248 protein-coding genes and 6 tRNA genes (2 of these 254 cut by a window edge) are annotated in these 218,777 nt (G+C 66.6%); 59 read left to right on the top strand and 195 right to left on the bottom strand.

The genetic code is table 11. From position 1 onward, the window contains the following. Window positions 1–379: the end of a glycerophosphodiester phosphodiesterase family protein gene (locus SL003B_RS09290; RefSeq protein ID WP_013652579.1), read on the top strand. Its footprint begins 383 nt before the window's first position; only the last 379 of its 762 coding nucleotides appear in the window; the start codon falls outside the window, past its left edge; its stop codon occupies window positions 377–379. Between the two features lie 100 nt (window positions 380–479). Continuing rightward, the gene (locus tag SL003B_RS09285) at window positions 480–1,745 is read left to right on the top strand and encodes a GNAT family N-acetyltransferase (RefSeq protein WP_013652578.1); all 1,266 of its coding nucleotides are present in this window, start codon (window positions 480–482) and stop codon (window positions 1,743–1,745) included. Window positions 1,746–1,826: 81 nt separating this feature from the next. On the opposite strand, the gene SL003B_RS09280 is transcribed toward SL003B_RS09285, so the two are convergent. After that, complete coding sequence (locus tag SL003B_RS09280; RefSeq protein ID WP_148259281.1) at window positions 1,827–2,846, bottom strand: hypothetical protein; 1,020 nt, start codon at window positions 2,844–2,846, stop codon at window positions 1,827–1,829. 156 nt (window positions 2,847–3,002) lie between these two features. Next, the gene (locus SL003B_RS09275; RefSeq protein ID WP_013652576.1) at window positions 3,003–4,211 is read right to left on the bottom strand and encodes a hypothetical protein; all 1,209 of its coding nucleotides are present in this window, start codon (window positions 4,209–4,211) and stop codon (window positions 3,003–3,005) included. A gap of 309 nt (window positions 4,212–4,520) precedes the next feature. On the opposite strand from SL003B_RS09275, the gene SL003B_RS09270 reads away from it, so the two are divergent. Then, a complete protein-coding gene (locus tag SL003B_RS09270) occupies window positions 4,521–4,964 on the top strand; it encodes an HIT family protein (RefSeq protein WP_013652575.1) in 444 nt (147 codons plus the stop codon). Between the two features lie 105 nt (window positions 4,965–5,069). Here the strand turns inward: SL003B_RS09270 and SL003B_RS09265 are convergent, their stop codons facing one another. The 6 genes from SL003B_RS09265 to SL003B_RS09240 all read right to left on the bottom strand — a co-directional run bounded on the left by SL003B_RS09265 (window position 5,070) and on the right by SL003B_RS09240 (window position 10,823). After that, a complete protein-coding gene (locus SL003B_RS09265; RefSeq protein WP_013652574.1) occupies window positions 5,070–5,726 on the bottom strand; it encodes a glutathione S-transferase family protein in 657 nt (218 codons plus the stop codon). 70 nt (window positions 5,727–5,796) lie between these two features. Further along, the gene (locus SL003B_RS09260) at window positions 5,797–6,144 is read right to left on the bottom strand and encodes an AzlD domain-containing protein (protein WP_013652573.1); all 348 of its coding nucleotides are present in this window, start codon (window positions 6,142–6,144) and stop codon (window positions 5,797–5,799) included. Next, window positions 6,141–6,890 carry an AzlC family ABC transporter permease gene (locus tag SL003B_RS09255; RefSeq protein WP_013652572.1) on the bottom strand — a complete coding sequence of 250 codons (750 nt, stop codon included), beginning with the start codon at window positions 6,888–6,890 and terminating at the stop codon, window positions 6,141–6,143. The genes SL003B_RS09260 and SL003B_RS09255 overlap by 4 nt, the downstream gene beginning before the upstream one ends. Window positions 6,891–7,050: 160 nt before the next feature. Continuing rightward, window positions 7,051–9,492, bottom strand: coding sequence for an ATP-dependent Clp protease ATP-binding subunit ClpA (gene clpA / locus SL003B_RS09250; protein WP_013652571.1), 2,442 nt, complete (start codon window positions 9,490–9,492; stop codon window positions 7,051–7,053). Between the two features lie 12 nt (window positions 9,493–9,504). Continuing rightward, complete coding sequence (gene clpS / locus SL003B_RS09245) at window positions 9,505–9,834, bottom strand: ATP-dependent Clp protease adapter ClpS (protein ID WP_013652570.1); 330 nt, start codon at window positions 9,832–9,834, stop codon at window positions 9,505–9,507. A 656-nt stretch (window positions 9,835–10,490) separates the two neighbouring features. Next, complete coding sequence (locus SL003B_RS09240; RefSeq protein WP_041375991.1) at window positions 10,491–10,823, bottom strand: phasin family protein; 333 nt, start codon at window positions 10,821–10,823, stop codon at window positions 10,491–10,493. A 337-nt stretch (window positions 10,824–11,160) separates the two neighbouring features. Between SL003B_RS09240 and SL003B_RS09235 the strand changes: the two genes are divergently transcribed. Continuing rightward, window positions 11,161–12,621 carry a D-alanyl-D-alanine carboxypeptidase gene (locus SL003B_RS09235; RefSeq protein ID WP_013652568.1) on the top strand — a complete coding sequence of 487 codons (1,461 nt, stop codon included), beginning with the start codon at window positions 11,161–11,163 and terminating at the stop codon, window positions 12,619–12,621. Window positions 12,622–12,637: 16 nt separating this feature from the next. On the opposite strand, the gene SL003B_RS23975 is transcribed toward SL003B_RS09235, so the two are convergent. Both SL003B_RS23975 and SL003B_RS09225 read right to left on the bottom strand, forming a co-directional pair. Then, a complete protein-coding gene (locus tag SL003B_RS23975) occupies window positions 12,638–13,336 on the bottom strand; it encodes a DnaJ domain-containing protein (protein ID WP_013652567.1) in 699 nt (232 codons plus the stop codon). Between the two features lie 3 nt (window positions 13,337–13,339). Next, on the bottom strand, window positions 13,340–14,086 hold the full coding sequence (locus SL003B_RS09225; protein WP_242390359.1) for a vWA domain-containing protein: 747 nt from the start codon (window positions 14,084–14,086) through the stop codon (window positions 13,340–13,342). 153 nt (window positions 14,087–14,239) lie between these two features. On the opposite strand from SL003B_RS09225, the gene panC reads away from it, so the two are divergent. Continuing rightward, window positions 14,240–15,100, top strand: coding sequence for a pantoate--beta-alanine ligase (gene panC / locus SL003B_RS09220; RefSeq protein ID WP_013652565.1), 861 nt, complete (start codon window positions 14,240–14,242; stop codon window positions 15,098–15,100). 82 nt (window positions 15,101–15,182) lie between these two features. Here panC and SL003B_RS09215 read toward each other — a convergent pair whose 3' ends face one another. Beyond that, window positions 15,183–15,617, bottom strand: a complete 435-nt coding sequence (locus tag SL003B_RS09215; RefSeq protein ID WP_041375464.1) for a DUF1489 family protein — start codon at window positions 15,615–15,617, stop codon at window positions 15,183–15,185. A gap of 145 nt (window positions 15,618–15,762) precedes the next feature. On the opposite strand from SL003B_RS09215, the gene SL003B_RS23535 reads away from it, so the two are divergent. Then, window positions 15,763–16,323, top strand: a complete 561-nt coding sequence (locus tag SL003B_RS23535) for a hypothetical protein (RefSeq protein ID WP_013652563.1) — start codon at window positions 15,763–15,765, stop codon at window positions 16,321–16,323. A gap of 70 nt (window positions 16,324–16,393) precedes the next feature. Here SL003B_RS23535 and SL003B_RS23970 read toward each other — a convergent pair whose 3' ends face one another. Further along, the gene (locus SL003B_RS23970; RefSeq protein ID WP_277914620.1) at window positions 16,394–16,528 is read right to left on the bottom strand and encodes a hypothetical protein; all 135 of its coding nucleotides are present in this window, start codon (window positions 16,526–16,528) and stop codon (window positions 16,394–16,396) included. A gap of 256 nt (window positions 16,529–16,784) precedes the next feature. Here SL003B_RS23970 and SL003B_RS22755 point away from each other — a divergent pair, with 256 nt between their 5' ends. Then, window positions 16,785–17,540, top strand: coding sequence for a DUF599 domain-containing protein (locus tag SL003B_RS22755; RefSeq protein ID WP_013652561.1), 756 nt, complete (start codon window positions 16,785–16,787; stop codon window positions 17,538–17,540). On the opposite strand, the gene SL003B_RS09190 is transcribed toward SL003B_RS22755, so the two are convergent. Both SL003B_RS09190 and SL003B_RS09185 read right to left on the bottom strand, forming a co-directional pair. Then, on the bottom strand, window positions 17,426–18,667 hold the full coding sequence (locus SL003B_RS09190; RefSeq protein ID WP_013652560.1) for an adenylate/guanylate cyclase domain-containing protein: 1,242 nt from the start codon (window positions 18,665–18,667) through the stop codon (window positions 17,426–17,428). The genes SL003B_RS22755 and SL003B_RS09190 overlap by 115 nt on opposite strands. Window positions 18,668–18,781: 114 nt before the next feature. Then, window positions 18,782–19,579: a YdcF family protein gene (locus tag SL003B_RS09185; RefSeq protein ID WP_013652559.1), complete on the bottom strand. Its 798-nt coding sequence runs from the start codon at window positions 19,577–19,579 to the stop codon at window positions 18,782–18,784. Between the two features lie 50 nt (window positions 19,580–19,629). Between SL003B_RS09185 and SL003B_RS09180 the strand changes: the two genes are divergently transcribed. Then, the gene (locus SL003B_RS09180; protein ID WP_013652558.1) at window positions 19,630–20,235 is read left to right on the top strand and encodes a thiamine phosphate synthase; all 606 of its coding nucleotides are present in this window, start codon (window positions 19,630–19,632) and stop codon (window positions 20,233–20,235) included. Between the two features lie 10 nt (window positions 20,236–20,245). Here the strand turns inward: SL003B_RS09180 and SL003B_RS09175 are convergent, their stop codons facing one another. Further along, on the bottom strand, window positions 20,246–21,073 hold the full coding sequence (locus tag SL003B_RS09175; protein ID WP_013652557.1) for an aldo/keto reductase: 828 nt from the start codon (window positions 21,071–21,073) through the stop codon (window positions 20,246–20,248). A gap of 116 nt (window positions 21,074–21,189) precedes the next feature. Between SL003B_RS09175 and SL003B_RS09170 the strand changes: the two genes are divergently transcribed. Beyond that, entirely contained in the window at window positions 21,190–21,585 is a 396-nt protein-coding gene (locus tag SL003B_RS09170; protein ID WP_013652556.1) for a globin family protein, read from the top strand. A gap of 71 nt (window positions 21,586–21,656) precedes the next feature. On the opposite strand, the gene SL003B_RS09165 is transcribed toward SL003B_RS09170, so the two are convergent. The 5 genes from SL003B_RS09165 to SL003B_RS09145 form a co-directional block, all read right to left on the bottom strand. Next, window positions 21,657–22,274 carry an ATP-dependent Clp protease proteolytic subunit gene (locus SL003B_RS09165; RefSeq protein ID WP_013652555.1) on the bottom strand — a complete coding sequence of 206 codons (618 nt, stop codon included), beginning with the start codon at window positions 22,272–22,274 and terminating at the stop codon, window positions 21,657–21,659. 354 nt (window positions 22,275–22,628) lie between these two features. Then, complete coding sequence (locus SL003B_RS22285; RefSeq protein WP_148259279.1) at window positions 22,629–23,750, bottom strand: GGDEF domain-containing protein; 1,122 nt, start codon at window positions 23,748–23,750, stop codon at window positions 22,629–22,631. Window positions 23,751–23,909: 159 nt separating this feature from the next. Then, on the bottom strand, window positions 23,910–24,311 hold the full coding sequence (locus tag SL003B_RS09155) for an ACT domain-containing protein (RefSeq protein WP_013652553.1): 402 nt from the start codon (window positions 24,309–24,311) through the stop codon (window positions 23,910–23,912). Further along, on the bottom strand, window positions 24,308–24,934 hold the full coding sequence (locus tag SL003B_RS09150) for a hypothetical protein (protein ID WP_013652552.1): 627 nt from the start codon (window positions 24,932–24,934) through the stop codon (window positions 24,308–24,310). Before SL003B_RS09150 ends, SL003B_RS09155 begins: the two co-directional genes overlap by 4 nt. A 131-nt stretch (window positions 24,935–25,065) precedes the next feature. Then, the gene (locus SL003B_RS09145; RefSeq protein ID WP_013652551.1) at window positions 25,066–25,548 is read right to left on the bottom strand and encodes a MarR family winged helix-turn-helix transcriptional regulator; all 483 of its coding nucleotides are present in this window, start codon (window positions 25,546–25,548) and stop codon (window positions 25,066–25,068) included. Window positions 25,549–25,759: 211 nt separating this feature from the next. Between SL003B_RS09145 and SL003B_RS09140 the strand changes: the two genes are divergently transcribed. Beyond that, a complete protein-coding gene (locus tag SL003B_RS09140; protein ID WP_013652550.1) occupies window positions 25,760–27,694 on the top strand; it encodes an FAD-binding monooxygenase in 1,935 nt (644 codons plus the stop codon). Between the two features lie 51 nt (window positions 27,695–27,745). Here the strand turns inward: SL003B_RS09140 and SL003B_RS09135 are convergent, their stop codons facing one another. The 9 genes from SL003B_RS09135 to SL003B_RS09095 all read right to left on the bottom strand — a co-directional run bounded on the left by SL003B_RS09135 (window position 27,746) and on the right by SL003B_RS09095 (window position 34,044). Then, window positions 27,746–28,918 (bottom strand): isovaleryl-CoA dehydrogenase, encoded by a 1,173-nt coding sequence (locus SL003B_RS09135; RefSeq protein ID WP_013652549.1) that lies wholly within the window; start codon window positions 28,916–28,918, stop codon window positions 27,746–27,748. Between the two features lie 52 nt (window positions 28,919–28,970). After that, window positions 28,971–29,420 (bottom strand): GNAT family N-acetyltransferase, encoded by a 450-nt coding sequence (locus SL003B_RS09130; RefSeq protein WP_013652548.1) that lies wholly within the window; start codon window positions 29,418–29,420, stop codon window positions 28,971–28,973. Between the two features lie 203 nt (window positions 29,421–29,623). Continuing rightward, entirely contained in the window at window positions 29,624–30,070 is a 447-nt protein-coding gene (locus tag SL003B_RS09125) for a PaaI family thioesterase (protein WP_013652547.1), read from the bottom strand. Further along, window positions 30,067–30,480 (bottom strand): MerR family transcriptional regulator, encoded by a 414-nt coding sequence (locus SL003B_RS09120; RefSeq protein ID WP_013652546.1) that lies wholly within the window; start codon window positions 30,478–30,480, stop codon window positions 30,067–30,069. Before SL003B_RS09120 ends, SL003B_RS09125 begins: the two co-directional genes overlap by 4 nt. Window positions 30,481–30,609: 129 nt before the next feature. Then, entirely contained in the window at window positions 30,610–31,512 is a 903-nt protein-coding gene (locus SL003B_RS09115; protein WP_013652545.1) for a GGDEF domain-containing response regulator, read from the bottom strand. Between the two features lie 103 nt (window positions 31,513–31,615). After that, complete coding sequence (gene mgtE, locus SL003B_RS09110; RefSeq protein WP_013652544.1) at window positions 31,616–33,028, bottom strand: magnesium transporter; 1,413 nt, start codon at window positions 33,026–33,028, stop codon at window positions 31,616–31,618. Between the two features lie 153 nt (window positions 33,029–33,181). Next, complete coding sequence (locus SL003B_RS09105) at window positions 33,182–33,529, bottom strand: YARHG domain-containing protein (protein WP_013652543.1); 348 nt, start codon at window positions 33,527–33,529, stop codon at window positions 33,182–33,184. A gap of 48 nt (window positions 33,530–33,577) precedes the next feature. Next, window positions 33,578–33,664: transfer RNA gene (locus tag SL003B_RS09100), tRNA-Leu, on the bottom strand. 113 nt (window positions 33,665–33,777) lie between these two features. Further along, window positions 33,778–34,044 carry a FliM/FliN family flagellar motor switch protein gene (locus SL003B_RS09095; protein WP_013652542.1) on the bottom strand — a complete coding sequence of 89 codons (267 nt, stop codon included), beginning with the start codon at window positions 34,042–34,044 and terminating at the stop codon, window positions 33,778–33,780. Window positions 34,045–34,154: 110 nt separating this feature from the next. Between SL003B_RS09095 and lipB the strand changes: the two genes are divergently transcribed. The 4 genes from lipB (at window position 34,155) to SL003B_RS09075 (ending at window position 38,391) form a co-directional block, all read left to right on the top strand. Continuing rightward, a complete protein-coding gene (lipB, locus tag SL003B_RS09090) occupies window positions 34,155–34,868 on the top strand; it encodes a lipoyl(octanoyl) transferase LipB (RefSeq protein WP_013652541.1) in 714 nt (237 codons plus the stop codon). Between the two features lie 115 nt (window positions 34,869–34,983). Continuing rightward, window positions 34,984–36,996 carry a bifunctional metallophosphatase/5'-nucleotidase gene (locus SL003B_RS09085; protein ID WP_013652540.1) on the top strand — a complete coding sequence of 671 codons (2,013 nt, stop codon included), beginning with the start codon at window positions 34,984–34,986 and terminating at the stop codon, window positions 36,994–36,996. A 152-nt stretch (window positions 36,997–37,148) separates the two neighbouring features. Further along, window positions 37,149–37,781 carry a hypothetical protein gene (locus SL003B_RS09080; RefSeq protein WP_013652539.1) on the top strand — a complete coding sequence of 211 codons (633 nt, stop codon included), beginning with the start codon at window positions 37,149–37,151 and terminating at the stop codon, window positions 37,779–37,781. Window positions 37,782–37,971: 190 nt separating this feature from the next. Next, the gene (locus SL003B_RS09075) at window positions 37,972–38,391 is read left to right on the top strand and encodes a rhodanese-like domain-containing protein (RefSeq protein WP_013652538.1); all 420 of its coding nucleotides are present in this window, start codon (window positions 37,972–37,974) and stop codon (window positions 38,389–38,391) included. On the opposite strand, the gene SL003B_RS09070 is transcribed toward SL003B_RS09075, so the two are convergent. From SL003B_RS09070 to SL003B_RS09040, 7 genes are all read right to left on the bottom strand, one after another. Beyond that, window positions 38,388–39,257 carry an NAD-dependent epimerase/dehydratase family protein gene (locus SL003B_RS09070; protein ID WP_013652537.1) on the bottom strand — a complete coding sequence of 290 codons (870 nt, stop codon included), beginning with the start codon at window positions 39,255–39,257 and terminating at the stop codon, window positions 38,388–38,390. The two genes, SL003B_RS09075 and SL003B_RS09070, sit on opposite strands and share 4 nt — an antisense overlap. After that, on the bottom strand, window positions 39,254–40,102 hold the full coding sequence (locus SL003B_RS09065) for a glycosyltransferase (RefSeq protein WP_013652536.1): 849 nt from the start codon (window positions 40,100–40,102) through the stop codon (window positions 39,254–39,256). The genes SL003B_RS09070 and SL003B_RS09065 overlap by 4 nt, the downstream gene beginning before the upstream one ends. A 10-nt stretch (window positions 40,103–40,112) precedes the next feature. Beyond that, window positions 40,113–41,333 carry an NAD-dependent epimerase/dehydratase family protein gene (locus SL003B_RS09060; protein ID WP_013652535.1) on the bottom strand — a complete coding sequence of 407 codons (1,221 nt, stop codon included), beginning with the start codon at window positions 41,331–41,333 and terminating at the stop codon, window positions 40,113–40,115. 152 nt (window positions 41,334–41,485) lie between these two features. After that, window positions 41,486–41,779 carry an acylphosphatase gene (locus tag SL003B_RS09055; RefSeq protein WP_013652534.1) on the bottom strand — a complete coding sequence of 98 codons (294 nt, stop codon included), beginning with the start codon at window positions 41,777–41,779 and terminating at the stop codon, window positions 41,486–41,488. A 60-nt stretch (window positions 41,780–41,839) separates the two neighbouring features. Further along, complete coding sequence (locus tag SL003B_RS23805) at window positions 41,840–43,171, bottom strand: GGDEF domain-containing protein (RefSeq protein WP_013652533.1); 1,332 nt, start codon at window positions 43,169–43,171, stop codon at window positions 41,840–41,842. Window positions 43,172–43,222: 51 nt separating this feature from the next. After that, window positions 43,223–43,930: an HAD family hydrolase gene (locus SL003B_RS09045; RefSeq protein ID WP_013652532.1), complete on the bottom strand. Its 708-nt coding sequence runs from the start codon at window positions 43,928–43,930 to the stop codon at window positions 43,223–43,225. After that, window positions 43,927–45,939: an acetyl-CoA carboxylase biotin carboxylase subunit gene (locus SL003B_RS09040; RefSeq protein ID WP_013652531.1), complete on the bottom strand. Its 2,013-nt coding sequence runs from the start codon at window positions 45,937–45,939 to the stop codon at window positions 43,927–43,929. The genes SL003B_RS09045 and SL003B_RS09040 overlap by 4 nt, the downstream gene beginning before the upstream one ends. A gap of 220 nt (window positions 45,940–46,159) precedes the next feature. Between SL003B_RS09040 and SL003B_RS09035 the strand changes: the two genes are divergently transcribed. The 4 genes from SL003B_RS09035 (at window position 46,160) to SL003B_RS09020 (ending at window position 48,147) form a co-directional block, all read left to right on the top strand. Then, window positions 46,160–46,642 carry a hypothetical protein gene (locus SL003B_RS09035; RefSeq protein WP_049792569.1) on the top strand — a complete coding sequence of 161 codons (483 nt, stop codon included), beginning with the start codon at window positions 46,160–46,162 and terminating at the stop codon, window positions 46,640–46,642. A gap of 139 nt (window positions 46,643–46,781) precedes the next feature. Further along, window positions 46,782–47,153 (top strand): dihydroneopterin aldolase, encoded by a 372-nt coding sequence (gene folB / locus SL003B_RS09030; protein ID WP_013652529.1) that lies wholly within the window; start codon window positions 46,782–46,784, stop codon window positions 47,151–47,153. Window positions 47,154–47,244: 91 nt separating this feature from the next. Continuing rightward, a complete protein-coding gene (locus SL003B_RS09025) occupies window positions 47,245–47,565 on the top strand; it encodes a hypothetical protein (RefSeq protein WP_013652528.1) in 321 nt (106 codons plus the stop codon). 51 nt (window positions 47,566–47,616) lie between these two features. Beyond that, the gene (locus tag SL003B_RS09020) at window positions 47,617–48,147 is read left to right on the top strand and encodes a hypothetical protein (RefSeq protein WP_013652527.1); all 531 of its coding nucleotides are present in this window, start codon (window positions 47,617–47,619) and stop codon (window positions 48,145–48,147) included. 60 nt (window positions 48,148–48,207) lie between these two features. Here SL003B_RS09020 and SL003B_RS09015 read toward each other — a convergent pair whose 3' ends face one another. Further along, entirely contained in the window at window positions 48,208–49,740 is a 1,533-nt protein-coding gene (locus tag SL003B_RS09015; RefSeq protein WP_013652526.1) for an acyl-CoA carboxylase subunit beta, read from the bottom strand. Between the two features lie 203 nt (window positions 49,741–49,943). On the opposite strand from SL003B_RS09015, the gene SL003B_RS09010 reads away from it, so the two are divergent. From SL003B_RS09010 to SL003B_RS08995, 4 genes are all read left to right on the top strand, one after another. After that, window positions 49,944–51,368 carry a circularly permuted type 2 ATP-grasp protein gene (locus SL003B_RS09010; protein ID WP_013652525.1) on the top strand — a complete coding sequence of 475 codons (1,425 nt, stop codon included), beginning with the start codon at window positions 49,944–49,946 and terminating at the stop codon, window positions 51,366–51,368. Between the two features lie 4 nt (window positions 51,369–51,372). Then, window positions 51,373–52,317: an alpha-E domain-containing protein gene (locus SL003B_RS09005; RefSeq protein WP_013652524.1), complete on the top strand. Its 945-nt coding sequence runs from the start codon at window positions 51,373–51,375 to the stop codon at window positions 52,315–52,317. A 49-nt stretch (window positions 52,318–52,366) separates the two neighbouring features. Next, entirely contained in the window at window positions 52,367–53,188 is an 822-nt protein-coding gene (locus tag SL003B_RS09000) for a transglutaminase family protein (protein ID WP_013652523.1), read from the top strand. 82 nt (window positions 53,189–53,270) lie between these two features. Further along, window positions 53,271–54,002, top strand: coding sequence for a proteasome-type protease (locus SL003B_RS08995; protein WP_013652522.1), 732 nt, complete (start codon window positions 53,271–53,273; stop codon window positions 54,000–54,002). 40 nt (window positions 54,003–54,042) lie between these two features. Here the strand turns inward: SL003B_RS08995 and SL003B_RS08990 are convergent, their stop codons facing one another. Beyond that, window positions 54,043–54,846 carry an ATP12 family chaperone protein gene (locus SL003B_RS08990; RefSeq protein ID WP_013652521.1) on the bottom strand — a complete coding sequence of 268 codons (804 nt, stop codon included), beginning with the start codon at window positions 54,844–54,846 and terminating at the stop codon, window positions 54,043–54,045. Next, window positions 54,846–55,526 carry an HAD-IA family hydrolase gene (locus SL003B_RS08985; RefSeq protein ID WP_013652520.1) on the bottom strand — a complete coding sequence of 227 codons (681 nt, stop codon included), beginning with the start codon at window positions 55,524–55,526 and terminating at the stop codon, window positions 54,846–54,848. Before SL003B_RS08985 ends, SL003B_RS08990 begins: the two co-directional genes overlap by 1 nt. A 268-nt stretch (window positions 55,527–55,794) precedes the next feature. Here SL003B_RS08985 and SL003B_RS23625 point away from each other — a divergent pair, with 268 nt between their 5' ends. Further along, the gene (locus SL003B_RS23625; protein ID WP_169313679.1) at window positions 55,795–55,959 is read left to right on the top strand and encodes a hypothetical protein; all 165 of its coding nucleotides are present in this window, start codon (window positions 55,795–55,797) and stop codon (window positions 55,957–55,959) included. Window positions 55,960–56,019: 60 nt separating this feature from the next. Here SL003B_RS23625 and SL003B_RS08980 read toward each other — a convergent pair whose 3' ends face one another. The 7 genes from SL003B_RS08980 to SL003B_RS08950 all read right to left on the bottom strand — a co-directional run bounded on the left by SL003B_RS08980 (window position 56,020) and on the right by SL003B_RS08950 (window position 63,234). Further along, a complete protein-coding gene (locus SL003B_RS08980) occupies window positions 56,020–56,856 on the bottom strand; it encodes a sulfotransferase family 2 domain-containing protein (RefSeq protein ID WP_013652519.1) in 837 nt (278 codons plus the stop codon). Between the two features lie 272 nt (window positions 56,857–57,128). Then, complete coding sequence (locus SL003B_RS08975; RefSeq protein ID WP_013652518.1) at window positions 57,129–58,133, bottom strand: RluA family pseudouridine synthase; 1,005 nt, start codon at window positions 58,131–58,133, stop codon at window positions 57,129–57,131. Between the two features lie 168 nt (window positions 58,134–58,301). Continuing rightward, window positions 58,302–58,682 carry a fluoride efflux transporter CrcB gene (crcB, locus tag SL003B_RS08970; protein WP_013652517.1) on the bottom strand — a complete coding sequence of 127 codons (381 nt, stop codon included), beginning with the start codon at window positions 58,680–58,682 and terminating at the stop codon, window positions 58,302–58,304. A gap of 21 nt (window positions 58,683–58,703) precedes the next feature. After that, window positions 58,704–58,931, bottom strand: coding sequence for a hypothetical protein (locus SL003B_RS08965; protein ID WP_013652516.1), 228 nt, complete (start codon window positions 58,929–58,931; stop codon window positions 58,704–58,706). Between the two features lie 38 nt (window positions 58,932–58,969). After that, window positions 58,970–59,761, bottom strand: coding sequence for a sterol desaturase family protein (locus SL003B_RS08960; RefSeq protein WP_013652515.1), 792 nt, complete (start codon window positions 59,759–59,761; stop codon window positions 58,970–58,972). A gap of 148 nt (window positions 59,762–59,909) precedes the next feature. Further along, on the bottom strand, window positions 59,910–60,701 hold the full coding sequence (locus tag SL003B_RS08955; RefSeq protein ID WP_013652514.1) for a sterol desaturase family protein: 792 nt from the start codon (window positions 60,699–60,701) through the stop codon (window positions 59,910–59,912). Between the two features lie 184 nt (window positions 60,702–60,885). Continuing rightward, window positions 60,886–63,234 carry a patatin-like protein gene (locus SL003B_RS08950; protein WP_041375981.1) on the bottom strand — a complete coding sequence of 783 codons (2,349 nt, stop codon included), beginning with the start codon at window positions 63,232–63,234 and terminating at the stop codon, window positions 60,886–60,888. Between the two features lie 290 nt (window positions 63,235–63,524). Here SL003B_RS08950 and SL003B_RS08945 point away from each other — a divergent pair, with 290 nt between their 5' ends. Beyond that, window positions 63,525–64,280 carry an SDR family NAD(P)-dependent oxidoreductase gene (locus tag SL003B_RS08945; protein WP_041375460.1) on the top strand — a complete coding sequence of 252 codons (756 nt, stop codon included), beginning with the start codon at window positions 63,525–63,527 and terminating at the stop codon, window positions 64,278–64,280. 18 nt (window positions 64,281–64,298) lie between these two features. On the opposite strand, the gene SL003B_RS08940 is transcribed toward SL003B_RS08945, so the two are convergent. The 47 genes from SL003B_RS08940 to SL003B_RS08710 form a co-directional block, all read right to left on the bottom strand. Then, window positions 64,299–65,609: a replication-associated recombination protein A gene (locus SL003B_RS08940; protein WP_013652511.1), complete on the bottom strand. Its 1,311-nt coding sequence runs from the start codon at window positions 65,607–65,609 to the stop codon at window positions 64,299–64,301. A 9-nt stretch (window positions 65,610–65,618) separates the two neighbouring features. Beyond that, window positions 65,619–67,058, bottom strand: a complete 1,440-nt coding sequence (locus SL003B_RS08935; RefSeq protein ID WP_013652510.1) for a DegQ family serine endoprotease — start codon at window positions 67,056–67,058, stop codon at window positions 65,619–65,621. Between the two features lie 119 nt (window positions 67,059–67,177). Then, window positions 67,178–69,361, bottom strand: coding sequence for a methyl-accepting chemotaxis protein (locus SL003B_RS08930; protein WP_013652509.1), 2,184 nt, complete (start codon window positions 69,359–69,361; stop codon window positions 67,178–67,180). Window positions 69,362–69,544: 183 nt separating this feature from the next. Continuing rightward, window positions 69,545–69,970, bottom strand: a complete 426-nt coding sequence (rplQ, locus tag SL003B_RS08925; protein WP_013652508.1) for a 50S ribosomal protein L17 — start codon at window positions 69,968–69,970, stop codon at window positions 69,545–69,547. 77 nt (window positions 69,971–70,047) lie between these two features. Next, a complete protein-coding gene (locus tag SL003B_RS08920) occupies window positions 70,048–71,064 on the bottom strand; it encodes a DNA-directed RNA polymerase subunit alpha (protein WP_206771982.1) in 1,017 nt (338 codons plus the stop codon). Between the two features lie 94 nt (window positions 71,065–71,158). Then, window positions 71,159–71,548 carry a 30S ribosomal protein S11 gene (rpsK, locus tag SL003B_RS08915; RefSeq protein ID WP_013652506.1) on the bottom strand — a complete coding sequence of 130 codons (390 nt, stop codon included), beginning with the start codon at window positions 71,546–71,548 and terminating at the stop codon, window positions 71,159–71,161. Window positions 71,549–71,614: 66 nt separating this feature from the next. Then, window positions 71,615–71,983 carry a 30S ribosomal protein S13 gene (rpsM, locus tag SL003B_RS08910; RefSeq protein ID WP_013652505.1) on the bottom strand — a complete coding sequence of 123 codons (369 nt, stop codon included), beginning with the start codon at window positions 71,981–71,983 and terminating at the stop codon, window positions 71,615–71,617. A 182-nt stretch (window positions 71,984–72,165) separates the two neighbouring features. Further along, window positions 72,166–72,756, bottom strand: a complete 591-nt coding sequence (locus SL003B_RS08905) for an adenylate kinase (RefSeq protein ID WP_041375459.1) — start codon at window positions 72,754–72,756, stop codon at window positions 72,166–72,168. After that, a complete protein-coding gene (secY, locus tag SL003B_RS08900; protein WP_013652503.1) occupies window positions 72,753–74,084 on the bottom strand; it encodes a preprotein translocase subunit SecY in 1,332 nt (443 codons plus the stop codon). The genes SL003B_RS08905 and secY overlap by 4 nt, the downstream gene beginning before the upstream one ends. Before the next feature lie 47 nt (window positions 74,085–74,131). Beyond that, the gene (gene rplO, locus SL003B_RS08895; protein WP_013652502.1) at window positions 74,132–74,602 is read right to left on the bottom strand and encodes a 50S ribosomal protein L15; all 471 of its coding nucleotides are present in this window, start codon (window positions 74,600–74,602) and stop codon (window positions 74,132–74,134) included. Window positions 74,603–74,622: 20 nt separating this feature from the next. Then, window positions 74,623–74,817 carry a 50S ribosomal protein L30 gene (gene rpmD, locus SL003B_RS08890; protein ID WP_013652501.1) on the bottom strand — a complete coding sequence of 65 codons (195 nt, stop codon included), beginning with the start codon at window positions 74,815–74,817 and terminating at the stop codon, window positions 74,623–74,625. 41 nt (window positions 74,818–74,858) lie between these two features. Beyond that, the gene (gene rpsE / locus SL003B_RS08885; protein ID WP_013652500.1) at window positions 74,859–75,428 is read right to left on the bottom strand and encodes a 30S ribosomal protein S5; all 570 of its coding nucleotides are present in this window, start codon (window positions 75,426–75,428) and stop codon (window positions 74,859–74,861) included. A gap of 41 nt (window positions 75,429–75,469) precedes the next feature. Then, window positions 75,470–75,832 (bottom strand): 50S ribosomal protein L18, encoded by a 363-nt coding sequence (gene rplR / locus SL003B_RS08880; RefSeq protein ID WP_013652499.1) that lies wholly within the window; start codon window positions 75,830–75,832, stop codon window positions 75,470–75,472. Between the two features lie 12 nt (window positions 75,833–75,844). After that, on the bottom strand, window positions 75,845–76,378 hold the full coding sequence (gene rplF, locus SL003B_RS08875) for a 50S ribosomal protein L6 (RefSeq protein WP_041375458.1): 534 nt from the start codon (window positions 76,376–76,378) through the stop codon (window positions 75,845–75,847). Window positions 76,379–76,419: 41 nt separating this feature from the next. Continuing rightward, entirely contained in the window at window positions 76,420–76,818 is a 399-nt protein-coding gene (gene rpsH, locus SL003B_RS08870) for a 30S ribosomal protein S8 (protein ID WP_013652497.1), read from the bottom strand. 12 nt (window positions 76,819–76,830) lie between these two features. Continuing rightward, window positions 76,831–77,136: a 30S ribosomal protein S14 gene (rpsN, locus tag SL003B_RS08865; protein WP_013652496.1), complete on the bottom strand. Its 306-nt coding sequence runs from the start codon at window positions 77,134–77,136 to the stop codon at window positions 76,831–76,833. A gap of 33 nt (window positions 77,137–77,169) precedes the next feature. Next, window positions 77,170–77,727, bottom strand: a complete 558-nt coding sequence (rplE, locus tag SL003B_RS08860) for a 50S ribosomal protein L5 (protein WP_013652495.1) — start codon at window positions 77,725–77,727, stop codon at window positions 77,170–77,172. Next, a complete protein-coding gene (gene rplX / locus SL003B_RS08855; RefSeq protein ID WP_013652494.1) occupies window positions 77,720–78,037 on the bottom strand; it encodes a 50S ribosomal protein L24 in 318 nt (105 codons plus the stop codon). The genes rplE and rplX overlap by 8 nt, the downstream gene beginning before the upstream one ends. Continuing rightward, the gene (gene rplN / locus SL003B_RS08850) at window positions 78,037–78,405 is read right to left on the bottom strand and encodes a 50S ribosomal protein L14 (protein WP_013652493.1); all 369 of its coding nucleotides are present in this window, start codon (window positions 78,403–78,405) and stop codon (window positions 78,037–78,039) included. The genes rplX and rplN overlap by 1 nt, the downstream gene beginning before the upstream one ends. Window positions 78,406–78,475: 70 nt before the next feature. Next, window positions 78,476–78,706: a 30S ribosomal protein S17 gene (gene rpsQ / locus SL003B_RS08845; protein ID WP_013652492.1), complete on the bottom strand. Its 231-nt coding sequence runs from the start codon at window positions 78,704–78,706 to the stop codon at window positions 78,476–78,478. Between the two features lie 10 nt (window positions 78,707–78,716). After that, complete coding sequence (gene rpmC, locus SL003B_RS08840) at window positions 78,717–78,917, bottom strand: 50S ribosomal protein L29 (protein WP_013652491.1); 201 nt, start codon at window positions 78,915–78,917, stop codon at window positions 78,717–78,719. Between the two features lie 22 nt (window positions 78,918–78,939). Further along, entirely contained in the window at window positions 78,940–79,353 is a 414-nt protein-coding gene (gene rplP / locus SL003B_RS08835) for a 50S ribosomal protein L16 (RefSeq protein ID WP_013652490.1), read from the bottom strand. A gap of 42 nt (window positions 79,354–79,395) precedes the next feature. Further along, window positions 79,396–80,124, bottom strand: coding sequence for a 30S ribosomal protein S3 (gene rpsC, locus SL003B_RS08830; RefSeq protein ID WP_013652489.1), 729 nt, complete (start codon window positions 80,122–80,124; stop codon window positions 79,396–79,398). Further along, window positions 80,124–80,504, bottom strand: coding sequence for a 50S ribosomal protein L22 (rplV, locus tag SL003B_RS08825; RefSeq protein WP_013652488.1), 381 nt, complete (start codon window positions 80,502–80,504; stop codon window positions 80,124–80,126). The genes rpsC and rplV overlap by 1 nt, the downstream gene beginning before the upstream one ends. Before the next feature lie 2 nt (window positions 80,505–80,506). Further along, on the bottom strand, window positions 80,507–80,785 hold the full coding sequence (rpsS, locus tag SL003B_RS08820) for a 30S ribosomal protein S19 (RefSeq protein ID WP_013652487.1): 279 nt from the start codon (window positions 80,783–80,785) through the stop codon (window positions 80,507–80,509). A gap of 12 nt (window positions 80,786–80,797) precedes the next feature. After that, window positions 80,798–81,631, bottom strand: coding sequence for a 50S ribosomal protein L2 (rplB, locus tag SL003B_RS08815; protein WP_013652486.1), 834 nt, complete (start codon window positions 81,629–81,631; stop codon window positions 80,798–80,800). 15 nt (window positions 81,632–81,646) lie between these two features. Next, on the bottom strand, window positions 81,647–81,940 hold the full coding sequence (locus tag SL003B_RS08810) for a 50S ribosomal protein L23 (RefSeq protein ID WP_013652485.1): 294 nt from the start codon (window positions 81,938–81,940) through the stop codon (window positions 81,647–81,649). Beyond that, the gene (gene rplD, locus SL003B_RS08805) at window positions 81,937–82,557 is read right to left on the bottom strand and encodes a 50S ribosomal protein L4 (RefSeq protein WP_013652484.1); all 621 of its coding nucleotides are present in this window, start codon (window positions 82,555–82,557) and stop codon (window positions 81,937–81,939) included. Before rplD ends, SL003B_RS08810 begins: the two co-directional genes overlap by 4 nt. Then, window positions 82,557–83,267, bottom strand: coding sequence for a 50S ribosomal protein L3 (rplC, locus tag SL003B_RS08800; protein ID WP_041375457.1), 711 nt, complete (start codon window positions 83,265–83,267; stop codon window positions 82,557–82,559). The genes rplD and rplC overlap by 1 nt, the downstream gene beginning before the upstream one ends. Before the next feature lie 23 nt (window positions 83,268–83,290). Further along, a complete protein-coding gene (gene rpsJ / locus SL003B_RS08795) occupies window positions 83,291–83,599 on the bottom strand; it encodes a 30S ribosomal protein S10 (RefSeq protein ID WP_013652482.1) in 309 nt (102 codons plus the stop codon). A 65-nt stretch (window positions 83,600–83,664) separates the two neighbouring features. After that, window positions 83,665–84,855, bottom strand: coding sequence for an elongation factor Tu (tuf, locus tag SL003B_RS08790; RefSeq protein ID WP_013652468.1), 1,191 nt, complete (start codon window positions 84,853–84,855; stop codon window positions 83,665–83,667). Between the two features lie 45 nt (window positions 84,856–84,900). Next, complete coding sequence (fusA, locus tag SL003B_RS08785; RefSeq protein WP_013652481.1) at window positions 84,901–86,976, bottom strand: elongation factor G; 2,076 nt, start codon at window positions 86,974–86,976, stop codon at window positions 84,901–84,903. Between the two features lie 24 nt (window positions 86,977–87,000). Next, window positions 87,001–87,471: a 30S ribosomal protein S7 gene (gene rpsG, locus SL003B_RS08780; RefSeq protein ID WP_013652480.1), complete on the bottom strand. Its 471-nt coding sequence runs from the start codon at window positions 87,469–87,471 to the stop codon at window positions 87,001–87,003. 12 nt (window positions 87,472–87,483) lie between these two features. Further along, a complete protein-coding gene (rpsL, locus tag SL003B_RS08775; RefSeq protein WP_013652479.1) occupies window positions 87,484–87,855 on the bottom strand; it encodes a 30S ribosomal protein S12 in 372 nt (123 codons plus the stop codon). Window positions 87,856–88,362: 507 nt separating this feature from the next. Continuing rightward, on the bottom strand, window positions 88,363–88,662 hold the full coding sequence (locus tag SL003B_RS08770) for a regulator (RefSeq protein ID WP_148259278.1): 300 nt from the start codon (window positions 88,660–88,662) through the stop codon (window positions 88,363–88,365). Between the two features lie 74 nt (window positions 88,663–88,736). Next, entirely contained in the window at window positions 88,737–92,936 is a 4,200-nt protein-coding gene (gene rpoC / locus SL003B_RS08765) for a DNA-directed RNA polymerase subunit beta' (RefSeq protein WP_013652476.1), read from the bottom strand. 100 nt (window positions 92,937–93,036) lie between these two features. After that, window positions 93,037–97,173: a DNA-directed RNA polymerase subunit beta gene (gene rpoB, locus SL003B_RS08760; protein ID WP_013652475.1), complete on the bottom strand. Its 4,137-nt coding sequence runs from the start codon at window positions 97,171–97,173 to the stop codon at window positions 93,037–93,039. A 185-nt stretch (window positions 97,174–97,358) separates the two neighbouring features. Continuing rightward, entirely contained in the window at window positions 97,359–97,739 is a 381-nt protein-coding gene (gene rplL, locus SL003B_RS08755; protein ID WP_013652474.1) for a 50S ribosomal protein L7/L12, read from the bottom strand. A gap of 62 nt (window positions 97,740–97,801) precedes the next feature. Further along, the gene (gene rplJ, locus SL003B_RS08750) at window positions 97,802–98,320 is read right to left on the bottom strand and encodes a 50S ribosomal protein L10 (protein ID WP_013652473.1); all 519 of its coding nucleotides are present in this window, start codon (window positions 98,318–98,320) and stop codon (window positions 97,802–97,804) included. A gap of 318 nt (window positions 98,321–98,638) precedes the next feature. After that, a complete protein-coding gene (rplA, locus tag SL003B_RS08745; protein WP_013652472.1) occupies window positions 98,639–99,337 on the bottom strand; it encodes a 50S ribosomal protein L1 in 699 nt (232 codons plus the stop codon). 4 nt (window positions 99,338–99,341) lie between these two features. After that, window positions 99,342–99,770 carry a 50S ribosomal protein L11 gene (rplK, locus tag SL003B_RS08740; protein WP_013652471.1) on the bottom strand — a complete coding sequence of 143 codons (429 nt, stop codon included), beginning with the start codon at window positions 99,768–99,770 and terminating at the stop codon, window positions 99,342–99,344. Window positions 99,771–99,934: 164 nt separating this feature from the next. Continuing rightward, on the bottom strand, window positions 99,935–100,465 hold the full coding sequence (nusG, locus tag SL003B_RS08735; RefSeq protein WP_013652470.1) for a transcription termination/antitermination protein NusG: 531 nt from the start codon (window positions 100,463–100,465) through the stop codon (window positions 99,935–99,937). Window positions 100,466–100,504: 39 nt separating this feature from the next. Then, entirely contained in the window at window positions 100,505–100,702 is a 198-nt protein-coding gene (secE, locus tag SL003B_RS08730) for a preprotein translocase subunit SecE (protein WP_013652469.1), read from the bottom strand. A 104-nt stretch (window positions 100,703–100,806) separates the two neighbouring features. Further along, window positions 100,807–100,882: transfer RNA gene (locus SL003B_RS08725), tRNA-Trp, on the bottom strand. Between the two features lie 126 nt (window positions 100,883–101,008). Further along, window positions 101,009–102,199 carry an elongation factor Tu gene (tuf, locus tag SL003B_RS08720; RefSeq protein WP_013652468.1) on the bottom strand — a complete coding sequence of 397 codons (1,191 nt, stop codon included), beginning with the start codon at window positions 102,197–102,199 and terminating at the stop codon, window positions 101,009–101,011. 182 nt (window positions 102,200–102,381) lie between these two features. Further along, a tRNA-Gly gene (locus SL003B_RS08715) sits at window positions 102,382–102,455 on the bottom strand. 21 nt (window positions 102,456–102,476) lie between these two features. Beyond that, a tRNA-Tyr gene (locus SL003B_RS08710) sits at window positions 102,477–102,561 on the bottom strand. 399 nt (window positions 102,562–102,960) lie between these two features. Here SL003B_RS08710 and SL003B_RS08705 point away from each other — a divergent pair. Continuing rightward, window positions 102,961–103,758, top strand: a complete 798-nt coding sequence (locus SL003B_RS08705; protein ID WP_013652466.1) for a TrmH family RNA methyltransferase — start codon at window positions 102,961–102,963, stop codon at window positions 103,756–103,758. On the opposite strand, the gene SL003B_RS08700 is transcribed toward SL003B_RS08705, so the two are convergent. Both SL003B_RS08700 and hmuQ read right to left on the bottom strand, forming a co-directional pair. After that, entirely contained in the window at window positions 103,755–104,138 is a 384-nt protein-coding gene (locus SL003B_RS08700; protein WP_013652465.1) for a bleomycin resistance protein, read from the bottom strand. The two genes, SL003B_RS08705 and SL003B_RS08700, sit on opposite strands and share 4 nt — an antisense overlap. Further along, on the bottom strand, window positions 104,138–104,440 hold the full coding sequence (gene hmuQ / locus SL003B_RS08695) for a heme-degrading protein HmuQ (protein ID WP_041375456.1): 303 nt from the start codon (window positions 104,438–104,440) through the stop codon (window positions 104,138–104,140). The genes SL003B_RS08700 and hmuQ overlap by 1 nt, the downstream gene beginning before the upstream one ends. 303 nt (window positions 104,441–104,743) lie before the next feature. Here hmuQ and zigA point away from each other — a divergent pair, with 303 nt between their 5' ends. After that, window positions 104,744–105,946, top strand: a complete 1,203-nt coding sequence (zigA, locus tag SL003B_RS08690) for a zinc metallochaperone GTPase ZigA (RefSeq protein ID WP_013652463.1) — start codon at window positions 104,744–104,746, stop codon at window positions 105,944–105,946. Window positions 105,947–106,169: 223 nt separating this feature from the next. Continuing rightward, window positions 106,170–106,244: transfer RNA gene (locus SL003B_RS08685), tRNA-Thr, on the top strand. Window positions 106,245–106,271: 27 nt separating this feature from the next. On the opposite strand, the gene SL003B_RS08680 is transcribed toward SL003B_RS08685, so the two are convergent. From SL003B_RS08680 to SL003B_RS08665, 5 genes are read right to left on the bottom strand one after another with little or no spacing between them, the layout of a single operon-like run. After that, a complete protein-coding gene (locus tag SL003B_RS08680) occupies window positions 106,272–107,123 on the bottom strand; it encodes a GIY-YIG nuclease family protein (RefSeq protein WP_041375455.1) in 852 nt (283 codons plus the stop codon). A gap of 1 nt (window position 107,124) precedes the next feature. Then, window positions 107,125–107,751 (bottom strand): hypothetical protein, encoded by a 627-nt coding sequence (locus SL003B_RS08675; RefSeq protein ID WP_148259277.1) that lies wholly within the window; start codon window positions 107,749–107,751, stop codon window positions 107,125–107,127. Next, complete coding sequence (locus SL003B_RS22750; protein ID WP_083812071.1) at window positions 107,748–108,182, bottom strand: very short patch repair endonuclease; 435 nt, start codon at window positions 108,180–108,182, stop codon at window positions 107,748–107,750. Before SL003B_RS22750 ends, SL003B_RS08675 begins: the two co-directional genes overlap by 4 nt. Window positions 108,183–108,184: 2 nt before the next feature. Beyond that, on the bottom strand, window positions 108,185–109,585 hold the full coding sequence (locus SL003B_RS08670; RefSeq protein ID WP_148259276.1) for a DEAD/DEAH box helicase: 1,401 nt from the start codon (window positions 109,583–109,585) through the stop codon (window positions 108,185–108,187). Window position 109,586: 1 nt separating this feature from the next. After that, window positions 109,587–110,834: a hypothetical protein gene (locus SL003B_RS08665; RefSeq protein ID WP_041375453.1), complete on the bottom strand. Its 1,248-nt coding sequence runs from the start codon at window positions 110,832–110,834 to the stop codon at window positions 109,587–109,589. A 187-nt stretch (window positions 110,835–111,021) separates the two neighbouring features. Here SL003B_RS08665 and SL003B_RS08660 point away from each other — a divergent pair, with 187 nt between their 5' ends. Beyond that, on the top strand, window positions 111,022–112,263 hold the full coding sequence (locus SL003B_RS08660) for a DNA cytosine methyltransferase (protein ID WP_242390357.1): 1,242 nt from the start codon (window positions 111,022–111,024) through the stop codon (window positions 112,261–112,263). Window positions 112,264–112,272: 9 nt separating this feature from the next. Here the strand turns inward: SL003B_RS08660 and SL003B_RS22280 are convergent, their stop codons facing one another. Together SL003B_RS22280 and SL003B_RS08650 are read right to left on the bottom strand one after the other, a co-directional pair. Further along, window positions 112,273–112,719, bottom strand: a complete 447-nt coding sequence (locus SL003B_RS22280) for a DUF2786 domain-containing protein (RefSeq protein WP_013652459.1) — start codon at window positions 112,717–112,719, stop codon at window positions 112,273–112,275. Between the two features lie 86 nt (window positions 112,720–112,805). After that, the gene (locus SL003B_RS08650) at window positions 112,806–113,138 is read right to left on the bottom strand and encodes a hypothetical protein (RefSeq protein WP_013652458.1); all 333 of its coding nucleotides are present in this window, start codon (window positions 113,136–113,138) and stop codon (window positions 112,806–112,808) included. Window positions 113,139–113,264: 126 nt separating this feature from the next. Here SL003B_RS08650 and SL003B_RS08645 point away from each other — a divergent pair, with 126 nt between their 5' ends. Then, window positions 113,265–113,462 (top strand): helix-turn-helix domain-containing protein, encoded by a 198-nt coding sequence (locus tag SL003B_RS08645; protein ID WP_206771966.1) that lies wholly within the window; start codon window positions 113,265–113,267, stop codon window positions 113,460–113,462. Window positions 113,463–113,484: 22 nt separating this feature from the next. Here SL003B_RS08645 and SL003B_RS08640 read toward each other — a convergent pair whose 3' ends face one another. The 57 genes from SL003B_RS08640 to SL003B_RS08355 all read right to left on the bottom strand — a co-directional run bounded on the left by SL003B_RS08640 (window position 113,485) and on the right by SL003B_RS08355 (window position 156,335). After that, complete coding sequence (locus tag SL003B_RS08640) at window positions 113,485–113,751, bottom strand: hypothetical protein (protein ID WP_013652456.1); 267 nt, start codon at window positions 113,749–113,751, stop codon at window positions 113,485–113,487. Between the two features lie 3 nt (window positions 113,752–113,754). Further along, the gene (locus SL003B_RS08635) at window positions 113,755–114,498 is read right to left on the bottom strand and encodes a hypothetical protein (protein ID WP_013652455.1); all 744 of its coding nucleotides are present in this window, start codon (window positions 114,496–114,498) and stop codon (window positions 113,755–113,757) included. A 154-nt stretch (window positions 114,499–114,652) separates the two neighbouring features. Continuing rightward, window positions 114,653–114,997, bottom strand: coding sequence for a hypothetical protein (locus SL003B_RS23340; protein ID WP_148259275.1), 345 nt, complete (start codon window positions 114,995–114,997; stop codon window positions 114,653–114,655). 192 nt (window positions 114,998–115,189) lie between these two features. Then, window positions 115,190–115,399: a hypothetical protein gene (locus tag SL003B_RS08625; RefSeq protein ID WP_148259274.1), complete on the bottom strand. Its 210-nt coding sequence runs from the start codon at window positions 115,397–115,399 to the stop codon at window positions 115,190–115,192. 28 nt (window positions 115,400–115,427) lie between these two features. Further along, entirely contained in the window at window positions 115,428–115,934 is a 507-nt protein-coding gene (locus SL003B_RS08620) for a hypothetical protein (RefSeq protein ID WP_013652453.1), read from the bottom strand. 729 nt (window positions 115,935–116,663) lie between these two features. Then, the gene (locus tag SL003B_RS08615) at window positions 116,664–119,003 is read right to left on the bottom strand and encodes a DUF5906 domain-containing protein (RefSeq protein WP_013652452.1); all 2,340 of its coding nucleotides are present in this window, start codon (window positions 119,001–119,003) and stop codon (window positions 116,664–116,666) included. Further along, window positions 119,000–119,242, bottom strand: a complete 243-nt coding sequence (locus SL003B_RS08610; protein ID WP_013652451.1) for a helix-turn-helix domain-containing protein — start codon at window positions 119,240–119,242, stop codon at window positions 119,000–119,002. The genes SL003B_RS08615 and SL003B_RS08610 overlap by 4 nt, the downstream gene beginning before the upstream one ends. 160 nt (window positions 119,243–119,402) lie before the next feature. Continuing rightward, window positions 119,403–119,711 (bottom strand): helix-turn-helix domain-containing protein, encoded by a 309-nt coding sequence (locus SL003B_RS23675; protein WP_013652450.1) that lies wholly within the window; start codon window positions 119,709–119,711, stop codon window positions 119,403–119,405. 97 nt (window positions 119,712–119,808) lie between these two features. Then, a complete protein-coding gene (locus tag SL003B_RS08600; RefSeq protein ID WP_013652449.1) occupies window positions 119,809–120,978 on the bottom strand; it encodes a tyrosine-type recombinase/integrase in 1,170 nt (389 codons plus the stop codon). Between the two features lie 459 nt (window positions 120,979–121,437). Then, window positions 121,438–123,237 (bottom strand): hypothetical protein, encoded by a 1,800-nt coding sequence (locus SL003B_RS08595; RefSeq protein ID WP_013652448.1) that lies wholly within the window; start codon window positions 123,235–123,237, stop codon window positions 121,438–121,440. Between the two features lie 10 nt (window positions 123,238–123,247). After that, window positions 123,248–126,226, bottom strand: a complete 2,979-nt coding sequence (locus SL003B_RS08590) for a TipJ family phage tail tip protein (RefSeq protein WP_013652447.1) — start codon at window positions 126,224–126,226, stop codon at window positions 123,248–123,250. Then, window positions 126,223–126,657 (bottom strand): C40 family peptidase, encoded by a 435-nt coding sequence (locus SL003B_RS08585; protein WP_013652446.1) that lies wholly within the window; start codon window positions 126,655–126,657, stop codon window positions 126,223–126,225. Before SL003B_RS08585 ends, SL003B_RS08590 begins: the two co-directional genes overlap by 4 nt. Then, window positions 126,654–127,187: a hypothetical protein gene (locus SL003B_RS08580; protein WP_013652445.1), complete on the bottom strand. Its 534-nt coding sequence runs from the start codon at window positions 127,185–127,187 to the stop codon at window positions 126,654–126,656. Before SL003B_RS08580 ends, SL003B_RS08585 begins: the two co-directional genes overlap by 4 nt. A 27-nt stretch (window positions 127,188–127,214) precedes the next feature. After that, window positions 127,215–127,637 (bottom strand): hypothetical protein, encoded by a 423-nt coding sequence (locus tag SL003B_RS08575; RefSeq protein ID WP_013652444.1) that lies wholly within the window; start codon window positions 127,635–127,637, stop codon window positions 127,215–127,217. Then, complete coding sequence (locus tag SL003B_RS08570) at window positions 127,634–129,556, bottom strand: phage tail tape measure protein (RefSeq protein ID WP_013652443.1); 1,923 nt, start codon at window positions 129,554–129,556, stop codon at window positions 127,634–127,636. The genes SL003B_RS08575 and SL003B_RS08570 overlap by 4 nt, the downstream gene beginning before the upstream one ends. Next, entirely contained in the window at window positions 129,549–129,851 is a 303-nt protein-coding gene (locus SL003B_RS08565; protein WP_013652442.1) for a hypothetical protein, read from the bottom strand. Before SL003B_RS08565 ends, SL003B_RS08570 begins: the two co-directional genes overlap by 8 nt. Continuing rightward, window positions 129,848–130,324, bottom strand: a complete 477-nt coding sequence (locus tag SL003B_RS08560) for a hypothetical protein (RefSeq protein ID WP_013652441.1) — start codon at window positions 130,322–130,324, stop codon at window positions 129,848–129,850. The genes SL003B_RS08565 and SL003B_RS08560 overlap by 4 nt, the downstream gene beginning before the upstream one ends. Next, window positions 130,291–130,521 (bottom strand): hypothetical protein, encoded by a 231-nt coding sequence (locus SL003B_RS08555; protein WP_013652440.1) that lies wholly within the window; start codon window positions 130,519–130,521, stop codon window positions 130,291–130,293. The genes SL003B_RS08560 and SL003B_RS08555 overlap by 34 nt, the downstream gene beginning before the upstream one ends. Before the next feature lie 9 nt (window positions 130,522–130,530). Then, the gene (locus SL003B_RS08550; protein WP_013652439.1) at window positions 130,531–131,136 is read right to left on the bottom strand and encodes a hypothetical protein; all 606 of its coding nucleotides are present in this window, start codon (window positions 131,134–131,136) and stop codon (window positions 130,531–130,533) included. 46 nt (window positions 131,137–131,182) lie between these two features. Then, a complete protein-coding gene (gene gp17, locus SL003B_RS08545) occupies window positions 131,183–131,608 on the bottom strand; it encodes a tail completion protein gp17 (RefSeq protein ID WP_013652438.1) in 426 nt (141 codons plus the stop codon). A gap of 161 nt (window positions 131,609–131,769) precedes the next feature. Next, window positions 131,770–132,177, bottom strand: a complete 408-nt coding sequence (locus SL003B_RS08540; RefSeq protein WP_013652437.1) for a hypothetical protein — start codon at window positions 132,175–132,177, stop codon at window positions 131,770–131,772. A 366-nt stretch (window positions 132,178–132,543) separates the two neighbouring features. After that, window positions 132,544–132,852 (bottom strand): hypothetical protein, encoded by a 309-nt coding sequence (locus SL003B_RS08535; RefSeq protein ID WP_013652436.1) that lies wholly within the window; start codon window positions 132,850–132,852, stop codon window positions 132,544–132,546. A 90-nt stretch (window positions 132,853–132,942) separates the two neighbouring features. Beyond that, window positions 132,943–133,329: a phage virion morphogenesis protein gene (locus tag SL003B_RS08530; RefSeq protein WP_206771965.1), complete on the bottom strand. Its 387-nt coding sequence runs from the start codon at window positions 133,327–133,329 to the stop codon at window positions 132,943–132,945. 50 nt (window positions 133,330–133,379) lie between these two features. Continuing rightward, window positions 133,380–134,513: a phage head spike fiber domain-containing protein gene (locus SL003B_RS08525; RefSeq protein ID WP_013652434.1), complete on the bottom strand. Its 1,134-nt coding sequence runs from the start codon at window positions 134,511–134,513 to the stop codon at window positions 133,380–133,382. Window positions 134,514–134,517: 4 nt separating this feature from the next. Further along, window positions 134,518–134,784: a spike base protein, RCAP_Rcc01079 family gene (locus SL003B_RS08520; protein ID WP_013652433.1), complete on the bottom strand. Its 267-nt coding sequence runs from the start codon at window positions 134,782–134,784 to the stop codon at window positions 134,518–134,520. Between the two features lie 30 nt (window positions 134,785–134,814). Next, a complete protein-coding gene (locus tag SL003B_RS08515; RefSeq protein WP_013652432.1) occupies window positions 134,815–135,159 on the bottom strand; it encodes a hypothetical protein in 345 nt (114 codons plus the stop codon). A gap of 126 nt (window positions 135,160–135,285) precedes the next feature. Then, window positions 135,286–135,852 carry a hypothetical protein gene (locus SL003B_RS08510; RefSeq protein ID WP_013652431.1) on the bottom strand — a complete coding sequence of 189 codons (567 nt, stop codon included), beginning with the start codon at window positions 135,850–135,852 and terminating at the stop codon, window positions 135,286–135,288. Between the two features lie 9 nt (window positions 135,853–135,861). Further along, window positions 135,862–136,119, bottom strand: a complete 258-nt coding sequence (locus tag SL003B_RS08505; RefSeq protein ID WP_041375448.1) for a hypothetical protein — start codon at window positions 136,117–136,119, stop codon at window positions 135,862–135,864. Between the two features lie 116 nt (window positions 136,120–136,235). Next, a complete protein-coding gene (locus tag SL003B_RS23335) occupies window positions 136,236–136,739 on the bottom strand; it encodes a helix-hairpin-helix domain-containing protein (protein ID WP_013652429.1) in 504 nt (167 codons plus the stop codon). A gap of 11 nt (window positions 136,740–136,750) precedes the next feature. Then, window positions 136,751–137,299 carry a hypothetical protein gene (locus SL003B_RS23330; RefSeq protein WP_013652428.1) on the bottom strand — a complete coding sequence of 183 codons (549 nt, stop codon included), beginning with the start codon at window positions 137,297–137,299 and terminating at the stop codon, window positions 136,751–136,753. Between the two features lie 223 nt (window positions 137,300–137,522). After that, on the bottom strand, window positions 137,523–138,818 hold the full coding sequence (locus SL003B_RS08490) for a phage major capsid protein (protein ID WP_013652427.1): 1,296 nt from the start codon (window positions 138,816–138,818) through the stop codon (window positions 137,523–137,525). Window positions 138,819–139,181: 363 nt separating this feature from the next. Beyond that, a complete protein-coding gene (locus SL003B_RS08485; protein WP_013652426.1) occupies window positions 139,182–140,063 on the bottom strand; it encodes an HK97 family phage prohead protease in 882 nt (293 codons plus the stop codon). A 1-nt stretch (window position 140,064) separates the two neighbouring features. Further along, window positions 140,065–142,149 (bottom strand): phage portal protein, encoded by a 2,085-nt coding sequence (locus tag SL003B_RS08480; protein WP_148259273.1) that lies wholly within the window; start codon window positions 142,147–142,149, stop codon window positions 140,065–140,067. Continuing rightward, window positions 142,142–143,554, bottom strand: a complete 1,413-nt coding sequence (locus SL003B_RS08475) for a phage terminase large subunit family protein (protein ID WP_013652424.1) — start codon at window positions 143,552–143,554, stop codon at window positions 142,142–142,144. Before SL003B_RS08475 ends, SL003B_RS08480 begins: the two co-directional genes overlap by 8 nt. After that, window positions 143,555–144,118: a DUF3486 family protein gene (locus tag SL003B_RS08470; RefSeq protein WP_013652423.1), complete on the bottom strand. Its 564-nt coding sequence runs from the start codon at window positions 144,116–144,118 to the stop codon at window positions 143,555–143,557. A 10-nt stretch (window positions 144,119–144,128) separates the two neighbouring features. Further along, window positions 144,129–144,434: a VpaChn25_0724 family phage protein gene (locus SL003B_RS08465; RefSeq protein WP_013652422.1), complete on the bottom strand. Its 306-nt coding sequence runs from the start codon at window positions 144,432–144,434 to the stop codon at window positions 144,129–144,131. Continuing rightward, on the bottom strand, window positions 144,431–144,757 hold the full coding sequence (locus tag SL003B_RS08460; RefSeq protein ID WP_013652421.1) for a DUF2730 family protein: 327 nt from the start codon (window positions 144,755–144,757) through the stop codon (window positions 144,431–144,433). The genes SL003B_RS08465 and SL003B_RS08460 overlap by 4 nt, the downstream gene beginning before the upstream one ends. Beyond that, entirely contained in the window at window positions 144,757–144,975 is a 219-nt protein-coding gene (locus SL003B_RS23705) for a TraR/DksA C4-type zinc finger protein (RefSeq protein WP_013652420.1), read from the bottom strand. The genes SL003B_RS08460 and SL003B_RS23705 overlap by 1 nt, the downstream gene beginning before the upstream one ends. Beyond that, entirely contained in the window at window positions 144,972–145,505 is a 534-nt protein-coding gene (locus SL003B_RS23700) for a hypothetical protein (RefSeq protein WP_013652419.1), read from the bottom strand. The genes SL003B_RS23705 and SL003B_RS23700 overlap by 4 nt, the downstream gene beginning before the upstream one ends. Continuing rightward, entirely contained in the window at window positions 145,502–146,257 is a 756-nt protein-coding gene (locus tag SL003B_RS23695) for a lysozyme family protein (RefSeq protein ID WP_013652418.1), read from the bottom strand. Before SL003B_RS23695 ends, SL003B_RS23700 begins: the two co-directional genes overlap by 4 nt. Before the next feature lie 164 nt (window positions 146,258–146,421). Beyond that, window positions 146,422–146,796, bottom strand: coding sequence for a helix-turn-helix domain-containing protein (locus SL003B_RS08440; protein WP_013652417.1), 375 nt, complete (start codon window positions 146,794–146,796; stop codon window positions 146,422–146,424). Further along, window positions 146,793–147,425, bottom strand: a complete 633-nt coding sequence (locus tag SL003B_RS08435) for a regulatory protein GemA (RefSeq protein ID WP_013652416.1) — start codon at window positions 147,423–147,425, stop codon at window positions 146,793–146,795. The genes SL003B_RS08440 and SL003B_RS08435 overlap by 4 nt, the downstream gene beginning before the upstream one ends. A 556-nt stretch (window positions 147,426–147,981) precedes the next feature. Continuing rightward, window positions 147,982–148,272: a hypothetical protein gene (locus SL003B_RS08425; protein WP_013652414.1), complete on the bottom strand. Its 291-nt coding sequence runs from the start codon at window positions 148,270–148,272 to the stop codon at window positions 147,982–147,984. Further along, window positions 148,269–148,571 carry a hypothetical protein gene (locus tag SL003B_RS08420; RefSeq protein ID WP_013652413.1) on the bottom strand — a complete coding sequence of 101 codons (303 nt, stop codon included), beginning with the start codon at window positions 148,569–148,571 and terminating at the stop codon, window positions 148,269–148,271. The genes SL003B_RS08425 and SL003B_RS08420 overlap by 4 nt, the downstream gene beginning before the upstream one ends. Then, window positions 148,571–149,230, bottom strand: a complete 660-nt coding sequence (locus SL003B_RS08415) for a DUF3164 family protein (RefSeq protein WP_013652412.1) — start codon at window positions 149,228–149,230, stop codon at window positions 148,571–148,573. Before SL003B_RS08415 ends, SL003B_RS08420 begins: the two co-directional genes overlap by 1 nt. Then, window positions 149,227–149,619 (bottom strand): hypothetical protein, encoded by a 393-nt coding sequence (locus SL003B_RS08410; protein WP_013652411.1) that lies wholly within the window; start codon window positions 149,617–149,619, stop codon window positions 149,227–149,229. The genes SL003B_RS08415 and SL003B_RS08410 overlap by 4 nt, the downstream gene beginning before the upstream one ends. Further along, window positions 149,616–149,888 (bottom strand): hypothetical protein, encoded by a 273-nt coding sequence (locus tag SL003B_RS08405; protein WP_013652410.1) that lies wholly within the window; start codon window positions 149,886–149,888, stop codon window positions 149,616–149,618. The genes SL003B_RS08410 and SL003B_RS08405 overlap by 4 nt, the downstream gene beginning before the upstream one ends. Next, the gene (locus tag SL003B_RS08400; protein ID WP_013652409.1) at window positions 149,875–150,255 is read right to left on the bottom strand and encodes a hypothetical protein; all 381 of its coding nucleotides are present in this window, start codon (window positions 150,253–150,255) and stop codon (window positions 149,875–149,877) included. Before SL003B_RS08400 ends, SL003B_RS08405 begins: the two co-directional genes overlap by 14 nt. After that, window positions 150,252–150,893 (bottom strand): hypothetical protein, encoded by a 642-nt coding sequence (locus SL003B_RS08395; protein WP_013652408.1) that lies wholly within the window; start codon window positions 150,891–150,893, stop codon window positions 150,252–150,254. Before SL003B_RS08395 ends, SL003B_RS08400 begins: the two co-directional genes overlap by 4 nt. Next, window positions 150,893–151,657: an AAA family ATPase gene (locus SL003B_RS08390; RefSeq protein WP_013652407.1), complete on the bottom strand. Its 765-nt coding sequence runs from the start codon at window positions 151,655–151,657 to the stop codon at window positions 150,893–150,895. Before SL003B_RS08390 ends, SL003B_RS08395 begins: the two co-directional genes overlap by 1 nt. A 71-nt stretch (window positions 151,658–151,728) precedes the next feature. Beyond that, a complete protein-coding gene (locus SL003B_RS08385) occupies window positions 151,729–153,894 on the bottom strand; it encodes a DDE-type integrase/transposase/recombinase (protein ID WP_041375445.1) in 2,166 nt (721 codons plus the stop codon). Continuing rightward, window positions 153,891–154,109, bottom strand: coding sequence for a hypothetical protein (locus tag SL003B_RS08380; RefSeq protein WP_013652405.1), 219 nt, complete (start codon window positions 154,107–154,109; stop codon window positions 153,891–153,893). Before SL003B_RS08380 ends, SL003B_RS08385 begins: the two co-directional genes overlap by 4 nt. Next, the gene (locus SL003B_RS08375; RefSeq protein WP_013652404.1) at window positions 154,106–154,564 is read right to left on the bottom strand and encodes a hypothetical protein; all 459 of its coding nucleotides are present in this window, start codon (window positions 154,562–154,564) and stop codon (window positions 154,106–154,108) included. The genes SL003B_RS08380 and SL003B_RS08375 overlap by 4 nt, the downstream gene beginning before the upstream one ends. After that, a complete protein-coding gene (locus tag SL003B_RS08370; protein WP_013652403.1) occupies window positions 154,557–155,396 on the bottom strand; it encodes a ParB/RepB/Spo0J family partition protein in 840 nt (279 codons plus the stop codon). The genes SL003B_RS08375 and SL003B_RS08370 overlap by 8 nt, the downstream gene beginning before the upstream one ends. A 125-nt stretch (window positions 155,397–155,521) precedes the next feature. After that, the gene (locus SL003B_RS08365) at window positions 155,522–155,731 is read right to left on the bottom strand and encodes a hypothetical protein (RefSeq protein WP_041375444.1); all 210 of its coding nucleotides are present in this window, start codon (window positions 155,729–155,731) and stop codon (window positions 155,522–155,524) included. Then, a complete protein-coding gene (locus tag SL003B_RS08360; protein WP_013652402.1) occupies window positions 155,731–156,042 on the bottom strand; it encodes a hypothetical protein in 312 nt (103 codons plus the stop codon). The genes SL003B_RS08365 and SL003B_RS08360 overlap by 1 nt, the downstream gene beginning before the upstream one ends. After that, the gene (locus tag SL003B_RS08355; protein ID WP_013652401.1) at window positions 156,042–156,335 is read right to left on the bottom strand and encodes a helix-turn-helix domain-containing protein; all 294 of its coding nucleotides are present in this window, start codon (window positions 156,333–156,335) and stop codon (window positions 156,042–156,044) included. Before SL003B_RS08355 ends, SL003B_RS08360 begins: the two co-directional genes overlap by 1 nt. 202 nt (window positions 156,336–156,537) lie before the next feature. On the opposite strand from SL003B_RS08355, the gene SL003B_RS23670 reads away from it, so the two are divergent. The 4 genes from SL003B_RS23670 to SL003B_RS08335 all read left to right on the top strand — a co-directional run bounded on the left by SL003B_RS23670 (window position 156,538) and on the right by SL003B_RS08335 (window position 159,822). Continuing rightward, window positions 156,538–157,152 (top strand): helix-turn-helix domain-containing protein, encoded by a 615-nt coding sequence (locus SL003B_RS23670; RefSeq protein ID WP_193371725.1) that lies wholly within the window; start codon window positions 156,538–156,540, stop codon window positions 157,150–157,152. 114 nt (window positions 157,153–157,266) lie between these two features. Then, entirely contained in the window at window positions 157,267–157,890 is a 624-nt protein-coding gene (locus SL003B_RS08345) for a hypothetical protein (protein WP_013652399.1), read from the top strand. A gap of 434 nt (window positions 157,891–158,324) precedes the next feature. Continuing rightward, on the top strand, window positions 158,325–159,107 hold the full coding sequence (locus SL003B_RS08340; protein ID WP_013652398.1) for an NAD kinase: 783 nt from the start codon (window positions 158,325–158,327) through the stop codon (window positions 159,105–159,107). Between the two features lie 178 nt (window positions 159,108–159,285). Then, window positions 159,286–159,822, top strand: a complete 537-nt coding sequence (locus tag SL003B_RS08335) for an Hpt domain-containing protein (protein WP_013652397.1) — start codon at window positions 159,286–159,288, stop codon at window positions 159,820–159,822. 32 nt (window positions 159,823–159,854) lie between these two features. Here SL003B_RS08335 and SL003B_RS08330 read toward each other — a convergent pair whose 3' ends face one another. From SL003B_RS08330 to SL003B_RS08315, 4 genes are all read right to left on the bottom strand, one after another. Then, window positions 159,855–160,997 (bottom strand): DUF2336 domain-containing protein, encoded by a 1,143-nt coding sequence (locus SL003B_RS08330; protein ID WP_013652396.1) that lies wholly within the window; start codon window positions 160,995–160,997, stop codon window positions 159,855–159,857. Between the two features lie 113 nt (window positions 160,998–161,110). After that, complete coding sequence (locus SL003B_RS08325) at window positions 161,111–162,100, bottom strand: lytic transglycosylase (protein WP_013652395.1); 990 nt, start codon at window positions 162,098–162,100, stop codon at window positions 161,111–161,113. Window positions 162,101–162,251: 151 nt separating this feature from the next. Further along, entirely contained in the window at window positions 162,252–162,854 is a 603-nt protein-coding gene (locus SL003B_RS08320; protein ID WP_013652394.1) for a flavin reductase family protein, read from the bottom strand. A 4-nt stretch (window positions 162,855–162,858) separates the two neighbouring features. Then, window positions 162,859–163,452 (bottom strand): nitroreductase family protein, encoded by a 594-nt coding sequence (locus tag SL003B_RS08315; protein ID WP_013652393.1) that lies wholly within the window; start codon window positions 163,450–163,452, stop codon window positions 162,859–162,861. 221 nt (window positions 163,453–163,673) lie between these two features. On the opposite strand from SL003B_RS08315, the gene SL003B_RS08310 reads away from it, so the two are divergent. Continuing rightward, on the top strand, window positions 163,674–164,714 hold the full coding sequence (locus SL003B_RS08310; RefSeq protein WP_049792567.1) for a hypothetical protein: 1,041 nt from the start codon (window positions 163,674–163,676) through the stop codon (window positions 164,712–164,714). Window positions 164,715–165,029: 315 nt separating this feature from the next. Here SL003B_RS08310 and thrS read toward each other — a convergent pair whose 3' ends face one another. The 6 genes from thrS to SL003B_RS08280 form a co-directional block, all read right to left on the bottom strand. Beyond that, a complete protein-coding gene (thrS, locus tag SL003B_RS08305; protein WP_013652391.1) occupies window positions 165,030–166,994 on the bottom strand; it encodes a threonine--tRNA ligase in 1,965 nt (654 codons plus the stop codon). Window positions 166,995–167,271: 277 nt separating this feature from the next. Beyond that, entirely contained in the window at window positions 167,272–168,735 is a 1,464-nt protein-coding gene (locus SL003B_RS08300; protein WP_013652390.1) for a RimK family protein, read from the bottom strand. Then, window positions 168,735–169,862, bottom strand: coding sequence for a GNAT family N-acetyltransferase/peptidase C39 family protein (locus SL003B_RS08295; RefSeq protein WP_242390356.1), 1,128 nt, complete (start codon window positions 169,860–169,862; stop codon window positions 168,735–168,737). Before SL003B_RS08295 ends, SL003B_RS08300 begins: the two co-directional genes overlap by 1 nt. A 200-nt stretch (window positions 169,863–170,062) precedes the next feature. Then, entirely contained in the window at window positions 170,063–171,847 is a 1,785-nt protein-coding gene (locus SL003B_RS08290; protein WP_013652388.1) for a B12-binding domain-containing radical SAM protein, read from the bottom strand. A 123-nt stretch (window positions 171,848–171,970) separates the two neighbouring features. Next, window positions 171,971–172,321, bottom strand: coding sequence for a membrane protein insertion efficiency factor YidD (yidD, locus tag SL003B_RS08285; protein WP_013652387.1), 351 nt, complete (start codon window positions 172,319–172,321; stop codon window positions 171,971–171,973). Window positions 172,322–172,353: 32 nt separating this feature from the next. Further along, the gene (locus SL003B_RS08280) at window positions 172,354–172,818 is read right to left on the bottom strand and encodes an iron-sulfur cluster assembly scaffold protein (RefSeq protein ID WP_013652386.1); all 465 of its coding nucleotides are present in this window, start codon (window positions 172,816–172,818) and stop codon (window positions 172,354–172,356) included. Between the two features lie 267 nt (window positions 172,819–173,085). Here SL003B_RS08280 and folE point away from each other — a divergent pair, with 267 nt between their 5' ends. After that, a complete protein-coding gene (gene folE / locus SL003B_RS08275) occupies window positions 173,086–173,721 on the top strand; it encodes a GTP cyclohydrolase I FolE (protein WP_013652385.1) in 636 nt (211 codons plus the stop codon). A gap of 26 nt (window positions 173,722–173,747) precedes the next feature. Then, window positions 173,748–174,209: a phosphoribosyl-AMP cyclohydrolase gene (hisI, locus tag SL003B_RS08270; RefSeq protein WP_013652384.1), complete on the top strand. Its 462-nt coding sequence runs from the start codon at window positions 173,748–173,750 to the stop codon at window positions 174,207–174,209. 36 nt (window positions 174,210–174,245) lie between these two features. Here hisI and SL003B_RS08265 read toward each other — a convergent pair whose 3' ends face one another. Beyond that, window positions 174,246–174,677 carry a CBS domain-containing protein gene (locus tag SL003B_RS08265; protein WP_013652383.1) on the bottom strand — a complete coding sequence of 144 codons (432 nt, stop codon included), beginning with the start codon at window positions 174,675–174,677 and terminating at the stop codon, window positions 174,246–174,248. Between the two features lie 246 nt (window positions 174,678–174,923). Then, the gene (locus tag SL003B_RS08260) at window positions 174,924–175,670 is read right to left on the bottom strand and encodes a rhomboid family intramembrane serine protease (RefSeq protein WP_041375963.1); all 747 of its coding nucleotides are present in this window, start codon (window positions 175,668–175,670) and stop codon (window positions 174,924–174,926) included. Window positions 175,671–176,323: 653 nt separating this feature from the next. On the opposite strand from SL003B_RS08260, the gene SL003B_RS08255 reads away from it, so the two are divergent. The 3 genes from SL003B_RS08255 to SL003B_RS08245 all read left to right on the top strand — a co-directional run bounded on the left by SL003B_RS08255 (window position 176,324) and on the right by SL003B_RS08245 (window position 178,730). Then, complete coding sequence (locus tag SL003B_RS08255) at window positions 176,324–176,962, top strand: PAS domain-containing protein (protein ID WP_013652381.1); 639 nt, start codon at window positions 176,324–176,326, stop codon at window positions 176,960–176,962. Between the two features lie 102 nt (window positions 176,963–177,064). Next, complete coding sequence (locus SL003B_RS08250) at window positions 177,065–177,703, top strand: PilZ domain-containing protein (RefSeq protein ID WP_013652380.1); 639 nt, start codon at window positions 177,065–177,067, stop codon at window positions 177,701–177,703. 505 nt (window positions 177,704–178,208) lie between these two features. Beyond that, window positions 178,209–178,730, top strand: coding sequence for a transglutaminase-like cysteine peptidase (locus SL003B_RS08245; protein ID WP_242390355.1), 522 nt, complete (start codon window positions 178,209–178,211; stop codon window positions 178,728–178,730). A gap of 139 nt (window positions 178,731–178,869) precedes the next feature. On the opposite strand, the gene SL003B_RS08240 is transcribed toward SL003B_RS08245, so the two are convergent. Next, entirely contained in the window at window positions 178,870–179,397 is a 528-nt protein-coding gene (locus tag SL003B_RS08240; protein WP_013652378.1) for a gamma carbonic anhydrase family protein, read from the bottom strand. Window positions 179,398–179,423: 26 nt separating this feature from the next. Next, complete coding sequence (locus SL003B_RS08235) at window positions 179,424–179,750, bottom strand: DUF6949 family protein (RefSeq protein ID WP_148259272.1); 327 nt, start codon at window positions 179,748–179,750, stop codon at window positions 179,424–179,426. A 227-nt stretch (window positions 179,751–179,977) separates the two neighbouring features. Between SL003B_RS08235 and SL003B_RS08230 the strand changes: the two genes are divergently transcribed. Then, a complete protein-coding gene (locus SL003B_RS08230; RefSeq protein WP_013652376.1) occupies window positions 179,978–180,688 on the top strand; it encodes a hypothetical protein in 711 nt (236 codons plus the stop codon). A gap of 31 nt (window positions 180,689–180,719) precedes the next feature. Here SL003B_RS08230 and SL003B_RS08225 read toward each other — a convergent pair whose 3' ends face one another. Continuing rightward, window positions 180,720–180,938 (bottom strand): DUF3126 family protein, encoded by a 219-nt coding sequence (locus SL003B_RS08225; protein ID WP_013652375.1) that lies wholly within the window; start codon window positions 180,936–180,938, stop codon window positions 180,720–180,722. Window positions 180,939–181,048: 110 nt separating this feature from the next. Next, window positions 181,049–181,867 carry a serine O-acetyltransferase gene (cysE, locus tag SL003B_RS08220; protein WP_013652374.1) on the bottom strand — a complete coding sequence of 273 codons (819 nt, stop codon included), beginning with the start codon at window positions 181,865–181,867 and terminating at the stop codon, window positions 181,049–181,051. Window positions 181,868–182,034: 167 nt separating this feature from the next. Between cysE and SL003B_RS08215 the strand changes: the two genes are divergently transcribed. Next, window positions 182,035–182,841 (top strand): enoyl-CoA hydratase, encoded by an 807-nt coding sequence (locus SL003B_RS08215; RefSeq protein WP_013652373.1) that lies wholly within the window; start codon window positions 182,035–182,037, stop codon window positions 182,839–182,841. Window positions 182,842–183,218: 377 nt separating this feature from the next. Here SL003B_RS08215 and SL003B_RS08210 read toward each other — a convergent pair whose 3' ends face one another. Then, window positions 183,219–184,091: an alpha/beta fold hydrolase gene (locus SL003B_RS08210; RefSeq protein ID WP_013652372.1), complete on the bottom strand. Its 873-nt coding sequence runs from the start codon at window positions 184,089–184,091 to the stop codon at window positions 183,219–183,221. Further along, window positions 184,088–184,840, bottom strand: coding sequence for an alpha/beta fold hydrolase (locus tag SL003B_RS08205; RefSeq protein ID WP_013652371.1), 753 nt, complete (start codon window positions 184,838–184,840; stop codon window positions 184,088–184,090). Before SL003B_RS08205 ends, SL003B_RS08210 begins: the two co-directional genes overlap by 4 nt. A gap of 194 nt (window positions 184,841–185,034) precedes the next feature. Between SL003B_RS08205 and SL003B_RS08200 the strand changes: the two genes are divergently transcribed. From SL003B_RS08200 to SL003B_RS08175, 6 genes are all read left to right on the top strand, one after another. After that, window positions 185,035–185,280 (top strand): zinc-finger domain-containing protein, encoded by a 246-nt coding sequence (locus SL003B_RS08200; RefSeq protein WP_013652370.1) that lies wholly within the window; start codon window positions 185,035–185,037, stop codon window positions 185,278–185,280. Between the two features lie 16 nt (window positions 185,281–185,296). Continuing rightward, window positions 185,297–186,490 (top strand): FAD-dependent monooxygenase, encoded by a 1,194-nt coding sequence (locus SL003B_RS08195; protein ID WP_013652369.1) that lies wholly within the window; start codon window positions 185,297–185,299, stop codon window positions 186,488–186,490. Window positions 186,491–186,546: 56 nt separating this feature from the next. Beyond that, window positions 186,547–187,290, top strand: a complete 744-nt coding sequence (locus SL003B_RS08190) for a competence/damage-inducible protein A (protein ID WP_013652368.1) — start codon at window positions 186,547–186,549, stop codon at window positions 187,288–187,290. A 22-nt stretch (window positions 187,291–187,312) separates the two neighbouring features. Continuing rightward, on the top strand, window positions 187,313–187,822 hold the full coding sequence (gene gpt, locus SL003B_RS08185) for a xanthine phosphoribosyltransferase (RefSeq protein WP_013652367.1): 510 nt from the start codon (window positions 187,313–187,315) through the stop codon (window positions 187,820–187,822). A gap of 76 nt (window positions 187,823–187,898) precedes the next feature. Then, window positions 187,899–188,288, top strand: coding sequence for a hypothetical protein (locus SL003B_RS08180; RefSeq protein WP_013652366.1), 390 nt, complete (start codon window positions 187,899–187,901; stop codon window positions 188,286–188,288). Between the two features lie 90 nt (window positions 188,289–188,378). Next, on the top strand, window positions 188,379–189,074 hold the full coding sequence (locus SL003B_RS08175; protein WP_041375443.1) for a L,D-transpeptidase: 696 nt from the start codon (window positions 188,379–188,381) through the stop codon (window positions 189,072–189,074). 46 nt (window positions 189,075–189,120) lie between these two features. On the opposite strand, the gene sfsA is transcribed toward SL003B_RS08175, so the two are convergent. The 4 genes from sfsA to SL003B_RS23530 all read right to left on the bottom strand — a co-directional run bounded on the left by sfsA (window position 189,121) and on the right by SL003B_RS23530 (window position 191,890). Further along, a complete protein-coding gene (sfsA, locus tag SL003B_RS08170; protein WP_013652364.1) occupies window positions 189,121–189,825 on the bottom strand; it encodes a DNA/RNA nuclease SfsA in 705 nt (234 codons plus the stop codon). 47 nt (window positions 189,826–189,872) lie between these two features. Then, entirely contained in the window at window positions 189,873–191,339 is a 1,467-nt protein-coding gene (locus SL003B_RS08165) for a TrkH family potassium uptake protein (protein ID WP_242390354.1), read from the bottom strand. A 159-nt stretch (window positions 191,340–191,498) separates the two neighbouring features. Next, a tRNA-Leu gene (locus SL003B_RS08160) sits at window positions 191,499–191,583 on the bottom strand. A 157-nt stretch (window positions 191,584–191,740) separates the two neighbouring features. After that, on the bottom strand, window positions 191,741–191,890 hold the full coding sequence (locus SL003B_RS23530; RefSeq protein ID WP_158306630.1) for a hypothetical protein: 150 nt from the start codon (window positions 191,888–191,890) through the stop codon (window positions 191,741–191,743). On the opposite strand from SL003B_RS23530, the gene map reads away from it, so the two are divergent. The 3 genes from map to SL003B_RS08145 all read left to right on the top strand — a co-directional run bounded on the left by map (window position 191,883) and on the right by SL003B_RS08145 (window position 195,932). Further along, window positions 191,883–192,713 carry a type I methionyl aminopeptidase gene (map, locus tag SL003B_RS08155; protein WP_013652362.1) on the top strand — a complete coding sequence of 277 codons (831 nt, stop codon included), beginning with the start codon at window positions 191,883–191,885 and terminating at the stop codon, window positions 192,711–192,713. The genes SL003B_RS23530 and map overlap by 8 nt on opposite strands. Before the next feature lie 20 nt (window positions 192,714–192,733). Next, entirely contained in the window at window positions 192,734–193,444 is a 711-nt protein-coding gene (gene radC, locus SL003B_RS08150) for a RadC family protein (protein WP_013652361.1), read from the top strand. 229 nt (window positions 193,445–193,673) lie between these two features. Next, window positions 193,674–195,932: a putative bifunctional diguanylate cyclase/phosphodiesterase gene (locus SL003B_RS08145; RefSeq protein ID WP_041375441.1), complete on the top strand. Its 2,259-nt coding sequence runs from the start codon at window positions 193,674–193,676 to the stop codon at window positions 195,930–195,932. A 15-nt stretch (window positions 195,933–195,947) separates the two neighbouring features. Here SL003B_RS08145 and cueR read toward each other — a convergent pair whose 3' ends face one another. From cueR to ppdK, 3 genes are read right to left on the bottom strand one after another with little or no spacing between them, the layout of a single operon-like run. After that, the gene (cueR, locus tag SL003B_RS08140; RefSeq protein WP_013652359.1) at window positions 195,948–196,337 is read right to left on the bottom strand and encodes a Cu(I)-responsive transcriptional regulator; all 390 of its coding nucleotides are present in this window, start codon (window positions 196,335–196,337) and stop codon (window positions 195,948–195,950) included. A gap of 51 nt (window positions 196,338–196,388) precedes the next feature. Continuing rightward, complete coding sequence (gene meaB, locus SL003B_RS08135; RefSeq protein WP_013652358.1) at window positions 196,389–197,339, bottom strand: methylmalonyl Co-A mutase-associated GTPase MeaB; 951 nt, start codon at window positions 197,337–197,339, stop codon at window positions 196,389–196,391. A 24-nt stretch (window positions 197,340–197,363) separates the two neighbouring features. After that, window positions 197,364–200,027: a pyruvate, phosphate dikinase gene (gene ppdK, locus SL003B_RS08130; protein WP_013652357.1), complete on the bottom strand. Its 2,664-nt coding sequence runs from the start codon at window positions 200,025–200,027 to the stop codon at window positions 197,364–197,366. A gap of 308 nt (window positions 200,028–200,335) precedes the next feature. On the opposite strand from ppdK, the gene SL003B_RS08125 reads away from it, so the two are divergent. Continuing rightward, on the top strand, window positions 200,336–202,123 hold the full coding sequence (locus SL003B_RS08125) for a tetratricopeptide repeat protein (protein ID WP_083812070.1): 1,788 nt from the start codon (window positions 200,336–200,338) through the stop codon (window positions 202,121–202,123). Window positions 202,124–202,133: 10 nt separating this feature from the next. Then, window positions 202,134–203,036 carry a 4-(cytidine 5'-diphospho)-2-C-methyl-D-erythritol kinase gene (locus SL003B_RS08120; RefSeq protein ID WP_049792657.1) on the top strand — a complete coding sequence of 301 codons (903 nt, stop codon included), beginning with the start codon at window positions 202,134–202,136 and terminating at the stop codon, window positions 203,034–203,036. A 28-nt stretch (window positions 203,037–203,064) separates the two neighbouring features. Here the strand turns inward: SL003B_RS08120 and SL003B_RS08115 are convergent, their stop codons facing one another. Continuing rightward, window positions 203,065–204,075 carry a polyprenyl synthetase family protein gene (locus tag SL003B_RS08115; RefSeq protein WP_013652354.1) on the bottom strand — a complete coding sequence of 337 codons (1,011 nt, stop codon included), beginning with the start codon at window positions 204,073–204,075 and terminating at the stop codon, window positions 203,065–203,067. 105 nt (window positions 204,076–204,180) lie between these two features. On the opposite strand from SL003B_RS08115, the gene SL003B_RS08110 reads away from it, so the two are divergent. After that, window positions 204,181–204,492, top strand: a complete 312-nt coding sequence (locus tag SL003B_RS08110; protein ID WP_242390353.1) for a putative signal transducing protein — start codon at window positions 204,181–204,183, stop codon at window positions 204,490–204,492. Then, the gene (locus tag SL003B_RS08105) at window positions 204,489–205,286 is read left to right on the top strand and encodes a tRNA1(Val) (adenine(37)-N6)-methyltransferase (protein WP_013652352.1); all 798 of its coding nucleotides are present in this window, start codon (window positions 204,489–204,491) and stop codon (window positions 205,284–205,286) included. Before SL003B_RS08110 ends, SL003B_RS08105 begins: the two co-directional genes overlap by 4 nt. A 30-nt stretch (window positions 205,287–205,316) precedes the next feature. On the opposite strand, the gene SL003B_RS08100 is transcribed toward SL003B_RS08105, so the two are convergent. Next, window positions 205,317–205,589, bottom strand: a complete 273-nt coding sequence (locus tag SL003B_RS08100) for an usg protein (RefSeq protein ID WP_013652351.1) — start codon at window positions 205,587–205,589, stop codon at window positions 205,317–205,319. A gap of 144 nt (window positions 205,590–205,733) precedes the next feature. Then, window positions 205,734–206,087: a c-type cytochrome gene (locus SL003B_RS08095; RefSeq protein WP_013652350.1), complete on the bottom strand. Its 354-nt coding sequence runs from the start codon at window positions 206,085–206,087 to the stop codon at window positions 205,734–205,736. Window positions 206,088–206,296: 209 nt separating this feature from the next. Between SL003B_RS08095 and SL003B_RS08090 the strand changes: the two genes are divergently transcribed. Then, a complete protein-coding gene (locus SL003B_RS08090) occupies window positions 206,297–207,244 on the top strand; it encodes an AAA family ATPase (RefSeq protein WP_013652349.1) in 948 nt (315 codons plus the stop codon). Window positions 207,245–207,247: 3 nt separating this feature from the next. After that, window positions 207,248–208,474: a vWA domain-containing protein gene (locus tag SL003B_RS08085; RefSeq protein ID WP_013652348.1), complete on the top strand. Its 1,227-nt coding sequence runs from the start codon at window positions 207,248–207,250 to the stop codon at window positions 208,472–208,474. A 7-nt stretch (window positions 208,475–208,481) separates the two neighbouring features. On the opposite strand, the gene SL003B_RS08080 is transcribed toward SL003B_RS08085, so the two are convergent. From SL003B_RS08080 to SL003B_RS08055, 6 genes are all read right to left on the bottom strand, one after another. Then, window positions 208,482–209,201: an LrgB family protein gene (locus SL003B_RS08080; RefSeq protein ID WP_013652347.1), complete on the bottom strand. Its 720-nt coding sequence runs from the start codon at window positions 209,199–209,201 to the stop codon at window positions 208,482–208,484. After that, the gene (locus tag SL003B_RS08075) at window positions 209,198–209,551 is read right to left on the bottom strand and encodes a CidA/LrgA family protein (RefSeq protein ID WP_013652346.1); all 354 of its coding nucleotides are present in this window, start codon (window positions 209,549–209,551) and stop codon (window positions 209,198–209,200) included. Before SL003B_RS08075 ends, SL003B_RS08080 begins: the two co-directional genes overlap by 4 nt. Window positions 209,552–209,711: 160 nt before the next feature. Beyond that, window positions 209,712–210,332: a YeeE/YedE thiosulfate transporter family protein gene (locus tag SL003B_RS08070; RefSeq protein WP_013652345.1), complete on the bottom strand. Its 621-nt coding sequence runs from the start codon at window positions 210,330–210,332 to the stop codon at window positions 209,712–209,714. 12 nt (window positions 210,333–210,344) lie between these two features. Continuing rightward, entirely contained in the window at window positions 210,345–210,860 is a 516-nt protein-coding gene (locus tag SL003B_RS08065) for a YeeE/YedE thiosulfate transporter family protein (protein WP_013652344.1), read from the bottom strand. A 91-nt stretch (window positions 210,861–210,951) separates the two neighbouring features. Then, window positions 210,952–211,473, bottom strand: coding sequence for a L,D-transpeptidase (locus SL003B_RS08060; protein ID WP_013652343.1), 522 nt, complete (start codon window positions 211,471–211,473; stop codon window positions 210,952–210,954). A 119-nt stretch (window positions 211,474–211,592) separates the two neighbouring features. Further along, complete coding sequence (locus SL003B_RS08055; protein ID WP_049792566.1) at window positions 211,593–212,687, bottom strand: branched-chain amino acid ABC transporter substrate-binding protein; 1,095 nt, start codon at window positions 212,685–212,687, stop codon at window positions 211,593–211,595. Window positions 212,688–213,021: 334 nt separating this feature from the next. On the opposite strand from SL003B_RS08055, the gene SL003B_RS08050 reads away from it, so the two are divergent. Both SL003B_RS08050 and SL003B_RS08045 read left to right on the top strand, forming a co-directional pair. Then, window positions 213,022–213,462, top strand: coding sequence for a flavin reductase (locus tag SL003B_RS08050; RefSeq protein ID WP_242390352.1), 441 nt, complete (start codon window positions 213,022–213,024; stop codon window positions 213,460–213,462). Between the two features lie 161 nt (window positions 213,463–213,623). Continuing rightward, complete coding sequence (locus tag SL003B_RS08045) at window positions 213,624–214,625, top strand: P1 family peptidase (RefSeq protein ID WP_013652340.1); 1,002 nt, start codon at window positions 213,624–213,626, stop codon at window positions 214,623–214,625. A gap of 12 nt (window positions 214,626–214,637) precedes the next feature. Here the strand turns inward: SL003B_RS08045 and SL003B_RS08040 are convergent, their stop codons facing one another. After that, on the bottom strand, window positions 214,638–218,120 hold the full coding sequence (locus SL003B_RS08040) for an indolepyruvate ferredoxin oxidoreductase family protein (protein WP_013652339.1): 3,483 nt from the start codon (window positions 218,118–218,120) through the stop codon (window positions 214,638–214,640). Between the two features lie 156 nt (window positions 218,121–218,276). Here SL003B_RS08040 and SL003B_RS08035 point away from each other — a divergent pair, with 156 nt between their 5' ends. Next, the gene (locus SL003B_RS08035; RefSeq protein WP_013652338.1) at window positions 218,277–218,756 is read left to right on the top strand and encodes an Lrp/AsnC family transcriptional regulator; all 480 of its coding nucleotides are present in this window, start codon (window positions 218,277–218,279) and stop codon (window positions 218,754–218,756) included. 10 nt (window positions 218,757–218,766) lie between these two features. Here SL003B_RS08035 and SL003B_RS08030 read toward each other — a convergent pair whose 3' ends face one another. Next, window positions 218,767–218,777, bottom strand: the end of a protein-coding gene (locus SL003B_RS08030; RefSeq protein WP_148259424.1) for an NAD(P)/FAD-dependent oxidoreductase. It continues 1,243 nt past the right edge of the window; only the last 11 of its 1,254 coding nucleotides appear in the window; its start codon lies beyond the right edge, outside the window — the gene reads right to left on this strand; the stop codon is at window positions 218,767–218,769.

Here is a 218,777-nt window from a genome sequence, read left to right as displayed (position 1 = left end):
CGCCGACCTCGGCCGCGCCTACAAGGGCCCGGTCGCCTTCAAGTCCTTCGATCCGGACATGGTCGGCCAGTTGCGCGCCCATGCGCCGGATCTTGTGCGCGGCCAGGTCGCCGACGCCACCCCCAACGAGCACGAGTACCGCCGGATGACGCGCATGGACCGCTTCATCCAGCGCCATCTCCTGCACGCGGTCCGCACCCGACCGCATTTCGTCTCCTACTGCTTCCGCGACCTGCCCGCCCCCGGCCCCGCCGTGCTGCGCGCGCTGTTCGGCCGGCCGGTCATGGCCTGGACCGTGCGCAGCCCCGCCGACCGCGCGCAAGCCCTGCGCCACGCCGACCAGATCGTCTTCGAGGGCTTCGACCCGGACGCGTCGTGATCGCGTCCGCCGGCGCGCCGGCACGGCCCCTTGCGCGTCCCCGAAGGTGCCCTAAACTCTCGTGCATGCTCTCCTCCGACAGCAGCCCGTCCCGCGCCCCATGACCGCCGATCACCCGCCCGGGGAAACCACCGCCCGCCTGCGCATCCTGTCCTCGCTGGCGGAGATCGAGCCCGCCGTCTGGGACGGCCTTGCCAATCCCGGCTGGACGCTTGACGCCGGCGGCCGGCTGCAGCGCCAGGAGACGCTTGAATCGGCTTTTCAAGACGATGAATCACTTTCTCCGCAAATGCCGTTCAACCCCTTCATCACGCACGCTTTTCTGAGCGCCTTGGAGGAATCCGGCTGCGCTGTGGCACGCACCGGCTGGCTTGCCCGCCATCTCGTCCTTGAAGACGCCGCCGGCCGCGCGCTTGGCGCCGTGCCGGCCTATCTGAAGAGCCATTCGCAGGGCGAATACGTGTTCGACCACGGCTGGGCCGACGCCTTTCACCGCGCCGGCGGCGAGTATTACCCCAAGCTCCAGGTGTCGGTGCCCTTCACCCCGGCCACCGGCCGCCGCTTCCTCGTCGCCCCGCACATCGACCGCCAGAGCGGCATGGCCGCCCTCGCTTCGGGCCTGGTCGAACTGTGCCGCCAGACCCGCGCCTCCTCGGTCCATGCCACCTTCCTGACCGAGCCGGAATGGACCGCGCTCGGCGACCTCGGCTACCTGCTGCGCACCGACCAGCAGTTCCACTGGGAGAACCGCGGCTATGCCGATTTCGACGCCTTCCTCGCCGACCTCGCCTCGCGCAAGCGCAAGGCCATCCGCAAGGAGCGCAAGGAGGCCCTCGCCGCCGACATCGCCATCGATTGGGTGACCGGCAGCGACCTCACCGAGGCGCATTGGGACGCCTTCCACGCCTTCTACATGGACACGGGGTCGCGCAAGTGGGGCCGGCCCTATCTCAACCGTACCTTCTTCTCGCTGCTCGGCGAGCGGCTGGCCGACCGGGTGCTGCTGGTGATGGCCAGGCGCAACGGGCGCTACATCGCCGGGGCACTCAACCTGATCGGCTCCGACACGCTGTTCGGGCGCAACTGGGGCTGCCTGGAGCAGCATCCCTTCCTGCATTTCGAAGTCTGCTACTACCAGGCCATCGACTTCGCCATCGACCGCGGCCTTGCCCGCGTCGAGGCCGGCGCCCAGGGCGCCCACAAGCTCGCCCGCGGCTATCTGCCAACGCTCACCCGCTCGGCGCACTGGATCGCCCATCCGGGTCTGCGCACCGCCGTCGCCGACTACCTGGCGGACGAACGCGCGGCTATCGACCGCGAGCAGGCGACTATCGTCGAGGAGCTCTCGCCCTTCCGCCGCACCTGAAGGTTCGCGGCCAAGCGCCTGGCGCGACTCGTCTTTCGCAGTCCGCCGCGCCCCATCCACCTGACCTATCACCCTGGCCCGTCACCGGACCTCGTTTGCCGCTGCCTGGTGGATCGCGGCGAATGGCAGGTATTCGAGCTGCCTCAAGGCGTAGCCGGAAGCGGTCTGCGCATAGCGCACCGAGATCGCGAAATCGGCCGTCGCCGCCGATGTCAGGAAAACTGTCGCATGGCCCTCCCCCGCGACGAAGGCGACCGGCGCCAGCGCGTCCATCAGGCGCGGATTGATCCGTGACAGCGCATCGCGCATCGGCCCGCTCGTGTCCCCGGCCTCGGCGAGTGGTCCGGCAAAGCCCTGCGTCCGCACGCTGCGCAACAGCCCCGCGACGGCCGCCCGCAGCTGCGCCAGACGCGGATCCTCTCCCGTCGTCGGCACGGCGAGCGCTTTCAGCCGCATCTGCGCCTCGTAGAGCCTGACGGCAACGATCGGCGCGACGTAGCGGCGATACGCCCTGCCGTCCTCGATGCCGAGCCCGCGGCGCCAGCCGGCGATCGCGTCCCCGGCAAAGCGGCGTTCGAGGGCGGACACGGTGGCGACGACGGCTTGCGCCAATGCCTCCGGCCGGTACTGTGCCCCGCGCAGCCACAGCGGCTGCGGATCGATCTCGGCGTCGGCCGCGCGCACCAGGTCGCCGGGCACCCATTCGGCCTCGGCGATCCGCTTCCCGTCCCAGACGGTGAACAGCGCCGTGTCGACGAAAGGATTGTAGAAGACCACGAGCCTGCGCTCGGAAGCGAGCCCCTCGACGGTGAACACCGAGGTCCCGAGCAGGGTGCGCCAGCCGGCGCTGCCGCTGCCGGCCTCGTCCATCTCCTCGGCGATGGCGTCGAGTTGCCTGCGTCCGCTGCGCGTGGTCAGGCTCCGGATCGCCGCCTTGGGATCGGAGATCATGGCGTCGCGAAACCTCAGCACGTGCTGAAATGCCGTGACCTCGGCGAGCGTCGGTCGGTCTGCGTCGGCCATCGCCGGCGAGGAACCAGGAGCGATTGCGCCGGCCAGCCAGAAGAGTGCAGCCATCGCGAACGATGTGACGATCTTCAAGGCTCGCATCCTTCTTTCTCCACCGCTTCACCGGTCGCCGCCAGATGCCGGCTCAGGCCGTCCAGGTCCTCCTGCTCGCGCGCATGGGCGCCATGCGCCCAACACAACAACACGACGAAAAGGCCGGACCGGATCGTTGAGGACCGGGGCATGGGCCTACTCCACCTTGCCCCAGGGCGCTGTGAACGTGGTCTGCTGCATTCGATTCTCCCAAGACTGCTCGCATGATCCGCGGGTCTCCAGGATCTCGAGCGAGCCCGGCGAAATCGTGCCGGATACCGTGTCTGCAGTGAAGAGAAAGAGGAAAGGATGGGTTTCGCGGACGACATAGCCGCATCGCCTGTCATTGTCGCGATGGACCCAGATCATCGTGCCCTCGATCCGGTTGACCCCGACCGTACCGCGCGCGGTATGGGTCGTGTGAACGACACCTGGATAGACCGTCTCGAAGGTCGCGGCGCCATCCGTGATCTCCCAGACCTGCGGACCTAGACTGAACTTGCGCACGCCGGCCAGGACGTTGCCGGTCGTCTGCGCGACATTCGGCTCCACGTCCGGCGGCAGGACACGCGGCAACCCGCCCGGTCCGACAAGCTCGGTCTCGCCGCCGCCGAAGTCGCGGCCGACCGCATGCAGCGCCTCCCAGCGCGGCAGCAGGTCGGCAGCCGCCTTGGCGCGCAGGAACTCCTGCCGCGCCTGCCGGGCCTGACTCAGCGGGTCGGTGTCGAACAGGCACGACAGGCCGGCGTCGACGCCCTGCCCGACCGCCTCCTTGACGTAGAGGTCGTAGCCCGTGGCGGCGATGTAGCCGCCAGCCACCTTGCCGATGGCGCCGCCGACCATGCCGCCGAAGGCCGTGCCGACCACCGGGATGAACGACCCCAGCGTCGCCCCCACCCCGCTGCCGATCGCTCCGAACAGCGCCACCCCTCCGCCGACCGCCTGGACCGACACGGCGATGTTCACCGCGTTGCTGGTCGCCCCCCGATAGTCGCCCTCGATCCCCGGCGCCATCACCGAGGTGATCACGTCCGAGACCATGAAGGCATGCGGCGCCACCTTGTAGGGCAGGCTCGCCTTCGTCGCCGCCGAGGCCCTGCGCCAGGGATCGAGCGCAGCATTGGCCCGCCGCGCCAGGTCCCGCTTCTGGCTGCCCGTGCCCGCGCCCGCGAAGGAATTCTTGCCGAGATTGGTCAGCGTCTCGCCGACCTCGCCGAACCGCGCAGCCGCCTCGCCGCTCGCCGCCAGATGCCGGCTCAGGCTGTCCAGGTCGTCCTGCTCGAGCGCATAGGCGCGCGCCCCGAAGGCTGCGGTGGAGAGAACGAGAACCACCGAAGCGACGGCGGAAAGCGGAAGGCGAGACATGAGCGGGCCTGCAGCCGAGCGTGGACACCAGCCAAGCGAAGACCTGTTTCGACGCGGCGGCAATGCGCTGGATCAATCCGCCACCCGCTTGCCACCTGCTTGAACATCCCGGGCCAAGCGATTCGTTCGACTCGCCTTTTGCCGACAGCTGACTCACCACATGAACTGCGGCGAGCGCATGCGCCATGCCACGGGCGGTCGCTTTGTCGACGCGAACCGCAATGGGATCTTGAATGCGAACGCCGATTGTGGTGCCAAGAGACGGATGACGCCCGCACCCGTCGCGGGACTGCCGAACCGGAGACACCCATGCCGATTGCCGCCCCTGCCCCTTACGACGACCAGAACGTGTTCGCCAGGATCCTGCGGGGCGAACTGCCCAGCCACAAGGTCTACGAAGACGATGCCACCATCGTGATCATGGACATCATGCCGCGCGGCGACGGCCACGTGCTGGTCATCCCGAAGGCGCCGTCGCGCAACATCCTCGACATCGCGCCGGCCGACCTGTCCGCCGTCATGGCCACCGTGCAGAAAACCGCCCGCGCGGTCGTGAAGGCCTTCGATGCCGACGGCACGACCATCCAGCAGTTTTCCGAAACCGCCGGCGGTCAGGTCGTGTTCCACACCCACGTCCACGTCATCCCGCGCTTCGAGGGCGTCAAGCTGAAGCCCCACACCGGCGAGATGGCCGACCAGGCCGTCCTCGCCGACCAGGCCGACAGGATCCGCGCCGCCTTCGCCGCGCTTTGAACCTGTGCCGGGTTGCGGTGAACGCGACTCGTCGCACCCCGGTCAGGCCCATGCGGCGCCGGAGCGGAGAGAACCCGGATCGGCCGCGATTTTCGACGTCCGACCTTAAGAAGCCGGTCGGACCGCTGCGGCGGCCTCGTGTTCGGCGGCGAGCGCCGCGTCTTCCTCCCCCACCTTGGCGAAGCTCGGCCGGGCCGCGACGCGCTTGACGTAGTCGGCAAAGGCGGACCCGTTGGGCACGAGACCGAACATCATCGTCCAATGCAGCGCGACGGCCCACAGGACATCTGCGGCCGTGTAGCGCGCGCCGAGGAGATAAGGGCCGCGCTTGAGCTGTGCTTCCAGCAGCCCGATCACGTCCTCATAGGTGCCGTAGGCCGACCGGCTGGCCGGCGCCGGCTCGCGCTGCATCGACCGGTCGGTCACCGCCGGCTCGAAGCAGGAGCCGTAGAAGGCGATCCAGCGCAGGTAGGGCCCGCGCAGCGGATCGCCGATCGCCGGAGCGAGCCCCGCCTGCGGGAACAGGTCCGCCAGGTAGATGGTGATCGCCACCTGTTCGGTGACGAGCGCGTCGCCGTGACGGATCGCCGGCACCTTGCCGAGCGGATTGACCTGAAGATAGGCAGGGGCGCGGTTCTCGCCCGCCTTCATGTTGAGCACGTGCAGCCGGTAGGGCGCGCCCAGTTCCTCCAGCAGGATGCGCGTGCCGGTCGCCCGCGTCTGCGGCGAATAGTAGAGAACGATCTCGTCCTGGATTGCCATGCCTCGTCTTCTCCCGCTCACTCGGTCCGCAGCCCGGATCATACGCCATGCTGGCGCTCGCCGCAGTCGTCTAAAGTCCGAGCAGCAGCCAGCCGCCGATCAGCACGGCTTCGGCGGCGAGCACGCCGGCGACCACCTGCTGGCGCAGGGCGAAGAAGGCGGCCATGCCTGCCGCCGCCGCCCCCAGGCGCAGTGCGAGCGGCGTGCTGTCCAGCGCGCCGGCGGGAAACAGGATCAGCTTGGAGATCACCCCGGCGACCAGCGCCGTGGCGACCGAGCGTACCCAGACCAGCATCTCGCTGTCCTCGCGCAACCTCCCGCTGGCCAGCACGCCGAGCCAGCGCCAGACGTCGGTGGCGAGCCAGCCGGCGACCACGATCATGACATAGGGCCACCACCAGACGTCGGCGCCGCTCATCGCCAGCCTCTGCGCGCCACGCGCGTCGCGCCATAGGCGAGCGTGCCGGCCGCCAGGCCGGTCCACAGCAGGTCGAGGCCGGGCAGCAGGGCGTAGAATACCGGTCCGAGCAGCACCCCGGCGACCATCGCCGCCTTGTCCGCCGACACCCGTGCCGCCCCCCACAGCGAACACAGGAAATAGACCGGCGTGAGCAGGAACAGCGCGGCGGCCACCAGCGCCGGCATGCGCTCGATCAGCAGGTAGGCGACGCCGGTGACGCAGAACACGAATCCGGTCAGGCTCGACGCGAAACCGAGGAAGAACGGCAGCCGCCCGGCCCGCGGCAGCTCCGGCAGGGTGCGCATGGCATGGACCCAGGCGGTCACGGCGACGAAATGCGAGGCGACGAGCAGCTGCCAGCGCCGCGTGCGCCCCTCGTCGCGCAGCAGCGGCAGCAGCGCCATGGTCATCGGCATCAGCCGCACGGAGGCGAGCGCCACGGCGATCGCCGCCGGCACAAGGCCCATGCCGGCCGACAGCGCGCCGGTCAGCACGACGATCGACGGTAACGCCCAGATCAGCCCGGTCATCGCCAGCGTCTCACCGAGGCTGAGCCCGCTCTCGCGCGCCAGCCCCGCGTAGCCGATGAAGGCGGCGGTCAGGATCAGCGCCGGGATCGACACCGCCGCGCGCATGCCGCGCAGCGCCCACAGGCGCGCGCTGTCCCGCTCCGGCGCGGGCAAGGCGGGATCGTCGCGAAGCATGGCACCTCCTGCAGGGAGCGGAGCCGGATCGGGCAGCCTGAAAGACGTGCCGGCGAAGGGGAGCGAGATACGCCGGCCGGTCCCCTTTCCTAACAGGCGCCCGGCGAAATGCAAAACGGCATCCCGCGGGATGCCGTTCGCGCGTGCGGTCGACGCGGCCTCAGTCGGCCAGCGGCACCTTCGGCACCAGGCTCTTCTTGCTGCCCGGCTTGCCGCTTGCCGCCTTGGGGACCGGCGCGGCCTCGGCCTCGGCCCTGGCCGCCAGCTTGCGCCGGCGCTTGGGCTTTGCCGCCTTCGCCTTCGGCTTGACCGGCACCATCGGCTTGTCCTCGACGCTCTCCAGCAGCAGGCCGGCCTTGTCCTCGCTGACCGACACCTTGACCGTGCCGCCCTTCTTCAGCTTGCCGAACAGCACCTCGTCGGCGAGCGGCCGCTTGATGTGCTCCTGGATCACGCGGCCGAGCGGGCGGGCGCCCATCTGGGCGTCGTAGCCCTTGTCGGCGAGCCACTTGACCGCGTCCTCGGTCAGCTCGAAGGTCACGCCGCGGTCGGCCAGCTGCGCCTCCAGCTGCATAACGAACTTCTCGACCACCTGGTAGACCACCTCCATCGGCAGGTTGCCGAACGGGATGATCGCGTCGAGGCGGTTACGGAACTCGGGCGTGAACAGCTTGTTGATCGCCTCCGCGTCGTCGCCCTCGCGCCGGACCTGGCTGAAGCCGATCGGCGCCCTGGCCATGTCGGCCGCGCCCGCATTGGTGGTCATGATCAGGATCACGTTGCGGAAGTCGACCTGCTTGCCGTTGTGGTCGGTCAGTTTGCCGTGGTCCATCACCTGCAGCAGGATATTGAAGAGGTCGGGATGCGCCTTCTCGATCTCGTCGAGCAGCAGCACGCAATGCGGATGCTGGTCGACGCCGTCGGTCAGGAGCCCGCCCTGGTCGAAGCCGACATAGCCCGGCGGCGCGCCGATCAGCCGCGACACCGTGTGGCGTTCCATGTATTCCGACATGTCGAAGCGGATCAGCTCCACGCCGAGCGAGGAGGCCAGCTGGCGCGCCACCTCGGTCTTGCCGACGCCGGTCGGGCCGGAGAACAGGTAGCTGCCGATCGGCTTGTCCGGCTCGCGCAGGCCGGCCCGTGCCAGCTTGATCGCCGAGGCCAGCGTGTCGATCGCCTTGTCCTGGCCGTAGACCACCCGCTTCAGTTCGTCGCCGAGATGCGACAGAACCTGCGCGTCGTCCTTGGACACCGTCTTGGGCGGGATGCGCGCCATGGTCGCGATCGTCGTCTCGATCTCCTTGACGCCGATGGTCTTGCGCCGCCGGCCTTCCGGCAGCAGCATCTGGGAGGCCCCGGTCTCGTCGAGCACGTCGATCGCCTTGTCCGGCAGCTTGCGGTCGTTGATGTATTTCGCCGACAGCTCGACCGCCGTCTTGATCGCGTCGTTGGTGTAGCGGACCTTGTGGAAGTCCTCGAAATAGGGCTTCAGGCCCTTGAGGATCTCGATCGCGTCGGGCACCGACGGCTCGTTGACGTCGATCTTCTGGAACCGGCGCACCAGCGCCCGGTCCTTCTCGAAGAACTGCCGGTATTCCTTGTAGGTGGTCGAGCCGATGCAGCGGATCGCGCCGGAGGCGAGCGCCGGCTTCAAGAGGTTGGAGGCGTCCATCGCCCCGCCCGAGGTCGCGCCGGCGCCGATCACCGTGTGGATCTCGTCGATGAACATCACCGCGCCGGGATACTCCTCGATCTCCTTGACGACCTGCTTCAGCCGCTCCTCGAAGTCGCCGCGATAGCGCGTGCCGGCCAGCAGCGCACCCATGTCGAGCGCGAAGATGGTGGCGTCCTTGAGCACCTCCGGCACGTCGCCCTTGACGATCCGCCGCGCCAGGCCTTCCGCGATCGCGGTCTTGCCGACACCCGGATCGCCGACGAACAGAGGATTGTTCTTGGAGCGCCGGCACAGGATCTGGATCGTGCGCGCGATCTCGCTGTCGCGCCCGATCAGCGGGTCGATCTTGCCCTTGGTGGCCTTCTCGTTGAGGTTGACGCAGTAGGCTTCCAGCGCATCGGTCTTCTTCTTCGGCTTGGCTTCCACGTCCTCGGGCATGGCCGTATCGTCCTCGACCCCCTGCACCGGCCGCGCCTCCGACAGACCCGGACGCTTCGCGATCCCGTGCGAGATGTAGTTCACAGCGTCGTAGCGGGTCATGTCCTGCTCTTGCAGGAAATAGGCCGCGTGGCTCTCGCGCTCGGCGAAGATCGCCACGAGCACGTTCGCCCCGGTCACTTCCTCGCGCCCCGACGACTGGACATGGATCACCGCGCGCTGGATCACCCGCTGGAACCCGGCCGTCGGCTTGGAGTCCTCCTCGCCGTTGGTCACCAGGTTCTCCAGTTCGGTATCGATGTAATCGACGAGGTTCCGCTTCAGCACGTCGAGGTCGACGTTGCAGGCGCGCATCACCGCAGCCGCGTCCTGGTCGTCGATCAGGGCGAGCAGGAGATGCTCCAGGGTGGCGTATTCCTGCTGGCGCTCGTTGGCGAAGGCCAGCGCCTGGTGCAGGGCCTTCTCAAGGCTTCGGGAGAATGACGGCACGTGTGCGATCCCTCACTTTTTCTCCATCACGCATTGCAGCGGATGCTGATGCTTGCGGGCAAAATCCATCACCTGGGTCACCTTGGTCTCGGCCACCTCGTAGGTGTAGACGCCACATTCGCCGACGCCGTGGTGGTGGACGTGCAGCATGATCCGCGTCGCCTCCTCCCGGTTCTTCTGGAAGAAGCGCTCGACCACATGGATGACGAACTCCATCGGGGTGTAATCGTCGTTCAGCAACAGCACCCGATAGAGGTTCGGACGTTTGGTGACCGTCCTGGTCTTCGGGACGACGACTGTTCCTGCGTCTGCATCTTCGTCCCGGCGCGACCCGTTTGCCATGCCTGTGCTCATTTGCCTCGAATTCAGATTCCGCCCCGACTCTAACAACGGCCTTTCGCCAACGGAAGCCTCGTCCCCGTCCCCGTACAGGGTTTCCTGTCCGCGGACGCCCGGTCGGCGGATGGCCTCCCGAACACCCGCCCGACCGTGAAACAATCCTGACGCGGCCCGGCCTCGGGCGCAATGGCCTGTTTTGGTGATCGACTTCAAATCGACGGACGGCGTGCGACGGCTTCCGTTTCATGTAGGTCGCGATCCGGATTTTGAAAGGTCAACCGTGAGCGAGGCTGGACCGGGGCGCGGCGGTTGGCCGCACGCGCTGCCAGCCGGCGCGCGCGCCCGAGCTCAGCGTGCCGACACGCCCGCAGCCTCTCTGGCGTCATTCCGGCCAAGCGGAGCGCGAGCCGGAACCGGAGAGCCACCGTGTCGATGATGTCGATGAAGGAGACCGGGAGCCCCCGGCTCGCCGATCCCGCATCTGCGCTTCGCTGCCTGCGGGATGACCGGACCACGGGCTTGGTCGGCAGCCTCGACGTGGCTTGGTCGGGCCGGGCATGAGGCAGGCGTCGCCGCCGCCCGAAAAGCAAAAAGCCCGGCTCGCGTGAGCCGGGCATCGGTGCTGACCTTTCGACGCCGCGCGAACCGCGCAGGCGGTCTTACTTGGCCATCTTGCCGAGCATGCCTTCGTAGGGCTTGTAGACGTCCTTGGCGAGGTCCGTGTACATTTCGCCGATCTTGGTCATTTCGCCGACCATGCCTTCGTAGAAGGTCTTGAAGTACTCGGTCTGCGCTTCGAACGCCTTGTCGAGGGACTTCGCTGCGACGATCTTCTCGATCGCTGCGGTGCCTTCCTCGAAGGACTTCTTCTGGTAGTCGGCGACTTCGGCGGCGATCGCCTGGAAGCCCTTGCTCATGTTGCCGGCCGTCTGCATGGCAAGGTCCATGTTGTCCTTGCCCAGCTTCTGGAATTCGTCGAGATTGTTCATCATGTCCATCCCTCGCTGTTATGGTGCCTCCACAGGAGGACCGCGCTCAATCCACCGATTGGCGAGTGACCGCATCATCACGCACCGCACAAAAAATGTCAATAACTTTTTTGCACTGCAATATAAACCGGACGCAATAATTGCACCGTCTTAAGGTTCATGACCCCTTAAAACGCGAACGGCTTTACTCATTCGTAACCGCGTTTCTAGCACAGTGTCTGTGACGGGATGAATGGGACGGGTAGCCGCACGGCCAGGACGAACCGTGCCCATCCCCGCGAGAAAAGGTTGTAAGCCCCCCCCCAGGATGGGAACGATGGGAACAGTGAGTGTGTCTGGTATGCGTAGCCTCGTTTCGGTGTGGACCCTTCCCAGGATTGCGAAAGCGCTTCTGCTGATAGGCTTGTTCGCCTCGCTGCCCTCGATCGCGCAGGCCAACGCTAAATATGCCGGCATCGTCGTCGATGCCAAGACCGGCAAGACCCTCTATGCCGCCTCAGCCGACGAGCCGCGCTACCCGGCCTCGCTGACCAAGATCATGACGCTCTACGTCGTGTTCGAGGAACTGGAAGCCCGGCGGCTGTCGCTCGACACGCCGCTCAAGGTGTCCGCCTACGCCGCCGGCCAGCCGCCGTCCAAGATCGGCCTCAAGCCGGGCTCGACGATCTCGGTCAAGGATGCCATCCTCGCCTTGATCACCAAGTCGGCCAACGACGTCGCGGTGGTGGTCGCCGAGAACATCGGCGGCTCCGAGGCCCGCTTCGCCGAGCGCATGACCCGCACCGCCCGCCAGATCGGCATGACCCGCACTACCTTCCGCAACCCGCACGGACTGCCCAACTCCGGCCAGCGCACCACCGCCCGCGACATGGCCCAGCTCGGCCGCGCGATCCAGGAGCGGTTTCCGAGCTACTACGGCTATTTCAAGACACGCTCCTTCGCCTATCGCGGTCGCACCTACGGCAACCACAACAAGCTGCTCGGCCATGTCGCCGGCGTCGATGGCATCAAGACCGGCTTCATCCGCGCGTCCGGCTTCAACCTGGTCACCTCGGTCAATCGCGACGGCCGTCACGTCGTCGCCGTCGTCATGGGCGGCCAGACCGGCCGTTCGCGCGATGCCCAGATGGTCAAGCTGATCAACGAGCATCTGCCCAAGGCGAGCCGCGGTCCGCGCACCGCGCCCGCGCTGGTCGCCCGCCCGGCAGCGCCCGGCTCGGGCCAGGCATCGCGCCCGACGGGGGGCGGCTTCGTCGCCGCCAGCCTCGGCAAGGCGCCGCTGCCGCCGGTCAAGCCGCAACTCGTTGCCGGCACGCCGGAACCGGCGACCGGCGACCCCGTCGTCCTGACCACCGGCTCTATTTCCATGCCGCGCGTCGCCGCCGCCTTCGAAGTCTTCGAGGTACCTGTTCCGGTCGCCGCACCGCAGCCGGCGGTCGCAGCTCCGGTCCCGACCTCCTCGCCGCTGGCCCCGTCTGCCGTCGCCGATGCCGATGCGGCGGCCGACGAGCCGACTACGGTCACCGTCGCCACCAACAACACCGCCGATCGCGCCTCCGGCTGGCAGGTGCAGATCGCGGCCGCCGAGAGCGAACTCGAGGCGATCCGCCTGCTCAAGAAGGCCCGTGCGGCGACCGGATCGGCGCTGCGCAGCCGCGAGCCCTATACCGAACCGGTCCAGACCAACGGTCAGACCCTGTACCGCGCGCGCTTCGTCGGCTTCGGCGACAAGACCGCCGCCATGAATGCCTGCAAGTCCCTCAAGCGGGCGAAGTTCGCCTGCTATGCCGTCTATCAGTAACGCGTAACGGATGGTTTCAATGTCTTCCGAGAAGCCTCTCTTTAGCCTCGTTGAGTTTCGCCGCCAGGAAGGCGGTCCCGCCATGGTCGGGATGGAGCCGCTTCATAAGCCGGCGGTGCGCCGCTCGGATTTCCGCTTCGCCGGCGCCGGGCGCAAGCCCCAGGACCTGGTAGGCCTCCTCATCTGTCATGGCGCCCGTGCCCGCCGGGCCGCCCTGCCCGTCTGCGCCATCCGCCTGGAAGTCTTCACGCCATCCGGGCAGCCGGCGGTCGAGATAAGCTTCGAGTAGCGCCCGGCTCTCCGCGTCCCGGACCGCTTCCCCCCACAAGGCCTTCAGGTCCTCGACCTGGAGGCCTTCCAGCATCTGCCCCTCGAACCGGCCCGCCAGCACGCGCCCGCTCATCTCGCCGCTGTCGTGATCGAGCTCCATCTCCAGCAGCGCGGAGCGGACCCGTGATCGCTGCCCGGCGCTCGGCTGGCCGCCCCGGCGCGATCCGGACCCGCCCAGGCCAAACAGCGACAGGGCGAAGATCGCCACCGGCATCGCCAGAGCCCAGCGCCCCGTCAGGACGAGCACCAGCGCCCCGCCCAGCAGCGCGACGCCGCTTGCGGTGCGCAGCCGGCGGACCAGATCGGCGGGATTGGCCTTGACGAAGCTTTGCGCCGCCCAAATCGCCAGCGCCACCACCGCAATGCCGAGGACAAGATAGATCATCGGTTACTTCATCTGCTCGATCAGCGGCCGCGCGCCGGCGCCACCCCGTTTCTCAAGCGCCGCCAGCGCCGCCCGCCCGCCGGCCGCATAGGCGGCCACCGCCTTGAGCAGGTCGCCGAGTTCCTTCGCCGATGCCGAATTGAACGGACAATAGGCGCCCTTGGTCAGCCGGGCGATCTCCCGGAAGGCCGCTTCCGCGTCCCGGTCCCCGCCCTCCTGGAACAGGAACGCCGGCACGCCGAGCAGCCCTAGTTCGCCTGCCCGCGCACACAGCTCGTCGACGTTCTCCTCCATGCAGTCGCCGACATAGACGAGCGCCTGGACCTTCTGCTTGCGGGTCTCCTCGATGGCGCAGGACAGCACCTTGCGAATCTGCGTATGGCCGCCCCGGCAGTCGATGCGGGTCATCAACTCGGCCAGACGGCGCGCGTCGCCGACCCATTTCGACGCCCGGCACTCGCCGAAGCCCCGGAAATACACCAGCTTGACGTCGAGCCCGCCGATCCGGCCGGCCTCCTCGAACATGTCCGCCTGCAGGGCACAGGCGCGGTCCCAGGTCGGCTGCCGGCTCATGGTTGCGTCGAGCGCAAAGATCAGACGTCCGCGCCCGCCCGCCGGCTGCACGGCCCTGGCCGTGGACAGGAAGGCATCGATCTCCGTCCGGCTGGACGGCACGTCCGCGACCGCGCGGGGATCGGTCTTGTCAGGCGTTCGGCTGGCGTTCGACATCGCTCCTCTGGGTCTCGCCATTCTGGAATCGTTGCCCATAGTGTGGGGTGCGCAGCCGACGAAACAAGGCGAAATGCCATTTGGCCGCCCCGGCTGTCAAAGCGGCGGAGATCTGCTAGACATCGCACCGCACAACGACGCGGCCGCCGCAGCCGCGTCCGGGGGAGGACCGCAATGACCGAGAGAGGCACGACAGGGCCCCAGATCCACCGCACCGTCGCCGACCTGCGCCGCGCCCTTGCCGCCGAGCGTACCGGCGGCCGGCGCATCGCCCTGGTGCCGACCATGGGTGCCCTGCACGAGGGGCATCTGTCGCTGGTGCGCAAGGGCTTCGCGCTCGCCGACGCCGTCGTCGTGTCGATCTTCGTCAACCCGACCCAGTTCGCACCGCACGAGGATTTCGACGCCTATCCGCGCACCGAGGCGAGCGACGTGGACAAGCTCGCCGCCTTCGGCGTCGGTCACGTCTTCGCTCCCAGCGCCCGCGAGATGTATCCGGACGGCTTCTGCACCGCCGTCAGTCTCGGCGGCCCCGCCCTCGGCCTGGAGACCGACTTCCGGCCGCACTTCTTCTCCGGGGTCGCCGTCGTCGTCGCCAAGCTTCTGCTCGCCGTCCTGCCCGACGTCGCCGTCTTCGGCGAGAAGGATTATCAGCAACTCCTGGTGATCCGGCAGCTCGTGCGCGACCTCAACATGCCCGTCGAGATCGTCGGCGCGCCGACCCTGCGCGAGACCGACGGCCTCGCCATGTCGTCCCGCAACGCCTATCTCGATCCCCAGGCCCGCCGAACCGCGGCGACCCTCTACGCCACCCTCGCCGACACCGCCGCCCGCCTGGCCGCCGATCCGGGCGATCTGGCCGCGCTGGACGACGGCTGCCGCCGTCTGGAGCAGGCCGGCTTCCGGGTCGACTACCTCGCCTTGCGCGATGCGGCCACGCTCGCCCCGCTCGAGGCGGCCTCCGACCGCCCCCGCCGCCTGCTGGTCGCCGCCTGGCTCGGCCAGACGCGGCTGATCGACAACATTCCGGCCTAGGGTCACCAGTCTCCGCCAATCTTCGCCAGCCTTCGGCTGGTCTCAGGCCGGTTTCCGGCGCCTCTCCGGCCGGTTTCCGGCGTCAGATGAGACAGAGTTCGGACAGCTCCCGGCGCATGCCTTCGGGCATGTCGGCGTGGCCGCGTCCGGTCGCGATATCCGCGGGCGCCTCGGTCGGCTTGAGGTAGCGCCAGCCCTGGAACGCCCGCCGCGGCTGCATCTGGGTCAGGATCAGGCGCGGTTCCAGCACCAGGTCGCAGCGCTTGATGCCGGCCTTGTCGGTGAACGGACGGATGTCGACAAGGTGTTGACGAACCTGGATGAATCCCTTGATCACCCAGTACAGAGAACCGCCGTCGAGCAACTCCTCGCGCCGCGTCGGGTTCATCCGCGTGGTGTGCACCTGTTCCGCCGGCTCGCCCGCCGCACGCCTTTCCCCCATCCGGAAGTCGATCCAGGCCTGGAGGCTTTCGACGCTATCCGCGCCCACGCAGAGTTTGACCAGATGGAGAGCCATGCCCTTCCCCTAGCAAGGATCGGCGCGCCGTCAAAGCGCGCCCGCGGCTTTTTTCACAGGCCTTGGTCGGGGATAGGCACAAGGAATCCGAAACGAGTTTCCGTCAGGATAGAGGGATATCTTGCCGCAACGCCGGACACGACCCATGCGTCCCTGGACGATCCGAGCCCTCCGAGCAGGCCTTGTCGCCGCCGTCCTTCTGGCGGCGGGTCCCGGCCTGTGCCTCGACCTCGGCCCGCACCGGATCGTCAACACCGGCGGCTTCGTCGCCGGCGCCGACGGTACGGTTGTCCCCCTGCCGCAGGATCTCGGCACGGCCGACCTCACTCTGCACCTGTCCGACGACGCGACCGTGCTGACGCTCGACATTGCCGGCACCCGCCTCGCGCTTTTCCGCCGCCCCGACGGCCTCGCCTCGATCGACTGGACCCCGCGTGCCGGCGTGGTTATCCACCGCGACGACCTGCTCGCCCTGGCCGGCAAGACCCGCCTGGAGGAAGTCGACACCTGGGGCGCTGAGATCGACTGGCCGGCTTCGGGCCCGGCGACGCTGGTGCTGTTCGACGTCGCCAACGCCGCCTATGCCGGCTTCCTGGTCAGCCGGCCGGGCGGAAAGACGGTCGTGCGCCAGATGGAACTGCACCGCCACATCGGCCCCCGCCGTCGGATTTCCGCAGACCCGCCGTCGCGGCCAAGCGGGGATTAGTCCGGTCCGGCCACGAAAAAGGGCGCGGACCTGGTCCGCGCCCTGAATTCCGGCCCGATTCCGCCGCCGCTCAGTGAGCGACCGCCACGGCCTGCCTGGCGCCTTCGGCGTCGCCAAACAGCATGATCAGAGCGAACATGCCCCCGAGCACGATCACCGTCCACACGGTGACGCCCCAGCAGGACTTCTGCACGTTTTCGTCCATGAAAACCCTTGTGACTGGCAGGCGCCGCACGACCGCGAGCGGTCGAATGTGGCGCCTTTGCGGCATATGAATTAACGTCTCCCTAATTTCTTCGCAAGTGCAAAAAAAGCGCATCAGCTACGCTGGCTATGCAATTCTGGAAATGACAGTATGGTATCATGGGCTTAGGCTTTCTTGTGCAAGCCCTTGAAATCGTGAGCAGCTCGGATGCGCCCTCCGATCGGGGTAACACATTGGCAACGGTTGAGTTCCTTTCATGACCGCCCTCTCCGCCCATGACCTGATCGCTGTCGGCTGGTTTCTCCTCGCCTGGTTCGGCTTCAACGTCCTGGTTGAGCTGAGCCCCTTGCGCGACAGGACCCTGTCCCATGCCATGGAGGCCTACCGGCGCGCCTGGATGATCACCATGGCGGGACGCTCGGTGCGGATCATGGACACCGCGATCCTGTCCGGCCTCCAGCAGGGCACCGGCTTCTTCGCCTCGACCGCGTTGCTGGCGATCGGCGGTTCCTTCGCCCTGCTCGACGCCGCAGACCGCATCGTCGAGATCGCGGGCGACCTGTCGGTGCCGGTCGAGTCGAGCCGCGCACTGTGGGAAATCAAGGTGCTCGGCCTGATGCTGATCTTCGCCTATGCCTTCTTCAAGTTCGGCTGGGCCTACCGGCTGTTCAACTACGCCAGCATCGTCATGGGCGCCGTGCCCGAAGCGAGCGGCGGCCGGCATGCCGACATGCGCCGCATCGCCGAACAGGCGGCCGAACTCAACACCCTGGCCGGCCGCCATTTCAACCGCGGCCAGCGGGCGTTCTTCTTCTCGATCGGCTTCCTCGGCTGGTTCGCCGGCCCGGCGGTCTTCGCCGTCACGACGCTCGCGGTCCTGGTCGTGCTCTTGCGTCGTCAGTTCTTTTCGAGGGCCAGACGCGCCGTGCTCTCGGGACACCAGGTCGCGTTGTCGATGGCCGCGGCGGAGGGCGAGAACACCGACACCGGCTCGTCGAATCCCTTCACCTGATAGCTGCCGTAGAGCCCGGAGCGGCAGCCCATGATGTCGGCGATCGTATCGGAGACCAGGATCTCCGTGTCCAGGTCCTTGGCCAGGCCGGCTATCCGGGCGGCAAGGTTCACCACCGGGCCGACGACCGTGAAGTCGAGCCGCGTCTCGCTGCCGACGTTGCCGAAGAACACGTCGCCCGCGTGCAGGGCAATGCCGACGCGGATCTGCGGCGTCTCCTCGCAGCAACTGGCGTTGACGCCGGCGATGCGCTTCACCGCCTCGCGCGCGGCCAGCAGCGCGCGCTTGGCCGCATCGACGGCCTCGGCATCGTTCTCGTAGGGAAAGATCGACATCACCTCGTCGCCGATGAACTTCAGGATCTCGCCGCCGTGGCTTTCCACCGCCTCGGCCATGACGCCGAAATAGGTGTTCAGCAGCCGGATCAGCGTATCGGCCGGCAGCCGGTTGGAAAGCCGCGTGAAGCCGCGCAGGTCCGCGAAGCCGACCACCGCCGAGATCCACTCGCCCTCGCCGCGCTTGATCGTGCCGTTGAGCACCCGCGAGCCCGCGCGTGGACCGACATAGGTGTTGAGCAGCGTCTCCGCCGTCCGGCGCAGGGTGTTCAGCTCGCAGACGATGCCGAGCGGATGGGCGATCGATTCGAACACGCCGACATGCGCGGCGGTAAAGCCTGTGGGCGCGCGGGTCGCCAGCGTCAGGGCCTTCTTGGTGTCGCCGGCGAAGGGCATCGGCAGCGCGATGTAGTCGGTGTAGCCGTCCGCCCGGAGGTCCGGGATGATGCCGTATTCCCAACCATTCGCCACCGGCGGGATGGCACAGCGTACGGCCCGCCCTTCCATGTAGACCACCTTCAGCGGGCTGTTGTCGTAGGACGCCTCCAGATCCTGCGATTCCAGGTAGCGCCGCAGTTCCCGCGTTCCGTCGCTGGTCCAGATCGCGTTTTCTGCACGCACGTTGGGATGCAGCAGCACGATCCCGATCGTGATCCGGTCGACCGGAACCTTGGCCCGGCGCAGCCGTTCGCCGAGTTCCTCGACGATGACGAGCGTGTCGCTGATGCCGACCGCCTCGCCATGCAGCCATTGCATCACGTCCGCCGCGATCAGGGGAGCTTCGAGGGACATGGGTTCGCTTCCTTCGCCGACCGTGTGTCTCGTCGACAAGATAGGGCCCCGGAGGCCCGGAAAAAAGGCGGAGCCGTTCAATTGCTCCGCCCCCGCAGTAGGCGTGCGGCCGGATCAGGGCGCCGGCAACAGCGCGTCGGTGCGCCCACTCGCCCGGTAGGCGACGAGCCCGACCCATTCCCGGAACGCGATGTCGAGCCGCGTCAGCCCGTCGGAGACGGCGCCGAACACCCGAAGGCGGTCTTCGGGCCCGCGCGTGCGCCAGTCGACCGGATAGGGCACGACGCCGGTCCAGCCTGCCTTGCGGAAGACACCGACCGCGCGCGGCATGTGCATCGCCGAGGTCACCAGCAGCCAGGTCTGGCCTGCGCGCGGCTCGACCAGCGCCTTGGTGTAGACCGCGTTCTGCCAGGTGTTCAGCGACCGATCCTCCAGAACGAGCCGGTCCGGGGCAAGGCCGAAGCTCTCGAACAGCTGCGCCGCCCCCTCGGCCTCGGTGCTCGAATTGCCGAACAGCAGCCCGCTGCCGCCCGAATGCACGATCAGCGCCTGCGGATAGCGGCGGGCGAGTCCGGGGATCACCGCCACCCGCTCGCCGGCCGTGGTCAGCCCGGGAAAGGGGCGCTTGCCGGTCACCACGGTGTCGATCGCTCCGCCGAGCACGAGGATGCCGTCGACCGTTTCGGGCAGCGTCGAGGGCGCCGGAAACCGGTCTTCCAGCGGCACCATCAAGAGGTTGGCCAGCGGCGACAGCCCGGCGACGCCGAGCAGCAGCCCGCCGGCGGACGCCAGCACCAGACCGATGCGCCGGAATCGGCCGAACGCCAGAACGAGGCCTGCCGCGATCAACAGGAAGACGAAGTTCGACGGCCGAATGACGAAAAAGACGATCTTGGACAGATAAAAGAACATGGACCCGTGCCGATCTGCTATCCCCGCCCCGTAACGATGAGGACGTCGTCATGCTCGACCGATTCTATCTTATCGTCGACAGCGCCGAATGGCTCGTGCGCCTGCTGCCGGCCGGTCTGAAGCTGGCGCAGCTGCGCCTGAAGGACAAGACCCCGGCCGAGATCGAGGCCGAGGTGCGGGCCTCGCTCACGCTCGCCAGCACCTTCGGCTGCCAGTTGGTGATCAACGACCACTGGCGCACCGCCATCGACGCGGGCGCGGCCTGGATCCATCTCGGCCAGGAGGATCTCGACGGCGCCGACCTCGCCGCGATCCGCCGGGCCGGCCTGCGCCTCGGCATCTCGACCCATACCGAGGCAGAACTCGACCGCGCCCTCGGCTTCGATCCCGACTATGTCGCCCTCGGCCCGATCTACGAGCCGGGCGGCAAGAAGGTCGACTTCGCGCCGCAGGGACTCGCCCGCATCGGCGCCTGGAAGGCGCGCATCGCCTGCCCGCTGGTCGCCATCGGCGGCCTGACGCTGGAGCGGGCGCCTGCGGTTTATGCCGCCGGCGCCGACAGCCTGTGCGTGATTACCGACGTGCTGGCCGCCGCCGATCCCGAAGGCCGCTGCCGCGCCTGGCTCGAGGCGCGGCAGACCTGGACCCGGGGCTGAGCCCCCCTCCCTACTCCGTGTCCCAGTCCGGCGCCCAGTCCAGGTTGATCGTCCGCCCCCGGGGCGAGCCGAGCGCGGAAATCTCCGCCATTTCCTCGGCGCCCAGTTCGAAGTCGAAGATCGCCGCGTTGGCCGCCAGCCGGTCGGGATTGGCGGTCTTCGGAATGGCGATGACCCGCTCCTGCTGCACCAGCCAGCGCAGCGTCACCTGCACCGGCGTCTTGCCATGGCGGTCGGCGATCCGCCGGATCACCGCGCTGTCGTTGACCTGTCCGCGCGCGATCGGCGCATAGGCCGTCAGGGTCATATCGAGCCGTTCGCAGGCCGCAAGCACCGCCTTCTGGCTGAGGAATGGATGGTACTCGACCTGGTTGGTCACCAGTTGGCCGCCGGCCAGTGCCTGCGCCTCGGCCATCAGCGCCGACGGGAAGTTCGAGACGCCGACGGCGCGGGTCCAGCCGCGCGCCTTCGTCTCCAGCAGCGCCGCGATCGAGTCGGCAAGCGGGATTTCCGGGTTGGGCCAGTGGATCAGCAGCAGGTCGACCTGCTCGACCCCAAGGTCCTCTAGGCTGGCCGCCGCCGAACGGATCAGGTCGTCGTGGCGCAGGCTGTCCCACCACACCTTGGTGGTGAGGTGAAACGCATCGCGCGCCACCCCGGCCGCCCGGATGCCGGCACCGACGTCCTTCTCGTTCTCGTAGCGTCGGGCCGTGTCGATGTGCCTCCAGCCGCTGGCCAGGGCGTGGGCGACGATGTCGGAACATTGCGTGCCCGTCAGCGGCCATGTGCCGAGGCCCAGGGCCGGAATGGACAACCCGCCGATCTGTCTGAAAATCATCCCGAAAAATCTCCATGCCAGGAATGCGGCAAGCCGTGACACACATCACAGGCGCCCGCAAGCCGGTGACCCAAGCTGCCCCCATCGGGATATCACTTCAACCGAAGGGGCCAGGAATGACACTCTATCTGACACTGGGCGGCCGGCCGGCGATTCGCCAGGCGGTGGCCGCCGTGCTGACGGAACCGATGCCGGAGGCCGGCGGGGGGACCGTGCCTGCCGCTGCCGCGACCGCCGCCGACGATCTCACCGAGTTTCTGGTCTTTCTGTTCGGCGGCGCGCCGATCTACGAGGGACCGCCGATCAGCCACACCTTGGCACCCTACTGCGCCGATCCCGGCGGCTACGACCGCTTCGTCGACCGGCTGGCGCGTCATCTGGTCGGCCGGAACCTGCCGGTTCGCGTCGAAGCGGAACTGCGCGTGCTGCTGGAGCGCGTCCGCCGCCATGTCGTCGGCGCTTCCTGTGCGGCTCAGATGACCGGGCCGGCCGCGCAGCAGACTTGCGCCTGACAGGCCTACGCAACGCAAGACGCCGGCGGAAACCGCCGGCGTCGCTTGTTGTGCGTACACTGCGACACGCGTCAGCGCAACTCGTCGACCGTCTGCACGACCTTGCCGACCAGACCGTACTCAATGCCCTCATCCGGGCCCATCCAGTAGTCGCGGTCGGTGTCCTTCTCGATGCGCTCCAGCGGCTGGCCGGTGGCGTCGGCGAAGATCTTGTTGAGCCGGTCGCGCATCTTCAGGATCTCGCGTGCCTGGATCTCGATGTCGGTCGCCATGCCGCCCGCGCCGCCCGACGGCTGGTGCAGCAGGAAGCGGGTGTTCGGCGTGCAGAAGCGGCGCTCCTTGGGCACCGACACGTAGATCAGCGCGCCCGCGCTCGCCACCCAGCCCATGCCGAGAATGCGCACGTCCGGGCGGATGAACTTGATGGTGTCGTGGATCATGTCGCCGGATTCGACATGGCCGCCCGGCGACGAGACGATCACGGTGATCGGATCGCCGGACACCTGCGCCAGCGCCAGCAGCCGCGAGCAGACGTCGCGCGCCAGTTCCTGGGTAATCGGACCGGTGATCAGCACCGTGCGCGCGTCGAACAGATGCTTGTCGACCTGGATCGACTGCGGCGTCTTGGTCTTCTCTTCCTCGTCTTCGTCGTCAAGGCGGACAGGCACCGACGTGTACTGGTTCATCATGCGCTGGACAGGCTCCATTGGTGAAGGTGTGCCGGTGAATCCCGGCGCGGTCTCATGGCCCCATGTTTATGCCAAGCCGGCCCGGCTCGCAAACGAAGAGCGGAGTATAGCCTCCAAAGGGTTATCAAGAGCGCAACAGGCGCGCCGATGCGGCCCGGCAGGCCCAGCCCCCGGCGGTCTCACCGCTCGCCCGGACGGTCCGACCGCCCACCGCACCGCATCGGCGCACATGATCGCAGCTAGCCGGCGGCGGGAACGCTCCATGGTCGAAAGTCCTCTCGGTTGCCGGATCGGTTGCCGGACAGCTTTGGAACGGGGCGCGCCCGATTGCAACCGTCCGCGCGCGCCGGAGACCTAGATCTGTGCGGCAACAGCCGCGACGAGAGCCGGGGTCAGGTGTTCGACCCGGCTGCGGCCCGCCGCCTTGGCCGCATAGAGCGCCCGGTCCGCCCAGCGCATCAACTGCTCGAGATCGTCCGCCGGTCCTGCCATCGCAATGCCGATGCTGACGCTGAGTGGCCAATCGCCATCCGGCGACGCGACCGTCATGCCGGAAACCAGGCGGCAAAGATCCTCGGCCAGCCGCTCGGCGGCGAGCGCATCGGAAACCGGCACCAGCAACGCGAACTCGTCACCGCCGATCCGACCGAAGCAGGCTCCGGCTCCGACCCGGCTCCGCACCTCCCGGCTGAAATCGACCAGCACGCGGTCGCCTGCATCATGGCCGAGCGTGTCGTTCACCGCCTTGAAATGATCGAGATCGAGGAGGAGAAACGCCCTGCGGACCGAACTGCTTTGGCGCAGGGCCTGCCCGGCGTGCAGCTCGAACGAGCGGCGGTTCAGAGCACCGGTCAGATAATCGATATCGGCCTCGCGGCGCAGCCCGCGCATCACCTGGTCCCGATGCAGGGCAATCCCGATCAGGACGCCGACGAGAGCGACCAGCATCGGCACGGAGAGTGTCAGAACAAGCCCATCGTCCGGAATCGGCAGCGACGCAGGCAGGCCGTTGACCAGGCCGAACCAGCCGCGCAGGGCCTGCGTGACGGCATTGAGCGCGAAAATGGTCACAAGGAGGCCGCGCAGCAGGCGGCTTTCCCCGCTGCAGCGCCAGAACTCCCAGGCGATCAGCGCCCCATAGGCGGCCAACAGGATGGCCTGCACGAACACCCGCATGCCGGAATCCTCATAGAGCGCGGGGACCTGACAGGCGGCGAGCCACACGATCATCGGAGCGACGACGGCGGGCGGCAACACCGGGCGGTCGCCGAACTGCCTCGCTCCGGCATGGCCGATGCCGACGCCGAGCATCAGCAGCGCATTGGCGAGATCGATCGAGATCCGGTCGGGAATGTCTCCCCGCATCGCGAGCAGCAGGAAGCCGGGCACGCGCACGAGAAAGCTGATTGCCCAGCTCCTCAGCCAGGCCTGCGTGCGTGACGGCAGCCAGACCAGCAGCAGGGTGGCGCCGGCCACCAGGCTGATCGCCGCGAAAGTCAGCAGCAGCGTACGGGTATCAAGGTCCATGAGGCCCCTCGTCCAACCCGCACCTGCGCCCCTCGCGCCCGGGCGGGTCTCGCCCCTCGCTTAGGCTGAAAGGCCTTAGTGCATCGTTAAATCTGGCGACACGAGCATTCAGCCCTCGGCCAGTTCGCGCAGGACAAGCAGCGCCTGCTCCGCCGAGTCGGCGGGAACGAACACGTGATCGTGATGGAAGGCGGCGACCATGTTTGCCGGGATGCCTGCCCGCGCCAGCGCCCCCGACACGGCCGCCGTCAGACCGACCGCCGCCAGGCTGGACTGCACCATCAGCGTGATCCGCCGGTACCAGTCCGCCTCGGCCAGCCCGAGGTCCCGCGCCCGGTCGGCCGGCAGGACGGCGGTGACGCCTTCCGTTTCGGAGATCAGCGCGACCGGAGCGAGCGGCACGAGATCTGCAAAGTTCTTTTCCGCGAAGGTGCAGAACACATAGGGCTGCGGATCGAGCATCGGCCGCAGGTGCCGGATCAGGTAGTCGAGTTCGGTTTCGCCACTCATCCTGTCCTGATCCCCTCGCCTGCGCGCCTAGCCGGCCGAAGATCAAGCCGCATCAGCGGCCGTTTCGGTGATCGGCGCGCGATTTCCTCGAAGCCGAGCCTGCCGAACACGGATGCGATGCCGACGAAGCCCTCGCCCCAGGTGAGCGGCTTGTCCGGATCGATCGGGCAGGCGTCGACCGCGTCCGCACCCAGCGCCGTCGCATGGTCGACGGCGGCCCGGGCCAGCACCGGCATGAGGCCACGCTTGCGATAGGCGGAGCGGATGTAGAAGCACGGGATGGCGTAGGGATTGGCAGGCCCTTCGGCCGGGTCCGTGTCCAGCGGCATCGATGTCTTCGCCATCTGGAAACGGATGTATTGCGCGCGCGGGCCGACCGCGACCCAGCCGGCGGCAACGCTGCCGTCGTAGACGAGCAGTCCCGGCGCCGGCCCCGTCTCCGTCCTGTCCCTGAGCCCATCGCGCCGCTCGTCGCGGCTCATCGCGTTCCAGTCGCGCCCGCGCAGGAACGGCCACAGGCACCAGCAGCCGGAGTTCGCGCCGCGTTCCGGCCCGAACAACCCGACCAGATCGTCCCAACGGTCGGGGGTCAGAGGATGAATGGCGAGAGAGGCGGTCAACATCGGTCCTTCCCGGCGGCACTGGAAGCGGTTTCCGAACTTGGGCCTCTACAATGACTCCCTGCAGCGCCGCATGAAAGCCCATTCGGCTCGCTTCGTCCGCCGCACCGTTTTCCCAACGGAACCCGGACGGTTCAGTCGGCGTCCGACGCGGGCGTCGAGGCCGCACGCAGCGGCGCGCGGCTGAGGTCGTTGGCCGCCGCCGTCGCCTTGTGCAGCAGGCGCAGAAGGTCCTTCGCCTCGGCCTCGGTCAGGCCGCCCAGCATGATCCGTTGCGCCTCCTCTACGGCCGGCTGGATCCGGCGCAGGACGTCCAGCCCCTCCTCGGTGATCCGCAGCACCCGCGCACGCCGGTCCCTGCCGCTTACCGTGCGGGTCAGCCAGCCCTTGTGCACAAGGCGGTCCACGACGCCGGTGATGGTGGTCCGGTCGTAGGCGATCAGGCCGGCGAGCGTCGCCTGGTCGATGCCCGGATTGGTGCTGATCCGCGCCAGCGCGGCATATTGCACGGGCGTAAGGTCGAAGCCGGTCTTGCCGACTTCGGCGTGAAAGATCGCCACCGCGATCTGCTGGAACCGGCGCACCAGGTGCCCCGGCATCTCCTCGATATCTATCACCACAGTCTCCGGCCTCGCAGTCCTGTTTGACAAGCATACTGATAATCAGCATACTTATTATATCGAGTGTCTGTCGAGTTCGTTTTAGCATCGCCACGCCGGCTTCGGATATGGGACCGGCGGTCCGGCGAGGGTCGAAACCGCCCGGCGCGCCTGCAACCAGATCAAGGCTCCGCACCGGGCCAGGGAAATGCACCAAGGAAACCGTGCCATGCAGTACCATCACAACGGCTTCAGAACTGGCAGCCCCGACATTGCGGAGCCGTCCGACCGGGTCCGGACCGCGCCGGCCTCGGACACGCTGCCCGAGGAGGTCGACGTCCTCATCATCGGCTGCGGACCGGCGGGGCTCACCCTCGCGGCCCAGCTGTCGGCCTTTCCCGAAATCAGCACGCGGATCGTCGACCAGAAGTCCGGTCCGCTGCTGGTCGGCCAGGCGGACGGCATCGCGTGCCGCACCATGGAGATGTTCAACGCCTTCGGCTTCGTAGACCGGGTCATGAGGGAGGCCTACTGGGTCAACGAGACCACCTTCTGGAAGCCGGGCGACGCCGACCGCGACACCATCGTCCGACACGGTCGCACTCAGGACGTCGAGGACGGACTGTCCGAATTCCCCCACGTGATCCTGAACCAGGCGCGCGTGCACGATTTCTACCTGGACGTCATGCGCCAGTCGCCGAACCGTCTCGAACCCTCTTATTCGCGCCGCCTCGTCGACCTTGCCATCGACACGGCCGCCTCCCCCGGCGGCTATCCGGTGACGGCGACGCTGGAGCGGACCGATCCCGACCACGAGGGCCGAATCGAAACGGTGCGCGCCCGCTACGTCGTCGGCTGCGACGGCGCCCGCAGCCGCGTTCGCCAGGCCCTTGGCCGCGCGTTGCACGGCGATTCGGCCAATCAGGCCTGGGGCGTCATGGACATCCTTGCCGTCACCGACTTCCCGGACATCCGCATGAAGGCGCTGATCCAGTCGGCGAACGAGGGCAGCATCGTTCTGATCCCGCGCGAGGGCGGCTACATGGTGCGCATCTATGTCGAGCTCGACAAGCTGAACGAGAACGAGCGCGTCGCCAACAGGAACATCACCGTCGACTATCTGATCGCCGCTGCACGGCGGATCCTCAGCCCCTACACGCTCGACGTGAAGGAGGTCGCTTGGTGGTCGGTCTACGAGATCGGCCAGCGGCTTTGCGACCGGTTCGACGACGTGCCGGACGCCGAGGCGGCGACGCGCCTGCCGCATGTCTTCATCGCCGGCGACGCCTGCCATACCCACAGTCCGAAGGCCGGCCAGGGCATGAATGTCTCCATGCAGGACACCTTCAATCTCGGCTGGAAACTGGCCCATGTCCTCAAGGGTCTGTCGGGCCCCGAACTGCTGCGCACCTATTCCGCCGAACGCCAGGCGATCGCCAGGACCCTGATCGACTTCGACCGTGAATGGGCGAAGATGCTTAGCGCGCCGCTGAAGTCGGAAACCAATCCGGACGGCATCGAACCGGCACAGGTGCAGCACTACTTCGTCCAGCACGGCCGCTACACGGCCGGAACGGCGACGGTTTACGCACCGTCGGTGCTGACCGGCGAGGCCACCCACCAGCACCTGGCCGAAGGCCTCGCGATCGGCACGCGCTTCCATTCCGCGCCGGTCATCCGTCTCGCCGACGGCAAGCCGGTGCACCTCGGCCATGCAGCCATTGCCGACGGCCGCTGGCGCCTCTATGCCTTCTCAGGCGCGGAGGATCCGGCCGCTCCCGCCTCCGCCATCGGTCGCCTGTGCGCGTTCCTGGAGCAGTCGCCGGCCTCGCCGGTGCGCCGCCACACGCCGGCCGATGCCGATATCGACGCCGTCATCGACGCCCGCGCGATCTTCCAGCAGGGCTTCCGCGATCTCGACCTTTCGGCCATGCCGGCGTTCCTGCTGCCGAAAAAGGGCCGCTACGGCCTGACCGACTACGAGAAGATGTACTGCGCCGACCGCAAGGGCGGGCAGGACGTGTTCGACATGCGCGCCATCGACCGCGAACGGGGCTGCCTGGTCATCGTCCGTCCGGACCAGTACGTCGCCCATGTCCTGCCGCTCGACGCCCACGACGCCCTGTCGGCCTTCTTCGCCGGCTTCATGACCGCGCAGGCGTGACGCGACCGGGCTCGTGAACGGCACGCGGCGGGCACCGCCGCTCCCGCCCCCTCACGCGGTCTTGTTGAAGATCTCGCGGCCGATCAGCATGCGGCGGATCTCGCTGGTGCCGGCGCCGATCTCGTAGAGCTTGGCGTCGCGCAGCAGCCGGCCGGTCGGGTAGTCGTTGATGTAGCCGTTGCCGCCGAGCAGCTGGATCGCGTCGAGCGCGATCTTGGTCGCGTTTTCCGCCGCGTAGAGGATCGCGCCGGCGGCGTCCTCGCGCGTTGTCTCGCCCCGGTCGCAGGCCTGGGCGACGGCATAGACGTAGGCCCTGGAGGCGTTCATGGCCACGTACATGTCGGCGATCTTGCCCTGGACGAGCTGGAAGGTGCCGATCGGCTGGCCGAACTGCTGGCGCTCGTGGACGTAGGGAATGGCGACGTCCATCGCCGCCTGCATGATGCCGACCGCGCCCGCCGCCAGCACCGCGCGCTCGTAGTCGAGGCCGGACATCAGCACGTTGACGCCCTTGCCGACGCTGCCGAGGACGTTTTCCTCCGGCACCTCGCAGTCCTGGAACACCAGTTCGCCGGTCTCCGAGCCGCGCATGCCGAGCTTGTCGAGCTTCTGGGCGACGGAGAAGCCTGCAAAGCCCTTCTCGATCAGGAACGCCGTGATGCCCTTCGGCCCGGCTTGCGGATCGGTCTTGGCATAGACGATCAGCGTGTCGGCGCAGGGGCCGTTGGTGATCCACATCTTCGAGCCGTTGAGCACGTAGCGGTCACCCTTCTTCTCGGCCCTGAGCTTCATCGACACGACGTCGGAGCCCGCCCCCGGTTCCGACATGGCCAGCGCGCCGACATGCTCGCCGGTAATCAGTTTGCCGAGATAGCGCTTCTTCTGGTCGTCGTTGCCCCAGCGGCGCAGCTGGTTGACGCACAGGTTGGAATGGGCGCCGTAGCTGAGGCCGATCGAGGCCGAGGCGCGGCTGACCTCCTCCATCGCGATGCAGTGCTCCAGATAGCCGAGGCCCGCCCCGCCCCACGCCTCCTCCACGGTGATGCCGTGCAGGCCGAGTTCGCCCATTTCCGGCCACAGCTCGCGCGGGAACCAGTCCTCGCGGTCGATCCGCTCCGCCAGCGGCGCGATGCGGTCCTGCGCATAGGAGCGCACGCTGTCGCGCAGCATGTCGGCGGTCTCGCCGAGGTTGAAGTTGAAGCCGGGGAAGTCGTTGCGGATCATAGGGTCCTCCTGGCCGCCGGGGCGCTGTCGGTGCCGGCCGGCGCGTGTAGGGTCAGCGCACGTATTTGATGAAGGGGGTCGCCTTGCCGATGCGATCGTAGAGCCGGCGGGCTGTGGCGTTGAAGTCCTGCGTCAGCCAGTAGACCACATCGGCGCCGGCCTCGTCCGCGGCCCTGTAGACCGCCTCGATCAGGGCCCGGCCGACGCCGGCCCCGCGCGCCGACGGATCGGCGTAGAGATCCTGCAGATAGCAGTAGGGTCCGACCGTCCAGCACGACCGGTGAAAGATGTAGTGCACGATGCCCACCAGCCGGCCGGCCTCGTCGACGGCGCAGAACCCGCGCGGATCCTCCCCGGGAGTCATCAGCCGCGCCCAGGTGACGTCGTAGATCGCCTGGGGCTTCTCGGTTTCATAGAAGGCGAGATAGGCCCGCCAGAGTTCGCTCCACTCCGGCCGGTCCTTCTCTTCCAGCGGCCGGATCGCAATCGACGCCTTGGTCATCCAGTCTCCACCTCGCATTGTCCAGAAAACGGTCAGAAGCCGGTGAACAGCAGATCGCGACCGCAGTCGATGTCGTCCCGCGCCACGGCTTCCTCGACAATTCCCTCTCGAACGGTCAGATTGGCCGCCTTCCCAGCCATGTCACACCTCGTCACGCGCATCGCTGATGCGCTTAGACTGCCCGTGCCTGCGCCCCGCGTCCCCTAGTCGGCCATCCCCTCGAGGCAGATCATCGAGAACAGGCCGGTCGCCACGTGGGTTTCGCCGCCGTCCGACAGACCGTAGACGTCGGCCCGGCAGACGGTCAGCGTCCGCCCGGGCTTGAGCACGCGTCCGCGCGCCACCAGCCGTGCGCCGCGGCCCGGATTGAGCAGGTTGATCTTGAACTCCGTGGTCAGCACGCCCGTGCCCTGCGGATAGAGCGTCAGCGCCGCATAGCCTGCGGCCGAATCGGCGATCGACGTCGTCGTGCCGGCGTGAAAGAACCCATGCTGCTGCGTCAGTTCGGGACGGAACGCCATGGCGATGTCGGCTTCGCCGGGAGCCAGATGGCTGAGGACGGCGCCCAGGTGCTCCATGAACGGTTGGCGCGCATAGCTGGCGCGCACGCGCACCTCCCAGTCCGGGTCCTTCGGTTCGAATGCGCTCATGCGCCGGCCTCCTCCATGACGGCATCCGAAAGGCCGAGTTCGGCCATGCGCGCCCGGCAACCCGCCTCGACCTCATCCAGGTCGGCCAGGGTCAGCTCGATGTCTCGGCGCTTTTCCTCCAGTTCGGCGCGCCGGTCGCGGATGCGGGTCATCAGCAGGCGCAGCTGGCCCACCTCGCCCGGCGCCTTGCCGTACATCTCGATGATCTCGCGGATCTCGGCAAGCGAGAAGCCGAGCCGCTTGCCGCGCAGGATCAGCTTCAACCGCGTACGCTCCGCGGGCCGGTACAGCCGTTGCCGGCCACGGCGCTGCGGGGTCAACAGGCCCTGCGCCTCGTAAAAGCGCAGCGTGCGCGTCGTGATGCCGAACTCCTGGGTGAGCTGGGTAATCGTGTAAAGGCGCTGCTGCATGGTTCCCCCTGCGAACAGACCCTAGATGCATCCTTACGTTAAAGTCAATATATGAATATATACCTTTAAATATCAGTATTTTATATATGGAATATCTGCGTGGACCCGAGCCGGTTTCAGGCCGGTAGATCAGGCCGAAGCGCGCCCGCGCAGGGCTCCGGCCGCCACGACCCGGTTGCGGCCGAGCCTCTTGGCCTCGTACATCGCCGCATCTGCCAGGCACAGGGCGTAATCGAAGGCATCCTCCCGTCCGATCGGAACCTCCGCGACCCCGAGGCTGACCGTGACCGGAATGACAGCGTCCGCGTGCCGGACATCGACCCTCTGCAGGTCGGCCCGTAACACCTCCGCCCGAATGCAGGCCTGCGTCGCGGTGCAGCCCGGCTCAATCACAGCGAACTCCTCTCCGCCCAGTCGGCCGGCCAGTTCGTTGCTGCGCGCGAGGATCTCCGCCACCGCCCGCAGCACCAGGTCCCCGACCGCATGGCCATGTGCATCGTTGATGGCCTTGAAATGGTCGATGTCTAGCAGGATGACGCTGACCGGGATCAGATCGGAGGCGTCGCGGATGTGCTTTTGCGCGGCGTCGAGAAAGGCGCGGCGATTGAAAAGTTCCGTCAGCGGGTCGCGCGTCGCCAGCCGGACCAGATCCCTCTGCATCATGTTCAGCCGTTCGGCCGCCCGGATCCGGGCAAACAGTTCCTCTGGCGCCGGAGCCTTGCGGACATAGTCGTCGGCGCCGCAGTCGAGGGCCTCAATGGCCTTTTCGGTCTCGCCGCACGACGACATCGCGATGATGTACAGGCTCCGGCCTTCCTGGGCGATCAGCCGACACTGCCAGCACAATTCCAGGCCGGTCATGCCTTCGATTTCGAGGCTGATCAGCACCAGTTCCACCGAAGTGACCTTTCTGATGAACTGCAGAGCGCCCACGGCGTCAGGGAAGGCGTCGACCCGATGGCCGCGCTTTTCGAGGAGATTGCCGAGGGTTCGCCGGCCGAACAGGCTCGGTTCAACGAGGACAATATGCATGGGATCCGAAAAATGCCGTTTGACGCTAGGGAAGCCTAGCTCGGAATTGTAAAATTTACGTAATCGCTAAAACCGTTAGGATGCTTGGGCGGCACAACACGCGTCAGAATGGCAGACTGAACCAGACCGCAGCTATGCCAAGGAACGCGAAGAATCCGACGACATCGGTCACCATGGTGACGAAGACGCTCGAGGCGATCGCCGGGTCGACCCGCAACCGGTCCAGCGTGATCGGTATCAGCAGGCCGCACAGGCCGGCAAACAGAAGATTGACGACGATCGCACTGCCGATGACCATGCCGAGGCCGGGGTTGTCGAACCAGAAGTAGACGACGACGCCGATCAGGATCGACAGCGCCACGCCGTTGACGATTCCGACCAGCACCTCGCGGCGCAGCACCCGCATCATGTTGCGCGCGTCCAGGTCCTGGGTCGCGATCGCCCGTACCGCCACCGTCATCGTCTGCATGCCGGCGTTGCCGCCGAGCGAGGCGACGATCGGCATCAGTACCGCCAGCGCTACCATCGCCTCGATGGTATCGTCGAACAGGGCGATCACCAGGGACGCCAGGATCGCAGTCCCCAGGTTGACCACCAACCAGGTCAGCCGCGAGCGGGCGGTGGTCACGACGCTGTCGGAAATCTCCTCGTCGCCGACGCCGGCCAGCGCGCGCATGTCCTCCTCCGCCTCCTCCTGGATGACGTCGACGATGTCGTCGACGGTCAGCACGCCGACCAGGCGATCGGCCTCGTCCACGACCGCCGACGACACCAGGTTGTAGCGTTCGAACCGCCGCGCCACTTCTTCCTGGTCCTCCGTCGCCAGCACGCTGTGGCGCGTCTCGGTCATGATGGCGGAGATCTTCTCGCCGCGCGGCGTGCGCAGGATCTTGTTCAGGGCCACCGCACCGATCAGGCGGAAGCCCGGGTCGACGACATAGAGTTCGTAGAAGGTCTCCGGCAGGTCGTCCGCCTCGCGCATGTGGTCGATGGTCTGGCCGACGGTCCAGAACGGCGGCACGGCGATGAAGTCCGTCTGCATGCGCCGGCCGGCGCTTTCCTCCGGATAGTCCAGCGCCCGCTCGATCTGCATGCGGTCCGAGTAGGACAGTTCCCCGAGGATGGCCGCCTGATCTTCCGCGTCGAGGTCTTCCAGGATGTAGACGGCGTCGTCCGAATCGAGTTCGCCGAGGCCGGCCGCGATATCGGCTGTCGGCAGTTCCTCCAGCAGCTTGACGCGCACCGCCTCGTCGAGTTCGGTCAGCGCCGTGTAGTCGAAGGCGTCGCCCAGCAGGCGCACGAAGGCCGGCCGCTCGTCTTCTGCCAGGGTCTCGATCACGGCGCCGACATCGGCCTCGTGCAGATCGCCGACCAGCGCGAGCAGGACGTCGCGGTCCTCCGCCGCCAGCGCCGCTTCCACCGCCCCGAGGAAGGAGTCGGTCAGACGGCCGTCCTCGTCGCGGACCGGGATCGCGGCGGGTGCAGGGGCGGCGTCGACGATCTCGGCATTCGTCATGAACTCCCTCCAGGTTCCGGGTGTGCGTGCGGTCGTGTCTGGGCTGGTACGCCGGCCGGCGGCGCGGCCGTCCCCAGAACTACCCGTGCGGACCTGCTTTGGCTATGGGAAAGCATGCGCCTTTTTATGACGGCCACGACCGTGGCAAACGGATCATTCGGCGTCGCAGGCGCGCGCCTGCTCGGCCTTGCGCACGGCGTCGAGATAGGTTCTCACCTCGGCCGGCAGCACGCGCTCGTCCGGCGAAATGCAGGTCCGTGTGCGGAAGAAGGCACGCCGCGCCCGCTCGTCGCGCGGACAGATGCCGCCGTCGGCGCGGATCTTCTCCCGCAGGTACCAGAGCTGGTCGCAGGTCAGGTTGGCGAGTTCGAACGGCGGCCGGCGCATGTTGCGCATCTGCTCGGGCGAGACGAACCCCGCCAGCCCGGCCGCGAGCGCGAGCGGCAACGCCACGCGCGGCAGGGCGCGGCAGGCGCCGGCGAAGGCCCGCGTAAACGACAAGGCCCTTGCACGAACCTCTGGACGAAGTTCCTGCAAGGGCCTTGCAAATGGTGCGGTCGAGAAGACTCGAACTTCCACGGGTTTTACCCCACAGCGACCTCAACGCTGCGCGTCTACCAATTCCGCCACGACCGCTCGTGTTCCGGCGCCGTCAGGCACCGAGGCGCCCCATGTAGCAAATCGGATTCTGCCGCGCAAGAGCGATGGAACCGGAAATCCACACTAGCCGGACCAGGCCATCACCGGGCTCAGAGCGGCCCGTCCGTGCGCATCGGACGCACCTCCGGCGCGCGCATCAGCACCTCGGTGATCGACACGCCGATCCGCTCGCCGAGCAGAACCACCTGCCCCTTGGCCACCAGCGTGTTGTTGGCGAAGATCTTGACGTCGTCTTCCTCGGCGACGTCGAGGTCGATCACCGCGCCGCGACCCATGCGCAGCAGCTGGTGCACGGGCATCTCCGTAGTGCCGAGCACGACCGAAATGTCGACGCTGATTTCATCGAAGGTGGCCATCGGACCGGTCCGCCTGTAAGAGGAACGTCCGGCAGGCGCCGCTGCGGCTGCCGGTTAACAAATCCTTACCCCACCATCGCCAGTTGATGGTTAACAAATTCTTAACGCCCATGTCCGCTGTCGATCGCGAAGCCCTCCTCCCCGACTTTCATCCCCGGATCGATACGCCGCCGGTCGAGTGGGTGGTGACCGACGAACCGGTCGGCTACGAGGAGTCCGTCGCGGAGATGGAGGCGCGGGTCGAGCGCATCGCCGCCGGCACCGCCGGCGAGCGCGTCTGGCTGCTCGAGCATCCCCCGCTCTATACCGCCGGCACCAGCGCCCGGCCGGAGGACCTGCTCGCCCCGGAACGCTTCCCCGTCCATCGCAGCGGTCGCGGCGGCCAGTACACCTATCACGGCCCCGGTCAGAGGGTCGCCTATGTCATGCTGGATCTCAGGCGCCGCCAACAGGACGTGCGCGCCTTCATCGCCGCGCTCGAGGCCTGGGTGATCGCCAGCCTGTGGCACTATCACATCCGCGGCGAGCGGCGCGAGGACCGCGTCGGCGTCTGGGTCCGCCGCCCCGACAAGGGCACCGAGGTCGAGGACAAGATCGCCGCGATCGGCATCCGCGTGCGTCGCTGGGTCACCTTCCACGGCATCAGCCTCAACGTCGATCCGGATCTGGAGCATTTCTCTGGCATTATCCCCTGCGGCGTTGCCCGCCACGGCGTCACCAGTCTGGTCGATCTCGGCATCCCCGTCTCGATGGCTGAATCCGATATGGTCCTGCGCGCCGCCTTCGAGGATCTGTTCGGCCCGACCCGCGACGCCGCGCGCTGAGGTTGCGTTTCTGCCGGGGAACGCTTTTCTCGACTGTCACAAGGACTTCAAGGATGCCGACTAGGTCTGTGCCGCCGCGCGTATGGCCGCGCGCACCGACTCCAGGAGCAGTCCTATGCCGATCGACACCGGATTCATGTCCCGCCGCAGCTTCCTCAAGGCCAGCGCCGCCGCCGGTCTGTCCGCCCTTTCGCCCGTCGTTGTCTTCCGCGCCCAGGCCGCCGCCGGTCCGGGCGAACTGCTGATGGCCCCGGTCGAGGCCAACCCGGCCGGGGCGGTCGAGCGCCTGTTCCTGCTCAAGGGCGATCCGCTGTCGGGCCCGATCCGCGCGATCGTCACCGAGGAAGGCAACCCGGTGCCGGCCCCGACCCTGCCGGCCGGCGAGCGCCGCGTGCTGCGCCTGATGCACTTCAACGACATGCACAACCACATCACCGACATGCACGCCGCGCGCGGCGACACCCACCGCCTGTCGCAGATGGTCAGGAAGGTCCGGCAGGCTCGGGCCGATGCCAAGGACAACGAGATCGTCCTGTTCGTCTCCGTCGGCGACGACCACACCGGCTCGGTGTTCGACGAACTGACCGGCTGGTCGCCCGAGGAATTCGTCGTCGACCCGGCCTACCGGGCCTATTCGGCCGCTGGCGTCGACATCGCCGTGCTCGGCAACCACGAGTTCGACCGCGGCGCCGAACTGCTCAAGGTCGGCCTCAAGCGCGACGCGCGCTTCCCCGTCCTGTCGGCCAACGTGCACGGTTCTCAGTTCCTCGCCCGCGACGAGGACTATGTCTGTGCGGCGGTCGCCGAGGCCAAGGGCCTGCGCATCGGCTTCATCGGCCTGACCACCGCCGTCGACACCCGCGTCGGCCAGCCGTCCGACCCGACGCTCGCCGTCGCCAGCCCGGTCGAGGCGGTCCGCAACGTCCTGCCGGCGGTCGCCGAAATCTCCGACGTCGTCGTCATCCTGTCCCACTGCGGCTTCGGCTCCGGCTCCCACCGCAGTGGCAAGGCCGGCGCCGCCCGCATGATCGGTGAAGGCGACCTCGACATCGCCGCCGCCGCCGGCCCGCTCACCGACAAGCCCGTCGTCCTGCTCGGCGGCCACTCGCACACCAAGCTCAACGGCGAGGGCATCGACGTCGACAACGTCGTCGAGGGCGTGCTGATCACCCAGGCCGAGGCCAACGGCAAGTTCCTCGGCGATATCGCCATGTCGATCGCCGCCGAGAGCGGCCGTAAGGCCTGGTTCTCCTCGGTCGGCCTGCATGCGATCAAGCAGCGCGACGACCGCGTCAAGGCGGACGATCCCAAGTACGCCGGGCTCGAGCACGACGGCGACTATGACGCCGACTTCGAGGCCGAACACGTGCTGCCGCTGATCAAGGCGCTCGACAGCAAGCTGGCGGAGCAGATCGGCACCGTCGAGGACGGCGCGCTGGTTTCCACCGAGCGCACCATCGCCGACCGCTACATCCGCGAGGTGGCGATCGCCAACTTCATGAACGATGCCCTGGTCGATCGTTCGGCGACCTTCCCCGGCGGCCCGATCGACATCGCCCTGTTCAACGCCACCGGCCTGACCGCCGGCGTCGCCGAAGGGCCGCTGAGCTTCAAGGCCTGGTACGACGTCATGCCCTATGCCGACAACGTGCATGTGGCGACCATGACCGGCGCGCAGATCCTCGACATGCTCGACAACAACGCCAAGCGCGTCGTGCGGCCCGAGGAACTCGCCGCCGGCGGCATCGACCTGACCCAGTTCGTGTCGCGCGGCTTCCTGCATTTTTCCAGGACCCTGCGCTACCGCATCGATTTCGGCGCCTCCGCCGCCGAGGCACGCGCCGCCGACGTCACCATCGACGGCACGCCGATCGATCAGCTGATGGACAAGTCCTTCAAGGTCGCCTTCAACACCTACATCTCGCTCGGCGGTTTCGGCGAGGCGTGGAACGGCAAGCCGATCTCCGGCGGCGTGCCGGGCGACATCCCCAGCATGGACATGCGCCAACTCGACTACGACCACACCGGCCTGGTCTACCGCAACGAGATCATCGCCCACATCCGCACCATCGGCACGGTGTCTCCGGCGACCGGCGCGCTGCTCGACGGCCGTCTGGTCAGCGCCTGACCGTCCCGTTCGGAGCTGACAACGGACCCGCCGGCCCGGCCGGCGGGTTTTTCGTTCGCTGACGCAAGCTTCCCGCAAGCCAGATCGATAAAAGTGACGACCCAGGACGAGGAGATCCCTCCTCGCTGCAGCCGCAACCTTGGGCACGCGCAATGGATCTGGTCTCGCCGACCCCGAACCGCCTCGAATATATCCACGACGACAAGGTGCAGGCACGCGTCTCGATCGTCATCCTCGCCATCGGCGCAATCGCCTGCGCGGTCGGCGGCCTCGCCGCCGACAGCCTGTGGCCCTCTGCGGTCGCGCTGGTCGCCGCCGGCGCCCTGATCGTGCGCATCCACCGTCAGGCCGCCCGCACCCGGGTCATCTTCGACAAGGCCAACGACCGTCTGCTGCTCGAGCATCGCAGCGTCTCCGGACGCCTGATCGGCAGCGAGCGGCTGGCGCTGTCGGCGCTGGAGAACGTCGTGCTCGAACGCGCCGGCTTCTTCCACAACTTCCTGTCCAGGAAAGTGTGGCAGCGGCCGGTGCTGATCGTTGCCGGGCGCCGGGTCCCGCTCACCCACATGAGCTACGAAAGCAGCGACGCGCCGTCCGAGGTCGTCGACCGGCTGCGCGAGAAGCTGGAACTGCCGCGCTCCATGCGCATGATGGACGACGCCCCCTCGACGCCGTCCCCGGCATCCTCGCCGCCTCGAAAGCCGCGCGCCGAAGACCGCGACGGCGACGATCTGGAGCGGCGGGCCCGCGAAATCCGCCGCCGCAACGCCGAACAGGAGGGCTGAGTCCTCTGGAACATATTCCGACCGGATCGAATCGACCCGGTCGATAAGACTATGCTCCAGCAAACAAGCTGGAGCGTTTTCCGATCAAGCGGTTCCGCTTGATCGGAAAACGCTCTGGCGCCCGGGCGCGGCGGACGGCATCATGGCGCCATCCTGATCGAAGCCTCCGTCCATCCTGCAGGAACCGGCAATGTCCAACCCGGTCACGGCCGTCCCGGCCGCCCCGTCCGCCGAAGCCCTCGCGCATTTCGGGGCTCGCCTCGCCTTCGAGACCGATTGCTGGGACGTCCATGCCGCGCTCGCCGCCGGCGCCGGGGATTTCGTCCTGCTCGACGTGCGCGGCCCCGACCTCTACCGCAAGGGCCACGTTCCCGGCGCCATCAGCCTGCCGCACGGCAAGATCACCGCCCGCCGGATGTCCGGGTTTGCGCCTGACCGGCTGTTCGTCGTCTATTGCGCCGGCCCGCACTGCAACGGCGCCGACAAGGCCGCCGTACGCCTCGCCCGCCTTGGCCTGCCGGTCAAGCTGATGATCGGCGGCATCGCCGGCTGGACCGACGAGGGCTTCGCCTTCGCCACCGGCGACGAGCCCGGTCGCGTCTCCGACTAGCGCAGGGTCTCGGCCACGGATCGGACGAAGGCGGCGAGCCGCGCCTGTCCGCCGCCCCGCCAGCCCAGCGCCTGAAGCCGCTCCGTCGCCATGACGCCAGGCGCCGGCCCCTGCGCGCGCGCCGGCAGCGCATGCCGGCAACCGGTCAGCGCCTTGACCAGCGCCAGCAGGTCGTGCCGGTCGAGCGACAGGTCCGACACGTTCCAGACCCCGAAGCCGGCCGCAGGCCCGGTCACGCCGAGCAGCAGCGCCACCGCCGCGGCAAGATCCTCGCCGTGCACCTCGCTGGCCCGGCGCGGTTCGATCGCGCGGCCCGCCAGATAGTCGGCGAACAGCGCCTGCCACTTGTGACCGCCCGTTCCGGGCGCCAGCCCGTAGACCCCGGTCGCACGCAGGACGAGGCCGCAAAAGCCGTCATCGCACAGCGCCTGAAGCCGCCGCTCGCCTTCCAGCTTGACCCGTCCGTAGAGCGTGTCCGGCTCGGCCGGATCGTCTTCGCGCAGGGTCTCGCCGCACCGTCCGTCGCCGTAGACCGCCCTGCTCGACAGGAACACGCAGCGCCCGATGCCGACGGCCTTGGCCGCCGCGAACAGACGCTCGCTGCCCTCCAGGTTCGCCTGCACGAACTGCTCCGGATCGTCCCCCTCCCCGCCGCGGAACCGCCCCGGCACATGCTGCAGCGCGCAGTGGACCAACGCGTCGGCCGCCGGCAGGTTCATCGGATCGTCGGCAAGGTCCCAGGGCACGAAGCGGCCCGCGTCCGGCGCGCGTCGTCCGAGGAAGACCAGGTCGTGGCCGTCGCGGGCAAGCCGGGCGGCGACGAAGCGGCCGACCTGCCCCGTCCCGCCGGTCAGCAGGATCCTCATCGCGTCGGCCCCGGCAGCGCGGCAATGTCGTCGGGGATGCCGGCGCCGGTGTAAAAGGCCTGCCACAGCTCGATCAGCGGCTTCAGCCGGTCCGCCCGGGCATGGCCCGCCTGCCACGGTTTCTCGTACTGATAGTGAACGATCCGCACCGAGGCCCAGTCCCACAGTTCCGGCAGGTTGAACCAGACATATTGCAGCAGGTTGTAGTAGACCGGCAGCCCGTGCCAGTCGGGAAAAAAGGTCTCCAGGAAAGTCTGGTCGGTCCGCCGCCAGAACGCGTCCGGCGCGTCGAGCCGAGCCGTCATCGCCTCGAACACCGCCTGCGACGGCCGTGCGGTGAACACGCCGCTATTCAGCCGATGGAAGTCGCCGAGGCTCTCGTAGACGTTGGGCGCGGCGCAGAACTGCGGGTAGTGGAACAGACGGTCGCAGGACCGCAGAACCAGCGTGTCGGCATCGAGGAAGACGATGCTGTCGTAGTCCTCCATCTGCCACAGCCGCAGCTTGACGAAATTGTCGAGCGGGGTGTGGAACGCCGGCTTTCCGCCCTTTGTGAAGGGGGCCGCCGCATGCAGATGCCCGCGCTCGTGTCGCTCGTTGAACGCCTCCGACGTCGCCAGCCGGTCGCAGGCGCACAGCCGCGCACCAAGGCCGGCGAGCGGCTCAAGGTCGTCCGCATCCGCCCCTGGCGTATGCATGACGACGAGGTCGGCCGCCGTTCCCGTATGGCGCAGCGAGCGCAGCAGCGCCGTCGCGCCGGTCGCGTAGTCCGCGTTGGTCACCAGCGTGACATAGGCCCGCCGGCTTGCCGCCGGACGGTCGAACCGCGGTCCCGAGCAATCCACGACCGCCCTCTCAGGAGACGGAGCGCAGGCGCGGGTGCTCGGGATCGGTCTCGACCTCCTTGGCGATCTCTTTCGTCCAGGCCGAGACGGCCGGCACGCGGCTGCGGTCGACCCGGTAGGCGTATTTGCGTGCCACGTCGACCACTTCCGACAGCAGTCCCTCGGCGAGCGTGATCGGCTCGAGGCCGAGGTCCAGGAAGCCGTCGTTCGTGACCACGAGGTCATTTTCCGGCGCTTCCTTGCGCGGATTGGGCAGCCAGGCGATCTTGGCCCCGGTCATCTTCGCGACCAGTTCGGCCAGGTCGCGCACCCGGTGCGTCTCGGTCATCTGGTTGAATACCTTCACACGCTCGCCGCGCTGCGGCGGCGATTTCAGCGCCAGTTCGATGCACCGCACAGAATCCTGGATGTGGATGAAGGCGCGCGTCTGCCCGCCGGTGCCGTGGACGGTCAGCGGATAGCCGATCGCCGCCTGAATCAGGAACCGGTTGAGCACCGTGCCATAGTCGCCGTCATAGTCGAACCGGTTGATCAGCTGCACGTGGCGGCTGGTCTGGTCGGTGTTGGTGCCCCACACGATGCCCTGGTGCAGGTCGGTGATCCTCAGTCCGTCGTTCTTGGCATAGAACTGGAACAGCAGCTGATCCAGGCACTTGGTCATGTGGTAGATCGAGCCCGGATTGGCCGGGTAGAGGATCTCCTGGCGGACCGTCTCGCCCGCCATCGTCTCGATCCCGACCGGCAGGTAGCCTTCGGGGATGGCCGCGCCGACCGTCGAATAGCCGTAGACGCCCATGGTGCCGAGATGGACCAGGTGCGCGTCGAGGTCGAGTTCGACCAGCGCATTCAGCACGTGATGCGTCGCGTTGACGTTGTTGCTGACCGTGTAGTTCTTGTGCCGCGCCGACTTCATCGAATAGGGCGCCGCGCGCTGCTCGGCGAAATGGACGATCGCGTCCGGCCGGTGCTCCGCCAGCCAGGCCTTGAACACCTCGTAGTCGCGCGCGACGTCGATCAGGTGGAAGCGGATTGTCCGCCCGCTTTCCTGCTTCCAGATCCGTGTGCGCTCCTGGATCGAATCCATCGGCGTCAGCGACTGCACACCCAATTCCGTGTCGATCCAGCGCCGGCTGAGGTTGTCGAGGATGTGAACCTCGTGGCCCCTGTCGGACAGATGCAGCGAGGTGGGCCAGCCGACGAAACCGTCCCCTCCGAGAACCGCGATCTTCAAGATTGGACCTCCATCATTGGCCGAACCGCAGCCGCAATGCAGGGACGGAACCCGCTCTGCCTCCTGCTAACGACACGAACGTGAGAATTGCATGACGGTTCCGCATCTTCTGCCAGACTAGCCGGAATTTTGACGCGACTTCCACCGGCATCTTAGGATGGGGGCGTTGTACGCACCGCGAACGACCCGTGCGCTGCGGGCGCTTCCCCAACGATGCGGACGTCGTCGACCCGCGCGGCGACGGGTCCCCTGCGGACGGCGGCGAGCATCGCCGCGACGGCGCCCGGCGGCCCGCACAGCACCGCCTCGACCGGTCCGTAGGGAAGATTGCGCACCCAGCCGGACAGGCCCAGCGCCGACGCCTTGCGCACGCACCAGGCCCGGTAGCCGACGCCCTGCACGCGGCCGGAAATCAGGATCCGGATCGATTGCCGCTCGCCGTCCATGTCTGCCCTGCCCGTTGGAGACTGGGAACAGCCTAGTCCGCCGACCGCCCTACGGAAAGGTCAGGGCGCGAGCACGACCTGGTTGCGGCCGGATTCCTTCGCCTTGTAGAGGGCGCTGTCGGCCCTGAGCAGCGTTTCGTCGAGGCTTTCGCCGGACCGCAACACCGACACGCCGATGCTGACGCACAGATCGAAGTCCTGCCCCCCGAAGGAGAAGCGGTCCGTCAGGACACTGTGGCGGATCCGCTCCGCCGTCTGCACTGCCTCGCCGAGGCCGTGCTCCGGCAGCAGGACGAAGAACTCCTCGCCGCCGGCACGCGCGAACACGGCCGGCTCCGCCAGTTCGCCGCCCAGTTTCTTCACCAGATGGCACAGCGCCGCGTCGCCGCAGGCATGGCCGTACCGATCGTTGAACGCCTTGAAATGGTCGACGTCGATGACGAGGACCGACAGCGGCGTGCCCGCCTGTTGCGCGCATCGCTCGGCGTCCTGCGCCAGGTCGAAGAACTTCCGCCGGTTGAAGGCGCCGGTCAACGGATCGCGATCCGCCGCACGCTTGAGTTCCTCTTCCAGGCGCTTGCGCTCGGTGATGTCCAGCATGGCACCGGCGATGCCGTTCACCAGCCCCGTGCGCCCGTCGACGGTCGCGGCCTTGTTGAACGACACGTCGCGCACCTCGCCGCTGGCGTAGCGCACCTTGGCCTCGTAGACCTGCACGCCGCCCTGCTGCATCAGCGCCTCGTCGGCCTCGTGATAGACGCGGGCAAGGTGCTCCGGGGCGACGTCATGGACCGTGGCGCCGACGATGCGCGCCTTCGGCAGGCCGATATAGCGCTCGAACGCGCGATTGCAGCCGCTGTACACGCCGGCGCGGTTCTTGAAGAAGATCGGCGACGGCAGGTTGTCGATGCCGGCCTGCAGCATGTCGCGCGCCGCCCGGCTTTCCGCCAGCTGCGCCTGCAGCCGCGCCTGCCGCTCGACCGCGCGGCGTGCCTTCAACAGCGCGCGCTCGAGGTCCGCCTCGCCGGGCTGGACCAGCACGTCGTCCGCGCCGGCCTCGATCAACCGCAGGAGCCCTTCCCGGTCGACCTGTCCGTCGAGCAGGAGAACGAGATGGATGTTGTCGCCGAGGCGACTGCGGACGTCCTGCAGGTCCGTGGCAGCGCTCGCTGCGCTCGCCGTGGCGACGCAGATGTCCGGCAGCCCGTCCGGAACGGCCCGCGCCTGCAGCGACGCCGCCGCGACCCTGCGCAGCCCGAACCGGGCAAGCCAGGCTGGGCACGCCCCGCCCGCGGCCGCGATCCAGCCGACATCGGAGAACCGGCCCGCCTCCGAGATGTCCTGGCCCATGGTCTGGCCCATGGTCTGGCGCATGGATGCCGCTGCAGTCACCGTCCGTCCTCCATCCGGAGAACTGCCTAGCAGGAAGTGCATAATGAAACGTTAGGGTCGGGTACCCCTTGCCGCTGGCGCAGGAGCGGCCTCTCCCTGATCGAGCCAGGCGGCGAGGTCGCGCGGCGCATCGACGATCGCGTCCGGCGCCTCGGCCGCCAGTTCCTCCCGGCTGCCGTAGCCCCAGGTAACGCCGACGGCGGCGACCCGGTTCGCCCTGGCGCCGATCAGGTCGTGCTTGCGGTCGCCGACCATGACACAGCGCTGCGCCGTCAACCCCTCCTCGGCAAGCAGGTAGGCGATCAGGTCGGTCTTGGCCGCGCGCCGCCCGTCGAGTTCGGAGCCGTAGACCTTGGCGAAGGCCGCCGCCAGGCCGAAATGCTCGACGATCCGGCCGGCATAGGCGTACGGCTTGGAGGTGGCGACGAACAACCGGCGCCCTTCGTCCGCCAGCATACGCAGCAGCGGCTCGATGCCTTCGATCAGCGTGTTCTCGAACAGGCCGGTGACCGCGTAGCGCTCGCGGTAGAGCGCGATCGCCCGATCCAGCGTCGCCGTGTCGTCGGTGCCGAGCAGCACCGCGAAGCTCTCCGCCAGCGGCGGACCGATGCACCAGCGCAACGCCTCGGCCGCCGGCACCGGCGCGCCCAGCGCCTCCAGCGCATGCTGGATCGAGCGCGTGATGCCGGGAAACGGATCGGTCAGCGTCCCGTCGAGATCGAACAGGACCGTGTCCAGGCCCCGACCTCCTGCGCTCATTCGAACTCCATGATCACCGCGTCGACGGCCAGGCTGTCGCCGGGCTTGGCCTTGATCGCGGCGACGACGCAGTCGCGCTCGGCCCTGAGCACGTTCTCCATCTTCATCGCCTCGACGATGGCGAGCTGCTCGCCGGCCTTGACCTCCTGGCCTTCGGCAACGGCGATCGAGACCACCAGGCCCGGCATCGGGCACAGCAGGAACTTCGACGTGTCCGGCGGCAACTTCTCCGGCATCAGCGCGTCGAGTTCCGCCGTGCGCGGCGTCATTACCTTGGCGATCACCGAATAGCCCTGCCAGTCGAGCTGGTAGCCGTTGGACACCGGGCGCACCTGCACGGTCACGTGCCGCTCGCCGACGCGGCCCGTCCACAGCCGCTCGCCCGGCACCCAGTCGGACACGACCGTATGCGGCGCGCTGCCGTCGACGGCGATGTCCATCTCGATCGGCGTCGTCGGATAGCCCTCGGCGATCCGCGCCGGGAGATAGTCGGCATCGATCTTGACCACCCATTTCTCGCGCAGCGCGCCGGAATGCGGCCTGAGCCGGCCGGGCAGGTGATCGAGCCGCTCGCGCCGCACCGTCTCCATGGTCAGCGCCACCGCCGCCAGCACGGACTTGGCGTCCGCATCAGGCCGGGCCGGCGCGAAGCCGTCGGGATATTCCTCGGCAATGAAGCCGGTGGAGAGTTCCCCCTTGCGCCAGCGCGGATGGTTCATCAGGGCGGTCAGGAACGGCACGTTGTGCTGGATGCCGTCGACGTAGAACGCGTCCAGCGCCTCGCCCATCGCCGTGATCGCCGTGCCGCGCGTCGGCGCGTGGGTGATCAGCTTGGCGATCATCGGGTCGTAGAACATCGAGATTTCCGAGCCCTCGACGACGCCGGTGTCGTTGCGCACGGTGATGTCGCCTGCGGTTCCCTCCTTCGGCGGGCTGTAGCGCACCAGCCGGCCGATCGACGGCAGGAAGTTGCGGTAGGGATCCTCGGCATAGATGCGGCTTTCCACCGCCCAGCCGGTCAGCGTCACGTCCGACTGGCTGATCGACAGCTTCTCGCCCGCCGCCACGCGGATCATCTGTTCGACGAGGTCGATGCCGGTGACCAGCTCGGTGACCGGGTGTTCGACCTGCAGGCGCGTGTTCATCTCCAGGAAGAAGAAGCTCCTGTCCTGGCCGGCGACGAACTCGACCGTGCCGGCGCTGTCGTAGTCGACCGCCCTGGCCAGCGCCACCGCCTGCTCGCCCATGGCGCGGCGGGTCGCCTCGTCGAGCAGCGGCGACGGCGCCTCCTCGATGACCTTCTGGTTGCGGCGCTGGATCGAGCATTCGCGCTCGCCCAGATAGATGGCGTTGCCATGCTTGTCGCCCAGCACCTGGATCTCGATGTGGCGCGGGTTCTGGATGAACTTCTCGATGAACACCCGGTCGTCGCCGAAGGACGACGCCGCCTCCGACTTGGAGCGGGCGAAGCCTTCGTGCACCTCGGCCGCGTTCCAGGCGATGCGCATGCCCTTGCCGCCGCCGCCGGCCGAGGCCTTGATCATCACCGGATAGCCGATCTCCTCGGCGATCTCGACCGCCTGCTCCGGCGTCTCGATGATGCCGAGATAGCCCGGCACCGTGCTCACCTTGGCCGCGTTGGCGAACTTCTTGGATTCGATCTTGTCGCCCATGGCCTCGATGGCCCTGGGGTTGGGACCGATGAAGACGATGCCCTCCGCCGCCAGCGCCGTCGGGAAGGCCGCCCGTTCCGACAGGAAGCCGTAGCCGGGATGCACGGCCTCGGCGCCGGTCTGCTTGCAAGCGGCGATGATCCTGTCCATCACCAGGTAGGATTCGGCCGCCGCCGCCGGGCCGATATGGACCGCCTCGTCGGCCATCTCGACATGCAGCGCATCCCGGTCGGCGTCGGAGAACACGGCGACCGTCCTGATCCCCATGCGCCGCGCAGTCTTGATGACCCTGCAGGCGATTTCCCCGCGATTTGCGATCAGGATCTTGGAAAACATGCGCGCATCGCCTCCGGCTCAGTGGCCCTGATGTGTCTACGGTGCGCCGGTTTTAGGCGCCGTCCCCATCCCGTGCAATATCACCAAAGGATGACGGCGTCTCCCAGCGATCTGCCCCAACGGAACCGTCGACGCCGCCTTCCTGTCCGCAAATGGCGCCCGGACACCGTTTTGCCGTTGCATTTTCGACCGATCTGCCGTTCAAGACACCTTGGGAGAAATGACGGGGGGCGTTTATACGGTGCGGTATTTCCGGTTCACGGCCCTGCTGGCATTTTCGGTCCTGCCGTCCGCCGGCGTTCAGGCGAGCGGCGACTGGCACCGCGACACGGTCCAGGGCTTCGAGAAATACTGGACCCAGACCTCGGACGGCGCCCGCTTCATCATCTGGTGCAACCGCAGCCGCAAGCTGGCCGGCACCGTCGTCGACATCGACATCAACGGCCGCAACGCCCCGTCACGCAAGCCGATCCGCGTCGTCGTCGATCACAACATGGTCGTGCTGCCGGCCGACGACAAGGGCTATGTCCAGACCGACTGCGCGGCCTGCGCCGACCGCTTTCGTCTGCTGTGGAACCGCCTGCGCACCGGCATCCGCCTCAGCGTCCAGTTCGACGACCGCCGCTTCGCGGCCTTCTCCCTCCAGGGGGCGGCGGACGTCCTGGACGCAAACCCCTGTCCCGCCGACTACGAAAAAAGATAGCCGAGCGGGCATCCCGCGGTATCCCGGGCTGGCGTGCGCGGCCCATCTGGCCTATCACCTGTCCCATCATCAGGCCCATCACCCTGCGCAACGGCCCGCTCCTTCGATGCCGGTCTTGCGCCATTGCGACGGATTTCCGATGGACGCCATTCACTTGGAAGACCTCGTGTTCTACGCCTATCACGGCGTGCATGACGAGGAGGCGCGGCTCGGCCAGCGCTTTCACGTCGACCTGACCTGCTGGCTCGACCTCGCCGAGGCGAGCCGCACCGACGACTATGCCCTCACCGTCTGCTACGCTGATCTCGCCCGCGCGGTGGAACGCGTCGTGACGACCTCGCGCGTCCGCCTGATCGAGCGCCTTGCTGGCGCCATCGCCGAGGCCGTGTTTACGGTCGACGCGCGCATCGAGCGCCTGCGCGTGCGCGTGCACAAGCCGGGCGCGCCGCTGCCCATGGCCTCCGGCCGCGTCAGCGTCGAGATCCATCGCGACAGACCGCGGGCCGTTTGATCCATCTCCTTCCGCTCGCGCCGGATCGGTGGCACCTTGTCGTCATGCTCCCGGGAACGCCGGGATCCCGACGAAGCCAGGGAGAGCCGCCATGTCCGCCATCACGCACCGCACCGCCCGCGCCACGCTCGTCGCCGTCGCGCTGGTCGCCCTCGCCGGAGCCGCCGAGGCGCGGCCGGACCTGCGCCAGATGACCTGCGCCCAGGCCCAGGCGATGGTCCAGCGCCACGGCGCCGTCGTGTTCACCACGGGCCGCTTCACCTTCCAGCGCTTCGTTGCCTCGCGCCGCTTCTGCGATCGCGGCCAGGCCCTGACGCCCGCCTACGCGCGCACCCGCGACACCGCGCAGTGCCCGGTCGGCTACCTGTGCGAGGAACCGCTGTTCCCGCGCTGGGAACGCTGGAACGACTGACGCGCCACCTGACGCCGCCAACACGATGACCCACGCACCGCCGAGGTTGCAATGAAGCTGCTCCGCCCGCTCCGTTTCGCTGCCGCGCTTGCCCTGTCGGCTTTCAGCCTGTCGGCGCTCACCCCGCACGCCGCCGCGCGCGCCGACACGCTCGATGCCCTGCTGGCCGGCTTCGACCAGGGCTGCGACTACAGCGCTGGCCTGCTTGCCGCTTTGGAGGAACTCGGCGCGGCCGCCGACGCAGGCCGGCAACCGGTGCTGCCGCTGGCCGCGCCGGACCTCTACGGGCCGATGCGGGTGATCCCGAGCGGCGAATATGACGACATCGTCGTGCCGCTGACCGCGACCTGGAAGGACGTTCCGGTCTCCGCGCTCCGCTTCATCCGGGGCCGCGAGAACGGCATCTTCCTCGTCCTTGTTCGCTTCGCCCCGCCCCACGAGGCGGCGCGCCGGGTCTTCGCTCCGCTCGCCGAGGGCTCCGCCGCAAGGATGGCCGAGGATCCGGAAAACCTGACCGAGGCGACCACCTTCCTCAACGAGATCGACGGCGAACTGTCCTACGTCTGCGACCTGTCGACCTGACTAGCGGACAGCCGGTGGCCACGGTCCGCCGGCGGGCCGGCGGATCGGTTCTGGTTCCCCTCAAAGCGGAATGTTGTCGTGCTTCTTCCAAGGGTTCTGCAGGCTCTTGGAGCGCAGCAGCGCCAGCGCCCGCGACACCCGCCGCCGCGTCGAGTGCGGCATGATCACCTCGTCGATGTAGCCGCGCTCGGCGGCTACGAACGGATTGGCGAAGCGGTCCTCGTAGTCCTTGGTGCGCCTGGCGATCTTGTCCTTGTCGGCGAGTTCCGAGCGGTACAGGATCTCGACCGCGCCCTTGGCGCCCATCACCGCGATCTCCGCGGTCGGCCAGGCGTAGTTGATGTCGCCGCGGATGTGCTTGGAGCTCATCACGTCATAGGCGCCGCCATAGGCCTTGCGGGTGATCACCGTCACCTTCGGCACCGTCGCCTCGGCATAGGCGAACAGCAGCTTGGCGCCGTGCTTGATCAGCCCGCCGTATTCCTGCGCGGTGCCCGGCAGGAAGCCCGGCACGTCGACGAAGGTGACCAGCGGAATGTTGAAGCAGTCGCAGAAGCGCACGAAGCGGGCCGCCTTGCGGCTGGCGTCACTGTCGAGCACGCCGGCGAGCACCATCGGCTGGTTGGCGACGACGCCGACGGTGCGCCCCTCGATGCGACCGAAGCCGGTGATGATGTTCTTCGCGTAAGAGCCCTGGATCTCGTAGAAGTCGCCCTCGTCGAGGGTCTTCAGCACGAGTTCCTTCATGTCGTAGGGCTTGTTCGGGTTGTTCGGGATCAGCGTGTCGAGGCTGGTGTCGATGCGCTGCGGATCGTCGGGGCTTGCCACCTCCGGCACGTCGGCGGTGTTGTTCATCGGCAGGAAGTCGATCAGCCGCCGCATCTCGAGAAGCGCCTCGACGTCGTTGTCGAAGGCGCCGTCGGCGATCGACGACTTGGTCGTGTGCACGCTCGCGCCGCCGAGCTGCTCGGCGGTCACCGTCTCGTTGGTCACCGTCTTCACAACGTCCGGACCGGTGACGAACATGTAGGACGTGTCGCGCACCATGAAGATGAAGTCGGTCATCGCCGGCGAATAGACGTCACCGCCGGCGCACGGGCCCATGATCAGCGAGATCTGCGGAATGACGCCCGACGCCAGCACGTTGCGCTGGAACACCTCGCCGTAGCCGCCGAGCGCCGCCACGCCTTCCTGGATGCGCGCGCCGCCGGCGTCGAACAGGCCGATGATCGGCGCCCGGTTCTGCAGGGCCATGTCCTGGATCTTGATGATTTTTTGGGCATGGGTCTCCGACAGCGAACCGCCGAACACGGTGAAGTCCTTGGAGAACACGTAGACCGTGCGGCCGTTCACCGTGCCCCAGCCGGTGACCACGCCGTCGCCGGGGATGTGCTGTTCGTCCATGCCGAAATCGGTGCAGCGGTGCTGCTTGAACATGTCGAACTCCTCGAACGAGCCCTCATCGAGGAGAATGTCGATGCGCTCGCGCGCCGTCAGCTTGCCGCGCGCGTGCTGGGCCTCGATGCGCCGCTGGCCGCCGCCCAGTCGGGCCGTCTCGCGCCGGTGTTCCAGTTCGGCCAGGATTTCCTTCATCGCATGCCTCTTCGCGTTCTCGAACGGCTCGGGTCCTAGCATGAGGTCGGACGACCGGAAAGTCAGCAGAAAGATGGACCGCGCTGCCGGTCTGCCGGCCCGCTGCCCAATTTCTGGGCTGCCGCGCCGGAAGATTGCGCTTGGACAGTCAACGGCCATTTGCCATTCTTGCCTAATTGCTCGGCAGGAGACACGGGGAGTCGATGTCGCAAGAGCGTGCGTTCTTCAACGAAATGCTGCGGGAGGACGGCTCCGCCCGCCCCGCCTATGCCCGGCTCGCCCGCTGGCTCGACGCTCAGCCGGTCAATTTCCTCAACCGCAAGAGCCGCGAGGCCGAGACCATCTTCCGCCGGCTCGGCATCACCTTCGCCGTCTACGGCGCCCAGGAGGCGACCGAGCGGCTGATCCCCTTCGATCCGATCCCGCGCATCATTTCCGCTGCGGAATGGCGCCGCCTGTCGGCCGGCATCGACCAGCGCGTGCGCGCCCTCAACGCCTTCCTGCACGACATCTACCACCGCCAGGAGATCGTCCGCGCCGGCCGCATCCCCGCCGAGCTGATCCTGCAGAACGAGGCCTTCCTGCCCGAGATGGTTGGCTTCTCGCCGGCCCGCAAGGTCTATTCCCACATCATCGGCACCGACCTGGTGCGCGTCGGCGAGAACGACTTCTACGTCCTGGAGGACAACACCCGCACGCCGTCCGGCGTCTCCTACATGCTGGAGAACCGCGAGACCATGATGCGGCTGTTCCCGGACCTGTTCCAGATGCACCGCGTCGCCCCGATCGAGCACTACCCCGACCTGCTGCGCCAGACGCTGGAAAGCGTCGCTCCCGAGGGCGCGCGCAAGGACCCGACCATCTGCATCCTGACGCCCGGCATCTACAACTCGGCCTATTTCGAGCACGCCTTCCTCGCCGACCAGATGGGCGTCGAACTGGTCGAGGGCCGCGACCTATTCGTCGACGCCGGCCGGGTCTGGATGCGCACCACGCGCCAGCCCAAGCAGGTCGACGTCATCTACCGGCGCATCGACGACGCCTTCCTCGACCCGCTCACCTTCCGCCCCGAATCCATGCTCGGCGTGCCCGGCCTGTTCGACGCCTACCGCGCCGGCAACGTCACCATCTGCAACGCGCCGGGCACCGGCATAGCCGACGACAAGGCGATCTACGCCTATGTGCCGGACATCATCGAGTTCTACACCGGCCAGAAGCCGCTGCTGAACAACGTGCCGACCTGGACCTGCTCGCGCCCCGACGACCTCGCCTACGTGCTCGACAACCTCGCCGACATCGTCGTCAAGGAGGTGCACGGCTCGGGCGGCTACGGCATGCTGATCGGCCCGACCGCCTCGAAGCGCGAGATCGCCGCCTTCCGCGACGTGCTCAAGGCCAATCCGAAGAACTACATCGCCCAGCCGACGCTGGCGCTGTCCGCCTGCCCGACCCACGTCGCCTCCGGCGTCGCGCCGCGCCACGTCGACCTGCGTCCCTTCGTGCTGATCGGCGACCAGGTGCGCATCACCCCCGGCGGGCTGACCCGCGTCGCGCTCAAGAAGGGTTCCCTGGTGGTCAATTCCAGCCAGGGCGGCGGCACCAAAGACACCTGGGTTCTGGAGGACTGACCGCATGCTCGGCCGCACAGCCGCCTCCCTGTTCTGGATGTCGCGCTACCAGGAACGCTCGCAGAACACCGCCCGCCTGCTCGAGGTCGCCTACCGCATCGCCATGGTGCCGCACACCGGCGCCGACGAGACCGAGGACTGGCGCAATGCGCTGGCCTGCGCCGGCTGCGAGGCCGGCTTCCGCGCGAAGGGCGGCGAGGTCACGCCGCGTACGGTGATCAACTACATGATCTTCGACAAGGACAACCCGTCCAGCGTGCGCACCTGCCTGGAGATGGCGCGCAACAACGCCCGCTCGGTACGCACCGGCATCACCTCAGACATGTGGGAGAGCCTCAACACGACCTGGATCGAGTTCTCCGACGTCAAGCCGCAGGCGCTCACCCACGACAGGCTGCCGGAATTCCTCGCCTGGGTCGGCCAGCGCGCGCAGCAGTTCCGCGGCGCCCTGCTCGGCACCATCCTGCGCGACGACGGCTACTACTTCTCCCAACTCGGCCATTTCGTCGAGCGCGCCGACCACACCGCCCGCGTGCTCGACACCCGCTACTGGATCCTGCTGCCCGACAACGACGTCGGCGGCACCGGCCACCGCTACCAGTGGTCGTCGCTCCTGCGCGCCCTGTCGGGCCTCAGGAGCTACCGCTTCGCCTATCCGGACGCCCAGCTCAAGGCCTTCAACGTCGCCGAGTTCCTGATCCTGCGCAAGGAGATGCCGCGTTCGCTCGCCTATTGCTACGACTGGATCAACGGGACCATGGATGACCTGACGAACTATTACGGCGAACGCATGCCCAGCGCCGATCTCGCCGCCGCAATCTGGTCCCAGCTCCGCGACGGCCAGATGCGCGACATCTACAGCGCCGGCCTGCACGACTTTCTGGTCGACTTCGCCGCCCGCAACAACGCCTTTTCCGTCCGCCTCGCGCAGGACTACAACTTCGCATGAGGTTCCCCGACACGTCTCCCCCATAAACGCCCAGAACCCGGTCGAAACGATGCGCCTGACGGTCCGCCACACCACCCGCTACCGCTACGACAGCCCGCTCGCCAACGCGATGCAGCAGCTGCGCCTGACGCCGCCGGACTGCGCCGGCCAGACCGTCGTCGACTGGCGCATCGAGGCGCCCGGCATCGAGCGGGCGACCACCTACACCGACGCCTTCGGCAACCTGGTGCACATGGTGTCGAGCCGCGAAACCATCGAGGCGGTGGAGATCACCGCACGCGGGACGGTCGAGACGCAGGACCTCGCCGGCGTGCTCGGCATGGAGCCGGCCGACGCGCCGGTGCGCATCTACGGTCGCGTCACGCCGCTGACCGAAGCCAACCAGGCGATCCGCCGTCTCGCCGGCCTCGTCGGCGACGGCGACCGCATCGCCGGCTTCCATGCCCTGATGCACGCCGTGCGCGACAAGGTCGGCTACCGGGTCGGCGTCACCGAGACCCACGCCACCGCCGCCCAGACGCTCGCCGCCGGCGAGGGCGTGTGCCAGGACCATGCCCACATCTTCATCGCCGCCGCCCGCGCCCTCGGCGTGCCGGCGCGCTACGTCTCCGGCTACCTGCTGCTGGAGGACGAGCAGGAGTCCGAGGCCCACCATGCCTGGGCAGAGGTCTTCATCGACGGCCTCGGCTGGGTCGGTTTCGACGTTTCCAATGCAATCTGCCCGACCGACCGCTATATCCGCTTGACCGTCGGCCTGGACTCACGTTCCGCTGCTCCGATCCGGGGGATCCGCTTCGGCGGCACGGAAGAGAACCTGAACGTCGAGGTCGACGTCTCCCGCGCGGCCGGCCAGCAGCAACAGCAGCAATAGCGGGACCACGCGACGCCGTGGCGGCCGTCTTGCCTCGACGGCCCCGGCGACGCGGTGAACGGGCGCGCTGGAGGCGCGGGACATGACCTATTGCGTCGGACTGAAACTCGATCGCGGCCTCGTCTTCGCCGCCGACACCCGCACCAACGCCGGCGTCGACAACATTGCCACCTTCAAGAAGCTCAAGATCTGGGAGAAGCCGGGCGAACGCGTCTTCGCGCTGATGTCGTCGGGCAACCTCGCGATCACCCAGTCGGTGGTGTCGATCCTGTCCGAGCAGATCGCCTCCCATTCCAACAAGGGGCCGACCTTGATGAGCGTCGACACCCTGTTCCAGGCTGCCCGCGTCGTCGGCAGCGCGGTGCGCGAGGTGCGCGCCCTCGACGGCGAGGCACTCGCCGCCAGCGCCGAGAACTTCTACGTCACCTTCATCTTCGGCGGCCAGATCATGGGCGAGGAGCCGCGCCTGTTCCAGATCTATTCCGCCGGCAACTTCATCGAGGCGACGGACGACACTATGTTCTTCCAGATCGGCGAGCACAAGTACGGCAAGCCGATCCTCGACCGCGTCACCCGCCACGACATGCGCCTCGGCGAGGCCGCCAAGATGGCGCTGCTGTCGTTCGATTCGACCCTGCGTTCCAACCTGTCGGTCGGCATGCCGATCGACCTCCTACTCTACAACACCGACAGCTTCTCCGCCGAGCGCCAGAAGCGCATCTCGCGCGACGATCCCTATTTCCAGGAGCTGTCCGCGGGCTGGTCGAACGCGCTGCGCAAGGCCTTCACCGAGATCGACGAATTCGAGATCTGAGCGGAACGGGCCGCCGGCGGCAGCCTCCATCCGCGCCCACTCACGCGTCCGCTTCCGCGCCCCCGTCGGCCAGGATCAGCGCAGCCGCGTCGAATTCCGCGCGCTTGGCGGCGCGCACGCGGGTTGCTTCCGCATCCTCGCCCCACTGCTCCGCGTTCCAGTCCTCGTCGACATGGGCCGCCGTCCACACCGCGTCGGCCGTCAGCCGCCCCTCGGCCAGCGCCAGCGCCAGCACGGCCGAGCCGGTCAGCGAGGTCACCGTCGACAGCGCCGCCAGCTCGAGGCCCGAGAAACGCTCCAGCGCGGCGCGGAAGCCGGCGACCAGCGGCGCCGGCTGGACGACCGGCATCAGGCCGCAGGCGAGCACGAAGCGGCCGCCGAGCGCCCGGCCGGTTTCCTCCAGGATCGGGTCCCACAGCGCCGTCTGGCGCTCGACCAGCCGCGCCGGCTCGCCGGCGCGGTAGCACAGCGCGTCGTTGCCGGCATAGGCGGCGATCTCGTCGGCGACCGCCGCGAAGCGTTCGGCCACGCCGTCGATCGCCGCGTTGGCGATCCGCGTCAGCGGCATGGTCGCCGGGTTGATCACGCCCTCCTGCGCCGCCCATTCGGCCGCCACCGCTTCGGCCAGGCGCTTGCTCGCCAGCACCAGCGCCTTCTTGCCCGGGGTCCTCACCGCACGCCCGTCGAGCAGAACGGCGAACCCGCCCTCCGCGGGCGCCGCGGTGGCCGCCGTGTAGAAGCGCTTGGGCAATTCGCGCCGCGCCAGTTCCTTGGCCCGCTCGACCGGATCGACCGGCCCCGTGCGGGCCGCATCCTCGTGGAGCGTGTCGACAATGTCCCGCATCAGGCAAACTCCCTCGTCCAGCCGAGCCGAGCGGCAAGCGCCTCGTCCAGCGCGTCGAAGCGGTCGATCACCGCATGGGCGCCGGCCGCCGCAAGGGCTTCCGGGGCATGATAGCCCCAGCTCACGCCGAGCGCATGCACGCCGGCTGCCCGCGCCATCTCCATGTCGAAGCCGGTGTCGCCGATCATGACGGTGCGCGCCGGCTCCGCGCCGGTCTCGGCCATGGCAGTCAGCACCATGTCGGGATCGGGCTTGGAGCGGCAGGTGTCGGCCGTCTGCACGGTGACGAAGCGCCCCTCCAGCCCGTGCACGGCGACCATGTGCTCGACCCCGCGCCGTGCCTTGCCGGTGGCGACGCCGAGCAGCACGTCCGCGCGCGCCGCCAGCCGGTCGATCGCCTCGCGCGCACCCGGATAGAGCGGGTCGTGGTCGAGCCCGGCCGCCCGCCTCGCCCGCGTCGAGGCGCGGTAGGCCTCCGTCATCGCCGGCACGTGGCGGGCGTGGTCCGGTCCCGCCAGCACGGCGAAGGCCGTCTCCAGCGACAGCCCGACGATCGACAGCGCCCGCGCCCGCTCCGGCATCGCCAGCCCGACAGCCGCGAAGCCGACCTCCAGCCCGCGCAGGATCGTCTCCTGGCTGTCGACCAGCGTGCCGTCGCAATCGAACAGAACGAGATACATGGAACTGCCGGTCTTTCTCGCGGCGATGCCGCCTCAGGGGTGGTAACAAGCCCGCATGTGGCCGTTTTTGCCGCGCCGGTCAAGGTCCGGTGCCGCGCAGGGCCTTCTGCCTTTGACGCGGTCATCCCCCGCGCGGCGATCCGTCCAGCCTCGCCCCGTGCAAAACCTCGTCCCGAGGAAGCCGCGCAACCCGCGCGGCCAGGCCGCCCCCTCGACTTCCCGCGTCCCAGCCGCTATGCCGGTCGGCAACCGACCCGTGGGAGCGTCCGTGACCAAGGCCCTGCTGCTCTTCCTTCTCGCGCTCGCCGCGATCCAGGTGATCCGGCCGCTCGGCTGGCCGGGGCTGACGCGCCGGCGCGACGCCTGGAAGCTCGCCGCCGGCGGGCTGGTAGCCCTCGTCGCCTCGGTCGGGCTGATCGCCCTGTTCGACTAGAGCGCTTTCCGATCAAGGGGACCGCTTGATCGATAGGAATATGATCTAGGGATAGCCTGATCAAAGGCGGTCGCCGTAACGCTCGGGATCGTAGTCGAAGCGCTCGAAATCCGCCGCATAAGCGGTCTCGATCCGCCTGAGCGCCTGCCGGTCGACGGACGGTGTTCCCGCCGCCGCCGTGGCGTTGACGCAGGCAAGCCCCTCCGGAAGGCCCCGCTCCTCGCCCATCAGGCGCAGAAGACGCCCGACATCCTCCGCCAGGTGCTCGACCTTGCCGACGAGGTGGAACTCCAGGCTCTTCGGCACGATCAGGTCCATCGCCAGCCAGTGGCCGTTGAGCGGCGTACGCGCGGTCGCGCAGGCCATGTCGAGGAAGGCCTCCAGCGGCAGCGGCGCGTCCTGGTCCATGCCCGCCAGCGCCCGGCCGAAGTGGCGCCGGGCGAACTTCACGGCGCCGCCGCCCGTGCCCAGCGGATAGGGCTGGAACTTGTCGCGGTAGCACGACAGCAGCCGGTCGACGGGATGGCGCACGAAGGTGAAGCGCAGCGCGTCGGGCGCCGTCGCTATATCCTGGAAATGCCTCAGCCCGACCATGCGCGGCGACTGAAGGCGCGACACCGTGCGGGCATGCACCGTCAGGGGATCCGCCGGACGCTGCAGGCCGCGCAGGTCCAGCAGCAGCAGCTTGAGCGTCGTGCAGGCGGCCTTGGGGACCTCGACATAGAGCCAGCGCCGCGACCGATCGAGATGGAACAGGTAGTCCATGCCGATCGTTTCCGCCTGTATGACCTGGTAGAAACGGCAAGGCTCTTCGAGAAGCAGGTTGCCGCGAAGCTTGAACAAGGCATCGTTGGCGCGGCGTCCGCCGCGCTTGATGAACGATCCGATCCCGAACACGGTCGGTTTCCCTCGCCCCCACCCGTTTGATTCGACCTGCGCCGCCGGTTTGCGCCCCGGCGGCGCGCGCTCTCGTGGACCCTCCCGGGGTCTGTCGACACCGCAGGCCCGGATATCGGGTGCCGGTCGGCCGCCGAAAGACGGCCGGACACTGCCGCCGGCAGGCCGTCAACGTCCGGTTTCCGGAAAGGTTCCGCAGTGATACGGATGACGCCCCGCTTTCTGGCGTTTTTTTTCGAGGCGCTGCTGCCCGGCCGACCGGAGCCGTCGCCTCACTCCTCCGGATCGCTCACGTCCGGATCGTAGTCGGAGGCGTCGAAACCGAGCAGGTTCCAGCTCTGTTGCATGTGCGGCGGCAGCGGCGCCGAGACGTCGATCGTGCCGTGGCCGGACGGGTGCGGGATGACGATGCGGCGGGCGAGCAGATGCAGGCGGTTCTGGATGCCGCCGGGCAGCTCCCAGTTCTCGATGTTGAAGTACTTGTCGTCGCCGACGATCGGATGCCCGATGTGCGCGGCATGCGCCCTGAGCTGGTGCGTGCGGCCGGTCACCGGCCGCAGCGACACCCAGGCGAGCTTCTGCGCCGACTGCTCCACCACCGAATAGAGCGACACGGCGTGCTGCGCCTCGTCGTCGCCGTGGCGGGCGACCTTCATCTTCTCGCTGCCCTCGTCGCGGGCGAGATAGGTCGAGATGCGGCCTTGGCGCGGCTTCGGCACGCCGGCGAGAAGCGCCCAGTAGATCTTGCGCGTCGAGCGCTGGCGGAAGGCCCGGGTCAGTTCCTGCGCCGCCTTGCGCGTCTTGGCGACCAGCAGCACGCCGGAGGTCTCCCGGTCGAGCCGGTGCACCAGGCGCGGCTTCTCGCCCTTCTTGTTGGTGAAGGCGTCGAGCATGCCATCGAGGTGGCGCGACAGGCCCGAGCCGCCCTGCACGGCAAGACCGGCTGGCTTGTTCAGTACCATCACCTGGTCGTCCTCATAGAGGATCATGTCCTCGACCGCCTTGCGGTCGTCGGCGATCAGCCTGGAGGATTTCGGCCTGGCGTTCTTCGTGTCGTCGGCGGCGACCACGACGCCGAGCGGCGGCACGCGCACGCTCTGGCCGGTCGCCAGCCGGGTCGCGCTGTCGGCACGCTTGCCGTCGACGCGCACCTGACCGGTACGCAGCAGCTTCTGCAGGTGGCCGAAGCCGAGGCCGGGATAGTGGCTCTTGAACCAGCGGTCGAGGCGCATGCCGGCCTCGTCGGCGGTGACGGTTTTCAGCTCGATTGCGGCCATTGCGGTCTTCTCGTTTCGCCGTCGCAGGCCCCCGGCAGAGGCCCGGCGGGAGTCCGGCAGCGATCCGGCGAGTCTTAACAGTCGCGCCGGAGGGATTCAGGACACGTTCAGGACGGGTTCAGGACCGCCATATAGGCGCCTTGGCCGGGCTTTGCAAAGCCTTCCGGATCACGACAGCAGCGCGCGCGCCGCCGCCAGGCCGGCGAACACGGCCAGCAGCGACAGCGCCACGGACACCCCGGCATAGGCCAGCGCCGGTCCCGTCTCGCCGCGCTGCCACAGCACGGCGAAGTCGAGCGAAAAGGCCGAAAACGTTGTGAATCCACCCAGAAATCCGGTCGCCACGAGCAACCTGAGCGCATTCGAGCCGCCGCCGTGACGGGCCAGGACGCCGATGAAGACGCCCATCGCCAGCGATCCGGCGACATTGACAACCAGCGTACCCCAGGGAAAGCCGGGGCCGGCAAGGCGCAGCAAGGCCATCGACACCAGATGCCGGCTGACCGCCCCCGCCGCGCCGCCGAACGCCACCACAAGCAGATTGGTCATCCCCCTCCCCCGTTGCGGCCGCTACAGTGCGCCGGTCTGGCGCATGCGCACCAGCTTCAGGACGACGAGGACCAGCGGCCAAGAATGCCAGAGGAGGTCGAAAATATCGATCGGCTTGCGCAACTGGCCCTGGACCAGCATGCGCAGCTTCTCCACCAGATGCGGCTCGGGATAGAACGGCGCCAGACCCAGCACGAAGGCCACAAGCGCCAGCCCCGCCAGGGGGATCTTGTCAAGAAACTCAAGCATCTAGACACCCGCCGTCGGAACCGCGGCCGGCCGGCCGCTCATTCCGCCGCCGCCCGCTTGCGCTCCGCCTTGTCCCCCAGCGCCTCGAAATACCTGACCGTGTCATCGTACTTCGGATCGATGGTGTCGCAGACCCGGTCCCAGAACGAGAAGAAATTGGCGTAGTTGTACTTGAAGCGCGAGTGGTGCTGGTCGTGGAAGGTCACGCACACCATCGGCGAGGGCATGCGCGACAACGGCGACGCCCAGAACTCGAAGCCGGAATGGCCGATGGTGCCGTTGAAATGGTCCCACAGCCGGTGGACGATCAGCACCTCGACCGGGATCGGCAGGATGAACACGGCCCACAGGTAATAGCTCTGCATGACGAAGGCATCGACGAGGTCGTCGGAATAGGTGCTCCACACCGTCGGCGCCACCGAACGGTGGTGTTCGGCATGGAACCGGTACATCAGCTTTGTGTGCATGAACCGGTGCGCCCAGTAGAACCAGGCGTCGAAGGCGATGACCGAGACCACGAACATCAGGATCGCCGACCACCAGGTCAGCGGCAGCGGCTCGACGAAGGTCCAGCCCTTGACGGAGGCGAAGATACCGCCGGCGAGGCAGCCGCCGGTGACCGTCAGCGACAGCACGCTCTGGCGGATTTCCTTGCCTCTGCGCTTCTCGCCGCGCCGGTGCTGCTGGATCCGCCGCTCGGGGTGCCGGTTCTGGATCGTCACCAGAACCCAGCCGGTGGCGAAATAGAGGAACACGTTGATCCCGTAGACCGCGACGTAATACGGCAGGAACTCGATCAGCGTGTCGAGCCATCCGGAGACCATGCCCATCAGCCTGTCATCCCTTCGTCAAATCTGCGCCACGGTAGCCGATACGGGACCGCATAGGTCAATGTCTCACTCGGTCGCACGGGCGGCTGCAAAGGTCAACGTGCGATCTGCCCGCCTGCCATGAGGCAGGCTACCCTCCCTTGCCGCCTCACCGCCCCGTTTCGGAGGACGTCGGCGCCTTGTCCTTGCCGATCGTCTCGAAGCGCTGCACCAGCCCGTCGTAGCGGGGATGCAGCGTCCCCATCCAGCGGTCCCAGAACGAGAAGGTATTGCCGTAGTTGCAGCGGAAATTGGAATGGTGCTGGTCGTGGAAGATCGTGCACAGCCCCGGCCATGGGGTCCGCGCACCCGGTCCGGCGAAATATTCGTAGCCGCAGTGGCTGATCATGCCCGTCACCTGGTCGTAGAGCTTGTGCAGGATCAGCACCTCCGGCGGGATCGGCAGGAGCAGCGGCACGACCAGGAAATAGCCCTGCTCGACGCTCGCCCCGACCAGCGAATCAGAGTTGTTGCTCCAGGTGGTCGGCGTGATCGACCGGTGGTGCAACTCATGGAACCGATAGAGGAATTTCGTGTGCATCGCCCGGTGCCCCCAGTAGAACCAGGCGTCGTAGAGCACGAAGGAGACGACGAGCCAGCCGACGAACGACCACACTGTGGTCTCCCCGACGGCAAACAGCGTCCAGCCGGCCGCCTGGGCGAACAGGCCGCCGGCGACATAGACCGATATCAGCGCCAGCGCGATCACGCTCTGTCGGATATCCTTGCGATCGCGGGTGGAGCGCGTGCGCTCCTGGATGCGGCGTTCCGGATGCCTGCGGTTGAGGATAACCAGGACCGACCCGAGGCCGAAATAGATCGCCATCAGCACCGCATAGGTGCCGGCCCATAGGAGCGCAAATCCGCGCCAGTCGTCGGGAAGGAATGCGAAATCGATCATGCCGAACCTGAATCAGGGGAGGATGTTCAATTACACTATACCATGTGCGTGACGCATGATGAGATCGCAGTGACACGGATCTGCCGCGGGGCGAAACCAAACATGTCCGGCCGGCCGCGCGGACAGGCCTGTGAGGGGATAAGTCGGCGCGGCGCACGCGGACGATCCCGGCCGCTCGCGCCACTCAAGCCGCCGAGGCCGGCCGGAAACGGGCCTCGACCAGAGCACGGACCTGAGCGATCAGGTCCGGATCGGCCGTCAGGTAGTCCCTTTCCTCCTCAAGGATGGCGAGGAACAGCTTCTTGCGCAGGGCCTGTTCGCGTTCGGGCGGCATGCGGCGCGCGCCGATCGACGACTGGATGATCCCGACCAGCCGGTCCGCCGCGCTCAGACGCCCCCACAGGTAGTCGTGCTCGCGCCAGGACCGGTTGAAGAACGCGCCAAACATGTTGAGCGCCAAGCCTTTGAGCGCGAAGCCGTCGTCGCACAGCAAGGTCGCGTCATTCGGGCTGATCCGGTCGACCAGGGTTTCGTTCACCTCTGAAAAGTCGTTGCGCTGGAACACCGGCAGTGTGACGAGGTCGTAGAAGGCAAAGCCGACATAGGCGCGAGTGAGCGCCTGACGCAGCGACGGAACCAGATAGTTGTAGGTCATGACGGCGAAAATATCGTCGTGCAGCCGATCGAGACCACCGAGGTCCATGGCGGTCGCCAGCCGGTCCAGCACCGTGCCGAGCGTCCCGGTTGTCGGCGACCGAGCGAACGCGGCAGCCAATTCGCAGAGTTCGGACGCATAGAACCCGCCAGACCAGCGCTGCGTGAGACGATCGACCTGCTCGTAAAGTTCGCTCTTCAGAGCGTCGAGATCATCCGGATTCTGCGCGGCCGCCTCACGGGCGCGAACCTGATAGAAGCCGTTCAGCTTGCGGACGACGAAACGCAGGCGGCGGATGCGGTAATCGACGTCGAGGCCGCGCAGGAACCCGATGATGGTGTCCGACCTCTTCGTCGAACCGGTCGCACCGTTGACCTCGCGCAGCCGGGACCGGATCGCCTCCACGGCGACCTCCTCGGAAAGGAGTACTCCGGCGCGATGGGCAAGAGCGGCGATCAGCGCCGCAAGCCGCTCGGCGAGCGATTGCAGCTTGAGCGTCTGATAGCTCAGATAGGCATAGCCGGCCTGGGCATGCGCGACCTCGTTGGCCTTGGCGCGGCACGCGGCCAGTTCGTCGACGGTTGGCGGTTCGGCGTCGTCAGGCGGCAACAGCCGATTGACCTCGGCCTCCACCAGCGGGTCGGCCGCGCTGATCAGTTCGCCCAGCCGCCGCGCCCGGCGGTTCTTCGCCTCGATGGCCTTGAGATCGTCGCCGACCGGTTCGTTGCGCGGAATATGGGCAAGCGAGGCCAGGATGACCCGGAAAAATCCCGGCACGGTCTCGCCTTCCAGCACCCCCGACGACCCGGCCGACGGGGCAGGATCGACGTAGACCAGCCGGCGGACGACCTCGCGCATCGCCGGGCGCTCCTCGATCGCCTCGATCACGGGAGCGAACGGCTTGTTCATGACCACGCTGCCGTCGACGAAACAGCGGCGCATCATGTCGCGCTCCTCTCCGCCCAGCGTGTCGCGGATGAACTTTGCCCGGTTGAACCAGACTTCGCCACGCTGCTCCAGCACGGCATCCATTTCGCCGATGGTGGCGGGAGCGAAAGCGCCGGGAAAGGAAGAGGTCGCGCGGGCGGCGAACACGAGATCGGGGACATAGTGCGGCTCCAGCGCACTCTCGATCATGCCCGGCGTACGGTGGCGGCAGGAAAATTTCAGGATTCTCCTGTGCTCCCATTCCTCGATGAAGGCCGGATCGTCGAGCGTGATGCGCTGGCGCTTGCCATGATAGTCGGTCAGCGTGACGAACAGGTCCAAGGTCTGGCCGCGCGGCACCAGGGTCGCCCCTTCACGCCAATGCTTGTCCATTTCGGCGCAGGCATCCAGCATCCAGCCGATGAAGCGCGATCCCGAAAAGGGCGGCGTGAACCAGCGCGACTGGGTCAGCAGCCGGAGCTTTTCCCGCGTCTCGACGCTTTCGATCTGCGACTTAAGCCCGGAGGTGATCATCCGGTCGAACACCGGCGACATGCCGCTTTTCAGGTAACGGGTCAGCCCGTCCTGCGGCTTGGCGAGACGAGTCACATCAGCGTTCGCGAGCCACAGGTCGCGATGGGACTCGAGCGGCAGGTCGTGAGCGATCGCCCGCGCCAGCATGATCCCGTTGACGCCTCCCGCCGAAGCGCCGGCGATCGCGTCGACGACCACGCGCAGCTTGATCTCCGGTTCGAAGGCTTCGAACAGGTCCAAGTAGGCCCGCACCGACGGCGCCAGATCGGCACAGGTTCCGTCCGGCGCCTCCCGCGCACCGTGGCAGGCGGAGGCCTTGACGAGGTTCAGCACTTCACGGCTCACCCCGTGCATGTAGATCGCCAGGGAAACGCCGCCGTAGAAGACGAGCGCGAGACGCAGTTCGACCTGTTTCATGACGCCGATTCGGCCCTCCCGACCGGTGACAGCATCGCTCCAATTCGCCGCGCTGTACATGCGTCCTCGCACGAGCACCGCTGGGCAAGGCGCGCCAGCGGCTCTCCCTCATGGAATCGCCACAGAAGATGACTAGGCTGAAAGTTCGGCACCGCAGGTCCTTATCGACTCGACGCCGTCCCGCTCGATGTCGACCGCCTGCACGCCTCTTCGTCGCCTGCCTTCCGGTCGGAAGGTCCCGCCAAGTGCTCACGCTGGAGCAGCATCACAATCCCCGAACGGAGGTGTCCATGACCAAGGAATTCGACGGCAAGACCGTAATCGTGACCGGAGCCGGCTCCGGGATCGGCGCGGCCTGCGCCGAACAGCTCGCGGCGGCAGGGGCGAGGACGGTCGTGGCGGATCTGAACCTGTCCGGCGCAGAAGCGGTTGTCGCCCGCATCGAGGCTGCCGGCGGCATGGCACGGGCCTACGCCATCGACGTCAGCGATCCGGAAAGCGTGAAGGCCATGGTCGACTTCACCCTCTCTTCCTTCGGTCGGCTGGATGGAGCGGTCAACAACGCGGGCATCGGCGGCCCTCTGAAGCCCCTTGCAGACTACGGCCTAGACGAGTGGAAGCAGGTTCTCGACGTCAACCTCAACTCCGTCTTCTACTGCATGAAATACCAGATTGCCGCGATGCTGCAGACCGGTGGCGGCGCCATCGTGAACATGTCGTCCATCTTGGGCACGAACGGCTTCGCCAATGCGTCGGCCTATGTCGCCACGAAGCATGCGCTCGTCGGCATGACCAAGAGCGCCGCGCTGGAATATTCCGCCAAGGGCATTCGCGTGAATGCCGTCGGTCCTGGCTTCATCAGGACGCCGCTGGTCGAGAACGCGATGGACGAGGCGACACTGACCGGTCTTGCCGGCCTGCATCCGATCGGCCGGCTTGGAGCCTCGCACGAGGTCGCCAACCTGACGCTGTTCCTGCTGTCGGACCAGGCCTCCTTCATCACCGGAAGCTATCACCTCGTCGACGGAGGCTATGCTGCGCAATAGCGGCGTGCGGGGCCGGCCCTAACGGCCGGCCCGCTCGCGTCTCAGCTTGGTCCAGTAGTCGAGCCGCTTTCGGATTTCCCGTTCGAAGCCGCGGTCGGGCGGATCGTAGAAGGTCATGCGCCCCATCGCCTCGGGGAAGTAATCCTGTCCGGAAAAGCCTTCCGGAGCGTCATGGTCGTACTGATAGCCTTCGCCGTAGCCTTCCGTCTTCATCAGTTTCGTCGGCGCGTTGAGGATGTGCTTGGGCGGCAGCAGGGACCCGTTCGACCTGGCTGCGCGCATGGCAGCCTTGAACGCGACATAGACGCCGTTCGACTTCGGCGCCGTCGCCAGGTAGACGACACATTGCGCCAGGGCGAGTTCGCCTTCGGGCGACCCGAGCATCTGATAGGCATCGCGCGCGCCGTTCGCCTGCACGAGCGCATGAGGATCGCCGAGGCCGATATCCTCGACCGCCATGCGGATCAGGCGCCGCGCCAGGTACATCGGGTCCTCGCCGCCGTCGAGCATCCGGCAGAACCAGTACAGCGCCGCGTCGGGATCGGAGCCGCGCACCGACTTGTGCAGGGCGGAGATCAGGTTGTAGTGGCCGTCCTGGCTCTTGTCGTAGATCGGAGCCCGCCGCTGCACGATCGCCTGCAGCCGCTCGGCGTCGAAGACTTCCCCTTCCCCGGCCGCGCGCCAGACGTCCTCCGCCAGCGTCAAGGCCGAACGGCCGTCGCCGTCGGCCATGCGGATGAGAACCGCGCGCGCCTCGTCGGTGAGCGGCAGAGCCTTGCCCTCCTCGGTCTCCGCTCGCTCCAGCAGCCGCTCCAGGGCTGCCGCATTCAGCGGATGGAAGGTCATCACGTGGGAGCGTGACAGCAGCGCGGCGTTCAGCTCGAACGACGGGTTTTCGGTCGTCGCGCCGACGAGGGTGATCGTGCCGTCCTCCATCACGGGCAGGAAACTGTCCTGCTGGGCGCGGTTGAAGCGATGGATCTCGTCGACGAACAGCAGCGTGCCGCGCCCGCCCATGCGCCGCGCCCGCGCCGTCTCGAACACCTTCTTGAGGTCCGCGACGCCGGAGAAGATCGCCGAGATCTGTTCGAAGGCAAGGTCGGTGGCATCGGCCAGAAGCCGCGCGATGGTCGTCTTGCCGGTTCCCGGCGGCCCCCAGAAGATCAACGATCCGAGCGTCCGCGTCTTCAGCATGCGGGACAATGTTCCCTCGGGGCCGAGCAGGTGGTCCTGCCCGACGACGTCCTCCAGCCGCCTGGGTCGCAGGCGATCGGCCAGCGGACGTGGTCCGCTCGTTGCCAGTCCGGAAGCGGAAAACAGGTCGCTCACCCTACCTCCTCAGCCGCGCAGCACGATCCGGGACGTCTCGCCGCCGCGCCTGATTTCCAGACGCCAGAGCCGCGGCCTGTCCCGCGCCAGCCGCTCGAGTCTGCGGGTGCTGTCTACCGCTTCCTCGTTGACCGAAACGACGACGTCGCCGGCTTGCAGGCCGACCTGCGCGGCGGGGGATCCCGGTGCGATCTCGGCGATGACGACGCCTTCCTCGAGCAGGCCGAGACCGAGTTCCTCCGCGACGGCAGGCGACAGGTTCATGACCGTAGCTCCCTCGAAGGGCGAGTAGGTCCGGATCACTCGCACATCCCGAGGCACGCTCTCCGGTGCGGCCATCAGCACGACCTCGGCGGTCAGTTCCTTCCCGCCACGCAGGAAGGTGAAGGTTGCCCTGCCCCCGATCGCCTTGGTCCCGAAACGGTAGCCGAAGGAATCGGGATCAAGCACTTCGGCGCCATCTATGGCCGTCACCAGGTCGCCGATCTTCAGTCCCGCGTCCCTGGCCGGCGATTCCGGATGGATCTGGGTAAGTAGCACGCCGCGCGGACGGTCGAGCCCGAGCGCCTCGGCGATCTCGGCACCGACCGTCTGGACCGACGCGCCCAGCCAGGGCCGCTGCACCTTGCCGTCGGTCGCCGCCGTGGCAACGAACCGGACCATGTTGGAGGGAATCGCGAAGCCGATGCCGTTGGAGCCGCCCGAACGGGAAAAGATGGCGGTGTTGATGCCGACCAGATGCCCCTTCATATCGACCAGCGCGCCGCCGGAATTGCCCGGATTGATCGCCGCATCGGTCTGGATGAAGAACTGGTAGTCGGTGACGCCGACCCGCGTGCGCGCCAGCGCGGAGACGATGCCCTGCGTCACCGTCTGGCCGACACCGAACGGATTGCCGATCGCCAGGACGATGTCGCCGACCTCGAGACCGTCGGAATCCGCGAACTCGACGCTCGGATAGCTGCCCGGCTCGCGGATCTTGAGCACGGCAAGATCCGTGCGTTCGTCCTTGAGCACGATGTCGGCATCGAACTCGCGCCGATCCGCCAAGGCGACGCGGACCTGGTCGGCATCCTTGATGACGTGGTTGTTGGTCACGATCGTCCCGTCGGCCGAGATGATGACCCCCGAGCCGAGCGAGGATTGCACCCGTTCGCGCGGCCGGCCGAAATCGGGGCCTGGACCGCCGAAGAAACGCCGGAAGAACGGATCGTCGAAAAAAGGCGACACCGGCTGCTGGACGACCGTCCGGCTGGCGTAGACGTTGACCACGGCCGGGGCGACCGTCTTGACCACCGGGGCGAAGGACAGCGTGATCTCGGCAGCGCTCTGGGGAACGGCTCGCTCCTGCGCCGCTGCCGGCAGGCTGTTCCAGAGAACAAGGGCCAGGCCGAGGAGCCAGACGCCCCCCAGGCTCCGGCTCGTTCCGGCGCGTCGGGCTGCGAGCATGAACCTATCCCTTCATCAACGACGAATCCGGCCGAAGGGCCGGATCCGATACATGCCAGATAGACACGGAAGGGTGCAATGCCAATGGCCGGCCGCAGCGGGCCGGCCATCGGAGCCGATCAGGCCGAGCGGACCTGCGCCAGGAACGCCCGCACCTCTTCGTCGAGGTGGCTGGCCTGCCGGGACAGATCGTCGGCGGAAGCGACGAAGCCTTCGGCCGCCTTACTCGTGCGTTCGGTAACGTCGTTGACGTTGCGGATATCGCTGGACACTTCCGCCGTGCCCCGGGCCGCCCGCTGCGTGTTGTCCGCAATGCCGCGCGTCGCCGCACTCTGCTCTTCAACGGCCGAGGACACCTCGGTGACCGACATGGTGATCTCGTTGATCGTTTCCTGGATCTCCGCGATCGCCCCGACGGCGTCTTCGGTGGCGCTGCGAATCGCGTCGATCTGCTGCTGGATCTCTTCGGTCGCCTTGCCGGTCTGCGACGCCAGTTCCTTGACCTCGGAGGCGACGACGGCAAAGCCGCGGCCTGCCTCGCCGGCCCGGGCCGCCTCGATGGTCGCGTTGAGCGCGAGCAGATTGGTCTGGTCGGCGATGTCGCTGATCAGCGTCACCACCTCGCCGATGCGGTTGGCAGCCTCGGCCAGCGAGCGGACCGTGCTGTTGGTCGCCTGGGCGCGGATCGTCGCCGTCTGGGCCACGCTCGAGGATCGGGCGATGAGTTCGGAGATCTGCTGGATCGAGCTTGACAGCTGATCCGATGCGGTCGCGATCGACTGCACCTCCTCCATGGCCTGATTGGAGATCTCGGCGGCCCGCGACGCACTATCGCCTGCCGACACGGTCATGTGCTGCATCTCGGTCGCTGCTTCCTGCAGAGTGGCGACCGAACGGGACACGGCCTCGACCACATTGCCGACGGAAGCTTCGAACTCCGATGCAAGCCCGGACAGCATCTCCTGGCGCTGTTCGGCCTGGGACCGCGCGAGCCGTGCTTCCTCCTGGGCCCTCTCCTCCTGCTCGGCTGCGGCATTCTCGCGGATCTTCAGGACAGCGCGGCCAATGTCGCCGATTTCGTCGCCGCGCTTGGCGGCGCTGATTTCGGTATTGAGATTCCCGCCGGCGATCGCCTCGAGCGCGCTGACCAGGGTGGTCAGCGGCCGGGTGATGCTGCGCGAGAACAGCAGCGCGATCAACGCTGCGATCGCGACGGTGATCAGCGTCCACAGCATCATCGAATTGCGCATTTCGATCACGCTCGCCAGCGTCTCCTCGACCGTCTTTTCCGCCACGATCGCCCAGGTCTGCCCCATGAAGGACACCGGGCTTGCGACGGTAAGCCGATCGACTCCGTCCTCACCCTTCACCACGGCAGCGGCAGCCGTTCCGGACAGGGCCGAGGTGACCGGCGCCGCCGACGTGCTGCGCTTGAGCGCGGTCGGCTCTCCTGCCAGAGGCAGGTTCGAAACGATGGTCCCGTCCGGACCGGCCACATAGACCTGCCCGGTCTCGCCCATGCCTTCACGGTCGCCGACGATGCCGTCGATGAGCGACGTCTCGATCCGCATCACGATGACGCCGCTGTATTTGGAATCGCCGAACGATTTCACATGCACCGGCTCGGCGATGAACAGCGACGGTGCCCCGCCCGCCGGGCCATAGGCCGAGAAGTCCGACACTGCCTGCTCACCGGACGGCAAGGTCGACGCCATGTCGAACACCTTGGCCAGGGCCGACCCTGCGATGTCGGCATCCTTGACCGATTTAAGGAAGTCGCCGGACTTGGTCACCGAGTAGAGGATGAAGCCGTCCGGCGTGATCGCGTAGATGTCGGCATAGCCGCCGTGCCGCCAGGCCGTGGCGAAGGAGCCGTGCACTTCCGAATGGCGCCACGAGTACATCGTCTTGTGATTCGACCCGGTAAGCTCAGCCCGCTCCGACGCCGACGATCCTTCCTTGCTGTAGTAGCCCAGGATGTCGGCGCGTTCTTTATCGAGGTTGCTCAGCGTGCCGGCCAGATCGGTGACGGCGAGCGCAGCATTGGCGCTCGATGCGATATTGGACAGATCGGACCGCAGCGCGGTCAGCCGTGCGTTGACCAGCGCCTGCTTGGCCTTGACCACCATGGCAAGCTCTGCCTCGGCAGCCTTCTGAAGGCCGTCGCGTCCATTCAGGTAGCCGATCACGCCGACGGCGACGCAGGCCGACAGCGTCAGACCCACCATCAGGACCGGAATGTTCACGGACAGACGAAAAAGCTTCCGCGACTTGCGCGGACCGGCAGTATCGGCACTCTTCATTGACAAATCCCCGGCATCCCACAGCTTAGAATTGCTGAACGGACAATGGGGCACACTGTCTTAAAATACGGATAATCACGTTCTCCGAATTGGAAGAAAGTCGAATCGCGGCCGGAATCAGGCCGAAAAGAAAAAGGCGGACCAAGGGTCCGCCTCCTCTTAAGTCTTCGCTGCCGCGAATTCTTACGCAGCGTTTTCCGCAGCTTCCTGAGCTTCGACTCGCGCCCGATCCTCTGCGCCGCGCGCCTCGACATCACGGTCGACGAGTTCGATGACCGCCATCGGCGCACTGTCGCCATACCGGAAACCGGCCTTCAGCACGCGGGTATAGCCACCCGGACGCTCCTTGTAGCGATCGGCGAGCGTATCGAACAGCTTGCGCACCATCGCAACGTCGCGCACCTGCGAGATCGCCTGGCGGCGGGCATGCAGGTCGCCGCGCTTGCCCAGCGTGACGAGCTTGTCCATGATCGGCTTCAGTTCCTTGGCCTTCGGCAGCGTCGTCACGATCTGTTCGTGCCTGATCAGCGAAGCAGCCATGTTCGCGAACATCGCGGTACGGTGGCTGGAAGTCCGGTTGAGCTTGCGGCCGGATTTACCGTGGCGCATGGCCCTCTCCTCTTTCTGGTCCTAGGCGGCTCTGTCCGGCCGCCGCCCTGTTGATCCGACAGGGGCGCTTGCGCCCCTCAGTACTGATGATCCTCGTAACGCTTGGCGAGATCCTCGATGTTCTCCGGCGGCCAGTTGGCGACGTCCATGCCGAGATGCAGACCCATCTGGGCGAGAACTTCCTTGATCTCGTTGAGCGACTTGCGACCGAAGTTCGGCGTGCGGAGCATTTCGGCTTCGGTCTTCTGGATGAGATCCCCGATATAGACGATGTTGTCGTTCTTCAGGCAGTTGGCCGACCGGACGGAAAGCTCCAGTTCGTCGACCTTCTTGAGCAGTGCCGGATTGAACGCCAGTTCCGGAACGTGATCCTCGGCGACCTCGCGCTTCGGCTCCTCGAAATTGACGAAGATCGACAACTGGTCCTGAAGGATGCGCGCGGCATAGGCGACCGCATCGTCCGGCTTGACCGATCCGTCCGTCTCGACCGTGAGCGTCAGCTTGTCATAGTCGAGGACCTGACCTTCGCGGGTCGCCTCGACCTTGTACGATACCTTCTTGACCGGGGAATACAGGCTGTCGACCGGAATCAGGCCGATCGGTGCGTCTTCCGGACGGTTACGGTCGGACGGAACATAGCCCTTGCCCGTGTTGACCGTGAACTCCATCCGGATTTCCGCGCCCTCGTCGAGGGTGCACAGGACGAGTTCCGGATTGAGCACCTCGACATCGCCGACTGTCTGGATGTCGCCGGCGGTCACCAGCCCAGGTCCCTGCTTGCGCACGACCATGCGCTTGGGCCCCTCGCCTTCCATGCGTATGGCGATTTCCTTGATGTTCAGGACAATGTCCGTCACGTCTTCGCGAACGCCCGGAATGGACGAGAATTCGTGCAGCACGCCGTCGATCTGGACGGCGGTCACCGCGGCGCCCTGAAGCGAGGACAGCAGAATGCGCCGCAGCGCGTTGCCAAGCGTCAGGCCGTAGCCGCGCTCGAGCGGCTCGGCAACGACCGTAGCAACGAAGCGCGGATCTTCGCCGGGCTTCACGTCCAGCTTGGTCGGCTTGATCAGCTCTTGCCAGTTCTTCTGAATGGTCACGTTCTTGCCCCTTCGGCTGTCCCGCCGGGAGATGAACACCCCCGGCCATTCTTCGCCATTGGAGAAATCGGATATCTGGGACGATGTCTCAGACGCGGCGACGCTTGCGCGGACGGCAGCCGTTGTGCGGAATCGGCGTGACATCACGGATCGAGGTGATCAGGAAGCCAGCGGCCTGCAGGGCGCGCAGTGCCGATTCGCGACCCGAACCCGGGCCACGCACCTCCACTTCGAGGGTGCGCATGCCGTGCTCGGTCGCTTTGCGGGCGGCGTCCTCGGCAGCAACCTGAGCGGCGTAGGGGGTCGACTTGCGCGAACCCTTGAAGCCGAGCGCACCGGCGGAAGACCAGGAAATCGTGTTCCCCTGGGCGTCGGTGATCGTGATCATCGTGTTGTTGAACGTCGAATTCACATGCGCGACGCCGGAAGAGATGTTCTTGCGTTCGCGGCGACGCACGCGCGTCGTGTCCTTAGCCATTCTGTGTCCTTACTCTCGATCTCTACACCGCCGTAGTGCCGGCGGCTCCACCGGATATGCGCCGGATTACTTCTTCTTGCCGGCGATCGGCTTGGCCGGTCCCTTCCGGGTCCGGGCGTTGGTATGGGTCCGCTGTCCGCGAACCGGAAGGCCGCGGCGATGACGCAGGCCGCGGTAGCAGCCGAGGTCCATCAAGCGCTTGATGTTCATGGCCGTGTCGCGGCGAAGGTCGCCTTCCACCATGTAGTCGCGGTCGATCGTCTCGCGGATCGCGAGCACTTCCGAATCCGACAGCTGATTCACCCGACGTTCCGGCGCAATGTTCACCTTGTCGATGATTTCCTGCGCGAACTTCGGTCCGATGCCATGAATGTACTGAAGCGCGATGACCACGCGCTTGTTTGTCGGAATATTGACGCCTGCAATACGGGCCACGTTCGTCTCCATTTCTTGCAGCCGTTACGCCGCGTTCATTGTTATCCCCGCGTCCGGTGGAGGCCGGCCCCTGCAGGGCATTAAGTACGCCAGTCACCAAGCAAAGATCGTGCCGTCCCCGGGAAAACTGGGGAGCGGCACGAACCTTGAAAGCTAGAGCGCGTCGTTTAGCGGCTCTTCACCTATTCGTCAAGCGCCGAAAGTTCCAACTCGATCGCTTGGGTAACGGCGTCAATGGACTGCATGCCATCGATGACCTTGAGCAATCCCGCCTTTTCATAATACGGAACGACGATCGCGGTGTCGCGATTGAAGGCATCGAGCCGGTCCTTGAACACCTCCGGGTCGTCGTCCTTGCGAACCGGCTGGCCGGCGGCCTTCGCCTCCTCGGCCCGCTTCATGATCCGATCGACGAGCTTGCTCTGGTCGACCCGCAACTCGATCACGGCGTCGAGCGCAACGCCCTTCTCCGCCAGCATCTCGCCGAGTGCATCGGCCTGAGCGATGGTGCGGGGAAAGCCGTCGAGAATGAATCCGTTCTCCGCGTCCTTTTCCTCGATCCGGTCGCGGATGATCCCGACGACCACGTCGTCGGGAACCAGCTTGCCCGATTCCACCAGTTCCTTGGCCGCCAGGCCAACCGGCGTTCCCGCGGCCATAGCGGCACGCAGCATGTCGCCCGTCGACAGTTGCGGGATGTTGTACCTGGCGACCAGGCGCGCAGCCTGGGTCCCCTTCCCTGCACCCGGTGGCCCGAGCAGAATCATCCTCATCTACGCTTCCCCCTGAGCTTCGCTTTCTTCACGAGCCCCTCGTACTGGTGCGCAAGCAGATGGCCTTGAATCTGGGAGACGGTATCCATCGTGACGCTTACGACGATCAGCAGCGAGGTTCCTCCGAAATAGAACGGAACGCCGGTCGCGGAAATGAGGAATTCGGGTAATAGACAGACGAGCACGATGTAGATCGCCCCGACTGCCGTGATGCGGGTGAGCACATAGTCGATGTACTGCGCCGTCCGCTCGCCCGGCCGGATCCCCGGAATGAAGCCGCCATGCCGCTTGAGGTTGTCCGCCGTGTCCGACGGATTGAACACGATCGCCGTGTAAAAGAAGCAGAAGAACACGATCATCGCCGCATAGAACAGCATGTAAAGCGGCTGGCCGTGGCCCAGAAGCGCGGTCACCGTCGTCAGCCACTCCGGCCCAGTCCCGGACGAGAAGCCCGAAATCGTTGCCGGCACCAGCAGCAGCGACGAGGCGAAGATCGGCGGGATGACGCCGGCGGTGTTGAGCTTCAGCGGCAGGAACGAGGTGTTGCCCTCGAACATCTTGTTGCCGACCTGGCGCTTCGGATACTGGATCAGCAACCTGCGCTGCGCCCGCTCCATGAACACGATCAGACCGATCACCGCCACGGCGAGCACGATCACCATCAGGATGATCCACGTCGCCAGCGCACCCTGGCGCCCGAGTTCGAGCGTCGAGACGATCGCGGCGGGAAGCCCGGCCACGATGCCAGCAAAAATGATCAGCGAGATGCCGTTGCCGATGCCGCGCGAAGTGATCTGCTCGCCGAGCCACATCAGGAACATGGTGCCGCCGACCAGCGTGATCACCGCGGAAATGCGGAAGAACCAGCCCGGATCGGCAACCACGTTGGTCGCCCCCTCCAGGCCGACGGCAATGCCATAGGCCTGCATCGTCGCAAGCAGCACCGTCCCGTAGCGGGTGTACTGGTTGATGGTCTTGCGACCCTGGTCGCCTTCCTTCTTCAGCTGCTCGAGCGACGGCACAACCGACGTCATGAGCTGCATGATGATGGAGGCCGAGATGTACGGCATGATGCCGAGCGCGAAGATCGCCATGCGCTCGACGGCTCCGCCGGCGAACATGTTGAACATGCCGATGATGCCCGACTGCGCCTGACCGAAGGCCTGGGCAAAGGCCTCCGGATTGATCCCCGGCAGCGGAATGTAAGTCCCGAGCCGATAAACCAAAAGCGCCCCCAGCGTGAACCAGATGCGCTTCTTGAGTTCTTCGGCCTTCGCGAAAGCCGAGAAGTTTAGATTTGCCGCGAGTTGTTCGGCAGCCGATGCCATGCCGTGCTCCGGTACGTTGCTTGCCGCAAGAAGGGAAAAGCCCAGGCCTATTCGGCCTGAGCTCCGAGAACGACAACCTTGCCGCCCGCTTTTTCGACCGCAGCTATCGCCGACTTGGTGGCGCCCGCGATCTCGAAGGTTACGGCAGTCTTCAGTTCGCCGTCGCCGAGCAGGCGCACGCCGTCCCTGATCCGCTTGAACACGCCGGCGGCCTTGAGCGCTTCGACCGTGACCGGAGCGGAAGCGTCGAGTTTGCCGGCGTCGATCGCCTGCTGCACCCGGCCAAGGGAGACGATGTTGAAATCCTTGGCGAAGATGTTGGTAAAGCCGCGCTTCGGCAGACGGCGATGCAACGGCATCTGACCGCCTTCGAAGCCCTTCACGGCGACGCCCGAACGAGACTTCTGCCCCTTCACGCCGCGGCCGCCGGTCTTGCCCTTGCCGGAGCCGATGCCGCGTCCGACGCGGATCGGGTCCTTGACGGCGCCCGGATTGTCCCTGAGGTCGTTGAGCTTCATGGTGCTTTCTCCTGATCCCGTCACGCGTCTTCGACGATGCGCACGAGATGCGGGATCTTGTTGATCATGCCGCGCACTTCCGGAGTGTCCTTCAGCGTCGAGCGACGGTGCATCTTGTTCAGGCCGAGCCCGATCAGGGTCGCCCGCTGGTCCTGCGGACGGCGCAGCGGGCTGCCGATCTGCTCGACCGTAATGGTCTTTTCGGTGTTCGCCATGGAACTACCCCTCGTTCAACTGGTTACCGAACGGGCCGAGATCAAGCCTCGGCAGCCGCCGGAACCGCTTCATCGGTATCGCGTCGGCGCGACTGCAGCACCGACACCTTCAGGCCGCGACGGGCAGCCACGGAGCGCGGGCTGTCTTCCTTCGTCAGCGCAGCGAACGTGGCGCGGACCATGTTGTAGGGGTTGGACGACCCCAGCGACTTGGCCACGACGTCCTGGACGCCGAGCGTTTCGAACACGGCGCGCATCGGACCGCCGGCGATGATGCCGGTACCGGCCGGCGCGGCGCGCAGGATCACCTTGCCCGCGCCGTGACGGCCTTCGACGTCGTGATGCAGCGTCCGGCCTTCGCGCAGCGGAACGCGGATCATCGCGCGCTTCGCAGCCTCGGTGGCCTTGCGGATCGCTTCCGGCACTTCGCGTGCCTTGCCGTGGCCGAAACCGACCCGGCCCTTCTGGTCGCCGACGACAACGAGCGCGGCAAAGCCGAACCGGCGGCCACCCTTGACCACCTTCGCGACGCGGTTGATGTGCACGAGCTTGTCGACGAATTCGCTGTCGCGTTCCTCGCGATCGCGCTCCCGCATGTCCTGTCTCGCCATATTATTTGTCTTCCGTTCTTCAGAGCGCCAACGGGCGCTGGTCAGAATTCAAGTCCGCCCTCGCGGGCCGCATCGGCGAGCGCCTTGACGCGCCCGTGATACTGATACCCGCCACGATCGAACACGACCTGCTTAACGCCGGCGGCCAGGGCACGCTCGGCGACAAGCTTGCCGACTGCCGCCGCAGCGGCGACGTCGGCGCCCGTTTTCAGGTTGCCCTTCAGATCCTTCTCGATCGTCGAGGCCGAGGCAATGGTATGCCCCTTGCCGTCGTCGATGATCTGGGCATAGATCTGCTTCGACGAGCGGAATACGGAAAGGCGCGGACGACCGTTCGCCACCTTCTTGACCGAACGGCGTACGCGATCGCGACGACGCTCGAAAGCACTATTGCTGTTCGCCATGATCCGGGTCCGTTACTTCTTCTTGCCTTCCTTGCGGACGATGAATTCGCCCGAATAGCGCACGCCCTTGCCCTTGTAGGGCTCCGGCGGACGGTATTCGCGGATGTTCGCCGCAACCTGCCCCACCGCCTGCTTGTCGATGCCGGACACGATGATTTCGGTCGGCTTCGGGCACTTGATGTCGATCCCGGCCGGGATCGGGAAGAGCACGTCATGGGAAAATCCGAGCGCAAGCTGCAGATTGTTGCCCTGGATCTGCGCGCGGTAGCCGACACCGGTGATGTCCAGCTTCTTTTCGAAGCCCTGGCTCACGCCGGTGATCAGGTTCTGCAGCATCGTCCGGGTCATGCCCCACATGGAGCGCGCCGGCTTGCTGTCGTTGCGCGGATCGACCTTGATTCCGTCATCCGTCATTTCGGCCAGGACCAGATCGTTGAGCACGAAGGAAAGCTGTCCCTTCGGGCCCTTGACCTCCACGGTCCGGCCGTTGATCGTTGCCGTTACCCCGCTCGGCACGGGGACTGGCTTTTTGCCAATGCGAGACATCTGATCAACCTTGTCGTTTTTTCCAAAGCGAGACTGCCGCATCAGAAGACGCGGCAGAGCACCTCGCCACCAACATTCTCGTCCCGCGCCTGATGGTCGCTCATCACGCCCCGCGGCGTCGACAGGATCGACACGCCGAGGCCGTTCGCGACATGCGGGATGTTCTTGACCGAAGAATAAACCCGGCGGCCCGGCTTGGAGACCCGCTCGATCGTGCGGATGACCGGCTCGCCATCGAAATACTTCAGCTCGATCTCCAACTCGGACTTGCCGTCCTCGTATTCGACCGTCGTGTAGCCACGGATGTACCCTTCCTTGGCCAGCACATCAAGCACATGCGCGCGCAGCTTGGAGTTCGGCGAGGTCACCTTGCTCTTGCGGCGCAGCTGCGCGTTCCGGATGCGGGTGAGCATATCACCCAACGGATCGGAAATTGCCATCGCAACCTCTCCTTACCAGCTCGACTTGACCAGGCCCGGGATCTTGCCCAGGGAACCCAGTTCACGCAGCGCGACGCGCGACATCTTCAGCTTCCGGTAGAAGCCGCGCGGACGTCCCGTCACCTCACACCGGTTGCGCACCCGGTTCGGAGCCGAGTTGCGCGGCAGTTCCGCCAGTTTCAGCCGGGCCGCGAACCGCTCTTCGAGCGTCAGGTTCTCGTCCTTGGCCGCCGCCTTCAGAGCCGCACGCTTGGCCGCGTACTTCTTCACAAGGCGTTCGCGCCGCTTGTTCTTTTCGACCGCGCTCTTCTTCGCCATCGTCGTTCCTCGTTCCTTTCCCGTATGTCCGCGTTACTTGCGGAACGGGAAGTTGAACGCGCGCAGCAATTCGCGCGCCTCGTCATCGGTCCCCGCTGTGGTGCAGACCACGACGTCCATGCCCCAGATCTGGTCGACCTTGTCGTACTCGATCTCGGGGAACACGATGTGTTCCTTGATGCCCATGGCGTAGTTGCCGCGGCCATCGAAGCTCTTCGGGTTCAGGCCGCGGAAGTCGCGGACGCGCGGCAGCGCAACCGTGATCAGCCGGTCCAGGAACTCGTACATGTGGCTCCGACGCAGGGTCACCTTGGCGCCGAGCGGCATGCCTTCGCGAACCTTGAAGGTCGCGATCGACTTGGTCGCCTTGGTCACCACCGGCTTCTGGCCGGCGATCCGGGCAAGGTCGTCGGCCGCGATGCGCGCCTTCTTGGAGTCGGCGACCGCCTCGCCCACGCCCATGTTCAGGACGATCTTCTCCAGCGACGGAACCTGCATCGGGTTCTTGTAATTGAACTTGTCCTGCAACTGCTTGCGCACCACGTCCTCGTAGTACGTCTTCAGCCGCGGCGTGTAAGTGGTCTCAGCCATCGATCAGGTCTCCCGAACGCTTGGCCACACGGACCTTGCGTCCGTCTTCCTGCACCTTGAAGCCGACGCGCGTCGCCTTGCCGTCCTTCGGATCGGCGACGGCGATGTTCGAGACGTGGATCGGCGCTTCCTTCGCGACGATCCCGCCTTCCTGCGTCTGAGTCTGGCGCTGGTGACGGCGCACAACGTTGACCCCCCGCACGAGGGCCTTGTTTTCGGCCGGCATCATCTGGATGACTTCACCGGTTTTGCCCTTGTCACGGCCGGTGAGCACGACAACCGTGTCGCCTTTTTTGATTTTCGCAGCCATCAGAGCACCTCCGGCGCGAGCGAAATGATCTTCATGTGGTTCTTTGCGCGGAGCTCGCGCGGCACCGGCCCGAAGATGCGGGTACCGATCGGCTCCTTGTTGTTGTTGACCAGGACGGCCGCATTGCGGTCGAACCGGATCACGCTGCCGTCGGGACGGCGAATGTCCTTCGCCGTACGCACGACGACCGCCTTCATCACGTCGCCCTTCTTGACGCGGCCGCGCGGGATAGCCTCCTTGATGCTGACGACGATGATGTCGCCAACGCGGGCATATTTCCGCTTCGAGCCGCCGAGCACCTTGATGCACATGACACGACGGGCGCCGGAATTGTCCGCCACATCGAGGTTTGTTTGCATCTGAATCATGACTTGGCCGCCTTATTCTCTCAACGACGCACCTGCCACGGGCGCCGGATGCTCAACTCGAGCCGTGGGCTTACTGTTCGACCACGGTCCAACGTTTCGACTTGGAGATCGGCGCGCATTCTTCGATGAGAACGGTGTCGCCGACCTGATACTTGTTCGCTTCGTCATGCGCCCGGTACTTCTTCGACCGGCGCACGGTCTTCTTCAGCAGCGGATGCGTGAAGCGGCGCTCCACCTTCACCGTCACCGTCTTGTCGTTCGCGTTGCTGACCACGGTGCCCTGCAGAATGCGTTTCGGCATCGGTGCCTCCTTACGCGGTTTGCGCCACGCGCTTCTCGCGCATGATCGTCTGGATGCGGGCGATGTCCCGGCGAATCTGCCGCACACGCCCGGTATTCTCGAGCTGACCCGTCGCCTTCTGGAAGCGCAGGTTGAACTGCTCCTTCTTCAGGCCTTCGAGCTCCGAGCGGAGCTCGTCGAGGGTCTTCGCCCGTACGTCACTTGCCTTCATGGCTCAACTCTCCTCGACTGCCTTACTCGGCGATCCGCTGGACGAACCGGCACTTGATCGGCAGCTTCGCGGCGGCAAGACGCATCGCTTCGCGAGCGACATCTTCCGGCACACCGTCGATCTCGAACATGATCCGGCCCGGCTTGACACGGCAGGCCCAGAAGTCCGGAGCGCCCTTGCCCTTGCCCATGCGCACTTCCGCGGGCTTGGAGGACACCGGCACGTCCGGGAAGATCCGGATCCACACGCGGCCCGCACGCTTCATGTGGCGGGTCATGGCACGACGGGCTGCTTCGATCTGACGGGCGGTGACCCGCTCCGGCTCGACGGCCTTGAGGCCGTATTCGCCGAAGTTGAGGTCGGTTCCGCCCTTCGCCAATCCGTGGATGCGGCCCTTGTGCTGCTTGCGGAACTTCGTTCGCTTCGGTTGCAGCATCGTACTTCTCTCGTTCCTTGCGTTACACGGGCGCGGCCTGGATCAGGCAGCGCGCTCGCGACCACGATCCCGGCGCTGGCCGCGATCACCCTGACTAGAATCGGAGCCCTCGCTCGCGCGGCGTTCGGACGCCATCGGATCGTGCTCGAGGATTTCTCCCTTGAAGATCCACACCTTCACGCCGCACGCGCCATAGGCGGTATGCGCGGTCGCGATGCCGTAGTCGATGTCCGCGCGCAGCGTGTGCAGCGGCACACGGCCCTCGCGGTACCATTCGACGCGGGCGATCTCCGCGCCGCCGAGGCGGCCACCGCAGTTGATGCGGATGCCCTGGGCACCGAGGCGCATGGCGGACTGCACGGCGCGCTTCATCGCACGGCGGAACGCGACGCGGCGCTCCAGCTGCTGTGCGATCGAGGCGGCGACCAGATTGGCGTCGATCTCCGGCTTACGCACTTCAACGATGTTGATGTGCACTTCCGAACTGGTGATCTGGCCAAGCTTCTTGCGCAGACGTTCGATGTCGGCGCCCTTCTTGCCGATCACGACGCCAGGGCGGCCGGAATGGATCGTCACACGGCACTTCTTGTGCGGACGCTCGATGACGATCTTGGACACCGCCGCCTGCTTCAGCTCGTTCATGAGGTATTCGCGGATGCGGAAGTCCTCATGGAGAAGCGTGCCGTACTCGCCCTTGTTGGCGTACCAGCGCGAGTCCCAGGTGCGGTTGATCCCGAGGCGCATGCCGATCGGGTTGACTTTGTGTCCCATCAGGCACTCTCCTCGACTTGACGGACGACGATGGTCAGGTTCGAGAACGGCTTCTCGATCCGGCTCGCGCGACCGCGCGCCCGGGCATGGAACCGCTTGATCACGAACGCCTTGCCGACATGGGCTTCGGCGACGACCAGACTGTCCACGTCCAGGTCATGGTTGTTCTCGGCATTGGCGATCGCCGACATCAAGGTCTTCTTGACGTCACCGGCGATGCGCTTGCGGGAGAACGTCAGATCGGCAAGCGCAGATCCGACCTTCTTGCCGCGGATCGCAGCCGCCACGAGGTTGAGCTTGCGCGGGGAAACGCGCAGCATGCGGGTGACCGCCTTGGCCTCGTTGTCGGCGAGCGTCCGCTCACGCTTCGGCTTGCCCATCGTTACTTCCTCTTCGCCTTCTTGTCGGCGCCGTGCCCGTAATAGGTCCTGGTCGGCGAGAACTCGCCGAACTTGTGACCGATCATTTCCTCAGACACCAGCACCGGAACGTGCTTCTGACCGTTGTAGACGCCGAAGGTCAGACCGACGAACTGCGGCAGGATCGTCGACCGCCGGCTCCAGGTCTTGATGACCTCGTTGCGGCTGGATTCGCGAACCTTCTCCGCCTTCTTCAGCAGATACCCGTCGACAAACGGACCTTTCCAGATCGAACGTGCCACGATCCGTACCTCTTATTTCTTGCGCGCGTGACGGCTGCGGACGATGAACTTGTCCGTCGCCTTGTTGCGCCGTGTGCGCTTGCCCTTGGTCGGCTTGCCCCACGGGGTGACCGGGTGACGACCGCCCGAGGTCCGACCTTCACCACCGCCATGCGGATGGTCGACCGGGTTCATGGCGACGCCGCGGGTATGCGGACGGATGCCGAGCCAGCGGGACCGGCCGGCCTTGCCCAGATTGATGTTGCCGTGATCCGGGTTGGACACGGCGCCGATCGAGGCCATGCAGGTGCCGAGCACCCGGCGCTGCTCACCGGACATCAGACGCAGGATCGTGTAGCCCTGGTCGCGGCCAACGATCTGGACGAAGGCGCCGGCGGAGCGGGCGATCTGACCGCCCTTGCCCGGCTTCAGTTCGACATTGTGCACGATCGTTCCGACCGGGATCGAGGCCAGCGGCATCGCGTTGCCCGGCTTGACGTCGACGGCCTGGCCCGAGACCACCTTGTCGCCGGCAGCAAGCCGCTGCGGAGCCAGGATGTAGCTCAATTCGCCGTCGTCGTAGCGGATCAGCGCGATGAACGCGGTCCGGTTCGGATCGTATTCGAGTCGCTCCACGGTCGCCGAAACGTCGAACTTGCGACGCTTGAAGTCGACCAGGCGATAGGACCGCTTGTGGCCGCCGCCGCGGTTCGGCGACGTCAGCCGGCCGCGGTTGTTGCGGCCGCCCGTCTTGGTCAGGCCCTCGGTCAGGGTCTTGACAGGCTTGCCCTTCCACAGATCGGAACGGTCAACCTGGACCAGCTGGCGCCGGCCGGGAGACGTCGGGTTGAAGGTCTTGAGTGCCATTTTCTTGTCCCCGCCTTAGAGCCCGGTCGTCACGTCGATGGCGTGGCCTTCGGCAAGCGTCACGACGGCCTTCTTGTAGTCGGACTGCTGTCCGATCCGGCCCCGGAAGCGCTTGACCTTACCTTTGCGGACCAGCGTGTTGACAGCGGTCACCTTGACGCCGAACAGCGCCTCGACAGCCGCCTTGATCTCCGGCTTCGTGGCCGAGTTGGCGACCTTGAAGACCACCTTGTTTTCCTCGGACGCCATCGTCGCCTTCTCGGTGATCACCGGGCCGACGATCTTGTCGTAATGAACGAGGTTCGTCATTTGAAGCGCTCCTCGATGGCCGAAACGGCGGCCTTGGTCAGAACGAGCGTGTTCCGGCGCAGGATGTCGTAGACGTTGATGCCCTGAACGGGCAGCACGTCGACCGCCGGAATGTTGCGTGCGGCCAGGGCGAAGTTCGCATCCAGCTCGCTGCCGTCGATGATCAGCGCGCTCTGCAGACCGAGCTTGCCGAATTTCTCTTTCAGCGCCTTGGTCTTGGCCTCGCCCGCTTTTGCGTCCTCGACGATGATCAGGCTGCCCGCCTTAGCCTTGGTCGACAGCGCGTGGGCGAGCCCGAGCGCACGGACCTTCTTCGGCAGGTCATGACCATGATCGCGCACGACCGGACCAAAGGCCTTGCCGCCGCCGCGGAACTGCGGCGCCTTGCGGTTGCCGTGTCGCGCACCGCCCGAGCCCTTCTGGCGGACGAACTTCTTCGTCGTCCCCGAGACTTCCGAACGGCCCTTCGCCTTGTGCGTACCGGCCTGGCGCTTAGCCAGCTGCCAGCGCACGACGCGATGGATCAGATCCGTGCGCGGTTCGAGACCGAAGATCTCGTCCGACACCGTGATCGAACCGGCGGCCGAACCGTCGAGGGTTTTGACCTCAAGTTCCATCACTCACTCTCCTTGCCCGTGGCTGCCGCCGCGTCCGAGGTCCGGAACGCGCCCGGAACCGGCACGCCTTCCGGCAGCGCCTTCTTGACGGCGTCGCGAACCAGGATCCAGCCGCCCTTCGCACCCGGGACCGAGCCTTCGACCATGATCAGGCCGCGCTCGACGTCCGTGCGGACGACCTTGAGGTTCTGCGTGGTCACGCGGACGTCGCCCATGTGACCGGCCATCTTCTTGCCCTTGAACACCTTGCCCGGATCCTGCCTCTGGCCGGTCGAACCGTGCGAGCGGTGGGACACCGAGTTGCCGTGGGTCGCGCGGCCACCACCGAAGTTGTGGCGCTTCATGACACCCGCGAAGCCCTTGCCGATCGAGGTGCCGGTGACGTCGACGTACTGTCCGGCGACGTAGTGGTCCGCAGTGATCTCGGCGCCGACATCGATCAGGTTGTCCTGGCTGACGCGGAACTCGGCGATCGTGCGCTTCGGCTCGACCTTGGCGACGGCGAAATGACCGCGCATCGCTTTGGGCGTATTCTTGACCTTGGCGGCACCGGCGCCGAGTTGCAGCGCGGTGTAGCCGTTCTTTTCTTCAGTGCGGTGCGCGACGACCTGGCACTTCTCCAGCCGCAGAACGGTGACCGGAACGTGCTCGCCGGCATCATTGTAGATGCGCGTCATGCCCACCTTCTGAGCGATCACTCCAGAACGCATTGGCGTATCCCCTTCGATCAGACTCAGAGCTTGATCTCGACGTCGACACCAGCAGCCAGATCGAGCTTCATCAGAGCGTCGACGGTCTGCGGGGTCGGATCGACGATGTCGAGAAGGCGCTTGTGGGTGCGCATCTCGAACTGATCGCGGCTTTTCTTGTCGATGTGCGGACCACGAAGCACCGTGTACTTCTCGATCCGCGTCGGCAGCGGCACGGGTCCCCGCACCTGCGCACCGGTCCGCTTCGCCGTGTTCACGATCTCCCGGGTGGAAGCATCGAGAATACGGTGATCGAATGCCTTGAGGCGGATCCGGATATTCTGACCGTTCATTTCAGAGTTCCCGATATGACAGGCGACCCCACCAGCCCCTCTTGGGCGGCGGGGTCAGCCGCCGATTACTTGATGATGGAGGCGACGACGCCGGCGCCGACGGTGCGGCCGCCCTCGCGGATGGCGAAGCGCAGGCCTTCTTCCATGGCGATCGGCACGATCAGCTCCACCTCGACCGAGACGTTGTCGCCCGGCATCACCATCTCGGTGCCTTCCGGCAGCGACACGATGCCGGTCACGTCCGTCGTGCGGAAGTAGAACTGCGGCCGGTAGTTGGTGAAGAACGGCGTGTGACGGCCGCCCTCTTCCTTCGTCAGGATGTAGGCCTCGGCCTTGAACTTCGTGTGCGGCGTCACCGAGCCCGGCTTGCACAGCACCTGGCCGCGCTCCACGTCCTCGCGGCCGATGCCGCGGATCAGCGCGCCGATGTTGTCGCCCGCCTGGCCCTGGTCCAGCAGCTTGCGGAACATCTCGACGCCCGTCACCGTCGTCTTGCGCGTGTCGCGGATGCCGACGATCTCGACTTCCTCGCCGACCTTGACGATGCCGCGCTCGACGCGACCGGTCACCACCGTGCCGCGGCCCGAGATCGAGAACACGTCCTCGATCGGCATCAGGAACGGCTGGTCGATCGGACGCTCCGGCGTCGGGATGTACTCGTCCACAGCCGCCATCAGCGCGCGGATCGCGTCGCGCCCGATCGCCGGGTCGCGGTTCTCAACCGCCGCCAGCGCAGAGCCCTTGACGATCGGAATGTCGTCGCCCGGGAAGTCGTAGGACGACAGCAGCTCGCGCAGCTCCATCTCGACGAGCTCCAGCAGCTCCTCGTCGTCGACCTGGTCGACCTTGTTCATGAACACCACCAGCGCCGGAACGCCGACCTGGCGCGCCAGCAGGATGTGCTCGCGCGTCTGCGGCATCGGGCCATCGGCCGCCGAGCACACCAGGATCGCGCCGTCCATCTGCGCAGCGCCCGTGATCATGTTCTTCACGTAGTCCGCGTGGCCCGGGCAGTCGACGTGGGCGTAGTGACGGTTCTCCGTCTCGTACTCCACATGCGCCGTCGAGATCGTGATGCCGCGCGCCTTCTCCTCCGGAGCCGCGTCGATCTGGTCGTAGGCCTTGGCCACCGCGCCGCCCGTCTCGGCGAGCGTCATCGTGATCGCCGCCGTCAGCGTCGTCTTGCCGTGGTCAACGTGGCCGATCGTGCCAATGTTCACGTGCGGCTTCGTGCGCTCAAATTTTTCTTTTGCCATCGGATTTCTCCGCTTTCTCTAAAACGTCTGCAAGACACTTCCAGGTCAGGCGTATTTCGCCTGGACCTGGTCGGCGACGGCCTGCGGCACCTGCTCGTAGTGGTCGAACACCATCGAGTACTGGGCGCGCCCCTGAGACATGGACCGCAGGTTGTTGACATAGCCAAACATGTTGGCGAGCGGCACCATCGCGGTGATGACCGTCACGACACCGCGGTTCTCGGTACCGTTGATCTGGCCACGACGGGAGTTCAGGTCGCCGATGACGTCGCCCATGTAGTCTTCCGGCGTCACCACCTCGACCTTCATGATCGGCTCGAGCAGCTTCGGCCCGGCCTTGGCGATGCCCTCACGGAAACCGGCGCGGGCGGCGATTTCGAACGCCAGCACCGAGGAGTCCACGTCGTGATAGGCACCGTCGATCAGGGCGGCCTTGATGTCGACCATCGGGAAGCCGGCCAGCGGACCGGACGACATCACGCTCTCGATGCCCTTGGTCACGCCGGGGATGTATTCCTTCGGCACCGCGCCGCCGACGATCTGGCTCTCGAAGGCATAGCCCGCACCGATCTCGTTCGGCTCGATCACCAGCTTGATGCGGGCGAACTGGCCGGTACCGCCGGTCTGCTTCTTGTGGGTGTAGTCCACTTCCGCGCGCTTCGTGATTGTCTCGCGATAGGCCACCTGCGGCGCACCGATGTTGGCCTCGACCTTGAACTCGCGACGCATGCGGTCGACGATGATGTCGAGGTGCAGTTCACCCATGCCGGCGATGATCGTCTGGCCGGATTCCTCGTCGGTCTTGACGCGGAAGGACGGATCCTCCGCCGCCAGGCGGTTGAGCGCGAGGCCCATCTTTTCCTGGTCGCCCTTGGTCTTCGGCTCGACGGCGATCTCGATCACCGGCTCGGGGAACTCCATGCGCTCCAGGATCACCGGCTTGAGCGGATCGCACAGCGTGTCGCCCGTGGTGGTGTCCTTCAGGCCGGCAATGGCCACGATGTCACCGGCGTAGGCGACGTCGATGTCCTCGCGGCTGTTGGAATGCATCTGCATCATGCGGCCGACGCGTTCCTTCTTGTCCTTCACCGTGTTCGCCAGGCTGGTGCCCTTGTTGAGAACGCCAGAATAGATGCGGCAGAAGGTCAGCGAGCCGACGAACGGGTCGTTCATGATCTTGAACGCCAGCATGGACAGCGGCTCTTCATCGCCGGACTTGCGGGTGGTCTCCGCCTCGGTCTTCGGATCGATGCCCTTGATCGCAGGAACGTCGACCGGGCTCGGCAGATAGTCCACGACACCGTCGAGCAGCGGCTGCACGCCCTTGTTCTTGAACGCCGAGCCGCAGAAGATCGGCACGAACTCGCTGTTGATGGTACCCTTGCGGACCAGCGCCTTCAGGGTCGCCTCGTCGGGCTCGCTGCCCTCCAGATAGGCTTCCATGGCAGCTTCATCGACCTCGACCGCGGTCTCGATCATCAGGTCGCGGAATTCCTGCGCCTTGTCGGCGAGGTCGGCAGGGATCTCGACTTCGTCCCAGGCAGCACCCAGGGTCTCGTCGCGCCAGATCAGCGCCTTCATCTTGATCAGGTCGACCACCCCGGCGAACTCGTTCTCGGCACCGACCGGGATCTGCAGGCACAGCGGCTTGGCGCCGAGACGGGTCTTGACCATCTCCACGCAGCGGTAGAAGTCCGCGCCGAGCTTGTCCATCTTGTTGACGAACATCATACGCGGCACGCGGTACTTGTCGGCCTGGCGCCAGACGGTCTCGGTCTGCGGCTCAACGCCGGCGTTGGCATCAAGAAGAGCGACCGCTCCGTCGAGGACGCGCAGCGACCGCTCCACCTCGATGGTGAAGTCGACGTGACCCGGCGTGTCGATGATGTTGAGCCGCTTCTCCTTCCAGAAGGCGGTCGTCGCGGCGGACGTGATCGTGATGCCGCGCTCCTGCTCCTGCTCCATCCAGTCCATGGTGGCCGCACCGTCATGGACCTCACCGATCTTATGGCTCTTGCCGGTGTAGTAGAGGATCCGCTCGGTGGTCGTAGTCTTGCCGGCATCGATGTGGGCCATGATGCCGAAGTTGCGGTAGTCCTCGATTTTATGCGTGCGAGACATGACGTCAGCCCTTCGAATTCTGGATTACCAGCGATAGTGCGAGAACGCGCGGTTGGCGTCGGCCATCCGGTGCGTGTCTTCGCGCTTCTTCACGGCGGAGCCACGGTTGTTGGCAGCATCGAGCATTTCGCCCGACAGCCGGTCGACCATGGTCGTCTCGTTGCGGTTGCGCGCAGCCGAAATCAGCCAGCGGATCGCAAGCGCCTGGCGGCGCTCGGAACGAACCTCGACCGGAACCTGGTAGGTCGCACCGCCGACGCGGCGGGAACGGACCTCGACCTGCGGCATGACGTTCTCGAGCGCAGCGTGGAACACCTCGATCGGGTTCTCGCGCGTCTTCTTCTCGATGACGTCGAAAGCGCCGTAGACGATGCGCTCGGCGACCGACTTCTTGCCGTCCAGCATGATCGAATTCATGAACTTGGTGACGACAATGTCTCCGAACTTCGGGTCCGGAATGATTTCACGCTTTTCGGCGCGATGACGACGGGACATCTGAAGCGCTCCTTACTTCGGCCGCTTGGCGCCGTACTTCGAACGGCGCTGCTTGCGGTCCTTGACGCCCTGGGTGTCGAGGACACCGCGGATGATGTGGTAGCGAACGCCCGGCAAGTCCTTGACGCGGCCGCCGCGGATCATCACCACGGAGTGCTCCTGGAGGTTGTGCCCCTCGCCCGGAATGTAACCGATGACTTCGAAACCGTTCGTCAGGCGGACCTTGGCCACTTTGCGAAGGGCCGAGTTCGGCTTCTTCGGCGTCGTGGTGTAGACGCGCGTGCAAACACCGCGCTTCTGCGGGCAGGCCTCCATGGCCGGCACCTTGTTCCGCTTGGGCGGGTCTTTCCGCGGCTTGCGGATCAGCTGGTTGATGGTCGGCATTCTGTGCCCTTTACCTCTGCCATCCAAAAATTCGGGTGCGACCCCGGCCTTCACCGACCCCGTCCAAACGGAATCGCACCTCGGCCATGCTCGATCGAGCACGGGAGGCGCTGCGAAAACCAGAGGACCACGGGGTTAATCGCGGTCATGCAATCGACGCGTATTCGCCTTTTGAACCCGGCAGCGTTTAAGTTTTCAGGTCCCACGCTGAGGCGCGTTGGAACACGTCAGGACTTACCGCCTGCCATCGGGATGCGCGGAACCTACTCAGATCGCCCCGGCGCGTCAAGGAAAATGTAGGAAATCGTGAAAACCCGGCCCATCGGGGCTTGCCCGGCCCCGCATCGCCCGTTCGATCGCGTCGCTTTGGGGTTTTGTGTCGCGACAGCGGGCAGAACAGTAACAATATTTCGCTCTACCTGCATTCCACCGCTACCGATCTCTGAATGTTCCGCGTTCGCCGAACGTTTCGAATCCGAGCGTTCCCCGATTCCGTTGCCGTGGCGCTCAGTCCTTGAAGGTGATCACCGCTACGTTGCCGGCCAGTGCGTCCTGATAGGCGTCGTCGTAGGTCGGATCCTCCGGCTCTTCTGTCAGCACGCCGATCTGGTCGAGTTCGGCTTCCAGGAAGCCCTCCCCCGCCAGCGCTTCGAGCGTCTTGCGGACGGCACTGTCGTCGTCCGGGGCGCTCAGCAGCACGTGCACCGGGATCGCATCCTCGGGCAGTCCGTCCTCATTGTCCCAGACGCGTCCCACGACTAGGAACACGGTCGGATCGAGGGGAGTGTCGTTGTCATTCATGGCCATGCTTCGGTCCTTTTTGTTTGAAAGCAGAAAGGCCGCCCGGGGGCGGCCTTTCGAGGACGTTTCGAGCCCGATCGCTATTCGGCAGCGCCGGACAGGTCTTCCAGCAGACCCTCGGCGGCGCTTTCGTCGGAACGCTTGCGGCGCTCGTCCAGGATCAGATCGTCGCGATGGGTCGCGATCTGCCGGATCCGCTTCATCACGCCGCCGGTACCGGCAGGGATCAGGCGTCCGACGATGACGTTCTCCTTCAGGCCGACCAGCGGGTCGGTCTTGCCATTGACCGCCGCCTCGGTGAGGACGCGCGTCGTCTCCTGGAAGGAGGCCGCGGAGAAGAACGATCGGGTCTGCAGGCTCGCCTTGGTGATGCCGAGCAGCACCGGCACGCCCTTCGCCGGAGTCTTGGCCGCATCGATCGTCCGCTCGTTGACCTCCTCGAAGTCGATGCGATCGACCTGCTCGCCGGCGAAGAACTCGGTCTCGCCCGGATCGGTGATCTCGATCTTCTGAAGCATCTGGCGAACGATCACCTCGATGTGCTTGTCGTTGATCACCACGCCCTGTAGCCGGTAGACCTCCTGGATCTCGTTGACCAGATAGGCCGCAAGCGCTTCCACGCCCTTGACCGCGAGGATGTCGTGCGGCGCCGGGTTGCCGTCGAGGACGTACTCGCCCTTCTCGATGACGTCGCCTTCCTGCAGGTGGAAGTGCTTGCCCTTCGGGATCAGGTACTCGACCGGCTCCAGCGACTCGTCATGCGGCTCGACGATGATCCGCCGCTTGTTCTTGTAGTCGCGTCCGAACCGGATCGTGCCGGACACCTCGGCGATGATCGCATGGTCCTTCGGCCGCCGCGCCTCGAAGAGTTCGGCCACGCGCGGCAGACCGCCGGTGATGTCCTTCGTCTTCGCGCTTTCCAACGGGATACGGGCGAGCACGTCGCCGGCCTTGACCCGGCTGCCGGGCTGCACCGAGAGGATCGCATCCACCGACAGCAGCAGGCGGGCATCGCCGCCGCGGGCCAGCTTGGCGATCTCCCCGGTTTCCGTCTTGACGACGATCGCCGGCTTGAGGTCCTGGCCACGCTGCGAAGTGCGCCAGTCGATGACCACGCGCTTGGTGATGCCGGTCGCCTCGTCGGTGGTTTCCTGCACCGAGGCACCGTCCACCAGGTCCTCGAAATCGACAACGCCATCGACTTCCGACAGCATCGGCCGGGTATACGGATCCCATTCGGCGATCCGCTGGCCGCGCTTGACCGCATCGCCCTCGTCGACATGCAGCTTGGAGCCGTAGGTGACACGGTGCACTGCGCGCTCGTTGCCGTCACTATCGACCACGACGATCGACATGTTGCGGACCATGGCGATCAGGTTGCCGTCGCTGTCGCGGGTGACCGCGCGGTTGCGCATCTTGATCGTGCCGTCGACGTTCGATTCGATGAACGAGCTGTCGACCACCTGGGCGGTACCGCCGATGTGGAAGGTACGCATCGTGAGCTGGGTGCCCGGCTCGCCGATCGACTGGGCCGCGATGACGCCGACCGCCTCGCCCATGTTGACCGGGGTGCCGCGCGCCAGGTCGCGGCCGTAGCAGGTCGCGCAAACGCCGGTTTCGGTCTCGCAGGTGAGCACCGAGCGGATCTTGATCTGCTGGACCTTAGCCGCCTCGATCAGTTCCACGTCCTTCTCGTCGATCATGCGGCCCTTGGGCACGATGATCTCGCCGGTGGCGTGGTTGTAGACGTCCTCCGCGGCCGTGCGGCCGAGCACGCGCTGGCCGAGGCTCGCGATCACCTGGCCGGCGTCGACGATCGCTTGGACCGTGATGCCGTTCTGCGAACCGCAATCCTTTTCCAGAATGATCGAGTCCTGCGCCACGTCGACGAGGCGGCGGGTCAGGTAGCCCGAGTTCGCGGTCTTCAGCGCAGTGTCGGCCAGGCCCTTGCGGGCGCCGTGCGTGGAGTTGAAGTACTCCAGAACCGACAGGCCTTCCTTGAAGTTCGAGATGATCGGGTTCTCGATGATTTCACCCGACGGCTTGGCCATCAGGCCGCGCATGCCGGCGAGCTGCTTCATCTGTGCCGGCGAGCCGCGGGCACCCGAGTGCGACATCATGTAGACCGAGTTCATCGGCTTCTGGCGCCCGGTCTCCTCTTCGACCTGAACCGCCTGAATGCGCTTCATCATCTCGTCGGCGACGCGGTCCGTGCACTTGGCCCAGGCGTCGACGACCTTGTTGTACTTCTCGCCCTGCGTGATCAGGCCGTCGTTGTACTGCTGCTCATACTCGGCGACCATGGCCGACGTCTCCGCCACCAGCTTCGCCTTGGTGTCCGGAATGACCATGTCGTCCTTGCCGAACGAAATGCCGGCGCTGCAGGCGTTCTTGAACCCGAGCTGCATGATCCGGTCGCAGAAGATGACCGTCTCCTTCTGACCGCAGGCGCGGTAGACGGTGTCGATCATCCGGGAGATTTCCTTCTTCGTCATCAGCTTGTTGCAGGTGTCGAAGGGAACCTCGTGATGCTTCGGCAGCAGTTCGGCGATCATCATCCGGCCCGGCGTCGTCTCGAAGATCTGCGAGGTCGGATTGCCGTCCGCATCGACCGACTTGTAGCGGCCGCGGATCTTGGTGTGCAGCGTGATGACCTTGTTGGAGAGCGCATGATGGATCTCGCCCATGTTGCCGAAGGCCATGCCCTCTCCCGGCTCGCCGTCGGCCATGATCGACAGATAGTAGAGACCGAGCACAATGTCCTGGCTCGGCACGATGATCGGGCCGCCGTTCGCCGGATGCAGGATGTTGTTGGTCGACATCATCAGCGTGCGCGCTTCAAGCTGGGCTTCCAGCGACAGCGGAACGTGCACGGCCATCTGGTCGCCGTCGAAGTCGGCGTTGAAGGCCGAGCAGACCAGCGGGTGCAGCTGGATCGCCTTGCCTTCGATCAGGATCGGCTCGAACGCCTGGATGCCGAGGCGGTGCAGCGTCGGCGCGCGGTTCAGCAGAACCGGGTGCTCGCGGATGACCTCGTCGAGGATGTCCCAGACTTCCGGACGCTCCTTCTCAACCAGCTTCTTGGCCTGCTTCACCGTCGAGGAGAAGCCCTTGGCGTCGAGTCGCGAATAGATGAACGGCTTGAACAGTTCGAGCGCCATCTTCTTCGGCAGGCCGCACTGGTGCAGCTTCAGCTCCGGACCCACGGTGATCACCGAACGGCCCGAATAGTCGACGCGCTTGCCGAGCAGGTTCTGGCGGAAGCGGCCCTGCTTGCCCTTCAGCATGTCGCTGAGCGACTTCAGCGGACGCTTGTTTGCACCCGTGATGACGCGTCCGCGGCGACCGTTGTCGAACAGCGCGTCGACGGATTCCTGCAGCATCCGCTTCTCGTTGCGGATGATGATGTCAGGCGCGCGCAGCTCGATCAGGCGCTTCAGGCGATTGTTGCGGTTGATCACGCGACGGTAGAGGTCGTTCAGGTCCGAAGTCGCGAACCGGCCGCCGTCGAGCGGCACCAGCGGACGCAGGTCCGGCGGAATGACCGGGATCACGGTCATGATCATCCATTCGGGACGGTTGCCCGACTGCTGGAACGCCTCGATCACCTTAAGCCGCTTGGCCAGCTTCTTCGGCTTCAGTTCGGTGGTCGCCTCGGCGATCTCCACGCGCAGCTTCTCGCTCTCGCGCTCGAGATCGAGGCTCATGAGCATTTCGCGGATCGCTTCTGCGCCGATCATGGCGGTGAAGGCGTCCTCGCCGTACTCGTCCTGCGCGTTGAGGTATTCCTCTTCCGACAGCAGCTGGTTCGGCTTGAGCGGCGTCAGGCCCGGCTCCAGGACGACGTAGTTCTCGAAATAGAGAACGCGCTCCAGATCCTTCAGCGTCATGTCGAGCAGCAGGCCGATGCGCGAGGGCAGCGACTTCAGGAACCAGATGTGGGCGACCGGCGCGGCCAGCTCGATGTGGCCCATGCGCTCGCGCCGGACGCGCGACAGCGTGACCTCGACGCCGCACTTCTCGCAGATGACGCCCTTGTACTTCATGCGCTTGTACTTGCCGCACAGGCACTCGTAGTCCTTGATCGGGCCGAAGATGCGCGCGCAGAAAAGGCCGTCGCGTTCAGGCTTGAACGTCCGGTAGTTGATCGTCTCCGGCTTCTTGATCTCGCCGTAGGACCAAGACATGATCCGTTCGGGGCTGGCGAGCGAAATCCGGATTTGGTCGAAGGTCTGTGCAGGAGCCTGCTGGTTGAACAGGTTCATGACCTCATGATTCATGGGCTCTCTCCTTCGATGCACGGAGAGGGAGCGTGCTTGAAAGCCCGCTCCCCTCGTCCGGCACTTAACGTCCTAAATCGGTCTTTTTCATGCCCGCGGATCACTCCGCAGCGTCAGCCGCGGGCTCGTCGGTAATCTGGGGCACCTCGGTCTGCTGCAGTTCCACGTTCAGGCCGAGCGAGCGCATTTCCTTCACGAGCACGTTGAAGCTCTCCGGAATGCCGGCCTCGAACGTGTCGTCGCCGCGGACAATCGCCTCGTAGACCTTGGTGCGGCCGGCCACGTCGTCCGACTTGACCGTGAGCATTTCCTGCAGCGTGTAGGCCGCGCCATAGGCTTCCAGGGCCCAGACCTCCATTTCGCCGAAACGCTGGCCGCCAAACTGGGCCTTGCCGCCCAGCGGCTGCTGCGTGACAAGCGAGTAGGGACCGATCGAACGGGCGTGGATCTTGTCGTCGACAAGGTGGTGCAGCTTGAGCATGTAGATATAGCCGACGGTCACCTTGCGGTCGAACGGCTCGCCCGTGCGCCCGTCGTAGAGCACCGACTGGCCGCTAGGATCGAGGTCTGCGACCTTGAGCATGTCGACGATGTCGGGCTCATGGGCACCGTCGAAGACCGGCGTCGCGATTGAGACGCCCTTCTTCAACTGGTCGGCAAGGCGCACGATGCTCTCGTCGTCGAACTCCTTGACCGGGTCGCCCTTCAGGTTGTCGCCGTAGATCTCGACGATCTGCCCCTTGAGCGCGCTGATCTCGCCCGACTTGCGGTACTGGTCGTACAACTCGCCGATCTTCCGGCCCATGCCGGCGCAGGCCCAGCCGAGATGCGTTTCCAGGATCTGCCCGACGTTCATGCGCGACGGCACGCCCAGCGGGTTCAGGACGATATCGACATGCGTGCCGTCTTCCAGGAACGGCATGTCCTCGTTCGGGTTGATCTTGGACACCACGCCCTTGTTGCCGTGACGGCCGGCCATCTTGTCACCCGGCTGGATCTTGCGCTTCACGGCAACGAAGACCTTGACCATCTTCATGACGCCCGGCGGCAGTTCGTCGCCGCGCTGCAGCTTCTCCACCTTGTCGATGAAGCGCTGCTCCAGGCGCTTGCGGCTCTCGTCGTACTGTCCGCGCAGCGCCTCGACCTCGCTCATGAACTTCTCGTCGTCCGCAGCGAACTGCCACCATTGCGAGCGCGGGAACTCGTTCAACACATCGCCGGAGATGACAACGTCCTTCTTCGAGCCCTTGGGTCCGCCGATCGCGGTCTTGCCGATCAGCATCTCGGCCAGGCGGCCGTAGACGTTGCGGTCGAGGATCGCCTGCTCGTCGTCGCGGTCCTTGGCCAGGCGCTCGATCTCCTCGCGCTCGATGGCCATGGCGCGCTCGTCCTTCTCCACGCCGTGCCGGTTGAAGACCCGCACCTCGACGACCGTCCCGGTGACGCCGGGCGGCAGCCGCAGCGAGGTGTCGCGCACGTCGGACGCCTTCTCGCCAAAGATGGCACGCAGCAGCTTCTCTTCCGGCGTCATCGGGCTTTCGCCCTTCGGCGTGATCTTGCCGACCAGGATGTCGCCCGGCTTCAGCTCGGCGCCGATGTAGACGATGCCCGCCTCGTCGAGATTCTTCAGCGCCTCTTCCGACACGTTGGGAATGTCGCGCGTGATTTCCTCCGGCCCGAGCTTGGTGTCGCGGGCCGCGACCTCGAATTCCTCGAGGTGGATCGAGGTGAACACGTCGTCGCGCACGATGCGCTCGGACAGCAGGATGGAGTCCTCGAAGTTGTAGCCGTTCCACGGCATGAACGCGACGAGCACGTTCCGGCCGAGCGCCAGGTCGCCCAGATCGGTCGACGGACCGTCGGCGATGATGTCGCCCTTGCTGATCACGTCGCCGACACGCACCAGCGGACGCTGGTTGATGCAGGTGTTCTGGTTGGAGCGCTGGAACTTCATCAGGCGGTAGATGTCGACGCCCGACTTGGACGGATCGAGGTCTTCCGTGGCGCGGATGACGATACGCGTCGCGTCGACCTGGTCGACCACGCCGCCGCGGCGGGCCGCGATCGCCGCACCCGAGTCGCGCGCCACGATCGACTCCATGCCGGTGCCGACGAACGGTGCCTCGGCGCGCACCAGCGGCACCGCCTGGCGCTGCATGTTAGAGCCCATCAGCGCGCGGTTGGCGTCGTCGTTCTCCAGGAACGGAATGAGCGCTGCCGCCACCGACACGAGCTGCTTCGGCGACACGTCCATGAGGTCGACGCGGTCCGAGGGAACCAGCATGTTCTCGCCGGCGTGTCGGCAGGTCACCAGGTCCTCGACGAAGCGACCGCTCTCGTCCATCTCGGCGTTGGACTGCGCCACGTAGTGCTTCGCCTCTTCCATCGCCGACAGGTAGACGACCTCGTTCGACACGACGCCGTCCTTGACCTTGCGGTACGGGCTTTCGATGAAGCCGTACTTGTTGACCCGGGCGAAGGTCGCAAGCGAATTGATCAGACCGATGTTCGGGCCTTCCGGCGTCTCGATCGGGCAGATACGGCCGTAGTGCGTCGGATGCACGTCGCGCACCTCGAAGCCGGCGCGCTCGCGCGTCAGGCCGCCCGGACCGAGCGCCGACAGGCGACGCTTGTGGGTGACTTCAGACAGCGGATTGGTCTGGTCCATGAACTGGCTGAGCTGCGACGAGCCGAAGAACTCGCGCACCGCCGCCGCCGCCGGCTTGGCGTTGATCAGGTCCTGCGGCATGACCGTGTCGATCTCGACCGAACTCATGCGCTCCTTGATCGCGCGCTCCATGCGCAGCAGGCCGACGCGGTACTGGTTCTCCATAAGCTCGCCGACCGAGCGCACGCGCCGGTTGCCGAGGTTGTCGATGTCGTCGATCTCGCCCTTGCCGTCGCGCAGCTCCAGCAGCAGCCGGATGACCGCAAGGATGTCCTCCTTGCGCAGCGTGCGGACGGTATCCTCACACTCCAGGTCGAGGCGCATGTTCATCTTGACGCGGCCGACCGCCGACAGGTCGTAGCGTTCGGCGTCGAAGAACAGCGACTGGAACATCGCTTCCGCGCTGTCGATGGTGGGCGGCTCGCCCGGGCGCATGACGCGGTAGATGTCGAACAGGGCATCCTCGCGGGACTCGTTCTTGTCGACCGCCAGGGTGTTGCGGATATAGGCGCCGGTGTTGACATGATCGATGTCGAGCACCGAGATGTCCTCGTAGCCGCGCTGGACCAGCTCGTCGAGGATCTTCGCGTTGATCTCGTCGCCGGCTTCCGCATAGATCTCGCCGGTCGACGGATCGACCATGTCCTCGGCCAGATACTGGCCGTGCAGGTCCTCGTCGGTCACCTTAAGGGCCTTGACACCCTTTTCGGTGAGCTGCTTGATCGTACGCGCGGTAATCTTGCGGCCGGCCTCGATGACCACCTCGCCGCTATCGGCATCGACGAGATCATAGGAGGCCTTGGTTCCCTTCAGGCGATCGCCATCGAACGGCATCCGCCAGGCGCCTTTGCCCGAGCGGCTGTACTCGATGCGCTTGTAGAAGGTGTTGAGAATTTCCTCGCCGTCCAGGCCGAGCGCCATCAGCAGCGACGTGACCGGGATCTTGCGGCGCCGGTCGATGCGCGCGTAGACGATATCCTTGGCGTCGAACTCGATATCGAGCCAGGAGCCGCGATAGGGAATCACGCGTGCGGCGAACAGAAGCTTGCCGGAGGAGTGGGTCTTGCCCTTGTCGTGATCGAAGAACACACCGGGAGAGCGGTGCATCTGCGAAACGATGACGCGCTCGGTGCCGTTGACGATGAAGGTGCCGTTGTCCGTCATGAAGGGCATGTCGCCCATGTAGACGTCCTGCTCCTTGATGTCCTTGACCGATTTGGCGCCGGTGTCCTCGTCGACGTCGAACACGATGAGCCGCAGCGTCACCTTCAGCGGCGCGGCATAGGTCATGCCGCGCTGGCGGCATTCCTCGACGTCGTATTTCGGCGCTTCGAACTCGAACCGCACGAATTCCAGCAGCGCGGTGCCCGCGAAGTCGGAAATCGGGAACACGGACTGGAACACGGCCTGCAGGCCTTCGTCGCTGCGCCCACCCTTGGGCTCGTCGACTTGCAGGAACTGGTCGTAGGACGCCTTCTGCACCTCGATGAGGTTGGGCATCGCCGTAACATCGCGGATCGATCCGAAAAATTTCCGGACACGCTTGCGACCGTTGAACGTGTGGGTCATTGTCGCTCCTCGTATCGCCTGGGTGACGGCTGTCCGCAACGCCCCTTGTCCAATCGGGCGATCCGCCCGGGCGCTTCGGATAACCGTCCCCTATCTGGGACGGACGCCCCGGAACCGGGTCGCGACCCGCCGGGGCTGGAAATGCGGTCCCGGGAAGCCCGGGACCGCGATGGGCAGATGCCCGATTACTTCAGTTCGACCTTGGCGCCGGCCTCTTCGAGCTTCTTCTTCAGCTCTTCGGCTTCGGCCTTGGAGACCTGCTCCTTGACGGTCTTCGGTGCGCCTTCGACCAGTTCCTTGGCTTCCTTCAGGCCAAGGCCGGTGATGGCACGGACTTCCTTGATGACGTTGATCTTCTTGTCGCCGGCATCGGCCAGGACGACGTCGAACTCCGTCTTTTCTTCCTCGGCCGGAGCAGCGGCACCGCCACCGGCGGCGACGGCGGCGACGGCCACCGGAGCGGCGGCGGAAACGCCCCACTTCTCTTCCAGGAGCTTCGACAGTTCGGCCGCTTCCATGACGGTCAGGGCGGACAGTTCATCAACGAGCTTTGCGAGATCAGCCATTTTTCATTACCTTCGTATTCGAACCAGTGCTTGGTCGTAGACAGTGTGCTGGTAAGGGCGCCTTATGCGGCCTCGTCCTTCTTGGCATACGCGCCGAAGACGCGGGCGAGCTGCCCGGCCGGAGCGTTGACAACCTGGGCGATGCGGGTCGCCGGGGTCTGGATCATGCCGACCAGCTTTGCACGCAGCTCATCGAGCGACGGCATGGTAGCCAGGGACTTGACTCCGTCCGCATTCAGGTTGGTGGAACCGAGCGCGCCGCCAAGGATGACGAACTTGTCGGTCGTCTTGGCGAAATCGACGACGGCCTTCGGGGCTGCGACCGGATCGTCCGAATAGGCGATCAGAGTCGGGCCCTTGAACAGGTCGGCGATATGCTCCAGTTCCGTGCCTTGAAGGGCAAGTTTCACAAGGCGGTTCTTGGCAACTTTGACGGACCCGCCGGCCTCACGCACCTTCGACCGCAGCGCGGTCATCTGCGCAACCGAAAGACCCGCATAGTGCGCGACGACGACAACGCCGGTGCTTCCCAGCACCTCGTTGAGCGACGTCACGAACTCGTGCTTTTCCGCTCTTTCCACTTGCCTTCTCCATTTGGTGGCGTTGCCGCCACCGGTTTGCCTTTGCCGCCCGCTACGGGCCCGGGGAAACCCGGGCGCGGCGCGAGGCGACGCTCAGGGTTCCTGTCCCCTCGCTCGCGCAGGGCGCGGCAAGGCGCATGGTTCGAACCGGTTGACCGCCCGGCGAGCCGGTCGGAGGAATGCGGTTCTGACCCATCTATGCAGGCCCGTATGGCTTAAGCCGGTTTCCCGGCACCTGCAGTCTCGGACAGGGAGATCCGGCCTGGGCCGGATCGGACCTCCCGGCGCGAACCGGGAGGAACTTCTTGTAGCCGCGACTCAGCCGGCGGCGATGGTCGACGGATCGACCTTGACGCCCGGCCCCATCGTCGACGACAGGGCGACCCGCTTCAGGTAGGTGCCCTTGGAGCCGGACGGCTTGGCCTTCTGCACGGCATCCAGCAGCGCGCGGATATTCTCAACCAGCGCGTCCTGGCTGAACGACACCTTGCCGACGCCGGCATGCACGATACCGGCCTTCTCGACGCGGAACTGCACGGCACCGCCCTTGGCGTCGCGCACGGCCGAGGCGACGTCCGGCGTCACCGTGCCGACCTTCGGGTTCGGCATCAGGCCGCGCGGGCCGAGCACCTTGCCGAGGCGGCCGACCAGCGGCATCATGTCCGGCGTCGCGATGCAGCGATCGAAGTCGATCTTGCCGCCCTGCACCTCGTTGACCAGTTCTTCGGCGCCGACGATGTCTGCGCCGGCCGCCTTGGCCTCGTCGGCCTTGTCGCCGCGGGCGAACACCGCCACGCGCACGGTCTTGCCGGTGCCGTTCGGCAGGATACAGACGCCGCGGACCATCTGGTCGGCGTGACGCGGATCGACGCCGAGATTGATCGCCACTTCCACGGTCTCGTCGAACTTGACCTTGGCGCGCTCCTTGATCAGGGCCAGAGCCTCGCTCAGCGGATACGTCTTGTTGCGGTCGATGCCGTCGCGTGCGGCACGGATGCGCTTTCCAATCTTCGCCATGACCTTACTCCGTGACCTCGAGACCCATGGACCGCGCAGACCCTTCGACCATGCGCATCGCTGCGTCGACGTCGTTCGCGTTCAGGTCCTTCATCTTGGCCTGGGCGATTTCGCGCACCTGGGCCTTGGTGACCTTGCCGACCGTGCCGCGGCCCGGGGTCTTGGACCCGGACTTCAGGTTCGCCGCCTTCTTGAGGAAGAAGCTCACCGGAGCGGTCTTGATCTCGAACGTGAACGAGCGGTCGGAGTAATAGGTGATCACGGTCGGGCACGGAGCGCCCTTCTCGATGTCCTGCGTCTGGGCGTTGAACGCCTTGCAGAACTCCATGATGTTCAGGCCGCGCTGGCCGAGCGCCGGGCCGATCGGCGGCGACGGCGTCGCAGAGCCGGCAGCGACCTGCAACTTGATGTATCCTTCGATTTTCTTCGCCATTGGTCTCTCCTAGCAAGAGCGCCGGAAATCCGGCTTTCAGGAGCGGGTGGTTCGGCTCGACGCGCCCGGCGAAGACGCGCATCCCCTTCCACCCTTCGACACGACAGGGCGCGGGTAGGACCCGCGCCGCGACGCATCTGCCGCCGGTCGGCGGCGTTTCTCGGTCAGATCTTGTCGACCTGGCCGAATTCCAGTTCCACCGGGGTCGCCCGGCCGAAGATCGACACCGCCACCTTGAGGCGGGCACGCTCGTCGTCGACCTCCTCCACCAGACCCGAGAACGACGCAAACGGGCCGTCGGAGACGCGTACCTGTTCGCCGACCTCGAAGCTGATGGACGGCTTCGGCCGCTCCACGCCCTCCTGCACCTGATGCAGGATGCGCTGCGCTTCCGATTCGGAAATCGGCATCGGCTTCTGGTCGGTACCGAGGAAGCCGGTCACTTTCGGGGTGTTCTTGATCAGATGAAACGCCTCGTCGGTCATTTCCATCTTCACCAGGACATAGCCCGGGAAAAATTTGCGTTCGGCGTCGACCTTGCGCCCGCGACGCACCTCGACGACCTTTTCCATCGGAACGAGGATTTCCTCGAAAAGGTCCGACAGGCCCTTTTGAGCGGCTTTTTCGCGAATGGAATCGGCCACCTTCTTCTCGAAATTCGAATAGGCGTGCACAATGTACCAGCGCTTGGCCATGACCTCAGATCCGCATCTTTTTTTCTTGGAACCCCGGCGTCAGTCGCCGATGCCGAGGAGCAGGCCAATCCCCCAGCTCATCGCCTGGTCGGCGAGCAGGAAGAAGATCGAAGCGATCAGCACCATCACGAACACCATGACAGTCGTCACTGCAGTTTCCCGCCGGGTCGGCCAGGTGACCTTGGACACCTCCGACCGCACCTGCTGGACAAATGTAAAGGGATTGGTTTTCGCCATACCGGTTCCGGTCTCATCACGACGTGCGGGCGCGCAGAGTACTCCGCGCGCCTCGCCCGAGTATCCCTAACTAAGGCCTCGGGGGCCGATGATCAAGAACAAAATGGCAGGGGCAGAGGGGCTCGAACCCCCGACCTGCGGTTTTGGAGACCGCCGCTCTACCAACTGAGCTATACCCCTTTCGGCGACACCTTTCGGCGCCGCGGATCTTGCTCCTGATAGTCCCTGTCGCCCGCACTTGGCAAGCGGTTTCAGAGACAGGACGACGCCGGACCGCGTTGGGCGATCCGGCGTCGGATCAAGTCTTTACTTGATGATGGAGGCGACGACGCCGGCGCCGACGGTGCGGCCGCCCTCGCGGATGGCGAAGCGCAGGCCTTCTTCCATGGCGATCGGCACGATCAGCTCCACCTCGACCGAGACGTTGTCGCCCGGCATCACCATCTCGGTGCCTTCCGGCAGCGACACGATGCCGGTCACGTCCGTCGTGCGGAAGTAGAACTGCGGCCGGTAGTTGGTGAAGAACGGCGTGTGACGGCCGCCCTCTTCCTTCGTCAGGATGTAGGCCTCGGCCTTGAACTTCGTGTGCGGCGTCACCGAGCCCGGCTTGCACAGCACCTGGCCGCGCTCCACGTCCTCGCGGCCGATGCCGCGGATCAGCGCGCCGATGTTGTCGCCCGCCTGGCCCTGGTCCAGCAGCTTGCGGAACATCTCGACGCCCGTCACCGTCGTCTTGCGCGTGTCGCGGATGCCGACGATCTCGACTTCCTCGCCGACCTTGACGATGCCGCGCTCGACGCGACCGGTCACCACCGTGCCGCGGCCCGAGATCGAGAACACGTCCTCGATCGGCATCAGGAACGGCTGGTCGATCGGACGCTCCGGCGTCGGGATGTACTCGTCCACAGCCGCCATCAGCGCGCGGATCGCGTCGCGCCCGATCGCCGGGTCGCGGTTCTCAACCGCCGCCAGCGCAGAGCCCTTGACGATCGGAATGTCGTCGCCCGGGAAGTCGTAGGACGACAGCAGCTCGCGCAGCTCCATCTCGACGAGCTCCAGCAGCTCCTCGTCGTCGACCTGGTCGACCTTGTTCATGAACACCACCAGCGCCGGAACGCCGACCTGGCGCGCCAGCAGGATGTGCTCGCGCGTCTGCGGCATCGGGCCATCGGCCGCCGAGCACACCAGGATCGCGCCGTCCATCTGCGCAGCGCCCGTGATCATGTTCTTCACGTAGTCCGCGTGGCCCGGGCAGTCGACGTGGGCGTAGTGACGGTTCTCCGTCTCGTACTCCACATGCGCCGTCGAGATCGTGATGCCGCGCGCCTTCTCCTCCGGAGCCGCGTCGATCTGGTCGTAGGCCTTGGCCACCGCGCCGCCCGTCTCGGCGAGCGTCATCGTGATCGCCGCCGTCAGCGTCGTCTTGCCGTGGTCAACGTGGCCGATCGTGCCAATGTTCACGTGCGGCTTCGTGCGCTCAAATTTTTCCTTCGCCATCGGCGTCGCTCTCTATCCGTTACGCAGGTCAGTCGTTAAGGTTCGAGGCGGGACGCTTTCCGGCTCGCATCGGTCGCCAGTCAAACGGCGCCCCGACAAGCAACGAATTGCTTCCCGTTCAGTCTCAGGACTTCCGGAACCGAGCTGCGCCCTGTCCGGTCACTCCGATCAGCACCCAGTGATGGAGCGGGTGAAGGGAATCGAACCCTCGTCATCAGCTTGGAAGGCTGCTGCTCTACCATTGAGCTACACCCGCGCACCGGATCTCGGAGGACGATGGTGGAGGAGGTTGGATTCGAACCAACGTAGGCCAAGCCAACGGATTTACAGTCCGTCCCCTTTAACCACTCGGGCACTCCTCCATACCGTCGCGCCTCGATCCGAAGCGTTCAGGATGGCTTCACAGACCGCCCCGCCCGCATGGCCGGGGTAATCCTGTGGCGCGTGTTATGCAGATGCGCATCCCCGGTGTCAACGCCGTTTTGGGAGCCGATCCGACAAAAAACCGCGTTTGCCCGGAAACGGCGTTTCAGGGCGCGCAGGGGCTGCGGGGAAACCCGTCCGCGCCATGACGAGCGCGCAGGGAATCCCGCCTGTCCGTGAGCATAGCGGATCTTGCACCCGCCGGCACGCCCGCCGCAGATCTGTCCACCGCCGCCGGCTGCCCGACCGATGGCCGCGTCGGGTCGGGCGCCCATGCCATGCCCACCGGCGCGATTCTCCGATTGCCGCTGCGCCCGCTTTGGCGCTAAGGGTGCGCCATGATCGATAAACCGAGGGGCAAGCTGCCCGCCCGCCGCGCCGGCGGATTCGTCAAACCCGCTCCGCGCCGCCCGGGCCTGCCGCCGGAAGGTCCGATCCTGCTGTACGGGCTGCATACGGTCGAGGCCGCGTTCCAGAACCCGGACCGCCGCCGGCACAAGCTGTTCGCCACTGAGAACGCCCTGCGCCGGCTGGAGGAGCGCGGCATACGCCCCGACGTGCCGGTCGAGATCCTTGCTCCGCGCGCCCTCGACCGCATGGTCACCCGCGACGCCGTGCATCAGGGCGTCGTGCTCGAGGCCGACGCCCTGCCCGCCTATGGCGTCGACGAACTCAAGGGCGCCCGCCTGGTACTTGCCCTCGACCAGGTCACCGACCCGCACAACGTCGGCGCCATCCTGCGTTCCGCTGTGGCGCTGGCCGCCGACGCGGTGGTCACCACCGAGCGCCACGCTCCCGAGGAAGGTCCCGTGCTGGCCAAGGCAGCCTCCGGCGCGCTCGACATGATCCGCCACGTGCGGGTGAAGAACATGGCCCGATTTCTCGTGGAAATGGGCGAGCAGGGCTTCTTCCGCGTCGCCCTCGACAGCGACGGCGAGGCGAGCCTGGAGCAAACGCCCTTCGGCGACAAGACCGTCCTCGTGCTCGGCTCGGAGGGCAAGGGCGTGCGCCAAGGCGTGCGCGCCGCCTGCGACCGCCTCGCTCGCCTCGACATGCCGGGCCGTATCCGCTCGCTCAACGTCTCCAATGCCGCTGTGCTCGCCCTTTATGTCGCACGGCAGCGGATGAGCCTCTAGCTCAGGTCGCGCTCGCCCGCCGCCTCGGGCGGGATGAGGCCGAAGCGCAGCAGGTTCCCGTGCGGGTCTATGATGTGGAATTCCTTCATGCCCCAGGGCTTGATCTCGTAGGGGCCGAGCCGCGGCACGCCCGCGGCTCGGAATTCCTCGTAGAGGGCATCGACTCCACCGCCGCGCACGTAAAGCGCGGTGTTGTGGCACAGGTGCGCGTCGTCGGTGAGCCAGAAATGGATCTCGATCGGCCGGCGCCGGGCGATCAGGTAGCCCTCGGCCCCGTAGATCGAGGTGTCGAACCCGAGCGTCCCGGCATAGAAGCCTCGCGTCTCCCCGATGTTGAGCGACGGCAGGATCGGGATCGTTTCGAGGCGATCGTCGGCCATCAACCGCCCAGAACCGACTCGAAGCCCTCGAACCGGGGCAGACCGGCGTAAAGGTCCTTGTTGGTGCCTGCATTCTTGTGCGCTTCGCGGAACTGCTCCGACTTCGTCCAGGCGAGGAAGTCCTCCCGGCTCTCCCAGATCGTGTGCGAGGCATAGAGCGTGACGCCGTCGTCCTCCTCCGCCGGGCCCTTCAGAAGGTGGAAGCTGAGGAAGCCCTTCATCTCGTCAAGGCGCGAATCCCGGCCCTTCCACACGGCCTCGAACGCCTCTTCCTGGCCCGCCTTCACCCTGAAACGGTTCATCGCAACGACATGCTGTCTCTCCCTGACTCCGGACCGCCGGACGGATTTAACCTGAGGCGCGAACTCATATTTACTGCGGCCGGGCCGGTCAAGTCCCGGACCGGCTCAAGGGTGGCGCGTTCGGTCACGGCCGCCCGGAACCCGCGCCTGCCCCCTCCGCCGCCGCGCCTGCGCCGGCCTCCCGCTTCCCCGGCCCCGCTTCCCAGGCCCCTCTTCCCAGGCCTCTTGGCAAGACACATCGGTCATGCTAACTCAGTTTGTAATGTTATTACATTAACAATCCGATCGGACGCGAGCCAGAGAATGAACAACCGTCTCCCCGTCACCGTGCTGTCCGGCTTCCTCGGCGCCGGCAAGACCACCCTGCTCAACCACATCCTCGCCAACCGCGAGGGCCGCCGGGTCGCGGTCATCGTCAACGACATGAGCGAGATCAACATCGACGCCGCGCTGGTCCGCGATGGCGGCTCGCTGTCGCGCACCGACGAACGGCTGGTCGAGATGACCAATGGCTGCATCTGCTGCACGCTGCGCGATGACCTGCTGCGCGAGGTCCGCAGCCTGGCCGAGGACGGCCGCTTCGACTGCCTGCTGATCGAATCGACGGGGATATCCGAACCGCTGCCGGTCGCCGCAACCTTCGAATTCCGCGACGACGAAGGCCGGAGCCTGGCCGACGTCGCCCGCCTCGACACCATGGTCACCGTCGTTGACGCCGCCAATCTGCTCGCCGACTTCGGCTCCGATTCCTATCTGCGCGACAAGGGTGAATCGCTCGGCAGCGACGACGAGCGCACGCTGGTCGACCTGCTCGTCGACCAGATCGAGTTCGCTGACGTCGTCGTGCTCAACAAGGTCTCGGCCACCGAACCCGAAACGCTCGACGCCGCCCGCAAGATCGTGCGCGCGCTCAACGCCGGCGCGCGGATGATCGAGACCGACTTCGGCCAGGTGCCGCTGTCCGAGGTGCTCGGCACCGGGCGCTTCGATTTCGACCGGGCCCACGAGCATCCGCTCTGGTTCAAGGAACTCTACGGATTTACCGACCATGTCCCTGAGACCGAGGAATACGGCATCCGCTCGTTCGTCTACCGCGCCCGCAGGCCGTTCCATCCGGCCCGCCTCAAGGCCTTCCTCGATCGCTCCTGGCCGGGGGTGACCCGCGCCAAGGGGTTCTTCTGGCTGGCCACCCGCCCGGACTTCGTCGGCTCGATCAGCCAGGCCGGCGCCCTGGTGCGCACCGAGAGGCGCGGCCTGTGGTGGTCGGCGGTGCCGAAGGCGCACTGGCCGGACGACCCCGCCTGGGCCCGGTCCATGGCGCACTGGCTCGATCCGGTCTGGGGCGACCGGCGCCAGGAGATCGTCTTCATCGGCTGCACCCCGATGAACGAGGCGCAGATCCGCGCCGACCTCGACACCTGCCTGGTCGCCGCCGACCGGTTCCGCCCCGACGCCTGGTGCGGCCTGGCCGATCCTTTCCCGGCCTGGGATCATCAACGCGCCTGAGGCGCCGCTGACCCGACGGCGCGCTCGCCACACCCGACGAGAAGGGGATGCGCGACCGAAAACGATCTGCTAAAAGCCGCCTGACGCCGGTATAGCTCAGCTGGTAGAGCACCTGATTTGTAATCGGAGGGCCTGGAGGCTAAAAAGCGAGTCGGATCATGCGCTTAAGGAGCGCCCGGTCCGGACAAGTACCGAATAGGCACCGGAATCGGTGTCCGCCAGGGCCGGCGTAGCACAGCGGTAGTGCAGCGGTTTTGTAAACCGAAGGTCGGGAGTTCGATCCTCTCCGCCGGCACCATTCTCCCTCTATATGCCGCTTCAGCCGTCATACTCCGATCCCAGCCAGCCAGGCCGCCCAGAGTTCGGTCTCCGTGCATCTGACTCGCTCCCCCTCGGTTCTGCTCGCCGCGAGGGCCCGCAAGACTCGCTGCTCCATACCGTAGGCGTCCGTCTCGCTGTCCCAAGCCTGCTGGAATCTCGCATTCCACCGCTCTGGCACCGCCTCCGGCGGGATATGGCAATTTACCTGCTTAAGCCTCTCCTTCACGTCAACGGCGTGCCCTATCTTCCAGATATCCGTCTGGCCGAACCGCAGCGCATAGGTGAATGCGGTCCTGTTCACATCTCGACCCGTCGAACCCTCCCAGGACTTTGGTTCCGGCCCCGTCGTCGGACGGCCCGTGTTCAGCGCCTTATCGAGAAGCCTTGCCTTGATGAGGGCCTCAGACGTCGGAATTTCGACCTCTTCGGCATTGATGCTCATTACGGCATCTGCATCCCTGCCATCCAGAAGCACTGCTTGCGAGGTCGCATGATAGGGAAGCTGCTCAGCCAGTACATCCAGAAGCATCGGCTGAGGCCTGAAACGCCAAGCCCTGACCATAAGTATGGCCTTGGGCCAACGGAAGTGCCCCGCCTCGTCGTAGTCTTGGGGGCCGCGAACATCCTCACCGATGACGTCGAGGGTATCCACCGCAATACGCCCTATCTCCGCCATTCCCAAGAGGCGTCCGCGGAGAGGTTCCGGCGTCGGCTCGCGCAGGGTTCCGACAAATACTATGCGGTCGCCCGGCGACGAATCCTGGAGGAGGTTGTCCCGGTTGCCTTCGAGGCCGAACGTGATGACCGGCCAGCGCTCCGGATCAAATCCCCACACGCGCGTGATAAAGACCTTCACGTTATCGCTTCATGTTTGCCAAAGGAGGTCCATCGGGCGGCGGGGGAACGTCCTCGATTTCTGCCTTGGTCACCGACCGATAGCGCCGAAGAAGGCTGCTCGCTCCGAGAAGAATGCCCTGATTGTTGACCATTTCCTGTTCCATCAATCGGAGCATGTGCCCCACATTGCCTGAAGCCCCGATTAGTGTTTCCTGACTTGGTATATCACCTGTCGATAGTTCCCACATGTGTTGGCTCAACTGCCTTTCAGCAGCGAACAGATGCTGGTGAATTCGTGAGAGTCTTGGAAAATATAGGCGGACCAGCATCACCATTTTCTTTGCTGTCAGGTGACCGTAGGCCGCCAGTTCGTCCAGGCTATCGAGTTCCTGCTTGGCCCCGATGTCCCCGTGTGTGCTTGCCACAAGGAGCTTGAAGAGTCGGACGTTCCGTTCAGAGACCTCATTCATTAGAAGATAGAGCTCTTCTAATTTTGGCTGCAGAAACTGTATCCTCTGTTGGCGGCGAGAGAATGATTGGTTCAGAGCAAGGACGAAAAACGCAACAGCGGCGGCAATTAATGCCGAAACCAATGAGGCAGTCGCCGAAACATTTTCCAAAATCTGCGGGAGTAGGTTTCCCATCATTCTGCCCTTAGCGTATGCGTAAGAGTTGCTGAAACAGTATCCACGACATCTGAGACGCTGCTCTGTGTGCTAATTTCGCATTCCCACACGACCATCACGCGCCAACCCAGTTCCCTCAGTTCCGCATCCTTCTCGGCGTCGCGCCGCACGTTCCGTTGCAGCTTTGGTCGCCAGTATTCCAAGTTCGATCCGGGCATCCGTGCACCGCCGCAACCCTCGTGCTGATGCCAGAAACACCCCCGCACCTGTATCGCCAGCCTGTGTCGCGGGAACACTATGTCTGGTCGGCCGGGGAGGTCCGTCCGGCAGACGCGGAAGCGGAGACCAGCGCGGTGCAGCGCCGAGCGGAGCCGAACCTCCGGCTTGGTATCCCGTCCCTTTATACGGGACATGTTTCGGGATCTCTGCTCGGGGCTGATCCTGTCCGCCATCGCTAGGCCGCCGGGAGTCGGTTCGACCTGAGGAGTTCGCACATCTCCTCCTTGGTGAGCCGCGATACATCGTCTCCCGCACCCTCGTCCCCTAGGAGGGTTCGGGCGAGGGCCGACTTCCGCTCCAGCGCGACTACGATGGCCTCCTCGATGGTGTCGGCTGCAATTAGGCGCAGATAGGTGACGGGCTCGGTCTGGCCGATCCGGTGGTTACGGTCCTGGCTCTGCGCGTAGTGGTCGTACCGCCACGAGAGGGACTCGTAGATGGTGAAGCTCGCGGCCGTGAGCGTAAAACCGGTGCCGGCGGCGGCCGGGTTCGCTATCAGCACACGGACGTCCGGGTCCTGCTGAAAACTCGCGGCGATTTCCTGGCGCTCGGATGTCGGCGTCCCGCCATAGATCGCGACGGCGCCGGGTATCCGGGCGAGGAGCGTCTCGATTGTCCGGATGTAGTTTGACCAGAGGATTACCTTGCGGCCAGGCACGGAGAGAATATCCTCGATCACGCCGTCGAGTGCCTCGAACTTGGCAGGCGTCCCCTCCGCCTCCGGGAAGATCAGTGACGGGTTGCAGGCCAATTGCACGAGCCTGGTGAGCTTGGCGAGCGCCGTCGAAGCGTAGGCGCGATACTGTTCCCCGCTCATGGCCTCGATCTCACAGACCATCTCGTCCCGCATCTTGTCATAGAGGCGCCGCTGCCAGGGCGGGAGCTCGACACGGACATCCACGAAGGATTTCTCGGGAAGGTCGAGGCACTGCTCCTTCGTGCGACGAAGGATCAGCCTGTCGAAGACATCCCTCGCAAAGGACGCTTCGGGGTCGTCCTCTAGCCGGGCTGTGAATGATTCCAGCGAGCCCAGCGAGCCCCGCCCTGGCTCAATGATCTCGACTTGCGTGAACAGGTCGGTCGCCGTGTTCGTGACGGGGGTGCCGGACAGAAGCCAGCGGAACTTGCAATGCGGCGCCACGATCCTGGCGGCCGCAGAGGTTTGGGACCGCCAATTCTTCGCGGCGTGGGACTCATCCAACACGAGAACCGTTCGCTGCCGCTGCGCCAGCGCGAGCAGCGCGGTTGTTTCGGAGCGGGCGGTCTCGTAGCTGGTGATGATCACCCTTGCGCGCGATTCCCTGAACGTAGCGCGTCTCTTTTTCGGCACCCCCTCCGCAACGTCCACCGACACTGAAGGCGCGAACTTGGTGAACTCAGCCACCCAATTGCGCTTCAGGGAATTGGGGCAGATCACCAGCAACCTGTCGGCCTGCCCCGCGTCGAGTAGTCTACGAAATGCTTCGATTGCGACGAAGGTCTTGCCGAGGCCCTGCTCGAACGCCAGGAGACCGACGCCGCGCCCAGTGAGAAACGCTACGCCCTCATGCTGATGCTGGAGAAGCTCGAAGCCCAAGTCACGCCCCCCGGGCCTGGAAGTGCTGCCCCACCAGACCGTCAAAGTAAGCGTACGCCTCGCGGAACTCCTCGATGTCAGAGGGCTGGAGATCCACTACATCGGCCCTGCTCGCCTTGTTCAACGTCCGGGTCGCCTTCTTGAGTGCGAGCCGGTAGGGGTGAACCCCATCGTGCACCTTGTCCTCAATGAGGTCGATCGTCTGTTGGAGGCTCGTGACGTCCTCGTCGTCGAAGCCATCCTCGCCGCGGTCGAGCGCTCGCCTGACGAGTTGAGGCATGGCGGCGATCTTCGCCTTCGGATGGCTGCTCTTGTCTTGAGTCTGCTGGGCAAGTTTGTTGGCGATGTGTTTCTCCCCGGACATGAGCTGGGCCCACGCATCCGGGTCGTCGTAGAACTCCTTCAGGAAACGGGCGTCCCGATACTCCTTGAAGACGTCATTACGGACCATGTCGAAGACGTCCCGCCGGAGGTCGTCGTAGGCCTTATTGTCAAAATCCCGGAGCTGCGGTCCGATGACACGCGCCTTGCTGATCTCCTCCAGGGTGCTGAACTTCTCGGCCGCGAGCTTCCGCGGATTCGGGTCGTCATCCACGTACTCGACGAACTTGAGCGCGAACTCATAGGCGCTCTTCAGCCGCGCCACCCACGACTCCGATTTGCCCATATTCTCGGCCAGCGTGGCCTGGTTCATCAGTGGCGGATGTCCGGGACGCCCGACCACGGTCTCGTAGATGAACTTGGCCTCGATGTAGCGGCCCCAGTCACGGACGCCGGAGCCGCGCACGTGAATGCCCGCGAGCAAGATCGCGACATCCTTTTCGCCGAAATTCTGCGGAAGTACCTTGGCCTGCACGTAGCGAAAGACATCCTGGTTCTTGCCGCTAGTGAACTTGCGATCCAACTCCCGGAGGATGGTGACGCGGGTGGCACCCTCAAGCACCAGATACTTCCCAGTCGCCGTGCGCTGAACGTAGATCGACTGCATCTGGCCGATCTCCTGGATCGACTTGCGCAGCCCGTCATACCCCGGAGACAGGCGGAGCGCCTCCTCAAGGTCCGCCTCGGACGAGAACCCCTCCATCAGGGAAGTCTGAAGGCGCGGATTGTCGGCCCAAAGGGCTACGTCGTTGTGAACATCGAGCCTGAGCTCTCGGAGTTCCCACTCCGTGTTACCGATCTTCTCAAAGAGGGCCCGCTCCGCTTTGTGCGGAAGAGCCTCCAGCGTGGGCGCTTCACCATTAGCCATCTGATCTTTCCTTTCTTGCTCAGGCAACTTCACGCAAGATGATGGCAGCCCATCAAGTTGTCAAGGGCTGACGTGGACGCAGCGGGAGCCGGGCTCGTTAACCAGATGTTCACCTTTTGTTGAGATCATGGTAAACTCTAAAAGTTCTTGATTCTCCGAGCTTTGGGGGCATATGAGGGCAGAAAGCTTGAGCGAAATCAGGTACACAGAACGGAGAACAACCGTCGCCGCCTCCCACCGCTGCGTAGACCTATTCGCCGGTGCTGGCGGCCTTGCGGTCGGATTTAGGTCGGCTGGGTGGGGCATCGTCGCAGGGAACGACGTCGACCCGGATGCAGCACAGACTTTCAGGCTCAATTTTCCGGAGGCCTCCTTCTTCGAAGGGCCCGTATCTAAGCTCGCCGCGGATGAGCTCCTTGCGGATTGCGGCATAGAGAGAGGCGACCTCGACTGTCTCGTTGGCGGGCCGCCTTGCCAGTCTTTCAGCCACAACAACCACCACAGATCGGCAGTCGACGAGCGCGCGCGACTTTTCGAGCACTATCTGACGCTGGTTGGAGCCCTGAATCCCAAGACACTGGTGATGGAAAACGTCCCCGGCATTCTGTCGATCGACGGCGGTCGGGTCGTAGACGAAATACTGGCAAGCCTCAAAGAGCTGGGTTTTGATGCAGTCGTCGGCCGCCTGTCTGCGGAGGAGTTTGGAACGCCACAACTGCGCAGAAGGGTCTTTATAGTTGCGAGCCGCATTGGTGCTGCCTCCGAGCTCCTGCCCAACCCCACGCACTGGTCGCCGGCACTGGCCAAGTGGGGCGGTCCAAAGGAGCGTCCTGCGGGCGCGACGAAACGTCCGGTAACCGTCTGGCAGGCAATCGGTGACCTTCCCGAGATCGAGAACGGTGGGGGTGTTCAAATCGCGCCTTGGGCGTCGAGTCATCCGACGACGACGTATCAAAGGGAGATGCGCCGCGCCGCGCCGCAGTTGTACAATCACGTTTGTCACGCGCTGGCGTCTGTAAACCTCGATCGCATTGTCCATGTGCCCGAGGGCGGCAATTGGCGGAACGTGCCACGCGATCTTCTTCCGGCGGGCATGAAGAGGGCGCGGCTACAGGACCATACGAAGCGCTATGGAAGGCTCTCGCGCGGCGGCTTCGCCTCCACGATCCTGACGAAGTGCGATCCTCACTGGGGCGCCTACGTACACCCCACTCAAGACAGGACTATTTCCGTCAGGGAGGCGGCCCGCCTCCAAGGATTCCCGGATTCATTTCGATTTGCCGGAGACAATCTCAGCAAACACTATACCCAAGTCGGAAATGCCGTGCCGATCCAAGTGGCCCAAGCCATTGGGTCGGCCGTTCTCGCCCACGTCAGGCAGCATGACGTTAAGGTGGCCAAAGCGCGGTCGCTCAAACGAGCGGCATGACCTCTGCCACTACGCGCGCTTCCGTCTTCGGTCGGGCGCATCGTTCCCATCCTTCCGCATCCGGCTCGCATACCACCGGACGGACTTCTCGCTGGCCTTCGCGCCCTCGATCCGTCCGTTGACCTCCTCGGCAATGCGCCGGTAAGTCCAGTCCGGATGCTCGACGATCAGGCGCTCGGCGAGCTTGCCGATGCCCTTGCCACGGCTCGATACGGCGGCCTGTGGTTGCTTCGGAGGCTTCGGCCCTGATGAGGCCGAGCCGAAGAGCATCGAAGGCCTCGGCGGCCACCGGAACGAGCCCGGATCGAGTTCGTACTTGGCGACGAGCTCCTCGGCCTTCTCGAATGCGGCTGCGGCCTCGCCCGGCGTGCAGCCATTGGCCTCGGTCTTCTCTAGCAGCGCCGCGATGCGCCGCCTGACCAGCGGCAGTTCCCTCGCACTCGGCTTCTTGGTCATGGTCCTGTCTCCCGGCGGCCGGATGCCGCGGGGACCATGCTGTCGCGGTGGCCCTCATCCGCGAGCCGGGCCGGAGGGGAAAATCTTCAATGCTCGATGGCGCGGGATCGGTCCTCGGCCGTGACCGCCGTGGCCAGTAGCTCGGCCGACACCCGCTTGAGGAAGCGTCTGTGTCGGCTGTCTGGCGCGAAGGACGCCGCCAGCATGTGGTCGCCTATCGCTCGGAAGGCGTCCTCGCCGTACCGTTGGCGATACCGCGCGGCTGCTTGCCTCACGTCGGCGTCGGACGGCTCCCGCCTGCCGTGGAGCCGCTCAAAGAGCAGGATGAGGACGCCGCCGACAATCGCCGCCCCGTACCAGGTGGCGATGCCCGCATAGATCCAGTTCGCGATAGTCGAGATAGCGTCCAAGGCGTCCACCGGTCGGGTTTCCACCCGTAGATTATCGTCTACATCATCACTTGCGAATAGAAATGTGACGATGAGTCCGTGGACGATCAGTCCACATCTGGCCGCCATGCGGTCATGGTGGACTACAGGAGAGTCTTGGCTCAGAACGTGAAGGCAGCGAGGAAGGAACTCGATCTGTCCCAGGAGGCGCTTGCGCTGGAGACGGAGATTGACCGGACGTACATCTCCGGCATCGAGCGCGGCCTACGCAATCCATCGCTCACGCTCATCGTCAAGCTGGCCACGGCCCTGAAGACGACGCCTGCAGCGCTGCTAAACCCGCAGAAGGACTGAGCGCCGCGGGCACGCATCCACGTCATCCACCCCGCAGATATGAACCGCCGCGATCGATGTCCGGCCAGATCGATTGACCGCGTGCGCCGACCGGCCTGCCGGCGACGAACGCGGCGGGCGCGGCGGCAAGATCGACACTGACCCAGTTGGCCAGTGCGTTCGGCTCGCCGAGCAGGGTTTCGGCTGTGACGCGCGCGGCAGCCGGCGTGGTCCCACTGGCGACGGCAAAGTTGAGGCCATCCGCGCGGCGCTGTTCCTCGCGAGCGGCATAGAAGGCGTAGGTCGGCATGGGTCAGTCCTCCTGTTCGGGATCGGTATCGAGGTTGGAGAGGTCGGCGCCTATGGCAGCTTCCTCCCGCTTGCGCAGCGCGAGCTGCACTGAGCGGGTCGCGTTCATCCGGCCAGTCTCGAATGCGCTGTCGGCCTGGACGGCTTCAAGCGCGATCCGCTCGACCTCCAGAATCGCCTGCGTGACCTTGCGCCAATCGTCGCCGACGAGAGCTTCGGCCAGCTCCTGCGAGGAGAAAGCTCGCTCGTTGTGCGGTACGCCGGAATTGCGCGTTAGCAGGGCCGCACCAAGCTCCTTGTCGCCGGTCGATGCGGCAAGCGCCGCGAGCGAAGCGAGTTCAACCGTCCCCGATTTTTCGATTTGATGCATGATCCGGCTGCGGCGCTCTGATCCGAGACCCTCGCGCGCAAGCATCTGGACGGGGCTCTGGTAGTGGGCGCGTGCTGAGCCCAGTTCCTCGCGCAAGGCACCGACAGTTTTGAGGTAGGCGACCCGGCTGTCGAGCGAGTGGCGCTTCAACTCGGCGCGGTGGCCGTTAACGGCGCGGGAAACGATCTGGCTGCGCTCGGCGACGGAAAGATCGGCGAGCGAACGCTCCACTTCATCGCGGCGCTGCTTCACCCGCCCTTCGAGTCCTTCGAGCAGCCTTGCCTGCTGCTCGCGATTTTCTCTGGCCCGGCGCAGCCGATCGAGAACATCCGTCACGGACACCCACCGGTTCGCAAGGGCCAATTTCTTGACCGCCATGTCATTCTCCTTTGCCATCACATCACGCGAAGGCTCGGGAGCAGACAGGCGCGGCGCAGCCGCATGTCGTCACCGCCATCGCGGTACGGAGGGCCCATCGACCGACCGGACAAGATCACGATGCGACTATCAGCGACGATCGAACGCCATCACGTCATTCAAGAGGGTCGAGCATCCCGTACCTGTTCTTGGCGATCTTCAGGAACGCACGCTCGCTGATGTGCGAAGCCAGAATCTCGTAGACATCGTCAATATTTCCGTCGCTATCCAGAAAGTAATTGACTGCCAATCCGATGTTTGCGTTCAAGCTGTTTGCATAATCAGCTTTGTTTCGATCTTCGCGCATCCCTGATTTTGCCAGGAATTCCGCTCTCTCGTAATAATCCTCTCTTCGACCCAGGAACTGCCCGACCGTTTCTTCAAAATATTCCAGCGCTCCCGGTCTGGTGGGGTCTATGTGGTTGGGCCGCCGTCCGGGCCCGCCTATCCGCCTTACCATTGAATGCCCCCTCTCGAATTGCAGGTATCGCCCTTCGTGCTTTGAATGATCCAGCCGATGCTCCTGTCTAAAAGGGATTGCTCACTTGCCGCACCTTTTCGGCACATTCAAATAAGTAAGTTGCTCTCCCACAACACTCTCATAAAGCCGATAGATGTTTGGTCATGACCAAACATTTCTTCCGCTGATAGTTCAGTCGTCGCCGCCGACATTCGCACGGTGCTTCGCCTGATGCTCCTCAGCCATCCTCTCCCAAAGACCGTCCGGCATCGGTGCGATGGTCCAGAACCATGCACCTGAGCGGCGACCGTGCGCGGCGATCAGCACTTGAGCACCACCTGCCCATGCGATTGCTTGTGGCGCCGTGGCGGTGAGCGATTCCGCCAGCGTCTCGACCGCCATCAGGTCACGGAGCATAGTGGAAGCGATGTTAGTTGACGGGGACGAGCGCGCCATCGGCTCTGGCCTCCGCCTCGACGGTCAGATACTTGCCGAGCAGATCGATCAGAACGTTCCGGTCGGTTGGCTCCATCCTGGCGATGATCCTCGGATCGAGCCCGGCAGGAGCCGCGGCGGCCGCGCCGCCATCGGCGGTGAACGCCAGGAAGCCGTTCAGACGTTCGGGCCAACGGAACTTTAGCAGCACCTCGATCAGCCGGTCGGAGGGTTCCTCGTCCGCCAGCGACCGCTCGAAGGCCTTGCCGAGCACCTGGTGAAAGGCGGTGTCCATCGCCGCCCCGTAGCGCGAACCGAACTCGGCATCTCGCCTGCGGTGGTCGTGAATCGTGGCGACCGAGACGCCGGTCGCCTCCGAGGCCATTTTTGGCGATCCGGTGCGTGATACGATGTCCAGCACGCGCGCCTCTATCGAGGGCGTCCACCTGCGGTCCATCGCCGGGCGCCGCACCAGCCTTTTCTCGTTCGACCTGTCGGCCATGACACATCTCCGCGTTCGTCCGCGACAATGCAGTGCGCGGAGCGCGCGGGACGCCATCGAATTTCTTCTCAATTTTTTCCAGCATCGAGTTCCGAATCGCGGCGATCTCGCGGCACGCGGCCATCCCAGAACGCCGGCCCGTTTCCATCGGGAAGTGGGTTGTTGTCTGGGCGGGGCTCGATGAATTCCAAAGCATTCCGGTGCCCGGTCCGGTGCTTTCGGCCGCCGCTTCCATCACGCCCTTGATCCGACTCCACTTTTGGACTCAGACCCTCTGATCAAGCATAGGAAGGTCTGGCGCCTTGCTCCGGCGGCGGTGGCCGGTGCCTGCCGTTCCCCTTCGTGGCCTCACCGCCGTTTCGCACCTTTGCGGCGGCACCACGGCGCCGCAATGTTGCCTGATTGACTGCTTGGCTTCGCGCGCGAGGACCACGGGGTCTGCGCGAAAAACGCCGTGAAAGCGGCCGATCTGTCCGAATGCCGTTCCAGCGTGCGGACGCGCGAACGCCGCCAGCCGCCGTCAACCATGTGCAAGCGTCCGATCTGTCCATGAATCGACAGGAGCAAAGCGCTGTTTTTCTTACTATTTGTCAGTTCTGTCGCTTCTGTCAGATAGAAATACGAAGATATAGAAACAGCAGCAGGAAGGCCCGGTGCGCGCTGGAAAAGGAGCGCACAGACACGTCCGCAGCCGTTCGCGCCACGGACGTGTCCGATCCGACCGAAGCGTCAGACGCCGTCCCAGTCCAGCGCGCCGCCGACGTGGCGCTCGAACGCGACCCGCGCCTCGGCAAGCACAGGCATGCGCCACACCCTCACGCCACGACTGTCCTTCGCATTCACGTCCACGCCCACCGACTTCAGGAACTGCGCCACAGCCTTCTTCGAGAACTGCGCCGTGCGGTTCATTCCCTTCGCGACCGCGCACACTTCCGCGACCAGCTCTTCCTTGCCGTTCGGCCCGACATCAACCTGTCGAACCGCCCAAACGTCCTCATCGAGCGTCAACCCATCGCCACCAGCCTCAAGGGTCCGGAACCACCAGAACGACAAAGGCTCCCGACGAAACGCCTGCACCTTCTGTTCGATCAGCGCCTGCGTATTCGGGATCGCCATGCGCGGATGCCAATCGCCAAGATCCAGGTTCTGGAGATCGTGCAGCATCGCCGCCAGTCCGCCATTCGCCATCTGTGCGTTCAAGGTATCGAAGAAGCCCGAGGGAAGCCGCTTGCGCGCCTCGGTATCCGCCTCGAACACCGCGAAGCGCCTCTCGTCCGCCGAAGCCGGCACGATCCAGTCCTCGTTCGACGCGATCACGACATGCAGCATATTCGGCCCCGAGACGATAGGACGCCCCTTCGGCTCGAAGCTCAGGACAGGCTCGGTGATGAGGTTCTTGAGCGCGCCCGCCGCCTTCGGATCGCCCGCCCAATAGCCTTCGTCGACGAACAGGAGAACGCAGTCCATCAGGTGCTCGTTGAAGCGTCCGACGAAGTGCTCCGCCTGCGCCACCTGCTTGCCGTGCATCCCCGCCAGCGACTTCAGCGCCCGCGCAAACGTTCCCTTGCCCGCGCCCTTCGAACCCTTGAAGACGAGCGCCACCTCCGCAGGCATGTCAGGCTTCTGCACCATGAACGCCGCCCAGCGCAGGACGTAATCGAAGGATTCGGCGTCGCCCCGACACAGAACGTCCTTGAGCAACCGCTTCAGCAGCGACCAGTCGCCAGCCTTCGGCTCGACCGCCCACCCGCGCCAGAGATTGTAGAGCGACGTGTGCGTCCTCTTCGGCGAAGGATCGAACACGACGCCCTCATACTGACGCCGCCTCGGATGCTTGACCCACCACGAGCCGAGCGCCTTCTGCTTGCCGTCCTCGACCTCCACCGTCCTGCTGTCGAAATGCGCGCTGATCGCGCCCGCAGAGAACCAGTCGACGGCGACGTGACCGAGCGTCGGATGCTTGCTCTCGCGCCCGACCAGATACTTGCCGCCATGCAGGACCGTGAAGTGATTTCGGTTCATGCGCGCGAGCGCCAAGTCGCCCATCGAGCGAGGCATCTCGGGCACGTCGTCGAAGTCGTCCTCGGGTGCGCTGCGCAAGACCTCCTCGATCCAGGCGCCATTACCCGCATCGACCAGCGCCCGCAGCAACGTCTTCAGCGTCACGCCGCCGCGCCTGGTATCGAGCGAGTTCCAGCGCTCGCGAATACGCGCCTCGTCGCCCGCATAGTCTGGATCGGAAGTCGACCACGCCACGAACTCGTCGACGCCTTCGCCCGCGGTTCCATGATGGCTCGCCATCATGACCTTGAGCCATTCGTCATGACGGCCGTTGTAAGCCATGACGTCGAGCTTCGAGAGCAGCCGCGCCAACTGTTCGGCCGTGATCTCTCCCGACCGATTCTCTGACGCGCCTACGGACAGCTTCTCGATCGCACGCAGAAGCTTCTCCGACGCTTCGGGAGCCTCGGAAAGCTCCATCCGCAGCACGTCGTCATCGAGCGCGTAGAGCCGGCCGGTTTCGGGATGAACCGATCCCGCAGCCACGACCTGCCGCCCGAGCGACTTGAACTCGACCCCGCGATAGGCATCCAGCTCATTGACCACGGCGACCTCGGCAGGCTTCCTGAAATATAGGTGCTTTCCGCCGCCGCCCGTCACCACGAAAGGCGCGTCCCGCAAATCGAAGTCGCGCACAAGGCGCGTCAACGGATCGTCGTTCTCGGCGAAGTTCCTCGGATCCACATCCAAGACCAGATCGACGTCGCGCAGGCGAACCCCGACGTTTCGGCCCGCCAGCAATCGCCGCTCTGCCTGTTCGCGAGCCAAAGGCAGCGCAGTGCGCCAGCCCGAAGCGACAGGCTTCTTGCCATCGACCGCAATCAGCTCATGCCCCGCCTCGACGTGAGCGTCCAACGCTTCAGGATCGTGCTTCGACGGCACAATCAGAGCATTCGGCGCCATATCCTCGACAGCGTCGGACTCGAACTCGACGGTCTTCTCCAAAGCTCCGGCAGGCGCGCCGATCCCCTTGGCGCGCCTGTTTCCGTTTTCGTGATGCGCGCTCATCGACCGTCCTCCCCGCGCACGAAGGCGTCGAGGTCGTCGACGTGATAGCGAACGACCTTGCCCTGGACGACATGATAGCGCGGTCCCGCGCCATTCGAGCGCCAGGTGCGCAGGGTTGCAGGGGTCGATGAGAGATAGACCGCCGCCGCTTCGCTGTCGAGCCAGGGACTGCGGTGATGGGCGTCGAGCACGCGGCGCAGCGCGTCCTCGACATCTTCCTTGGTAAGAACTGCCGACATGGCATGGACCTCCGATGGCCGGACGGCAGCGCCGCCGGGCCGGTTTCAGACATCAGGTTTCTGTCTGAGGAGGACCGGATCGCCCGGTCACGCGCCTGCCGGAAAGCCGGCTCCTCGCGGCGCGCGTCGTCTAACAATCACCGATTGGCGCAGAGCGACATCAACATTTGTCGTCGCCCTCCGGGCGGGGGCTTGACGGAGACGGAAGCCGTTCGGCAGCGGACAGGCCGGCGCGATCCCGCAGCCATCTGGGAATGCGCTTGCAATGCTTCCGGCCCCGCACGAAAGCGTCGAGGTCGTCGATGTGATAGCGGATAAACTGGCCATTCACGACATAGAAGCGCGGGCCTTCGCCCCTGGACCGCCAGCCCTTCAGCGTACCGGGCTCGCGCCTGAGGTATGCAGCCGCGGCCTCGGTATCGAACCAGGGCGTGTAGCAGAACGTGTCGAGACACCACTTCACGATCATCTCGACATCCTCGATCGTGACGCGCCCCTTCTTTCGTTCCGGCCTCTGCCGTTGCACAGGGGTTGGCGAATGCGGCCTTGCGCGGGGACCTTTCCCGTTACGCGGCATCGCGGGCCTCGGTCATGTCGGGAAGCTGCATCGTCGAAGCCCGCGCCGCGACGATCCTGTTCTCCAGCGCCTGAGCGTGCGGGCGCAGGTGTTCGACAAGATGTTCGGCATGGACGTAGCCGCCCGAGGCGCCCGGAAGCCGCTGGCCGAGAAGGAGCGCGCTCTCGGCATAGGGCACGCCGGCCGCGATGAACATGGTGCGGGCGTGGTGGCGATACTCGTGCGGGCTCGGCAGGCCGCGCTTCCGCTCTTTCGGCTCGGTCGTGCAGCCCTTGCCGCTTGCCGGCGAGGGCCAGAGCCAGGGATTGTTGAAGGGCAGATCGTCCTTGAGCCGCTGCGCGATCATATCCCGCAGGAACGTGCCCATCGGAAACAGCATGCGCCCGCCGGTCTTCATGTGGTTGAAGATCAGCACGCCGCGCGCGAGGTCCACGTCCTTGCGCTTGACGCCGAGGATCGAGGCCCGCCGGGCGCCGGTCAGCAGCATGGCCCGGTGCAGGTCTCTACGGATCGGCGACAGCACCTCCGTCTTCTCCCACCACTCGGCGAGATCGAGCTCGTCGACGTGTCTGCTCGCCGGCGTCGGAAGCCGCAGGAACGTCACGGGGTTGGAGGTCAGCGTCTCGTCCAGCCGCAAGGCCGTGTTGATGACAGCCCGCAGGGTGCGCATCACGCCGGTCGCGGTCGGCTGGCCCTTCGAGCTTCGCAGGTGCTGGTAGATGTCCCGCACCTCGGCGCGGCTGAGATCGGCCACGGCCCGGTTCTTGTAGCGGGAAAGGTAGTGCTCGACGTTGTAGCGGTAGCTGTCGATCGTGGCGTTCCTGAACGGTTTCTCCTGAAGGTGCTCGTCGAGGGCTTGCAGGAGCGTGATGCCGGTTTCCTTCGGTCCCGCGGTCGGGTCCACGCCGGATTGTATCTGCGACATGATCGCCTTGGCCCGGTTGCGGGCCTCGCGCAGGCCGATCCGGTCGACACGGTCGATCTTGACCCGCACGGTGCGGATGTGGCGGCCATTCCTGCGGACGTCGCCTTGCACCGCGTAGGTCTTGGTGGCAGCATGACAGACGACGAGAAGGCCCTTTACCTGCTCGTCGCGCCAGATGCCCGAGCCGAGGGGTAAGTCCCTGATGCGGGACTCAGTGAGGGATAGGACAGCCATTCGCTTTTCTCTTTCGCAAACACCGGGTGGAGCACCGTGCGGCGATCGTTTTCGGTCGACGCACGTTGATCTACATTGTCGCGCAAGCTATTGTTCGCGAACCGTTATTTGCGATGATAGGCAATAAAACCTAGGAAAATAATCCTATTTGTAATCAGGGGGTCACGGGTTCGAATCCTGTTGCCGGCACCATTTTCCCCTGTCCCGCGGCGGGTACGCCAATGCTCGTGCCACGCCCGCCCGTGCGGCGGTCGCATTCGGCCCGCGGCATTCTTTTTCATTGTGTAGCGCGCAAGTTCGTATGGCAAAAAGCGCAATTTCGGATGGCACAGAGTTATGGCTCTCGAAGGCCATTTGAAACCCCTTTTATCGAAGGGCAGCACCGAGTAGCCATCCCACTTGACGGACGGTAATACGTCCGCCTCGGTCGGCGGCTGCCACCGACACGACTGACAGCAGTCACAGGTTTACCTCCCATTGGCAGGTGATCGGACCCCCGGAGGTGTTTAATCCGCCCATATCCCAAACGGTCGTGGTCGCCGTCTTGTCAATGATGCGCGGCTCGTAAGTTGTGCTTGGCGGGGTGCCGGCGAGGACCACGATCGGTACCGCGTCATAACGCGGCGTCACGCCGAGATTGTGGTTGACGACAAGCGTCGAGGACCCAGTGGCCCACTCGACTGTCCCCTTCTTAGTTGTCTGAAACCCGGTGAGGCCGCTGATTTCATGAGTGCCTTCCTGTAAGCCCATATCCGAATAAATCGGGCCGCTCTCGTTAGAGAAGAGAACCGTATCAGACACGGTGTACTTATTGATGGCGCCGTCCAGCCGGTAGCCGTACCCCTGCGGCGTGCCACCGATGACTGCGGATGCAGACCCATTGTTGTCGACCGTGTTGCCGTCCAGCACCAGGCTGGAGATTAAGGATCCACCCGCGGCGTGGAACCCGTGTCCGCCGGCCGAGCCCAGGCCGTTGTTGCTGATGTTGTGGTTTCCGACGCGACACTTGCCCTCGACGAATTCGAAGCCGCTGCCGTAGCACTTTTGGGTCGTTCCGCCGGCTATGCGGACTTCGATCTTACGCTTTGCCGTTACAGGTGCTGTCGTTTCCGACAGCGGTCCGAACCGCCAGCCACCCGACCCGTCGTTGGACTGACCGAACCCTGACACCCAGAGCGCGTCCGCATCAAGGTCAGTCAGACACCCACCCTTTACGTCGACTGCCCAAGACCTGCCGTTGTCGAGCCTAGATCCGACAAACTTCGCCTCCCGATTGTAGGCCTTGATGCGTGACATGTCGTAGACGGCCGCTGCACCGGTCGGCTCGCTGCACTCCGCGTCAAAGACGTTGACCCCCCCGGCGGCGCCCCCGGCGCGGATCAAATGTTTCGTCCTGAAACTGCGGTGGTTGCCCTGTATTGTAAATTCCGCGCCATAAGCCTGCGCGTCCTCGTATCCTTCGACGTCGACGTCCTCGGCCGTCGCACCGAGCAAGTTGCCACCGGCGCCGATGACCTGCCCGTTGATGTAAAAAGCCTCGCCGGCGACGACATTTTCCCCGCCAATGACATATACGTCCGCAAATCCGTCGAGGTCGAGCGCGCCGACGAGGTAGTGCGTGTTGTAACCGGCGGCGCTGTAGAGCCGTTTGGACCCAAAGCGGATGTCATAGAAATAAGCATACTGAAGCTGGTACGCGCGCAGGACGACGCCGGACGTCTTGGGCGCGAGCGCCCAGAAGCTGATATCGCGCCACGTCAGACCCTTTACGTTGGCAGGCGCGCTGAAGAAGTCGCCCGCCGCGTCCAGGTGACGCAGGATCGTCCTCTGGCCGCGGCCCTCGATGATGCAGTCGTCGTGACTGATCGTCAGCGTGCCCGAGAAACTGACCGTGGCGGCGGGAAGCCTGAACGGCTCGCCAGTGTCGAGCGCCGCCTGAAGCTCGTCGTGTGCATCGTAGGACGCGGTGCGATTTGCCGCGGTGATGTAGTCCCACAGGTGCCTGTCGTCCTTGAGGCGATCCGCCATAATGAACGGTACGCCGCCGGCGATCTGATGAACGACCTTCGTCGTCGGCACGTCTTCGAGAGCGACCGGATCGATAGATCCCGCGGGGATGATCAGCGGCCGCAGCTGCTCTGCGAGATCGGATACGCTGACCCGCACGACATCGTTGACACTGTCTTGCGTCCGATTTGCGACCAGCTCGTCGACACTCGACGCTTGCGGCAGGTTGATCGTGGCGACAGGTGCAGTCATCTAAGCCTCCTCAATCGACCGTCGCGCCACCGAGCGCGAAGACAGGCGACACAACGTCGTCTGCGGTCAGCGTGCGCGCAAAGAAGAACCACGCACCGGAGGGCACGGCCTCGGTACGGGTGTAGTTGCTGTTGGCGGCTGCCTCGAAGGTGACGATGGCCACGCTCGAGGCGCCGTCCTCGTATGCTGAATAGCTCAGCGCGATCTTGGCGATCGACGGATCGTTGGGCGTCGACAGCCCGAACGCGGCCTCTTCAACCCCACCGGTCACCGTGCCGGTCGTAATCGGCAGCGGAGGCACGACGGGCTCCGCGGCCACATCGGCCGAGACGGTCGCCGACCAGGCGCTGACGTAGCCTTCCTTGCTGGTGGCGCGCCGCTGGATCTCGACCGTGTCGCCGTCGGCGTAGCCGGTGACGACGATGGCGCCGCCCGCCGGCACGCTGGCCTCGCTCCAGGTGACCCCGCCCGAGATCCGGTGGCGCAGGGTGTATGTCGCCGGCGTCGCGCCGCCCGTGCCCGGCACCAGCAGCACCGTCAGCCCGTCCGCCGTGGCCCCGGTGAAATGCGTCTCGATCGAGGACACCACCGGCACGGCCGGCACGGCGACGCTCGCCGCCGCATCCCCGCCGGCGCGGCCGTTCCAGGCCGGCGGCACCTCCGCGTCGGTCAATGTGTCGATGATCGGCGCGGCGGCCAGCATGGTCAGCACGTTGCTCATCTGCTCGCCCGCCTGCACCCCGGCGATCACCAGGTCCAGGCTCTCCGCGCCGGCCTCGCCGAACTGCACGATGACGCCGGCCTCCGGCATGTCGCCCGCGCCCGACAGCGTCAGGCTGTCCCTGGTGCCGGCATCCGTGCGCACGGTCCGCAGAACGCTCTGGAAGGTCGCCGCGTCGCCGCTGCCGACCTGTTTCATGAAGCGGACGGCGTAGGCCCCGCCGGCCTCCATCTCCACCCAGCCGTCCAGGCTGATCGTCTGGCCGCGCACGGCGGTCACCCGAAGTGCGGCAAAGGTGCGCTTGAGCACCTCGTAGCTCGCCTTGACCAGGTCGCCGCGCGTCGCGGTGCGCACCGCCCCGTCCTGCACGGCGGTGAAGATGTCCGGCCGGTGGATCGCCTCGTACTGGCGCCGGCGCGCCTCGATCCAGATCTCGTCCGGATCGGTCTTGCCCGGCAGCTCCAGCTCCTCGGTGACGGTGATGTCGCCGGCATGGCCCGGCCAGCGCACGATCCGCTCGCGCTGCTGATAGTCCGCCGTCTCGTCCAGAAAGCGCACGCGGAAGGCGTCCGGCGGCTCGATGTAGGAGCGCCGCCAGGCGAAGTCGCGGCTGTTGCGCGAGTTGACGTGGGCGATCACCAGCTCCGACGGCCGGTCGACCACCACGCTCCACCTGGTGCCGTCGTAGCGCGGGCTCGCCCGGCCGGCGGCGGCGATCTCGGCCAGGGCGTCGAAGGTCGAGGCCTCGAAGTTGCGGTCGCGGTCGTATTTCAGGCCCTTGATCCGGCAGAAGTCGTGCCAGTCCGTCAGCGCCTGCAGATCGATCGCGCTGTCCGGCTCGGCCCAGGTGTTCTCCGGCCCCTGCAGCACGTGGCGGAAATGGCTGGCCGGGTTGCGCGTCGCCCGCGTCACCCAGCTTTGCGTCTCGTGGTCCCAGTCCGGGATCAGCCGCTCGGCCACCGCGTTGAAGCTCTCCAGCGAGGAGTTGAGCTGATAGGTTGCCTTGACGCGCACCGCCACCAGCGACAGCGGCGGGCCGAAGTTCAGCGGATACTCGGGGCGGAAGCTCTGCAGCGCCAGCCAGACCACCCGGTCGGAGGTGTTGGCGTCGATCGCCTCGTCGGTGATCCGCGCCATCTCGATCTCGTAGCGGCCGCGCTCCGGCAGGGTCCAGCGGTACTGACGAAAGAAGCCCTCGCGCTTCTTCGCCGAGAAGGTAATCGTTTCGACCTCCTCCCAGTCGCCGCCCGCCGCCGGCCGCTGGCGGATGCGGATCTCCACGCTTGCCGTGCGAGCGGTGCCGCCGCCGTCGTAATGGATCAGCCCGCCGGGGAAATGCAGGATCACATTGGCCTCGGTGCAGTCGCCGGCGGTGAAGCGCGCCACCGGCGTCACCGGGCCGGTGCCGGTGATCGTGCCGGCGTCGTCGCGCTCGCGGTCGCGCCGCAGCTCCGCGCCCAGCCCGTCCTCGATCACCTGGGACGGGTACAGCGTCACCGGATCGTCGCTCGCCAGCCCCTCGCGGATTTCCGTCTCCACCTCGTCGAAGGCCGACAGCGGCGTGTCCTTGATCTTCAGCTCCGACAGCTGCACGCGGCCGTAGCCGAAGGTGAACAGCGCGCGCACATACTGGTCATCGCCGACGATTTCCGAATAGGAGGGCGCCGCGAACACCGGCGCGATCCGCACCTTGCCGAGCACGGAGGGCACCACGCCGTCGAGCGTCAGGCTGTTCTGCCAGGACGAGATCTGAAACAGCGGCTTCTCGCTCTGTTGCGTCTGGCCGGCCGCCACCTTGGGCGGGATCAGCGCGTTGACCAGCATGCTGCCGGCGACCGCCAGCCCGGCGGCGGCGACCGCCCCGGCGATCTGGCCGAACAGCGCCGACCCGGTGGCGGTGGCCAGCGCCGGCCCGACCCAGACCTGGCCGATCGCCGTCGCCGCCACCGCGACCGCGATCAGCAGCACGTTGCGCAAGGTGTCGTTGCCCGGCACGATCCGGATCATCACCCGCACACCCGCGCGCGGCCGGATCCGGGGCCAGAGATCCGGATCGGCCAGCAGCAGCTCGCCGCGCCCGTCCACCAGCCACACCCTGAGGCGCCGGCGCTGCACGTCGGCCAACTCCGGCAGCGCGAAGGCGACGATCTCCGCCACGCTCAGGCCCTGCGGACAGACCAGCTCGCGCCGGCCCGCATCCGGCCCGAGCACCGGGATGACGGCGACGCGTGCCGAGCTATCGGGCAATGCGGGCGCAGCCAGGGTCATGATCCGGCCTCCCCGTCCTGGGCGGCCAGCCGGGCGTGCCGCCAGAAGCCGGTCAGCCGCCTGGTCCAGTGGTCGTCCAGATAGCTCTCGATGCACGAGGCCTTGCCCTCGCTCACGTGCAGCATCAGCCCCGGGCGCACCACCAGCCCGCAGTGGCTTTCCAGCCGCCCGCGCCGGAAGGTCACCACGTCGAGCTCGCGCGCGCTCGCCACCCGGTGCCAGTCCGGCTTGGCGCCGTCGATCAGCGCGGCGATCTCGGCGCGCTCCGCCGTGGAGCCATAGGCCCCGGCGTAGCTCGGCACCTCGATCCCGTGGGCGGCGAGCGCGAGGCGCACCAGCCCCCAGCAGTCGACGCCCTTGGCGGTCCGCCCGAGGTCCAGGTAGTCCAGGCCGACGAAATCCGTGCTCCAGTGGCTGTGCGGCGCCGTCATGGATGCAGCCCCGGAAAGCGCTCGCGCGTCATCCGCCCCGCCGGCCAGGGCTCCTCGGTGATCGGGTCGCGCGAGATGGTCAGCGTGATGCCCTCGCCGGCGCCCTCCGCGCCGACCAGCTTGAAATTGTGCCACTCCTGCTCGGGCAGGTCTGGGCTGGAGGCGAGCACCACGGCCATCGACACGTCGGCCCTCATCAGCGTCGAGCGCAGCAGCTCGGCCAGCTCGTTGTCGACGCCCTCCACCACCAGCCGCGCCGCAGGCGGCGCCTGTTCCTGGTCGTCCGGGATCAGCACCGAGACCAGCACGAACAGGAAGGCGTCCTCGTCGCGCGCCGGATCGGCGCCGAGCCAGCTGGAGCGCGTGCCATAGCGCAGCGGCTGCAGGCTGAGCCGTTCGGTCGGATCCGTGGACAGTCGGACGATCTGTTCGGTCTCGGGGTGCGTGAACTGCAGCAGCACCACCTCCGTCTCGGCCGAGCCGACGGCGTCATGGGCCAGATGCGCATTGAGCGAGATCTTGCGGCTCATCTCTTCAGCCCCCTCATGGCAGCCCCCTCATGGCAGGACCGTGACGATGAAGCCGAGCTGCCAGTGCGCGCCGATCGCGGCGTAGCTCGGCAGCTGATCCCCGAAAAGGCACGCCCACGTCGCGGCGATCGTCAAGCGATTGCCTGAAGCGTCGGTGAGGAAGGTGCCGTCCGCCGTCGTCAGATAGTCGCCATTGCGCGACCAGTCCGGCATCAGGAACGGCAGCGCGCCCTCGGCCGTCTCCTCGACGTAGAAGCGCTCGAAGCGGGCCCGCTCGTTGTGGTCGACCACCAGCGTCAGCTGCACCTGGTCGACGGCCTTCGAGATCCCGCGCCGCATGCGCGGCGGTCCCTGGTCGCCCTGGGAGCGGCGCCGGCTCTCGCCGCGCACCAGCTTGAAACCCTCGCCGATCGGGTCCGGCAGATCGGATGGCCAAACGGGCAGTGTCATCGTTTCGTCAGCCTCCCCACGTTGCGCACCGCCGACTGGGCGCTGCCCCGGCGGCTGATCGCGCTGCCGACCGCCTCCTCGAACCACACCTCCTGGCGCTTGCCGCCGGGCGCGTCGCTCTCGCGGGTGCGCGCCTCGAAGCCGTCCGGCGGCGTGATCGTCTGCGAGAAGTTGAAGCTGCCGCCGCCGGCGCGCGCGTCCATCGCCTTCAGCGCCGAGTTGGGCAGCACCATCGCGCCCCGCGAGGTGCCGATCACCGGCTCGGGGCCCTTCTCGCCGACGATGCCGAAGGTGCCGTTCGGGATAAGTCCGCCCTTGGCCCGGAAGCCAGCGAAGACGGAACTGAACACTGATCCAAGGATCCCGCCGATGCCGCCGTCCTTGGCACCTGCCCCGAACATGTTGCCGAGCGGCCCCTGTCCGAGCAGCGCCGCCTGCAGCACCATGCGCCTCAGCGACTTCGCCAGGTCGCCGAGCACGTCGTCGAGATCCTCGCTGCCGTCGAGCAGCCGGTCGAAGGCGTCGACCGCCATGTCGCCGAATGCCTGGAAGGCGTCCTGCAGGGCGTAGAGCTGCTCGCGCTCGCTCATGGTCGCCTCCACCAGCGCGCGCACCTGGTCGGTCTGTTCCGGCGTCGCCGCCGCCAGCGCGCCGCGCAGGCGGATCATCTCGCGCTGCACCGGATCGGTCTCGCGCAACACGTCGAGCTCGTCCTCAAGCGCGGCGATCAGGTCGGTGACCGCCTGCCTTTGCCTCTCCAGCTCGCCGGCCGCGGCGCCCCCGCCGGCCCCACCGAGCAGCCTGGTGATTGAAGGAGGAACAGCGGCCGGCGCGGTCGGCCGCGGCTCGCGCCCGGCGTTGATCCCGGCCGCGCCGAACGTGTCGGCGAACCGGCCGGCCATCGGGTTGGCCGGCAGCGCGCCTCGATCGCCCTTGCCGGGGTCGAGGTCCAGCGGTCCCTTGAAGGCGGGCGCGATCTTGTTGCCGAACATGTCGTGGGTGTTGGCCCAGTCCACCCAGCCCTTGAGCTTCGACCAGCCGGCGCCCACCTGGTCGATCAGGTCGACCACGGTGCGGATCGCGTCGGCGATCGTGCCGAAGGCGCCGGCGACGTCCTGGGCCATCGCGCGCGCCTCCTCGCGGAAGGCCGGGTCGGCCAGCTTGTCGGCGAAGCTCTGCAGCACGGGCAGCATGTCGCCGGCGATCTGGATCACGATCCCGCGCATCATCGCCTGGATCCGCGTCAGCGTGTCGTTGAACAGCTCCGCGTCCTGGCCGAGCTTGGTCGAGATGGTCAGCCCCAGCCGGTCGGCCTCAGCGCCCATGTCGGCGAGGCCCTTGCGGCCGTTGTTCAGCAGCGGGATCAGCTGCGCGCCCGAGCGGCCGAAGATCTTGACCGCCAGCGCGGTCTTGTCGGCGCCGTTTTCCAGCGCCGCGAACACGTCGGCCAGGTCCATCATCACCGCGTCGGCCGCCCGCAGCCGGCCTTGCGCGTCGGTCAGCGCCACGCCGAGGCCGGTGAAGATCGCCGCCAGGTCCTTGTCCTTGCCGCTCGCCGCCTGCGCCATCGCGTTGGACAGGCGGAAGATGCTCGACGTCAATTCCTCCAGCGCGACGTCCGACAGGTCGCCCGCCCAGGCCAGCCGCGACAGGCTTTCCGTCGTCACCCCCGCGCTTGCCGCCGCCTTGCTCATGGCGTCGGCGTGGTCGATCTGCTTCTTGACCAGCACGCCGAGCGCCGCCGTCCCGGCCGCCGCGGCCAGCGCCAGGTTGCGGCCCATCTTGGCGGCCTTGGCCGCCGTCAGGTCGAACTGGATCCCGAGGCCGCGCGCCTTCTTCTCCGCCCGGTCGATCCCGGCGTTGAACCTGGTGTCGCGCGTGTCCAGGTCGAGCAGCGCCTCGCCGAGCCGTTCAGCCATTGCCGGCCTCTCCGCTCGCGGGTGCGGCCGGTCCGGCCGGCACGCTCACCGTGTTAGCTTCCTTCGCGTCCGGCTCCGCCGGCACGCTCACCGTTGCGATGCCCATCGCCGCCAGCATCTGCGGCGTTGCCTTGCGGCGCGGCTTGCGCCCGCCGCCCGCCACCGCCTGCAGCCGCCGCACGGCCGCGCTCACGTCCTTGGCGCTGGCGAAGCTCGACGACAGCGATCCGACGCTCAGCGCGCTCAGCGCTTCCTCGGCCTGCAGGCGCGGCAGCATGGTGACATAGGCCCTCACGAGGACCGCCGGCGCCTTGCGGAGCCACCAGTCCGGGTCTCCGCCGTAGTACCGCTGGAGGCGCGGGAGGACGTCGCCCCAGTCCGTTTCGGTTCCGGTTTCGCCGTCTCCTTGCCGGTCTCGCCGCTTGCCAGCATTGCCGTCGCGATCGCTCCCGCCACGCGCATCTTGCGCCGCAGCAGGAGCCGCGTAAAAACCTCGGCGATCGCCATCTTCTGCGAGCCGGACAGCCGGGCGAACACATCGTCGGGCACGTCGACCAGGCAGCGCCTGGCGACCTCGCCGACCAGTGCTTCCGCGCCCTCCTGGTCGTCGCTGCCCGCAAGCTGCTCGATCTCCCGGCCCCTGGCCGTGAACCAGGCGCTGTCCAGGATCGACAGCTCGTCGGCCGAAAGGAGCTCGAAGGTCCGGCCGTCGATGCGGATCACCGGCCGGGTGATCAGCGTTTCGAGGTCGAGGATCGGGGTGGCCATGAAGTCTCTCCTTCTTCGCCGGGGTGAACTGTCAGGGAAATGCCGAGCCGGGCGCAGTCGGCGGCGAGCGCGGCCAGCTTTTGCCGGGCATCGCGCGCCGCCTGCCGGTGGCGGCGCTCCTCGCGCTTGTGGTGGCGCGCGGCCGCGTCCAGCTCGTTCGCCCGCGCCTTGGTCTCGGCGGTTGCGCTGCGCGCCATCGCCGCGCCTCAGGCCAGCGGCAGCTGGTGCTGGGTGACCAGGCGGCCGAAGCTGGCCGCCTTGCTGCCGGCGTCCGGATCGCGCAGCGCGGTGAACTCGAAGGCCAGCCCCGCCGGCTCGCCCTTGGCGAACACCGGTTCCGGGTTGCCGGACATGAAGCAATAGGGCACCTCGTACTGCATGTTCATGCCGTCACCGTAGGGCGACACCTCGGCGCGCAGCAGCAGCGCCATGGTGGCCACCTGTTCGCCCTGGTAGAACTGCAGCGTCTTCTTGCCCGGCGTGCCGCTGCCGGCGGCGACCGTGGTCACCGCGTTGCTGTTGACCGCCAGCCGGTAGGCTTCCTCGGTGACGTCCCAAAGGGTGAAGGAGATCAAAAGGTCCTCCGCGGTGCGGAAGGCCTTGATCGGCACGGTCGAGCCGAGCGGGCGGATCTTGTTGACCTCCTGGGAGTGCTGGATGGTCACCCCGTCCTCGTTCATGCTCTCGTCGCCGTTGGCGCCGATCTTCACCCAGTTGCCGGCGACCGCGGCGTTGATCTCGGGGAAGTCCTCGCCGAGCGGCGCGTACCAGGCCGTGAACGGGGCCGCGATGATTTCGAACGGTTCGGGCATCTCATAGCTCCTCTTTAAAAAGCGCGGCGGACTGGGGCACGGCCGGTCATTCGACCGCCTCCAGCGCGTGGAAGACCTGGAAGGACTGGAAGGCGACGGGCCAGCGGGTGTCGCTGTCGCGGCGCGCCGACAGGCCGCCGGCGGGCTCGGCCCAGTGGATCAGGCAGCCGGCCACCACCTGGCGGCGCAGCCCGGCAAGCACGCGCCGGCAGGCCTGTGCCAGCGCGTTCGCCGCCCGCGGCGTGGCTGCGAAGGACAGCGCGTCGACGCGCTGGGTGTCGTGAGGGAGGTAACTGCCGGCGGCGAGCGACGGCCCGCCCGACAGGGCGAGCACGATGGCTGCGCGCGGCATGAAGGCGGTTTCGTCCGCCGGCAGCTCGCCGCCGAAGACGCGCGTGCCGGCCAGCGCGGCAATGTCGCCGTCCGCCTTCAGTGCCGCCACCAGCGCCCCGATCAGATCCGCGTCCGCCACCGCCGCCTCACATCGAACACGCCCCGGCGGGATGCCGGGGCCATCGAGCAAAGGCTAGTCGCGACCCCGAAACGGAAACACCCGCGCGGCGGCGCGGGTGCGGGGCAAGGGACGGATCGGACAGGACTGCGCGGCCAGCATCCGGGGCCGCAGAAGGCTTGTCAAGGGTGCTTTAAACGGCCTTCAAACTGGCGGGCAGCAGCCGCCGTCGCGACGGTCGAGCCGCGCGGCACGAGATCGGTCGGCAGGCCGCTCTCCGCGACCACACGCGCCGCCATGCCTTTCCAGGCCCCGACGCAGGGCCATCCGAGGGCTCGCGCCTCGTCGTCGCCGGCCGGAAATCCGATCTCCACGCGATCCATCTTTTTTTCCTCGATCAGGTCGAGGGCTTGACCGGCCGCCTCAACCTGCCGGTCGATCAGGTCGCGCAACTCGTCAAGCACGCCATCCGGCGCCGTCCGTGCCCCGCGCGCCCACTTGTCGACGGAGGAAGGCGACGCGCCGAGAAAGTCGGCGGCCTCCCGTTGAGAGAGGCCGGACAGTTGCAGAAGAAGGGTGAAGGGGGTCATAGGAAGTCGATTACCTTGATCGTAACAGTCGCGCCGCGCCGCCTGAGCTTCGCGGCAACCAGATCTACGAGCCGGGTGTGCTCATCTAGTGACATTCCGGCTTTGTCCGTAGAGGACAAGAAGGCGCCCCAGTTGGAGTACTTGTACAGCTCAACGGGCGGGCAACCTTCGGATTCCCACTTAGACAGAACAGCTTCGACGTGTGCGCTTTTGCGGATTTTGTCTCGGCCTTCCTTGAGCAGTTTAGCTCCTGGGGCGGGTCGTAGGAGTGCCCAACCCAGCGCATTTGTTGTTAGGCGAATGCCTAGTTTGCTGGCATACAGGTCGTCCCACGGCTCGCCCTTTTGCGGTGTAAGTGAATCGTTTTTAGGCATCTTCGGGGTTCAACCACTCATTGGCTTCGGAAAGCACTTGGGCCTTGTCTTCTCCTAAGAACCACTCGTCATTGTCGCGACCAGCCATCACGTCGCTCATGACCTGGAGCCAAAAGCGGTCACCGTCTGCGGAAGTGATGTGTGCCTTGCCGCTGTAAACTGAAATCACTTCGATGCCGGTCTCGAAAACATGGTGGTTGCCGCCATCGTTCTGAGCGAACTTGCGTGCCAATTCACGCATGTCCTCGGCTTCGAAAAAATCGACGGTGCCGTTCTGGTGGGCGATAGCTGCGTAGAACATCTCAGGTCTCCTTACCTCTCGCGTCGGGCCGTCCCGTCGCGTGTTGACGTCCTCAATATGTGCGCCTTTTCCGCACAAGTCAACCACCCCTCACATCTTTTTCTTCCGCCTTCCGTAGGCCTTTCGGATCCGGCCGGCGAGCTTGGGGTATTCGATGTCGGCCGCCGGCCTGAGATACGGCCGGGCCGGGATCGTCACCGACTTGACCAGGCGCAGCGTGCCGTCGGGCATCGGCACGGTCAGCGCCTTTGCCTTCTTCGCCCGGATCACCCCGCCGGTCTCGTGGATCAGCGCGTAGACCACGTCGCGCGAGCCCCAGGTGCCCTTGACCCCGTCGCTGACGGGCGCGGCATAGTCGGCGATGTCGATCGAGCCCTCCAGGGTCGCCGTCCGGTTCTGCCAGTCGTGGTTCGCCTTGGCGTGGGCGACGCAGGCCGCCATGGTGCGGTTGACGCCGTCCACCTGTGCGGTCCGCATGTCCTCCTTCACCGCCTTGCCAAACCATTTGAGAGATTTGGTCTTGCCGCTCACAGCTCGTCCCAGGTCAGGGCCTCGATCGCACTCGTGTCGACCGAAGAGTGGAATGCGGCAAGCCCGTCGTACCAGTAGCCGTTGTCCAGCGTGTCCGACGACAAAGTGACTGGCGTGCTGCCGTGGCGCCAGGCAAACACCGTGTGCCCGGCTGCCCGGACGGCCTGCAGCAGGTTGGAGAGCTGGCAGCTGTCCGCCGGTCGCGTCGCCGCCGCGCCTGTCGTCACGATCAAGCTCGACGGAGGCACGTCATCACCCGCGACGATCTCCGCCTGCACCCCGCCGAGCCAGATGGCCAGATCGTGGGCAATAAAGTCTCCGATGCCCGCATGCGGTCGGACAGTAATCACAGCGGCCGAGCCCGAGTTGTTACGGATCACCATCCACAGGCGATAGAGCCCGCCGCCGAGGTCGACCACGCCATTGCTGCCGTGCGCCCAGGCGCCCCCGGTGTTATTGCCGGGCGAGCCAAGGGAGACGACGCCGCCAGAGATTTGGAACAGTACAAAGATGTTTCCGGACGGCGTGTTGCAATGCACCCGGCAATTGCCGGCGGTACCCGCCATGACGTACTGCGATACGGCCACCCTTTCTCCGTTTGCCATCGCCACGCTTGCGAGGGTGTTGATGCTCGGAAATTGCACCCCTGTGGTGGCAAACGCCTGCAGCAGGAGCCCTCCGCGCTCCCGTGACTGACCGATCGATACAAGGCCAGAGCCGCTCCACGCGCCTGACGTCGTACTCGTGGACGAGGTGACCTGATTTGTCCGCGCCTCCTCAAGCAGCAGCTGCCGCTTGCCGTTGCTCCAGTCGATCGGCGCCTCGTCGGTGACCGTGGCGGCAAAGTTGCCGTCGCGGCCGAGCAGCAGCTTGGCCGGGCCTGAATGATTGGCGAGCGCCGCCGTCATCGCAACGGCCCGCAGCTGCGCCAGCTCGCCCGCCGTTGCCGCGCCGACGCCGGCCAAAGGCACTCTCGTCTCAAGCGCCAGCGCCCGGTTGAAGTCGATCACATAGGCGGGGCCGGCCGCCGCCAGCTGCGGCAGGGCCAGCAGGCGATCCAGCGGATTGGCGTCCAGGTCGCGCCCGAGCGTCAGCCCGCGCCCCTGGATCCCCCTCAGCGTCAGCGGCACGGGCCTAGTCCTCGATCGTGGCGACCACGGCGGTCGCCGCCGTCACCCGCCGCACCCGGAACGGCGGCACGAAGCCGGCGCCCACGTCGGTGAATGCCACCGTGTCGCCGTCGGCGTTGTCGGCCGGCACCACGGTGATGTCGCCCGGCCCGCACAGCACCACGGCCTTCGGGATCGGGTCGATGTCGCTCGCCGCCGGCGTCACGATCCGCGCCTTGCGGCCGAAGCTGTCGGGCCCGCCGGCAACGGTGGCATAGGGATCTGCGGCCATGATGGTCTCCTTCCTTTGTTACCCGGGCAATCACCCGATCCTCTTCAGCGCCGCCTCCAGGTGGCTGTGCTTGTGCTGCACCGGCCCCTCCACCTTGAGCCGGCCCGGAACGATCACCGTCCCCCGCCGGTCGGTCACCGCCGCGATCTCGTCGTCCTCGGCGATGTCGGCGCCCAGCGGAAACAGCGCCCGGATGTCCTCGATCATCGCCGTCTTCTCGCCGTCCGTGATCTCGCGCGAGCTGGTCGACCAGACGAAGCAGTTGAGCGTGCCGATCGCCTGGAAGTCGGGCGCGACCGGATTGCCCCAGGCATCCGTGCCGCTCGCCTGGTTGCGCTCCACCGCCGCGCGCATCGTCAGACGGCCGGAGATCATCTGACTCGCCTCCGCACCCGTCGCAGCAGCCACGCCGTCAGGTACATCGGCCCGCACGCCGGCCCCAGCTCGATCACGAAGCCCGTCTCGTCGCCATTCCCGCCGTCCCGTGCCATTGCCGCCTCCTCAGGCCATCACCATGCCGTGGCGCACCGCCAGCGCGGCGATGATCGCCTCGCGCTCGGCCGCCGGGTCGCCGCCCAGCGTGAACTGGTAGTCTCCGGCGCGCTCCGACTTCAGGCCGCCGCGATAGCTGAGATCCAGCGCCATCAGCTTGATCGTCGCCTCCTCGCGCGCCGCGACCGCGCCGGCGTTGCCGGCCGGCGTGTAGGTGATCGTCACCAGCGGCGCCCAGGTGGCGCGCGGATGGCTGCCGTTGGACAGCCGCTGCAAGGTGCGCCCGCCGTGCAGCACCCGGTAATCGTCCGCGCTCAGCGTCACCGCCGTGCCCGTGTCGCCCGGGTCGCGCTCGACGACCGTCACCGCCTGGCCCGTGTCCAGCGGCCGCGCCAGGCGCAGGGTGCGCTGCCAGGCCGCGTCGGGCTCGCCCGGCTCGCCGAGCTCCACGGTGATCTCTCCGACCGGCCCGAGGCGCGCGTCCAGCTCCGCCGTGATCGCGCCGATCATCGTGGTCAGTTCGTCGTCGGACAGGTCCGTCCCCGTCCTTTCCTTCACCCGGTCGATCAGAGCCATGGTCTGCTCCTAGGAGGTCAGCGCTCTTTTTTTGGCACTCCTGATCCAAATGGCGATCAAGAGAGTGCCTGTGGTAATCACGGGCAGCCAGAAGGCGATCGCCATAACGACGTCCCGGTCGAGACCGGTTACGTAGGCAACTGCCTCGATCAAGGCTGCCAAAAAGACCATCAATGCGAAGTACATACCGATAAGCCCACCAATCAGGATCCAGTCGGACGGATCACCGATTACGTCGCGGGCCATGACTTTTAACGTCTTAAACATCGGCCTGTGTTCCTGTTCAAATGTGGCGGGCGGCGGGCTGTGCCCCTACGGTCGTGCCGTCCCTCAAAGGTGCTGGGGGCCTCGCGAGCCGCGCCAGACCGCCCCTGGGTAATCGCTCAGGCCCCGGCGTCGGCCGGCGCCAGCTCCCTGGCGGCGGCGACCCACTTGAGCCAGTCGGCCTCGCCCTTGCCGGGGATCATCAGCGGCGGCTGCTGCGGGTCGAGCGCGGCCAGCGCCGCGAGGCTCGCGATCCCGGCATCGGCCAGCGCCTTGGCGGTCGCATTGCCGATGCCCTTGATCCGGGTCAGGTCGTCGCCGGGGGCCTTTTCCTCGCCGCCCTTGTCCTTGCCGCCCTTTTCCTCGCCGCGCTTTTCCTCGCCCCCTTTGTCGTCGTCGCTCTTCTTTTCCTTGTCCTCGCCGCCCTTCTTCTCCTTGTTCCCGCCCGGCGGCGTTCCCTTGCCCTTCACCGGCAAGGCGCCGTCGACCAGGCCGAAGATTTGCGCGGCACTCGCCGGGATCTCGTCGCCCGGCACGCAGTAGAGAAAGGCGGCGCGCTTGTCGCCGGCGGCGACCACGGCCGCCTTGTCGGCCGTCAGGTACAATCTCTGTCTCGCGATCATGGCTTTTCCCTTCACAGCGTTTCGTAGAGGTCGATGATCACCGCCGATCCGTCGAGCGCCGAATTGAGCGTGGCGGTGTTGGCCTCCAGCGCGCTGGCGCTGACGGCGACCGTCGGGGCGGTGCCCTCGCGCACCCCGTCCAGGTAGGCGGCCAGCACCGTGTTGCGCGACAGAGCCAGCGGCAGGCCGAGCTTGGCGCCGAGACCGACGCGCACCCGCTCGGTGTCGGCCGTGTCGTAGGGCGGCAGGGTGACCTGGGTCACCGTGAGAAACGCCTTGGTGCCGGCGACCAGCGTCGAGCCGTTCAGCGCGATCGTCTCGCTGATCGCCTGGCCCTCGATATTGGTGCCGGCGACCACCACGTCGCCGCTGACATTGGCGTCGTTGCCCTTGACGGTGACGTTGCGCGCCACGTCCGGCTGGCCGTCGAAGGCCGTGACGACGGTGGTCTCGCTGGCGTCCAGCGCGGTGTCCGCCAGCACGTCGTTGTCGGCGCCGAGCGCCGGCGCGCCAAGCGCACACGACCGCACCCGCACCTCGCTTCCCGCAATCTTTGACATGAGATTTTCCTTTCATGTTGGCGCTACCGGCCTTCGGCCTACTTGAGCGCTGGCCGCAAGCCTCCAACCCGCACAAGTAGGCCAAACCCGCTCAAGCAGGCCGAAGGCCGGTAGCGCACTTAAAAACTTCCGGTAGCGCAAGTATCCGCGCTCAAGTAGGGCAAAGCCCGGTAGCGCAAGGATAGTTAGAAGAGCCCGCCCGGCATTGCCGGGCGGGATATTCTTACAACCCCGTCACGTCGCAGAAGGCGGCCGGACGGAACACCACCAGGCCGGCGCGCATGTCGCCGCGCACCGTGCGCTTGCCCTCGGTGAACTGAGTGCCGACGTAACCGATCTGGATGTCGACGCCCCGGCGTTCGAAGCCGGAGATCCACGCCGGCTGGAACGAGCCCGTCAGGCCGCTGCCCGAGGCGCGTGCCTCGTTCTGGACGACGGGCAGGCCCCACAGGCGCTCCGGACCGGCCTCCGACGGGCTGCCCCAGATGTAGACGCCGTCGGCGGTGCGCAGCAGGCGGATCGACTGCCAGTCGGTCGGGTGCATCACGTGATGCGTCGGGATTGCCCGGCCGACCGTGCGCACCTTGGTCATCGCCTTGAAGAAGACGTCCGGCACCGGGTCCGTGCCGCGTGCCTGGGTCTGGATGCCCGAGACGTTGACGATGCCGCGCAGGTTCGGCGCGGTGCCGTTGCCGACATAGACCTGAGTGTCCAGGCGCTGGCGGATGCCGAAGGCGAGCCGGCCGTTCACGTAGCCCTGCATCATCGGCACGTCGTCGAGCTGCTCGTCGGTCACCGGCAGGCTGTCGGTGATCTTGCGCACGTCCGAGCTCTTTTCGGTGAAGACGAAGGTGCTTTCGGCGTAGCTGCCGCCTTCGGCCGTTTCCGCCGCCGCGTGGGTGCGCGTGGTTTCCTCCATGTACTTGATGGAGGCCTGGCCGGTCGGCGAAAACGGAATGATGTCGATCAGCTGCAGCGGCCGGGTGACCGCCTCGACGAAGCCGGGCATCCGCACGCTTTCCGGCGCGTAGCCGGCCGTGGTCGCCATCAGCGCCTTTTCCTGCAGGGTCATGGCCTTCATGCCCATGGCCAGCATGTCGGTCGGCAGGATGTCGAACGTGAGGTCGATCCCGGCCGGACAGCCGCGCTCGATCCAGGCGTTGTAGGTCTTTGCCTCGGCGAGCAGCTCGCCCAGCGATTTCATGGCCGCTTGCGCCCGGGCGCTGCCGCCCTCTGGGAACCCCGGCCGGAAGCCCACGGCCTTCTCGCGCCGGGCGTGATCGTCGGCGGCCTTCTCGGCCGCTTCCAGCGCCTCGGCCTGCTGCGCCAGCTCGTCGAGCTCGGCGTTCATCGCCTTGACCTTCTCGGCGACCGCGATCGAGCCCTTGACGTCCTCGCCCAGGCACTTCACCCGGTTGAAGTCGTAAGACCCGTCGTCGGTCTTGGCCTCGGCGAACACCTTGCCGAGCTCATCCTGCCTTGCCGCGAGCTTCTCGCGGACCTGCTTTGCGGTGGTCATCCCACATCTCCATGATCTGAATTTTCAACCGGTCCTCACGTCCGCGCGCTGACCTCAAGGGTTCGGCCGGCGTCCGGCGCCGGCATGGATCGAAACTAAAAAGCGGGCGCGAACGAAAACACCCGCGCGGCGGCGCGGGTGGCGGCGGGAAGACGGGAATGGGGAGACAGGCTCTTTTAATGTGCCGCCCCGCCTTTTGGCAAGACGGCACCGGTCATGACCTGTCAAATCGCCCCGAGGCGGCTGAAGATCGCCTGCAACCCCGATTAAACCGGAATTTAAACAGGGCGCGGGTCGAAAACGACCCGAGGGACCGCCGAGGGGACGAACGCGCTCAGCGGCCGTTTATTTGGATCCGGTCGTCTACCGGCCGGTGCGCCGGCGGGCGTCGCGGGTGAGCCAGTCGGCCGCCAGCCGCTCGGCCTCCGCGCGCGCCTTGGCCTCGTCGCCGGCCGGGGCCGCTTCAGCGTCCGGGTCCGGTGCGCCCTTGAGCAGCGCGTCCAGGCGCTGCTTCAGCCGGTCGAGCTGCTCCATCCGCTCTGCGCTCATCTCCCGGCCCTGCGCCTCGCGCAGCGCCTTGACCGATCCGGCGCGCGCCACGATGTCGCCGATCTCCAGGATCACCGCCTCGATCTGGTCGGCGAAACTGCCGTGCGACTTCAGCGCCAGCGTCCCCGTGCCGACGCCCGCGCCGCGCACCACCGGCGAGATCTCGTGCACGTCGAGCCGCTTCAGGACGCGCACCCGCTCGCCGTCGCGGTTCTCGATCACATGGTCGAGCGTGCCGAAGCCGTAGGAGTACTCCTGGACGCTCGCGCCGTGCTCCAGGTCGAACTTCAGCGTCTTGTGCCAGTCGCGGCCCACCTGCGTGTCGAGGTTCAGGTGCAGCTCGGCCAGGGCCGCGTCGCCGTCCTCGTAGATGCGGGCCTTGCCGAGCGGCATGGCGGTGCGCTGGTGCGCCGGCAGGATCGGCACCCACTGCTCGCCGCCCTCCTTCCACGAAAAGGCGCCCGGGACATAGGTGTCGCCGTCGCTGTCGATCGCCGACAGGGTGGCGATGCGCGCCAGGCCCTTGCCCGCGCCGTCCATCTTTTCGACCGTGATGGCCTTGGTCTCGTTCTTCATCGTCCGTCCCTTTCCGGTGGGTGGCGTGGCGTCGGTCTCAACCGGCCGGCAGGCCGCGCAGGGCCGCTTCTGGCCGTTGGCCTCGACGGATCCGGTGTCGTTGCAATGCGGACAGCTCATGTCAGTCCTCCTCGTCTGCGAAATAGGGCGCGAAGGACAGCGTCCCGTTGGGATGTTCGTCCGCCGCCATCTGGCTCGCCTCGGCGGCCGAGACGATCGAGCCGTTGCGCGCGATGTGGTCGGGGTCGGACCGGTCCGGCCCGAGCCGTCCGTCGAACACGATGAACTGTTCCACATTGGCGGCGCGGGCCCGCTCGATCGTCGAGATGTTTTGCGCGTACTTGGTCTCGGTGCGCGCGATGATGCGCGCCCGCGTCGACACTTCCTTGTAGGGGCCACCCTCCACGTAATCCGCGATCCGGGCGGCAAGCTGCGGCGCGCCCTCACCCTCTGCGCGGCCTTCGGCGATCGCGTCGAACAGCGCCTTGCGCGTCTGCGCGGATAGGTCGACCAGGCCCGAGCGGCGGCCGCCGGCGCCGGCGACGGCGCGCGCCACCGGATCGGGCAGGCTGCCGGAGATCCCGGCCAGCTCGGCGGCCTCGCTGACCTTCCTGGCCGTCTCCAGGTACTGCGCCTCGTAGATCTTGGCGAAGGTGGTGCGGTGCGCCTCGATGCCGAGCTGATCCAGGATCTGCGCGACCAGAAGGTCGTCGGATTTCTGTTCTTCTTCCTTGCCTGATTTCGGCGAGAGATCCTGTATTTCCAGTAGCGGCAAGGCCGCGTCCTTCGCGGCCTTGCCAAGATCGCCGAAGAACCCCTTCAGGCGGCGTTCGAGTGTCTTTTGCAGCGGCCCTTCCTGGCGGCGCAGCGTGTCCAGGTAGGCGGCACCGGTTCTGATCGCGCTCCTGCTCGCCCGGGCCTTCTGTTCCTTCGGCTCCGGCTCCTTCGGTGCCGGCTGCGGCTGCGGCGCGCCGCCCGCCGGCGTCTCCAGCGCCATCGCCGGCCGCAGGTAGATCCGGTGGCTGTCGTCGACGTCGAGCCCCATGGCCTCGCGCGCCTCCGCGATCTCGACCCAGCCGCCCTGCACCATCGTGTTCCAGCGGGTCGCCGCCTTGTCCAGTTCGTCCTGCAGCGCCAGCACCTCCGACGTGTCGAAGTGGCACTTCAGCCCGGTGGCTTCGCCGAAGTCGGGCAGCAGCGAGCGGTCGAGCTCGTCGGCGAGCACGCGCAGCACCGGCAGCATGCCGTTGCGCCAGGCGAGCTTGACCAGCTCGCCCATGGTCGCCCCGACCTTGGAGGTCTGCAGGCCGGCGCCGAAGCCGACCACGGCGGCCGGAATGCCGAGACACGCGCAGATCCGTTCCTCGGCGACGTCCCGGCTTTCCGACATGTTCATCTGTTGCGGGTTGAAGCCGTAGGGCGACACGTCGGTCGGCGCGCCCATCACCAGGGCGCCGCCGCGCCGGTCGCCGGTGAACGCCTGGTTGAACCACGCCTTGGTGGCCGCCACGTCCTCCGGCGCCACCGTGCCGCCCGCCTTGGGGCTGATCACCACGCCCGGCACGCCCATGTTGCGCAACAGCGACGCCACGAAATTCGAGCTCTCCAGGTCCATGAAGATCTCGCGCAGCGTGCCGGCGAGCGGGCTGAGGCCCTTGCGCGGGTTGCGCGGGTCGATCCCGTGGCGGAAGTGCACCACGTCGTCGGGCGACAGGTCGATCGGCGGCACGCCGCCGCCGGGCGAATAGGTGTAGTGCGACAGGAACACCGAGCCGTCGCGCGACGGCTTGGGCTCCATTGTCCAGTGCGGCACGTACCACAGCTCGACCGGCCGGCCGACGCCGTTGCGCACCTTCACCCAGTAGCCGTTGCCGTCGAAAAGATAGGAAAGCAGCGTGCCGGCCCACAGCGTCAGGTCGCCATAGTAGGCATTGGGCCGGTCGATCAGCTCCAGCATCTTGTGCCCCGGCAGTTCCTCGTGGCTGCCGTCCGCCTTGCGCCGGCGCACCGTCAAGGTGGCCTCCGGCATGGCGCGCTGGATCCACTGGATTGGCGCGGTCACCACAGAGCTGTCCAGCCCGTCGCCGACCTCCCGGGCGTAGTTGTAGCTGGTGCGCTTCAGCAGGCCGGCCCAGAACGGCAGGCCGGTGCCGTGGCGCATGGCCGTAAGGGCCTTTGAAACGGCCTTTGAAACGGTTTTAAGCATCGGCTGGGATCCAGTTCTCGTCCGGGGTCTGTGCCTGGTGCGCGCCGTGGGTCGGCGCGGCCGACATCGGCCGCCAGCTTCCGGCCGGCTGGCCGTCGGCGGCGTGCAGCGCCAGCGCCAGCGCCCAGAAGCGGTCGGCGTGGCCGTCGGGCGTGCGCTCGGCGGTGAAGCGGATGTTGCCCGCCGCCGTTACCTGCTTGGTCACCGAGCGCAGGTCCGCCCGGATCGTCGGGTCGTAGGGGATGCGTAGCCGCCGGTCCTCCATGCGGCCGCGCACCGGATAGGCGAGCGCCTCCTTGATGGCTCCTGAAAAATTGACCGCCTCGACCCGGTACTTGCCGAACTTGTCCTGGGCGTCGTCCGCCCAGCCGATGCCGAGGCCGGTGCTGTCGATCGCCACCCGCTCGCAGCGCGCCAGCCAGGGCCACAGGATCTTTTCCTGCTCCGACTTGGTCATGGCCTGCAGCGCCTCGATGTGGCGCGTGTAGAACACGTCGCCGAGCTGCTCGACCACCCAAAGGACGGTCAGGTCCCTCTTGCGGCCGATATCGATGCCGGCGAACAGCCGGCCGCCCTCCATGGTGCGCCAGGGACTGTCGCCGGGATACTCACACGCCGCGATCAGGTCGTATTCCAGGAACGCCGCGTCGTCGTCGGCCGGCTGGCACATGTACTCCTGCAGGAAGCTTTCCTCGTCGGCGCAGCCGGCCTTGACCCAGTCATAGTAATCGGCCTCCGTCATCTCCTGCCGCTCGTCGTCCTCGGGCAGCGACTGCTGCAGCTTCCACAGGAAGCCGTCGTCGAGCGCGTCCTGCAGCGTCACCCGGTGCAGGCTGATCTTCTTCGGATTGCCGCTCTCGCGCGCCTCGCGCACCAGCTGGTTGAAGAAGTTCCCCGAGCCGCGGTGGGTGGAGATCACCTCCATGTTGCCGCCCCAGGTGATGCCGGGATAGGCGATCGACCAGAGCTTGCGCGGATCGGGATGCAGCGCGAACTCGTCGAGCACGCGCCCGCCGCGCTTGCCCGCCTGGGCGTCCGGGTTGGAGCTCATCGAATGGATGCGGCGGCCGTTGGAAAACCGCAGCACATAGGCGCTGTGCTTGCCGTCCTCGTCGATCGCCTGTTCGCCGAGGTCGCGCGCGGCGAGATCGATGCCGGACGCCCACAGCTTGCAGTCCTCCAGGAACAGCCGCGCCTGGATGTCGTCGCGCGACGACACCCACTGGTCATGGCGCGCGCCGGCGAGCGCGGTCCGCGACACGCAGGCATAGGCGGTCGACCAGGACAGGCCGATCTGCCGGCCCTTTTCCATCAGCTTCAGCCGCGACATGTCGTAGACCCAGCGCGCCTGGTAGGGAAGGAAGATCGCCTCCTGGTTCGTCGGGATGACAAGCGCGCGGCCCATTCACACCCCTCCGGTGATCCGGCGGTTGATCTCCGCCATGGTCTCGGCCGAGATCCCGGCCTGCCTGCCGACCTCGGCGACCTCGCGGGCGACCTCGGCGAGCTTCTGGCGCTGTTCCTCCTCCAGAGAGCGGCGGATCTCCATGGCGTGGCGCTGCGCCGTCACCGCCGCCCGGTTGGCGTTGGCGAGCTGGGCGACCTCCTTTGGCGACAGGTTGCCCTCGGCCAGCAGTCCGTCCACCGCCATCTTGAGCCGCTCGGCCACGGCCACCGTCATCTTGTCGGCGCCGTCCGCGCCCATGCTTTCAACAAGATCCCGCGACAGGCGCAGCCGCTCGTCGTAGTCGCGCCACTGGCGGGCCTTCTTCACCGAATAGCGCGAAAACGCGCCCTTGGAGATCGGCGCGATGCCGCGATCGGCGAGCCGCGCGTTGAAGTCGGCGAGGATCGCCGTCTGCGGCCGCTTGGCGGCGCGCAGTTCGTCGTTGAGCCACAGCAGATCCGCGTCCGCTTCCTCGGGAAGCATCTCCAGGCTCGACAGCCGGCCCCGGCCCTCGGTGTTCATCGCCGCCCCCTCACGCCTCGTCGTCCGGCCAGGCGACGCCGTCGAGCGGCGAGCGGCGCTCGATGTGGTCGCGCCCGACGCGGGTCAGGCCGGCGATCAGCTTGCCGCCGTCCTGCTGCAGCTTGACCGCGCCGAGCTCGGACAGCTTGCGCAGCTGGGTGCGCACCCACTCGATCGAGCGCGAGATCAGGTAGCGATCCAGGATCCCCTGGATCCGCTCCTCGTGCATGTGTCCGTTGAACTCGCAGGCCAGCTGCTGGAGGATGATCAGCCGGCCCCGCTGTTCCAGGTAATCGTCGTATTTGCCGCCGGTCATGTCTGTCCCTTCCCGCTTAGCAGATACTTTTCGATCCTTCTCACCGCCTCGTGCAGGCCCTTGTATTCGGCCTCGATCTTGCCCAGCAGCCCGTTGGAGCGCTCAAGCTTCAGGGACAACTCGTTGAAGTCGTCCTTGGTCGGCAGGTGGTCCACCTCGTTCTCCACCTTCTGGAGCCGCCGGTCGTGTTCGCGCAGCTTGCGCTCGTGGCTGTTGATCGTGTCGCTGTTGGCGCGCGAGCGCGCCGTCAGCCAGGTGTAGACGATCGCTCCGATCGACAACGCCGTCGCCACCGCGCCCAGCCACTCCTTGATCTCCTGCATCACCGGTGCCTCCCCTCGATCCTGGTCTGGCACCCCGCGCAGCGCCGCGCCGAGGGCATCGCCCGGCGGCGCGCCGGCGGGATCTCCTCGCCGCAATCGACGCAGTCGGCCGCGCCCGCCCCCTGAAGCCGGGCGCGCACCGCGTTGACCCCGGCCTCCCGCTCCCTCTCGACCCGCGCCTCGGCCAGCTCGACGTCGAAGTTGCTCGCCTGGCTCACGCGTGGCCCCGGCACTTTTCGTCCGAGCGCCGCCAGACATAGACCCCGACGACGCCCGCCCAGGTGCCCAGCACCGTGCCCAGGAAGCCGTAGGCGACCGAGGCATTGGCGATGGTCGCCGTGTCGCCGATGTACATCAGCCGGCAGAACGAGCCGACCAGGGCGAAACACGCCAGCGCGAACAGGATGCCGTTCAGCGGCCGCCAGATCCGGTTCAGCAGCCTGTCGGATTTGGCGTCCGCGAGCAGCACACCGTGATAGGAGCGCACCGCCTCGCTGGCCGCCTGAGCCACCGCGCCCAGGTCCGCGTCCACCGCCGTCACCGCCTGGCGGACCGCTTGCGGGTCTTGCGCGTAGCGCTCCGCGATCGCCTGCTCGCTCGGCTCGACGCCCAGCTGATTGGCGATCGAGCGCACCGCCGTCTCGGCGACGTCGGCGGCGATCCCGCCGGGCGCGCCGCCGTGCTGGCGCAGGACCTTGGCGAGCACGTTCGCGCCGATGTCGAGCGCGATGGCCAGAAGCGGGCTCATAGCTTGTCTCCCATGGATTTGAGGAAGGCGCGGATGACGGTGCGATGGCGCCAGGCCAGATAGACGGCAAGCACGCCGGCCATGGCGAGCGTTCCGGCGAGCAGCAGCACCAGGGTGTTGTCGGTCTCGGTGACGGCGGCCGCGCAGGTGCCCGCCGCTGCGGCCGCTCCCGCCGCCGCCGCATCCTTGCCGGAGGCGGATTGAGGCGGCTTTGCCGTCACGGGCGCGCCGGTATGCAGGCCGCGCCGCCGCTGCACCTCTTCCAGCGCCAGGAAAACCGCCGCCGTGCTGACGCTGGCGCGCTGGCCCGAGTAATGGCCGACCCCCTTGGAGGTGGGCAGCGAGGCCCACTCCTTGGCGAGCGCGTCCATCAGCGCGTCGCGGCTGATCACGCCGCCAAGCCAGCGGTCGATCCCGCGCACGCCGAGCAGGTAGCAGCCCAGCCGGTCCTGCATCTCCGCCGAATAGAGCTCCAGGCCGGACAGCTTCAGCTGCTTGCGGATCTTGCGCAGCGTGGTGCGCACGATCTGGTAGCGGCCGAGCGCGGAGGAATTGAGGGAGTTTTTCGGATGGGCCAGCATCGCCGTCTGCAGCTCGTCGATCTGGTCGAGCGTCATGGCGACCAGGTCGTGGTCGCCGCCGCTGAAGGCGCCGTAGCCGAGCGTCTCGTTGTAGCCGCGCCCACGGTCGGTGCCCTCGGACCGGCCGATCAGGTCGAGCAGGGGGCGGTAAATGTAGAAGGGGTCGGTCATGACGGGCCTCGCATCGCGCAAGGCGCACCGTGATGGCGCGCCTCAAGAACGCTTCACGGTCAATCTGTCATGATCGGGAAAGGACTATCACCCGCGCGGCGGCGCGGGTGGCGCTCATGCGGGTCTAAATCCGGGAGTGTGCCTGAGGGCCACAGGACCGGCCGTCAGCCGGTCCTGGAGAAGAAATCCAGTTGCCGCGACGGGCCGTCCTGGGCGGGCAGCCACTTGCGCACGGTCGAAACGTCCACCCGCAGCGTGCGGGCGATTTCCGCGTTGGTCGCGCCACGGGCGCGCATCACCTGGGCGATCCAGGTGTTCGCCACCGGCACCCTGTAATAGCCGTGACCGAGCACGCGCGCAAGGGCGTCGACCTTGTCGGCGCCGATGGTGCGCGCGGCCATGGACCGCCTGGACGACTGGGCCGGCAGGTAGACCTCGGTCCCGCCCAGGTTCAGGAACAGCGCGACCGCGTCGTCGACCCCGAGCGCCTCGACGAAGGGCGCGACGTTGGCGGGCGGTTCGGGCAGCTTGGCCGTCACTTTTTCACCTCCCGCAGCAGCTTGCCGAGCCGGTTCTGCGCGGCGATCCATTGTTTGGCCGTCAGCTCCGTTGGCATGTTGCCGATGGTCTGGATCAGCCAGGCAGTCAGCGTGCCGGCCGGCGCGGCGTTTCTCTTGATCAGCTCCGACCAGATGTGCAGCACGATCTGAAAGCGGAAGTCGTTGTAGAGATCCGGCAGACTGCGATCCTTGCGGAACAGTCCGTCGTTGCCCGTGGCGCGCCGGATCCAGAGCTTGAGCGCGTCGATCGCCCTGTTGGCGTCGGCAGCCTCGCGCAGGAAGCGGTGATGGTCGAGGTCGGTCTGGCGCTTCAAGAAGGCGATCATCGCCGCGTCGGTCTTGTCCCGCACGACGCCCAGATTGTAGCCCGCGATCCACAGAGCCTGCAGCTTGCCGGCGTAGGGTCCGGTGGCGCGCTTGGCCGACCCGGACCTCGAAGACCGTTTGAAGCCGAGGCGATGCAGCTCGTCCACCACCGCCTGGTGCTGCGGCGGCGTCATGGCGCGCAGGCTGCGCGCGCCTGTCACCCGCTCGTAGAGGTCGCGGGCGTCGTCGCCGGCGATGCCGAGCTGCTTGAGCCCCACGTGGATGAGTGCGTGTGCTGTCATCTGTCCCACCATCTCAATCGGTCCGGACGCTCCTCGTCCGGACCCTCGGTTGACGCCGTGGCCGCGCGAGCGGCCGTCGAGAGCTCCTGTCGCAAGAGCTCGTTGGTGACCGCCCGGAGCTCGGCGGTCAGCCCTGGCAATCGGTGCAGCCTGTAGCGGTGGCGCCGGGCTTCGCCGAGCAGCTCCTGGCGGCGGGCACCGGGATCGTGGCCGGGATCGTGGCCGCGGATGGACATGTCAAAGTCCTCCCTCCTTACAGGGCGCCTCGCGGATCAACTCGTGGATCAAAGGCATCGAATACCCCCCCCCTGAGGCGCCGGGCCGATGGCGACGATCAAATGATTTAATGTGCGGGACCTAGCCCGATGTCGGTGATAAACGCGCGGGCGCCGCGCGACCGAGATCGTGTCAAGATCGACACGATAGTCGCCGCTCGCCCACAGACCACCTTGAAGGGGACTGCACCCGACGATGCGGCCGGTCGCGGTGTCGATCTCCCACCACAGGAAATCCTGGCCGCAATCTTCAAAGGAAACTCGCAGGACAGCGGCGGGTTTCATGACCGCTCGCTCCCGATCCGCAGGAGGAGGCAGTCATGGAGCAGTCGGCGGAATGGCTCGCCATCAATCTGCTCGGTGTGGAGCTCCCACGATGCAACGACGCCGTAGACCTCATAGGTGTCGTACCCGGTCCGAAGCAGATACTCACGCGCCTCTGCCGCGGTCCTCCAGACGGCGCAGCCGGCGTAGGGCACACCTTTAAAGACCTCGCGCTTGCCCATCTTCATCACCTGGGACCGGTCAAGCGCCGTCTCATAGGTGTCACGGTGTCCTACGGCGTAGATCATGTTATCAGCCCCCACTTGCCATCGAGCAGATCGTCCAGCCACTGCGGCTCCGGATGCTCGGCCGGCCTGCCGATCTCCGCCTCGATCTCGATGATGAGCAGCGCGCGCGCGGCGATGCCGGGCACCGATACCGGGCAGGCCGTGCCAGGCACCGGGACATGATCCATGCCGTCCCAGGCGAGCTCGCACGCGGTTTCGACCATCGACACGAGCTCGCCGCGCAGCTCGAAAAGCGCGCGATCGAGCAAATCGGTCAGCCGGCGCAGCTTGCGTTCGTCGGCGGACTTCTCGTTCGCCATCACGACGCCCTCGCCAGATCGATGGTGACGGGTTCCCAGGCCGCGTCGGCCGAGGCGCGCTCGTAGAAGCGCAGGTAGGTCTTGGACCCGACGACGCGCATCGCCTCGCGGATCGCGTCCATGGCGCGACGCCACCGCTCGTCCTCGATATCGAGCCGGAGCAGCATGAAGATTTCCGATTTGTTGATGCAGCCGGCCTTGTCCGTGTTGAAGGCGCGGGTCACGATGGCGCGGATCTCCGGCCGGCTTTCGGCCGACCACTCGTTGAGGCACTCGTCAATGAGCGTCTTGGCGATCTGGAGCTCCGGGCCGAAGTCGATGAAATCCGAGACCTTCACCTCGATTTTCATCCGGCTGTCGAAGCTGAGCAGCGTCTTGTTGCCTTTCCGCCCGCCGATCGTGGCGTCGTACTCCTGGGCGAGCAGCGCTTCGAGAGATCCGATGTCCTCGAATGTGTGCCCGCGAAACCGGCCGATCTGGGCGCTCAGGTCGCGGGCAAAGCCCAACACCTTGCGGACCAGCTCGTCCTGCAGCTTGTCCATCGGCTTGACCATTTCGAGCGGCACGAGGGAGCCTTTCGCGTCGGCCATGTAGGGTTTGCCGGCGATGTCGATGACGCCGTCGTCGGTTGCGGGGTCGGTTGCGGGGATGTCGGTCACTGAATACCTCCATTGCGTTGGTCGAGGGCGGAGCGGCCCGGCGCCGGGTCGCCCATGAGGGTCGGGGTCGGATCGGCTTGGCCGTCGCGCCTCAGGTCGGGGAGCATCGTGTCGAGCAGCGGGTTGACCCGCCAGCGCCGGCCGGTCGGGGCCGGCACGAGCCGCCGCTCGGCCGCTTCCCGACGCAGCATCTCGCGCTGGCGCAACTCCTGATCGACGGCGACGATCAGTCGGCTGATGGACTGGACGAGGTCGGCGCGGCTCGTGCCGCCGCTGAGCAGCCGGGCGGCCACCTCGGCGGCCGCGATCGAGGCGGGCGTGTCCGGGCCGCGGCCGTCGAAGACCGCGGCCAGTATCTCGTCGACCAAATCGTGCAGGGCCTCGCTCATGCCGCACCTCCCCCGTCGCCGGCCTGCGGCCTCACGGGACGCTTGAAGCGGGCGAGCGGGATCACCTTGTCGTTGCTGAGGTCGATCAGCACGGGACCGCGAAACTGCGGCGCGATCCGCGCGCGCTCCAGCTCGAACGCCTGGTCGCGCAGCGCCTGCAGCCGGCCGGCCACCTTCATCAGGTAGCCGTGCATCGGATCGTCGCGGCCGAGCTCGGCCGACTTGACGAACAGGTTGCGGCACAGATTTGTGATGTCATCGCTCAACATGCGAGTGTCCTTTCAGGCGCGAGTGCGGGCAGTTGGAACGGCAGGCGCGATAGACGCGGCTGCGGATGGCGTTGGTGACGGCGCGCGGCTTGGCCTGCCAGGCCAGGCACGCGTCCAGGCCGATCTCGCCGAGCACCGGACAGCCGACGGTCTTGCCCATCAGCGCGCCGCGCACGGTCTCCTCAAGTCTTTCGAGATCGCCCGGATACTTCGCCGAGATCACCTGGCTGATCGTGGTCGACGAGTAGCCGAGGCGGCGGGCGCAGGCGTTGAGGCCGCTGCGGGTCGCCAGCTCCGCGAGCTCGCGCACCCAGTCCGGCAGCGCCGGTCCCCAGGCGGCCCTGGCCTTTTCGGTCATGGTGATCATGCAGCCACCTCGACCGCGTCCATGGTGCCCATCACCTGCTGTCGGTTGGCGTCCCACACGACCTTGCCGGTCAGGATCTTCGGCGCTTGCGGCCCCGTGTTCATCGACGGCTTCAGCCGCCAGACGCGCGGCGTGCCCGGCCTGCCGCCGCGCACCACCTGCAGGTAGCCCGCCTTTTCCAGCAGCCGGGCGTAGCGCGAGGCCGCCTCGACCGCGACCCGCACCAGTTCGGTCGAGGCGACGATCGCCAGCTCGTGCTTGGTGAAATGCGGCAACGACCGCATCGCCGTCCACATTTGCGCCTGGCCGAGCCCCTGCGTGCCGATCGAGCCGTCGCGGTTGACGATCGGGGTCTGCGCCGGCCGCTTCAGCAGCTCGTAGACGTCGGCGCGCGCCTTGCCGCCGCGCGCCGTCGGCCCAAACTCGCTGCGCACCACCTTCAGGTAGCCGGCCTTCTTCAGGCGGCCGAGGAAGTCGTCGATGCACCTGTCGGTCGGATCGTTGCAGCGCTTGCACACCTCGTCGCGGGTGAACAGGCCGCCGCCTGCGCCGAGGTCCCGGATCACGCTCCAGTAATGGTCGTGGCCGCGATAGACCGGCGTGCCGGCGGTCACCTTCAGTTCAAGCTGGATCGGCATCAGGCGACCCTCCTCGACAGGCGGCGCGGCGGCTCGCCGGTGTAGAACCAGTCGTCGGCGAAGGCCTCCGCCGACAGTTTCGAAAGCTGCCGGTTGCGCGCGTGTTCCTTGAGCTTGTTGAGGTTGACCACGATCCGCCGCGCCCGGCCGCCGGAGCGCTCCAGCAGCCGTTCCAGCAGGCTGTCGGACAGGGTCAGCTCCGGGCAGAACAGATCGGCCAGCGCATGGGTGTCGTCGATGTCGCACGGCTCGGCCGGCACCCACTCCAGCACCCGGTTGTGCACCCGCTCGACCTGCTGCAGCTTGGCCGGCAGCAGCTCCTCGCCGATCAGCAGCATCGGCACCTGGGAGTGCTCCTGGATCTCGCGCACCAGCTCCAGCATGCCCTTGTCCGCGAGCTTGTCGGCCTCGTCGATGATCAGCGGCCGGTCCCAGTCGTCGCCGAGCACCAGGATCGCCTGTTCCGTCAGGTCGGCGATGGTCGCCCGCCCCGGCTCGTGGCCGGCTTCCCGCACGATCGACTGCAGGAACTTCTTGCGCGTCCAGCTGTCGCCCACCTCGACGCGGAGCGCCCCGGTCAGGTTCTGCGCGTAGATCGCCGAATAGCTCTTGCCGTAGCCGGACGGGCCGTTGAAGACGCCGATGCCGGGCAGGTGCGCGCTGCGGCCGCGCAGCGTCTCCACCAGCGTCATGAACCGGGCGACGTTCTTCAGGGCGGCCAGTCCGCCGGCGGCGTTCTTGACAGGCGTGTCAAGCTTGGTCATGCTTCCATCCTCTTGGAGTTGTCGATTGCCGGCCCCGGAGGTTGCCTCCTTCGGGGCCGTTTTCTTGCCCATCACGACGCGGGCGGCACGCGTTTCCTGGAGGCCCCGTGCTGCGACAGCAGCTTGTGGGCCCGGTATTCCGGTCCGGCCTGGTAGCTCGTCAGCCACAGCGCGTCGCGCTCCGGCAAGGCGACGCCGGAGGCGATCCGCTGTTCGAACTGCAGCGCGCGGCGATAGCGCGCGTCCGGGGTTTCCAGGTCGGAGATCTGGTGCACCTGCGCCGGCTGCGGCGCCGGCGCGGCCTTCAGGCTTTCCATCACCGCCGCCTCCCGGTCGGAGAGCGGCTTGGGACCGGTGGCCTTCTTGCGGACGGCGGCGGCGGCTTCGATCTTCGCAGTGGCGTGGCTTTCCCGCGTCTGCGGGAAGGCGAGCACGCTGGCGTTGTGCTGGTAGGCGGCGCGCTGCGCGTCCATGACGGTGCGCGGCGTGATCTTGCGCTTCTCGCGGCGAATGTCGGCGAGCGCCGCTTCCTCCAGCGCCTTCTGCATGGCGCGGGCCCTGGCGATGGTCTCGACCGGATCGGCACCGGACAGCGACGGGCAGATGGCCTCGCCCAGGTAGGTTTCCCCGTCCGGCTCGAACAGCCACAACCGGCCGAGATCCTCCGGGTCGCGGCGGCAGAACACCTCGCGGCCCGGCAGCACGCCGAACGGCACGTAGTAATCGCGGTCCACCTTCACGCCCTGCTTGGTCACCCGGCGCAGACCGTCCTTGCCGGCCACCGGCGCCAGCAGCACGTCCAGGCTCGCCGGATCGCTGATCGCCCGGATGCTGCCCTGCCAGGCGCTCGCGACCTGGAACGGCGTCTTGCGCTTCAGCGCCTCGTGAGGCGTGTGCGCGTATTGCAGCGCCGCCCAGCGGTCGGCCTCGGCCTGCAGCTCGGCGCCGGTCAGATCGACCTGGAACAGCACGTCGTCGTCGGTGCCGAGCCGCGCCGAGAACGCCTTGCGTGCCTCGATCACCTTGCGGTCGGCGACGGAGTGGCCGATGAAGCCCGGCAGGGTCGCCGCGCAGTCGCGCTGGAACGTGCCGATCACCCGTTCCACCGCGCCCTTCTGTTCGGGCGAATAGGCGGCGGAAAAGTCCTGGACGATCCCGAGCGCGTCCATCAGCCTCCGGGTGGCGGTCGCCTTGAAGTCCGAGCCGTTGTCCGTCTTGATCGTCTCCGGCACGCCCCAGGTCAGGATCCCCTTGCGCACCATCATCCCGACCGCCGCCGCGCGCGGCGTCTCGGTGAAGAACAGCAGCACGCTGCGCGAATAGATTTCGGTCAGCATGTAGAGATTGCGCCGGCCTTCCTTGGTCATCACGTCGGAGGGCGAGGCGTCGATCTGCCATAGCTCGTTGAACCGCTCGGCGCGGGTCGCCCCCGTTGCCGAGAAGCGGACCTTCGACTTGTAGGCGTCCGGATCGGTCAGCCGCATCAGCTCGTTGCGGTGGCTGTCCTTCCAGCCTTTAAGGGCGTTTTGAAACGTCCTTAAAGGCGGCATCGGCACCCGTGCCTGTCCCCTGGCGCCGTCGACCAGGACACTCTGCCCGAACTCGGCGAGCGCGGCGTTCCTGATATGCTTGGCGCTGAGGAACTGGTTGGACGCGTAGAGCGCCAGGCAGTAGGACCGCAGCCGCCCGCCCTCCGCCCGGTCGAGCACGCCGGTGCCCTTGCGCGCGTTCGACGGATCGAAGGCGAGCCGGTTGATGTCTCTGCGCATCTCCTGGCGCCAGCGCGCCAGCGTGCGCAGCGACACCCGCTTCACCTGCTCCTTGACCCACTCCGGCACGGGCACCTGGCCGGCCTCGTAGAGTTGCGAAAACAGGTGATCGGCCGAGGTCGCACCCATGCCGCTTTGCGCGCGGAACCGTTCGGCCACCTTGAGCACGATCAGCCGCGCGTCGCGGGCGCTGCGCTCGACCGGCGACAGGCTGACGTCCGTTTCCGTAACGAAGTCCTCGCGCTCGATCCGCACGAACGTGCCGGCATAGGCGAGCCGCTGGGCGAGCGGCAGCAGGTCGATATGGTATTCGAGCCCGCCGCCGCCCTCCCGGCCCTCGCGCCGGCGCGCCAGGCCGGACGCGGCCCAGCCGTCCCGGTCGATCAGCTTCTGCACCCCGCGCTTGGTCGAGGGAAAGCCGTCGAGCCGGAGGTCCGCCAGTTCCTGGGCCGTCATCCAGAGCCTCATGCCGGTTCCCCCCGCCGCGTTGCGTTCCGGCGATCGGCATAGATCTCCTTGTAGGCAATGTTGTACTTTGCCCTCATTTCCTGGGAGATCTCTTCGCCTTTCTTGATGCACCTGCGGTAGGCGTTGCAGGCCCGGCGCAGTCCGCAATCCGATGACTGGTCATCGCAATCCGGCAGCTTGCAGGAAAAGCACGGGTGAATATCGACGTGTTTCATGCCCCCCTCCTCAGTTGCGCCTGCAGCAGCCGGCGCCGGCTCTCGATCATCTTCTGCTGGTCCTCGATCAGGGCCAGCTCGATCACGTTCTCGTAGCGCTTGGGGATCACCACCAGGTCGAACGGCTCGGCGACGAAGCCGAGCAGCTCCGTCCGGCCGGTCGCCTGGATCAGCGCGATGAAGCGCTCCAGGGTGATTTGGTTGCCCGTCTTGGCTTCCGAGGCGTCCGCCTCCAGCGTCGTCACCGTGACGCGACGGCCGAGCTTCTCGCTCATCAGCCCGGCGATCGTGGTGCGGTCCTTGCCGCTTTCCTTCATCGCCCTGGCCACGGCGCGGCTGATCCGCGACGCAAGCCGCGTGCCCTTGATGGCGCCGGGCTCGTAGCCGACGCTGACGCGCGGCGGCTGATAGTCCTTGAACAGATCGTAGGTGTATGGGTCGCGAGGGTTACGCATCGAACCAGTTCTCCCTCTTGGCCAGGGCGAGGATCTCCGCCTTGTGCTGGCGGAACACCGCCGACCGGGACGCCCTGGGCAGTTTGATCAGGCTGTCGGACACGGTCCGGAACAGCCGGTCGGTGGGTGATGGCGGGCGCTTGCCGTCGATCAGCATCAGCGCCTCGGCGGTCGAGCCCGCCTGCGGCGGCTCGACGAAAATCAGGTCCAGGACCGTCTTCTGCAGCCCCGCGTCCAGCGCGGCCAGCGCCTTCAGCTCGCTCTGCTTCTGCGCCAACGCCGTGCCCTTCAGCCGCTCGCGGCTCTCGCGCGACAGGCCCTCGAAGATCTGCACGGCGAGCTTTACGGCGCTGAGTGATAGGCCAGTGCTCTGTGCTGCATTCTGGCAAAAGCCAAAAATTGGCTCTTGATTTTCTGCTTTGTTTTTCGTGGCTTGACTCTTGCGGTCGCCGCCGTGCTTCGTTTCCGGGTGCAGCGCCTCGTAGATACGCTTCAGCTCGGCCAGCGCCTCGCACCGCTCCAGCGCGGTGAAGTCCTTGCGCGCCAGGTTCTCCAGAACCTCGTGCAGCCGAAGCTCCTCGGCCCGGTGCGCGCCCGTGGGCTCCAGCACCCGCGCCTCGATCGTCTTCCACTTGCACAGCCTGGCCGCCGCCAGCCGGTGCCCGCCCGCGACCAGCTCGAAGCCCGTCTCCGTGGCCGCTACGTCGATCGGCGTCTTGTGCCCAACCTCGGCGAACATGCCGGCGAGCGCCTGCGCCCACTCCGGATCGATGTCCCTGAGCCGTCCCTCCGGGACCGTGATGTCGGCGATCTTGATCGATTGAACCTGCATGATCTCTTGAACTCTTGCCCTGTCGAATGAAACCGGGTGAAAGGAACCGGGCGGCGATGCTCTGCGGCACCTGCTGCCGCCCGGCTAAGGCTGGGAGGAAGGGCCGATGGGGCGCCTTGCTCCGGTCACTCCGAAGGTCCCTTTCCCGGGTGACTGGAGGGGGATTGGCCGCGCCGGGCGGCCTTGGCCTGGGCGGCGAGATACGGATCGCACAGCGCGTCCTCCTCTGCCTGTTCGGCCGCGCGTGGATAGAGGAAGATGTACAGGCCGAGGCCGAGCACGATCAGGGCGGCCAGTCCGCCGATGATCCCGCTCAGGGCAACGAGCGGGCACATCACGCGGCGCCTTCGGGGACATCGGCGATCAGCGGCTCGACCTGCCAGCTCGCGCCGCCGATGCCCCAGCTGTTCAGGAACCTCGCCAGCGACGACGGCAGCCCCTCGAACGCGAACACATGGGCGTCGCCCGCCAGCAGCCCGCTCTTGCCGATGAGCCGGCTGGGGCCGCCGGCGACGTCGACCGCCTCCAGCACGCCGGTGAACCAGTACCGCCGGCCCGAGGCGCTGACCTTGGTCAGCACGTAGCCGACAGGCTCCGCCGCGCCAAACATCCGCGCGGTCTCGGCGGTCTGACAGGCGAGCCTCATCACGCGGCCCTCCTGTCCGGCGCGGCCGTGTCTTTCTGACTGGCCTTCCTGCCTTCGTATTTGCTAGAAAGGATCTTGTTGCGCCGCTTCGGATAGCGGTCGGGAAACAGAGCCTCGACAGGCTCGCCCAGGAAATCAGCGATCGCCCGTTCGGTCGGTTCGTTCGCGCGGGTCCAGATGTTTCCGGTTCCGCCGCGCGACAGTCCGTAGATCTCGGCAAGGCCCGAAAGGGTCATGCCCCGGCGGCGCAGCTCGGCGAGGATGGTATGACGGTCCCACTGGGGCTTGGTCATCGGCTTCTCCTTCAGGAAGCGGATGCTGCAACATCCGCTTTTTGTTGGCTTTGTGTGTGCAATGTCCGCGCTGCAAATCAGGCGGAATAGGTAGGAGTATGCAGAATTTCTCTGTTTTGTAAACAGAGTTTTTCTGCGATCAAAAATGGCAAGAAAATCAGTGACAAAAACGCCGTTTGCGGAAAGGCTCACGGCCGTCCGAATGGAGCTTGGTTATTCGGCGCGCTCAGCATTCGCCGAACATCTAAACATGAACTCAGAAACACTCGGCGGCTATGAACGCGGCGATACATCGCCGGATCTCGATTTTCTGGCGATGTATAAACAGAGGTTTTCTGTAAATCTAAACTGGCTGATCGCCGGAGAGGGCGAGATGTTCGCCGGCATGCACGCCGCCGGCCAACCGACCGGCTATGAGGATGAACTGGCCCGGATCGAGGCGGGACTGAACGCCTTTGACACCTTTCCCATCAATCCCGCCGCAATGCCGCCGGAGGCGGAGGCTCTGTATCAAGCGCTCCAGAAAATCGTCACGGAAACGGACGATGACCGCGCCAGGGCACGGGCCGATCTCCATCTGCGCCTGGCCTTTGGTGACGCCGCGGCGGCGGAACGGCAGAAATTCCGCCAGAATTCCTTTATCAAGCGGTGGGAGGCGGCCAACGCTCGTCTTCAAACCGCGCTGCATAAGGTTGAGTGGGAGCCACCGCTCGGCCTCACGGAAACGCTTAAGGCTCTGTCTTTTGGCTACGGCCTTTCCGAGCAAGACCTCGGCGATCTGCTGAGATCAATACGGTCCGCCTGCCGAGACGCCTGAAGCACGTTCTCCAGGCGACGACAGGTTGTATTCCATCCGGCCGCAATCTGTGCATTGATAAGGCGCCGGTCCATTTAAACGGCCGTTGTTCGATTGTTTTAAGGGGGGGTAAAATTGCGTTCCATATCCATTGCGGCCACCGCCGCCGCCTGCCTGGCGCTCGCCGCCTGTGCCTACAAGGCGGAGACCATATCCACACCCGCCTATAACGTGCCCTTGTCCTACACCGCCAAGATCGGCGGCAAGTGGCTTCTGGCCGTCGACACGGACCGCTTCTCGACCGTGGTCCGCTCCTCGGGCATGCAGTGCGCCGCCCATAACTACCCGCTCGACCTCAAGGGCAGCTTTGAGACCTCGGTGCGCCAGACGCTGGAAAACGTCTTCCAGGATCTGGAGGTCGTCGAGAAGCCCGTGCCCGCCGACCAGCTGGCCGCGCGTGGTGCGCGCGGCATGATCTCCATTCGCGGTGAGGACATTCGCGGCCGGCTCGATGTCATCCCCGGCTTCTTCACCTCTGCCATGCGCACCCGCGTCGAGCTGGCCACCGCCGTCACGGTCGACGGCCGCAGGGGCCGCCTGCTCGGCGTCACCGTCGACGGCGACGCGGAAGCCGATGGCGAGGCGGGCTTTGCCTGCGAGGGCGGCTCCAGGGCGCTGGCCGAGGCCGCCGGTCAGGCCATGCGCGACAATCTCCGCGCCGTCGCCGAGGCGCTCGGCAACGCGTCTCAGTTGCGCTGATCGCCATCGCTGATCGGCCGGTTGGCGAGTTCCCACCTTGCGGCCGTTACTCTCGATCGCGTCTCACCGGAAAGCCCGCAATTCCGCCGTTTTTGCAAGGTGGGAACTGGTCAACATGACTGACCTTTTCAGTTCCCACCTTGAACTTGCGCGCCTGTTGATTTCTCTACGCTTTTTCAGATGGCATAAGAGCGGCGCATCGCCGCTCCGGCCGTTTCTGCCATCCGAACTTGCGCGCCACTTTCCAGCACTCCCCACCGCGCCCCACCGGCAAACGGCCGAATTCCGCCAAATTCCCCGAGATCACGGATCTCCCCGCCTCTCCCCACCCCTGCCATCCGTACTTGCGCGTTACACATTGCCTGTTGGCTTTCTCCGGCCTGATGCGGTTTATTGGTCGCCCTGCTTCGTCGCACCGCGCGCCCGGCCCTCGCATGATCAACAAGACCATCCGTTCGAACCACATCGCCTTCGTCTCCAGCGACACCGAGGAGGCCCGGGACTCGCTCACGGTCCTGGTCGATCGCTATGGCATGTGCCCGCCCGAGGATGCCGACGTCATCGTCGCGCTCGGCGGCGACGGTCTGATGCTGCAGACGCTGCACCGCTTCATGAACACCGGCACGCCGATCTACGGCATGAACCGAGGCTCGGTCGGCTTCCTGATGAACGAATATCGCGAGGACGACCTGCTCGACCGCCTGTCCGCGGCCGACGTCACCACCATTCACCCGCTGCTCATGGAGGCCGTCGACCAGTCGGGACACCGCCACAACGCCCGCGCTGTCAACGAGGTCTCGCTGCTGCGACAGACCTATCAGGCCGCCAAGCTGCGCATCTCCATCGACGGCCGCGTCCGGCTCGAGGAACTCGTTTGCGATGGCTGTCTGGTGTCCACCCCGGCCGGCAGCACCGCCTACAACCTGTCCGCCCACGGCCCGATCCTGCCCATCTTTGCGCCGATGCTGGCGCTGACGCCGATCAGCGCCTTCCGGCCTCGACGCTGGCGCGGCGCCCTGCTGCCGAACCGCGCGGTCGTGCAGATCGAGGTGCTCGAGGCGGCCAAGCGCCCGGTCAGCGCCGCGGCCGACCACACAGAGATCCGAAACATCGCCTCGGTCACGGTGCGCGAGGACACGAGGTCGGAATGCCTGATCATGTTCGACGCCGAGCACGGCTGGGACGAGCGCATCCTGACCGAGATGTTCCGCTACTGACCCGGCGGAGCGAAACCCAAAATTAAACCCCGGCGATCACACTGGACGTCAGGCTGGGGTAAGGCTGTGCCGACACGATGCCGACAACGGACAGGCCCGCCGGCACGATGCCGGCAAGGGACCGACCCGCCGGCCGGCAAGCGTCGGTCCGCGTGAGGGTTATGGAGGGTGAGCGGCGATGAGCGCCAACGAGGATTTCGACACCGAGGCCTATGAGATCGTCACGCCCCCGACCGACCTGCGCAAGAAGGTCCGCGTGCTCAGCCCCCGCGAGGCGGCGAAGTTCGATCCGGTGAAGGCGGCCGAGGCGGCGCTGGAGTGCTTGTCCTCGCATTTCGACTCCTGGATGGGCAAGGAGGTCGACGACCTGTTCTCCGCCTGGAGCGCGATCCAGGCGGACGGCATGGACAAGGCCCACCTGCAGACGCTGTATCAGGCCGCCCACAACATCAAGGGCCAGGCCCAGACGCTCGGCTATCCGCTGGTGGGCTCGGTCGCGGCGAATTTCTGCCACCTCATCGAAAGCATCGCCGACTCGCAGGACCTGCCCCTGCCGCTCGTCGGCCAGCACGTCGAGGCCATCCGCGCGATGGTCGCCGAGAACGCCCGCGACGATGCCAACCGGACCGGCGTCGCGTTGCTCGCTCGCCTGAAGGACGTCACCGAAGACTATCTCGAGAAATACGCCGCCCGGACCGCCCCGACGCAGTCCTGATCGGTCCGGAGCCGCTGCGGCGCACGCCGCGTTCAGGCGGCGGCCAGCGCTCGCGACACGAAAACCCGCGCCTCCTCGCGCGCCGCCTCCAGCGCAAACTGGCGCAGCAGGCCGACGATGTCTGCAGCCTCCTCGCCCGCCTCGCCCCGCAGCCGTCGCACCGCCTGCTCCATCGCCGCCCGCACCTCGGCGGCCGTCCGGTTGCGGTCGAAGTCGGGATCCTCGACGCGGTAGAGGTCGATGCAGGCTCCGAAGGCGGCGAGGCTGCGCGGCGGCAGGCCGGCCTTGCGCAGCAGCGCGCGGATAGCCGCCGGCCGCCCCGCCTCGAGCAGCGTCCGCGCCCGCCCGGCCGGCAGCCCGGAAAGCACCGCGATCGCCGCGACGAAAAGCTTCAGGTTGCCGGTTCCTGCGGCGCGCAGCAGCAGGCGCGTGGTCAGTTGTCCGGTGGCACGCAAATGCTCGACCAGGTCCAGCACCTGCCGTTCCGCGACGTCGCGCACCAGGGACAGCGTCACCTTTTCCTCGGCGTCGACCAGGAAGGCCTCGGCGCGGTGCTCCGGTCCCTCGAACAGGGTCATCGCGCGGCTGCGCAGCCCGTCGGCGAGTGCCTTCAGCAGCATGTGCCGGACCGTCAGCGGCAGATGCTCGCGGCTGAGCAGCAGCGCGCGGATCTTCCCGTCCTCCGCGAAGCGCTCGGCCATGCGCGTCAGGCTGAACGGCACGATCTCGGCCGTTTCGTTGGCGAGTAACGCTTCGCAGGCCCGAGCCGGAGCCACCTCGGCCAACGCGGCGGCGGCTGCCGCACCAAGGTCGATCCGCCGCGCGATCGCGCATTGCACCGCCTCGTCGCCCTCGGCGGCCAGGTCGACGAGGTCCGCCTCGCCGATCAGCGGCGAATGCTCGAGCACCACGCAGGCGATCTCGCACCTGTCCTGGGCGAGCGAGGCGATGATGTGTTCGGGAACGTTCGGCTGGCGCGCGAAGGCATGGGCGATCGCCAGCCGCACCTCGGAGGCGGGATCGTCGAGCAGGAAAGTGAGCGCCGCCTCGGCGGCCTCGCGGTCCTCCCCCGTCATCTGGGAAAACAGCCAGGCACGCGCCAGCGCGCTTGTTGCCTCGGCCCGTAACTGTGCGGGCGCCGTCTCGATCCAACGCAGGAAATCCCGAATGATCATGGCCTGAACCGAACCAGAAAGCCTTCGACTGACAAGAGGACATCAGCTTGCCATGCAAAGGCTTAACGTTCGGTTCACCATGTTTCTGCGCTCGTGCCGGACACCGGACCGACCTAGACCGGCGGCATGAGTTCCCGCGGTTCTTCCCGATCTCGATAGGACAGGAAGCGGGTCAGGTCGAGCGGCGCCTGCTCGGCGCCGGCCGCCAGTTGCGCCGCGACCACGGAGGCTCCCGACCCCCGTGTGAACGGTTGCGCGCCGGACGCAGCCGTGTAGGACGACAGGAAACTCGCCCCCAGGGTGCCGGACACCGAGCCTGCCCCGGTGCGAAACAGCGCCTCGAACGGCGCCGCCGTTTCCGTCGCCTGCCAAGCGCTGAGCACCCGCTGTAGCGCCGGGTCGAGATCGGGCAGATCGGCTTCGTCCTGGCCGTTCCCGATCGCCGCCGGCGCCGCCGGCGCTTCGCCGCGTGCCGAGGCGATCATGGTGATGCCGTCATGCTTGCGCACCAGCACGTCGTAGACGTCCGCAAGACTGCGCGGTGCCCCCGCGGTGGTGTAGAAGATCGCCTTGTTGGCCTTCGCCTGCGCCGGAAACAGCCGGTCGGCGCGCGCGTCCGGCGTCGTCTGCGCCGCGTCGATCAGCCGGCCCGCACCGTTGGCGCCGAGGAAATGGGCGATGTAGAGTTCGCCCTGCGACGCGTCCCGGCCAAGTTTCTGAGATAGGTACGCGCCGTTCTTCTGGGTCAGCGCACCGGCCATCAGCGACGCGATGTCCGGATCCTTGCGCAGGTCGAGGATCTCCTGGCGCATCTGCGGATCCCGCACCCGGTACGTGCCGCCGCGGGTTCTCTCGATCTGGTCGGCATATTTGGATAGACCGTGCCGCGGACCGGCTTCCTTGAGGGTCTCGAGCCAGGTCGATTCGATAAACTGGAACAGGCCGGTCGCGCTCGACGTGCGCGCTTTCGCCGTCGTGTCGAACGAGGATTCCCGGGCGGCCGTCTTCATGAGGTAGTCGAACGACGTTCCCGTCGTGCTACTGGCCGTCTGGAATGCCTGCTCGATCCGTGACGCGATCGAGGTGGAATCAGCGACGCGCATGAGTCCGTCTCCTCGATGGAATGGTTACCGACACATTAACTTCTTCCCGAGCCGGTTAACAAATGGTTAACAGCCGTTAACATTTGCCATGCGGCGACCGCTTTTCCCGTCGCGGCGCGCCTGGGCTCGCAAGAAGTGCCGATGCCATCGGTCAGACGACCGGCCGCTCCATCGCGAAACCCTCCGTGACGGCGCAGTAGTCCTTGTAACCGAGGCGGGCCAGCGGCTTCAGACGACCGATGTCGACTCGCCCGCCGGACAGCACCTCGTCGGCGATGTGGATGCCGAGGACCTGGCCGATGACCAGCCAGGATCCGGTCTGCGCCCCGTCGAGGTCCGTCAGCCGGATCGTCTGCAGGTGCCGGCATTCGAGCGCCGCCTTGGCCCGAGCGACCCGCGGCGCGCGCACGCAGACCGACCGCGCCGGCGCCAGACCCGCCAGCTCGAACTCCGATTGCCCGGGCGCCACGGCAGCGGACGAGGCGTTCATCTCGTCCTTCAGGTCCAGGCTCGCCAGGTTGCAGACGAACTCGCCGGTCGCCTCGATGTTGGCCACGCTGTCCTTCCAGCCGAGCGAGGAGAACATCACCATCGGCGGCGCGTCGCAGACCGCGTTGAAGAAGCTGTAGGGCGCCAGATTGGCCCGCCCCTCGCGGTCGAGCGTCGAGATCCAGCCGATCGGCCGCGGCGCGACCAGCGCCTTGAACGGATCGTGGCGCAGGCCGTGGTCGTTCCTGGCCGTCTGATAGAACACCGTTTCAGCCCTCTTCCCAGACCGACGCCACCGAGTCGAGATCCGGGCGCGACCGTTCGAACGGCGCCTGTGTCGGCGTCCCGATATGGATGAAGCCGGCGAAGCGCTCGCCGTCGCGGCGGCCGAGGAAGGCGCTCGCCGTCTCGTCGAAGCAGCACCATTCGCTCAGCCACTGCGCGCCGAAGCCGCTCGCGCTCGCCGCGGTCAGCAGCGTCATGCACGCGGCGCCGGCCGAAAGCTCCTGTTCCCACACCGGGATCTTCGGATGGGCGGCGGCGCGGCTGAGCACGCCGACGACCACCGGCGCGCGGGTGAAGCGCGTCAGTTCCTGCGTCCGCCGCATCTCGTCCAGCGGTCCCTCGCGCGCCTCGGCGATTTCCAGCAGCCGTTGGCCGATGCGTTCGCGCGCCGCACCGCGATAGACGACGAAGCGCCATGGCGCCAGCTTGCCATGATCGGGCACCCGCGCCGCCGCTGTCAGGATCCGGTGCAGCGTCGCCTCGTCCGGTCCGGGGTCCGACAGCGTGGTCGAGGGATGCGAGCGGCGCGTCAGCAGGAAGTCGACGACGTCCGGGCGGGCAGGCGAGAATGGGGACATGGCGGGCCTTCGGATGGGATGAGAACGTTTGAAACGGCGGCGGGCTGTGCGCAATGACGTATGCCTCCCCCGTCACTTGTCAACCGGCTCTGCAAAAGGACTTGAAATTGCCAGATTTTCAAGGTCACAAGACGGTTTGACAACCGACCGCGCAACATCGATTGCGCGAAGAGGCCGGGTTTGGCGCGTGACAGCCATCGACGGGGGACGACGACTCGACCATGAGATGCTCCGCAGTGTTCCGCCTTTCGGCCTCATGCCTGTCCGGTCTTGTCCTGCTGATAGCGCTGGTCGTTGCCCCGGCCGCCCAGACCATTCCCGAAACGCCACCCGTCCCCGAGACCAAACCGGATCCGAACGCGCCGGCGTCGCTTGAAACGCCGATCGAGAACCTGCTCGACGGAGAACCGGTCTCCCGTTTCAGCGACACATTGGTCCCCTATGCTCCCTCCGCGACGTCCCTTACCGGACAGCCGGGCGAGATGGACAAGGGCGCGCTCTATCTCGTCGCCCGCCTGTCCGACGGCGGCCCGACCCTGTCGGACGGTGTCATCTGGCGCATCTACAGCGAGACGCCCAACAGCAACGGAAACCTGGAACTGGTCGCCACCTCCATGGGCGGCGACGCGGAGTTCCGGCTCGACCCGGGCGCCTATCTCATCCACACCGCCTACGGCCACGCCGGCGCGACCAACCGCCTGGTCGTCGGCCGCGGCGTCTATTCCAAGACCGTGGTTCTCAATGCCGGCGGCGTCCGGCTCGATGCCGCACTCGGCGACAACAGGCACCTCGGCGCCGAAGTGGCCCGCTTCGACATCTTCGGCATGGACTACAACGAGCAGGGCGAACGCCAGCTGATCACCACCAACGTCGGTCCGGAAACGATCGTGCGGCTGAACGCCGGCACCTATCACGTCGTCAGCAGGTACGGCGACGTCAATGCCGTGGTCCGCGCCGACATCCGCGTCGAACCCGGCAAGTTGACCGGCGCCACCGTCTACCATCAGGCGGCCGACATCACTCTCAAGCTGGTCAACGAACCCGGCGGCGAGGCCATCGCCAACACCTCCTGGTCGGTGCTCACCCCCGGCGGCGACATCGTCGTTGAGGCCAGCGGCGCCTTCCCCGACTTCGTTCTGGCCGCCGGAGAATACGAGGTGATCGCCCGCAACAACGGCGTCAACTACAGCCGCAGCTTCACGGTCGTCTCCGGCGAGGATCGCGAGGTCGAGGTGCTGACCTCCTCCGTCGTCGCCAACTGAACAGCGGTCCTGACAGCATCGGCGCGCCGCCCGGCTCCACGACTAGGTCCGCCAGCAGCGTAGCGCGACCGCCCGCACGTTCAGGCTGATGGGAACCCTCCAGCTTTGTCATCCCGCACGCAGCGAAGCGACGATGCGGGATTTCTGAGACGCAGCGTCGCCATTGTCATCATGTCGAGACGGATGAGCTTCGGGCTCCCCGATCCGGGTCTCGCGTTGCTCGCCCGGGACGACATCGGGAGAAAAGGCAGACGCTGCCGCCACCCGGAGGCGCGCCCAGGGCGCGCCTCGTCCTGTTAGCCGCAGGGGATCGGCCTATGCACCCCTCGCCCGCTTGACGTCCGGCGGCACGGCTTCCTCGGCGAAGGCGGCGATCGCCTCCTCCAGACCCATCGCCACCTGGTCGGCCTTGCCCAGCCGGCGGACGTTGACAGTCCGTTCCTCCGCCTCGCGCTTGCCGCAGACCAGGATCACCGGGGTCTTGGCCAGCGAGTGCTCGCGGACCTTGTAGTTGATCTTCTCGTTCCGGAGGTCGAGATCGGCCCTCAGGCCCGCCTTGGTCAGCGCGGCATGTACCTCTTTGGCGTAGTCGTCCGCCTCCGAGGTGATGGTCGCCACGACGACCTGGCGCGGCGCCAGCCACAGCGGGAAGTGGCCGGCGAAGTTCTCGATCAGGATGCCGAGGAAGCGCTCCATCGAGCCACAGATCGCCCGGTGGACCATGACCGGCGTTTTCTTCTCGCCGTCCTTGTCGACGTAGAAGGCGCCGAACCGTTCCGGCAGGTTGAAGTCGACCTGGGTCGTACCGCACTGCCATTCGCGGCCGATGGCGTCGCGCAGGGTGTATTCGAACTTCGGCCCGTAGAAGGCGCCCTCGCCCGGCAGGATGCCGGTCTTGATGCGCCCACCCGACTGGTCCTCGATCTGCTTGAGAACCCGGGTCATCACCTCTTCGGCGTGATCCCATAGCGCGTCGGAGCCGACGCGCTTCTCCGGCCGGGTCGACAGCTTGACCACGATCTCCTCGAAGCCGAAATCCTGGTAGACCGACAGGATCAGGTCGTTGATCTTCAGGCACTCCGCCGCCAGCTGCTCCTCGGTGCAGAAGATGTGCGCGTCGTCCTGGGTGAAGCCGCGCACGCGCATCAGCCCGTGCATGGCTCCCGATGGCTCGTAGCGGTGCACGACGCCGAATTCGGCCATGCGCAGCGGCAGGTCGCGGTAGCTCTTCAATCCGTGCTTGAAGATCTGCACGTGCCCAGGGCAGTTCATCGGCTTGAGCGCGAACAGGCGCGTGTCCTCCGCCTCGGTATCGGCGCACTGGACCGCGAACATGTTCTCCTTGTACCAGCCCCAGTGGCCGGAGGTCTCCCACAGCGAGGTGTCGAGGATCTGCGGCGCGTTGACCTCGTCGTAGTCGGCGGCCAGGCGCCGGCGCATGTAGGCGACCAGGCTCTGGAACAGGCTCCAGCCCTTGGCATGCCAGAACACGACGCCCGGGCCCTCCTCCTGGAAATGGAACAGGTCCATCTCGCGGCCGAGCTTGCGGTGGTCGCGCTTCTCGGCCTCCTCCAGCATGTGCAGATAGGCCTTCAGTTCCGCCTCGTTCGCCCAGGCGGTGCCGTAGATGCGGGTCAGCATCTCGTTGTTGCTGTCGCCGCGCCAGTAGGCGCCTGCCACCTTCATCAGCTTGAAGGCGTCGCCGATCTGGCGCGTCGACGTCATGTGCGGGCCGCGGCACAGGTCGAGCCAGGTGCCCTGCTTGTAGATCTTGAGTTCCTGATCCTCGGGGATCGCGTCGACCAGCTCGACCTTGTAGGTCTCGCCCTTGGTCAGGAAATGCCTCTTCGCTTCCTCGCGCGACCACACTTCCTTGGTGAAGGCGGCGCCGCGGGCGATGATCTCGCGCATCTTCTTCTCGATGACCGGCAGGTCCTCGGGCGTGAACGGCTCGTCGCGCTTGAAGTCGTAGTAAAAGCCGTTCTCGATCACCGGGCCGATGGTCACCTGGGTGCCCGGCCACAGTTCCTGTACGGCTTCCGCCATCACATGGGCGGCGTCGTGGCGGATCAGTTCGAGCGCGCGCGGGTCGTCACGGGTGACGATCTCGATGCGGGCGTCGCGCGCGATCGGATCGGCGAGATCCTTCAGTTCGCCGTCGAGCGCCATCGCCACGGCCTTCTTGGCCAGCGACTTGGAAATGCCCTCGGCGATCTCGGCACCGGTGATGCCGGGAGCGTATTCGCGCACGGAATTGTCGGGAAAGGTCAGATGGATCATCGCGTCTCTCCGGCTCACTCCTGCAGACGAGGCAGGTAAGCGTCTAGGGTGTTTGAACCGCGCCTGACATAGGCGATTTGCACCGCCGCGGCAACCTTCCTGCGCGGAGCGCCTCTATGCACCTTGTCATGCCGGGGAGGGCTGGGATCCAGGCATCGGGGCACCGTTCAGACTGAATCACCGACGTCGACGGTTACTGGATCCCGGCCTTGTCGCCTACGCGCCGAACCGGATGGCAAAGGCGCCGCCGCCCGGATCCCCATGACCTGCGGCTCTTCTACCGGCTCTCCAGCCTCCTGACGAACCAGCGGATCAGTTGGTCCCAGACCGCGTCCTTTTCCGCCGAGTCCTCGACGCCGTGGTCGAGGTTGGGATTGTCGTTGACCTCGATGACGACGACCCGGTCGCCGACCGACTTGAGGTCGACGCCGTAAAGGCCGTTGCCGATCAGCCGCGCCGCGCGCACGGCGATCTCGACCACCGCCGGCGGCGCCTCCGACAGCGACACCGAGCGGAAGCTGCCCTCTTGCGAGTTCTTGCCGTCCTCGTGCTTGACGATCTGCCAGTGCTTCTTGGCCATCAGGTACTGGACGGCGAACAGGGGCTCGCCGTCGAGCACGCCGATGCGCCAGTCGAACTCGGTCGGACAGTATTCCTGCGCCAGGATGATGTCGCTGTCCTGGAACAGGACCTTGAGCTTCTCGCGGATTTGCTCGTCGCCGCTGACCTTGAACACGCCGCGGCTGAACGAGCCGTCGGGGATCTTCAGCACCACCGGCGATCCGAGCCGCTCCTCCAGCCCCTCCGCTTCCTTGAGCGAGGACAGGATGACGGTCTTCGGCGTCGGCACGCCGTTCGCCTCCAGCAGCTCGGCCAGATAGACCTTGTTGGTGCAGCGGATCATCGACACCGGATCGTCGATGACCGGCATGCGTTCCTGCACGGCGCGGCGTGCGAAGCGATAGGTATGGTTGTCGATGTTGGTCGTCTCGCGGATGAACAGTGCATCGTACTGCGCCAGCCGGTCGAGGTCGCCCTTGCCGATCGGCACCAGCTCGATGCCGTGGCGCGCCGCCACCTTGGCCATGTACTTGAGCGAGGCGATGCTCGATGGCGGCAATTCCTCCTTCGGGTCCTGCAGCACCGCCAACGAGTATTTCATCACCGCCCGCTGCTTGGGCGCTCGCCACGGCCTGTGCGTGTAGCGCTCCAGCGAGGTCATGAGGAAGGCCCGCGCCTTCGCTTCCAGCTCGGAGATCGCCACCGGCTTGATCTTGCGGATTCGCCACCACTCGCCCGGCTCGACGGCAACCTCCAGGATCGGCGCGCGATACCAGTCGAACAGCAACCGCCCGAAGGGTTCCAGCAACGGGCTCTCGGTCTGGCCGAGACAGACCAGGATGCGGCTGAGCGGCAGGCCGGTCGTCCCCATCCGGCGCAGGCACTGGTTCAGGCTGTCGTCGAGTTCCGGCAGCGCATGCCGGTAGAGCTCCTTGCGCGACAGCTCGATCATCGTCTCCACGCTCGGCAGCACCCGGTGCTGGCGCGCCTCGGCCAGCAGCGAGGCATAGTAGCCGGCGCCCTGGTAGGTGTAGGAGCGCGACAGGTTGATGATGTTCGGATTGACGCCGGTGAACAGCTTCGGCCGCATCAGGTAGTCGCGCACCGTCATCACCTTGTGCGGCGTGTCGGCGTTGGAGACGTCCTTCAGGCTGTCGACGATCAGGACCCAGGTCGCCATCAGTGCTGCGCCTTTCTCAACAGGACCTGGGCGCGCACGCCGGTGCGGCCCCATTTCGCCATACGGTCGAACTCCGCGTCCGGAATCGGCAGGTTCGCCGCGTCCGCCGGGCTCTCGTGCCGCTCGTGCTCCAGCCAGGGGTCGTGAATGATCAGGTGCCGGTCGTCCTTGTCGTGGACGAGCACCCAGTGCGGCTCGCGCCGGCCAAACATGCGATAGCCGGAAACCAGCACCAGAGCGAGGGCCCCGTCCTCGATTTCCCCCGCCAGTTCGCGCGCCGACAACGGCGGCGCCCCCGACGTCACGCCGAGCACCTGCGCGTCCCGGCGATAGCCCTCCTGCACCACCCGCATGACCTCCTGCTTTTCCGGATCGCGGACCGAATTGAGGAACAGCGGTTCGTCGGGCGACAGCCGCACCTCCGCCTGCAGACCTCGCCGCGCCGCCGCCGTCGCCAGCCCGAACGGACCGCAGCCGCCGTGACCGGAGGCGAGGTAGATCGTCGTCGCCTCGCGCCACAGCGTCAGTTCAGTCAGGGTATCGGTCTCGAAGCTGGTGTCGAAATGCTTCAGGGCCATCATGGCGCAGGCGGGTCCGCAGGTGAATTCGGTCGTTTGCGCGTAATAAGGCGCCTGACCTGCGGCAAGACTTGGGCCATGCAGCAGTTTTTCCATCCGGATCGCCGTGCAGCCGTCCTCGTAGTAGTCCGGCACGACGCCGCAGCGGCGATAGCCGGACCGCGCATAGAGCCGCAGCGCGGCGGCGTTGTCCTCGCGCACCTCCAGGCGCAGCACGATCCGGTCGTCGTCGAAGGCCGCCTGCTCGCACGCCTTCAGCAGACGCGCCGCCATACCGGTGCCGCGGGCCTCCGGATCCACCGCCAGCGAGTAAAGCCGCGCCAGCGCAGTGCCCCGGCGCAGCAGGATCAGCGCATAGCCGGCGATCCGGTCGTCCGCCTCGGCCACCAGCAGGCGCGCCGTCGGGCTGTCGAGGAACCTGCGAAAGCTGCGCCGCGACATCCGGTCGGTGGTGAAGCAGCGGTTTTCCAACGGAACCAGCGCGCCGACATCCTGCGGTCGGGCAGTGCGGACGGTGACGTCTTGGATCAGGTCAGGGACGAACGACACGGCAAGCAACCGGCTGGACTGGGATCAGGGCATCGGGGCGGGTCGGCGGGACGAAGCGGCAGGGCGGATCCGGACGCGCCGCCTCGCCCCCCCGCGGGTCGCCCACCTTCCCCGGCTTCCTATCGATTACATCCGCTGCGCCGAACTGTCGCGTGCAAATCGCGGCGATCCCCAGGCGGCGGCCCTGGCGACGGTACCGCTCAGACGGCGGCCTTCGCTCGCTCGCGGGCCGCCGCACGGATCGTCTCGTCGCGCTTCTGCTTCTCCACCGCCTCCTGCCCGCCGCGGGTCTCGGTCACCAGCGACAGCTGCGCCTCGGAGTCCTGATCCACCGGCGTCAGTGCCAGGTCGGTGTAGGACTTGCGGTCAGGCGACCGCTTTATGCCGCGGTAGATCAGGTAGAAGCGCGCGACCGTGCTGACGATCGCCCAGTGTTTCCTCACGATCTCGGCGATGTAGCGCGGATAGAAGCTGAACGGGCTCTCGATCGGCAGCCCCGACCGGCGGTCGGTGCGGGTCTTGATGCGGAAATAGCCGCCTTCCAGCGGATGCACGCCCTCGTAGCGGACCATCAGGTAGAACCACATCATCAGGAACAGCTTGTTGCCCGGCCGGCCGCGCGGGCTCGCCGCCGCGCGGCGCAGCACGGTCGCGACATGCTCCTCGCTGTAGTAGCTGTCCCAGGCCGCCCGGTAGGCCTCCTCCCATTCCTCATCCGACATCTTCGGGTGATGACTGACTCGGTGGTTGAGGTCATACTTGTTCAGGTCCGGATCCATCCAGATGCCCTTGTCCAGCAGCACCTTGTGGTCCTCCGAACCCGGCAGCGGCGTCAGGAAGAAGAACTCCAGCAGGTCGAGCGGCAGCTCGCGCTTGATGATCTCCACGTCGCGCAGCACCGACTCCTTCGTGTCGCCCGGGAAGCCGATGATGTAGCCGGCATAGGTGGTCGCGCCATGGGCGCGCCAGGCCTGCAGCATCTCGCGGTATTCGGTGATCTTGTTCTGCCGCTTCTTGGCGGCCATCAGGTTGTCCGGGTTGATGTTCTCCAGCCCGATGAACACCCGGTTGACCCCGGCCCTTGTCGCCTTCTCGATGAAGTTCTCGATCCGGTGGCACAGCGTGTCGACCTGGATGATGAACTTGATGTCGAAGCCGTCGTCCTCGCGCAGCTTGATCAACCGGTCGAAGAATTCCTCCCACTGCCTGTTGCGGGCGAAATTGTCGTCGGTGATGAAGAAGCGGTTGATCTTCTGGGCGTAGTTGTCCCGGATGATCCGCTCCAGGTCGTCGGGCGAGCGGAACCGGCTCTTGCGGCCCTGCACGTTGATAATGGTGCAGAACGAGCACTGGAACGGACAGCCGCGGCCCAGATCGAAGCTGGAATGGGAACCGGCGGTGAACTGGATGTGCTTCGACGGCAGGATCGGCGTCGGCTCGCCCTCGAGCGACGGCAGATCCTTCATGAAATTATAGATCGGCTTCAGCGCGCCCGCATAGGCATCGCGGAAGACGTCGTCCAGCCGCAACTCCTCCGCCTCGCCGGCGAAGAAGGAAATGCCGAGCTTCTGCGCATCGACCATCTCCGGCGGCATTTCCTTCAACATCGACATGCAGCCGGAGACGTGGAAACCGCCGATGGCAACCGGCAGGTCCGCGGCAAGGAACCGGCGCGCCAGGTCGACGGCGCGCGGGAATTGGTTCGACTGCACCCCGACCAGGCCGATCAACGCCTTGCCGCCGGAGCGCTTGATCATGCCGATGATCTTCTCCGGCTTCACACGCGTGTTGGTCTCGTCGAAGGTGTGCAGATGGATCCGTACGTCCGCGCCCAGCGCCTGCCTCTCGTGGGCAGCTTCCGCCAGGCCGTTCAGGCAGGCCAGCGTGTTGGACGGAATCGCGGACCGCAGCCACTGGATCGGGTAGCCATCGTCATCGTAATGCGTCGGCTTGATCATCACGAAATGAAAATCGTTGTCTGCCATGGCGGATGCTCTCCCTTGACGCAAGGGTTGCATCCGCCCGCTGCAAGGTCAACAGGGCGATACACGGCGCAACGACCGGACCGGCGGCATGTGTTTCCCGCCGGCGTCGTCGCGTCCTCTGCGTCAGTCCAGCCTGTGCTCGGGCCGGATGTGGCGGCCGGTCCAGCGGCCATAGCGCCACGGTGCGTACCAGCGCGCCTGCGGCGGCAGCGCCTCGGGGATCGGATCGTAGCCGGACGCGCCGAACGGATTGCAGCGCAGGATGCGCGCCAGCCCCATCCAGCCGCCGGCCCACAGCCCGTAGCGGAGGATCGCCTCCTCCGTGTAGTGCGAGCAGGTCGGCGCATAGCGGCAAGCGCGCCCCATCACCAGCGACAGCGAATGCCGGTAGATCCAGATCAGCGCCAGTCCGAGGCGGGCGGGCAGCGAGATCGGCCTGCCCTCGGACGTCGCGGACGGAGGCTTCGTGCACATGAGAGGTCCTTTGCGCCCCGGCCGGGCCGCGGTCAGACCGCCGCGCCGCCGGCCTTGATCGTTTCCGCCCGCAGCGCCTCGATCTGGTCGAGGGCGGCGACGACCGCATCGAAGGTCAGCAGGGTCGAGGCGTGACGCGCCTTGTAGTCGCGCACCGGTTCCAGGAATTTCAGGTCGGCGAAGCGCCCCTCCGGCGGAGGACCGCCCTCCTTCAGCATGGCGATCATCTGCCGGCGCAGATCGCGCAATTCCTGCGCGCTCGCCCCGATGATGTGGCGCGCCATGATCGACGAGCTCGCCTGGCCCAGCGCACAGGCCTTCACGTCGTGGGCGAACTGCGTCACCACATCGCCGTCCAGCACGAGATCCACCGTCACCGTCGATCCGCACAGCTTGGAATGCGCCTTCGCGCTTGCCTGCGGATGCTCCAGCCGGCCGAGGTGCGGGATGTTTCCCGCGAATTCCAGGATCTTGGAGTTGTAGATGTCGTCGAGCATTCTCGCCTCTTGATCGCGTCGGACGGCTTTTCACCGGCACGTCGGTTCCTATATAGATCAGGCGCGGGGACGGTTTCGCAAGGCTTTGGCGTTCGATATGCGATTGCACCGCGACGGCGGCCAAGAGTCTGACGGCCGCTCTCCGGTCCCCGCCTCGATCCCAGGGGGCGCGGCATGGCGATCACGTCAGCGCGGTCCGTGGCGATGATCCGGATTGCGGCAGGCTTCGTAGTGACCCATGATGAGACCATCAGGCGAGGATTTGCAATGGACGCCATCTTGAAGCCGGTCGGGAACAAGGCCGTACGCAAGGCCCCGCACGAGGTCGCGCGGCCGAGTCGCGAGGAAGCGGAAGCCGCCGTGCGCACCCTTCTGGCCTGGATCGGCGACGATCCCGAGCGCGAGGGTCTGCTCGACACGCCCAAGCGCGTGGTGAAGGCTTACACCGAGGTCCTCGGCGGCTATTTCGAGGATCCGGAGGAGCATCTCCAGCGCACCTTCGAGGATGTCGGCGGCTATGATGAACTCATCATGGTGCGCGACATTCCCTTCCACTCCTTCTGCGAACACCACATGTTGCCGTTCATCGGCACCGCCCACATTGCCTATTATCCCTCCGGCGGTGTCGTCGGCCTGTCGAAGCTCGCCCGCGTCGTCGACATCTACGCTCGCCGTCTCCAGACCCAGGAGCACTTGACGGCTCAGATCGTGTCGGCCATTGACAGTCACCTTGCACCGCGCGGCCTGGCCGTGATGCTGGAAGCCGAACACCAGTGCATGACCATGCGTGGGGTCCAGAAACAGGGCGTATCGACGATCACGACCCAGTTCACCGGCGTGTTCCAGGACGACCCCAGCGAACAGGTGCGCTTCATAACCTTGGTACGCGGCGGCAGCAGGTAGCCCCGTCGCAGGGACGGAGGGCAGACTTGACGACGTCTTCATTCTCGCCGCGCGGCTCGAAGCAGGAAATCGAGTCCGGCACCGCCTTTCAGCCGAAGTTCGACGAGAACGGCCTGATTCCGGCCGTGGTCACCGATGCGGGCAGCGGCGAGTTGCTGATGGTCGGCTACATGAACGAGGAAGCGCTGCGCCGGACGGTCGAGACCGGCGAGGCGTGGTACTGGAGCCGCTCGCGCGGCGAGTACTGGAAGAAAGGCGGCACCTCGGGCCAGGTCCAGACCGTCCGCGAGATCCGCACCGACTGCGACCAGGATGCCATCTGGTTGAAGGTCGATGTCGCGGGCAACGGCGCCACCTGCCACGTCGGCTATCGTTCCTGCTTCTATCGCGCCGTCCGGCGCAACGACGACGGCGGCGTCACGCTCGCCCTGGTCGAGCCGGAAAAGGTCTACGATCCCGGCGAGGTCTACGGCAGGGACCAGGGCTGAACGGGCCAGGCGCCGCCGGGCCGGCGGCGCTGCCTCTCATGCCATGGCGATGTAGCTGCGCATCTGCTCGGCTTCCTGCTCGACCTGCGCGATGCGGTGCTTGACCACGTCGCCGATCGAGATCAGGCCCGCCAGCTTGCCCTCGGCGACGACCGGGATATGGCGGAACCGTCCCGAACTCATCCGGGCCATGACGGCGTTGATCGAATCCTCCTCGCGGCAGGTGACCACCGCCCGCGTCATGCCGTCGCCGACCGGCAGGTCGAGGATGCCGGCCCCGGAGCGGCCGATCATGCGCACGATGTCGCGCTCGGACACGATGCCCTCGATATGTCCCTTGTCGTCGGTCACCACGATGGCGCCTATCCCCTTCTCGGCCAGCATCTTGCAGATCTCCCCGAGCGTTGCGCTCGAGCGCGCGGTGACGACGTCCCGCCCTTTGTGATTGAGGATTGAGGCAACAGACATTCTTGGTCCTCCCGGATTCGCGCGTGGCCGACACCGGCCATCGCCGGATTGCCTGCGTTGCGACATTCGTCATCATGGCAAGAAAACCCGATGCTGCGCAAACACGCAATCAACGCTTCGGCACCAAAGGCTTATCCCGATGCGGGTGGCAGGGGCCGGCGCATCGCCCGTGCCGGGTTTCGGCAGGCGGCCGGCGCTGCGCCGCATCCCGGACGCAATCCGCCGCCGGCCTGCGAGGAGCTTGCGTCACCAGCGCCGGACGGGGTCGAACAGCGGGAACAGCGCCAGTCCCGCCAGGAAGCCGCCAATATGGGCCTGCCAGGCGATGCTGGCATCCTCTCCGGTCAGCGGCGCGCTCCACAGGCCGAACAGCAGGTTGATGCCGAACCAGACCGCCATGAAGCCGAACACCTGCGGATTCGTCAGGGAACGGAGCAGCGGCACCGCCGGAATCCGGTAGGCGCCCGGGTCCGTCCGGCGGATCGCGCCGAGCGGCCCGCCGAGTTCGAACACGAACCGCAAGGCGCCGGCCATCTGTCCCGAGACAGCTGCTGAGGCCCCGATCATCGGCACCGCCTCGCCGAAATGGGTCGCCAGATGCGCCGCCGCCCCGCCGATCGCGCACAGGGCGCTGAAGGCGAGGAACCGCGCGGTACCGAACCGGCGTGCGAGCGCACTGCCGAAGGTCGCCATCCACAAAAGGTTGAACAGCACATGGGCCGTGCCGCCATGCAGGAAGGCGTAGCTGAGGAAGCCCCAGGCATCGGCCGCAAGCCCGCCCGGCGCGCTGCCGCTGGCCAGCACCTCCGGCACGTAGCGGACCGGCCAGAACGCGAACAGCACCAGCACCTCGTTGTCCGCCGGAACGCTGAGAACGTGATAGCGGACCAGATGGATGGCGATCAGCACGGCGCCCAGCGCGACGACGACCGCCGGCACGTTGAACGCGGGCTCGCGCCGCTCGGGGAGATCGAAGGGAGACGGATCGGTCATTGCGTGCCCGTGCTGGAGGAACCCCACTGACTTAAGGCCCTCCGGCACGCACAGCAAGCCGCCGTTGTATCGCGCCGGCATCGCCTCGTCCGCACGGTCCAGCGAACAAGCGAACGCCCGTTGCCTCTGGCACATCTTCGTTTTCGTCATCCCGCACGCAGCGAAGCGGAGATGCGGGACCGGTGAGCCGAGGCGTCGCCGTGTTCGTCTCGTTGAAAGGGATGGCTTGGGACTTTCCGGGCGCAGAAAATCAGTACCTGGGCGGGTTCCGGCTCGTAGCACGCCCCCTTCGCCGGAAGGACATCGGAGTAAAGCCACCCGTGTCATCAAGCGAACGCCCGTTGCCGGTGCCGGCAACGGGCGCTGCTCCTGTCGCGTCCCCACGCTCCCCCAGAATTCCACGGCGGCCCGGCGCACGTCTTGTCTTGGTGCTTGTCCGGATCGCGTGCCCCACATTTGTCGGTCGCGTCCGAGATGGCAATCGAAAGGTTTCGTTAACCCTAACGAAACCTTTCCGCTGCCGGCACCCGCACTGGCATGGCGAATGCTTCGTTAACGGAAAACGGCGCGGCGACGGCGGGGCGTGTTCCAGATCCGGACAGCTCCGTCCCCGTGCAGGCCGAACGACGTGAGAGCGACAAGGGAACGGGTCAATGAAGAACGGTGTCAATCGGACGCTCTACCGGTATTGGGACGAATTGCGCGGCGCGCGGCCGGCCCCCAATCGCTCCGAGATCGACCCGGGCCGGATCCGTTCGCTGCTCGGCGACACATTCATCCTGGAGTCCGTCGACAAGGACACCTACCGCTACCGTCTCGCCGGCACGCGCCTGTGCTCGGTCCACTGCCGCGAGTTGAAGGGCCGCAACTTCCTGCGCGGCTGGAACGACGAGGATCGGATGGCCATGGCCACCATGCTGGCGGCGATCACCGAGGATGCCGCCGCGGCGGTGCTCGGCATCGACGGCCATACGGAGCGCAATCACGTTCTCAAGATGGAAATGCTGCTGCTGCCCTTGGAGGTGCCCGGCGAAGGCCGCAGTCGGGTCCTCGGCGCCTCGGTGCCGTTCGAGCGGCCCTACTGGGTCGGCATGCATCCGATCCTGCACCAGTCCATCTCCAGCCTGCGCCTGATCTGGCCGGACGAACGCCCCTATTTCCTGAAAGGCGAACTGTCCGCGCGACCTGCGATCCGGCCGGGTCTCCGGCCCGCCCAGCCGCCGCTCGTGCCGGATGCCGCCGCTCGCCGCCAGGTGCGCCATCTGACCGTCTACGACGGCGGCAAGGCGTGACCGCACGGCAGCCGCCGCCTTACACTATCTTAACCCTGCGCGCCTAGTCTTTCGGTTGCACAACCGGTGCGCAGCGCGCACTGCCGGAAGGGTATGCGATCGATGGGCCCTGCGCAGGCTGTAGAACAGGCGACCAACATCACGGCGAAGGGCATCGACCGGCGCCGGCATCAGCGCGTGGCCATCAACGTCCTCGGCCGTTTCATGCTCGAGAACCGCCAGGAGTACCCCTGCCAGGTCATCAACATGTCGCCTGGCGGCGTCGCCATGATCACGCCGGTCAGCGGTCGGGTCGGCGAGCGCGTGGTCGCCTATCTCGACCACATCGGCCGCGTCGAGGGCACCATTGCCCGCGAGATCGAGGGCGGCTTCGCCATCGCCCTGCACAATACCCAGCGCAAGCGCGACAAGCTCGCCAACATCCTGACCTGGCTCGCCAACCGCAACGAGCTCAACCTGCCCGAAGACCGTCGCCACGACCGTTTCGTGCCGAAGAACCCGATGACGCGGATGGTGCTGCCTGACGGCACCTCCTTCATGTGCCGGCTGCTCGACGTGTCTCTCTCCGGCGCCGCCCTCGCCTGCACCGCCCGCCCGCCGCTCGGCACCGAGGTCGCTCTCGGCAAGATGCGCGCACGCATCGTCCGCCATACGGAAGACGGCATCGCCGTCGAGTTCGCGGCGATCCAGAACCGCGACCTGCTCGAGCAGCACATCTCCGGCGACGGCGCCCTGTCCTGACCCCGCGCCGGCGCGCGAACCCGCCTGACGGCCCGATCTGACCAGATCCGGCCCCTTCAGGCTCACCCTGCGGCAGTTTGTTAACCTCGCTGCGGTCTTTTTCCCGCCCCGTCACACCGCGCTTCACCGCCTTCGTCCGCCCGCAATGCCCTGCGGAACGGCTTCGCCTGCCTGTTCCGCCTGCCGCGCCTACGCGCCGGGCCGGCGAGCCTTTTAGCGCGATTCCAGCACCTTGAGGACGATCGCTAAAATTCGAGACAAATTCGCCTCGAGTTTTCAGCTTGTTTTACTAAAACATTCATCTGATTAAATTTAAATGATGCTCAAATATTCGTCGAATTAATAGGCAGAACTTATTCTGAAGTAAAATAGAGCGTGTCATCTTGTTGTCAGCCTTGGGGAGGGCGACAAGATGAATGCGAAGACGAAGATCGGATTTTGCTTTACGGTTGCCTTGACTGTGGCAACGATTGCCGGCGCAGCCCGGGCGGAACCCGGCCGGTTCATGGCGATGGCAGGCAGCGCCAGCGCCCCGGTCGGCCACAAGGTCTTCTGCACGGAGAACCCGCAGGCCTGCCGCGGCGGCACGGACAGTCCGGTCGTCGTCAAGCTGACCCGCGAGCGCTGGGACGACCTGATCCGGATCAACGACGCCGTCAACGCCGAGATCCGGCCGGTGACCGACCAGGAACTCTACGGCGTGGCCGAGTACTGGACCTATCCGGACGCCGGCGCCGGCGACTGCGAGGAATTCGCGCTGGAGAAGCAGAGGCGCCTGGCCCGGGCCGGCTGGCCGGCGAGCGCGCTGCTGCTCGCGGTGGTCAAGGACCTCAAGAACGAGGGCCACGCCGTGCTGATCGTGCGCACCGATCAGGGAGACATCGTCCTCGACAACCAGATCGAGGCGGTCCTGCCCTGGTACTCGACCCCCTACCGCTTCGTGAAGCGGCAGTCGACGACCCAACCCGCCCGGTGGACGGCGATCTCCGATACCCGCGTCACCACGGTGGCCAGCATCGGCAAGTAGTCCACGTCCTTCGGGAGTTCCCGACGCCAACCGACCCGGTCGCGTCCCCACCCTCCCCATCCCTACCACGACCGGGTCGTGGGAGCCGGCCCGCCCCCGCAGGCCGGCTCCCGCCTTTTCGGGCGCGGCGATGGCGCCGCTAAAGCTTGCCCAGTTCGGCGCGGTAGCGTTGCCAGTTGCGCACGTAGCCGGCGGCGGATGCCCGGATGCCCTCCGCGGCGGCCGCATCGAGCGTGCGCACGACCTTGCCGGGCACGCCGACCACCAGCGAATTGTCCGGAATCTCCTTGCCCTCGGCGACCAGAGCATTGGCGCCGATGATGCAGTTGGAACCGATCCGCGCGCCGTTGAGGATCGTCGCCCCCATGCCGACCAGCGTGTTGGCCCCGATCGCGCAGCCGTGCAGGATCGCCCGGTGGCCGATCGTGCAGTCGGCGCCGATGGTCAGCGGATAGCCCATGTCGGTGTGGAACACGCAGCCGTCCTGCACGTTCGACCTCGCCCCGACATGGATCAGCTCGTTGTCGCCGCGCAGCACGGCGCCGAACCACACGCTGGCGTCCTCGTCGATCTGGACGCGACCGATCAGCGTGGCGGTCGGCGCGATCCAGCAGCGGCCGTCGAGCGGCAGGACCGGCGCGTCGCCATTGAGATCGAACAGCGGCATGGCCTGTCTCCCCTGCTTCCGAAGTCTCAGAAGGTTCCGGCCAGACCGATCGCGAACTGGATCATCAGCAGGCCGGAGCACACGCTCCACATGCCGGCGATCGTCGAGGACGCGAGCAGCCAACCGATCGGCCGGCCCTCGATCCGGCGCCCGCGGATGGCGTTGCGCATGATGATGAACGGTCCGGCGAAGACGCACATGACGAACGAGGCCAGCGTCCCCAGCAGGCTCTCCACCTGGATCTGGAAGCGCGGCGGGGTGTTGGTGACCAGCTGGTACAGGCTGCCGATCACGCCGGCCGCGACGAAGCCCGCGCACCCCATGTAGATCGCCAGGATTAACTCAAAATACACGATTATTAACCCCTTGTTAACCTTTCAGGGCCGAAGCTGCTCCAGCATGCTTCAAGGGTCAAGTGCAATCGGCGTGCCGGTTTGATCGTGTCGCTCACGAACCAGAAACCCTAACGGATGATGAACAGCCCCGCTCCGCCGGCCTCCCGTTTTGACACAATTGTCCTGTCTCGGGATCGCGCGGAGGGGACGATTCGTCTTCCCGACGGACGACCGGTGCGCCGGCCATGATCCCGATCGCCCCGCCCGGCCCCACCGGCATCCGCCCGCTCCATTTCACCGCCCTCACCGTCCTGCTTGCCCTGCTCGCGGCGGCCTATGTCGCCAAGATGGTTGGCGGCTGGTTCGCCGGTACCGAGCGCCTGCTGACCCGCACCGAGGAGGTCGCGCCGGTCTCCCTGTCGATCGGCCGCCACGCCTTCGCGATCCCGGCCAACATGCTGCGCCGCCCGGACCAGAGGATTCCGGGCCTGCGTCATGATCTGGTCTATCTGGAGCTGATCTGGCCGTCTCTCTCGGGCTTCACCCGGGACATGGCCTATGCCTTCGGCGACACCGGCGCGGAGTCGCGCACGATCGCCCTGGAAATCGCCGTCGCCCGGCAGGCGGAGGGCATGAGCGAGCGGCTGGACACGGTCTACAGGCGCCTCGCCCGGGGCGGTGAAGCACCGGGCCCGGCCGGCCTGACCATGCTCGACCTCGCCGGAGAGGGTGAGGCCGGAACGGATTACGTGGTGTTCGAGGCCGGTCGCGACGGCGGCTTCGTCGCCCGCTGCCAGGTCCCGCGCGACGCAGCAGCGCCCGCGTTCTGCAGCCGAGAAGTCCGGCTGGGCAGAGATCTCCTGCTCACCTACCGCTTCAAGAGAGCTGCCCTGCACAACTGGGGCCGGCTGGACCGCCGCATCCTCGACCTCGTGCACTCCCTGCGCGCATCGTGAGCGGAACGGCCCGCCGCTTCCCGACGGGACTTCAGTCCTCGTCGTCCAGATCGATCTCCAGGATCGCCATCTGGAAGTTCCAGCTCAGGTCCTCGTCCTCGTCGTCGCGGAACACGACGCCGATGAATTCGTCGCCGATATAGACCTCCGCCGAATCGTCCTTGCGCGGCCGGGCGCGCAGCTTGATCGTCGGCAGGCTGAACTTCCTGCGCAGGTAGGCCTCGATCTTCCCGATTTCGTCGGCTTTCAAGGGGCAGCTCCTTCTGCTGTCTTCATGGCGAGTCACGCGGACCCTACACCATCGGGCCGGCAAGCCAACCGTGCACGCAGGATTTTCCCGTGCTCGTTGCCCGCACCGGCTCACTCCGGCAGCAGTTGATCCATCGAGCGCGCCGGCTCCGAGCAGCCTGCCTTGCCGACGATGCGCGCCGGCACGCCGGCCACGGTCGAATTGGGCGGCACGGCCTCCAGCACCACCGATCCGGCGGCGATCCGCGAGCAATGGCCGATCTCCAGGTTGCCGAGCACTTTGGCCCCGGCCCCGATCAGCACGCCGCGGCGGATCTTCGGATGCCGGTCGCCGCGTTCTTTGCCGGTACCGCCGAGCGTCACGCCCTGCAGGATGGAGACGTCGTCCTCGATCACCGCCGTGCTGCCGACGACGAGGCCGGTGGCGTGGTCGATGAAGATGCCGCGCCCGACCGGCACCGCCGGATGGATGTCGACCTGGAACACCTCGGACGCCCGGCTCTGCAGGTAGAGGGCGAAGTCGAGCCGGCCGCGCCGCCACAGCCAGTTGGCCAGCCGGTGGGTCTGCAGCGCATGGAAGCCCTTGAAGTAGAGCACCGGCTCGAGCAGCCGCGTGCAGGCCGGATCGCGGTCGTAGACGGCCACCATGTCGACGCGGAAGATCTCGCCGAGTTCCGGCTCGTCCGCCAGGGCTTCCGAATAGGTCTGCCGGATCAGCGACGCGGAGACGACGTCGCGCCCCAGTCGGTCGCCGAGCCGGTGGATGACCGCATCCTCGAGGCGCCGATGATTGAGCACGGTCTCGTAGACGAAGGACGACAGCGCCGGCTCGCCCGCAACCATCGCCTCGGCTTCCTCCCGAAGCTGCTGCCACACGGGATCGTGCTGGGCGACCGTCCCCGCGTTCTGGCGCACGATGGAATTCGGCATGGCTTGTCTCCTTTTCAAGCCGTCATGTATCGATAACTCCTAACATAGGATTGCTCCCGACCAAACCAACCGGCAAAAGGCGGTGAACGGAATCCTGACGGATCGGCCCGCAAGGAGCCAGGAAGCGATCAGGACCGATCAGGGCCAGCCATCGGGGAGACCGCCGCGTGACCGTTTCGAACGAGCAGTTGACCGCCCGCATTCACACCGAGGTGACCGACGCCGTCGGCTGGCTCGTCGTCGACAACGCGGCTCGCCGCAACGCCGTCACGCTTGCCATGTGGCGCGCGATCCCGCCCGCCGTCGCCGCTCTCGACGCCGACCCGGCCGTGCGTGTCATCGTCCTGCGCGGCGCCGGCGGCACGACCTTCGTTGCCGGCGCGGACATCTCCGAGTTCGAGACCGTGCGCGGCGACGCCGCCTCCGCCCGCAGCTACGAGGACGAGAACGTCGCCGCCTTCGACGCCCTGCGCGCCGCGGTCAAGCCGACGCTCGCGATGATCCGCGGCTTCTGCCTCGGCGGCGGACTGGGGCTCGCCGCAGCCTGCGATCTCAGGATCGCGGAAGAGGGTGCGCTGTTCGGCATTCCCGCCGCCCGCCTCGGGGTCGGTTATCCCCCCTCCGCCCTCCGCGACATCGTCAACCTGGTCGGCCCGGCGCGCACCCGCGAGCTTCTCTACACCGCACGTCGGGTCGACGCCCGCGAGGCGGCCGCGATCGGCCTGGTTGAACGTCTGGTGCCAAGGGATTCACTCGACAGCGAAATCGCCGCCCTGTGCGCCACCCTCGCCGCCAATGCGCCGCTGACCCTGAAGGCCGGCAAACGCGCGGTCGCCGCAATTGCCGGCGCGCCGGAGCAGGCCGATTGGGCAGCCGTGCAGGCGCTGACGGACGCCTGTTTCGACAGTGCTGATTTTGCCGAGGGCCGCAACGCCTTCCTGCAGAAGCGCGATCCGGTCTTCAAGGGCCGCTGAACCGAGATGAATCGGTTCGCCAACGAGGGGCATCGGCGCGGCAGGACGCGACGCCAGCCCCCTGAAACGACTCGCCTTTCGGACCGCCCGCACGATGACTCACCGCATGAACGCGTTGAATCGTTTTCTCGGCGGCAGCCCACGGCCGCACCCGGCTGACGAGCGCCGGCCGGCACGGCACCGCCGTCTTGAATCGATCTGTGAACGCCATGGCGCATCGCCCAAGCCAAGCCGGTCTCGGCCCATGCTCCGACGCCCCGCCCAGGCGCCCTCCCGGAGGCTCGTCTGAATGCCGCTCTGACTGCCCCCTTGAATCGGAATCTGAACCTGACGATTCCGCCCCAAGCTTCTGGAATGATTCGATAAGAAACCTCTGGCTAGGCCATGCACAGCCGACCGAGAAAGCTGCGCAGGGCCTCGGCGAAGACGTCGTTGCGGTCGCCCGCCACCATGTGACCGGCCTGCTGCACGTCGACGACCTGAGCGTGTGGAACGACGCGCTGGAACTGCTCGGCATGGACCTTGGTCACCAGTTCGGACCGCCCGCCCCGGATCAGCAGCACGGGAAGGCTGAGGCTCCCCGCCGCCCGCACCAGGTCCTCTTCCGGCATCCGGTTCTTGGGCCGGCCGTGTTCGTCGCGCTCGCCGATGAAGCGCGGATCCCAGTGCCAGCGGTAGCGTCCGTCGTCGTGCAGGCGCAGGTTCTTCTTCAACCCCTCAAGCGACTTGGGCCGCTTGCGGTGCGGCAGGTAGGAGGCGACCGCCTCCGCCGCCTCCTCGACCGATCCGAAGCCCTGCTCGACGCGCTCGGACATGAAGCCCAGCACCTTGCTGACACCGTCGGGATCGACCTGCGGCGTGATGTCGACCAGGACCAGGGCGGCCATCAGGCCCGGCGCGATCAGTCCTTCGGCGACGAGGCCCGACAGCCCGCCGAGCGAGGCGCCCACGACCGCCGGCCGTGCCCCGTGCAGGCGTGTCACCTCCTGCACGGTCGCGACCAGATCCGCACCGAACTCGCTCAGGCCGTAACGCCCGGACGGCACCCAGTCGCTCTCCCCGTGCCCGCGCTGGTCGAGCGCATAGGCGACGAAGCCGTCTTCCGACAGCTGCGAGGCTGCCGCGCGCCAGGCGTGGCGCGTCTGGCCACCGCCGTGCAGGAGCAGCACTGGCGTGCCGTCCCGGCCGTACCGGCTGGCGACCAGGACGTTGTCCTCGCAGCCCCTGAAAACGATACGCTCGGACCTCATCGGCCGTCCTCCAGGAACTCCAGGACGCCCTGCTTGTAGATCTTGTCGCCGACCGCGAGCATGTGGTCCCGTCCGGTGATGTCCAGCACCTTCGCGCCCTCGATGAGGTCGGCCAGGGCGTCCGGAGACCCGGCAATGTCGTCGTTGGTGCCGACGGCGACCAGGACCGGCCGGCGGATCCTCGAGACATCCTCCTCGGTGATCTTCTGGCGCGACGAGCGGATGCAGGCCGCCAGCGCCCGCCGGTCCGACTTGGTCTGGTCGGCGAAGGCGCGGAAGGCGCGGCCCGTGCGGTCGGTCACGTCCTGCAGGCTGGCGGCCTCCAGGCCCCGGGCGATCGGCTCGGGATCGCCGACGCCGGTGATCATGCCGTAGCCGAGCCCGCCGAAGATCGCCCGCCCGACCCGGTCGGGATGATTGAGCGTCAGGAACGCGGTGATGCGGGCGCCCATGGAATAGCCCATCACATCGGCCTGCCCGATGTCGAGATGGTCGAGCAGGCGCCGCGCGTCCTCGGCCATCGCCGGCGCGCCGTAGGCGGCCGGATCGTAGAGCTTGCCGCTCTCGCCGTGGCCGCGGTTGTCGAGCGCGATCACCCGACGGCCGCTTTTCTTCAGCAGTTCCACCCAGCCCGGATAGGCCCAGTTGACCATCTTGTTCGAGGCGAAGCCGTGGATCAGCAGGATCGGCGCGCCCTCGCCCTCGTCGAGATACGCGATCTCCACGCCGTCGGACAGGAAACTTGGCATATGCACCTAACGTTTACGTAAAAGTCATTAGTGACGTTCCGCCACTGTAAGCGCATCGGATCGTCAGGGGAAGCGTTTTGCCGTCCGCACGCAGCACTCCGCCGCGCCGATTCTCGCATCGCACCCCCTACCCAGGACGGCGTCGAGGCAGTATGGTCGCCCCCATCACAGGACAGCCAATTCGGACAGGTGCTATGGCGGATCATGTCATCCCGCATTTCCAGAACGGCAGCGGCCACGACTGCATCGAGATCGGCGCGCGCGAATTCATGTGCATCGGCGCCAACCCGCCGTTCGATCACCCGCATGTCTTCCTGGACATGGGCGACGACGACCAGATCGTCTGCCCCTACTGCTCGACCCTCTACAAGTTCAACCCGAAGCTGAAGCCCACCCAGTCCGAGCCGGGCGATTGCGCCTGGCATCCCGTCGCCGCCTGAGCCCGGGAGCGGTCCGGTGGACCTGCCGGTCCTTGTCTGCGGCGCCGGCATCGGCGGCCTGACCGCGGCCCTCGCCCTCGCCCGTACCCGGTGCCGGGTCGTTGTCCTGGAACGCGCCGACCAGCTGGCCGAGGTCGGCGCGGGCCTCCAGCTGTCGCCCAATGCCACCCACGTCCTCGCCGACCTCGGCCTGCTCGAGCCCGTCCGGGCACTCGCCTGCGAGCCGGAGGCGATCCGCATCCGCTCCGCCCGCGACGGGTCGGACCTCGCCCGCGTCCCGCTCGGCGCGACCATCAAGGCTCGCCACGGCGCGCCCTACCTGGTCGTCCATCGCGGCGACCTCCAGCGCGTGCTTGCCGACGCGGTGCACGCCACCCCTGCCATCGATCTCCGGTTGGGCACGGTCCTGACCGAGGTCGACGTCGGTGAGTCTTCGGTCTCAGGTAGGTCTCCGGCAGGTCTCCGGCAGGTCTCCGGCACCGGATCGGCACTGATCGGCGCCGACGGCGTGCGCTCCTTCGTCCGCCAGTCCGTGCTCGGCGGACCGCCGGCGCGCTTCTCCGGTCGCACCGCCTATCGCGCCACCGTGCCCGCCGACCTCGTTCCCGGCGCACTTCTGCGCGAGACCGGCCTGTGGCTCGGCCGCAACGCCCATCTGGTCCACTATCCGGTCCGATCCGGCAAGGAATTCAACATCGTAGCCCTGGTCGAGGAAGACTGGAACGAGGACGACTGGTCCGCTCCCGCCTCCCGTCCGGACCTCCTCGCGCGCTTCGCCGGCTGGCCGTCCGAGGCCCGCGAACTGCTGGACCTCCCCGACCATTGGCTCAAATGGGCGCTGTGCGCGGTCGATGCCGGCACGCCCTGGGCCTCCGGCCGCACCGCCCTGCTCGGAGACGCCGCCCACGCCATGCTGCCCTTCGCCGCACAGGGCGCGGCGATGGCCATAGAGGACGCCGCCGTTCTCGCCAACTGTCTGGCGGAAAAAGGGAAATCGGTCACGGACGCGCTCCTGTCCTACCAGTCCCGGCGCCAGGCGCGGGTTGCCAGGGTCCAGCGGACAGCCGCCGAAAATGCCCGCATCTACCATCTCGGCTGGCCCGTCTGCCTCGCCCGCGACGCCGTCCTGAAGCGCAAGTCCCCCGAGGCCCTGCTCGCCCGTTTCGACTGGATCTACGGCTGGCGCCCGCCCCGTCTCGGTAACGCTTGAGCCGGCCGAAGACCTGGGCTAAAGGCTTGCCTCCAAAGAGGCCGGGAGAAGGCGCTATGGACCGGACGCAAGCCGCAGACGTCGTCACTGCCGGGTTTCTGGTGATCGGCGACGAGATCCTATCGGGCAGGACCAAGGACAAGAACATCGGCTACCTCGCCGACTACCTGACCCTGCTGGGCATCGACCTTTCGGAGGTGCGTGTCGTTCCGGACATTCACGAGCGGATCGTCGAGGCGGTTAACGCCCTGCGCGAGCGCTACGACTACGTCTTCACCTCCGGCGGCATCGGCCCCACCCACGACGACATCACCGCCGACGCCATCGCGGCAGCCTTCGGCGTCGCCATCGACCACGATCCGCGCGCGGTCGCGATTCTGGAAAGCCACTACCCGCAAGGTCAGCTCACCCCGGCACGCCTGCGCATGGCGCGCATCCCGGCGGGCGCCGACCTGATCGAGAACCCCGTCTCCAAGGCGCCGGGCTTCCGTATCGGCAACGTCCACGTCATGGCCGGCGTGCCTGCGATCATGCAGGCGATGCTCGATGCGATCGCCCCCACGCTGCGCACCGGACGGCGCATGCTGTCGCGCACCGTCGATGCCGACCTGCCCGAAAGCCGCATCGCCGAGGCCCTGCGGGAAATCCAGAAGGCCTCGCCCGGCGTCCTCATCGGCTCCTATCCGCGTACGACCGACGGCCGATTCACCACCCAGGTGGTCATCCGTTCGCGCGAGGAAGACCTTCTGGCCGCAGCAGCCGCAGCGGTCGAGCACGCCATCGCCGCCGCCGCGACCTGATTGAACAGACAGGATCAAGATCATGGAAAATCCGGAACAACCCAAAGCTTTCCCCGTCTCCTGGGACCAGTTCCACCGCGATGCGCGGGCCCTCGCCTGGCGTCTGTCGGGCCAGGGCGAATGGCAGGCGATCGTCTGCATCACCCGCGGTGGCCTGGTGCCGGCGGCCATCGTCGCGCGCGAGCTCGGCATCCGCATGATCGAGACGGTCTGCATCGCGTCCTATCACGACTATGAGAACCAGGGATCGCTGCAGGTGATCAAGCCGGTCGACCCCAAGGTGGTCGGCCTCGACGGCGGCCAGGGCGCCGGCGTGCTGGTGATCGACGATCTCGTCGATACGGGCAAGACGGCGCGCGTCGTCCGGGAGATGCTGCCCAAGGCCCATTTCGCCACCATTTACGCCAAGCCGATGGGACGGCCGATGGTCGACACCTTCGTCACCGAGGTGTCGCAGGACACCTGGATCTACTTCCCCTGGGACATGGGCTGGCAATTCCAGCCACCGCTCGCCAAGACTACTGCCGGCTGAGCCGGGCGTCGCGCTCACGTCGATGTGAAATCCGGGCGACCGCACGGCCGCCACATTCTCCCGGCATGTCGGCGCCATGTATCGACTGAATCGCACCAGCTTCCGGCAGTACCTTGCCCTCGGACTGGCCGTGTTCGCCGTCATCGCGATGACGGCTGAACCGATCTTTGCCCGGGCCGCGGCGCCTGTGACTCGCTTGGGCGATACCGCGGTCGTGCTGGCGCTCCAGTCCACCATCCTGGAGGTGGACGCCAAGGGCAATGCCGGCAAGCGATGCCAGATGCGAAAATGCCCTGAGGCGACGCCCATGCTGCCGGTACCGGTCGGCAAATCGGCGGAGGAACGCCGGATGACCTGGAGCGTCGAGGCAACTCGGTGCCCCTGCGAGCGGGTCGTCGATCTGCGAACGCCACCCCCTAGATCCCGCGCGATCGGGCCAGGCGGTGCGCGCCGCGCCGGAACGTAGGCCCCGCACAAGCGTTCTCTCGTTAGTTTGACCGGCAGCCGTCCCGGCGGGCGCCGGTACCCCCCTCCGGATCCGTATCAAGGTCGATCGATGCCTCTCTCCCGTCGCCAGTTCCTGGTCACAGCCTCCGCTGCCCTCGCTGCAGGCTGCACCTCGCGCTTCAACCAACCCATTCCCACACCCGCCCAGCCCAGAGGACCGGGCAGCGACTACGGCTCGCCGGCCGGGTTCCATATCGCTCCTGAGTATCTGCAGATGTACCGCGCCATGCCGGAGGAGCGCTTCCCCGTTCCGGCCGTCGATCTCCGCAAGATCGATCCGCGTTACTATCGTCAGATCGTGCCCTACTACAGCGCCGAACCGACCGGCACGATCATCGTCGACACGCCGCACCGCTTCCTCTATCTGACTATGGAGGGCGGCCAGGCGTTGCGCTACGGGGTCGGCATCGGCCGCGACGGCTTCGCCTGGGGCGGAACCGCCCGCATCGCCTACAAACGCGAATGGCCGGTCTGGACGCCGCCGACCGAGATGATCGCGCGCCAGCCCGAACTCGAACCCTATCGGAACGGCATGCCGCCCGGCCTCGACAACCCGCTCGGCGCCCGCGCCCTCTATATCTTCGAAGGCAACCGCGACACGCTCTACCGCTTGCACGGAACGTCGGAGTTCTGGTCGATCGGCAAGGCGGTATCGTCCGGCTGCGTCCGCCTGCTGCACCAGGACGTCATCGACCTCCACGACCGCGTGCCCAACGGCACACGGATCGTCGTGCTGCAGGCCTGAACCGCCTGACCGCGATCGCAGGATCTGAGATCGCAGGTCAGCCGGATCAGTCGATCAGGTCGACTCTGCGATCGACGGTAATGCCTTGGGGCGTGACGCTGCAACCCACCGCATAGGCCTCGACGCCGCCGGCCCGTGCGGCGTCGAAGGCAGCGCCATAGGCCCCATCGATGTCGCGGGCCAGGGTCATGCGCGTACAATCGGGCCTCTGGACCAGGAACACCATCGCGGCCCGATGGCCGTCGCGCACCATGTCGGCGAGTTCGGCCAGATGCTTCGCGCCGCGCGCGGTCACCGAATCGGGGAACTCGGCCAGTCCCGGCCGACGCATCAGGTGAACATTCTTGACCTCGACGTAGGTCTTCGCGCCGTCGGCCGCTTCCAGCAGCAGGTCCACGCGCGAGTTCCTGCCGTATTTCACCTCTCGCCTTAGCGCCGCGAAGCCGCCGAGGGCGGGAACGCGACCTGCGACCAGCGCCTCCTCGACCAGGCGATTGGGATGAGCGGTGTTGATACCGACCAGCGCGCCGTCCGCTTCGATCAGTTCCCAGGAATACTTCAGCTTGCGGCTGGGATTGTCCGACAGCGACAGGAAGACCCGCGCACCCGGCGTCTGCAGACCCAGCATCGAACCGGGATTGGCGCAATGGACGGTGACCTCCTCGCCCGTGGCGTCGAGCACGACATCGGCGAGGAACCGCTTGTAGCGCCTGACCAGGCGGGCGGAAACGAGAGGAGCCGGGAAGTCCATGCGCCTTGTTTATGCACGCCGTTCGGACGCCGCAAGGGATCGGCGGCTCATTTCGACCAGAAATCGGGATCCAGCAGCACCAGCACGGTGAACAGTTCCAGGCGCCCGAGCAGCATCGCCGCCGACAGGATCCACTTCGCCCCGTCCGGCAGCGACGCGAAGTTGCCCGCAGGCCCGATGATCGGGCCAAGGCCCGGACCGACGTTGCCGACCGCCGTCGCGGCCGCCGATACCGCAGTAACGAGGTCGAGGTCGAACAGCGAAAGCAGGAGCGTGATGATGCCCACCGACCCCAGGTAAACGACGAGGAAGGCGAGGACCGAGAACGACAGTTCCGGGGTCAGACGCGCACCGCCGTATTTTTCCGACATCACCCGGTTCGGACGCACCATGCGCCGCAGGTGTGCCCGGACGGTTCCGAAGAACACCAGGAACCGGAAAACCTTGATGCCGCCCGACGTCGACCCCGTGCAGCCGCCGACAAATGTCAGCAGCAACGCAAGGCCAACAACGGGAGCTCCCCACTCGCTGTAGTCTCCCATGGCGAATCCCGTCGTCGTGACGACGGAAACAACATTGAACGTTGCCTTCAGCAGGGCCTCGTCGAGGGGAAAATCCAGCTTGACCCCGAGATAGATGGTCAGCCCGAGAGAGACCAACGCTAGAAAGGCGAGCAGTGTGCGCACCTGGGGATCGCGCCACAAAAGCAGCGGCTTGCCGCGCAAGGCCTGGATCAGAAGCACGAAAGGCAGTGCGCCGATAGTCATGAACACAACCGCGACCCAGCCGGCCGCCGAATTGGTGAAAAAGCCGAATGAGACATCGTGGGTGGAATAGCCTCCCGTGGCGATGGTCGTCAGCCCGTGGTTGACAGCGTCGAACAGATCCATCCCGCTCAAAAGGAACCCGACGACGCACAGAGCGGTCAGGAACAGATAGACAAGGCCGAGAAGCCGGATCAGTTCGACCGATCGACCGACGATCTTCTCGCTTCGATCGGAGCTTTCCGTCTGGAACAGCTGCATGCCGCCAATGCGCAGGAAGGGCAGAAGGACGATGGCCATGACGACGATGCCGATACCGCCGACCCATTGCATGAGCGAGCGCCAGACGAGCAGGCCGGGAGGCAGGGAATCAAGTCCGCTCAGAATCGTGGACCCGGTCGTGGTGAAGCCGGACACCGCTTCGAACACCGCATCCACGTAGCTGACGCCGAGCCACAGGAATGGCAGCGCGCCGAACGCCGGCAGAGTCACCCAGGCCATGGTCGTCAGGATGAAGGTCTGGCGCATGTCCAGTCCTTCGTGCAGCGAGCCGCCGACGGCGATCGACAGCAGCATCCCGACAAGGCCCGTCAGCAGCGCGGAAAATACGAAGGCCTGCCAGTCGGGATTCTTGGCCGCGACGTCGACGATGGCCGGAATCAGCATGGCGGTGGCGAGGCCGACATACAGGAACCCGAGCACATTCAAGACGGGGCGTAATGAAATCAAGATCCGTATCCCGCACCACAATCGAACCGCTGCGCGCCGGCATGGCGGACAGAGGCATTTCCAGCGCTGGACATTGCCTCGGGCGCTCTCGCCTGTCGAGTGCGGATTGCGGCGGAACTTCGCCTGGGCGGTAAACCGTCCGCCGGCGCCGCCTCTCCCCGCTCCTGGCATTAGGACATGTGGTGCGGACGGCGGGGATCGAACCCGCATGACCGAAGTCGAGGGATTTTAAGTCCCTTGCGTCTACCAGTTTCGCCACGTCCGCGTGCAGGCGCTTCCTGCCTAGCGGCGTCGGTGGCGAACCGCAAGCGTCTTGCGCGGGGCGGAAGCAGACCCCGCCGCCATTCTCTGCCGACCGGTCGCGGTCCGTCTTTCCATCCGGTGTGCTGCGCACCATAATGGCCGGGACCGACCGGCGACGGTCACAGGCAACCGAGGATGCGTTTCGCCTCTGGAAATCCGGCGGGCGCAAGGGTATTGCGGCAAACGACGATCCCGTCGATCATGGCGGCGCGGCAAAGGGCGCGCGCGACGGCACGAAAAGCAGCGGAAACGAAGTCCAGAATGGTCACCTACATCGACGCGGCGACGGCGCCTCTGAAAAACACCGGACAGATCCGTCTTTACACGCCCGAGGATTTCGCCGGCATGCGGCGGGCCGGCCAACTGACGGCTGTCTGTCTGGACGCCCTCGTCGATCTCGTGCGGCCGGGCGTCACGACCCAGGAGATCGACGAGTTCGTTCGCGGTTTCTGCCTCGACCACGGCGCCCTGCCGGCGACGCTCTATTACCGCGGCTACACCAAGTTCAGTTGCACGTCGATCAACCACGTCGTCTGCCACGGCATCCCCAACGACAAGCCGCTGCGCGAGGGCGACATCGTCAACATCGACGTCACCTTCATCGTCGACGGCTGGCACGGCGATTCCAGCCGCATGTATCCGGTCGGCGCCATCAAGCGCGCCGCCGAGCGCCTGCTCGAGGTCACCTACGAATCCCTCATGCTCGGCATCGCGGCCGCCAGGCCCGGGAACACGACGGGCGACATCGGCGCCGCCATCCAGACCTTCGTTGAGAGGGAGCGCTGCTCCGTGGTGCGCGACTTCTGCGGCCACGGCGTCGGCAGACTGTTCCACGACACCCCGAACATCCTCCACTACGGCCGGCCCGGCGAGGGAGTCGAGCTGAAACCCGGCATGATCTTCACCATCGAGCCGATGGTGAACCTCGGCCGGCCGCAGGTGAAGGTGCTCAGCGACGGCTGGACGGCGGTCACACGTGACCGCTCCCTGTCCGCCCAGTTCGAACATTCCGTCGGCATAACGGAAGATGGCTGCGAGATCTTTACGCTGTCGCCCGGCGGACTGCATCGCCCCGGCTTCGACGGAAAATAAGACGGTCGGAGGCCTTTCCTGTGAGCAGCGAGGAAAACGGCTTCAAGGAAAAACCCGGCCTCAAGCACTACCACGGGCACCGCGAGCGCCTGCGCGAGCGCTTCCGCACCCTCGGCGCCGACGGCCTCGCCGACTACGAACTGCTCGAACTCCTCCTCTTCCGCTCGATCCCGCGCAAGGACACCAAGCCGATCGCCAAGGACTTGCTCACGCGCTTCGGATCCTTTGCCCAGGTCCTCGCCGCTCCCCGCGCCCGGCTGGCGGAGGTCAAGGGGATCGGCGACCAGGTGGCCGACGACCTCAAGCTCGCCCAGGCCTGTGCCGAGCGCTTCGCCAGGAACCAGGTGCCGCAGCGCGTCGAACTCTCCTCATGGTCGAAGCTCAACGACTATATTCACGCGGCCATGGCCTATTCCGAGCGGGAGGAATTCCGGATCCTGTTCCTCGACAAGAGGAACGGCCTGATCGCCGACGAAGTCCAGCAGCGCGGCACGGTCGACCATACGCCGGTCTATCCGCGCGAGGTGATCCGCCGTGCGCTCGAACTCTCCGCGACCGCCGTCATTCTGGTGCACAATCACCCCTCCGGCGACCCGACGCCCTCGCGCGCCGACATCCAGATGACGCGTCAGATCGTCGATATCGCCAAACCGCTCGGCATCGAGGTCCACGACCACATCATCGTCGGACGCGAAGGTCAGGTCAGCTTTCGCGGCCTGCAGCTGATCTGAACCATCCTGCCTTGCGCCGCCCCATGTTCCTAGCCATCGCATGGCGGCAAGTGCCTGAAGGCGCAACCCAAGGCAATCGCCAGAAGGAGGCGAGGACAGTCATGAGGATCGACCGCAAAGTCTGACCCTACCGCAAGAATGAATAAATTCATTTTTAACTAAGCGCATCGGCCATTCTTTAACACATCTTCTTTGATAGTGCCCGAAAGGGAATCCGGGCGGCGTATTGATGAATACAAAAAAAACCTCGACAGGTGGGAAGATTGCCGATGCCATCATCATCCCGGTGACTGGCATTGTGGTGTTCGCCATCTTGTTCGTGTTCGCCCTCATGCTCTGGTCGTCGCGTCTCACCGACCGCACCGCCGAACAGAGCGAGCGCAACCTGATCGAGGGCGCGATTCATCTCAAGCTGGATCAGATCGCCAAGCAGCAGGAAGATGCTGCAGTCTGGGACGAGGCCTATTTCAGGACCATCCCGACTGCCCAGGATCCGGACTGGCTTAAGCGCAACGTGGCGGAATGGCTTGACCAGAGCTACGGCCACACCAAGAGCTTCATCCTCGGTCCAGACCGCACCGTAATCGCCCGCCATGATCGTTCAGGAGCGACGGATTGGCTTGACCAATCGGTGCTCTCGGACCTCAGGATGCCGCTCGCCCGGGTCCGCGCCCGCTTCATCACCAGTTTCACCCGGACCGCGTCCGGGATCTTCCGGTTTCAACCGGTCTTCAATGACTACAACCAGTCGATCTTCGAAACCGGCGCGGTGCTGATCGACGGCTCGCCGTACTTTTTCAGCGCCACCGCCATCTCTCCCGACCTGCACACGATCGGCATCCAGCGCCATCCGCCGGCGGTTCTGGTCAGTTTCGTGCCCATCGACCGCCAGATCCTGCACCGGCTCGCGGAGATGGCTGGGTTGAGTGGCCTGCATCCGAGCCGCCAGCATGACGACGCCCTCGACTTGTCGACCATTATCTTGAAAAGTCCAAACCGGCAGCCGGTGGTCACGCTGTCGTGGCAATCCAGCAAGCCCGGCTCGGACATGCTGTCGCGCGTCTTGCCGGTCCTGGTCCTGCTGGCGCTGGCGATCGGCACGCTGACGGCGCTGGTGATGGGTTACGCCCGCAGCGCCACGCGGAAGCTGGCGGCGAGCGAGGCCAAGGCCGTCCATGCGGCCCAGCACGACAGCCTGTCCGGCCTGCCGAACCGGGTCTATTTCACCCGCATGCTGTCCCGCTCGCTCGCAGACTGGAAGGAGCAAGGCGGCCTGATCGCCGCCGTCTACATCGACCTCGACCATTTCAAGGACATCAACGACACGCTCGGTCACGCCGCCGGCGACGAGGTGATCCGCGCCGTCGCCCTGCGCCTGCGTGGCGTGGTGCCCGCAAACGGCATGCTCGCCCGCATTTCCGGTGACGAGTTCGCCCTGATTCTGCGCGACTGCGCCTCGCGCAAGCTGATCGAATGCCAGCTCGACCGCATTCAGGACGAACTCGTCCGCCCGGTGAAGGTCTCCGGGACCGAGCTCTACGTCAGCATGTCCATGGGTGCGGCGGTCGCCCCACAGGACGGGCTCGGATCCGGCGAACTGCTGCGCAAGGCCGACATCGCGCTCTACGACGCCAAGGCCAACGGCCGAGGCCGCTGGTCGTTCTTCGATCCGGTCATGGAGGAGGACGTCCGGACGAGGGACAACATCGCCCGCGAACTGCGGCACGCAATCGACACGAACGCCCTGTCTGTCGCCTATCAGCCTCAGGTGGACGGGATCACCGGGCGGTATGTCGCGGTCGAGACGCTCGTGCGCTGGGCCCATCCCGAGCGCGGACCGATCAACCCGGCCAGCTTCGTGCCGATCGCAGAGGAGACCGGCCTGATCAACGATCTGGGGCTATGGGTTCTGCGGCGCGCCTGCCAGGATGCCCATCGTTGGCCGGACGTGGCGATCTCGGTCAACATTTCCCCGACCCAGTTTCGCCATCCCCGTTTCGTCGATCACGTCATCGCGACCTTGGCAGCCTACGACCTGCCGCCCTCACGGCTGGAGATCGAAGTGACGGAATCTGTGTTCGCCGGGAAGGACTCGGTCATCCTGACAGCCATGCGACAGCTCAAGGAACTGGGTGTGCGGATTGCGCTCGACGACTTCGGTTCCGGGTATTCCAGCCTGAGCTATCTGCGCCGGTTTCCCTTCGACATCCTCAAGATCGATCGGGATTTCGTCTCGAACGTCGGCGAGTGCGAACAGGCACGGGCGATCCTGCGCACGATCGTCGATCTCGGCAGTGCGCTCGGCATGACCGTCGTTGCCGAAGGCATCGAGACGGCCGAGCAGGAACGTTTCCTGATGGCGATCGGCTGCGATCGGCTTCAGGGCTACTACATCGCCCGGCCGGGTTCCGGCGAGGAGATCGAGCCGATCATTCTTGGTCGCGGTCTCGACGTGCCGACGTCATTGGGAAGCCGGCTGGCGAGCTGACGGACTGGGCCAGCCTCATTCGTCGGCGGCAAGCCCCTGCAGGATCGCGCAATCCGGATCGGCATCGCCCCGGCAGGTGGCCACCATGTCACCCAGCGTCCGGCGCAGGTCGAGCAGCTCCTCGATCTTGCTGTCCAGTGTGCGAATATGGGCTTCCGCCACCCGCTTGACGTCCGCACTGGCCCGGGTCGGATCCTCCTGGAACTGCAGCAGGCTGCGGCAGTCCTCGATCGAGAACCCGAGCCCCCGCGCCCTCTTCAGGAAGCGCAGGCGGTCGACATCGCGGGCCGAGTAGTACCGATAGCCATTCTCCTGGCGCAGGGGCCGGACCAGCCCGATGTCCTCGTAGTAGCGCAGCGTCTTTGCCGGCAGGCCGGTTTCCTGCGCCGCATCGCCGATGTTCATATCGCAGACCTTCCGTCGCCTCGCCCCCGACCGAACCTAGGCGGGGCCAGTCTAGACCAGCCCGAGGCGTCGGTTCAATTCGTCCGAGACCTGGCGCAGCGCCGTGAACGGGGTGCTGCCCCCCGCCAGCAGGCCTTCCTCCTCGGCGAGGCGCAGGCCGGCCTTGCCGAATTGCACGCGGACCATGTCGCGCAGCCATTGCGCCTGCTGCGCCGCGCGCTTGCGCGCAAGGCGTCCGACCTCGCCGAGGAAGTCACGGTGCGCGTCGACCTTCTCGATCAGGTCGCCGATGCCGACACCGTCGCGCGCGGAAAGTTGCAGCACCGGCACCGGCCAGCCGCCGGTCGCGACCCTGCCCAGCGACAGGGCGCCTTCGACATCCGAGACAGCACGGCGCGCGGCCTGGCCCATATCGCCCTTGGTGACCGCCACGATGTCGGGCAGTTCCATGACGCCGGCCTTCATGAACTGCAGGCTGTCGCCGGAGCCGGGCTGGATGCACAAGACGACGGTATCGACCGCAAAGGCGACATCCGCCTCCGACTGGCCGATGCCCACCGACTCGACGATCACCCGGTCCATCGCAGCGCGTAGGATGGCGATCCCCGCAATGGCATGGTCGGACAGGCCACCCAGACGGTCGCGTGCCGCCATCGAACGCACGAAAACGCCCTGGTCATCGGGATCGGTCGACAGCCGCGTCCGATCACCGAGCAGCGCGCCGCCGGAGAACCGCGACGACGGATCGATCGCCAGGACACCGACCGTCTCGCCACGCGCCCGGAAAGCCCGTATCAGGGCGTTGGTCAGCGTCGACTTGCCGACGCCCGGCGGTCCCGTCAGGCCGAGCACATGGCTGCCGTCCGCCCGGCAGGCCGCATCGAGAAAGTCGGCCAGCTCCGCTGATCCTTCTTCGGCCTCGACCCGCGAGAGGGCGCGCGACAGCGCCAGCTTTCCGGCGCCTCTCAGGCTGTTCGAAACATCGTCCGCACCGGCCGCCATCGCCGCAGACTGCCCCGGCGCGCGTCAGGCGCGCCGCAGCGCCGCCTGCGCCGCAGCGAGGCGGGCAATTGGCACGCGGAATGGCGAGCAGGAGACATAGTCGAGCCCGACGCTCTCGCAGAAGTCGATCGAGGCCGGATCGCCGCCATGTTCGCCGCAGATGCCGAGCTTGATCTCGGGCCGGGCCGACCGGCCCCGCTCTGCGCCGATCTTGACCAGTTCGCCGACGCCGTCCCTGTCCAGCGACACGAACGGATCCTGCTCGAGCAGCCCCTTCTGCTGGTAGGTGCCGAGGAAGGACGCCGCGTCGTCGCGCGAGATGCCGAAGGTGGTCTGCGTCAGGTCGTTGGTGCCGAACGAGAAGAATTCGGCCGAGGCGGCGATTTCCGCCGCCCGCAGGGCGGCCCGCGGCAGTTCCACCATCGTGCCGACCTGATAGGCGAGTTGCGCGCCGGTTTCCCCGGCCACGGCCCTGGCCATCGCGTCGATGCGGTCGCGGACGAGGTCGAGCTCCGCCTTCAGGCCGACGAGCGGCACCATGATTTCCGGTACTACCGGCGCTCCGGTCGCGCGGCCCGCCTCGATGGCGGCCTCGAAGATCGCCCGCGCCTGCATTTCGGCGATTTCCGGATAGGACACCAGCAGACGGCAGCCGCGATGGCCGAGCATCGGGTTGAATTCCTCGAGCTCATGCGAACGCTCACGCAGCTTCTGCGCGTCGACCCCCATCGCTGCGGCAACCTCAGCGATTTCCTCGTCCGACTTCGGCAGAAACTCGTGCAGCGGCGGATCCAGCAGGCGGATGGTGACCGGCAGGCCCTTCATGATCTCGAACAGCTGGATGAAGTCGTTGCGCTGCATCGGCAACAGCTTGGCCAGCGCAGCCCGCCGGCCCTCCTCGGTCTCCGACAGGATCATTTCGCGCACGGCGACGATACGCTCGCCTTCGAAGAACATGTGCTCGGTCCGGCACAGGCCGATTCCCTCGGCACCGAACTCACGCGCGACGCGGGCATCCGCCGGCGTTTCGGCATTAGTGCGCACACGCATCCGGCGCACGCCGTCGGCCCAGCCCATCAGCGTCGCGAAATCGCCCGACAGCGACGGTTGCAGCATCGGCACGTCGCCGAGCAGCACCTGGCCCGTCGAACCGTCGATGGTGATCGTGTCGCCCTTCTTGAGCACTCGGCCGCCGGCGCTCAACGTGCCGGCGCGATAGTCGACGCGCAACAGGCCGGCGCCTGAGACGCAGGGCTTGCCCATGCCCCGCGCGACCACCGCCGCATGACTGGTCATGCCGCCACGGCTGGTCAGGATGCCTTCGGCGGCATGCATGCCGTGAATGTCTTCCGGGCTCGTCTCGACGCGCACCAGGATCACCTTGCGCCCGGCCGCCTTCTCCTGTTCGGCCTCGTCGGAGGTGAACACGATCGCGCCGCTCGCCGCACCCGGTGACGCCGGCAGGCCGGTGGCGAAGATGTCGCGCTCAGCCTTCGGATCGATGGTCGGATGCAGTAACTGGTCGAGCGCGGCCGGCTCGACCCGCGTAACAGCCTGACGTTCGCTCAGCAGTCCTTCGGACACCATATCGACCGCGATCTTCAACGCGGCCTTGGCAGTGCGCTTGCCCGACCGGGTTTGCAGCATCCACAGCTTGCCGCGCTCGATCGTAAACTCCAGGTCCTGCATGTCCCGGTAATGGCCCTCGAGCCGGTCGCAGATCGTCACGAACTCGCGGAACGCCTCAGGCATCAGGCTTTCCAGCGACGGCCGCTCCGAGCCGGCCTCGAGGCGCGCCTTCTCCGTCAGGTCCTGCGGCGTACGGATGCCGGCAACCACGTCCTCGCCCTGGGCGTTGACGAGGAACTCGCCGTAGAGCGCCTTTTCGCCGGTCGAAGGGTTGCGCGTGAAGGCGACGCCGGTCGCGGAGGTCTCGCCCATGTTGCCGAACACCATGGCCTGGACATTCACCGCCGTGCCCCAGGTCGCGGGGATGTCGTGAAGCCGGCGATAGGTCTGCGCGCGCGGCGTCATCCAAGACCCGAACACCGCGCCGATCGCGCCCCACAGTTGCTCCATCGGATCCTGCGGAAACGGACGTCCGAGTTCCTCCTCGACGAGTGCCTTGAACTGCTCGATGACGACGGCAAGCTCCTCGGCGCTCAGGTCCGTGTCCAGCACGTGGCCGTTGTTGTCTTTGTGCTCCTGCAGGATTTCCTCGAATGCGTGATGCTCGACGCCGAGCACCACGTCCGAATACATCTGGATGAACCGGCGATAGCTGTCATAGGCGAAGCGCATGTCTTCGGCGCCCTCGCCGATCGCCTTCACGGTCACGTCGTTGAGGCCGAGATTCAGCACCGTATCCATCATGCCGGGCATCGAGGCGCGGGCGCCGGAGCGCACCGAGACGAGAAGCGGATTGGCCGAATCGCCAAAGGCCCTGCCGGTCAGCCTGCCGACCTCGGCCAGCGCCGCGTCGACCTGCGCGCGCAGGTCGCCCGGATAGCTCTTGTCGTGCTCGTAATACCAGGTGCAAACCTCGGTAGTGATCGTGAAGCCGGGCGGCACGGGCAGTCCAAGATTGCTCATCTCGGCAAGGTTGGCGCCCTTGCCGCCGAGCAGATTCCTCATCTCCGCCGATCCCTCGGCGGTGCCGTTGCCGAACCCATAGACCCACTTGGTCATTCATCGTCTCCGTGTTGGCTTCACGATGCCCAACGATCCGTGCAGGCGTCACGATCCTGCGCAGGCGCATTCCTGCTATGCCAGCCAGGACGTTACAAGCCCTTTTTTCGCGGCAAATGGCCTCTCGCCGCGTCTCTCGCCGCGGGCCGGACCCGGTTTGCACGCCAAAGGATGTCCCCGACCTACGGTCGGCATTCCTACGCCTTGCCCGCCCGCCACAAAGACGCCATCCTGACCTGAAACTGATTGCCGCTCCGGAATCGCTCCAGAAGCGTTCCGCCCGGCGCCCAATGCCAATGCGAGGGGAAATGAACGACCTGACCAGCGCCCGGACCAAGGACTGCCACCGGCTGCGCCCCTCCAGGAACAGACTCCTCCTGGCCACCCTGGTGTGCTTCGTGCTGGGCGCCGGCGCGCACGCCGAAGTCAGGCCCGACCAGTCCTACGGCACGCCCCAGGATCTTCCGATCACCCTGTCCGGCAGCTATCTCGCCGGACGGCTTGCTGGCCAGCAGAACGATTTCGCCTCCGCGTCGGCCTTCTTCGAGGAGACCTTGGCAGCCGATCCGGACAACCCCTTCCTGCTCGAGCGCGCCTTCATCCTCAAGACGGCCAACGGCGAGATCGCCAAGGCCCTCGCCTATGCCGAGGAGATGGAGACGGCCGGCATCGACAACTTCCTGGCCCGCCTGGTCGTCGCCGTCGGACACGTCCGCAACGGCGACTACCGCTCCGCCGCCGCTGAGCTCGAGACAGCTGGCGCCGGCCCCCTCGCGGACCTGACCTCGGGCATCACCAGAGCCTGGGCTCTGCTCGGTACCGGCAATGCCGACGAGGCGCTCGCCGCCATCGATGCGCTTGAGGGCCCGGAATGGTTCGACGTCTTCAAGGCCAATCATGCCGCCCTGATCGCCGAGCAGGCCGGCCGCCAGGACCTGGCGCTGGAAAAGATCGAGGCCGCCTACAACGCCGACCGCGGCGCCTTGCGGGTCAACGACGCCTTCGCCCGCATACGGGCCGCCGCCGGCAAGAAGGAGGAAGCCCTGGAGGTTCTGACGGAATACGATCGGCTGATGCCAGGCGATCCTCTGCTGACGAACACCCGCCGGCTGATCGAAAGCGGGGCGCCGATCCTGCCGCTCGTTTCCGACCCGGCTCAGGGCATCGCCGAACTGCTCAACGGCCTCGGCTCCGCAATCGGCCGCGACGGCGCCGAGGAACTGGCCTCCGCCTATCTGCAGCTGGCGCTCTATCTCAATCCGAAGACCGAATTCGCGGCCATCGCCCTTGGCAGCCTGTTCGAGCGCATGGGCAATCCGCAACGCGCCATCGAGGTGCTCAAGACCGTCCCCAACGAGTCCCCCCTCAAGCGCAACGCCGAGATCCAGATCGGCTTCAACTACAACGCGCTCGATCAGCTCGACAAGGCGCGCGAGCACCTGAGCGCCCTGATCGCCCTGGATCCGGCCGAACTCGAAGCCGTGATTTCGCTCGGCAACGTGCTGCGCTCGCACAAGCTGTTTGAGGAAGCCGAAGCCGTCTACTCCAGGGGTCTCGACACCGTCGCCAGCCCCGAGCGCCAGCACTGGGCGCTGTTCTACTACCGCGGCATCTGCCGCGAACGGCTGAAGCAGTGGCCCGCCGCGGAGGCCGATTTCCGCAAATCCCTTGAGCTCTTTCCCGACCAGCCGCTGGTGCTCAACTACCTCGGCTACTCCCTCGTCGATCAGGGCCTGAAGCTCGACGAGGCCCTCGACATGATCAGAAGGGCCGTGGAACTGCGCCCCAACGACGGCTACATCGTCGACAGCCTCGGCTGGGTCTACTACCGCCTCGGCCGCTACGAGGAGGCTGTGAAGGAACTCGAACGCGCGGTGGAACTCCGCCCCGCCGATCCGGTCATCAACGATCATCTTGGCGACGCCTACTGGAAGGTCGGACGCAAACTCGAAGCGCGCTTCCAGTGGAATCACGCCCGCGATCTCGGCCCCGAACCCGAAGAGCTGCCCAAGATCCTCGACAAGATCGAGAATGGCCTGACGGAAGCGCCAGCCGCCGGTGCGGCAACCGCCGATGCGCCCCGCAACGGCGGCTGACCGGCCGGCCATGACCGCCATCGCCGAGGCAACGTCCCGCACACCCCGCAGGACTTCGTCCGACGCCGAGTTCGCCCGGGCCAAGGTCAATCTCGCCCTCCATGTCACCGGCCAGCGCGCCGACGGCTATCACCTTCTCGACAGTCTGGCCGTCTTCCCCGACATCGGCGACCGCCTGCGGGTATCGCCAGCAAAGGCCACCAGCCTCGTCCTCTCCGGTCCCTTCGCCGACGCCCTTGAGGCCGACGATCCGGACAATCTCGTCCTCAAGGCCGGGCGACTGTTTTTCGAGCACAGCAGACAGGTCGCGCCGCCGCTGCGTTTCGCTCTTGAGAAGAACCTTCCCGTCGCCTCTGGCATCGGCGGCGGCTCGGCCGATGCCGCCGCCTGCCTGCGTCTGCTGGCGGATCGCTACGGTCGCGGGCGGGCCGACGCGGCCCTGGTTGGGATCGCGCTCGCCCTTGGTGCCGACGTGCCCGCCTGTCTCGCCCAGCGCCCCTGCCGCCTGTCCGGCATCGGCGAACGGCTCGACCCGGCACCGCCGTTGCCGGAGATCGCCATCGTCCTCGTCAATCCCGGTGTCGGCGTGTCGACGCCGGCGGTCTTTCGTGCCCTAGAGACCCGAGACAATCCGCCCCTGCCCGCCTTTCCCGAGCGTTTCGCCACGCCGGAGGTCCTGCTCGACTGGCTGCGGGCGACCCGCAACGACCTGCAGCCGGCGGCCATGTCGATCTGCCCGGCGATCGGGACGGTCCTTGACGCTTTGGACGCACGGCCGGAAACGCTGTTCGCGCGCATGTCGGGGTCGGGGGCGACCTGTTTCGCCCTCTGCCGTCCGGCGGACGCCGGCCCCTTGCACGAAAGCCTCGCCCGCGATCATCCCGATTGGTGGATCGCCTGCGGAACCGTCTGAGCGTCCGGCTGAGCGCCAACGGTCGCGGTCAGTTCACCCGCGAAATGCAGAATTCCACCGCCTCGTGCAGCGCATCACGATGGCGTCCGGCAGGCAGCGCTGCGAGCGCCTCGATCGCACTGGCGCCGTAGTGGCGCGCCCGGGCGATGGTTTCCTCGATCGCCCCATGGCGACGCAGCAACCCGATCGCATGCTCCAGATCGCCGTCCCGGATCCCGTCCGTCTCCAGGCAGCGGCGCCAGAAGGCCCGATCCTCGTCGCTGCCGCGCTCGACCGCGACCACAACGGGTAGCGTGATCTTGCCTTCGCGGAAATCGTCGCCGACCTGCTTGCCAAGATCGGCACTCGACCCCCCATAGTCCAGCGCGTCGTCGACGAGTTGGAAGGCAAGTCCGAGTTCCATGCCGTAGCGGCGGGCTGCTGCGCAGGTCTCCGCGCTCTGGCCCGCGATGATCGGGCCGACCTCCGCCGCCGCCGCGAACAGCGCCGCGGTCTTGGCCTCGATCACCTTCATGTAGCTCGCTTCGGAGGTGGCGAGGTTCTTCGCTGCGCCGAGTTGCATCACCTCGCCCTCGGCGATCACGGCGGAGGCCTCGGCAAGAACCCGCAGCGCCTCCAGCGATCCGACGTCGACCATCATCTTGAAGGCCTGGCCGAGCAGATAGTCGCCGACCAGCACGCTCGCCTGGTTGCCCCATAGTTTGCGCGCCGCCAGCTTGCCGCGCCGCATGTCGCTCTCGTCGACCACATCATCGTGCAGCAACGTCGCCGTGTGCATGAATTCGACGCTCGCCGACAACGTGACATGGCCGGAGCCCTGGTAGCCGAACATGTCGGCCAGAGCCAGGGTCAGCATCGGCCGCAGACGCTTGCCGCCGGAATCGATCAGGTGCTTTGCGATCTCCGGAATGAGATCGACGTTCGAACCCGCCTTGGACAGGATGAGCCGGTTGACCGCCTCCATGTCGCGCGCGACCAGATCGACCAGCGACTGAATCCCGTTGTGCGGTTTGTTCTTTTCGGGCACGGAAGCGACCACGGGTGCCAATACACTCTCCTGACGGCTTGTTTTCGCGGACAATAGGGTTCAACCCTCGCCGGAGCAAGGGAGCATTCCGTCGCCGAAGCGTCGAATGCCGGCGGTTTGATCGTTTCCGTTGCGCTGGCCGCACCGCCCCGGCCTGGTGTAGGACTGTATCGTGTTCGATCGGATGCCCTGAAAATGGAAGAACTACTGAGCACCAACGATCCGGTTCTTGTCTCCTTCGTCGAATCGCTGCTCGATGAGGCCGGCATCGACCATTTTGTCGCAGATGCCAACATGAGCATCCTCGAAGGATCGATCGCCGTGATCCCCCGTCGAATCCTGATCGCGCGCGAGGCGATTGGCGCCGCCCGCCGCCTCCTGCGCGATGCCGGGCTCGGTCATGAGTTGAAGCCGGAGGCGGACCGGTGACGGGCGGGGACGCCGCCGAAGAGACCACCCGCGACGCCTTCCTGGGCGGGATGGTAATCGTCGAGCAACCACGCAAGGGTCGCCATCGTGCCGGCCTCGACGCGGTTTATCTGGCCGCCGCCCTGCCCGATGCTACCTGCGGCCATGTGGTCGATCTCGGTGCCGGCGTCGGCACCGCCGGCATGTGCGTCGCGGCCCGACTGCCGTCGGTCACCGTGACACTCGTCGATCGCGATCCGGTGGTGCTCGACCTGGCCCGCCGCAGCCTCGCCGACCCGCTCAACGCCGCCTTTGCGGACCGGGTCGCCGTGCTGGAGGTCGACATCGCCGCAAGGGGATCATTGCGCCACGCCGCCGGGCTCACGCCTGGCCTTGCCGATCACGCCATCATGAACCCGCCCTATTACGACCGGGCCCGTTTCCGTGCCTCGCCGGCCGACGCCCGCGCCGGCGCTCATGTCCTTGGCGAGCACGGCCTGGATCCCTGGGCCCGCACGGCCACCGACATCGTGCGTGAGGGCGGCACGCTCACCGTCATCTTCCGGGCCGATGGGCTGCGGGAGATTCTGGACGTCCTCGACGGGAGGTTTGGCGCGATCGACGTCATCCCGCTGCGCCCGCGCCCCGACGCTGCGGCGACGCGGATCCTGGTGCGCGCGGTGCGGGCAAGCCGGGCACCCCTGCGCCTGATGCCCGGCTTCGTCCTGCACGAGGGCGATGGCTCCGACTTCACCGCCGAGGCCCGTGCGGTCATGCGCGATGGCGCAGGGCTCGCTCTGAGCGGCCGCACCTAACGGCGGCAGCGGGTCCGGGGCGGGCGGGTGTCAGTGGATACGGATCTCGCCGTTGGCGATGCGCACGTCGACCGGCCCGATGAGGTCGCGGTGCGCCAACCGCACGGAATGCAGAACGCCCTCGATTTCCCGCTGCCAGTAGGCGAGGAACTTGCGCAGTTCCGGAAAAGTCGGCGCCCGGTCATGGGTCTGCCACAGGAAGCTTTGCAGCAAACCCGGGTGATCGGGCATGCGGTAGAGAATCTCGGCGGTCAGCAGGCCGTAACCGTCGATCTGTCTGCGGAAGTCCTCGCTTGTCCTCATGGTCACCTCGCTTGGCTGAACCGACGAAAAGTGTCGGCCCAAGGAGGTTAACAAGTTCTTTCAAATTGGCAATAAATTCCTTTATATCAATGACTTAGCAGCATATCGCCACGAGTGCTGCCAAGCCGCGTCGGCTTCGCCGGCTCAAGGCTTCGGCCGCAGGGAGGCAAGATAGGCCAGGAACGCCTCGATCTCCTCCGGTTCCAGTTCGATTTCCGGCATGCCCTCGTGACCGGTTACGATGCCTTCCGCCAGGCTTTCGGCCAGGGTCTCGACCGGATAGAGCGTGCCGAGGTCGCGGAAGGCAGGGGCCGTTTCCATACCGCTCGGGTCGTCCTGTCCGACCGCGTGGCAGGCGCCGCAGTTCACCTCCGCGATGCCGCGTCCCAGGTCGACGGCGGCAAGGTCGCCCGCCGCCGGATCCGTCTGCGCCCGCACGCTGGCGACCGCGACGACGAATGCGACCGTCAGCCCGGCCAGATCCAGTATCCGCACCATGATCCGATTCCCTCTCCTTTGCGCGCGATCCTGTCGCAGCGGGAGCATGGACGCAAGCCCGGCCGCCTTCCGCAGTTTCCCCTATCCCTGACCAAGCGCCTGCCCGCGAGCCGATTTCCGCGTGCCAGACGGGGGCCTCGCCTTATATGCTGGGTTGAGCAACAGGCCGGTCCGGGTGGACCGGAACCAGATCAGTGCAGGAACATCCTATGAGCCAGCCGTCACTGCCCGCCTCCATCGACGAAACCCTCGCCCTTCTGGAAAGGGGCGGCTACGTGGCGGATCGCGCTCTGGCCACGGTGCTGCACCTCGCCCTACGCATGAACCGGCCACTGTTTCTCGAAGGCGAGGCCGGCGTCGGCAAGACCGAGATCGCCAAGGTGCTGGCCAGCACGCTCGGCCGCGACCTCATCCGCCTGCAGTGCTACGAGGGCCTCGATATCGCCTCGGCGGTCTACGAGTGGAACTACGCCGCCCAGATGGTCGAGATCCGCGTCTCGGAAGCCGCCGGCGACACCGACCATGCCGAACTGTCCAAGACGATCTTCGACGAGCGATTCCTGATCAAGCGTCCCGTGTTGAAGGCGCTCGAGCCGTCTCTGTCCGGTGCGCCCGTGTTCCTGATCGACGAGTTGGACCGGGCCGACGAGGCGTTCGAGGCCTTTCTGCTTGAGGTGCTGGCCGACTATCAGGTCACCATTCCCGAACTCGGCACCGTCAAGGCGAAGGAACCGCCGATCGTCGTCATCACCACCAACCGCACGCGCGAGATCCACGACGCGCTCAAGCGCCGCTGCCTCTATCACTGGGTCGACTATCCGGACGCGGAGCGCGAGCTTCAGATCGTCCGCCGCAAGGTGCCCGGCGCCTCCGAGCGCCTTGCCGCCGAGGTGGTCGCCTTCGTCCAGAAGCTGCGCGCCGACGAGGACCTGTTCAAGCAGCCGGGCGTTGCCGAAACCCTCGACTGGGCGACGGCGCTGACCGAGCTCAACGAGATGGCGCTCGATCCCGACATGGCCTCCGACACCCTCGGCGTGCTGCTCAAGTACCAGGACGACATCGAGCGCGTCCGCGGCTCGAAGGCCCGCCAGATCGTCGAGGAGATCCGCAAGGACCTGCCGCGCGATCCGGCCCGGACAGCCGTGCCGGCGGTTTGAGCGATGGCCGGCGCCGCCACCGACGCGCACGGACGCATCGTCGACAACATCGTGCATTTCGCGCGCACGCTGCGCCGCGCCGGATTGCCGGCTGGGCCGGCCAGCGTCGTCGACGCCGTGCGGGCCGTCGAGGTCTCTGGCATAGAGAGCCGCGACGACCTCTACTGGACCCTGCACGCCGTCTTCGTGCGCAAGCGCGAGCACCGGGTGCTGTTCGACGAGGCCTTCCGCATCTACTGGCAGAGCCGCGGTCTGATCGAGAAGATGCTGGCCATCCTGTCGCCCGTCGCCCCGCCGCGCGGCGCCCCGGAAAAGCCCAAGGCCGGCCAGACCCGCGTCTCCCAGGCCTTCAAGGCCGCCCGCGAGCGCAAGACCGAGCAGACCGAGCCCGAGGTCGAGGTCGATGCGCGGTTCACCGTCTCGGGGCGCGAACTGCTGCAGACCAGGGATTTCGCCCAGATGACCGCCGCCGAGATCGAGGCTGCCAAGGCGGCGCTGAGGCGGATGGTCATGCCGATGGACAAGGTCCGCCGCCGCCGGCTGTCGCCGGCCCCGCGCGGCCTCGTCGATCCGCGCCGCTCCATGCGCGCGTCACTGCGCGCCGGTGGCGCAATCATCGACCTGAAGTTCCGGCGGCCGCAGGAGAAGCGCCCGCCGCTCGTCGCGCTGTGCGACATTTCCGGCTCGATGAGCCAATACACACGGGTGCTGCTGCATTTCCTGCACGCGCTCACCGAACAGCGCCGCGACGTGCACACCTTCCTGTTCGGCACGCGGCTGACCAACGTCACCCGTCAGTTGCGCATGAAGGATCCCGACGAGGCGCTCGCCGCCTGCAGCGCGGGCGTCGAGGACTGGTCCGGCGGAACCCGCATCGCCACCGCCCTGCACGCCTTCAACCGCACCTGGTCGCGCCGCGTGCTGTCCGGCGGCCCGACCGTTCTGCTGATCACCGACGGCCTGGAACGCGACACCGACGAGGATCTTGAACGCGAGATGGATCGCCTGCACCGCTCCTGCCGGCGGCTGATCTGGCTCAACCCGTTGCTGCGCTTCGATGGCTTCGAGGCCAAGGCGAAGGGCATCCGCGCCATGCTGCCGCATGTCGACGAATTCCGTGCCGTCCACTCGCTCGATGCGGTCGCCGACCTGATCGCCTCTCTGTCCGCTGACGGCGGCACCACGGCCGGCGACACCGATCCGCGCACCTGGCTGCGCCGCAGCGCGTGATCGCGCCTCACAACACCAGCCGCCAGACCAGCGGCAGCAGGATCGCCGTCGCCAGCGCGTTGAGGCCCATGGCGAGGCCGGCGAAGGCGCCGGCCAGGTCGCTGACCTGCAGCGCCCGCGCCGTGCCGATGCCATGCGAGGCGGTGCCGATGGCAAGCCCGCGCGCCGCCATGTCCCGAATCCCCATCAGGTTGAGCAGCAGCGGGCCGAGTGCTGCCCCCAGGATCCCGGTCAGGATCACCAGCACGGCGGTCAGCGACGGCAGGCCGCCGATCTGCTCGCTGATGCCCATCGCCACCGGCGCGGTCACCGACTTCGGCGCCAGCGAGGCGAGCGTCTCCCGGCTCGCCCCGAGCAGGGCGCCGATGCCGACCGCGCTGGCCGCCGCGACCATGCTGCCGGTCAGCAGGCTGACGGTGATCGCCAGCAGCGACCGCCGCACCCGCTCGATCTGCCGGTAGAGCGGCAGCGCCAGCGCTACGGTCGCCGGGCCGAGCAGGAAATGCACGAACTGCGCGCCCTCGAAATAGGTCGCGTAGTCGGTGCCCGTCCCGAGCAGCAGGGCGACCAGCACGACGACGGCGATCAGCACCGGATTGGCCAGCGGATGGCGCCCGGCACGCTGGTGGATCCAGAGGCCGACCTGGTAGGCGGCCAGCGTCATCGTCAGCGCCAGCAGCGGGCTAGCCGAAAGATAGACCCAGATGTCGCGCAGGCCCGCCGTCATCCCTCGCCGCCTCCGCTGCCGCGGCCGAGCAGGCGCATCGCCAGTGCCGTCACCGCCACGGTCGCCAGTGTGCTGACGACGAGGGCGACCGAGATCGCAACCGCCTGTTCGCCGATCAGCGCGATATGCAGCATGACGCCGACGCCGGCCGGCACGAACAGGAGCGACAGGTTCGACAGCAGCCCGTCGCCGACCCGGGCGAGATCATCTGGAATGCCGCGCCGGATCACGAGGCCGGCAAATAGCAGAACCATGCCGGCAACCGGGCCGGGCACGGGCAGGCCCAGCGCGACGACGAGAAGTTCGCCGGCGAGCTGGCAGGCGAAGATGACGGTGAGAAAGAACAGCACGAGGGTCGGGCTCCGCTTGGCATCGATCGGGCGCCGTCCAGACTGCGGCCATGACCCCGCGCATTCAAGTCCGCGATCGATGGGACAAAAGTCGCCCGCGCCCCGCAAGGAGACGGGTCGCGGGCGACGCCGGGCCGAAGGTCGGCCTGGTTTTCCGGGGCTATTCCGCCGGATGCAGCCGGGCGCTGCCCGCCTGCGTGTCGCTGCCGTCGTCCATGGCGACGTCGACCCCGGCCTTTTCCATCGCCGAGGGCGAGATCTTCTCGAGCACGACCATCAGGACGACGAGCAGCGCCGCGGCGATCAGCGCAAGCACCCAGAACGGCAGCGGGATCAGGTCGACGAAGGTCATCTTGCCCGCACTGCCCCAGTCGAGTGCCGCGTGGATCCAATCCATGTTGTAGCTGTAGAACATCGCGCCGAGGATACCGCCGGCGACCACGGCCCAGGCGTCCTTGTAGCCCGCGCCGATCTGGGCGAGCGCGGTGCCCGGGCAGGCGCCGGCGAGCGCGATGCCCGCACCGAGGATTAGCCCCCCGACGATCACCGGCCCCCAGGCAGCCGCCTTCGGCCCGAGCGGCACGCCGAAGCCGCCGTTGAGGACCGCCAGCACGACGAGGCCCGTCGTCGTCGCGGCGAGGAACATCTTTAGCATGATGAAGGTGCGGAACTGGAACTGGCCGATGAGCACGCCGGGCTCCATCACGCGGCTCTTCTCCAGCGCGATCCCGAACACCAGCCCCATTGCGAGGCCGAGAACGATCATCCAGAACAGGGTCATGTCATGGCCTCCTCAGACCTTGCGGAACAGCATCGAGATGGCGATACCGCCGACAAACATGGCTGCCACCGCGACGGTCGAGCCGACCGCGAGCTGTGCCATGCCGGAAATGCCGTGCCCGGACGTGCAGCCGTCGGCGATGCGGGCCCCGACGAGCAGGACGAAGCCGCCGACGAAGCCCATCGCCAGCCGCCCCGCCAACGAGCGGATGCCGGTGTAGCCGGTCCAGGACGGTGCGAAGGACGCGCGCCGCGTGCCGCTGGCGCGTGCCGACAGGTAGGCGCCAAGGCCGATGCCGATCACCATCGCCGCCTGCCAGTAGTTCTTGGCGCCAACGAGGTGCTTGGCGAAATAGTCGATCTGCGCGGCGGCCGGATCGAAGATGCTGGCCACCCAGGCCGCCGCGGTGACGAAGGACGACGAGGCGCCGAGAGCGGTACCCGCCAGCAGGAACGCCGGGATCTGCAGCAGCCCGATCACGATCCCGGCCACGTAGGGCGACCAGGACTTTCTGGAAAGGACGTCCATTTCAACCTCCTCTTCACGTTGTCTCGAGGAGATTTTATACATTCATGAATTCGAATTAAATCAGGGCGACTACGCAACCCGCGCGCCTGCCTCAGTTCACGGCGACCACCGGGGTATTGAGGCCGACGCGGTTGAACAGGTCGAGGATGTCGCCGTTTCGCATCCGGATGCAGCCGTAGGACACCGCCCGGCCGATCGATCCGGGCCGGTTGGTGCCGTGGATCGCATAGTCGTCGCCCGCCAGGGTCAGCGCCGCCACGCCCATCGGGTTGTTCGGCGCGCCGCCTGCGATGACGTCCGGCAGGTCGGGGAAGTCCCGCTTCACCACGGCCGGCGGCGACCAGGCCGGCTTGACGTATTTGCCGTCGATGTAGGTCTGGCCGGTCCAGGACTTGCCGCGCTGGCCGACGGCGACCGGATAGCGCAACGCCTGGCCGCGGCCGAGCACCAGATAGAGCCGACGCTCGGAATTCTTGATCACCACCGTTCCGGGCCGGAAGCGCGGGTCCTTGAAGGCGACGAGATCGGGCGCGGCCTGCACATGAGGCCCGCCGAAGCCCATGCTGCCGGCGACTGCCAGCAGCGCCAGGAACCTTCCGAACACTCTGCCCATAAAGCCACCTCGTCGGGTGTTGCCGATCCGAGCAGGACTCTAATGACGCGCGCCGTCGCTGCCGATGCCCCCCGCGCGACAACTTCGAGTCAGGGTTAAACCGGCGTCGGACCGCAAGCCTAGCGCTGGACGAACCGGTTGTCCGCCCAAACCCACCAGACGAAGCCCGGCAGCGTGCTGTCGCCTTTGGCATCGAAGCCGACTGGGCCGAGCACGGTGTCGAAACGGCCCTGCTGCAGAATGCCGGCGACGGCGGCGAGGTCGATGCTCTCGGCCGTCCGGACCGCCTCTGCATAGACCTGAACGGCGGCATAGGCTGGCAGCACATAGCCGTCGGCGGATTTGCCCGTCTCTTCCAGCGCGGCGACCGTGACCTGTGCCTCCGGCGCCTGACGCGGATCGGGCGCAGCGGCGACCAGCGTTCCCGCGGCGGCTGCCCCGGCGAAGGCCCCGTAGTCCTCGGTCAGCACTGCGTCGCCGGCGAGCAGCGGGATGTCCAGTCCGGCCTCCGCCATCTGGCTGCGCAGGGCGCCGACTTCCGGCGCATAGCCGCCGATGAAGACGGCATCGATGCGTTCCGACCGCAGGGTCGACACCAGCCCGCCGAACTCCTTCTGCCCACCGTCGTAGGACAGGCTGAGCGCTTCGCGGACCCCGGTCGCGCGCAACCGGTCCTTCACGTCGTCGGCCAGGCCCTTGCCGTAGGCCGTCCTGTCGTCGAGGATCGCGATCCCCTTGCCGCCGAACTCCTCCGCCAGCAGGCGGGCGATCGTCGCTGGCTGCGCGTCCTCGCGCCGGGCGAGGCGGAACACGCCCGGTCCTGCCCGCTCATCGGTGAACTTCGGCGCCGTTGCGGCCGGCGACACCTGTACGATGCCGTTGGCGGCATAGACGGCACTGGCCGCATGCGAGGGCCCGGAACAGACATGGCCGACGACCAGAACCGCGCCCTTGCCGACCAACTGGTTGGCGACCGCCACGGCCCGGCTTTCCGAGCAACCGTCGTCGGCGATCTCCAGCACCAGCGTCTCGCCCCGCAGTCCGCCGGAGGCATTGATGTCGGCCACTGCCTGCGCGGCGCCCGCGGCGAGTTGCTCCCCGAACGGCGCGAACTGGCCGCTCATCGGGGCGGCCACGCCGATCACGATGTCGGCCGCCGCGACGGCCGGCGCCAGCAGGACTAAGATGGCGCCGGCGGGAAGGAGTTTTGCCATCGTTCTGACGCGTCTGGGCAAGGTTCGGTTTTCCATCTCTTGTCCGTGTCATAGCACGGAAGCGCCGGGACGACCCCGCCGCGGTGCGACTTCTCCGAAGACTTCTTTAACGCGCCGGTGCTAAAACCGGAACCGTGCCCTATATGCACCGGGACGGCTCGGTCCCGCCACGCGCGATGACGGGACCGAACGACACGGGTGGACCTGGGCGCCGGACGATGGGCTCTGTCGGCCCGCCCGAGGCAAGAGGATCAAAACCCTGATACCGAAGACGACCATCCGCGACGAGAGTTCGCCCGTCGATCTTGCGAGCTTTCGCGATGCGATGAGCCGGATGGCGACCGCCGTCCACATCGTCACGACCGACGGCGCAGCCGGACGTTTCGGGGCAACCGTCTCGGCCGTGTGCTCGGTGACCGACACTCCTCCCTGCCTTCTCGTCTGCCTCAACCGCACCAGCCGCGTCCATGCCGCCATCCTGTCCAACGGCGTCTTCTGTGTGAGCACCCTGCCGGCGGGCGCCGAGCCGCTGGCCGACGCCTTCGCCGGACGCACCCAGATCGCCATGGACGAACGCTTCGCCCTCGCCCGCTGGGACGCCCTCGCCACCGGTGCGCCGGCGCTCGCCACGGCCAGCGTCAATGCCGACTGCAAGGTCCTGCGCACCATGGAGATGGGCACCCACTCGATCATCGTCGGCGCCCTGCAGGGCGTCCGTTACGGCGCCGTCGGCGAAACGCTGGTCTACAAGGACCGCGCCTACCGCGCGCTCTGATCGCACCCCTGCGACGCTTGGCCAGACGAATCCCGGATCGGCCGCGACCTTCGGCCCATGCGATAATCAGATGTTTGCCTGTCGCGAAAGAAATCCGCGACGGCCGTCCCTGCGGGCGCTAGTCTTGCAGGCCTGGTTCCATCGCGAACGGGGAAGACCGCATGACCGGCCCGCGCAATCTGATCACCGACGTCCCGGGAATTTCGGTCGGCTGTGCCGAGGATCCGCACATGAAGTCCGGCGTCACGGTGGTGCTGCCGGACGAGCCGGCGGTCGCCTCGGTCGCCATCCACGGCGGCGCGCCCGGCACCCGCGAGATCGCGCTGCTGGAGCCGGAACAGACCGTCGAGGCGGTCGACGCCATCGTGCTCGCCGGCGGCTCGGCCTTCGGCCTCGATGCCGGCGCCGGTGTCCAGGGCCGTCTGGCCGAACTCGGCCGCGGCTTCCAGGTCGGTCCGGTGCGCGTTCCCATCGTACCCTCGGCGATCCTGTTCGACCTGCTCAACGGCGGCAACAAGGGCTGGGGCGCCACCGCACCCTATCGCGACCTCGGCCGCGCAGCGCTCGACAACACCGGCAAAGACTTCCGCCTCGGCTCCTACGGCGCCGGCTGCGGCGCCACCACCGCCAATCTCAAGGGCGGGCTCGGCTCCGCCTCCGTCGTGCTGCCCAACGGCGTCACGGTCGGCGCCATCGTCGCCGTCAACGCGCTCGGCCGGGCGACCGTCGGCGACACGCGCCACTTCTGGGCCGCCCCCTTCGAGCGCGACGGCGAGTTCGGCGGCTTCGGCTTGCCCTCGCCCCTGCCCGACGACGCGGTCTGCGTCAGAACCAAGCTCGACGGGCTGAATGCCGGCGCCAACACCACCATCGCCGCCGTCGCCACCGATGCGAAGCTGACCAAGTCGGAAGCCAAGCGCCTCGCCGTGATGGCCCATGACGGGCTCGCCAAGGCGCTATGGCCGGCCCATACCCCGCTCGACGGCGATCTCGTCTTTGCCGTGTCGACCGGCCAACGACGACTCGAGTGCCCCCTCGAGGACATGGTGCAGATCGGCGCGGCCGCCGCCTCGACCCTCGCCCGCGCCATCGCCCGCGGCGTCTACCACGCGAGACCGGCGCCGGGCGACCCGGTGCCGACCTGGCAGGACCGGTTCGGCTAGGGCCGCAAAGCCCTATTCGGCCGCGTCCGCGAAGGCGCCGCGGGCGTGCTCGCGCTCCAGCCGGTCGAGCAGCTGCGCCCGCTTCACGGCGGCCTTTTCCAGGTTGGCCTCCTTGACCGGGCCGAAGCCGCGCACGAGGTCCGGCACCCGGGCGATCTCGACCAGCAGGCCGTAGCCGGCCGAGCCGAGATGGCCGATGACGGTCTCGACGTCGCTGACATACTGCTCGATCAGCGCCCGTTCCGCCTTGCGCTCGGCGGTGCGGCCGAACGGATCGAAAGCCGTGCCGCGAAGCCGCCTCATCCTCGCCAGCACCCCGAAGACACCGAAGATCCACGGTCCGAAGGCGATCTTCGCCGGCCGGCCGGTCCTTTCGTCGAGCCGCCGGGCGAGCAGCGGCGGCGCCAGCCAGACCTTGATCTTGCGCGGATCGTCGAAGCGCGCCGCGATCCTGGCCCTGAAGGCCGGATCGGCATGGAGCCGGGCGACCTCGTACTCGTCCTTGTAGGCCATCACCTTGTAGAGCATGTCGGCGACCGTCTCGGTCAGCCGCATCGTGCCCGGCCCGAACGCGGCATCCGCCGCGCGCACCCGCTCGACCAGGGCGGCGTAGCGCGCCGCATAGGCGGCGTCCTGATAGGCGGTCAGGTCGTCCGCCAGCCGGCCGATCTTCGCCTCGAGCGTTTCCTCCGCCGGCTCGTCCGTGCTGGGCAGGGCTGAAAGGATTCTGTCCGGCTCGGCCAGCAGCACGCGGCCGGCGCGGAACGCCTTGACGTTGGCGGCCACCGACGCCCCATTCAGGTGCAGCGCCGTCTCGATCGCCTCCGCCGAGACCGGCAGCACGCCCGCCTGCCAGGCCATGCCCACCAGCATCATGTTGGCGTAGATCGCGTCGCCCAGCAGCGCCTCGGCGATACCGGCTACGTCCGCCGCGTGGCAGGCGACCGACGCGCTCTGCAGCGCCTTCAGCATGCGCGCCTCGTCGAAGGACTGAGTCTGGCGCAGCACGAACTCGGCCGTCGGCGCCACCCGCGTGTTGGCGAACACCTGCGTCGCCGAGCGGTTGGCGAGTGCCAGCTGTTCGGCGTTGGTCGCGACCACCATGTCGCTGGCGATGAGCACGTCGAGGCTCGCCGTCGGCACCCGCGGGCCCTCGATGCTCCGCGTTCCGGCGGCGAAGCGCACGTGCGAGGTCACCGGCCCGCCCTTCTGGGCAAGGCCCGTCATGTCGAGGGTCGAGGCCTGCTTGCCGTCCAGATGGGCGGCCATCGCCAGGACGGCGCTGATCGTCGTGACGCCCATGCCGCCGATGCCGGCGACGAGCAGGTTCACCGTGCGCTCCAGCCCCGGCTGCGTCACCGCCGGCAGGCCGGCAACCAGCGCGTCGACGTCAAGCCCCTTGGCCGTCGCCTTGCGCAAGGATGCGCCCTCGATCTCGACGAAGGACGGGCAGAAGCCCTTGATGCAGGTGAAGTCCTTGTTGCAGCTCGACTGGTTGATCTGCCGTTTGTCGCCGAATGGTGTCTTCAGCGGCTCCACCGACAGGCAGTTCGACTGCACCGAGCAGTCGCCGCAGCCCTCGCACACCCGGTCGTTGATGAACAGCCGCCGATCCGGATCGGGGAACGTGCCCTTCTTGCGCCGGCGCCTCTTCTCCGCCGCGCAGGTCTGGTCGTAGACGATCACCGACACGCCTGGATGGGCCTGGAACGCCTCCTGGACGCTCATCAGGTCGTCGCGATGATGCACGGCGGTTCCCGGCGCGAGGTCCTTGCGGCCGAGATAGGCGTCGGGCGTCTCGCTGATGACGGCGATCTTCTCCACGCCCTCAGCCTCAAGCTGGCGCGTGATCTGCGGCACGCTCAGCTGGCCGTCGTGGCGCTGGCCCCCGGTCATGGCGACGGCGTCGTTGTAGAGGATCTTGTAGGTGATCGGCACGCCCGCAGACAGCGCCTGGCGGATGGCCAGGATGCCGGAGTGGAAATAGGTGCCGTCGCCGAGATTGGCGAACACGTGGCCGTCGCGGGCGAAATCCTTCTGGCCCACCCACAGCGCGCCCTCGCCGCCCATGGCGATCTGGCCGTCCGTGGTCCGCCCGGCAACCTCGGTCATCGCATGGCAGCCGATGCCCGGCATCGAGCGGGAGCCCTCCGGCGTCCTGGTCGAGGTCGAATGCGGGCAGCCGGAGCAGAAATAGGGCGTGCGCGCGGCCCGCTCCGCATGGCCCTGCGCCCACATCACCTGCTCGGTCATGCGCATGCTGACCGCCTGCATCTCCTCGCTCACCGCGTCCTGCGGCAGCCACGACAGCAGCGCCTCGACGATCTCCGCCACGCTCAGTTCCAGCACGTCGGACAGGAACGGCTCACCGTCAGGCGTCCGCTTGCCCCAGATCCTCGGCCGGCTCGTCTCCGGCCAGTGATAGGAGATTTCCTTGATCTGCGATTCCAGGAACGCACGCTTGTGCTCGACCACCAGCATGCGCGCCAGGCCGCGCCCGAACTCGGCCAGGCCCGTGGGTTCCAGCGGCCAGGGCATCGCCACCTTGTAGACCGCAAGACCGAGCGCGCGCGCCCGCGCCTCGCCGATACCGAGGAGGTCCAGCGCCTGGCGCAGGTCGCGGTACGCCTTGCCGGTCGCCACGATGCCGAGCCGCGGCCGGCTGGCGCCGAAGGCGACCCGGTCGAGCCGGTTCGCGCGCACATAGGCCTGCGCCGCCGGCACGCGCACGTCGCGCAACAGCCGTTCGGTCTCCAGCCGGTTGCCGAGCAGCAGAACGCGGTTGAGGTCGCGCTCCGCGCGCGGATCCTGTTCGGGCCGCACGAAGGCCAGCCGCTGCGCATCGACCGAGATGGTCGCCGAGGCATCCATCGTGTCGGCGACGCAGATCAGCGCGCTCCACAGCCCGCAGTGACGCGACAGCTCCAGCCCGTGCAGGCCGTAGTCGAGCACCTCCTGGATGTCGGCCGGATTGAGCACAGGGATCTCCGCATGCTCGAAGAAGAACTCGCTCTGCGCCGGCAGGATCGACGACTTGGCGAGATGGTCGTCGCCGGCCAGCGCCAGCACGCCGCCGTGGGCGTCGACGCCCGAGGCGTTGGCCTGCTTGAGCACGTCGCCGGCCCGGTCGACGCCCGGCGCCTTGCCGTACCAGATGCCGAACACGCCGTCGTAGTCCGAGCCCTTGCCGTGCTGGCGCACCTTCTGCGAGCCCCACACCGCGGTCGCGCCCAGTTCCTCGTTGACGCCCGGCCTGAACACGACGTCATGGCCGGCCAGATGGCGCTTGGCCCGCGCCAGTTCCGTGTCGTAGCCGGCCAGCGGCGAGCCGCGGTAGCCGGAGATGAAACCGCCGGTCTTCAGCCCGCCCGCCCGGTCGAGCCGCGCCCGGTCGAGCGGCAGGCGCACCAGCGCCTGGATGCCGGTCAGGTAGACCTGACCCTGGGTGGCGAGATACTTGTCGTCTAGCGTGACGACGCCGGCATGGGCATTCATCGTCTTCCCCTCCTCGGCTCGTCCCTGCCGCGCGGACCGGCGCGGCGGAAAAAACCAGCCTCTGAGGCGCCATAATCCTCCTTTTTCATGACGATTTCTGTGCTATTGTGCCAGATAATCGCGAGCGCCCACGAGAATTATTCCGCCTATCCCGCCATGACAGAAAATTTTCTCCTCGATCCATCCGACATCCGCGTCTTGCGCGTCCTCCAGCGCGACGCGTCCCTGTCGATCGCCGACGTCGCGCGCGAGGCGGGCATGAGCCAGACGCCCTGCTGGCGCCGCATCAAGAAGCTCAAGGAACACGGGGTGATTCGCCAGATCGTGGCGGTGGTCGACCGCGAGGCGGTCGGCCTCGGCTTCGTCTCCTATGCCTTCGTCAAGCTGGCCGTGCCGAGCCGGGAGAACATGGAGACCTTCGACCGTCTGGTCCACGCCTGGCCCGAGGTGGTCACCTGCGAACGCATCACCGGCGCCGTCGACTACCTGATCAAGGTCGTCGCCGACGACATCAAGGCCTATGACAACTTCCTGCGCCTGAAGCTGCTCGACAACACGCTCGTCTCGGACGTGCAGTCGCGCATCGTCGTCAACACGGTGAAGGACACCGTCGCCCTGCCGCTGCGGGAGCGATAACCGCCGCCGCTCACAGGAACC

The sequence above is a fragment of the Polymorphum gilvum SL003B-26A1 genome (assembly GCF_000192745.1).
In the GTDB taxonomy this organism is placed as follows: domain Bacteria; phylum Pseudomonadota; class Alphaproteobacteria; order Rhizobiales; family Stappiaceae; genus Polymorphum; species Polymorphum gilvum.
The sequence above is the reverse complement of the archived record's forward strand: the minus strand, read 5'-3'. Positions and strand labels throughout refer to the sequence as shown.

Coding starts and splice junctions, on each gene's coding strand:
- SL003B_RS08085 (WP_013652348.1), top strand. CDS start 207,248: ATGGCCGGCGCCGCCACCGACGCGCACGGACGCATCGTCGACAACATC.
- SL003B_RS08120 (WP_049792657.1), top strand. CDS start 202,134: ATGACCGCCATCGCCGAGGCAACGTCCCGCACACCCCGCAGGACTTCG.
- SL003B_RS08035 (WP_013652338.1), top strand. CDS start 218,277: ATGACAGAAAATTTTCTCCTCGATCCATCCGACATCCGCGTCTTGCGC.
- SL003B_RS08045 (WP_013652340.1), top strand. CDS start 213,624: ATGACCGGCCCGCGCAATCTGATCACCGACGTCCCGGGAATTTCGGTC.
- rplC (WP_041375457.1), bottom strand. CDS start 83,267: ATGCGTTCTGGAGTGATCGCTCAGAAGGTGGGCATGACGCGCATCTAC.
- hmuQ (WP_041375456.1), bottom strand. CDS start 104,440: ATGAACCGTTTCAGGGTGAAGGCGGGCCAGGAAGAGGCGTTCGAGGCC.
- SL003B_RS08265 (WP_013652383.1), bottom strand. CDS start 174,677: ATGTCTGTTGCCTCAATCCTCAATCACAAAGGGCGGGACGTCGTCACC.
- SL003B_RS08935 (WP_013652510.1), bottom strand. CDS start 67,058: ATGCTCGCAGCCCGACGCGCCGGAACGAGCCGGAGCCTGGGGGGCGTC.
- rpsN (WP_013652496.1), bottom strand. CDS start 77,136: ATGGCGAAGAAGAGCGCGGTCGAAAAGAACAAGCGGCGCGAACGCCTT.
- SL003B_RS08065 (WP_013652344.1), bottom strand. CDS start 210,860: ATGGACGTCCTTTCCAGAAAGTCCTGGTCGCCCTACGTGGCCGGGATC.
- rpsL (WP_013652479.1), bottom strand. CDS start 87,855: ATGCCGACCATCAACCAGCTGATCCGCAAGCCGCGGAAAGACCCGCCC.
- rplL (WP_013652474.1), bottom strand. CDS start 97,739: ATGGCTGATCTCGCAAAGCTCGTTGATGAACTGTCCGCCCTGACCGTC.
- SL003B_RS08560 (WP_013652441.1), bottom strand. CDS start 130,324: ATGGCCACCCCGATCCTCGACCTCGAAACGCTGATCACCCGGCCGGTG.
- SL003B_RS08930 (WP_013652509.1), bottom strand. CDS start 69,361: ATGAAGAGTGCCGATACTGCCGGTCCGCGCAAGTCGCGGAAGCTTTTT.
- SL003B_RS08610 (WP_013652451.1), bottom strand. CDS start 119,242: ATGTCGGCAGTTCTTACCAAGGAAGATGTCGAGGACGCGCTGCGCCGC.
- SL003B_RS08435 (WP_013652416.1), bottom strand. CDS start 147,425: ATGACAGCACACGCACTCATCCACGTGGGGCTCAAGCAGCTCGGCATC.
- SL003B_RS08580 (WP_013652445.1), bottom strand. CDS start 127,187: ATGAGCCGCAAGATCTCGCTCAATGCGCATCTGGCCCATGACGCCGTC.
- SL003B_RS08300 (WP_013652390.1), bottom strand. CDS start 168,735: ATGGCGACCTGGGTCCTGATCGTCGACAGCCTGAAGGACGTCTCCAAC.
- SL003B_RS09005 (WP_013652524.1), top strand. CDS start 51,373: ATGCTCGGCCGCACAGCCGCCTCCCTGTTCTGGATGTCGCGCTACCAG.
- rpsK (WP_013652506.1), bottom strand. CDS start 71,548: ATGGCTAAGGACACGACGCGCGTGCGTCGCCGCGAACGCAAGAACATC.
- secE (WP_013652469.1), bottom strand. CDS start 100,702: ATGGCGAAAACCAATCCCTTTACATTTGTCCAGCAGGTGCGGTCGGAG.
- SL003B_RS09120 (WP_013652546.1), bottom strand. CDS start 30,480: ATGCAGCAGCGCCTTTACACGATTACCCAGCTCACCCAGGAGTTCGGC.
- SL003B_RS08365 (WP_041375444.1), bottom strand. CDS start 155,731: ATGTGCCCGCTCGTTGCCCTGAGCGGGATCATCGGCGGACTGGCCGCC.
- SL003B_RS09140 (WP_013652550.1), top strand. CDS start 25,760: ATGCAGTACCATCACAACGGCTTCAGAACTGGCAGCCCCGACATTGCG.
- SL003B_RS08615 (WP_013652452.1), bottom strand. CDS start 119,003: ATGAGCGCGCATCACGAAAACGGAAACAGGCGCGCCAAGGGGATCGGC.
- nusG (WP_013652470.1), bottom strand. CDS start 100,465: ATGGCCAAGCGCTGGTACATTGTGCACGCCTATTCGAATTTCGAGAAG.
- meaB (WP_013652358.1), bottom strand. CDS start 197,339: ATGGCGGCCGGTGCGGACGATGTTTCGAACAGCCTGAGAGGCGCCGGA.
- SL003B_RS08205 (WP_013652371.1), bottom strand. CDS start 184,840: ATGCCAAGTTTCCTGTCCGACGGCGTGGAGATCGCGTATCTCGACGAG.
- SL003B_RS08175 (WP_041375443.1), top strand. CDS start 188,379: ATGCCTCTCTCCCGTCGCCAGTTCCTGGTCACAGCCTCCGCTGCCCTC.
- SL003B_RS08420 (WP_013652413.1), bottom strand. CDS start 148,571: ATGGCGAACGAGAAGTCCGCCGACGAACGCAAGCTGCGCCGGCTGACC.
- SL003B_RS09055 (WP_013652534.1), bottom strand. CDS start 41,779: ATGGACGGCGAGCGGCAATCGATCCGGATCCTGATTTCCGGCCGCGTG.
- SL003B_RS08255 (WP_013652381.1), top strand. CDS start 176,324: ATGAAGAACGGTGTCAATCGGACGCTCTACCGGTATTGGGACGAATTG.
- SL003B_RS08975 (WP_013652518.1), bottom strand. CDS start 58,133: ATGGCCGCAATCGAGCTGAAAACCGTCACCGCCGACGAGGCCGGCATG.
- SL003B_RS23675 (WP_013652450.1), bottom strand. CDS start 119,711: ATGATCGTGAAGTGGTGTCTCGACACGTTCTGCTACACGCCCTGGTTC.
- rpsG (WP_013652480.1), bottom strand. CDS start 87,471: ATGTCCCGTCGTCATCGCGCCGAAAAGCGTGAAATCATTCCGGACCCG.
- SL003B_RS23340 (WP_148259275.1), bottom strand. CDS start 114,997: ATGGTAAGGCGGATAGGCGGGCCCGGACGGCGGCCCAACCACATAGAC.
- SL003B_RS08385 (WP_041375445.1), bottom strand. CDS start 153,894: ATGAGGCTCTGGATGACGGCCCAGGAACTGGCGGACCTCCGGCTCGAC.
- lipB (WP_013652541.1), top strand. CDS start 34,155: ATGTCCGCTGTCGATCGCGAAGCCCTCCTCCCCGACTTTCATCCCCGG.
- SL003B_RS09215 (WP_041375464.1), bottom strand. CDS start 15,617: ATGGCTCTCCATCTGGTCAAACTCTGCGTGGGCGCGGATAGCGTCGAA.
- SL003B_RS08955 (WP_013652514.1), bottom strand. CDS start 60,701: ATGATCGATTTCGCATTCCTTCCCGACGACTGGCGCGGATTTGCGCTC.
- rplP (WP_013652490.1), bottom strand. CDS start 79,353: ATGCTGCAACCGAAGCGAACGAAGTTCCGCAAGCAGCACAAGGGCCGC.
- rplQ (WP_013652508.1), bottom strand. CDS start 69,970: ATGCGCCACGGTAAATCCGGCCGCAAGCTCAACCGGACTTCCAGCCAC.
- folB (WP_013652529.1), top strand. CDS start 46,782: ATGGACGCCATTCACTTGGAAGACCTCGTGTTCTACGCCTATCACGGC.
- SL003B_RS09225 (WP_242390359.1), bottom strand. CDS start 14,086: ATGGCGAGACCCAGAGGAGCGATGTCGAACGCCAGCCGAACGCCTGAC.
- SL003B_RS09125 (WP_013652547.1), bottom strand. CDS start 30,070: ATGAGCGCATTCGAACCGAAGGACCCGGACTGGGAGGTGCGCGTGCGC.
- cueR (WP_013652359.1), bottom strand. CDS start 196,337: ATGAACATCGGCGATGCGGCGCAGGAAACCGGCCTGCCGGCAAAGACG.
- SL003B_RS09155 (WP_013652553.1), bottom strand. CDS start 24,311: ATGAGTGGCGAAACCGAACTCGACTACCTGATCCGGCACCTGCGGCCG.
- SL003B_RS08245 (WP_242390355.1), top strand. CDS start 178,209: ATGGCGATGGCAGGCAGCGCCAGCGCCCCGGTCGGCCACAAGGTCTTC.
- rplV (WP_013652488.1), bottom strand. CDS start 80,504: ATGGGCAAGCCGAAGCGTGAGCGGACGCTCGCCGACAACGAGGCCAAG.
- SL003B_RS08390 (WP_013652407.1), bottom strand. CDS start 151,657: ATGACCAAGCTTGACACGCCTGTCAAGAACGCCGCCGGCGGACTGGCC.
- SL003B_RS08510 (WP_013652431.1), bottom strand. CDS start 135,852: ATGGCTCTGATCGACCGGGTGAAGGAAAGGACGGGGACGGACCTGTCC.
- SL003B_RS08485 (WP_013652426.1), bottom strand. CDS start 140,063: ATGAGCTGTCCGCATTGCAACGACACCGGATCCGTCGAGGCCAACGGC.
- SL003B_RS08210 (WP_013652372.1), bottom strand. CDS start 184,091: ATGAGGTCCGAGCGTATCGTTTTCAGGGGCTGCGAGGACAACGTCCTG.
- SL003B_RS08700 (WP_013652465.1), bottom strand. CDS start 104,138: ATGGCCGACGATCGCCTCGAAACGATCCCGATCCTGCCGTCGCTCAAC.
- SL003B_RS08405 (WP_013652410.1), bottom strand. CDS start 149,888: ATGTTGAGCGATGACATCACAAATCTGTGCCGCAACCTGTTCGTCAAG.
- SL003B_RS08905 (WP_041375459.1), bottom strand. CDS start 72,756: ATGAGGATGATTCTGCTCGGGCCACCGGGTGCAGGGAAGGGGACCCAG.
- SL003B_RS08410 (WP_013652411.1), bottom strand. CDS start 149,619: ATGAGCGAGGCCCTGCACGATTTGGTCGACGAGATACTGGCCGCGGTC.
- SL003B_RS08470 (WP_013652423.1), bottom strand. CDS start 144,118: ATGAACACCGAGGGCCGGGGCCGGCTGTCGAGCCTGGAGATGCTTCCC.
- rpmC (WP_013652491.1), bottom strand. CDS start 78,917: ATGAAGGCAAGTGACGTACGGGCGAAGACCCTCGACGAGCTCCGCTCG.
- SL003B_RS09045 (WP_013652532.1), bottom strand. CDS start 43,930: ATGAGCGCAGGAGGTCGGGGCCTGGACACGGTCCTGTTCGATCTCGAC.
- SL003B_RS08770 (WP_148259278.1), bottom strand. CDS start 88,662: ATGGCCATGAATGACAACGACACTCCCCTCGATCCGACCGTGTTCCTA.
- SL003B_RS08080 (WP_013652347.1), bottom strand. CDS start 209,201: ATGACGGCGGGCCTGCGCGACATCTGGGTCTATCTTTCGGCTAGCCCG.
- SL003B_RS08230 (WP_013652376.1), top strand. CDS start 179,978: ATGATCCCGATCGCCCCGCCCGGCCCCACCGGCATCCGCCCGCTCCAT.
- SL003B_RS09080 (WP_013652539.1), top strand. CDS start 37,149: ATGGATCTGGTCTCGCCGACCCCGAACCGCCTCGAATATATCCACGAC.
- SL003B_RS08635 (WP_013652455.1), bottom strand. CDS start 114,498: ATGGCGGTCAAGAAATTGGCCCTTGCGAACCGGTGGGTGTCCGTGACG.
- SL003B_RS09000 (WP_013652523.1), top strand. CDS start 52,367: ATGCGCCTGACGGTCCGCCACACCACCCGCTACCGCTACGACAGCCCG.
- SL003B_RS08965 (WP_013652516.1), bottom strand. CDS start 58,931: ATGCTTGAGTTTCTTGACAAGATCCCCCTGGCGGGGCTGGCGCTTGTG.
- SL003B_RS23670 (WP_193371725.1), top strand. CDS start 156,538: ATGGAGCTTGGTTATTCGGCGCGCTCAGCATTCGCCGAACATCTAAAC.
- SL003B_RS08100 (WP_013652351.1), bottom strand. CDS start 205,589: ATGAGGACAAGCGAGGACTTCCGCAGACAGATCGACGGTTACGGCCTG.
- SL003B_RS08595 (WP_013652448.1), bottom strand. CDS start 123,237: ATGACTGCACCTGTCGCCACGATCAACCTGCCGCAAGCGTCGAGTGTC.
- zigA (WP_013652463.1), top strand. CDS start 104,744: ATGAACAACCGTCTCCCCGTCACCGTGCTGTCCGGCTTCCTCGGCGCC.
- rpmD (WP_013652501.1), bottom strand. CDS start 74,817: ATGGCGAACACCGAAAAGACCATTACGGTCGAGCAGATCGGCAGCCCG.
- SL003B_RS09240 (WP_041375991.1), bottom strand. CDS start 10,823: ATGATGAACAATCTCGACGAATTCCAGAAGCTGGGCAAGGACAACATG.
- rplK (WP_013652471.1), bottom strand. CDS start 99,770: ATGGCGAAGAAAATCGAAGGATACATCAAGTTGCAGGTCGCTGCCGGC.
- SL003B_RS09035 (WP_049792569.1), top strand. CDS start 46,160: ATGACGGGGGGCGTTTATACGGTGCGGTATTTCCGGTTCACGGCCCTG.
- SL003B_RS09285 (WP_013652578.1), top strand. CDS start 480: ATGACCGCCGATCACCCGCCCGGGGAAACCACCGCCCGCCTGCGCATC.
- SL003B_RS09015 (WP_013652526.1), bottom strand. CDS start 49,740: ATGAAGGAAATCCTGGCCGAACTGGAACACCGGCGCGAGACGGCCCGA.
- crcB (WP_013652517.1), bottom strand. CDS start 58,682: ATGACCAATCTGCTTGTGGTGGCGTTCGGCGGCGCGGCGGGGGCGGTC.
- SL003B_RS08620 (WP_013652453.1), bottom strand. CDS start 115,934: ATGGCCGACAGGTCGAACGAGAAAAGGCTGGTGCGGCGCCCGGCGATG.
- SL003B_RS08665 (WP_041375453.1), bottom strand. CDS start 110,834: ATGGCTAATGGTGAAGCGCCCACGCTGGAGGCTCTTCCGCACAAAGCG.
- SL003B_RS08675 (WP_148259277.1), bottom strand. CDS start 107,751: ATGATGGGAAACCTACTCCCGCAGATTTTGGAAAATGTTTCGGCGACT.
- SL003B_RS08190 (WP_013652368.1), top strand. CDS start 186,547: ATGGACCGGACGCAAGCCGCAGACGTCGTCACTGCCGGGTTTCTGGTG.
- yidD (WP_013652387.1), bottom strand. CDS start 172,321: ATGTGCACGAAGCCTCCGTCCGCGACGTCCGAGGGCAGGCCGATCTCG.
- SL003B_RS08380 (WP_013652405.1), bottom strand. CDS start 154,109: ATGAAACACGTCGATATTCACCCGTGCTTTTCCTGCAAGCTGCCGGAT.
- SL003B_RS22755 (WP_013652561.1), top strand. CDS start 16,785: ATGACCGCCCTCTCCGCCCATGACCTGATCGCTGTCGGCTGGTTTCTC.
- SL003B_RS09175 (WP_013652557.1), bottom strand. CDS start 21,073: ATGATTTTCAGACAGATCGGCGGGTTGTCCATTCCGGCCCTGGGCCTC.
- SL003B_RS08070 (WP_013652345.1), bottom strand. CDS start 210,332: ATGACCCTGTTCTGGATGATCGTTCTCGGCCTCGCAATGGGGCTGGTG.
- SL003B_RS08050 (WP_242390352.1), top strand. CDS start 213,022: ATGGCGACCGCCGTCCACATCGTCACGACCGACGGCGCAGCCGGACGT.
- rplA (WP_013652472.1), bottom strand. CDS start 99,337: ATGGCGAAGATTGGAAAGCGCATCCGTGCCGCACGCGACGGCATCGAC.
- rpsJ (WP_013652482.1), bottom strand. CDS start 83,599: ATGAACGGTCAGAATATCCGGATCCGCCTCAAGGCATTCGATCACCGT.
- mgtE (WP_013652544.1), bottom strand. CDS start 33,028: ATGACGAATGCCGAGATCGTCGACGCCGCCCCTGCACCCGCCGCGATC.
- SL003B_RS08945 (WP_041375460.1), top strand. CDS start 63,525: ATGACCAAGGAATTCGACGGCAAGACCGTAATCGTGACCGGAGCCGGC.
- SL003B_RS08625 (WP_148259274.1), bottom strand. CDS start 115,399: ATGGCGGTCGAGACGCTGGCGGAATCGCTCACCGCCACGGCGCCACAA.
- SL003B_RS09085 (WP_013652540.1), top strand. CDS start 34,984: ATGCCGATCGACACCGGATTCATGTCCCGCCGCAGCTTCCTCAAGGCC.
- rpsH (WP_013652497.1), bottom strand. CDS start 76,818: ATGGCAATTTCCGATCCGTTGGGTGATATGCTCACCCGCATCCGGAAC.
- SL003B_RS08125 (WP_083812070.1), top strand. CDS start 200,336: ATGAACGACCTGACCAGCGCCCGGACCAAGGACTGCCACCGGCTGCGC.
- rplN (WP_013652493.1), bottom strand. CDS start 78,405: ATGATTCAGATGCAAACAAACCTCGATGTGGCGGACAATTCCGGCGCC.
- SL003B_RS08950 (WP_041375981.1), bottom strand. CDS start 63,234: ATGAAACAGGTCGAACTGCGTCTCGCGCTCGTCTTCTACGGCGGCGTT.
- SL003B_RS08960 (WP_013652515.1), bottom strand. CDS start 59,761: ATGGGCATGGTCTCCGGATGGCTCGACACGCTGATCGAGTTCCTGCCG.
- SL003B_RS08530 (WP_206771965.1), bottom strand. CDS start 133,329: ATGCGGACCGCACAGGTGGACGGCGTCAACCGCACCATGGCGGCCTGC.
- SL003B_RS08505 (WP_041375448.1), bottom strand. CDS start 136,119: ATGTTTAAGACGTTAAAAGTCATGGCCCGCGACGTAATCGGTGATCCG.
- SL003B_RS23535 (WP_013652563.1), top strand. CDS start 15,763: ATGCGTCCCTGGACGATCCGAGCCCTCCGAGCAGGCCTTGTCGCCGCC.
- SL003B_RS08360 (WP_013652402.1), bottom strand. CDS start 156,042: ATGAGGCTCGCCTGTCAGACCGCCGAGACCGCGCGGATGTTTGGCGCG.
- SL003B_RS08570 (WP_013652443.1), bottom strand. CDS start 129,556: ATGGCTGAACGGCTCGGCGAGGCGCTGCTCGACCTGGACACGCGCGAC.
- SL003B_RS08330 (WP_013652396.1), bottom strand. CDS start 160,997: ATGATCATTCGGGATTTCCTGCGTTGGATCGAGACGGCGCCCGCACAG.
- SL003B_RS08355 (WP_013652401.1), bottom strand. CDS start 156,335: ATGACCAAGCCCCAGTGGGACCGTCATACCATCCTCGCCGAGCTGCGC.
- SL003B_RS08590 (WP_013652447.1), bottom strand. CDS start 126,226: ATGACCCTGGCTGCGCCCGCATTGCCCGATAGCTCGGCACGCGTCGCC.
- SL003B_RS08515 (WP_013652432.1), bottom strand. CDS start 135,159: ATGATCTCCGGCCGTCTGACGATGCGCGCGGCGGTGGAGCGCAACCAG.
- rplF (WP_041375458.1), bottom strand. CDS start 76,378: ATGTCTCGCATTGGCAAAAAGCCAGTCCCCGTGCCGAGCGGGGTAACG.
- SL003B_RS08475 (WP_013652424.1), bottom strand. CDS start 143,554: ATGGGCCGCGCGCTTGTCATCCCGACGAACCAGGAGGCGATCTTCCTT.
- SL003B_RS08250 (WP_013652380.1), top strand. CDS start 177,065: ATGGGCCCTGCGCAGGCTGTAGAACAGGCGACCAACATCACGGCGAAG.
- tuf (WP_013652468.1), bottom strand. CDS start 84,855: ATGGCAAAAGAAAAATTTGAGCGCACGAAGCCGCACGTGAACATTGGC.
- SL003B_RS23335 (WP_013652429.1), bottom strand. CDS start 136,739: ATGATCGCGAGACAGAGATTGTACCTGACGGCCGACAAGGCGGCCGTG.
- SL003B_RS09135 (WP_013652549.1), bottom strand. CDS start 28,918: ATGATCCGCAACGACTTCCCCGGCTTCAACTTCAACCTCGGCGAGACC.
- folE (WP_013652385.1), top strand. CDS start 173,086: ATGGACGCCATCTTGAAGCCGGTCGGGAACAAGGCCGTACGCAAGGCC.
- clpS (WP_013652570.1), bottom strand. CDS start 9,834: ATGGCAAACGGGTCGCGCCGGGACGAAGATGCAGACGCAGGAACAGTC.
- SL003B_RS23330 (WP_013652428.1), bottom strand. CDS start 137,299: ATGTCAAAGATTGCGGGAAGCGAGGTGCGGGTGCGGTCGTGTGCGCTT.
- rplD (WP_013652484.1), bottom strand. CDS start 82,557: ATGGAACTTGAGGTCAAAACCCTCGACGGTTCGGCCGCCGGTTCGATC.
- panC (WP_013652565.1), top strand. CDS start 14,240: ATGACCGAGAGAGGCACGACAGGGCCCCAGATCCACCGCACCGTCGCC.
- SL003B_RS09095 (WP_013652542.1), bottom strand. CDS start 34,044: ATGGCCACCTTCGATGAAATCAGCGTCGACATTTCGGTCGTGCTCGGC.
- SL003B_RS08315 (WP_013652393.1), bottom strand. CDS start 163,452: ATGTCCCCATTCTCGCCTGCCCGCCCGGACGTCGTCGACTTCCTGCTG.
- SL003B_RS08555 (WP_013652440.1), bottom strand. CDS start 130,521: ATGGCGCGCAGCGCAACCGCCGAGACCAAGGCGCGGGCGAACGAGCTG.
- SL003B_RS23975 (WP_013652567.1), bottom strand. CDS start 13,336: ATGATCTATCTTGTCCTCGGCATTGCGGTGGTGGCGCTGGCGATTTGG.
- SL003B_RS08290 (WP_013652388.1), bottom strand. CDS start 171,847: ATGGCAGACAACGATTTTCATTTCGTGATGATCAAGCCGACGCATTAC.
- SL003B_RS09275 (WP_013652576.1), bottom strand. CDS start 4,211: ATGTCTCGCCTTCCGCTTTCCGCCGTCGCTTCGGTGGTTCTCGTTCTC.
- SL003B_RS08060 (WP_013652343.1), bottom strand. CDS start 211,473: ATGGGCAGAGTGTTCGGAAGGTTCCTGGCGCTGCTGGCAGTCGCCGGC.
- map (WP_013652362.1), top strand. CDS start 191,883: ATGGTCACCTACATCGACGCGGCGACGGCGCCTCTGAAAAACACCGGA.
- SL003B_RS08400 (WP_013652409.1), bottom strand. CDS start 150,255: ATGATCACCATGACCGAAAAGGCCAGGGCCGCCTGGGGACCGGCGCTG.
- SL003B_RS23695 (WP_013652418.1), bottom strand. CDS start 146,257: ATGACCGACCCCTTCTACATTTACCGCCCCCTGCTCGACCTGATCGGC.
- SL003B_RS08810 (WP_013652485.1), bottom strand. CDS start 81,940: ATGACGAACCTCGTTCATTACGACAAGATCGTCGGCCCGGTGATCACC.
- rpsC (WP_013652489.1), bottom strand. CDS start 80,124: ATGGGACACAAAGTCAACCCGATCGGCATGCGCCTCGGGATCAACCGC.
- SL003B_RS09260 (WP_013652573.1), bottom strand. CDS start 6,144: ATGAGCGGCGCCGACGTCTGGTGGTGGCCCTATGTCATGATCGTGGTC.
- SL003B_RS09010 (WP_013652525.1), top strand. CDS start 49,944: ATGTCGCAAGAGCGTGCGTTCTTCAACGAAATGCTGCGGGAGGACGGC.
- SL003B_RS08460 (WP_013652421.1), bottom strand. CDS start 144,757: ATGCAGGAGATCAAGGAGTGGCTGGGCGCGGTGGCGACGGCGTTGTCG.
- SL003B_RS22750 (WP_083812071.1), bottom strand. CDS start 108,182: ATGGCGGACAGGATCAGCCCCGAGCAGAGATCCCGAAACATGTCCCGT.
- SL003B_RS08145 (WP_041375441.1), top strand. CDS start 193,674: ATGAATACAAAAAAAACCTCGACAGGTGGGAAGATTGCCGATGCCATC.
- SL003B_RS08055 (WP_049792566.1), bottom strand. CDS start 212,687: ATGGCAAAACTCCTTCCCGCCGGCGCCATCTTAGTCCTGCTGGCGCCG.
- SL003B_RS09190 (WP_013652560.1), bottom strand. CDS start 18,667: ATGTCCCTCGAAGCTCCCCTGATCGCGGCGGACGTGATGCAATGGCTG.
- SL003B_RS08310 (WP_049792567.1), top strand. CDS start 163,674: ATGAGATGCTCCGCAGTGTTCCGCCTTTCGGCCTCATGCCTGTCCGGT.
- SL003B_RS08090 (WP_013652349.1), top strand. CDS start 206,297: ATGAGCCAGCCGTCACTGCCCGCCTCCATCGACGAAACCCTCGCCCTT.
- SL003B_RS09150 (WP_013652552.1), bottom strand. CDS start 24,934: ATGTTGACCGCCTCTCTCGCCATTCATCCTCTGACCCCCGACCGTTGG.
- rplB (WP_013652486.1), bottom strand. CDS start 81,631: ATGGCACTCAAGACCTTCAACCCGACGTCTCCCGGCCGGCGCCAGCTG.
- SL003B_RS08095 (WP_013652350.1), bottom strand. CDS start 206,087: ATGGTGCGGATACTGGATCTGGCCGGGCTGACGGTCGCATTCGTCGTC.
- SL003B_RS22280 (WP_013652459.1), bottom strand. CDS start 112,719: ATGACCAAGAAGCCGAGTGCGAGGGAACTGCCGCTGGTCAGGCGGCGC.
- rpoB (WP_013652475.1), bottom strand. CDS start 97,173: ATGACCCACACGTTCAACGGTCGCAAGCGTGTCCGGAAATTTTTCGGA.
- SL003B_RS08585 (WP_013652446.1), bottom strand. CDS start 126,657: ATGACGGCGCCGCACAGCCACTGGAGCACGGATTTCGTCGGCCTGGAC.
- tuf (WP_013652468.1), bottom strand. CDS start 102,199: ATGGCGAAGGAAAAATTTGAGCGCACGAAGCCGCACGTGAACATTGGC.
- thrS (WP_013652391.1), bottom strand. CDS start 166,994: ATGATCCATCTGACCTTTCCCGACAATTCCGTGCGCGAATACGCTCCC.
- SL003B_RS09115 (WP_013652545.1), bottom strand. CDS start 31,512: ATGCATATTGTCCTCGTTGAACCGAGCCTGTTCGGCCGGCGAACCCTC.
- SL003B_RS09070 (WP_013652537.1), bottom strand. CDS start 39,257: ATGAGGATCCTGCTGACCGGCGGGACGGGGCAGGTCGGCCGCTTCGTC.
- SL003B_RS08425 (WP_013652414.1), bottom strand. CDS start 148,272: ATGATCTACGCCGTAGGACACCGTGACACCTATGAGACGGCGCTTGAC.
- SL003B_RS08705 (WP_013652466.1), top strand. CDS start 102,961: ATGATCGATAAACCGAGGGGCAAGCTGCCCGCCCGCCGCGCCGGCGGA.
- SL003B_RS08240 (WP_013652378.1), bottom strand. CDS start 179,397: ATGCCGCTGTTCGATCTCAATGGCGACGCGCCGGTCCTGCCGCTCGAC.
- SL003B_RS08640 (WP_013652456.1), bottom strand. CDS start 113,751: ATGCCGACCTACGCCTTCTATGCCGCTCGCGAGGAACAGCGCCGCGCG.
- SL003B_RS08550 (WP_013652439.1), bottom strand. CDS start 131,136: ATGCCCGAACCGTTCGAAATCATCGCGGCCCCGTTCACGGCCTGGTAC.
- ppdK (WP_013652357.1), bottom strand. CDS start 200,027: ATGACCAAGTGGGTCTATGGGTTCGGCAACGGCACCGCCGAGGGATCG.
- SL003B_RS08575 (WP_013652444.1), bottom strand. CDS start 127,637: ATGACACTGCCCGTTTGGCCATCCGATCTGCCGGACCCGATCGGCGAG.
- rplX (WP_013652494.1), bottom strand. CDS start 78,037: ATGGCTGCGAAAATCAAAAAAGGCGACACGGTTGTCGTGCTCACCGGC.
- sfsA (WP_013652364.1), bottom strand. CDS start 189,825: ATGGACTTCCCGGCTCCTCTCGTTTCCGCCCGCCTGGTCAGGCGCTAC.
- SL003B_RS09255 (WP_013652572.1), bottom strand. CDS start 6,890: ATGCTTCGCGACGATCCCGCCTTGCCCGCGCCGGAGCGGGACAGCGCG.
- SL003B_RS09235 (WP_013652568.1), top strand. CDS start 11,161: ATGCGTAGCCTCGTTTCGGTGTGGACCCTTCCCAGGATTGCGAAAGCG.
- SL003B_RS08520 (WP_013652433.1), bottom strand. CDS start 134,784: ATGGCCGCAGATCCCTATGCCACCGTTGCCGGCGGGCCCGACAGCTTC.
- SL003B_RS09020 (WP_013652527.1), top strand. CDS start 47,617: ATGAAGCTGCTCCGCCCGCTCCGTTTCGCTGCCGCGCTTGCCCTGTCG.
- SL003B_RS09040 (WP_013652531.1), bottom strand. CDS start 45,939: ATGTTTTCCAAGATCCTGATCGCAAATCGCGGGGAAATCGCCTGCAGG.
- SL003B_RS08040 (WP_013652339.1), bottom strand. CDS start 218,120: ATGAATGCCCATGCCGGCGTCGTCACGCTAGACGACAAGTATCTCGCC.
- SL003B_RS08490 (WP_013652427.1), bottom strand. CDS start 138,818: ATGACCACCGCAAAGCAGGTCCGCGAGAAGCTCGCGGCAAGGCAGGAT.
- gpt (WP_013652367.1), top strand. CDS start 187,313: ATGGAAAATCCGGAACAACCCAAAGCTTTCCCCGTCTCCTGGGACCAG.
- cysE (WP_013652374.1), bottom strand. CDS start 181,867: ATGCCGAATTCCATCGTGCGCCAGAACGCGGGGACGGTCGCCCAGCAC.
- rpoC (WP_013652476.1), bottom strand. CDS start 92,936: ATGAATCATGAGGTCATGAACCTGTTCAACCAGCAGGCTCCTGCACAG.
- fusA (WP_013652481.1), bottom strand. CDS start 86,976: ATGTCTCGCACGCATAAAATCGAGGACTACCGCAACTTCGGCATCATG.
- rpsE (WP_013652500.1), bottom strand. CDS start 75,428: ATGGCGAGACAGGACATGCGGGAGCGCGATCGCGAGGAACGCGACAGC.
- SL003B_RS09180 (WP_013652558.1), top strand. CDS start 19,630: ATGCTCGACCGATTCTATCTTATCGTCGACAGCGCCGAATGGCTCGTG.
- SL003B_RS09130 (WP_013652548.1), bottom strand. CDS start 29,420: ATGACCAAGGCGTCGATTGCGATCCGGCCGCTGGAAGAGAAGGACCGG.
- SL003B_RS08280 (WP_013652386.1), bottom strand. CDS start 172,818: ATGCTCGACGACATCTACAACTCCAAGATCCTGGAATTCGCGGGAAAC.
- SL003B_RS08465 (WP_013652422.1), bottom strand. CDS start 144,434: ATGACCGGCGGCAAATACGACGATTACCTGGAACAGCGGGGCCGGCTG.
- SL003B_RS08995 (WP_013652522.1), top strand. CDS start 53,271: ATGACCTATTGCGTCGGACTGAAACTCGATCGCGGCCTCGTCTTCGCC.
- SL003B_RS08990 (WP_013652521.1), bottom strand. CDS start 54,846: ATGCGGGACATTGTCGACACGCTCCACGAGGATGCGGCCCGCACGGGG.
- SL003B_RS08535 (WP_013652436.1), bottom strand. CDS start 132,852: ATGTTCTACGCAGCTATCGCCCACCAGAACGGCACCGTCGATTTTTTC.
- SL003B_RS09075 (WP_013652538.1), top strand. CDS start 37,972: ATGTCCAACCCGGTCACGGCCGTCCCGGCCGCCCCGTCCGCCGAAGCC.
- rplE (WP_013652495.1), bottom strand. CDS start 77,727: ATGGCTGAGACCACTTACACGCCGCGGCTGAAGACGTACTACGAGGAC.
- SL003B_RS09165 (WP_013652555.1), bottom strand. CDS start 22,274: ATGATGAACCAGTACACGTCGGTGCCTGTCCGCCTTGACGACGAAGAC.
- SL003B_RS08335 (WP_013652397.1), top strand. CDS start 159,286: ATGAGCGCCAACGAGGATTTCGACACCGAGGCCTATGAGATCGTCACG.
- SL003B_RS08200 (WP_013652370.1), top strand. CDS start 185,035: ATGGCGGATCATGTCATCCCGCATTTCCAGAACGGCAGCGGCCACGAC.
- SL003B_RS23700 (WP_013652419.1), bottom strand. CDS start 145,505: ATGAGCCCGCTTCTGGCCATCGCGCTCGACATCGGCGCGAACGTGCTC.
- SL003B_RS09270 (WP_013652575.1), top strand. CDS start 4,521: ATGCCGATTGCCGCCCCTGCCCCTTACGACGACCAGAACGTGTTCGCC.
- SL003B_RS08395 (WP_013652408.1), bottom strand. CDS start 150,893: ATGCCGATCCAGCTTGAACTGAAGGTGACCGCCGGCACGCCGGTCTAT.
- SL003B_RS08985 (WP_013652520.1), bottom strand. CDS start 55,526: ATGTATCTCGTTCTGTTCGATTGCGACGGCACGCTGGTCGACAGCCAG.
- SL003B_RS08370 (WP_013652403.1), bottom strand. CDS start 155,396: ATGCAGGTTCAATCGATCAAGATCGCCGACATCACGGTCCCGGAGGGA.
- SL003B_RS08340 (WP_013652398.1), top strand. CDS start 158,325: ATGATCAACAAGACCATCCGTTCGAACCACATCGCCTTCGTCTCCAGC.
- SL003B_RS08180 (WP_013652366.1), top strand. CDS start 187,899: ATGTATCGACTGAATCGCACCAGCTTCCGGCAGTACCTTGCCCTCGGA.
- SL003B_RS23970 (WP_277914620.1), bottom strand. CDS start 16,528: ATGGACGAAAACGTGCAGAAGTCCTGCTGGGGCGTCACCGTGTGGACG.
- SL003B_RS08600 (WP_013652449.1), bottom strand. CDS start 120,978: ATGGCTGTCCTATCCCTCACTGAGTCCCGCATCAGGGACTTACCCCTC.
- SL003B_RS08260 (WP_041375963.1), bottom strand. CDS start 175,670: ATGACCGATCCGTCTCCCTTCGATCTCCCCGAGCGGCGCGAGCCCGCG.
- SL003B_RS09185 (WP_013652559.1), bottom strand. CDS start 19,579: ATGTTCTTTTATCTGTCCAAGATCGTCTTTTTCGTCATTCGGCCGTCG.
- rplO (WP_013652502.1), bottom strand. CDS start 74,602: ATGAAGCTCAACGACCTCAGGGACAATCCGGGCGCCGTCAAGGACCCG.
- SL003B_RS09265 (WP_013652574.1), bottom strand. CDS start 5,726: ATGGCAATCCAGGACGAGATCGTTCTCTACTATTCGCCGCAGACGCGG.
- rplR (WP_013652499.1), bottom strand. CDS start 75,832: ATGGCGAACAGCAATAGTGCTTTCGAGCGTCGTCGCGATCGCGTACGC.
- SL003B_RS08375 (WP_013652404.1), bottom strand. CDS start 154,564: ATGCGTAACCCTCGCGACCCATACACCTACGATCTGTTCAAGGACTAT.
- SL003B_RS09170 (WP_013652556.1), top strand. CDS start 21,190: ATGACACTCTATCTGACACTGGGCGGCCGGCCGGCGATTCGCCAGGCG.
- rpsQ (WP_013652492.1), bottom strand. CDS start 78,706: ATGCCGAAACGCATTCTGCAGGGCACCGTGGTCAGCAACGCGAACGAC.
- SL003B_RS08325 (WP_013652395.1), bottom strand. CDS start 162,100: ATGCGCGTCGCTGATTCCACCTCGATCGCGTCACGGATCGAGCAGGCA.
- SL003B_RS09025 (WP_013652528.1), top strand. CDS start 47,245: ATGTCCGCCATCACGCACCGCACCGCCCGCGCCACGCTCGTCGCCGTC.
- SL003B_RS08480 (WP_148259273.1), bottom strand. CDS start 142,149: ATGCTTAAAACCGTTTCAAAGGCCGTTTCAAAGGCCCTTACGGCCATG.
- secY (WP_013652503.1), bottom strand. CDS start 74,084: ATGGCATCGGCTGCCGAACAACTCGCGGCAAATCTAAACTTCTCGGCT.
- SL003B_RS08540 (WP_013652437.1), bottom strand. CDS start 132,177: ATGACCCCCTTCACCCTTCTTCTGCAACTGTCCGGCCTCTCTCAACGG.